The following is a 183,641-nucleotide window of genomic DNA, read 5'->3' as shown; positions in this document are numbered from 1 at the left end:
AAAATGATTCATCAATTTACGCATTTGTGGGGTGAACCGCGTTATTGGGTTGATGAACAAGAAGCTAGAAAGGTTTTACTGGGAAAAGAAACAGATACAGGGCAAAAACTGGATTATCAGGGGTTTCGGATAGGATTTCGTGATGTTGCGAGTAGTACGAATGAAAGAACAATGATTGCAACTGTTTTGCCTAAAAATATTTTTTTAGGAAATACGCTAATTAACTCTATACAACCTAAAGAAAACAAAATGTTGTTATTTATAGTTGCACTGTTTAATAGTTTTGTTATTGATTGGTTAATTCGCCAAAAAGTGACTGCACATTGCAATATGTTTTATGTCTATCAACTGGTTATTCCTCGCCTAACCGCAACCGACCCGATATTTAACGAAATCGTCCGCCGAACCGCGCAACTTATCTGCACCACACCCGACTACGACGACTTACGCGCCGAACTAAACGCGACAGGGTTTAAAGACCTGCAAGGACAAACCGACCCCACCCAACGCGCCCAACTCCGCGCCGAACTCGATGCCTTAATCGCCCATCTTTATGGTTTAACTGACGAAGAATTAACTCATATTTTAAACACTTTCCCGTTAGTCGCGGAGGAAGTGAAACGGGGCGTGCTGGAGAAATTTAGGGATTAAACGCTGTCTGAATCAGGATTAAAGACTGTCTGAATCAGAATTCACAGAATTTCCAGAATTAGCAGAATTAAAAACAATTAAAAACATAATTTTTTATTCTTTTAATTTTCTTATCTTTTTAATTCTGGAAATTCTGTTAATTCTGAAAATTCTGATTCAGACAGTGTTTTAAATCCTGATTCTGATAAACCAACGCTCAAAACTCAAGCACTAACTTATTCATTCCCAATGCTTTAACTATTTTATAAATAACATCAATACCTGCTGAAACTTGGGCGTTTTCTATACGACTAATCACGGCGGGCGTTGTGTGTGCTTTCTCTGCCAACTCTTTCATACTTAAATGATGTGCAACCCGTGCATTGTGAATGATTTCCGCTAAATGAAGACGTGCTCGATTCTCATCAACATACGCTTGATATTTAGGATGTTGTTTAACTTCGTCTAAAGTTACCAAAACGGCAGAATAATCTTTTACTTTCATAATCAAGAATCTCTCTTGTTAAGCCATAGCCCCACAACATCTCATTGTAGGGCTGAAAAAGTATTCTCTAAGAGATTGCTTTTTCTGTGATGTCAATACTATGACGGTTTTTTAAATAAAAGGCTAAATATTGCTCTGCATCATCTAAAAATAGTTGAATTTCTTTGTCAATTTTCGCTTTTAGTGCTTTTTCATAACGTTTTGGTTTCTCAACCACATTTAACAATAAAATTTCATTTTCAATAGTTTTAAATGCAATTCTGACTAATTTATCAGCAAGACTAATTTTAATAATGCTAACTTCACAGTTTTTATAAGGTTATACTAACGGAGGAAGATTCATTGCCCCGTTATGCTCCCAAAGAAATTTAATCGTATCTTGTATCTGTGCAACTTGCTTTGTACGCTGTTTTTCTTGTTCTTTCGTTTCACCATCTAATTTATTATAAAGAATCATGTACTCTAAAAACGGTGCAATCATATTATTGTCAACATCAGAAACTAAACAAGCGAGTATCTTCATGAAATAACCTTTTTTCATTTGACCATCTATTATGTATTATGAGGACAGTTTATTATCTAATTAGATAATGTCAAATTGAGCGTTTGAAGATTGTAAAGACTGTCTGAATCAGAATTCACAGAATTTCCAGAATTAGCAGAATTAAAAACAATTAAAAACATAATTTTTTATTCTTTTAATTTTCTTGTCTTTTTAATTCTGGAAATTCTGTTAATTCTGAAAATTCTGATTCAGACAATCTTTTAATCCTGAAAATTCTGATTCAGACAGTGTTTAATACAGGATTAAAAACATAATTTTTTTATTCTTTTAATTTTCTTATCTTTTTAATTCTGGAAATTCTGTTAATTCTGAAAATTCTGGTTCAGACAATCTTTTAATCCTGAAAATTCTGGTTCAGACAGTCTTTTTTAAAAAATCAATGAGATACCCCTATGACAACTCTATTCGACAATATCAATGAAAAACTTCTCCCGATTTTGCAAAAAAGCCTTGCGGTTGCTTATCGGGCTGATTTCTGTATCGGTTATTTTAATCTAGGCGGTTGGGCGCATCTTGCGGATTATGTGGATAAATTAGAGGGTGGCGAGGGGAAATGTTGCCGTGTTTTAATCGGTATGGCTCAGGCTCAGGCAAATATCCCCAGTTGGCGCGTGCGTTACGGGTTAAGAGATGAGGAAACGCCCGACCCGTCAGAAAGAAAAAAATTATTAAATGTCGTCATGACTGAATTTTATGAACAGTTAATCCGTTCTATTCCTTCCAATCGGCTCGAAAAGCAATTAAAACAGTTGGTCGAGCAGTTAAAAACAGAAAAATTAAAAATCCGCTTATTTCTGAAACATTCCCTACACGCAAAATTATATTTATTGTTCCGTGAAGATGATTTTAAGCCATTAATCAGTTATTTAGGCAGTAGCAATTTAACCCATTCAGGGTTATCAGGGCAGGGAGAATTAAACGTTGATGTTGAAGGCTCTGAAGTCGGAGAAAAATTAATTGCGTGGTTTAATGAACGTTGGGAAACAAGGTATTGTGAAGATATTTCACAACGTTTGATTGAATTAATTGAACAAAGTTGGGTTGAACAAGCGGTAACGCCTTACGAGGTTTATTTAAAAATTGCTTATCATTTATCACAAGAAGCGCGAATTAGTTTAAATGAGTTCGAAATCCCGCGCGATTTTCGTAAAAAATTATTTCCTTATCAAGTCACTGCCGTTAAGTTAGCCGCACGTCATTTGGCACAGCGGGGCGGGGTATTGTTGGCGGATGTGGTCGGCTTGGGTAAAACCATGATGGCGACGGTCTTGGCGAAAATTTTTGAGGAAGTGCATCGTTTAGAAACGTTAATCATTTGTCCTAAAAATCTCGTGAGTATGTGGAAAACAGGCTATTGTGACCGTTTTTTAAAAATGAGTCATGTTTTATCCCTTTCTGAAGTGATTAACGCCTTGCCTGATTTAAAGCGTTATCATTTGGTGATTATTGATGAAAGCCATAATTTACGGAATAAAGAAGGCAAACGTTATAAAGCAATTCGTGAGTATTTGGCGAAAAATGATAGTAAGGTTATTTTACTGTCTGCAACCCCTTATAATAAGACTTATGAAGACCTTGCCAATCAGTTGGGGTTATTTGTTCCTGTGGATAAGAATTTAGGGATTCGCCCTGAAGTTTTATTAAAAAAGGCGACTAAGGATGAAAAACGGCGTTTAAAAGAACATGGTGAATATTCTTTAGCGGCATTTACGCTGAGTCCTTATCCTGATGATTGGCGGGAGTTAATGCGTCTTTATATGGTACGTCGTACCCGTAGTTTTATCCAAGAAAATTACACGTTATTCGACACGGAGAGACAGCTTTCTTATTTATTGTTAGAAAATCAAGAACGGGCTTATTTTCCAATACGGAAGCCGAAAACGCTAACTTTTTCTGTGGGTTCGCATACGGCTTATGGGCATTTGTATGCACAGGAAACCGTTGATTTATTAAGTCAGTTGTATTTGCCACGTTATGGGTTGGGGGATGTAAAATATTTAGTGCCTACGGTAGATATGACAACGGAAGAAGAGAAAATTATCCGTGACTTAAATCGGGGTGGTAAGCGTTTAATGGGGTTTTGCCGTACTAATTTATTTAAACGTTTAGAAAGTAGTGAATCAGCATTTTTGTATTCGGTTGAACGGCATGTCTTACGTAATTTTGTGATGTTGCACGCGCTAGAAAATCAATTGCCTGTGCCGTTGGGAACTGAGCCGTTAGCGGTGACAAATTTTGATGCACAAGTGGCTGATAATGATGTTGATTTTTTGCATAAATCAGCGGGAGATATTGAAAATGATGGCGATACCGTTGTTGAAAATGAGTTAGTCGATACGTGGTCATTAAGTGCGTTAAAACAGCGGGCAGTGGCGTTATATGGGGATTATCAGCAGGTAAAAGGGCGGTTTCGTTGGTTAGCCGCAAAGCATTTTTCGGGTTTGTTAAGTGAGCATTTAAACGCGGATGCGATGCAGTTATTAAGTATTTTACAGCGTTGTGGGCAGGTGAATTATCAGCAAGATGCTAAATTAGCAACGTTAGTGCATTTAATCACTGAATTGCATCCAACAGAAAAGATTTTAGTATTTACGCAGTTTGCAGATACAGCACTTTATCTCGCCCAATTTTTTAAAAATAAAGGGGTTTTAGGTGTTGAAGCTGTGACAGGACAGAGTGATAACCCGAGTGAGTTTGCGCGTCGATTTAGTCCTGTTAGTCATGGTAAGACGGATAAAATAGAAAATGAAATCAGGGTATTAATTGCAACCGATGTGTTATCGGAGGGGCAAAATTTACAAGATGCGTCGATTGTAGTGAATTATGATTTGCCGTGGGCAATTGTGCGATTAATTCAGCGGGTTGGGCGGGTGGATAGAATTGGACAGCAGAATAGTGAAATTTTGTGTTATTCGTTTTTGCCTGCCGAAGGGGTAGAGAGTTTGATTAATTTGCGCCAGCGTTTGCGTTTACGGTTACAGGAAAATGCGGAAGTGATTGGCACAGATGAAGCCTTTTTTGAGGATGAGACGCAATCAACGCTGTTAGTGAATTTGTATCATGAAAAAGCAGGCAGTTTAGATGATGAGGTTGACCACGAGGTCGATTTAATTTCTGAGGCTTATGCGATTTGGACAAAAGCGATTAAGGATAATCCTGATTTAAAATATAAAATTCCGCGTTTACCGCCTCATATTCATACGGCTAAAGCGCATACAGAAGCGGGGGCGGTTGTGTATTTAAATACGCCGATGGGGGGCGATGCGTTGGCGTTTATTGATGCGTCGGGCAAGATTGTGACGGATTCGCCAAAAGCAATTTTAACAATTGCCAGTTGTCGCCCTGATACGCCTGCACTTGCACGTCCTGAAGCTCATTTTGAGTTAGTTAAAACCACGGTTCAGACATTAATGGGGGATGATGATGATAACGCAGGCAGTGGCGCGGGGAATTTAAGAGGAATTAAGTTTAAAGTTTACAATCAGTTAAAAGCATTAGTGAGTGAACAATTGTTGTTATTTTATCCTGAATTGCCTGAAATTTTAGAGTTATTAAATAGTTATCCTTTGTATCCTGAAATAAAAGAAGAGTTACATTATAAGTATCGTCATCAGGTGAGTGATGAGGAGTTAATCGAGTATTTAATATTGCGGTTTCATGAAAAGCGTTTATGTATTGTGCATGAGTCAGTTAGTTTGCAAGAACCGCAGGTTATTTGCTCGTTAGGCTTGGTAGGACGTTAATTTGTGATTAAACTGAGTTTGGCGAGGTAATCGCGTTTTAAGCATAATTTGCGCAATTAATTAACCCAACGACATAACCCATAGGCGGTCAATGAGCAATGAGCACAGAATCTACCCCTCAAGTGACAGAATCTAGTCAAGAAACCCGTTTAGCGATTACGGCGTTAGTTGATGGTTTGCAACAAGCCTTTACACGTCTTGAAGAGCAAAATCAACGGCGAGACATTCGGCAAGCGCAAGCCATGCGGTTGCAGGAAAAGAAACACCGTGCACAGGTTGAACGACATGAAGCCAGTGAAAAACGCCATCGGTTGATTATGTTTTTATTGATTCCAATTACTATCATAGCGGTTTTGATTGGTATCAATTTGTATCGCACGATTAATGTAATGGAAAATGCCATGCAAAGTATGTCGTTGAATATGGGAAAAATGGAAACTTATATGAATTCTATGCATAGCAATATGGCGACAATGGCAAATAATATGTCTGTCATGAGTGTTAATATGCAACAGATGTCAACGGATATGAGTACGATGTCGGTGAATATGGCGGCGATGCAAGGCGATATGCATGGCATGTCAGGAAATATGCAAACAATGTCTGGCAACATGGGACTAATGTCGGGCGATATGCACACGATGTCGGAAGATATGCGAGTTATGCGTAATGCAACTGTTTCAATGGATTATGGTGTGCGTTATATGAGTCGTGATGTCGGTGCGATGTCACACACAGTTTCACCAGTCATGCAGGGAATGCGGCAAATAATGCCGTGGGCACCTTAGTAGGCACGCGCTTTTGAATCCTGATTCACAAAAAAATGTAGGGTGGAATAGCAAAGCGTATTCCACCATACGATTTATAATCAGTTTTTGCTCAGTTTTTGCAGAATTTCAAGGTGGAATACGCTTCGCTATTCCACCCTACAACATTCAATCTGTTGTCTTTTTAAAAGAAACTCGCCGAACTCAGATTAATTTAGGATTTAAAAAGCTCTTCTAGTTGTTGAATTTCTAAAAGTTTATCTGTCCAACCTTCCAATTGTTGCGCTGAGGCTTGCGCTAATTTTTCTTGAATGTGTTGCGGTAATTGACCGAAACGCTTTTCTAGTAATTTGCGTAATAAGTTGACCTCGCCTTGCGTTATCCCTTCGACTAACCCCTCCGCCTTGCCATCTTCAAAAGCGGTGTTTATCACTGCATTGTTCGACCAGTAATTCATTAAACTACGGCGATATTGTTGCGCTTGTCGCGGTTTTAAATTCGATAGCTCCGCAATTTCAAACGCTTTCTTAAAAACAGGTTCGTTTAATATTCTCGGTATCTCTTCTAAATTCGCTAGGTTTTTTAAAAAGTAAATCCATTTTTCAAAGTGATTTTCTAACTCCTCCGCCTTTTTATTGAATAAAGGCATTTGTAAAAAGCAGAAATGAAGTTTGTCGTAGAAAATTTGTCCGTGTTGGTTTTTTAAGCTGACATCTTGGCGAAAGTCAGTTGCTTCAGGAGCTTCTTCAATAAAGCAGTCTAAGATAGCGATGAAGTAAACCGCAGAAAGTTTAAAGTTCCATACGCCTTTTTTGGCTTGTTCTTGAATGGGGAAAGTGACGTAAAACAAGGCGCGGTCTTTGAAGTAATCCATGCGGGCGCGTTGCATTTCAACGATGAATTTTTCGCCGTTAGGACTGGTGCAGTAAACATCAAAGAAGGCTTTGCGGTCTTCGGCGTAGAGGGGGAGTTTTTCGGTATTTTTAAATTGTAGGGTTTGAATTTGGTGGTGGGCGGGGAGTAGTTGGTTTAAGAAGTCGATTAATAAGTCTTTGTTTGCTTCTTCGCCAAAGAGTTTTTTAAAACCAAAATCAGTATAAGGATTGATATAACGGGACATTGTGATTTCTCGGATTGCGTCAAAGCTAAAACTGGCGGTTATTTTAATAAATATAGGCATTTTCTACATTATCACTATTCTTGTGTTCAGCTTGTTTAAATTTAGTTGTTATAAAACCCCTTGAAAATGAAGTGTTATTTTGTCATGATTCATGCCTAACTAAAAAACTTTAATAATCAAGGTAGTGAACTTATGGAAAAAGCAGAATTTAACGCCCTCGTCGAGCGGTTAACGGTTTTTGCAAAGGAATATCCGCAGAAATATAAGTTGCGGGTCGCGTTGTTGGCGGGTTTAGGTTATGCCTATGTGTTTTTGATAATTGCCTTGTTATTTCTTGGTTTAGGCGCGTTGATTTATTTAGCTATTGTTAGCCATCACGCTGCATTATTTGCCAAATTTATTATCGGGCTTTTCATTGTTATTGTGTTTGTCTTTCAAGCCTTGTGGGTACGTTTGCCTCCCCCTGATGGTATTCCTTTAAAACGTCAGCAAGTTCCTGCTTTATTTGACGTATTAGATGATATTCGTCAGCAGTTAAAAGGGCCTAAGATTCATCAAGTTTTGGTCGATAATCGGTTTAATGCGGGCATTATGCAACGTCCGCGTCTTGGGATTTTTGGCTGGCAAAAGAATTATTTATTGATTGGTTTACCATTTATGCACGCGCTGTCGCCTGAACAATTTACGGCGGTCTTAGCGCATGAATATGGGCATTTGTCAGGCGCACATAATAAATTTGGTTCGTGGATTTATCGTATTCGGCAATCGTGGTATCGCTTGATGGATGTCCTTGCACAAAATGATAGTTGGGGCATGGTTTTATTTCGGCGATTTTTTAATTGGTATATTCCATTTTTTTCTGCGTATAGTTTTGTGTTAGCACGGGCGAATGAGTATGAAGCCGACCGCGCATCGGCGGATGTGGTGGGGTCTCGCACAACAGCAGAAGCATTGATTAATAGTTCTATTCAAGGGCAATTTTTAGAAGAAAAGTTTTGGAAAAATTTGTATAAATTGGCGGATAAAAAGCCTACACCTCCCGCGTTATATCCTTTACTCCCCAAGGCATTAACACAAAGTTATAGCCAATCTGCGTTAGTTTCGCAGTGGTTGGAGGATGAGTTAGACATTGAAACAGGGATAGAAGACACGCATCCCGCGTTAAAAGACCGTTTAGCCGCACTGGGTGAAACCGCCGTGATTCCTAAGCCTGTTACGGAAACCGCTGCGGATGTATTACTTAAATCACATTTGGCAGTTTTACAAACACAATTTAATCAACAATGGCAGGAGAATATCAGCGAGCAGTGGCAAGCACGCCATTTGCATTTGCAGGAATCTGCACAATTATTAGAAATTTTACAGGCTCAGGAAAAGCAAGACCCTTTGCAATCAAGGGAGTTATGGCTATTAGCACAGACAACCGCAGAAATTGAAGGCGATAAACAAGCATTTCCTTTATATAAACGCTTGTTAAATGACGCTGAATTTTCTACAGCGGCTTATTATCAAGTTGGGCGGATTCTTTTAGAGAATCAACAAGAAAAAGGCGTTACTTGTATTGAAAAAGCGGTTGAGCAAGAGCCACGTTGGTTAATTGATGGTTATGGCTTGATTGCACAATTTTTCGAAAAACAACAGCAAAAAGACAAGGCAGTACGTTATCAGCAGTTGGCAGAAGAGCGAGCCTTATTAGAACAACGAGCGTATGCAGAACGGCAATTTGTACGACAAAATGAGGTTTTACTTGCACATCATTTAACAGAGGAACAAATCCAAGCCCTTGCGGAACAATTTGCGCAAGAGCCAACCATTAAGCGGGTTTATATTGGGCGGAAAAATGTACAGTATTTGCCTGAACATCCTTTATATGTGATTGGGATTAAAAGGACTTTTGGATTGCGTTCCGCGTCGTCTGATAAGCAATTGCGGGATAAATTAATCAATCAGTTAAATATTCCATCGAATTTCGTTTTAGAAATTTTAAATAGTGATTTCCATTTATTAGCCAAACGGTTACGTAAGATTAGAACCAATTTGGTTTATGACAAGCGGTCTTACGCTAAAGGTTTAAGCCTGCCGACTCAAACCGTGAAAACGGTAACGTCAAGCGACGCAACGCCCACCCCAACAAGGGCTTTTCGTGTCCATCCTGTTTGGTTGATATTATTGACTTTAATCGGCTTATTCGCAGGTTTGGTGACCATTGATAATCCGTATAAAAATCAAATAACGGCTTATATCGAGTCAATAGTAGTGCCTTATCTGCCCTTTGATGCCCCACAAAAAACATCTAACTTGCCAACATTAGCGGTTGCTAAAACGCCTGATGAGATAATTGCAGATTTTCAGTTGTCTTATGCCTTGCCATTTGATGCCCGCTTTGTGCAAGGGGGGATTATTGCCGTTTTGCAATACAGTAAGTTGTTTTTAAAAGAGGATTTGTTACAAATTCGCTATGACAGTAAGCAGTTAGATGAATGGCGTTATTTGATTACTTATCAAGTGAAACAAGGGAATACGTCGAATATTAAATCGTATCAAGCAACGCTTTCGACAAAAGCAGAGGAAATTGATAAAAATCTCAGTGAATTAACTAACGTTATGGTGGGAGTTACGCGCGATTTTCCTGCTGTTTTACAGCTTGGCAGTGAATCGTATGATTTTCAGTTAGATAATCTCTTTAAAGATTTTGATTATGAAAAAATTTTTACCACCATGCAGACCGTAGAACAGCAAATGCTCGCGGGTAAAGCATCGCCCGCTAATTTGTTGACGATTAGTGAGTTATGGTCATGGTTAGCATTTTTTAAATCGACGCAAAATAATTTGCAGTTGTCGGATGAATTTGCGACGCAGGCGACTGCAAGTTATTTATTAGCACAAGCTTTTAAGGCGAGTTTGCCCCGTGATAGTTATCAGCGCGGTTTGTTATTGTTTGCCTTAGATTATCCTGCAATGGCATTAAATGCGTGGCAAGCGCAAACAGTGACTGATAAACGCGAAATGAGCCGAATGACTCAGTTACAAGCGTTTATCCGTCATGAAACAGAAATCTTAAAAAAACAGCCGAATGATGCATTAAATCTTTATTTATTAATGCGTTATTATAGCAAGCATGGCGAGGGTAACGTATCGCATCAATATCTGCTTGCCTTTTTGGAAAATAGCGAGCCTTCATTTTTAATCGGCTTAGAATATGCCATTGCAATAGGTTCTGTAGGGATACAACGACACTTTACGCCAGAATATTTTCGCCGTTTGTTAGAACAGCAATCCGCTTTATTGCAGACTTTTTTTGGTGTCCCGCCGTCAACGTTGTTCGATAAGATGCTTGCCTTATTTAAGATAGCAAGCAACGAACAGCCCGCATTATCAAACATAATTGAGATTCAACAACAACAGCTTAAAAAAGCCAGCGCGTTACAAAAAGAAACCGCCTTTTTCTCTGCGGATTTATTAAGAAAAATCATTGAACTAGACATGCAAAATGCAGCGACTAAATGGCTCAATTTAGAATCTAATATGTTAGGGCGACCTGATGAAGCGATGCGCGTTTATAAGGTGATTACAACTTATTATCCTGATTCGCCACTTGCTTATTCTTTGCAATTTAGCATGACCAGCGAATTTCCCAAAATCAATGAGCTGTTTGAAAAAGCGTATCAGGCAAAATTAGATCGTTATGGTCTTTATGCCGTTGTCGCTACAACTTCATATTTACGTCAATTTTGGCAGTATTACCCAAATTTAATCGCATGGTTAAATAAATACCGTCAGCAAAGTATTACTAATGCACGAGGATTGTTATCAAATATTATTTTTTATCAGGTATTTATGTACGAGCCTGTTATACAGCGTTATTTCGATAACTTAAAGAAAATAGACCCTTATAATCCTGATGTATGGCGATTAGCCCTTGTGTTAAATAAAAAAGACAGTGTTATCGAAGAGGCACATGCTGTACTAGGGGATAGTTATGCCTTTTTTAACCTCGTGGGGGATTATTGGGCATCATCGGAGAAAAACGATACAGCCTCTGCGTTACGCTTTTATGAGCAAGCACTGGCGGCTTCACCAAGCAGCTTTTCAGCCTATAACAAAGTCACTGAGTTATATATTCAAAACAAAACTTATGAAAAAGCAATTGCGCTTTCGAAACAGTTTTTAACACAAGATATTGAACCGCTTTCAAGGTACTCTGTTATTAATCGAATGGGTAAAGTCCAATTACTACAAAAGGACTATCAAGGCGCGTATAAAAGTTATTTAATTTCTGCCAAAGATGGTGGGCAGGCAGCTGCGTTAGTTGGTATTGCCAAAGCCAGTGAACAGCTTAAAAAAGCAAATGCAGAAACTTTATATCAACAAGCGGTTGAGCGTTATCCGCAAGGTTTTGCAGTTACTGAATTAGGCTTATTTTATTTACGTCATCAGGAAGTAGATAAGGCGGTAGCAACGTTTAAAAAGTATCTTTCTTATCAAGAACCTTGTTACTTTTGTAGTGAGTTAATTGATTATTATCAAGCGGAAGGTAAACCTGAACAAGCCATTGATATAGCGATGCGGACTAAAGGAAAAGACAAAGGTAAAGACAGTGAAAATACGATTTTGTCATTCCTTGCAGACTATTATCGTCAAAAAGGGTTACATCAACTCGAAATTAGTCTGTTAAAACGTTTGTCTTCTCGGATGCAAGGGGAATTAAAAAAGGATATGCCGTTTTATTATGCGGGTCAGTATATTGATGCGTTAGTAAAAAGTGGCGCGCCAGATGTAGAGGAACGGTTAGCGGATTTGATTAAAACTTATAAATTGGTGCATTTCCGTATGTTGGAATTAGTCGGTGCAGATTTGATTAAATTTGGACATTACGATTTAGCTTTTACCGTGAATAAAGCCTTGCATCAGAGTTATAACGGCAGTCGCGCAGGGGGAACGAGTTTAGTGATGTTAGCCATTGCGTGGCGATTTGGTTCAAAACACAGTGAGGCGGATAAAGCCTTTATTCTGGAGTCTTTTAAAAATTTAGAGGATCAAGATGAATGGGTAGGGAAAAAAGTCCGTGCGTTGCTAGGCGATGAACCGATAGAGAGTCTTACCGCTTATATGACTAGCGATTTACGCCGTAATGAAATTTATTATTTCTTAGCGGGTGCGGCGGCTGCCGACGGACAACGCGAAAAAGCCATTATTCTCTTGCTATTAGCCCTTGAACTTCATGCAACAGATAATGCGGAATATTTGATGGCTTATGGCTTATTAAAGCAGTTGATAAAATGGGAAGAGGATATTTAACAGTCAGAATCAAAACTGGCAGTCCTTTTCGTATTCTCAACTTTTGCAGAGTTTCATGGTGGAAATGGTGGAATACGCTACGCTAACCTGAGTTCGGCGAGTTTTATAAAGTAAAACAGAGACCTACTAGGTTTTCAAAACTTAGTAGGTCTTTTTTTGTCTGAATCAGAATTAACAGAATTTTCAGAATTAAAAACAATTAAAAACATAATTTTTTATTCTTTTAATTTTCTTGTCTTTTTAATTCTGAAAATTCTGTTAATTCTGAAAATTCTGATTCAGACAATCTTTTAATCCTGAAAATCCTGATTCAGACAAGCTGTTGTCTTTTTAAAAGAAATTCGCCGAACTCAGGTTATTGAACTAAACCCCCACCCAGCTAAATATCACGGAAAAGATTGCTTCAGCGAGCATGACTAGAAAAATCGCTTGTACAACGCTGATAGTCACTTGTCGCCCGACGCTGTCCGCGCCGCCTTTGGTTTGAAAACCTTGATAACAGCCAACAATCGCAATAATCATCGCGTAAACAACCGTTTTTCCAATTCCAATGAGGTAGTGATGAATAGGAACAGCTTTCGGTAAACGTTCTAAAAAGTCGCTGAAACTGACATCTAGCGTTAATTGTGAAATTAACATTCCACCGAATAAGCCCATAATATCCGCATATGCTGTAAGGAGTGGCAGGGCGATGACAAGGGCAATAATTTTCGGAATTACTAATAAATCTAGGGGGGCAATGCCTAAGGTTCTTAGCGCGTCGATTTCATCGGTGACGTGCATCGTACCAATTTGAGCCGTGTAGGCAGAACCACTACGCCCTGCGACCATGATAGCGGTGAGTAGGGGGGATAAAACTCGTAATAGTGTCACGCCGACCAGATTAACAACAAGGATATTCGCACCATAGATTTTTAGCTGTTGTCCGCCTTGGTAGGCAATCACAATGCCCATGAGAAACGACATTAAGCCGACAATGGGTAGCGCGGTTACACCTGAGCTGTAGAGGGTGGCAAAAACCGCTTGCCAGCGGATGCGGTGCGGTTGTAGTAAGGCAACCCATAAGCCGATACTGACTTCTCCAACAAAGGCGAGAAAATGGTAAATCTCGTTTAAACCCCGCCAGACTTGTCGCCCGATGTCTTCTAGGAATAATCCTTGCTCAGGCGGTGGCAGGGGGGCGATGTTATCGGCATAATCTTGTGCGAGATTAATCAGTTGTTGTTGTTCTGAGTTGAAGCGGGTGAATTCTACGGCTTTTCCTTGTGCTTGTAGGCGTTGATGCAGGCTACAGAGGAGACACGCGCCCGCTGTGTCTAGGGCTTGCACGGCTTGCCCGTCGATGCGGAGATGGGTCAGCATGGGAAAGGTGAGTTTATTCAGCGCGTTTTCTAGTTTGCCGAGTCCGTTTAGCGTCCAATCTCCTTGACAAATAAGGGTTTCTCCGGTCAATAGAATATTGGCATTGCTATTGATTTCTGGGGTTGTCATCATGGTTTTAAACGTTCAAAAAAGTGAATAACCCGTTCATCAACAATAACATCACTCATGCGGATAGGTTTGCGGAGAATTAAACCGTCTAGGGTACGACAACGGCTAAGTGCTACGTAGAGTTGTCCATGTGCAAATGCGCCACGTCCGAGTTCTATAACGACGTTGTTAAAGGTTTTTCCCTGACTTTTGTGTATGGTCATTGCCCATGCAAGGCGGAGCGGGTATTGCGTAAATGAGCCTATCACGTTGGTTGTTAAACGGGCGGTTTTTGAATCAAATTCGTATTTGAGAATTTCCCATTTTGCAGGCTCTACTTGATAAATATCGCCTGCATTGGTTTCTACCTGAATGCAGTCAGAAAAGAGCGCGATGACACGCCCTAGTGTGCCGTTTACCCAACGTTGTCCACTGTCGTTTTTAACAAACATGACTTGTGCACCAACTTTTAGGGTTAATTCAAGGTCAGTTGGGGTGTTTTTCGCATCAAATTCCCCTGTGAGTTTGCCTGTATAAATATGTTCAGGGGTAGTCAGTTGTGCTAAGTGGTTGTTATTAATCTCCATTGCGAGTTTATTTGTGGTAGCAAGGGTGATGTAATAGGCTAATTCGGGGGCTTTAAATTCGGGTAAATGGCGGGTGTTGAGTAAATTTAATTCGTTCGCTGTGATTGCGTTGTGGCGAATGGCATTTAAGAGTTGGGTAAAAGTGGCTTCTTGTTGACGGTAAATTTTTTCTAGGGAAATCAGGGTTAAATCTAGGATTTCCATCACATTCGCACTGAAAAAAAACGGGCTAGGATAGACGGTTTTAAAGAGGTCTTCTTCTTGGGTGGTCACGACGGGCGGTAATTGGAATAAATCGCCAATGAAAACGATTTGTACACCGCCAAAGGGTTGCAGGGGGTCGCGTCCATTAAGGCGCATAAATCGGTCAACAACATCGAGTAAATCGGCTCTAACCATCGAAATTTCATCAATCACGAGGGTATCGATAGATTGGTATAACTCGCGTCGTTTGCCTGATATAGCTTTGATTTCGCTTGGATGAATAGGGCGAGAGGGCAGGCGAAAGAATGAATGGAGGGTCATTCCATCCACATTGAGCGCGGCGATGCCTGTCGGTGCGAGGACAATCACTTTTTTGCGGGTATGACAGCGAAAATAGTTTAATAAAGTCGATTTGCCTGTGCCTGCTTTGCCCGTAATAAAAACCGATAAACTAGTGTTTTCTAATAAATGTAAAGCCTGTTCAAACTCTGGGCTTAAGTCTAGCGGTTGTGGCGTTAATAGCGCGTCAGTCATGTTATTATCACCTTCACGTTATGGGCATAATGGGCTACGGGTTTAAAATCATGCACATCATGCATAGTTTTTAAGCTATTCGGCTTATAATAAACGGTTTTCGTGTTAATCATTGGGTATAGAGTATCTGCTTATGAACTGGATACAAAAAAACATCACACTATTTTTAGACTTGTTAAAACAAGGTCTTACGCCGACACAACTGGCATTATGTGTTGCATGGGGCGTGTTATTAGGCATTATGCCTATGCTAGGCGTTGCGACGGTTTTATGCGTGGTGATTGCCTACTTTTTTGGGCTTAATCAAGTTGCTATCCAATTAGCCAATTATTTGGCTTATCCGTTACAAATTACAGGGTTTTATGTCTTTAATTTATTAGGCGCACAGATTATTTTTACCAATAATCATTTAACCCTAGAATTACTTTACCGTTTATTAGAAAGCAATTTTTATTTTTTAATCGAACAATTTGGCGTTTTCATTTTACAAGCCTTTATTGGTTGGATTATTAGCGCGCCCTTTGTTTTTCTGATTATTTATCTTTTCTTTTTATGGCTTTTCTCCCGCCTGATTGTGCGTAAACCCCACCCCGATACACTTCAAAAAGCGGATTGATATAAAAGGATAATTCATGCGTCATTGGTTCAAACAAGCAGGCTTTGTTATTTTTAGTCTTATCAACATCCCCCCCGTTTTCGCGGTTAATGTGGTAGAACAACGGCTACAATTTCAACAAGCCTATGAAGCCATTCAAGCTAAAGATAACCAACGTTATCAAAGTCTCATCGCAGAATTACAAGATTATCCGATTGTTCAATATTTAGAATATTATTGGCTGAGTGACCATCTGAACGATAATCTTAAAATGCAAGCCTTTTTTGGGCGTTATGCCGATAGTCCTGTCGCCCCGCGTTTACGTCGCGCATGGCTGAATCAACTGATTAAAGATAAAAATTGGTCGCAATATCTCCGCGCATATACCCCTCAAAATAATAGCCTACTTGCTTGCCATTACCTCAATGCTGTTTTAACTCAACAAAATGCCTTAAATGCAGAACAATTGAGCGAGGCTAAAAATTTATGGGTGGTCGGTAAATCACAACCCAATGCCTGTGACCCTGTTTTTAAATACCTTGCTGATAAACAAGAGATTACGAAAGAGTTACGCTGGCAACGTATTCGCAATGCGATTGCTGAGAATGATTTCAAACTAGCTCAAGGCATTGCCAAAGGCTTAAGTAAAGACGAACTTGAATGGGTCAATCGCTGGGCAACCATGCAAGCGAATCCCACGGCAACGCTTGCAACATTTAACTATCCTGACACCCCGTTGACCCGTGAAATTATCCGCTACGGCATCAAACAACTCGCCCGCACGGAAGCCGACAGTGCTTATCAATTCTGGCAAACCCTAAAAGACCGCTATCAATTTTCTGCTGAAGAACAAAGCGATGTTGCTTATACACTTGCGTTACGCAGTAGTTGGCAAGAATCGCCCAACGCCATTACTCGCTTATTAGCCGTTAATAAAGCCAGCGTTGACGATACCTTACGTCAAGTCGCGCTACAAGCCAGTCTTGCCACTTTAGACTGGGATTCTTTACTGCAACTCGCGCCACTGTACTCACCAGTTGATAGCGATGATAACGCATGGGAATATTGGCAAGCCCGCGCCTTTGCTGAACAAGGCAATGTCCAACAAGCCGAAGCCATTTATCGCAAACTCGCCCAACATCGTGACTATTACGGCTTTCTCTCAGCCAACCAGCTAAAACAACCCTACGCGCTGAATGATGAACCGTTAAATGTCAGCGCGAATGAATTATTAGCACTGCAAAAAAATCTGAATATTATTAAAGCCAGAGAACTCTACTATGTCGGACAAGAAGAATTTGCCCGCTTAGAATGGCGACTTGCCACCGAAAACATGACGCAAGCGCAATTAAAAGTTGCGACCGCGTTGGCAAATCAATGGAGTTGGTATTTTGAAACCATTGTAACTGCGGCTAAAGCCAAAGCCTTTAATGCTTTAACCGCGCGTTTTCCAACGCCACATTATGATGCAGTAATCCGTTATGCATCTGAACAAGATTTAAACCCTGCTTGGGTTTATGCTGTTATCCGCCAAGAAAGCGCGTTTAACGTGAATGCGCGTTCATCAGCTAATGCTTTAGGCTTAATGCAACTTTTGCCCACAACCGCCGCAGAACAAGCCAAACGGTTAAAAGTGAGTTTTAACAACCAAGCAGAGATTTATCAACCTGAATTAAACATTCAATTAGGCACAGGCTATTTAAGACATTTATTAGGACGTTTAGATAATAATGTTGTTTTAACCACAGCTGCTTATAACGCTGGATTATCCCGTGCTCGCAAATGGGCGGATAAATACGGCTGTTTACCAACAGATGTTTGGATTGAATTAATTCCCTTTAAAGAAACAAGAAGTTATGTAGAAAGCATTATGAGTTATACGCCAATTTATGAATGGCGATTACTTGGCAATCAAACGCCTACGCCAATGCCATTACAAGCTATTGAACGGGAAGGGGGATGTTAGTTAATTTGAGTTTTGCGAGTTTTATAAAATAAAACAGAGACCTGCTAGGTTTTCAAAACCTAACAGGTCTTTTTTTGTCTGAATCAGAATTCACAGAATTTTCAGAATTAGCAGAATTAAAAACAATTAAAAACATAATTTTTTTATTCTTTTAATTTTCTTGTCTTTTTAATTCTGAAAATTCTGTTAATTCTGAAAATTCTGATTCAGACAATCTTTTAATCCTGAAAATCCTGATTCAGACAAGCTGTTGTCTTTTTAAAAATCTCGCCGAACTCAGGTTAATTTAACGCGAGTACGGCGAGTTTTATAAAACAAAACAGAGACCTGCTAGGTTTTGAAAACCTAGCAGGTCTCTGTTTTGTCTGAATCAGAATTCACAGAATTTTCAGAATTAGCAGAATTAAAAACAATTAAAAACATAATTTTTTATTCTTTTAATTTTCTTGTCTTTTTAATCCTGAAAATTCTGTTTCATGGTTTTGATTTTTACTAGGGACATTGAGTAAATTTAAAAATACACTGGTGTCAATAATACAAACTGTACTCAACTTTGTCCCCCTTGCATTTTTGCCAGCCAGTCAAGTGCTTTTTGTTTTTTCTGTTCAGGCGTTGTGGGGGATTTTACAAAGCGATCAACCACGCCATTTGTTACTAATTCTCCTAAGGGGGCTTGTACTACTAAACCGATATAATCTGGTAAATCTGCCAATCGTACTAATTGGCTTTCTCCCGTTTTGGGATTACGGTAACAAAATACGACATCAGCAAGTGCGCTCTCTGGTAAAGCATCCATTAAAGCGGGGTTATGGGTTGAGAGTAGCAGGCGCACATCGCGTCGTTTAGCTTGTTCATACATAGTGGCGAGTAGTTGTTTAGCACGGGATGGATGTACACCATTGTCAATCTCTTCAATAACAACGGTAGAACCGCTCGGCGCAGATAGCAAAGCAGCAGCAATGGCTAAAACGCGCAGTGTGCCATCAGATAGTAATTCGACCGACCATTTACGCTCAATATTGCCAAAATTCTCCACTAATTCTAAAGCAACTTGTCCGCGTCCATCTTGGAAAAACGTTAAATTTTTAATGTCTTGTTCAGGCAGGCTTTTAATAAAATCAATGATAATAGACTTTTTCTGTTTATCTTGGCATAAGGTGTACAACACGCCAGATAAGTTGGCACAATTGCCACGCATCCGTGAGGGGATAGGATCAAGGAATAGTGTATTTGCTAGTAATTCTTGAAATTTTTTGGTAATTCGTGGGATTTCTATTTGTGCTTTTTTATGACCTGATTCAAATAATGCTGAACTTGCGAGTTGATTTAAAATAGTGATTTGGTCTGTGCAATTAATTTGTGGTTTTTTACCACCTCGGGCAAAGTTGTTATATGCCACGCGCACATCATGACTTGTACCAGATGAAGCTTGCTCTATTCGGTATAAAGGAAAATTTTTATTCGGAGCGGTAATACTTTCTTGTGCAATATGTAACTCATCATCCCGTAATACGATGGTAATATCTAATCTATTCCACTCAGTGTCATCTGTTTGGCAACCTAGGGTAAAACTTAATCCGCCTATATTATCGTGATTAATCCCTTGATAGCCAAAGTCTTTATATGTCCACGTAAAATTTGTTCAGAGTCTTCTATACGATATTTTAAAGTAGATAGTTTTTGTCCTTGACTTAACCAACATAGAAAACGAAAGGCTTCAAGCGCATTACTTTTGCCTGACGCATTTGCACCAATCATTAAGGTTAATGGGGATAAATGTAGGGTTTGGTCTTGGTAACTTTTGAAGTTTTTAATATGAATCTCTGTGAGCATGTTATTGCCTAATTCCTGTCTGACGACGTTAATAAACAAAGAAAAGTAGGCAATACCTTCGCTGTGAGCCAAACACCATTATCTGATTGAAAAAATTCAATCTGTTGCGCTCGCATCGCTTGCGTATCGATGAGAAAAATTACAGGGTTGCCATGACGGATGCCAACTTTATGCGCGGTTTCAATATCAGCGGATAAATGCACATGATGGCGTTGCATCGGTAATAAACCTTGTTCCAAAATCGAAGCCACAAAGCGTGTAGCCGTCCCGTGATATAACGCGGTAGGGGGTTCAACAGGTCTGAGTTGTAAATCAACTGCAGTACTGTGTCCTTGATTTGCCCGAATCAATAAGCCTGTTTCATCAAATGCAAAGCGTTGTTTATCATTGCTTTCTACCACTTCACGTAATTCTTCAAGACTAAAAGTCACGCCTGCAATAGTCGCTTGATGTAATAAGGTATCAACAGATACCCATCCACCCACTTGTAGCACTAAATTTAAGGCTTCAGGGGTGTGACGGAGATGTTTTGAAAGGAATTTACTTAAAAAAACCTGACGTTTTTTATCCATTTTCTAAAGTCTCAAACACGATAAATGACAAGTGTTTAAGCAGGTGGCACGCAACTTTCCATTTCTACCAAAAAGCCAGAATTTACCCAGCCTTTTACTTCATTAAACTGGACTAACACCCACACCGAATTTTTAAAAATATAGAATGTATCTAAATATAAAACACATTCACTCGCAGGCGGAATAATCCCGACAATGCCTGCGCGGGGGTTAGGGAATTGGCGCACATTTAAGACATCATCGTCAGCAACTTTTGCACTGACTTTAAAATAATGAGATGTGGGCGCAGGCGCGCTACTCGCATTATTGGGTAAAGGTTCACCGCTTTCTATGTCTTTAATAAAGCCATCCATTGCGGTTTGAACGCCAAATTTGCTTAATTGCGAAATTGTATTTTCTAATTGCTTGATATTAAAATCCATTTCGCTAATAACTTTTGCTTGCTCGGCTAATTTTGTCGTGGTGCGGGTGCGTTCTGCGTCTAATTGACGATTATATTCATTTTGTTGTTTTTCTAAAATGTTATTAAGTTCTTGATTTTTATCCATCAATACGCCAACGGTTAATGCGAGTCCGACGATAATCACCCCTGCTATGCTTGCAACATAACGTTGTTTTTGATTTAAACGTAATAATTGGTCAGTTTTTGAAGGAATAACCGTTTGTGTCGATGGGGTATCGGTTAGTGGTAGGATAATTTTCTCGCGCCATGCGACGATACTACGCGGGCGGTCTTCTTCGCTCAATGCTAACGCCCAATCTACTGCTTGTAATAACGTCGGATTATAACGACCTTTGCCGATTTCGCTGGCGGGTATCATCGGGTCTTTAATCACGCGACGCGTTGCGGCGGGTGGGTCTTCGCCACTGATGGCGCGGTACATGACTGCCCCTAACGCATAAATGTCTGTCCACGCGCCTTGAATGTCTAAAACATTATCGTATTGTTCTAACGGTGCATAACCAGGGCTGACAATACTGGTGACGCTACGACTGCGTTGGCTCACGGCATACCGCGCTGAGCCAAAATCTAATAAAACTGGGGATTGGTCATGACGGATATAAATATTATTGGGTTTTATATCGCGGTGTAATAAACCCATCTCATGTACTAATTGCAGACCATCCATGAGTGGCAACGCGATATTTAATAGTTCTTGCTCGCTTAATTTACTTTTTTCTTTTAAATAATCAGCTAAACAATAACCTTCTTGGTATTCCATGACCATGTAAGCGGTGCCGTTTTCTTCAAAAAAACGCAGTACACGGACGATATTTGAGTGCTTAAACTTCGCTAAAATGCGTGCTTCGTCTAAAAAGCATTGTAAGCCCCATTTAAAAGAAGATTCATCCATCTGCGAGCGGACGCAAACGCTACTCACGCCATCACGCACGGCAAAGTCACCGGGCATATATTCTTTAATGGCAACTGATTGATGTAAGTTTGTATCTAAGGCAAGATAGGTGACACCAAATCCACCGGGTTTTCCTAATACCCTTTCTATTTGATATTCCTGAAGTTTAAAGCCTTTTGGTAAGGTGTGGCGGTGTTCTTGCGTGTCCAAGCGAAAGCCCATTCCTAAAAGTGGCGAAAAAAGAGCGGAAAAGTTTAACGATAGCGCATTATCTTCGACAAGCAATCATTTTACTAAGCATAGAACGATTCGCAACTGCGTTATATCACAAAATACGGATGATAAATGGTAAGCACATCTTTGAGCGTGAGGGAGAAAGTTTGTCGACTTAGTTATTTTCTTCAAATAAAGAAAAATAAAACGAAATAGAGATGATTTACCCACATCATAAATTAATTCACGGCGTTCAATATTTCTTTTCAGACTTTTTTATGACTTAATAAAGTTAAGCAACTTTAATCAAACAAATTAAACGATATTTTCATGTCCATAAATACTTTGCAGGATGACCCTTTATTAGCGTGTTTAGTGATTTTAACGCAATTAAATCATAAACCCTTTTCCGCAGAGGCATTGCGGGCAGGTTTACCGTTAGACAATCAGCGTTTTTCGCCCGATACCTTTGCTCGTGCTGCGGAACGGGCGGGGTTTTCTGTGCGTGTTGCAACGCAAGCATTAGATAAACTCACCGCGCTACATTTGCCCGCTGTTTTACTATTAGCCGATGGGCAAGCCTGTCTTGTGTTAAAAAAGTGGGATAAAAAACGCTTACAAGTGATATTCCCCAGTGTGGGGGAAGGGGTGACGGAAATCACCGCGCATGAATTAGCGCAACAATATACAGGCACAGCGTTATTTGTTCGCCCTGTTTATCCATTTGACCAACGCACCGAGGCACACGCACCCGCGCCAAAAAGTTGGTTTTGGGGCACATTGTGGCAATCGTGGGGCTTATATGGTGAGGTGTTATTAGCCTCTTTATTAATCAATCTGTTCGCGCTGGCTTCACCGTTATTTGTCATGAATGTGTATGACCGCGTTGTCCCAAATACCGCGCTAGAAACTTTATGGGCGTTAGCTTTAGGCATGTTGTTAGTGCTGGTTTTTGATTTTTTAATGCGCAATTTACGCGGTTATTTTATCGATACCGCAGGAAAACGTGCGGATATTGTCTTATCCAGTCGCGTTTTTGAACACGTGCTAGGCTCGCAACGTTGCACACATCCCGCTTCTGTTGGCGCATTTGCCAATCAACTGCACGAATTTGAAACATTCAGAGACTTTTTTACGTCTGCTACGTTAACCGCCGTTATCGATTTACCCTTTGCATTACTCTTTATCGCGGTGATTTGGGGTTTATTACATCCACAACTTGCCCTTTTTCCCTTGTTTGCCATGCCGTTAATTATCATTTTTAGCTTACTGATTCAATTACCACTACGGCGCATTATTCAGCAAAACACGCAAGCAGGTGCACAAAAACAAGCCTTGTTAGTTGAAAGTTTAAGCGGTTTAGAAACCTTAAAAACAATCCGTGCAGAAGGCACAATGCAACGTCGTTGGGAGTTATTAATTGGGCAATTAGCACAAGGAGGATTAAAAATCCGCTATTTATCTGCATTGTCCGTTAATTTTTCCGTTTTTATTCAACAATTAACCAGTATTGCCGTTGTCGTTTATGGTGTGTATTTAATTGCGGATAAAGAAATAACCACAGGGACATTAATCGCAACGACGATTTTAACAGGACGGGCTTTAGCCCCGATGGCACAAGTCGTGAGTTTAATCACCCGTTATCATCAGTCGCTACAAGCCTTTAAAGTCTTAAATAATTTAATGCGTTTACCCTTAGAACGTCCGATAAATCATCCCTTTGTACATCGCCCCGTGTTACAAGGTAACTTAAACTTACAACACGTTAAATTTACCTATCCACAACAAACACAAGCGGTTTTACAAGAAATTACTTGCCAAATTCAAGCAGGGGAACGGGTCGGCATTATTGGGCGAATTGGTTCAGGTAAAAGCACTATTGCTAAGTTATTACTGGGTTTATACCTGCCTGAATCGGGTAGTATTTTGCTGGATGGGGTGGACAGTCGGCAAATAGACCCTGAAGATTTACGGCGCAATATGGGCTATGTCGCGCAAGACCCAACTTTGTTTTATGGCACTGTGCGAGAAAATATTGTCTTAGGTGCACCTTATGTGGACGATGCACAACTGTTACGAGTGGCGGAATTAGCGGGCGTAACCGATTTTGTCAACCGTCATCCATTAGGTTTTGACATGCCTATCGGTGAGCGGGGGGAAGGCTTATCAGGTGGACAGCGTCAAGCAATCGTTTTAGCGAGAGCCTTTTTATTAAATCCGCCCATTTTATTACTGGATGAGCCTAGTAATGCAATGGATAACAGCACTGAGGAGGCTTTAAAAGCGCGTTTATTGCCGTTTTTAACGGATAAAACCTTGATTTTAATTACACACCGTCAGTCATTATTATCGTTAGTTGAGCGGTTAATCGTCGTTGATAATGGTCAGGTGGTTGCCATGGGCGGGCGTGAACAAGTGATTCAGGCGTTGCGGAGTGGGGAAATTCGGGTGGGGTAGAAGATAAGATTACTTAATAACTTTCCCTAAAATAACCAGCTAATACTGCTAGTTGCTCTAATCTTGCAAAATCTAATAGTTTCTTATGTCCCTCAGGTCTTAAAATATCGAGAAGCAAATAAGCGTTTTCGTTTTGAATACCTGTTGTATAAATAAGGATGTGGTCTGATGTCGGTATTTTTCCATCTAATACCGCACGATTCCAACGTTTTACATCTGCTTTAGGATAACGTGGTTTAATATGAACTTTATACAAAATATTACGCACAGTGGGCGGTTGCGTAAGACGTTCATCTTTACCAAAATAACTATTTCCCAAGCAAAAGCCCAATATAGCAAGAACACGATTTGATTTATACGACTTAAATGCTTCTATCAGTGTGTCTAATTCCGTATTGTCAACAAACTGCTTGATTGTTTGCTCAATATATACTTTACCTGTTTTACCAAGATAATCAGTCCAAATTTAACAAGTTAAGCAACTTTAATAAAGATAGGTTTATAGGTTGTTTCGCTCATTTTATCAGTGATGCTAACAGATGCTTGGTGAAAATCTTGACAAAAAGATTCTGATATCAGCAGTCTTTTTTGTGTCGACTTACGAGACTCTTGTTTATAAGAGCCGCTTTTATTAATTACAGTGTAGTGCATCATTAAAATCCTTTATTTATAACATATTATTAATATAATAGAGCATAATAGACTAATAATGAATTAGCAAGCTCTGCTTGCCGAGTACAAGCGTACTTGAACCTTAGTTCTGCGAGATTCCTTTAAAAAGATAAGCGTTTGTCTGAATCAGGATTTTCAGGATTTAAAAACATCATTTACCTTGTTTTTTTATCAAATTTTTTTGTCGAATATGCCTCACTGACACGTTCAATCAGAATAGTTGTAAAACGATTACAATATTTGCCCCGTTATCACCTTCCAAAACACCATGCCCGCCCATCTCAATTGGACACTCATCGATCAAGCGATGGTTAGCCTTGTTAATTTCCTTACAGGCGTTTTAGTAGCGCGTTTACTTGGTATTGAATCATTTGGCTTTTTTGCCTTGTTGTGGACGATTTTATTCTTTTTCAGTGGGCTACAAATTGCGTTTGTTTTATCACCGTTATTGAGCTTAGGCACACAGCAAGCCACTGAGCAGGCTGATAGTTATTACAGCGTTGTCCTCGTGCAACAATTATTATTCGCCATATTAAGCAGTTTGTGCATTTTTGCGGGTTTATGGTTTAGCAATTGGTTATTTCCTGCTTGGCATACCGCGCCTTACGCGCTTTTACTCGCGCTGACAAGTTTTACTTATCAGTTACAAGATTTTATCCGCCGTTACTTTTTTACATTAGGCAATACGCACAGCGCGTTTACTAACGATGTCATTAGTTATTTAGGACAACTTGCGGGCTTATTGGGGTTGTATTATTGGCAAATTATCAGCATTCATGCGGTGTTATGGGTGACAATGCTGAGTTCATTACTGGCGATTGTTATCGGATTAAAGCGATTTCGGTGGCAAGCGTGGGAAACCCATTTTTTCTACCAAGTTACGCAACGTCATTGGCTTTATGCCCGTTGGCTTTGTGTTTCTGTGTTATTAGAGCGTTCTCATGATGCCATGATGAAAGCAGTGATAACGGCTGTTTTAGGCGTGCAAGCGGTTGGGGTGTTTCGCGCTTGTCAAAATGTGCTGGGTGTTACGCATGTGTTATTACTGGCATTAGAAAATTTTGCCCCTCCCAGAGCAGGGCGCGTTTATATTCATACAGGCAAAGCCAGCTTGCAACAGTATTTAGTGAAATTAACTCGTTATGGTGGCGCAGTGATGGCGGTGATTGTGTTGTTGCTGGGTGGGTTTCCTGATAGCTGGCTATATTGGTTTTACGGGGATGAATTCGAAGGCTATGGGGCAATTCTCAGTAGTTACGCCCTCGTTTATTTTCTGGTTTTCTTTCTCTCACCGCTTAAAATCGGCTTACGGGTTTTAGAAAATACACGCCCGTTGTTTTACGCTTTACTTTGGGCAACGGTGGTGAGTCTGGCAATACTTTACCCACTCACGGTGTGGCTAGGCTTGCAAGGGACGCTTTTACAATTATGTTTATTCAATGCAATACAAGTTGCTTATTTGTTTGTAGCATTACGGTTACAATTAAAAAGTTAGGCAAGTATATGATGAATCGTTTTTTCAATCTCTTGATACTCAGTTATCTTTTTTTAAGCATCACTGCTTGCACTCGCTTGCCTAATACCGACACTGTACCGCCAATCAGTCCAGTTTCTACTAAACCCGCTTATCTGGGGGTTGCTTATGAACCTGTGCAAGGTATTCGCCAAACGATTCCTGATGCTCCTGCTAATAATGGGCTACAAATTACAGGCATACTCCCCAATTCGCCCGCTGAAAAAAGTGGGCTACGTCTCCGCGACATTATTTTGCAGTTTGACCAACAGATTTTAGATAACTTGCCCGCCACTGAACTTGCGCAAGCCTTCAGCACGTATATAGACCAACACAAACATGCAGGCGATATGCTTAATTTACGTATTTTACGCATGGAAACCTTGATTAATGGGCAACGGAATCAAGAGCCTATTGCGTTACCCAATCGCAATGCATTAGATGAATTGATGCGCTCGCAAAAAATCGGCGAAACGCTTCATATTGAAATTAAAGAACAATGGCAAGCCTTAGACCTCGTTGCAACTTTAGCCACCCGTCAAGAACAACCCAGCGTAACTTTACCCAGCAATGCCGAATTATTCCCAGAATATCAATCGATAAATACAGTTTATGACCTACTGATTCAGCAATTATTCAATGATGATAATAACTTGAATATGGCGTATCAAGATTTACTCAAACGTTATGCGGAAGATGAATATTGGGATGATGGATTGCGCCTGCGTTATATTCGCTATTTACACCGCGACCCGCTAAAAATGCCTGTTATTGTGGAAAAAGTAACCGATACGTTATTAACACAAGCAATGGCTTATGATACGCAAGCCCTCATTCAACAAGGAACTGATTTGCTCGATATCACGGCTAAACTAGCATCTGACCTTCCGCACGCACCGACGACTTTAGACCCACAAGTTCACTTGATTTATTTACAAAAAATCCTCTATCACGCGACTCAATATCAACGCCAAGCCTTTCAAGCACTCAACGCCGAAGAACGCCAATTTATACAAGAAACAATCCCCCAATTACTTGAGTATTACACCACATTCAACGCGCCCGAAGCCGTGCAAGCGCAATTTCCCCAACTGTTTGCTCTTGCACATAAAATTGACTTTTCTGCTCTGTTTCAAGCAGCACTTACACTAAACCAACTAGCAGACCCAACATGGCGCGATACGGCAAGACGTGCATTTCAACAATTGTCCATTAATCCCACTTTGCAACACCCCAATGTCACGGGCGGATTACTCGCTATTGCGGACAGTGTCGCGGGTAAAATTATTATCGGTAGCGATGAAATTAACCGTTATAACGCAAATATCGCCCTGATTTTTGATATTGGTGGCAATGATTTTTATATCGGTGAAACAGGGTTAAGTGATTGGCAACGTCCGACCGTTATGATTGATATGGCAGGCAATGACGAATACACCGCTACCCGCTTAGGGGGACAAGGAGCGGGCATTTTTGGGGTTGCTCTACTCCTAGACACTGCGGGCAATGACCACTACCAAGGTGTCCAGTTTGTGCAAGGGGCGGGCTTAATGGGGATAGGACTACTTTACGACCTCGCTGGTGATGACGAATATACAGCCCACACTTACGCGCAAGGGATTGGCTTATGGGGTTATGGCTTGCTCTTAGATACACAAGGTAATGACCACTATCGAGCCACACTTTACGGGCAAGGTGTTGGCAGTGCGAAAGGTTTAGGATTACTTTTAGACTCACAAGGCGACGACACTTATTTAGCCCTTGGTGCTTATGAAAGCACTTATGGCACATTGGGCATTTTTCATGGCAGTTCGCAAGGCTCAGGTTTTGGCTTTCGCAACAACACTTCTGGCGGTATCGGCATTTTGCTAGATGGACAAGGTAAAGACCAATTTAAAGCGGGCAATTTCTCCCAAGGCGGTGGCTATTTTTTCGCGCTGGGTATTTTGCGTAATGCAGGCAATGGCGACGATAATTATATTGGTTCACGCTATGGACAAGGTTTTTCCGCTCACTCGGCACTGGGTATCCTCATCGACGACGGGGGCGACGACCACTATCAAGGTTATCAAGGCGCGCTACAATCGGCTGCATGGGATTTAGGCACAGCCATGCTTATCGATAAAGGTGGCGATGATATTTACGACAGTCGAGACTTATTTTTTTCCATCGCCGCCGCTGCACATAACGGATTTTCGCTCTTCATAGACCACAGCGGACGCGACCAGTATTTTTATTCAGCAGAGCCCCGCGTTGGTAAAAATGACTATCACGGGGGTTTAAGCCTGTCTTTGTGGATAGATGCAGGGGGAGCGCAAGATTTTTATAACAACAGTGTGGAGGCGAATAACCGTACACATGCAACAGGGGGAGAATTTGGGGTGTTGAAGGATTTTTAACCTGCTAGGTTTTGAAAACCTAGCAGGGCTTTTTTTGTCTGAATCAGAATTCACATAATTTCAGGAATGATTGAATAGTCCTTTAAAATCAAGAAGAGAGTTCTACTTTTCGAGGGTCGTAAAATGGGTAGTTTTTTTGAAAAGGAGTGTTTATATTTTATTGATTTAATTATATATTTTCTTACGCAAGAAATATGCAAAAGAGTTCTACTTTTTTGGGTGATTTTTCGTGAAAATTTTGGCTTGCAAGCAAGTGAAAAATATGCGATTATTTTGACCGTCGGGGTTACAGCTGATTCGCCAAAGCAGGCGGTTGAAACTTGTCGTTGCCTCTTCTTGTGGTTCCATATTTGTTACAGCTGATTCGCCAAAGCAGGCGGTTGAAACGTTTTTTTTACAACATCCAATAATCTCGGATGTGTTACAGCTGATTCGCCAAAGCAGGCGGTTGAAACGCGACCAGATATTTTACTTGCAAGCAAACGGCAGGTTACAGCTGATTCGCCAAAGCAGGCGGTTGAAACTTTATAGAGTCAAACCCTAGTACCTCCCTGACCCGTTACAGCTGATTCGCCAAAGCAGGCGGTTGAAACCTGCCATTTTTTGTAGCTAAATTCCATGCGGCGTTACAGCTGATTCGCCAAAGTAGGCGGTTTATTGAAGACGATAGAAATAAAAAAGCCTCAGTATCAACATACTGAGGCTTTTTTATTTACGCTTTAACCTGAGTTCGGCGAGATTCTTTTAATTCTGATTCAGACAAAAAAAGACCTGCTAGGTTTTGAAAACCTAGCAGGTCTGTCGGAACATGCGAAAAGGGTTGACCTCACTTTAACCAGCAAGATTAAAACATTGTCTGAATCCTGATTCAGACAAACTGTTGTCTTTTTTAAAAGAAACTTGCCGAACTCAAGTTAAGCTAAATTGTGTTGAACCCGTTTTAATAACAAGGTTATATACATAATGATAAAAACTAAACCAAGTAAACAACTTAAATAAGCTATCCATCCCCAATTTTTATAAATAAATACGGGTAAATAAGAACCTGTGCTTCCACCTGCATAATAAGAAGCAATGTATAACCCGTTAATAATTCCCTTATTTTCCACTGCTAAATGATTTAAATAGCCTGAAAGTACGCTATGCATTAAAAACATACCCGCACAAAATAAAAAAAGCGTTAGACTGATAACGATTAAACTAGGAATTGCCAGTAAAATAAGGGAAAGCATATAAAAAGCTAATCCCAATAAAATGGCATTCATTTCCCCGCTACACCAGCGAATAATCCGTAGTGCATTCAATGCCATCATAATTCCAACTAAATATCCTGTATAAGTCAATGCAATGCGTAATGAGGAGACTTGCGAATCTAATTCAGTCATCCGAAATGGTAAAAAATTTAATACCGATGCAAAGCAGAAAAAAACAAGAAAAATAATTAAATAAACTTTATTATAAATAGGGTGTTGTAACGCTTTATATAATAATCCCCATGTTGGACGTACTAATTGTAAACGGGTATCACTTTGTAATCGGTATAACAAACCAAAGCCCAGTAATAACCCCAACATGATAATTAAAAATGCATCTGTCCAATGAAAATAAGTTGCCATTACCCCACTTAACATACGTCCGAGAAATCCCCCCAAGACAGTAGCAGCAACATATAACGCAATATTACGTTTAATTGTTTCCAATGTGCTCACTGTTGAAATATAAGTGACTAACGCGGTAAAAATGGCAGGAAACAATAAGCCCTCTAACGTTCTAAAACCAACCAATACCCAGAAATTATCGATAAGGATAAAGGGAAGTTGTCCCAATGCCAGCAAGAAAATGGTAATCTTTAATAATCGAGTTGCCGCCATAGATTCCAAAATAAATCCGTACAAAATAGGCGCAACGCCTAAAGGAATCAGCGCAACACTAATGAGCAATGAAACTTGATCCGTTGAAATTTGAAAATGTTGACTAAGTAAAGGGAGTAGTGGCTGGGGGGCGTATAAAGCGCAAAAGGATAAAACAGTAATATAAAAAATAATCAATATGTTCTGAAATTGCATGATAAAGCATCTTAAAAAACTTAAAGCCTAATCATAGCCCGAAATCTTCATACTTAGACGATGTACAATAAAATATATAAATACTTTATGTACAAAAGATAATTTTCACCTGCTTACTTCTATCAGCATCCTTGAGGAGGCTATATCATGTTAAACCGATTAAAAACACATTTATTTTTTGTTTGCCTTATTAGTAGTGTCACTTTATCCAGCAGTTCAATTGCGCTAGCGACAGAGCAAAACCCAGCCCCACCAACAACGACCGCAACCAGCGACACGGATAAACCAAAAACCCAATTTCCAGAAGGTAAAGCGTTACATGATACAAATTGTGTTAAATGTCACCAATCAATGACTTTTGAAAAAGCTGACGATATTTATACACGTCCTGAACGTTTTGTTAAAAGCTATGACAGCTTAAAAACCCAAATTCAACGTTGCGTTACAAACACGGATTTAATGTGGTTTGATGAAGAAATAGAAAAAGTTGCTAATTATTTAAATGAGCAATACTATCACTTTGAAATAAAGGAATAAGTTTGTCATGGATGTTAAAATTGCACCCTCATGGAAAGCCTTATTAGCCAATGAATTTGAACAAGCCTATTTTCAACAGCTTGCCCAATTTGTCCGTCAAGAGTATCAAACTCAAACCATTTACCCACCCGCTAAACTTATTTTTAATGCGTTTGAACAATGTGCTGTTGACGAGGTGAAAGTCGTGATTTTAGGACAAGACCCTTATCACGGCGCAGGACAAGCGCATGGACTATGTTTTTCTGTCAATGACGGCATTGCAATTCCGCCTTCACTGATTAATATTTTTAAAGAAATTCAACAAGATTTAGGTCAACCGTTTCCGCAAAATGGCAATTTAGAACGTTGGGCAAAACAAGGCGTATTACTGCTCAATGCGATTTTAACCGTGCGGGCAAATGAGGCCGCCTCACATCGCAATCAGGGCTGGGAACAATTTACCGATGCCGTTATTCGCCAACTTGCCCAAACCCGTGAAAATATTGTTTTTCTATTATGGGGTAAATACGCACAGGATAAAGGAAAAGTCATTGATAAAACTAAACATCTTGTGTTGACCTCAGCACATCCTTCCCCGCTTTCTGCACGTAGTTTTTTTGGCAACCGTCATTTTAGCCAAACTAACGATTATTTAACCCGTATGGGTAAAACGCCGATTATTTGGTAGAAATATGACTTTTACTTGTCCTGCACCTGCAAAACTCAATTTATTTCTACACATTACGAGTCGTCGTCCTGATGGCTATCATAATTTGCAAACAATTTTCCAATTCCTAGATTATGGGGATGATTTACATTTTAATTTGCGAACAGATGGAAAAATCAATTGTGAACTTGCCAATAATATTGAAATCCCTGTCGAACAAAATTTAATTTATAAAGCAGCACTCTATTTACAACACTATACCAATACCCATTATGGCGTTGATATTAAAGTTGATAAACGCATTCCATTGGGGGGAGGATTAGGGGGAGGAAGTTCTAATGCGGCAACCACTTTATTGGTGCTTAACCAATTATGGGAATGTCATTTAGATGCAACAACCTTAATGCAGCTCGGACTCCGTTTAGGGGCAGATATTCCCGTCTTTATCCAAGGGCAAGCGGCATGGGCGGAGGGGGTTGGCGAAAAATTAACGCCTGTTACATTACCTGAGCCTTGGTTTCTTGTAATACATCCGAATTGTCATGTACCAACGGCTGAAATTTTTACCGCACCAGACTTGACAAGAAATCAAGAAATCGTCACAATAGACGACTTTCTTGCAGGGCGAACCATTAATGTTTGTGAAAGCGTTGTAATACAACGTTATCCTGAAGTAAAACAAGCATTAAGTTGGTTAAATCGTTATAGTATTGCACGCTTAACAGGTACAGGTGCTTGCCTATTTGCCTGTTTTTCAGAAAAAGACCAAGCACAAGCTGTTCTCAATATAGTACCTCAATCGTGGCAAGCCTTTTTAGCACAAGGTAAAAATATATCCCCTGTGATAAAAAAGTTGGCAACATTAAAGTAAATTGTTACAATACTGTAATTCTGCAATTCAAAATTTTTGGGGTGTAGCCAAGTGGTAAGGCAGCGGGTTTTGATCCCGCCATCCCTAGGTTCGAATCCTAGCACCCCAGCCATTCCCTCATCATTCTTGCGCTAGACGCAAATCCCTTTGGAATCTGCCCTTTTGGAGTTTGGTTGTGTCAAACCGAATGGTTGTCTTTACAGGCAATGCTAACCCTGCTTTAGCTTCTGCTGTTACCAATAACTTGAATATTGCATTAGGAAAAGCCGTTGTTGGACGTTTCAGCGATGGTGAAATTATGGTTGAAATTCAAGAGCATATTCGCGGTAAAGATGTGTTCATTATTCAACCAACCTGCGCCCCAACCAATGACAACCTCATGGAATTACTCGTGATGGTTGATGCTGTGCGTCGTTCTTCAGCGGGTCGGGTGACAACTGTCGTTCCTTATTTTGGTTATTCCCGTCAAGACCGCCGTACTCGCTCTGCTCGAGTACCCATTACGGCGAAAGTCGTTGCCAATATGATTACCTCCGTCGGTGCTGACCGTGTTTTGACGGTTGATTTACATGCTGATCAAATACAAGGCTTTTTTGACTTACCTGTTGACAATGTCTATGCCTCGCCCGTTCTTTTAAATGATATTTGGGCGCATAAATATCCTAATTTAATAGTTGTATCTCCTGATGTGGGCGGTGTAGTCCGTGCGCGTGCCTTAGCCAAACAATTAGATGATGCCGACCTTGCCATTATCGACAAACGTCGCCCTCGCCCAAATGTTGCTACTGTGATGAATATCATTGGTGATGTAGAGGGACGCACTTGTATTATTGTTGACGACTTAGTTGATACCGCAGGCACGCTATGTGAAGCCGCTGCCGCCTTAAAACGTCACGGTGCAACCAAAGTGATTGCTTATTGCACACACGCAGTTTTATCAGGAAAAGCAATTACTAATCTTGAATCTTCTCAATTAGATGAGTTAGTTGTCACAAATACGATTCCTTTACGAGCTGAAGCCCAAGCCTGCTCACGAATTCGTCAACTTAGCATTGCTGAATTGCTTGCTGAGACTATTCGTCGGATTAACGAAGAAGAATCTGTCAGTTCCTTATTTATGGATTAAGTTACTGATTATCACCTCTGGTCGCGGGGGTGATAACACAATAGCCCCGTTAAGGGGATTTTTTATTTAAGTGGAGTCACTTTTCATGAGTATTGTTGAAAATTTTGAAGTTATTGCCCAAAGTCGTGCGGACATTGGCAAAGGTGCGAGCCGCCGCCTCCGTCGTGATAATAAAGTACCTGCTGTTTTATACGGTGCAACACAAGAACCTATTTCTTTAACCTTATCACAAAAAGAAATCTCTAAGCATTTAGAGCATGAATCTTTCTATTCTCATGTGTTGACCATTCAAATTGATGGCAATAAAACTGAAAAAGCCGTTTTAAAAGCCGTACAACGCCATCCTTACCGTCCTATCGTCATGCACGTTGATTTCCAACGGATTAACGAATCTGAAAAGATTCACATGCATGTGCCTTTGCACTTCATCAATGAAGAATCTTGTGCCGCCGTGAAGACCCAAGGTGGCGTGATTTCTCATCATTTATCAGAAGTAGAAATCTACTGCTTACCAAAAGACTTGCCTGAATATATTGCTATTGATTTAGAAAAAGTTGAATTAGGTCAAACCATTCATTTATCTGATTTAGTTTGCCCTGCAGGGGTTGAAATTGCGGGTTTAGCGCATGGTGATGAAGAACATAACGCCGCTGTTGTGTCTATTCATAAACCCCGTGGTGCTGCTGACGAAGAAGTGACGGCTGAATAAGTTGTAAAGGGTTTATCGTGCCAATCGCATTAATTGTGGGTTTGGGAAATGTAGGTGCTGAATACGAGGCAACGCGCCATAATGCGGGTTTTTGGTTTGTTAATAACTTAGCAAAACAAACAAATGCAACGTTTCGGCAAGAAACAAAATTTCACGGAGAGGTGGCACGCCTAGAAAAATCCGATTGGAAAGGCTGGTTACTCAAACCCACAACTTTTATGAACCGTAGCGGACAATCTGTTATCGCATTGGCAAACTTTTATAAAATTTCGCCTGAACAGATTTTAGTGGTTCATGATGAATTAGATTTACCCGTCGGCACTGCTCGCTTAAAACAAGGGGGTGGGCATGGCGGGCATAACGGTTTAAAAGATATTATTGCCAACTTAGGGGCAAATTTTTACCGTTTACGGATTGGGATAGGACATCCGGGTAATCGGGCGGAAGTCGTGAATTATGTTCTACACGCGCCTAGTCGTGACGAACAAATTTCGATTGATACGTCAATTGATGCCGCTTTAAAAATCTTACCTTTTCTTTTTAAAGATGAAATGGCTAAGGCAATGCAGGTTTTACATAGTTAGATAATATCCAATCGTTATACTTTTCTTCTAATACTTTCATATCATTATCAAAAGATACTATCTCTAAGCTGTAATGTTTAGCGGTCATAAAATGGAGATAATCTATTGCTTCACATTTTCCAAGGCTAATACCTTTACTTTTACAAAATCTAGAAAAACTAACGCTTTTATCATATATCTCTTGAGTCGTTTCAAGTTTTATAAAACTTTCTAGCGTTTCTTTTGTCGCGTCATAAAGTTTTTTATGTGTTAATGGAATAGCTCTTAATGACTCCATAAAAACTAATCCGTTTATATAAAATTCATTTTCTTCATTTGACGCTAATTCTTGAAGTTTTGCGATTGCTTCATCATCTTCTTTAACCAAACGACTAACGACATTTGTATCAAAAAAATACTTCATTACTCATTGCCCTTGAGAGATTTCGTAAGATTGAGTAATAATGCTCTTGCTTTTTTCTGCTTCTCTAAATTTGGGTTCTCAACTTTTTCTTGATTTAAATCCACCCCAAAAAACTCATTGACTATATCGTTTAAAGCGTAATGCTCCACATGAGTAATTGCTTTTGCTTTTACAAAATTATCTGCTTTATATAATTCGTAAGCCTCACCATCTTTTAGTCCAGCCAATACTAACGGCGAATGTGTTGTAATATAAAAAGTTGTGTTTGAAAAGTAATCTTTTAAAATATTGATAATTTTTGTTTGCCAACTAATATGCAAATGCGCTTCTATCTCATCAATAAATACCACTCCATCCACTAAACTTAAATCATCAAGACTACTCCATCCCCCATATCCCGCAACAATTTCTTGAAATATTTTTACAATAGAAACAAACCCCGTTGACAGTTTATTGAGTGGAATGCCATTAAATAATAACTGTCCTTCATGAAATAGCATGGATATGCTGTTTTCACCGTTTTCATTTGCTACAATAAGTTTTAATGTTGGCTCAAGTTTTTCAATCAGTTGTAAAACAGTGATTACTTCATTTGTTTTGTTTTGCCCTTTTAAAACAAAATTTGGATTTACGATGAGTCTTGAGACAAACCAATTTGCGACTTCTTCACGTTCTAATCCATCACCATTGATATAACTCATGGTTCTTTCAATAGATTCTACAAATCTATCTTGCACATTCCCTAAAATTTTAATATTTTCAGGATTTATATTCTTTGTAAAACCTCTATTTTTAGCCCCTATAAAAACAATTGGTTTATCAAAAATAAAGGTATTATTTCTATTTAGTCCAATATTTTCAAAAGTTGAGTAACCCCAAGCTTGTTTAACTTTATCTTTTACTTTAACGCTATTAATGTCTATCTCTAATGGTAATTTTAATGCTAGCTCTTTTGTCTTTTCCCTTATATTCTTTTGTTCAAAGATGTTTTTATATTGATAATCTCCAGTTACTGAAAATATAGAATGCGTATAAATTAGACTTTTAGCTATATTTTCCAAAAGTTGAGTTTTACCAATACCATTTTTTCCTATAATACAATTTATTTTCTGATTTTCTTGAAACGCTACATCAAAATCAAATCCAATATCTAGTCCTTCTGTTTTAAATTCTAGTCCTTCTGCTTTAAGTCTATTTATCATTTTTTCCTCACAAACTCAAAAATTATCAATATTATATTTGCATTAGTAACGCGGAATAAGCAAAAAACTCACCCCGCATCCTTTTCTGCTTACTTCTTCACTTCAAACGTTGTCGCCAATTTCTTCGGCACGGCAACATTTTTTAATTCTACATAATCAGGCAAGCCGTTTTTATACGGGGGATAATCTTCGCCAGCAATTAAGGGTTGTAAATATTCCCGACAGGCAGGCGTAATGCCGAATCCATCTTCACTGATAAACTCGCGGGGCATTTTCTTCTCTACGTTTGCCACATCTGCCAAATTCGCCGAACCAATTTCCCATTGATACGGTTGGCTAGATTTACGCACGATGACAGGCATCACCGCTGTTTTACCCGCAACCGCAAATTCAACCGCCGCTTTACCCACTGCATAAGCTTGTTCTACATCGGTTTTAGATGCAATATGGCGAGCTGCACGCTGTAAATAATCGGCAACAGCCCAATGGTATTTATAGCCAAATTTGTCTTTCACGATATTGGCAATCACAGGCGCAACCCCGCCTAATTGCACATGTCCAAACGCATCGCGTGTACCCGCTTCAGAAATAAATTTACCGTCTTGGTTTTTTGCACCCTCAGAAACAATAATGGAGCAATAGCCATATTTTTTAACGCAAAAATCAACTTTTGCGAGAAATTTTTCAGGGTCGAAAATGACTTCGGGGAAAATAATAATGTGAGGACCATCACTTTCTTTTTCAGCCGCTAAACCACCCGCCGCCGCAATCCAGCCCGCGTGTCGTCCCATCACTTCCATAATAAAAACTTTAGTAGAAGTCTTTGCCATAGAAAGCACATCGAAACTGGCTTCGCGAATAGAAACCGCGACATATTTAGCAACAGAACCAAAACCGGGGCAGGTATCTGTAATCGGTAAATCATTATCAACCGTTTTAGGAATACCAATACACGTAATGGGATAGCCCAAGGTATCGCCTAATTGCGACACTTTATAAGAAGTATCTTGAGAGTCTCCACCGCCATTATAAAAAAAGTAACCAATATCATGCGCTTTAAAGACTTCAATTAAGCGTTCATATTCTGCTTTATTCTGTTCTAAACCCTTAAGCTTAAAACGGCAAGAACCAAATGCCCCTGAAGGGGTATAACGCAGTGCTGCAATTGCCTCTGCTGATTCTTGGCTAGTATCAATTAAATCCTCTGTTAACGCGCCAATAATGCCATTGCGTCCCGCATAAACTTTACCAATTTTATCGGGATATTGCTTCGCAGTTTCTAAAACACCGCAAGCGGTTGCATTAATGACAGCGGTCACTCCACCCGATTGGGCATAAAATGCGTTTTTAGGCATAATTCGGACTTAACTCCTTTGAATTTTTTGAATGTGTTTTAATGAGACTTTGCTAAAGTCAATAATACGGTTTTTACCGTCATTATCTTAACAAATTCCCTATTTCCTTTACTATTTCTGAACCGCTATACTGCTTAACTTGCTATTCATCACAGTTAATTATTGTTGCGTTGTATCATACAGGTTAAAATATCACATATAAAAGTGGCTTATTGATATAATTAACCTTCGCTAATATGTTGTTTAGCCGTTTTTATGTCTAGCTGTTTTATAGCGTCTTTCGGTCGTTTTTATTAACTGCTTGATTTAGTAAAAATGACTTTACCTTCACTTGTTAGTTTGTTGTTAGCTCTAGGAAGACCAGCCTAAAGGGGAAAACATGAGCAAAGAAACCGTCACTATTACCGATAATAGAACAGGAAAATCCTTTGAGTGCGCCATTAAAAATGGAACACATGGGCAACCCGTGATTGATTGTCAAGCATTGCCAAAAGAAGTGGGCATGTTTACCTTTGATCCAGCCTTTATGACCACCGCAAGTTGTGAAAGTGCCATTACTTTCATTGATGGCGACCAAGGTATTTTGCTACATCGTGGCTACCCTATTGAACAATTGGCTGAAAATAGCAGTTATTTAGAAGTCTGCTATTTACTGTTATACGGAGAATTACCCAAAAAAGGCGAATTAGATCAGTTCAATGCTGAAATCAAAAGCCACACCATGTTGCATGAAGGCTTACGCAATGTATTCAGTGGCTTCCGTCGTGATGCACACCCAATGGCAATGTTATTGGGGGTTGTTGGTGCGATGTCAGCTTATTATCATGATTCTATGGATATTTATAATCCAACGCACCGCAATTTATGCGCTATGCGTTTGATTGCCAAATTGCCTACTATTGCAGCAAACAGCTACAAATATACAATGGGCTTCCCCTACGCTTACCCGCGTAACGATTTAGGATATACAGAGAACTTCTTACAAATGATGTTCTCCATGCCCTCTGAAGAATACAAAATCAGTCCGACGGCAGCTAAAGCCTTAGAAACCATGCTGATTCTACACGCTGACCACGAACAAAACGCCAGCACATCCACTGTGCGTTTAGCGGGTAGTTCACAAGCCAATCCGTTCGCATGTATCGCCGCAGGCATTGCGACCCTTTGGGGACCTGCTCACGGTGGTGCTAACGAAGCCGTGATTAAGATGCTGGATGAAATCAAAGATGTGAAGAACATCCCCAGCTTCTTAGCAAAAGTCAAAGACAAAGACTCCGCAACCCGCTTAATGGGCTTCGGACACCGCGTTTACAAAAACCATGACCCACGCGCTAAAATCATTCGCGGTATTTGCCACGAACTGCTGAACGAACTTGATACAGCAAAAACCCCCGCTTTTGAAATTGCATTAGAATTAGAACGTATTGCGTTAGAAGATGAATACTTCATTCAACGCAAGCTCTATCCTAATGTCGATTTCTACTCAGGTATCATCCTCAGTGCTTTAGGCATTCCAACCAACATGTTTACCGTCATGTTTGCTGTTGCTCGGACAGTTGGCTGGATTTCCCAATGGAAAGAAATGTTAGAAGAACCTAGCATGAAAATTGGTCGTCCTCGTCAGCTTTACGTCGGTGCGGCAAATCGTAACTTTATCCCCATGGATAAACGTTAAATAATCCATAAAAAAGGGGTTAGCAATAACCCCTTTTTTTTTATAATAAGAACAAGCATTTTTTCCTATCATTGCGGTAAAATCTAAGACGCAAAACACCAAACACTACAACATATAGAAATTCGGAGGACTTAAAGAATGGCAAATACCCGCGAAGTCGTTTTTTTAAGTGGAGTCAGAACCGCAATCGGTGACTACGGTGGCACACTCAAAGACATTCCCGCAACCACGCTCGCCGCTAATGTATTACGTGAAGCGGTCAAACGCGCCAGCATAGACCCCAAACAAGTTGGGCAAGTCGTATTTGGCAACGTTATCCACACCGATAAACGCGACATGTATTTATCCCGTGTTGCCACCATTGAAGGCGGTTTGCCGATTGAAACCCCTGCTTACACCCTCAACCGTCTTTGTGGGAGTGGTTTACAATCCATCGTCTGCGCAGCCCAAAGCATTGCAATGGGAGACACCGATGCCGCTGTTGCTGGCGGTGCAGAAAGCATGAGCCGTGGACAATACTGGATGCCTGGCTTACGCTGGGGACAACGCATGAATGATGCCCAAGTGGTCGATGCCATGGTCGGCGCATTAACCGACCCCTTTGACGATTGTCACATGGGCGTAACTGCTGAAAATGTTGCCGAAAAATGGCAAATTTCCCGCGCTGACCAAGACGCACTTGCCGTCATGAGTCACCAACGCGCCGCTGCGGCTACCGAAAAAGGTCATTTTAAAGAACAAATTCTACCGACCGAAATTGTCACCCGTAAAGGCACAACCCTGTTTGAAAAAGACGAACATATTCGCGGTGATGTCACGGTTGAAAGCCTTGGCAAACTCAAAACCGTCTTTAACAAAACAGGGTCAGTGACCGCAGGCAATGCTTCAGGGATTAATGATGCCGCTGCTGCTGTCGTCCTAATGGAAAAAGAAGCCGCGATTAAACAAGGCTTAAAACCTATGGCTCGCCTCGTTGCCTATGCACACTCAGGCGTAGAACCTAAATATATGGGTATTGGTCCTGTGCCTGCGATTCAAAAAGCCTTAGCCAAAGCGGGCTTAACCATTGAACAAATGGATGTCATTGAGCTTAATGAAGCCTTTGCCGCGCAAGCATTAGCCGTTTGCCGTGATTTAAACCTCAACATGGACAAAACCAATCCTAACGGTAGCGGTATTTCCTTAGGACATCCTATCGGTGCAACAGGTTGTATTGTCACAGTTAAAGCCTTATACGAGTTACAACGCACAGGCGGACGCTACGGCTTAATTTCCATGTGTATTGGTGGCGGACAAGGCATTGCAGCGATTGTAGAACGGTTGTAATTATTAAAGTCGTGTAAAGATAAACGCTTATTAAGCGACTTTAATCTATCAAAAAAATCAAAACCCCGTCAGTTTCTCAAAACCGACGGGGTTTTATTCATGTATAATGCTAAAATTTGTTCGCTAATTCATTACAAGACATCTCATCGAGACATGGAAAAAACCTACGCGCCTCAAGACATAGAAAAACATTGGTATCAACAATGGGAACAAGCAGGCTATTTTGCGCCCAATGGACAGGGTGAACCCTATTGCATCATGATTCCTCCGCCCAATGTCACGGGAACGTTACATATGGGTCATGCATTTCAAGATACCTTAATGGACATCTTAACCCGCTACCATCGGATGCAAGGGCATAATACCCTTTGGCAAGTGGGCACTGACCACGCAGGCATTGCCACGCAAATGGTCGTAGAACGGCAATTAGCCCAACAAGGCAAAAGTCGGCATGATTTAGGGCGTGAAGCGTTTGTCGAAAAAGTCTGGGAATGGAAAGAACAATCAGGCGGAACAATTACTCGTCAATTGCGTTCTATGGGGGCATCTGTTGATTGGGCAACGGAACGCTTTACCATGGATGATGGTTTATCCGACGCGGTTAAAGCAGTCTTTATTCAACTGTATGAAGAAGGCTTAATTTATCGCGGCAAACGCTTAGTTAATTGGGACCCTGTTTTTCACACCGCGTTATCCGATTTAGAAGTGAATGCTGAAGAAGAAAACGGCTTTTTATGGCATTTACGTTACCCCTTCGCGGATGGTAGCGGTAGTCTCGTGGTTGCAACTACGCGACCTGAAACCATGCTCGGCGATACGGCTGTCGCGGTACATCCCGAAGATGAACGTTACAAACATTTAATCGGTAAAATGATTGATTTACCGTTAACAGACCGTAAAATCCCTATTATTGCCGATGAATATGTTGACCCTAGTTTTGGTTCGGGTTGCGTAAAAATTACGCCTGCTCATGACTTTAACGACTATCGTATCGGGCAACGGCATCAGCTCCCCATGATTAATATTTTAACCATTGATGCCAAAATTAATGAAAATGCCCCGAAAGCTTATCAAGGCTTAGACCGTTTTGTTGCTCGTAAGCAAGTCGTTGCTGATTTTGAAAAATTAGGTTTATTAGTTGAAGTAAAACCGCATAAATTACCGATTCCACGTGGCGACCGTAGCGGTGCGGTTTTAGAGCCTTTTTTAACTGACCAATGGTATGTAAAAGCTGCGCCACTGGCAGAGCCTGCCATTAAAGCGGTTGAAGACGGACGAATTAAATTTATTCCCGAAAATTGGAATAAAACCTATTACGATTGGATGTATAAAATTGAAGATTGGTGCATCAGTCGGCAAATTTGGTGGGGGCATCGTATTCCTGCATGGTATGACGCAAACGGCAAGGAATATGTTGGCAATTCAGAGGCGGATGTACGGAAAAAATATAATATCCCTGCTGAAACAGTTTTAACCCAAGATGAAGACGTTTTAGACACATGGTTTTCCTCAGCACTCTGGCCATTTAGTACCTTAGGATTTCCAGAAAAAACCGAGCGATTAGCAACGTTTTACCCAACCAGCGTTTTAGTGACCGGCTTTGATATTATTTTCTTCTGGGTTGCACGGATGATTATGATGGGTATGAAGTTTATGGATGGTCAAGTGCCATTCCGTGAAGTTTATATTCATGGCTTAATTCGGGACTCCGAAGGACAAAAAATGTCTAAATCAAAAGGCAACGTATTAGACCCTTTAGATTTAATTAACGGCATTGATTTAGAAACTTTAGTTAAAAAACGCACAACGGGCTTAATGCAGCCTGAAATGGCACCTAAGATTGAAAAACGTACCCGCCAAGAGTACGCCAATGGTATTTCTGCCTTTGGAACGGATGCCTTACGTTTTACCTTTGCGGCGTTAGCCTCCACAGGGCGCGATATCCGCTTTGATATGGGACGCATTGAAGGCTATCGCAATTTCTGTAATAAATTATGGAATGCAACCCGTTATGTGTGGATGAATACTGATGGTAAAGATACAGGCTTAAGCGATGCTCCTGTTGAATTATCCTTCGCTGACCGTTGGGTTATTTCTCGTTTACAAGCCTTAGAAACAGAAGTTCAGCAACATTTTACAAGCTATCGGTTTGATTTAGCGGCAAATGCTGTTTATGACTTTACATGGAATGAATATTGCGACTGGTATCTGGAGTTTTCTAAAGCTGTGTTGCAAGGTGCTGATGCCAGCGAAGCCGCACAACGGGGAACACGTCGCACGTTAGTCCGTGCACTAGAAACATTATTACGATTGTTACATCCCTTTATCCCGTTTATTACTGAAGAATTGTGGCAAAAAATCGCCCCCTTAGCAGGAAAAACAGGCAACACCATCATGTTGCAACCTTATCCCCAAGCGCAAGCGGAGAAAGTGGACACGCAAGCGGAGCAGGATATTGAATGGGTTAAACAATTTATTCTCGGTGTGCGTCGGATTCGTGCAGAAATGGACATAGCACCCAGCAAGTTGTTACCTGTTTTACTACAAAACGGCACAGCCAACGACCAAACCCGTTTGAACACACATCAAGGCTTAATCAGCAGTCTTGCCCGTTTAGAAAAAACGACATGGTTAGCGAGCACTGACAACGCGCCAGAATCAGCAATGACATTAGTGGGCGATATGCGAATTTTAATTCCCTTAGCGGGCTTAATTGATAAGGATGCGGAATTAAAACGCTTGGCGAAGGAAATTGAAAAAATCGCCAAAGAATTGGATAAATTAACGACTAAGTTAAATAATCCACAATTCACTGAACGTGCTCCTGCGGATATTGTGGCGAAAGAACGCCAACGGGTTGCAGAAATGCAAAGCGCGGTGCAGGAGTTAGAAGCACAGATGGAGAAGATTCGGGCGATTTAGCCCTATAATCATCCACGAAAGGCACGAAAAACACGAAAAAACAAGGTTCGTGCTTTTCGTGCCTTTCGTGGACACAGTTTTTATATCTTAACTTAGGACTTTCCCTTGACTCGTCAAGAAAAACGCTTATTAACCTTCTTTCTTGTCATGCTGTTAGGTTATGCTGTCCCCTTTGAAATAGCACCTAGACTTTATGCAATGTATCAAGCCCGTCAAGTGCGGATGGAATCTTTGCAGACAGAAATTGACCGCTATCAACGGCTAGATGTCGGCACACAATACTGGCAAGAACAACATGTTAAAGCGATTCAAGAGCGGGATAAATTTAACGCCGCCTTGTTACAAGGCAATAACCGCGAATTAGTCGCCGCACGGATGCAAGGCGTACTCCGCGAAATTGCACAACGAACCAGTTTAACCGTTAGAGCCTTAGACTTGCCCGAATTTTCCCGCACAGGCGAATGGGTACTGGTGACGCAAGGCGTGCAGTTTGAAGCTGATTCACAAACACTCTTTAATTTCATTCAAGCCATAGAAACCGCTCATGAATATTTAGCCGTCGTATTTGTTGATGCACGGGTTGGACGAGGAAATAATTTATTAACTGGCACAGTCAAAGCCACAGGATTTAGTCGCATTCCGCTGACAGAAGCAGAACAGGCAGCAGCCCCGAAATAAGGCAAATGAATATGACAACAACCGCCCTCAGTCTCCCCATTTTTACTCAATTACTTGCTAAAAAAGGCATTGCCCCCGTCGAAAACTTTCCCGAACAACCCTGCTTATTATTCAGTACCCCACCAGATATTGAAGACCGCGCAAAAATTCGGTTTTTATTAGGGCAATACGTCCGCTTTGAACGCGGAGCAGCTGACCAAGTCGCCCGCTTAATTAAACATTGGCGGGCAAAATTATCCCCCGAATTAGACGGCGCAGGCGATGGCGGACGAGCAGACCAATTAGACAATGAGTATTTAAAAGATTTAGCCTCTGACGCGCCTGTTATTCGCATGGTCAACCATTTAATGGAACGGGCTTTAGACTTAAATGCGAGCGATATTCACTTTGAACCCGAAGAAAAATATTTAATGGTGCGTTGTCGGGTGGATGGTGTGATGGTCAACATCGAACGCCTACCCGCAAATGTTCAAGCTGCTGTATCCTCACGGGTGAAACTCATGGCACGGCTGGACATTGGGGAAAAACGCTTGCCCCAAGACGGACGGATTCAGTACCAAATGGGTGAGCGAACCCTAGATATGCGGGTTTCTACCTTACCCGGTGTACATGGTGAATCTATCGTATTACGGCTTTTAGACCGTAGTGATATATCCGTGAGTTTGGATAAATTAGGGATGCCTGCGGACATTTTAAAACCGTTTGCCCACGTCATCCAACAACCACACGGCATGATTTTAGTCACTGGCCCAACAGGAAGCGGAAAAACGACAACGTTGTACGGCACACTGGAAAAAATCAACACAGGTTCGCAAAAAATCATTACGATTGAAGACCCTGTCGAATATCAATTAGAAGGCATTACCCAGATTCATGTTAATGCGAAAATTGGCTTAACCTTCGCGGCGGGCTTGCGCTCTATTGTACGGCAAGACCCTGATATCATCATGGTCGGGGAAATTCGTGACCACGAAACCGCAGAAATTGCCATTGAATCTGCTTTAACAGGTCACTTAGTATTTTCCACACTACACACTAACGACGCGGCTGGTGCAATTACCCGTTTGCAAGATATGGGCGTGGACACGTATTTAATTAGCTCCAGCGTCATGGCAATTATGGCGCAACGCTTAGTGCGTAAAATTTGCCAAAATTGTGCTGAAGACCATGAATTAACTGAAGATGAGGCGGAATTACTAGGTATTAGCCGTGCAGACCATCCCATTATCAAACGCGGTCATGGTTGTGAACGTTGCGCCAATACAGGCTACCGTGGACGCTTAGGTTTATATGAATTACTCATTATTTCCGACAGTGTCCGCGCCGTGATTACCAGCGGTGGTGATGCGAATAAAATCCGTGAACAAGCACAACGAGAAGGCTTAAGACTGTTACGCCAAGACGCTTTAGAAAAACTTTACCAAGGGATTACAACGCCTGAGGAAATCGTGCGCGTAACGCGGGCGATTTAATTATTTGACATTGAACTTTTGCATTTAAAACTAAGTTATCACTCATAATGCACGCCTACACCTATCAAGCCTGTGACAATGAAGGAAATATTCACACAGGAAAACTCAATGCAGAAAACGAGCAAGAAATTGTCATGACTTTGCAAAGTCGGCAACTTGTCGCGTTAAAAATTGAATTGAGCAGTGAAAGCGGGAGTTTGTTTGGACAGCGAAAAATCTCCAATCGAGATTTAATCGATTTTACAAACGGCTTATGCACATTAGTAGAGGCACGTGTTCCTTTAGATAAAGCCTTAGTTTTATTAGAAGGGTTAAATGAAAAACCTGTTGTACAACAATTGATTGCTGATTTACACCGCGATGTTAAAGAAGGTAAAAGCCTAGCCGATGCCTTGCAAGCCCATCCTGATGTTTTTTCAAAGATGTATATCAATATGGTACATGCGGGGGAAGAAGGCGGGATTTTAGAACATTTATTGCCAAAAGTTGCCGATTTTCTCGCTGCAGCGGATGATGCCAAACGAACAGTTATATCTGCGATGATTTACCCTGTTATTTTATTAATCACAGGGGTATTAAGCGTTATTTTATTAATGATTTTTGTGATTCCGCAATTTGCGGATTTATTTAAAAATATGGGGACAAAAACCCCCGATTCTGCGGCTTTTTTACTCGCAACCAGTACATGGTTAAAAACTTATTGGTGGTCATTGCCTTTTGTGCCTGTGCTGGCATGGGTCGGTTGGCGACAATTAGATACGACCCCTGAAAAACGTTTACAACGTGACCAATTTATTTTACAGATTCCCATCTTAGGCAATTTATTGTTGCAAGCAGAATCTTCTCGTTTTTCTAGGACGTTAGGTGCATTACTTGGTGCAGGAATTCCTCTGTTAAAAGCCTTAAGCATCGTGCGGGGGGTGATGACGAATGAAGTCCTTGCGGATAGTTTAAAACGGGTGGAGGAAGCTGTGCGTAGTGGGGTAAGTCTCGGGAAAGCCCTTGTTAATGAGGGAAAATTTCCCGTTTTATTAGCACAATTGGTAATTGTGGGAGAAGAGTCAGGACGCACAGGACTGATTTTAGACCGTTTAGCTGAAACTTTTGATACCAATGTGAAACAACAAACTGCGCGTTTAGTGGCGGCTGTTGAACCTATTTTGATTTTAGTGTTAGGGATTATTGTCGGGACAATTGTCATTATTATGTTGTCAGCAATTTTCAGTATTACTTCACTAAGTCAGTAACTTAACTATTTAATCACTTTATTCAATCATCCTTCATGTTTGCCATTTTGATGAAAAAAACCAGTCTTATCCTCTGTTGTGCCAGCCTTGTCGTGTCATGTGGTACTCAGCCTGAACGCCCTTCTATGGGGGCGATGGAGTTAGCAACGACTCAATTACCCACTTATGGGGATAATCCGACCATTGCTGAGTTGCCTCAAACGCCTCCTGCTGTTTTAAAAGAGATTAATCATGTGGGTCAACTCCCTAATGTTTCCACGCTATCCAGTAAAAGCCCTAGCACGGGTGATAGTAGCGGTGCGGGTACGTTTGAGCTGAATTTCGAACAAGCAGAATTACGTCAAGTTATTGAAGTTATTTCGGACGAGTTGGGGGTTAGTATGGTAATAGACCCCACGATTGGTGATAAAGTCACCATTCGCACCCCAAGAGAAAAACCCTTACGTAAAGCAGATTTATGGCCACTGATGCAATTATTGCTCACGGATGCAGGCATCAGCATGGAGAAAAAAGGCGGCATTTATCATCTCAAGAAAACAGGACAAAATACAGGATTACCCTCCAGTATTGGTGATGCTTCAGGTTTAGCCCGTAGTGACGCATCCGAAGCCATGCAAATCACCCCTTTACGCTATATCACCGCCGATGCTGCACTAGCCGCACTCACGCCGTTAGTTCAACCGCAAGGGCGGATTATTAGCTTACCGAGCCTAAACGTGATGGGCATTATTGCCTCGCCTGACCGTTTAGAGCGAATTAACAGCTTATTAGAAGTCATCGACGCTGACCCTTTCCAACATCGGGGAATGCGTTTATTTAGACTCACAAATTCAAAAGCAGAAGAAGTACAAGCGGAATTACAAAAAATTTTACAAGCAATTTCTGGCAATGCACCTGCTTATCAAGTCATTGCATTAGCAAGAATTAATTCGGTTTTAGTCATTGCACCGCCACAAGGTTCATTTACGGAAGTTGCCTCATGGATTGAAGTATTAGACGAGCGAAGCGAAGACAGCGCGGAGCAAGTTTTTATCTATCGAGTTAAAAACTTAGAAGCGAAAGAGTTAGCGACGACGTTGGCGGAAGTCTTTAAGAGCGAAGATGCAAAAAATAAAGACCAAACCACAAAACGTAATGATGAAGATTTACCCCCTGTCGCAACCATTCCACCACAACAGGCGAATCAACAAAATCAACAACAGCCTACAGCAACCCCCGAACCAAAATCCACAGGTCCTGTTAGTAGCACTTTAGCGGTTTCTGCTAAGTTAAAAGTAAACTTGGTTGCGGATGAAAAAACCAATAGTTTAATTGTGCGGGCAACTCCCCGCGATTATAAACAACTCCTAACCACAATCGCCCAATTAGACCGTGTCGCTAAAGAAGTGATGGTGAATGTGGTCATTGCTGAAGTCACCTTGACTGAAGAGAGCCAATTTGGAATTGACTGGCGTGGATTATTTGGAAAACATGATAGTTCTTATGGATATAATACGGGACAAACAACAGCTGGTTTACCAGGTGCAGATTTAAGTAGTAACACTAAAATCGGCTCATTCACTGGTTTTAGCGTTAACTTGCTATCAGGCGATATTTTCGCCATGCTCAACCTTGTCGCATCAACGAATAAAGTGAGTCTCTTATCCCGTCCATCTATCCTCATTCGGGATAATGAAGATGCTACATTTAATGTCGGCAGTAATGAACCCTATTTAGGCGATGTTTCTCGTGCTACTGTTTCAGGACAAAGTGATATCCAATCCATACAATATCGTGATACAGGGATTACTTTAAAGGTAACGCCTCGTATCAGTGAAGATGGCATCGTTAATTTAAAACTGTCTCAAGAATTAACCCAACTTGGTGCAGAACGTACCTCGCAAAAACTACAATCCTTCGACCAACGTAAATTAGAAACAGTAGTTGCAGTGCGGGATAGAACCCCTATTGTATTAGGCGGTTTAATTCAAACTAAGAACACAAATAACCGCCAAGAAATTCCTGGTGTGAGTAAAATTCCTTTAGTCGGCGAAACCTTATTTTCATCTCGTGATGATAATGAAATTCGGACTGAATTAGTTCTAATTATTGTGCCCGAAGTGGTTAACCCTGATTTAGATAACAGTGTGATAGTGCAGAACTTCCGTTTAAGAATGCAACGAGTAGAAGAGTTATTAACCAGCGATTATGATGCTTTACTCGAAGATGGGCGAAAATATGTGCCTGCTAAGAAAACCACAAACGCAACCCCATAAGCGTTAATCACTGCGTAGGAAGTACAAGCAGTTGTGCTTCCTATTGCAACACGACCCCTATACAAAAATAACGTTCGCGAAAGACAATAGAAAAAGAAAAGGGAAGACAGTGAAGAAGGGAAAAGGGGAAATTATCAAGAAGTTGGTGCCGAGAAAAGGACTTGAACCTTCACGGTGTTGCCACCACTGATACCTGAAACCAGCGCGTCTACCAATTCCGCCACCTCGGCAGGTGCAAGAATGAAGCGAACATAATACAAAGAGAGAAAAGTTTTGTCAATGCAACGTCGTAAAAAGAAAAACCCGCGTAAAACGGCAGATATGCCCAAATCAGACCCCTACGCAGAACGCGAAAAACAGAAATATCAAGACCCCATCGCCAGCCGTGAATTTATCATGGCGTATCTTGCAGATGCAGGGCAGCCGCTTAATTTTCAAGCAATTGCTGAATACTTAAAAATCACCCATGATGAAATTAAATTAGAAGCCTTACGCCGTCGTTTACGTGCGATGGAACGCGACGGGCAAATTATCCGCAATCGTCGAGATGGTTACGGATTAGCGAAAAAAATGGATTTAATTTGCGGGCGAGTTTCCGCAAACGCAGACGGCGCAGGCTTTTTAATTCCTGATACAGGCGGAGAAGATTTATTTTTACCGCCTAAACAAATGCGTACCCTATTCCACGGCGATAGAGCAATGGTGAGCATTGGCGGGATTAATCAACGGGGTAAGCGTGAAGGTATTCTCGTTGAAGTCTTAGAACGCAACACGCAAGAAATTGTCGGACATTTTTTCCGTCAAAAAGGACTTGCCTTTGTCGCCTCAAAAAATCGCCGAATTACCCACGACATTTTAATCCCGCCTGCCGACGAAAATAACGCCGAAGAGGGACAAATTGTCGTTGTTAAAATCATCGAACAACCCAGCAAACACCATCCACCAATTGGGCAGATTACTGAAATTATTGGAAAAAATGAAGCCCCTGGTCTGGAGATTGATATCGCCATTCGTTCTTACAGCCTACCGTATGAATGGAATGATGACGTTTTAGCAGAAATCAAACCACTGAAAGAAAAAGTGCCCGCTGCTGCGATTAAAGAACGAGAAGATTTTCGCGCTTTACCCTTTGTAACCATAGACGGCGAAGACGCAAAAGATTTTGACGATGCCGTTTACTGCGAACCGCGTGGCAAAGGTTGGCGGTTACTAGTCGCTATTGCTGACGTAGCAGCTTATGTCAAACCCAACACCGCACTGGATGCAGAAGCCCAACAACGGGGCAACTCCGTTTATTTTCCCAATCGAGTTGTGCCCATGTTGCCCGAAATTTTATCGAATGGGCTTTGCTCGCTAAAACCGCAAGTTGACCGCTTAAGCATGGTCTGCGAACTCTACATTGATATGTACGGACGCACCCGCCGCACGCGCTTTTATGAAGGTGTTATCTGCTCACACGCCCGCTTAACCTATACTGAAGTGGGCAAAGTGTTAACGGGTGAAACTAACGAATTTCGCTACCCTGAACTGTTACCCTATCTACAAAACCTACATAAGCTCTATCAAATTTTACTCAAACGGCGACAAAAACGGGGCGCGATAGAGTTTGAAACCGTAGAAACAAAAATTCTATTCGACGACCACAAAAAAATTGAAAAAATTGTGGCAGTTACCCGCAATGATGCCCATCGCTTAATTGAAGAAATGATGCTTGCGGCAAATGTTGCAACAGCAGAATGGTTAGAACAACACGAAATGCCTGCCTTGTATCGCAACCACGAAGGACCAACGCCTGATAAGCTCAAAGATTTACACAGCTTTTTAGGGACATTGGGGCTACGTTTAGGCGGTAAAGATATGCCTAGCGCGTTAGATTACGCCAAACTCACGGAAAAAATAAAAGACCGCCCTGATGTTCGCCTGATTCAAACCGTACTCCTGCGTAGCCTACGTATGGCAGTTTATAGCCCTGAAAATAAAGGACATTTCGGGCTTGCTTATCCTAGCTATACCCATTTCACGTCACCGATTCGACGCTATCCAGACCTTTTAATTCACCGCGCGTTAAAACACCTGTTAAAAAAACAAGATCCGAAAAAGTTTTTTTACAATCAAGGGGAATTAGAAAGACTGGGCGAATTATGCTCGATGACCGAACGACGTGCTGATGAAGCTACCCGCGACGTAGTCAGCTGGTTAAAATGCGAATACATGCGCAACAAAGTGGGTGATGTTTATGAGGGCTTAGTCACGGCTGTTACCTCATTTGGGCTATTCGTTGAACTAGAAGGCATTTATGTAGAGGGATTAGTACACGTTACCGCTTTACGCAATGACTACTACCACTATGACCTAGCAGGACAACGACTGCGTGGAGAACGCACAGGCACAGTTTACCGTTTATCTGACCGCTTAAAAGTGCGGGTGATGCGTGTGGACTTAAACGACCGCAAAATTGATTTTGAATTAGTCAATTAAAACACACACCACAACTGGCAATCCCCCATTACCTTGATTGCCAGTTGCGAAAAAATTCTACCTTACTTCACAACCCCGCACGCCATCCGTGCACCACCACCGCCTAACGCCGCAGGATTATCCGAAAAATTATCTCCACCCACATGCACCATTAAAGAATGACCTTTTAAATCCGCCACTTTTAAACGCGGAGCTAAAATAGGCGTAGTTGCTGTGCCATCTTTCCCCACAATCAACGGCGGTAAATCGCCTAAATGCCCTGTTTTGTCATAAGGACCCATATGTTTTGCGGTTTTTTCAGGGTCAAAATGTCCGCCAGCTGCTAACCCTGCAACCGCTTTGCCGTCTTTTTCCCCTGCATTACAATCAGGTTTTTCATGCACATGGAAACCATGCACCCCAGTGGTTAAATTTTTTAAATTTGGTGTGAGTAATAAACCATATTCGCTGTCAGTCGCGCTAATCGTGCCGACTTCTTCACCGATACCCGTTTCAGAAATCAAATTCATTGTAATGCTTAAGCCTTCATCTGCATAAGCAACTGACCCTAAACCTAAACCCACCAATAACAATGCGTTTTTTAATGATTTTTGCATCATAGACTCCTTGTGATTGATAAAAAATTAAAGACTATCCTTTAATTGATAAACTATCCTTAAATTTCAAGAGCAAACTATCATTAAGATTTCTTGAGCGAAACAGGCAACATTCTCCTTAAGGTATTATCTTTTAAAATAAAATGATGCTTAATAACCCCTGCAATATGCAGAAAAAACAAACCATAAAACAGGTAAGAACCATAGACATGCACCATTAACGCGACAGATTCACCCCATTCGCTCCGCTTCTCCGCTTTCGGTAACAAACCAAGACCAAAAAAGTCCATTTTATAACCACCCGCATAAGAATCAATAACGCCCGAAATCGGCATAATCAGCATGATGCCATATAAACCAATATGCACCGCATGGGCTAAAAACTTTTCATACGCTTTTAACGTCTCAGGCAACAACGGCACAGGATTGGTAAACCGCCAAAAAATCCGCAAAACTACTAATAAAGCCAATGTCAGCCCAAAAGACTTATGCAAACTGTACAACTGCCACTTTTCCGCACTGTCTTCCATATTCGTCATGGTTAAGCCTAAAACCACTAAGATAAGGAATAACAACATAATCACCCAATGAAAAAACATTGCCACACTGCCATAACGCTCTTCTGTATTGTGTAAAGGTATCATGATATTTTCCCCAATAATACAAAGTAAAAGCAGTTAAAATAATCAATAAAACCCGCTTTAAAACGGCAATTTCAAATTGCTATCAATTGCCATAAATTGGCGACGGAAATCCGCTTGAATTTTCTCTAACGCCTCTTGTGTATCCGCCTCAAAACGAATGACTAAACAAGGAGTTGTATTTGAAGAACGCACTAACCCCCAACCATCTTTAAAATCGGCTCGAACACCGTCAATCGTTGACACTTCCGCGCCTTCAAAATGAAATGTCTGACTAACTTTTTCCATCAATTGAAAATGTTCGCCATAATGCGCCAACTCTAATTTTAGCTCTGGTGTACTCACGGCATTGGGTAACGCGCTTAAAACGGCTGTCGGTGTGCGGGGGTCGCTTGCCAAAATTTCCAATAAACGTGCAGCCGTATAAATCGCATCATCAAAACCATACCAACGCTCTTTAAAGAAAATATGTCCGCTCATTTCCCCCGCGAGTGGTGAACCCGTTTCTTTTAACTTAGATTTAATTAAAGAATGTCCTGTTTTCCACATCACAGGCTCGCCTCCATGCTCCCGAATCACACGGCTTAAATGACGGCTACATTTCACGTCATAAATAATTTTAGCCCCTTGATTACGTTTTAAAACATCCATCGCATACAGCATCATTTGACGGTCGGGGAACACAATTTGCCCGTTGACATCGACCACACCTAAGCGGTCTGCATCGCCATCAAATGCCAGTCCGATATCCGCTTGATGGGTTTTTACTGCCTTGATTAAATCCTGTAAATTTTCGGGTAAGCTCGGGTCAGGATGGTGATTCGGGAAATTACCATCAATTTCACAAAATAATTCAATCACTTCACAACCTAAAGCGCGTAATAATTTTGGCGCGATTTCACCCGCAACGCCGTTACCACTGTCAACGACAACTTTAAACGGTCGCTTTAACGTCACGTCATTAACAATACGTTGAATATAAATATCTTCAATTGCAAACTGAGAAATTGAGCCTTGTGCTTGCTGAATAAAATCGCCATTTTCAACCCGTTCACGTAAGCTTTGAATACTCCCGCCTGACAAAGTTTCTCCGTCCAACATGATTTTTAAACCATTGTATTCAGGTGGATTATGACTACCTGTTACCATCACGCCTGTGCCTGTTTGTAAATGATACGTGGTGAAGTATAAAACAGGTGTTGGAACACGTCCGACGTTAATCACATCGCGCCCCGTGCTGATAATCCCTTGTGCGAGTGCGTTTTGCAGTTGTTCGCCTGATAAACGCCCATCGCGGGCAATCACGACTTGTTTGATGCCTTTTTGTACGGCTTTTGTGCCGATAGCCTTGCCAATTTTTTCTACTAATTCAACGGTTAAATCATCGCCGACAATACCACGCACATCATAGGCACGGAAAACTGACATAGTTATAGTTCCTCGTTTTTTGATTGTTTATTGAAGAGTAAAGCCTATTCTGGCTTATGTTAGCGGTATTGTGACAGGAAATAAGGCGTTATCAAATAAGTGGGGTTTCTTGTATTTTATCGGTTTTTCCATTGTATTCGGTTTTTACTCATTGGATAATCAGCATAATTTTTAAGCGATGGAAAATTATCATGCCTGATTTTAGTCACGCAATGCGCCCAACCTTTACCGCAGGTTTATATCAGCGTTTGGAAAAAGGGGAAGCAATTAATTTAGTTACGCCGTCTATAGCAGATGGTTCTCGTACTTTGTCCGATATTCAAGAAATAAGTCCAAACGATAAGTTTTTAATTATCAAAGTTAGCCTTAAAGCTTATCGAAATGATTTTAATGGTTTTTTAATAGATATTTGGCAGCAGTTACCCAAAGAACAACGCGGGGAAAAACCGCAAGATTTTGCGCAATTGGTGGAGAGATTGGAGGCAATTTCTGTACAAAAATGGCTTTTTATCGAGGCTATGCAGGCAATTTTTGATAATGAACTGATAGACCCTTTATATAATCAGCGATTTCTTAGCAGTCTGAATAGTTTGAAAAATAATAGAAACTATGCTGTTGTTGGTGTGAGTGAACAACCTTTAGACCGCTACACCATTTTTATTGATAAATCACCTAAAAATGCGTCTGTATTGGAATTGAAACCCTTAGTTTTACCGCTTTTATCACAAGTGGATATTGAAGCGGAGTTACAACGTCATCCTGATATTGTTCGTCATGAACAAAGCATTATTCGTGAAGCTGTTTATAAACATCCTCATGCTTATGATTTTTTACAATTTGTCATACAACGGATAGAAAACGGAGAACGGGCAGGCGAAGAAATTGAAAATAAATTAAAGGTTTGGGGGAAAGATTTTAACAAAAAACCGTTTTTGACCTTGCGTTATATTGTCGGCTTACGTCAAAAAATTGTCTGTTGGTTACGGGAAGGGCAACGCTGGCTATTAGTGCCTATTCTTGGTTCTGCATTGGTATGGCTCTTTAAATTACTTTTCTAAAAAATTTTAAGGTTTTTTTATGACTGCTCCGCGTTCCCCATTTCAACCTGATTTAGAACCAAAAAATGGCTTAACACTTTTACGGTGGCTGATTTTTGAGCCTGTGATTTTAAAATATTTTAATAGTATGATTTTAAATAAAAAAGAAGCGGTTCTTTGGTTTTATAGAGCTTATGCTTGGTCGACTCTTTTTACCATAGGAATTGCATTAATATTACGCACTTGTACAGTTTGGATAATGATTCAAACCGATTTACCAATATTTTACCCAACTGAATTTAGACCAGAAGTAGTCGAATTTTGGCAAAAGACATATTATTTTTCTGAGAAATTTTATTTTTTATTTTTTTTTGATTTAGATTTATATTTATTGTTATACAGCCTAGTATTAGGCTTATCAGCAGGATCAATATTCTATATAGCATTAGATTTAAACTTAACAGCTAGTTTGATATTCAGCTTGGCAGGGGGCTTGAGGTTTGGTTTAACGGAAGGCTTGGCATTCAGCTTGGCATTCAGCTTGGTATTCGGCTTGACAAAAGGCTTGATAGTGGGGCTAGTATTCAGATTGTGGATAGGAGGCTTAATATTAGGCTTAATATTAGTCTTGGCAGGAGGAGGCTTGGCAGTAGGTTTGGCATTTATTCCCAGTTTTTATCTTATGTATTTTCGCATCCCTTTCTACCCCTTTCATTGGTTAAGCAGTCTTTTTCACGCGAGCTTAACCCGAAATCCTTATCTTTCTGATGGCGTTATCTGGTTGCCTATTTGGGGTTTAACCGCTCGTTTAACCCAACAAGCACAGCAACAACCCGAATTAGCAAGCCAATTCATCGAATTTTTATTACTCTATCGTCCTTTGCAACGCAATTTAGCCTTGCATTTAAGTCATGCAGTACAAGTAGGATTATGGCAACAGCATTTATTGTCTGCGGATGTTTTAACCCCGCCATTAACAATAGAAAAAACAAAAAAATCACTTCAACCGTCGGAAGATTGGGAAACCGCATTAAAAGCACTACAAACCCAATTAAAAGACTATGAACAACAAAATAATCTTGGGCAAAAAAACTCATTTTTTAACCAATTTGCGCAACAACTTCAGCAGTTTTATGAACTGACTTTGCGCGAATCTCCGCACTGGAATCATTATTATATTCCTGTAATAAAACAATGGCTCACGGCAACTGAAGATAAACAGCACGAATTAGCCGAGCAAATGCGCCAGCTTGAGCCGATTACGCCTAATGTTTATTTAGCGGGTAATCCTCTCTCTCCACATAAAAATCAAACAGTTTTCTTCGGGCGCGAAGATTTACGCGATACGATTACAACTAAATTACTCACTGCACAAGAATTGCCCTTCTTTCTGATTCGGGGACAACGGCGCGTCGGAAAAACCAGTTTATTAAACTTTTTGCCCGATTTACTGGGCAGTCGGTTTTTAGTGATTACGCAAGATTTACAAAATGCAAAATTTGCAACGGTAGAAAGTTGGCTTACTAATTTATATCAGCAATTTAACGAAAAAATGCACCTAACAATAACGGAGGCGTGGCAACCAACAGGCAACTGGTTAGATGATTGGGCAACGTTAGAAGCCTATTTATTCCGTGAAAGCGAACACCAAGCGAAAAAAATCATTTTCGCGCTGGATGAATATGAAATGTTGCACACTGATATTTTTCGCAAATCCCCAGATACTGGCGGGCGATTATTAGCCGCTATACGGAGCTTTTTACAACGACAAAACCGTATTGTTTTTTTATTGATTGGTTCAGCTTATTTAGATGAGTTAGAGAATCCGCGCTGGAGTGATTATTTTGTTCAAGCGCAAACGCTAACAGTAGATTATTTAAGCGAAACAGACAGTAAACGCTTAATTACTGAACCTGTTAAAAACTTGCAATATCCTGCTGAAGTAGTGCAACAACTTTATGATTTAACACAAGGACATCCGCATTTATTACAACTTATTTGTCAAAATTTAGTTGATTATGCAAATCGTGATAATCGTCGCCAAATGACGCAAACGGATTTAGATAAGGCGGTAGAAATTGCCTTAGATTCTGGCGTAATGCCTCAATCAGTCTTTTGGACGCAATTTTGTGAGCAAGAAACCTGTCGCGAAACCGTGCGCCAACTTATTAACCAAGAACCACCCAGTCATCGCGAGGCGTTACGCCGTTTAAAGCGTCATGCGTATATCGTGCAGGATAATGAGAAACACTGGAAAATCCGCGTTCCTTTATTTGCTGAATGGGTACGATTGCATGATATTGATTTATAATAATGGTGTTATTATTCATCATAATTTTATGGCTTATGCGTTGTCTTTTTTAAAGACTTAACGTTACCTGTATTTTCCAACAATAACTTTAATTATGGTAAAAATCATGACAATATCTGATAAATTTCAAGCTGAAACCGCACTAGATGATGGCGAATTGACGATGGAAGAATTGGAAAGAATGGCGGGGGGAGTGGATACATTGCCTGCTGTTAATGTGCCCATTAGTGATGCCTTTATGAAAGATTTGCTTATTGGTGATGTAAAAATTCAAGCGAATATTGATTCTTCCTACACCAGTCATTTAGGTGCGATAGGTGCAAATAATAACGAAGCCAGTAATCATTACCCCCTTCTTCCCATGAACATGACAGCATTTTTTCCATAACACGCTTATAAAAAAACTTGCTTCATGCCTACTATCGTCATTACTACAATAGGAACATTGGGCGACCATTTGCCTTATGTTGAATTGGGTAAATATTTACAGCGACGCGGGCATCAGGTGAGAATGGCAATTAATGAGGCTATGATGCCTTTGGCAATTCGCGCTGGTTTAGCAACCGTGCTTTGTGGCGTTAGAATGGGGGAGCAAGAGGCACAGCAAAATGCAAGAGATTGGAATCATTGGGATTCATCTTTATATCAAGCGCAAATTTTAGGCTGGCAAACTTATTTAAAGCGTGAAACTCCTTTAGCATTTAAGCAATTACTTGAAGCTTGTGTAGATGCTGATTTGTTAATTTGTGGTTATCAACGGCAAAGTTTAGGGGCGTTGATTGGACAGAAAACGGGAATTGCTTGGATTGCAACCTCATTAATGCCTGCAATACACAATTATCTGTCAGAAACTAACTTAGTTACGCAAGCTTTTGAGCGGACATTAAATGAAATTGCTGAGGAACTAGGCTTACAACCTCGTTGGGAAATCCCTAAAAATCATGCAATCCTCGCTTCAAGTCCTCATTTTTCCTCAGTCAATCCAATAAACGCTTTTTATCAGCAAACAGGTTTTTGGTTTTATGAAGAACAGGACTGGCAAACGTGGCAAGCTGATAGCGCATTACAGCACTTTTTAAACCGTTTTCATTCTCCTTTATTATTATCTTTCAGTAGTTTACCGTTACAAGATGCACGCTCAGTGCTTGCGCTTCATGTCCGTGCGGCGGCTAAGTTGGGCTGTGGTTTGTTGGTGCAACGGGGTTGGGCAGATTTTAATGTCAGTTTGTTGCCTGATGATTGTGACCCCGATGCGGTATTTTTTACTGATTTTATTCCGCATGATTGGTTATTTTCTCGCATTTCGGCAATTATTCATCATGGTGGGATTGGTACACTTGCTCGTGCTATTCGTAACAATTGCCCCATGTTGGTTGAGCCTTATGGTAATGACCAGTTTTTTAATGCTAAACAAGTTCTTGTGCATGAAATTGGTGCAGTAGCGCATCCGCAGAAGGTGACGGTTGAGGGTTTGGTGCGGTTGTTGACGCAGAAAGTGTTGACGGAATCTTGTCGACATAATGTGCGACAATTGGGCGAGAAAATACGGGCGGAGAATGGTTTGGAAAGGGCAAGTCAATTCATCGAAGCTGTCCACGAAAGGCACGAAAAACACGAAAGATAGGTAGTGTGTTCGTGCTTTTCGTGTTTTTCGTGGATTAAAATATGGCTATTATTGTTATTTCTAGTTCGGGTACGCATGGCGACCATTTGCCTTATATCGCGCTCGGCGTGGCTTTGCAACAACGCGGTCATTGTGTGCGAATGGCAGTTCGTAAGTCTATGCACGATTATGTTATAGGCGCAGGACTTGAGGCTGTCGATTGTGGTGCGGAGTTGTCTGAAGAGCTGGCGCGAGAAAAAGCAAGCGATTGGGATGAGTGGCAAATGCCCCAGATTTCTTCTGTGGCACATTTCGAGTCGACAAAAGCGCGTTTTCAAACAGAGTTTCCTATTGTTTTTCGAACGCTTGTGGAAATTTGTGTTGATGCTGATTTATTCATTTGCGGTTTGCAACGGCATTTGTTTGGGGCAATGTTGGCGCAAAAGTTTCAATTGCCTTGGCTTGCTGCTTCCGTTACGCCATTTTTTCAGTGTAGCGAGCAAAATACGCAAGAAACGCAGGCAATCAGAAAACTTTTTATTCCTACTTTAAACGAAATCAGCGCGCAATTAGGGATTAAGCAGGCACTTAATTGGTTGGAATATGAAAAAAATGAATGGGCTTTATTAGGCTCAAGTTCGCATTTTGCTCAAACAATCTCCCGTTTTGCCCATTATCGACAAACAGGATTTTGGTTTTATCAAGCACCGAGTTGGTCAACATGGCAACCTGATGAAACTTTGCGCCAATTTGTTGAAGGAAGTGATAAACCGTTATATCTCACTTTTAGTAGTATTCCTGTGGTTGACCCGCAAAAATTATTAATGGTGCATGTGCGAGCGGCGGAAAAATTGGGGCGACGTTTAATCGTGCAACGAGGTTGTGCTAATTTTAATGAAAGTTTATTGTCTGATAATTGTGATGCTCATAATGTGAAATTCGTTGATTTTATGCCACAAGATTGGTTACTTACACGAACAGCGGTGATTTTGCATCATGGTGGTATTGGAACGATTGCGCGGGCGTTACATCATGATTGTCCGATGGTGATAGAGCCATTAGGCAATGACCAATTTTTTAATGCACAACGGGTTTTAAGTTTAGGGATTGGTGCGGCGATGCATCCGCATAAAATAACGGTTGATGGATTAGCACGGGTTTTAGAAACAAAGGTTTTAACAGAAGAAACGCGCTATAAAACTCAATTATTAGGCGAAAAAATTCGTGCAGAAAAGGGCTTAGTGAACGCCTGTCAATTCATTGAATCTATCCACGAAAGGCACTAAAAACACGAAAGAAAGAATTATTTTTCGTGCCTTTCGTGTTTTTCGTGGACAATAATGATGAATAGAGAACTTTTATATAGAGAAGAATGCTATAAAATACAAGGTGCAGTATTTGAAGTTTATCGAGAAATGGGATGCGGTTTTTTAGAAGCCGTTTATCAAGAGTGTATGATGAAAGAATTATTAGCGCGTCATATTCCTTTTGTCGCTCAACCTGAACTTCAACTTTTTTATAAAGGCAATAAATTACAAAAAACCTATATACCTGATTTTATTTGTTATGATACTATCATTGTTGAACTTAAAGCCCTTTCTGCCATCACGGGCGCAAATAAAGCGCAAGTCATCAATTATCTAAAAGCCACTGGAATGCGTTTAGGCTTACTCGTCAACTTTGGCGACTACCCCAAAGCCAGTATAGAACGCATCATCCTATAACGCCCCCTTTTGCCTTTTCGTGTTTTTCGTGACTTTCGTGGACAATATCCTTTTTGCTCAAATAGAACCAACAACCTACTGCAATTTCCACTGCGGATTTTGCTGTGGTCGTCAAATGACACAAAATCATTTATCCCTCTCCCATTTCCAACAATTTCTACAACGTTTTCCCAACATTCAACATTTAGAACTACAAGGCGAAGGTGAACCTTTTCTCAATCCACATTTTTTTGAAATGGTTGCGCTAGCTGAGGCGAAAGCTATCAATATTTCATTGATTACTAACGGTTCTTGTTTTTCGCAATCGGTTATAGAAAAAATTTTAAATAGTCGTATTCGCTCGATTCGAATTTCTTTAGAAACAACAAATGCAGAAAAATTTAAAGCTATTCGTGGCGGTTCACTCCCTGCAATCGTGGACGGCATCACGCATTTATTAGAAGAACGTACTAAACGAGGACAAGCAACCCCAAGCATTGGTTTTGCGGTTACTTTACTTGCATCAACATTGGATGATTTGCCTGAAATTTACGCACTTTATGAGCATTTAGGCTTAGATGGAGGGGTAGCAGTCCAACCGTTGAATCGAATGCCTTATTATGTTGAACATGTTGATATAGCAATGCAATCAGAATTTATGACAGCGGCTGAACATGGTGAACGTTATTATCAGTATATGAGCCGTGACATTGTGCAACGGGTTTGGCAAACCCGCTCGAATCAAGTGCATTTTTATGATGAATTATTTAAATCGCGTTTAACAATCTGTCCTTGGCTAGATTCGGGAATTTATATGGATAGACGGGGGCGTTTATCGCCTTGTTGCATGATAAAACCTGAAGTTTATGCCTTGGGTGAACTTGAGACAATCACAATGGAAATGATAAACCAAGCACGCCAAGAATTAATTGATGAATTAGCAAGAGGGGAAATACCAAGCCATTGTATAGGTTGTAATATTGCACGCTCAATTGTTGTCCACGAAAATCACTAAAAACACGAAAAAAAATCTTTCGTTTTCGTGCTTTTCGTGTCTTTCGTGGTCATTTTTGATAAAACTCCAGCGTTTGCTTGGCGCAATGTTGCCAGCTAAATAGTTTTGAACGATTTAGACCTTTCTGGGCTAAGTCTGCTCGCAATTCAGCATTACAATATAATTCAAGTATGGCTTGCGCTATTGCTTCCTCATCGCGCGGATTGACTAGTAATCCCGCTTCACCTATCACTTCGGGTAAGGAAGAATTGTTTGAACAAATCACGGGCGTAGCACATTGCATTGCTTCTAAGGGAGGTAAGCCAAAACCTTCGTAAAGTGAAGGAAAAACAAAAGTTAAAGCATTACTATAGAGCATTGCAATATCCTCATCAGCAATATAGCCAGTAAAAATAATGCGACGTGCATATTGCTTATTTTTAAGGACTTCTTGAAAAATCCCTTTGTAATCCCAGCCTAAAGGTCCTGCTAAAACAAGATATAAATCATTTATCTGTTCTTGTTGTAATAAACGATAAAAACTACGAATCAACGTATCAATATTTTTGCGCGGTTCAATAGTACAAAGACTGAGAATATAATGCCCTTCAGGAATTTTATATTTTAGCCGAATAGTTGCCAATTTATCCGTATTGGTACAGGGATGAAATAAAGGCGATGCCGCCCAAGGAATTACTTGTACTTTATCCGCATCAATGCGCCCCTTAAGATACTCACAAAGGTCATTACGCGCTGAATGAGAAGGGCAAATTATCCAATTTTTCGGCGTTAATTTCGCCAAAACAGCAGGCAAATTAAATTCAGGATGAAAATATTTTTGTTCTCCCGTACCAAGCATTCCGCACCATTCAGGATGCAAAATTGGAATAATATCATGTACCGTTAAAACGGCTTTAACTCGTTTATGATGCTGTATAACATCAGGAATTGCATGATAAGTTGAGTGATAAACATCGATATTTGATAAATGATGGCGTGGTGTTCCACGAAAATGAGTTTCTAATAAATTAGTACGCCATTGATAAACACGGGTTTCATTTTTCAGAATGCCCATTTTTTTTAATTTTTCTATATAGTTATTAAACAAGGCATCTCTTAAAAACCACTGTCGCATTTTATCGCGGATAGTAGCATTAAAAGAGTCTGATAACCAAGGTAATTGTTCCTCTAACTGAGCATGTTTTAAATACAATTTACTAAATAGCCAAACATTATAAGAAACATCACTAGAAGCAAATACTTTCACATCAGACATGGCTAACAACGACATGAGCAAACTCTCAGTTGTCCGTGACAACCCAAAAGTTGACCGATTGCGGTAGGCAATACCTAACGTAGAAACATCATACAAAAGATTAAGCATATATAATTTTATGACTTTTTTCGTGTTTTTAGTGTTTTTCGTGGACACAAATGAACGACCCTATCCACATAAGCCAAACTATTCAACTGATGCGTAATCATAATCTTAGTTGCTTTTAACTGTCGCAAGCCCTGCATCACTTGCGCCTGTGTTTGATTATCCAACGCACTCATCGCTTCATCTAACAAAATAATACGCGGTTGATGCACAATTGCCCGCGCAATTAACAAACGTTGGCGTTGTCCACCCGATAAAGTTGTCGCGCGGTCGCCTAAAATCGTGTGCATTCCCATTGGCATGGCTTCAATGTCCTCCGCTAACGCACTTATCCGCACCGCTTGCCACGCATCCGCTAGCGTTAAAGAGCGTGAACCAACAATATTAGAAAAAATATCTCCTTCTAATAGCTGTCCATTTTGCAAAACCACACCCATCTGACGGCGTACCGTGGTTAAATCTAAATTCGCCAATGCTTGCCCATCGTAATAAATTTCTCCCGCCATTGCTTGTTCAAAGCCCATCAATAAACGTAATAATGTCGATTTGCCCGAACCTGAATTACCAACAATGGCAATGAATTCTCCTGCATGAATATGTAAAGAAAAATTATTTAAAATAGGTGGTTGTGTTGTGTCATAAGTAAAACTTAAGTTGTTTATTGTGATTTCCCCTGTGAATTCTTCTGTCGCGGAAGGCTGATGAGTGGCTAAAACATTTTGTAAAATGGGTTTAGCGCGTTCATACAATGGCACAATTTGTAATAAACCAAGCACGAGGGAACTTAATGACAGCATCGACGCGCTAAACATGCCAAAAGCCGTTATAAATACTAAAAATTGACTGGTTGAGAGCGTATTTTCCCAACCATAGACGCTGATGCTAGTAAAAATCGCTAAACTGCCCAGCATTGAAAATAAACTCGTCATAACATGCGTTACATTGTGCAAATAGGCAACTTGTAATCCCCGTTCTTGTTGTTGAATAAAAACGCTTGCCCATATAGAAAATGCACGGCTTTCTGCACCTGTTGTGCGTAACTTTATAATTCCATTTAAAAGTTGCAATAATAATCCTGATAGTTTTCCTGCAATCTCTGCTAAATCGCGTTCATAATGTAATGCTCGCATTCCACCGATTAGATTGATAATCATTGCAATGAATGCCAATGATATGGCTAGAACGGTCAATTTAACGCTGTAAGTCAACATGAGCCATACGGTTAAACAGCTAAATAAGCCATTGAATAGTAAATTTAAAATTGTGCCTGACAAGATGTGTCGAATTGCAGAAATGCTATTGACGCGCATCGCTAAATCGCCTGCGGTGTAATGGCGAAAAAAATCCGCAGGCAGTTTTAATACCCTATCCCAAATCGCACTTTGTGTTTTTACTTCTATATAAGTGCCGAGTCGTAGTAGTAAAAAACTTTGTTGTAAATTTAAAAGTAAAGCAATAATCGCTGAGGTTGCTAAAACAGTCATCAGTAGAGATAGTTGCCGAATGTCTGCGCTTGGAATTACGGTAGAAATTAATAGCCCCAGACTCCAAGGCATTAATAAAGCCAGTGATGTTGTGAATACGCTCAATAGTAGTACCCAGATAAACTCTCGATAATGTCCTGCTGTGCTAAAGCGCATTAAATGCAGTAAATTAAGGGGTTTGTCAGGTAGTGGCGGATAAAATAATATCGCACGGGGTTTGAGCTGTTGGGCTTGTGTCGCGGTAATTTTTTGTACGCGCTGTTGTAATACATCATGTTGCGTATAAGCATTGCCACGTCGTGTCGGAATCAGTAACAACGGGCGATTATCCGCACGGTCAAATGCTAATAAATGTCCACAATCTGCTTGCCACCATGTGTCTGTCAGTGTTACTTCACGATAACGTAGTTGTGAGGCAAGCGCGATTTCAGCGATAGGATAATACGCGCTTGTTTGTTTAGCGGGTGGCGGTTGAATAAAGCGAATGCCCGTATATTTTTCTAAATGTTGGCAACTTGCCCACACATCGGCGAATGCAACGCCATTGCCTGCTTGTTCAGTTTCTTCTGTTATTTCATTTTGTTGTGTGTTGTCGTTTAAAATCAGGTCGAGATTTCCTGCTCTTACATTTGTAACTTGTCTAGTTTCCGTTAATTGTTCAGCAATCAGCCGTTGATATGCGCCTGTAGTAGATTGTAATTGCGAATGTGTTCCGCGTTGTACGATTTCCCCAGCTTCTAACACAAGGATTTCATCGCAATTTTCTAATGTTGTTAAACGATGGGTTAAAATTAGACAACTACAACCGCGACGGCGTAAATTTGCATAGATTTTATTTTCTAATTCAATATCTAACATGCGTGTTGCTTCGTCTAAGATTAAAATTGTTGGGTTTAGCATCAACGCTCGTGCAATTTCTAAGCGTTGTAACTCACCACCGCTAAAATTTCCCCCGTTTTCTAATAGTGGTTCATCATAACCGCGACCATGACTGATGATAACTTCATGAATACACGCATCTTGTGTGGCTTGAATCATTTCTGCATCGCTAATCTCTTCATTCCATAAGATTAAATTTTCTCGAATTGTTCCTTCAAAGATGCTGACATCTTGGTCAACAAAGGCGAGAGAATGGTTAAAAACGGTGCGGGGAATTTGAGCGCGGGCTTTTCCATCGAATAAAATATTGCCCTCACTTGGGGTGTATAAACCAACAATCAATTTAGCCAGTGTCGACTTGCCGCTGCCCGACATACCGACTAATGCCACTTGTTGTCCTGCGTGTATCTCAAAATTGATTTTTTTTAATAATGGCGGGTCTAAAGGACAGAAGCGAAAACTAACTTGTGCTAAACGCAGTTCACCTGATAATGGTTTGTTCGTTTTTAAAGCGTTTGTTTTTCCTGCTTCATCGGTGATAATTGCATCAACCGTTTGATTCATTACATCTTCTAAACGCTGCATATCACCTGCAATGACTTGAACTTTAACACCGACATTAATTAAACGGTTGACTGCATTCATAAAACCCATGGCTAAACTTTGAAACGCTATCAACGCCCCTAGTGTTAATGTGCCTTGAATAATGCTTAAACTTCCTAATGCTAAAATGGCTAATGTGCTGAATGTATTTAATAGGGTTGGTAGTGCGTTTAAAAATAAGGTTTTAACAGCAAATTGTTGTTGATAATTAAGTGCTTTAGCGTGAAGCCCTGCCCATTTGATAAAAAAATCGTTTTCACTCCCCGACGCTTTCAATGATTCAATCGCGCGTAAACCATTCATTGACGCGCCCATTAATTTGCCTTGTGCCATTAATAGTTGTTGACTCATTTCTTGCCGTTGTTGTGAAATTGCTTGTAATATCAAAAAATTCAGTAAAGCAACGGCTAAAGCAACGCTGGCTAGTTGTGTGTCAAAAAACAGCATAAAAATGGCATAACTGCCTGCCATTATCAGTGCAAGCACGCTTTCGGCAGTATCTCCCGCGAGTAGTGACGCTAAACGGCTATTAATTGCTACTCGTTGGCAAATTTCTCCCGCTGAACGTTGGCTGTAAAACTGGATAGGTAAACGTAATACATGCCATAAAAACCGCCCTGACCAACTGAGGGTTAACTGTGCATAAAACCGATTTAAAACTTGAGTTTGTATCCATTCTAATGTTGTTCGCATGAGTGTCGTTATTGACATGCCAAACAATAGTAAGATTAACCAGTCTGTTTGACGTGCTAACCAGTAATTATCTATATAAATCTGTGTTAAAACAGGCATTATTAGATTTGGTACGGCGAATAAAAATCCTGTTAGTAATAAAAACAGTACATTTCGCCATTCACCGTGCAGCCGCTTATTTAATACTGTCAATATGCTTTGTTTATCACCCCTTGTGACAAAATCCGCGCTGGGGCTGAATTCCAAGACAATGCCTGTAAAGTGGGTGTCAAACGCTTGCATTGTGACTGTCCGCCGTCCTGTTGCGGGGTCGTTAAGATAAACTTTATCCTTGCCGAATCCTTCCACGACAACAAAGTGGTTAAACTGCCAGAATACGATTAAAGGCAGTTGCATATTGGCTAGCTGTGCAGGTTCGCGGGTGTAGCCTTTTGCATTCATGCCATAACGTCGTGCGACTTGTACCAAGTGACTGGCTTTACTGCCATCTCGCCCCACACCGCATTCAATCCGTAACGTTTCTAATGGAATATGCAAGCCGTAATAATCAAAGATAATTGCCAATGCCACTGCACCGCATTCGGCGGATTCCATTTGTAAATAGGTAGCCGTACGAACGGGACGGGGGGTTTTTGAAAAGAAAGCGAGTAACGATTGAAAAATGGGCATGGGATAAGAGTTGACAAACAGTATCGAACTTGGTTTATATCGCAAGATTATTAATTTGTTGTTGTAAGGTTTGTATAGCTTGTTGAATTTGTGTATCTGAATTATTTTCAGAAAGTGTCATTTGTAATAACAGTGCGTAAGCGGTGGCAAGTTCCTGAGATGGGGTTGTGTGATTGATGAGGGGTGATGAATGAGACAGGTCATCAAGTTGTCTCGCTAAACTCAGGCGTTGTTGTTGAATAAAGGTGGGGCGTTGTGATTCTGGGATGTGGCTTAAAGTTCTTAACCAAGTTAATCGAGTTTCTAGTTGTGCTTTAATATTTAATTTGTGCGTATTTTTCTTTGATGAAAGCAGAGAACTACTTGTAACTTCTGTTGTTTGTGTACCAAACCAATACCAACCTAATGCCATACTTAACCCTAACAAGATAGCGAGAATAAATAACCATTCTCGTGTTGAAGTGATTTGTATCAGTTGGTCGAGTTGTTCGGGTGAGGTGTGCTGTTTTAACGCGACCTCACGGAATAGCTTACGACGTTGTTCCGTCATGGGTAAATTTAACTCCATGAAAGATAAGAAAAGCACGAAAGAGTGATTATTTTCGTGCCTTTCGTGCTTTTCGTGGACTGTTTACGGTGCTTTCAGTCTAATACCTGCGGCGCAAAGGGCAGCGGGTCCTGTTGCTAAGGGAGCTCCGTCATACAGTAAGTTATCAGGGTCGTTGAGTTCACAATGACCATTAATCGCGTCATAGCCTTCTCCGCATTTGATTTCAACATTACTCGGAATTTGTTCTGGTGCAGGCATGTTGCATATCATATTGTCTGTTATGTTTGGGTCAACAGGTTCAGAGGTTGCGGTAAAGTTGGCGAGGATTTTTAGTGTATTAACTGAGCGGGCAACTCGTTTTTCTACGCCTGCAAGGTAGCCTAAGAGTTGTATGCCATCAATTTGTAACCATGAGAATTCGTCACCACTGGCAGAAACATACATGGCATAGCGTTCAATCAAGTTTTCTTCTGAATATGTGGTTACGCCAAGACAGTTGCTGTCCACATAGTAAGCCCCTCTTACAAATTCGGTGGTTTTGGTAACGTTGTTGGTAAACACGGCAGTCACATTACCTTTTCCATCAAAGTATTCAAATCCTGTTTCTATCCAAAGTACACCTTGTTTAACCCCTTTTGATGCATAGGAATAAACGCCGTTCAGTGTTGCGGTGGAGCAGTGCATATTTGTCATGGGTGTTAATCGATGTTCTCGTCCCCCAAAGGATTCAGCGGGGACTTCACCTGCTGAGAGGTAGTAGAATTCATCGCCATTGGGTGCAACAAACATGGTGAATGAACTGCCATCTTCGTAAGTCACTTTTGCTTGACAGTTTGCATCAACATTGTATTTAGCATTCATACTTTGATAGGTTGCACGGTTGATGTTGTCGGTGTAAACGTTGGTTACGTTACCTTTGCCGTCGAAAATATCAAAGCCTAGTTCAACATAATCTTTTAGATAGTCACCTTGTCTGGTAAGACCATGAACAAGATAGGTATATGTTCCTTCAAGTAGTGCATTGTTACAAATAGCATCTGCACTGACTTCTATACTTTGGCTACCGAGTAGGTCTGCAACGGAGTAGCTATTGTTGTTCTCAACAACGGTATTAACATAACCATCACCGTTTGCATCGCCTTCAACCAGTCCATCGCCATTGACATCCTCATCATCCATATCAGATTTTTCACTGACTTTAAGGCGAACAGTACTTAATAATCCGCCATATCCGCCGTACCAATCGCTAACTTTTGTTGCATCGCCATTTGGTTTAACCAGCACAAGTCCTAATTCGTAAACACCTGTAGAAAGAGTGCTGGTGTCGATAGTGCTTTCAAAAAATTGCCCCTGAGCAGCAACAGGAATTGCCATTACGAAGGGAGATACGATAGTGGGGGATATCGCGCTGTCACCTGTTGAGAAATAGAGGAGGAGTTGTAGTTGTGCTGTTTTGTCTAGGAAGGGTTTTAAACTGTCAGGTAGATTAATGCTGATATTAATCGGGTCGCCAACATAGTAAATCAGTTGGTTGGTTAAGATTAATCCATCTCGTGAACTGGGTTTGCCGAGAACTTCATTAAGAACTTTTAACGGGGTATCTCTGCTTGATTGTGTCGTGATGTCCGTCGCAAAGGCAACGTAGTTGGTTGCGGGTAGTATGAATGCAATAACAAGGGATAGGGTTTTTAAGGTTCTTTTCATGATAAAGGCTGTCTTTTGCATCAATGCACTGAGGGAGGTCAGGCATTTTACTTGGTTGATTAGTCAGTGTATTTGAAATATTTTAATTAAATACAGTGTGTTACGCTGGCAATCATGGCATTGTTTTAGCCTATCGTCAATCAGTATCTAGGGGGGGAGTTCGCTATGTTGGCTCGTCCTTTTTGTGATTCTCCCTGATTCTTCGCTGAAATCCATTGAATGCCTTTGGCATGTGTTAGAGAATGGCAAGGTTATATTTACGATTCCCTATTTATCGAGTTACTTGCCTAAATGCTTGAGGAATGTCATGTATCAAACTTTAATTACGCCTGCACAGTTAATTGCCCATTTGGATAACCCGAATTGGGTTATTTTTGATTGTCGTTTTGCCATGACCCAACCTGAGTTAGGACATCAACAGTATTTGTCTGCACATATTCCTCATGCGCGTTATGCCGATTTAGATAAAGACCTTGCTTCGGCAAAGTCATCCGATACAGGACGGCATCCGTTACCTGCTCCGCATACGTTGGCACATAAGTTGGGTTTGTGGGGGGTGGATAAAAATACGCAGGTGATTGTTTATGATGATAGTGCAGGCAGTATTGCTGTTCGGTTATGGTGGTTATTGCGTTGGTTAGGTCATTCTTCGGTCGCGGTGTTGAGTGGGGGGTTTCCGCGTTGGCAAAAAGAGGGTTTACCTGTGAGTCATACACCATCGCATCCAACGCCGAAAACATTTGTTGCTCAACCTGATGATAGTTTATGGGTAACAACGCATGTTTTAGAAGAGCATTTAAAGTCGGGGGAGTGGTTGCTCATCGATGCACGTTCGCCTGAGCGTTTTCGCGGGGAGCAAGAGCCATTAGACCCTGTCGCGGGTCATATTCCTAGCGCAATTAATTTGCCATTTGCGGGGAATTTAGATGCGGATGGGAATTTTTTATCAGCAGATTTGTTGCGGCAGCGTTTTGCGCATTTGAATGGTCATCCTCATATTAAGCCTGATCATGTGATTCATTCTTGTGGGTCTGGGGTGACTGCGTGTCATAATTTATTGGCAATGGAAGCGGCGGGCTTGCTGGGTTCTAAGTTGTATGCAGGTTCATGGAGTGAGTGGATTACGGATAGTCAACGCCCTGTTGCGAAGGGTGAAGCAGTTTTTTTGTGAAAATGTTTTTTAATCCCATTGGAGGCTGTTGTAAATGTCTGAAAAAATTATATTTAAAACGGGAGAAGCAACTGTATTTGCATCTAATGATCAGGGTACAGATGCAATGCCAGAAATCATTATTGGGGATGTGAATGGACCTGTCGGTTATGCCTTTGCAAATTTGATGGGGCAAACTGAGGGGCATACACGGATGTTTGTGATTCGGGCATGTAATCAGCAAATTCGTCCTGCGGCGTTGATGGTGCCGAAGGTGACGATGAAGAGTATGGATTATGTAAATTTGTACGGCGGGGTTGTACAGGCAGCAACTGCGGATGCGATTTTAGATTGCGTGATTGAGGGGGTTATTCCGCGTGATCAAGTGAATAATCTTTGCATGATTATTATGGTTTGGATTGATCCTGCTTGTGTGAAAAATCCTGATGAGAAAGATTTGTATCGCACGAATTATGAGGCGACTAAGTTGGCAATTGCGCGTGCATTAAAAGACGAGCCTGACATCGATACATTGATTGCGAATCGTCATCAGATTAAGCATGAAATGTATGATCCTGATGTGAAGTAGTTTTTTAAAGTAGCGCGTTGCTTCATTAAAAGTGAGGTAGTGCGCTATTTTTTTAGCATTGTATGCTTATTTCTTAATTTGTGTTGTCGTGCACTTCGTTTAGTGACTTTAACCTGAGTTTTGCGAATTCCTTTTAAAAAGACAATAGCGTGTTTGAATCAGGATTTTCAGGATTAGCGGGATTTAAATGAATTATTCGCGTTAGTTTTTTGTTTAAGGGGTTTAAATCCTATCAATCCTGTTAAATCCTGAAAATTCTGATTCAGACAATTTTTTAATCTTATCTAGTGAATCCTGATGAAAAACAAGCAGGAAGAAACCAATTTATTAGATTAAAATAGCTATGGCTATTTTACGTCTGAAAATACAGCAAGCCTCTGTTTTAACTTTTTAATCTCGCCGAACTTAGGTTTATTAACAATTTTATTATTTAACCCATTGGTTTTGTATGACAACATCTACCCCTAATTCAATGTCTCTCATGTCTAGTGCAATGCCTGATAGTAATCGTCAGTGGGTCAGTATTACCCTAGAACAAACGGCAACATTAACGCAGTTAGAGCAGTTATATCAGCAATTACAGCAGAATATGGGAAAGCGGGTGCAGTTATGTGGGGGGAACGTGGAGCGGGTTGATACTGCAACATTGCAGTTGTTACTTGCGTTTATGTCTCAATCAACGGTAACTGTTGGCTGGCAGTCGCCTTCACCTGCCTTGTGTGAGGCGGCAATGTTATTGGGGTTGTCTGCTCAGCTAAATCTGCCGTTATCATGAGACAAGGTCATTGGGGGGGTATGGAACGTGAGTTCCATTTTACTCATCAGGATTTTGAACTATTGCGCGATTTGGTACGAGAGCAGACAGGGATTAATTTGTCAGACCATAAGCAGGAGATGTTATATAGTCGATTATCGCGTCGTTTGCGGGTGTTAAAATTAGATAGTTTTAGCCGTTATTATCAGTTGTTACGCAGTGGCGATACTGAGGAGTTAATTCATTTTGTCAACGCGATTACGACGAATTTAACGGCATTTTTTCGTGAGCCTTATCATTTTGAATTTTTAGCCAAGCATATTTTGCCTGATTTATGTGTAAAGAATCTTGCAACCCGTCGAATTCGTATCTGGTCGGCAGGCTGTGCGAGTGGGGAAGAAGCATATTCGATTGCGATGGTGGTTAAGGAAACCATGCCTCAAGGGTGGGATGTGAAAATTTTGGCAACAGATTTAGATTCTAATGTGTTGCAAAAAGCCGTCGATGGGATTTATGAGGAAGATCGTTTAAATGGGTTGTCGCCTGAGCGGTTGCATCGTTGGTTTAAACGGGGAACAGGTGGATATAGTGGTCGGGTGCTTGTAGTTCCCGAATTAAAAGAGTTAATTCGCTTTAATCAATTAAATTTAATGGATAGTTGGCCCATGCATGGTCCTTTAGATTTAATTTTTTGTCGAAATGTCGTGATTTATTTTAATAAAGACACGCAACGGGTTTTATTTGATCGGTTTGCAGATTTGTTGGGAATGGAACGATATTTATTTGTCGGTCATTCAGAAAATTTGTTTCAGTTAAGTCAACGTTTTCGTTTATTACAGAGAACGATGTATATTAGGACTTGTTAATTTAACGCGGTTAGTGTTAGCAAGTCGTTTTATTTATTGTACGACCTTTTCAGATATTCAGAATGCCTCCAGAGCCACCACGTACTTTACCCGGTTATGAGCATATCAAACGTTACTGGGATTATCATATTCATGCACATATCGCAAAAATATTGCCTGGTGAATCATATGTAACCCGCCATGATGAGATTATCACAACGGTGGTGGGGTCTTGTGTCTCCGCTTGTATTCGGGATGTCGTGAATAATATTGGGGGAATGAATCATTTTATGTTGCCTGCACAGCAGTTAAATTCGTCAGAGTGGGAGGCAACTCATGTGAGTGCTGCCATGCGTTATGGGAATTATGCAATGGAGCATGTGGTGAACGAGATTTTAAAGTATGGGGGAAAACGTCAGTATTTGGAGGTGAAGTTATTCGGGGGGGGGCAAATTATGAAGAATATGGCAAATATCGGACAACAAAATATTGAGTTTGTTAGAAACTATGTGCGCTTAGAAGGATTAAAATTAGTTGCGGAAGATTTGGGCGATATTTATCCGCGTAAAATCATGTTTTATCCGCTTACAGGTTTAGTGAGAATTAAAAAATTACGGGCGATGGAGCAGGCTATCCTCGAACGGGAAAAAATGTATCAGTCCAACTTGCAAAAACAACCTGTGGGCGGAGACGTGGATTTATTTTAATCATGATTGAGGCAATCAAGTGGCTAAAATACGGGTTTTAGTGGTCGACGATTCTGCACTGATGCGTCAGATGTTGAGCAAAATTATCAATGCAACCCCTGATTTAGAGGTCGTTGGTACGGCTGGTGACCCTTATATTGCTAAACGGAAGATTAAAGAGTTAAATCCTGATGTTTTAACCTTGGATGTGGAAATGCCACGTATGGATGGCTTGGCATTTTTGCGTAATTTAATGCGCTTGCATCCTATGCCTGTGGTGATGGTTTCAGCGTTAACAGAGAAAGGCGCAGACACGACGTTACAAGCGTTAGAGTATGGGGCGATTGATTACGTTTCTAAGCCTAAAATTGATATTGCAGATACTTTTTACGAATATGCTAATGAAATTAACGGCAAAATTAGAATGGCGGCAGAGGCAAAAGTTCGTCCATTGATAGATAATAAAAAATTAGTGCCAGTACTTGCGACCTTAAAAGTCGCGCCTAAATTTTCTGCCGATATCATTTTAGAAAGTACCCCCCCCGCTTTTTCCCGCCATTTTAAAACCACTGAAAAAATTGTTGCGATTGGTGCATCTACTGGGGGGACTGAGGCGATTAAAACCTTATTGATGGGAATGCCTGCAAATGCGCCTGGTATTGTGATTAGTCAACATATCCCAGCGGCGTTTAGTACTTCATTCACGCATCGGATGAACCAAATTTCCGCCATGCAGGTTTTGGAGGCGAAAGAAGGAGATGTGATTTTACCAGGTCATGTCTATATTGCCCCTGGTAGTAGTCATCATTTATTAGTCGTTCGTGATGGAGCGCGTTATGTCTGTCATTTGGATGATGGACAGCCTGTAAATCGTCATCGCCCTTCCGTCGATGTTTTATTTCGTTCCATTGCGCAAAATGTAGGACCTAACGCGATAGGCGTGATTTTAACGGGTATGGGGGATGATGGGGCGCGGGGCATGAAAGAAATGCACGATGCAGGGGCTTTAACCATCGCACAGGATAAGGAAAGTAGTATCGTTTGGGGAATGCCTGGTGAAGCAGTTAACTGGGGCGGTGTTGACTTTATTCTGCCGTTACAGTCAATCACGCCCAAAATTTTATTTTTATGCGAATCACGCGACAAGTTTATGCAGTAATCTTTTTAATAATCGCCAATGCTGTTTAAAGGCACGTAATGGATAAGTAACGCGCCATGAAGTGCTGTAATAAACCCGCTCTAATGTATGTGTCTGTTCTGTCAATCGCTGTGCTTGCTCAGTTAATTGTCGCGCCATTTGTGACATGATGGTTGTTTGACGGCTTTCGCCAAACTCTCGGAATGGATTTTCTCGCCAATTTGCATGGGTTAAAACGTAATAAGCTTCTGCTGCAATCACAGTGACAGGCAGGGTATAGCTACGATAGACATTTAAGCCGTATAAATGTCGCCCATAATCCTGAATGGATAATTGTGAGCTAAAGCAATTTGTTGCTTGCTGTTTACGGTCTAAATACGGAGTAATATCCAACAGTTGATTAGGGCGCAAAGGCATACCAATTTCATACATAATGTAAGTAATTGGTAATTGCGCTAAAAGTGAAAGCGCAAGTTGTGCACAAGCATAGTGGTCGGGATGAATTTCTGCGGGAGAAGGTGCGTAAATCTGTTGAATCTGATTTGTAGTTATAAAATCGCGTAGCTTTTCGATGAGTTGTGAATCAACTTGTAAGTGACGGTCAGGAATTTCCCAAAATAGTGGTTCTCCATATCCCAAGTGTTTTGCGGCTTGGCGACTCTCTGCTTGACGTAATTGAATATAAGCCCGACGTGCATCCTCATCAGCGTGAGTTGTTGCAGCACTACCATCCGTTAAAATAATGACCCGTACCGTATTACCCTGTGCAATGTGTTGCATGATTGCACCACCACAACCAAACACTTCATCATCTGGGTGTGGCGCAAGCACTAAAATAGTGCCTTGTGGTAAAGTTTGGGTCGCTTGATAAGGAATAAAGAAGGATTCCATAAAATAATGAGGTGTTTTCTGATTAGCTTAAGGTGAATGAGTTAATAAATGTTGTGCGATTTCCCAAATTTTTTGGGGAGGCAATTGCGCATAACAAGCGGGATAAACGGGGGCACTTTCTTTATAACGGCAGCGTTTCTGTAAACAGGGAGAGCAAGCAAACTCGGTTTGCAAGGTCACTTGATTGAGACCAACTGTCCCAGTCCATGCAGGTTGGGTCGCACCATAAAGCGTTATCGCAGGAACATTTAACGCAGCGGCTAAATGCGCTAATCCTGTATCAACGCCAATCACTAATTGCGCTTGCAATAATTCCTTTGCCATATCAGTGAGCGAACCTTTAGGAATTAAATGGATATGTTCAGGATTATTACCACGAATTTTTTCTGCAATATTTTGTTCTATCGCATTTCCATAAGGTAAACGCACTTGTAACCCTGCTTGTACCGCTAAACTTGCCAGTATAAACCAATACGCCTCAGGATATTGCTTGCTTGACCATGTTGTACCATGTAGAAAAATCACGGTTGGCTGAGTATTTAAAGTTTTAAAAGGCTTAAAAAAATCTTGAATACCATAATCAGGCATCGCTTCAGGCAATGGATAGTCAAAGATGGCAGCAAATAGTTGACGTAATCGTGTAACGGCGTGTTGATTCCATGCGACAGCGTAGCGTTGATGATAAAGCAAACTAGCCAATGGCTCGCGTGCAGATGACCAATTAAGCCCAACCCGTTTGCCGTTTGCTTGATATGCTATCAACGCACTTTTTAATAAACCTTGTGCATCAATAATATAATCATAACGGCATTGTTGTAGGCTCTCTTTAAAATACCGCCATTGCCCGCTACGAATTGCCTGTTTAACATTGCTACGCCAACGGCGCACAGCGGAAGGAATCACTTGTTTAACCGCAGGATGCCACGTCGGAATTTCTTTAAACGCCTCCTCAACAACCCAATCACATTGCAAATGGGGCAGTTGTTGATAAGCATCGGTCAAAGCGGGTAAGGTATGAATCACATCGCCCAGCGAGGAGGTCTTAACCAGTAAAATACGCATAAATTGTGAGACAAGAAAACTAGAAATTAGGATGCATCCTACAATAAATAAATTAAAAACATCACCTGAAATTTATAAAAAATTAATAATTTTAATTAGATAAAAATAAAACAGTAAAATGCAGAACAATCAACTTCCAGCAAAATGCCTGTTGTCTATCAGAAAAAAATATAGTAGTATTTGGCTCTTTATTAAGGGCTGTTAGCTCAGCTGGTAGAGCAGCTGACTCTTAATCAGCGGGTCGTAGGTTCGAAACCTACACAGCCCACCAGAATTTATCTACCCAGCCTCCTTGCTGGGTTTCGTTTTTTAGTATCATTTAGGTATGGTCGCTTAAGATAACGCTTCCCAATCAACCATAGAAAAGCTGTGTACTCCTGCTTAAAGATACAACATGCGACTTGTCCCAATAACGGACAGTCTCCCTGCCTTAAAAGTTTGCCTGACAGTGGTAAGACCATCATTCAGCGCAATGTTCAGGTATACAGCGAGCGACTGTATTGCTATTGTTAATTTATTAATGTCTTTTTATGCGAAAGTGGCGAAACTGGTAGACGCGCTGGATTTAGGTTCCAGTGGGGTAACCCATAAGAGTTCGAGTCTCTTCTTTCGCATACCCCTTCTTCTCTATACGATTCCAACAAGAGGTTACAATACAACATGCAAGTGTCAGTAGAAACTACCAGTACGTTAGAACGCCGTATGACCATCGGTGTTCCTAAAGAACGGATTGAAGAAAAAATTCAAAGCCGTATCAAGGAGTTGTCACATACTGTAAAGGTGAATGGTTTTCGTCCCGGTAAGATTCCCTTGCGTGTCGTTGAGCAAAAATTCGGTGGACAAGTCCGCCAAGAAGTCATTGGTGAACTCATTGAAAGCAGCTTTAAAGAAGCTATAGAACAAGAAAAACTCCATCCTGTTGGACAGCCCAAAATTGATTTAAAAAGTAATTTAACCGATTTTTCTCAAGATTTAGCCTATACCGCTGATTTTGAAATTTTCCCTGAAATTAGTGCTGTCAATATCGATAACCTCAACATTGAAAAACCTGTTGCTGAAGTAACTCAACCAGACATCGACAAAATGTTAGAAAAGTTACGGAAACAACGCCAAGATTGGGAAAATATAGATGCCCCTGCGGAAAAAGATTCCCAAATCACCATTGATTTTGTTGGCACTGTAGATGGAAATCCCTTTAAAGGCAATGAAGCAAAAGCATTACGCTTGGTTTTAGGGGATGAACGCACCAATAATATCCTGCCTAATTTCAGTGAAGCCATGTTAGGTGTGCGTGCTGGAGATACGCGAGAAGTCGATATATCCTTCCCAGCGGAACACACAAATAGTGAAATTGCTGGAAAAACAGTTCATTTTGTTGTCCAAGTTCACGAAGTCGCAAAACCTAAATTACCCGAAATTAATGAAGACTTCATTAAATCTCTTGGGGTTGCTTCAGGTGAATTAGATGCACTCTATAAAGAAGTGCGTGACAATATGGAGCGTGAGCTGAAGTTTGCTGTTACAAACAAGGTTAAACAGCAAGTATTAGAAATCCTGTTAAAAAACAATCCGCTTGAAGTACCTAAAGCCATGGTTGCCCATGAAACACAACGCATGGTACAAAACATGCTTCAAGAGCTACGCGACGCAGGTATGAATAGCAATGTTCAACCAGAGCCCGCCATGTTTGAAGAACGGGCACAACGTCGTGTTCGCTTAGGCATGTTAATGTCTGAATTAGTTCGCGCCAATAACATTAAAGTGCGTGCAGACAAAGTACGGGAAATGATTGAAACCGTTGCATCTACCTACGAAGAACCTGAAGTCGTTATTAAGTGGTACTATGCAGACCCTCAACGATTAGAACAAGTTGAATCTGTCGTTTTAGAAGAGCAAATCGTTGAGTGGTTAGTCGAGAAAGCACAAGTGACCGAAATACCCATGTCATTTGATGCAGTGATGGAACAACACGAAAACAACAAGTAGGCGGTACGTCATGAAAGACAGGATAATATCGGATATTCAAGCAGCAGGGAATTTAGTTCCTATCGTTGTCGAACAGTCAGCCAGAGGCGAACGGTCATATGATATTTATTCTCGCCTCTTAAAAGAACGATTAATTTTCCTTGTAGGACAAGTTGAAGACTACATGGCTAATCTTATCGTTGCCCAGCTGTTATTTTTAGAATCAGAAAATCCCGACAAAGATATTCACTTATATATCAACTCCCCAGGCGGCTCTGTGACGGCGGGCATGTCTATTTACGATACTATCCAATTCATCAAGCCTAATGTAAGCACTCTTTGCATTGGACAAGCCTCCAGTATGGGCGCGCTACTCCTCGCAAGCGGTGCTGCAGGCAAACGCTATTGTTTACCTCATTCTCGTGTCATGATTCACCAACCATTAGGTGGCTTCCAAGGGCAAGCGACCGATATTGATATTCATGCCCGTGAAATCTTGAAAGTCCGCGATCGTTTGAATAATATCCTAGTTAAACATACAGGTCAGCCTTTAGAAACCATCGCCCGTGATACCGATAGAGATAACTTCATGTCGGCTGATGAAGCAATGAAATATGGCTTAATTGACGCTGTATTAACCACGCGACAAGCCCTTGCCGCTCCTAAACCGTAAGATTGTATGTATAAGTGGCATGATGTCATTAAGATGCCCGTTTTATGCAGTCCCTAATTGAGGTGACTCACAATGAGTGATGATAGAAAAGCCAGACATGGCAGTGATGACCGCTTACTCTATTGTTCTTTTTGTGGTAAGAGCCAGCATGAAGTTCGTAAACTGATTGCAGGCCCTTCCGTTTTTATTTGCGACGAATGCGTTGAACTTTGTAACGATATTATTCGTGAAGAAGTTCAGGAACACGCAGATGCAAATGCACGTCGCAAACTTCCAACGCCACATGAAATTCATCAACATTTAGATGAGTATGTGATTGGACAAGAACACGCCAAAAAGGTTTTGTCTGTTGCTGTCTATAATCACTACAAACGGGTTGAAACCCAACTGAACAAGAAAAATGAAGTAGAAATTGCCAAAAGCAATATTCTCCTCATTGGTCCTACAGGTTCAGGTAAAACCCTGCTAGCTGAGACACTTGCGCGTTTTCTCAACGTGCCCTTTACCATGGCAGATGCAACAACCTTAACCGAAGCAGGTTATGTCGGTGAGGATGTAGAAAACATCATTCAAAAACTCTTACAAAAGTGTGATTATGATGTAGAAAAGGCACAAACAGGCATTATTTACATCGACGAAATCGATAAAATTTCTCGTAAATCAGATAATCCCTCAATTACGCGAGATGTTTCTGGCGAAGGGGTACAACAAGCCCTATTAAAACTCATTGAAGGGACAATCGCCTCTGTTCCACCCCAAGGCGGCAGAAAACATCCCCAACAAGAGTTTTTACAAGTTGATACCACCAACATGCTCTTTATTTGTGGTGGTGCATTTGCAGGGTTAGAAAAAGTTATCCGTGCCCGTTCAGAAAAAAGCGGTATTGGTTTTTCTGCGGAAGTCCGTAGCAACGATGATAAACGCAATATTACCGAACTCCTACACGGCGTAGAGCCAGAAGACCTAATTAAATACGGTTTAATTCCCGAATTTATTGGTCGTTTACCCATTATCACAACCTTAGAAGAACTGACAGAAGAACAACTGGTCAAAATTCTGGTTGAACCTAAAAATGCACTGACCAAACAGTATATTAAATTGTTTGAGATGGAAGGGGCAAAATTAGAGTTTCGTGATGAAGTCCTCAAAGCTATTGCCCGTAAAGCCCTTGCTCGCAATACAGGTGCACGTGGACTACGTTCTATCTTAGAAAATATTCTATTAGAAACCATGTACGATCTGCCCTCTATGGAAAACGTGGCGAAAGTCATCGTTGATGAAACAGTCATTGAAGGCGAATCAAAACCACTTATTTTATACAAGAACACAGAAAAGCAACGTGTTGCATCTGATTAGTGCCCGTAAAAACTCAGGCAGTGATGCCTGAGAGCCTTGAATTGTCTAGGCGTAGCACTACTATCAAGAACAGTGGTTTTTACTGTTTCTTTCGGGTGCGTGTGTCGCATCTGAATATATAGAGGATTCTTTATGGCGTACGATGACAAAACCTCAGAAGTGATCGAGGATCAACGCTTAGTGTTGCCAGTGTTACCATTACGGGATGTCGTCGTTTATCCCCACATGGTTATCCCACTCTTTGTAGGGCGTGCAAAATCCATTCATGCCCTTGAACAAGCCATGAAAACAGATAAACAAATTCTGTTAGTGGCACAAAAAAATGCAGCCGAAGACGAACCCAATATTGAAGATATTTATCGTATTGGTACCGTTTCTAATATCTTGCAACTCCTGAAATTACCTGATGGAACTAGCAAAGTTTTAGTAGAGGGAGGAGAGCGCGCTAAAATTATCAATTTCTTATCTGTTGATGATATGTTCTCTGCGCAAGTAATGCCCTTAGCCTCTTCAGAAGGAAATGAACGCGAGGTTGAAGTCTTAGCCCGTTCAATTACTTCTCACTTTGATCAATACATCAAACTCAACAAAAAAGTTCCACCCGAAATCCTCAGTTCTTTATCCAGTATTGATGAACCCAGCCGTTTAGCAGATACCATTGCTGCTCATATGGCAATTAAAATCGAAGAAAAACAAAAGATTTTAGAAATCACTAATATTAGAGATCGTTTAGAACACCTCATTGCCCTGATGGAATCCGAAATCGATTTGCTCCAAATTGAAAAGCGGATACGGAAACGTGTCAAAGGGCAAATGGAAAAGAGTCAGCGCGAATACTATTTGAATGAGCAAATGAAAGCCATTCAAAAAGAATTAGGCGAATTAGAAGAAGTTCCTAGTGAAATCGACGAATTGACCCGTAAAATTGAAGAAGCGGGTATGCCTAAAGAAGCAAAAGCAAAAGCTTATAATGAGTTAAACAAGCTCAAGTTGATGTCTCCAATGTCGGCTGAGGCAACGGTCGTGCGCAACTATATTGATGTACTCGTCAATGTTCCATGGCGCAAACGTTCAAAAATTAGTCGTGACATTGCCAAAGCGGAAAAGATTTTAGAAGCTGATCATTATGGTTTAGAAAAGGTCAAAGAACGCATTTTAGAATACTTAGCTGTGCAACAACGGGTTAACAAACTTAAAGGACCAATTCTTTGCCTTGTTGGTCCCCCTGGTGTTGGTAAAACTTCACTTGGTCAATCCATTGCACGTGCAACAAACCGCAAATTTATCCGTATGGCATTAGGTGGTGTACGTGATGAAGCAGAAATTCGTGGGCATCGCCGTACTTACATCGGCTCTATGCCAGGTAAAATCGTACAAAACCTTGTTAAAGTTGGCACACGTAATCCCCTCTTTTTACTGGATGAAGTGGACAAGATGGCAATGGATTTCCGTGGGGATCCAGCATCTGCCTTACTAGAAGTGTTAGACCCCGAACAAAATCATACATTCAACGATCATTATTTAGAAATCGACTATGATTTGTCCGATATTATGTTCGTTGCGACGGCAAACACGCTGAATATTCCTGCTGCCCTGCTGGATCGTATGGAAGTTATTCGTCTTTCAGGTTATACCGAAGATGAAAAGGTCAATATCGCGCTTAACTACCTTATTAACAAGCAGCTTAAAAATAATGGGTTAAAGAAAGAAGAAATCAGCATCAATGAAGCGGCAATTCGTGATATTGTGCGTTTTTACACCCGTGAAGCAGGCGTGCGTAATTTAGAACGCGAAATTGCTAAATTATGCCGTAAAGTCGTCAAAGAGATTTTACTAAAACCGACAGTGAAAAAAATCACCATTACGCCACGTAATTTAGAAAAATATCTTGGCGTACAACGTTTCCGCTATGGTCGTGCCAAAGAAGAAGACCGTATTGGACAAGTCACTGGCTTGGCATGGACAGAAGTTGGGGGTGATTTATTAACCATTGAAACAGCAATCATGCCAGGTAAAGGCAAACTGTCATATACAGGACAGTTAGGCGATGTGATGCAAGAGTCTATTCAAGCCGCCATGAGTGTTGTGAGAAGTCGCGCTGATTCTTTAGGAATTACCAACGACTTTTATCAGAAATATGACTTACATATTCATGTCCCTGAAGGAGCTACACCTAAAGATGGTCCTAGCGCAGGGATTAGTATGTGTACGGCTATTGTCTCTATATTGACGAATATTCCTGTAAAAGCTGACGTTGCCATGACAGGAGAAATCACACTACGGGGCGAAGTTTTACCCATTGGCGGGCTGAAAGAAAAACTGCTTGCCGCGTTACGGGGCGGAATTCGAACCGTGTTGATCCCTGATGAAAATAAACGCGAACTGCAAGAAATACCTGATAATATAAAGAAAAATATTGATATTCATCCAGTAAAATGGATTGATGAAGTATTGGAAATCGCTTTACAGCACATGCCAACACCTTTGGCAACTCGTGAAGAAGAAGCGGTAGGAGAAGAACAAACTGTGGTAGAAGCCACGAATATTCAGAAAAAACAGAGTGTACAAACACATTAACGTGATACAATGAGGGCAGATTGCCTAGGCAATCTGCCTGTTTTGTCTTAAGGCATGTTTATTGCCTATGTGTTTGGTTGAATGGTAAATTTAAGCATTTCTTGATGTTAACTTCTTAATCCACGTAAAACGGGGGAAAATAATGAACAAATCGGAACTCGTTCAGGCAGTCGCTGAATCTATTGATATTCCTAAAACAACAGCCGCAAAAGCTGTTGATGCAGTACTGGATAGTATCAAAAAGGCTTTAACAGAAAATGACACTGTCACGTTAATCGGGTTTGGGACATTTACCGTACGTGAACGTGCTGCACGGACAGGACGTAATCCACGGACAGGCAAGCCATTGGATATTAAAGCGGCAAAAGTGCCTGTCTTTAAACCAGGCAAAGCACTGAAAGATTCTGTGAATTAATTTTAAAAAAACTTGCAATATCGTTTTTATGTGTCTATAATGTGTTCTTCATTGATTGGTTAAGTGGGTGTTTAGCTCAGTTGGTAGAGCATCGCCCTTACAAGGCGGGGGTCGGGGGTTCAAGCCCCTCAACACCCACCAATTAAGATAAAGAAGAATAAATTTAGTCCAGATTTTTGGAGCGGTAGTTCAGTTGGTCAGAATACCGGCCTGTCACGCCGGGGGTCGCGGGTTCGAGCCCCGTCCGCTCCGCCAATTATTCGCAAAAGGTGCATTTTATATGCACCTTTTTTTTTGGGTCGTGCTAAACAAGTCGGTTTTTACTCATTTAAAGCCCTGCTTGTTTAGCACTATCAAAAAATACACCATTCTTGTGTTATACCAATTGTTTCATCTGTTTTTTAACGTATATTCAATTAATCCTTATCGCACTAACTTCTCTTTGTGATTTCCTAAGATGACCCAATATCGCATACTCAAAATGCATTCCTGTCATCATTCAAGTAACTTATCACAGAATGCTCGTTTTACTCACTCAATCAACTTATAAATATTGTAAAATGTCATTATTTTCTCAGTGAGAAACTGGATGTTACAGTATTTTATAAAAATACAGCGACTATAAGCTTGCAATATACAGATAATTATTGATTTTTTAACCTAATGGGAGACACTCATGCTACAAGGTATGCGTGCAGGTATTCAAGGGTGGTTAGGATGGGCATTAATTGTCATCATTTCCATACCTTTTGCATTGTGGGGGATTCAAGAATATTTAAGTCCTTCACGCGATATTGCTATTGCTGAAGTCAATGGCGTAGAAATTTCTAATCAAAGTTTTGAACAAGCATTTGATCAACAAAAACGTCAATTGCGTAACATGATGCAACAGGCAGATTTATCCTTTATGGATGCGCAAATCCGCCAAGACACACTGAATCGTTTGATTGAACAAGAAATTTTGTTACAAACAGCAGCAGACCATGGCATGAGAATTGGCGATATGATGCTAGCGCAACGCATTCATCAATTCCCCATGTTTCAACAAACGGGGATGTTTTCCCAACCGCTGTATGAACAGGCTTTACGAACACAAGGCATGAATCCGACAGGATTTGAATTTGAAATGCGTCGTTCTTTATTAACGACACAGCTACAGGATGGCATCACCAATACTGCATTTGTAAGCCCAGCCGAAGTAACCAATCGGATGCAACTGGAGAAACAACAACGTTCTGTCAGCTATCTCACCATTCCGACAAGCCGTTTTGTGGATAAAGTCAGCATTGATGATGCTGAAATTAATAAGTATTATCAAGAGCATCCTGATTCTTACAAAACCCCTGAACAAGTCAGTATTGAATATATTGAATTATCTCAAGCTGATTTAGCCAATACGCAAAATATCAGCGAAGATACCTTAAAGGCGCAGTATCAAGAGCGTCTCGCCTCGTTTACAACATCTGGTCAATGGCAGGCTAAACACATTTTAATTGAAGTCCCTACTGATGCCACCGCTGACAAAGTCACTGAAGCGGAGAAAAAAGCAACTGATATTCTTGGTAAAATCAAGAGTAAAGAAAAAACTTTCGATGAAATGGCTAAGGAATTTTCCAGCGATACCAGTAATAAAGATAAAGGCGGGGATTTAGGTTGGTTTGGTGAGGGCTTTATGGTGAAACCGTTTGAAGATGCTGTAAAAGCCATGAAAGTGGGCGATTTAAGCGACAAACCTGTTAAAACGCAATTTGGTTTTCACCTTATTCAGTTGGTCGATGCAAAACCAACGGTAACAAAACCTTTTGAGGCGGTTCGCGAAGAATTGTTGAAAAAAGTACAACAAGAAGAAGCCGAACAGGCATTTTATGCACACGCCGAACAAATGGCTGATTTAGCATTTGAAAATCCCAATAGTTTGCAAGCCATTGCAGATACTTTAAAACTCCCTATCAAAACAACCGATTTATTTGCTAAAACAGTTGTTGCTGAAAAAGATAGCTTTTTATCTAATCAAAAAGTGATTGAAGCGGCTTTTAGTCCACAAGTGTTAGATAATCGTTATAACAGCGAAGTGTTAGAGTTAGATAAGCCCCAACACATTGCCGTTATTCGTTTAAAAGAGCATAAACCCGCGCAGCTCCGTCCTTTAGAAGAAGTAAAAGCCGACATTACTACACAGTTGAAACAAGACAAAGGTCGTAAAGAAGCAGAGAAATTAGGGGGAGAATTACTGGCTGCCTTACAAAAAGGTGAAAATCCTGATGCTTTGTTCAAAAAATATGAATTACAAGCGCAACCTGCGCAATGGATAGAACGGCAAAACACGACTTTAGGGCATCCTGACATTGTGCGAGAAGCCTTCAAGATGGGACATCCTGCGGATAAACAAGCTTTATATCAAGGTATTGCTTTAAATAATGGTGATTACGCGCTCATCATTTTGTTAGCAGTCAAAGCAGGTGAAATGCCTAATATTGTGACAGCAACAAATGGTACAGCAGATAATGCTCAACCTACAGAAAATCCAGAATTGGAGCGGTTAAAAACACAGGCAAAACGCGCACTTGGTGATACTGTATTTAAACAGTTATTAGCTGAAATGAAAGTGAGCGCGAATATTGTAGTTCATCAAAATCGACTTGTGGAAAGAACACAATAAGCCTGTTGTAACTGTGGTATAACACAGATTTTTGTGAGGGATATGGTTGCTTGCTGACCATATCCTTTATTTTTGCCTATGACTATCTGCATTAAATTTTAGTTAATTGCGTGTGCTGTGTGAGTCAATTACAGTATGTTCTTCAGTCCGATTTAAGCACTATCATCTATACTTCATTCTTGCAAATTGATTTATTACTCATCATTTATATACTATGTGGGCATTTTTACATAAACTCTCCTCCCCGCCTTATTTCTACAGTTTTGCAGGTCGTGTTATTCCTTACTTAGCATGGACTTGTACTGTCTTATTGCTGATTGGTTTATATCAAGCCTTAATTGTTGCGCCTGTTGACTATCAGCAAGGACATAGTTATCGGATTATGTTTGTCCATGTTCCATCTGCATGGATGGGCATGTTTATTTATGCATTTATGGCTGTTTCTGCCGCAATTGGTATTATTTGGAAGATTAAACTAGCAGACATTATGGCTGCTTGTGCCGCACCAATTGGGGCATCTTTTGCATTTTTAGCACTGGTAACAGGTTCTTTATGGGGAAAACCCATGTGGGGTACATGGTGGGCATGGGATGCACGCTTAACTTCCACATTAATCATGTTTTTCCTATATTTAGGTATTATTGCTTTAAACTCAGCGATTGAGGATAAACGCAACGCGGCGCGTGCTAGCGGGATTTTAGCCATTGTGGGCGCGGTGAATTTACCGATTATTAAATTTTCCGTTGACTGGTGGAATAGCTTACATCAAGGCTCAACAATCAGTATTTTAAAGATGAAATCAAATATTGATATTAATATGTTGATTCCTTTGTTAATTATGGTCTTTGCTTTTCAAATTTTCTTTGCTTTAGTGTTACTCATGCGTGCACGCAATGAAGTGTTAGAACGAGAAAAAAATAGCAAATGGGTTAGTGTACTATTTACAGCAACTCCTCATTTACCCGCAGAAAAATCTACAACTTAATCAGGAGGCAAAACGCATGAGTGAGTTTTTTAACATGGGGGGGTACGCCTTTTATGTGTGGACAAGTTACGGTTTAGCATTCATTGTGATAACTGCTAATGTCATTGTTCCTCTCAATCACAAACGCGAGTTATTGCAAAGCCTTACCCGACGGATGAGAAGGAAAGAAAATGGCTAGTTTTATCACCATGAATAAAAAGCATAAACAACGGTTTTTTATTGTGTTACTCGTTATTGTTGGGGTCAGCGCGACGGTAGGACTCGCTATTAGTGCATTCAGTGAAAACATGCTTTACTTTTTCACGCCTAGCGAGATTTTAGATGGTAAAGCCCCTGCGGATAAAACGATTCGAATCGGTGGCATGGTCACAACAGGCAGTTTGCAACGTTCATCAGAAAGCCTGACCGTTAAATTTACCGTGACCGATACAGTAAAAACGATGCCCGTTGAATATACAGGAATTTTACCTGATTTATTTCGTGAAGGACAAGGCGTTGTCGCTATCGGTCAATTAAATACTAATGGTGTTTTTCAAGCCTCTGAAGTATTAGCCAAACATGATGAAAAATATATGCCTCCTGAAGCGGCTGCCGCTATCAAAGCGGCTCAATTAGAAAAAGCCAAAGCCCCGCAAGAATAAGCTATCTTCCCCTTTTTTAGCTCGGTTTTATTTATGATTCCAGAACTCGGACACTTCGCGTTAATCCTTGCTTTATGTTTAGCAGTGGTACAACTCATTTTTCCTTTGATAGGGGCCGCCCGTCAAATTCCTAACTGGGTAGCCGTTGCCCGCCCAGCTGCTGCAGGACAACTTGTCTTTGTTTTACTTGCTTACGCTTGTTTAACTTATGCCTTTATTACTAACGACTTTTCCGTCAGTTATGTTGCGCAGAACTCCAACTCACAGCTACCACTGATTTATCGCATTGTCAGTGTTTGGGGTGGACATGAAGGCTCTCTCCTCCTCTGGGTGTTAACCTTAGGATTTTGGACAGTCGCCGTTGCCAGTTTTAGCCGTAACTTACCACCTGTTACCGTTGCTCGTGTTTTAAGTGTCATGGGATTTATTAGTGTAGGTTTCCTGCTCTTTCTCATTGCAACCTCAAATCCTTTTGAGCGTTTAGCGGATGCCCCTGCAAATGGACGCGACTTAAACCCCTTATTACAAGACCCTGGATTAATTATTCATCCTCCCATGTTATACATGGGTTATGTTGGTTTTTCCGTTGCCTTTAGCTTCGCCATTGCCGCTTTACTCAGTGGGCAATTAGACAGTGCGTGGGCACGGTGGTCACGTCCTTGGACATTGATTGCGTGGGTATTTTTAACTATTGGTATTGCATTAGGCAGTTGGTGGGCTTACTACGAATTAGGCTGGGGCGGTTGGTGGTTTTGGGATCCTGTCGAAAACGCCTCCTTTATGCCTTGGTTGGTCGGTACTGCTTTATTACATTCCCTCGCTGTTACCGAAAAACGTAGCGCATTCAAAAGCTGGACAGTTTTACTTGCCATTATTGCCTTTTCACTCAGTTTATTAGGGACATTCCTTGTTCGCTCTGGTGTCTTAACCTCGGTTCATGCCTTTGCAACAGACCCAACCAGAGGCACATTTATTCTGATTTTCTTAGGTATTGTTATCGGTATTTCCCTGTTCTTGTACGCATGGCGTGCACCGAGCATGGGACAAGGCGGACATTTTGAACTGTTTTCTAAAGAAACTTTATTACTGCTTAACAATATTTTCCTTGTTGTCACCACTGCCTGTATTCTCATCGGCACGCTCTACCCCTTGTTTTTAGACGCGCTTAATTTAGGCAAATTATCCGTAGGGCCTCCCTACTTTAATAAAGTCTTTTTCTTCCTGATGGCTCCCTTACTGATTTTATTAGGAATTGGCTCACTAACTCGTTGGAAGAGTGATAAACCTCAACGTTTAATCAAACAACTTTGGTTTCTCCTCTTACTCAGTATTGTTTTAGGCATTGCCGTGCCTGTGTTCTATTTAGGCGAAGCAGGATTAATCGTCTTTCCAGGTCTTGCGGTTGCTTTCTGGATTTTATTAACTATCGTAAAAGACTTATTAGAGAAAACCAAACATAAACCTAGCTTTTGGCAAGGGTTACGCGATTTACCACGCAGTTTTTACGGTATGAGCATTGCGCATTTTGGCGTTGCGGTGTTTGTTGTTGGCGTGACGCTGACGAATGCTTATAGTGTTGAAGAAGATGTACGTTTAGAACCTAATGTCGAATTAGATGTTGCTGGATTTCATTTCATTTTTGAAAAAACTGAGCATATACAAGGTTCAAACTACACCGCAGAACGAGCAACAGTACGTGTGCAGAAAGATGGAAAAGATGTGACCGTTTTACATCCAGAAAAACGCATGTACTTAGTACGTACAATGCCCATGACTGAAGCGGGTATCGATGCAGGGTTATTCCGTGATATTTATGTTTCTATGGGCGAACCTTTAGGGGGGGGCGCGTGGAGCGTGCGAATTTATTATAAGCCTTTCATTCGTTGGATTTGGCTAGGCGCGTTATTAATGGCATTTGCGGGAGTCTTATCGGCAACGGATAGACGTTATCGGCGTGTTGCAGAAAAAACGGTAAAAGTTGATAAATCAGTATCAGACCTAAATCCTGCAACGGTCAGTTCTTAAAAACTATCAAACCTGATAACCGATAGGGTAATGTTTATCTGTTATCAGGTTTTTTAGAAACGCTGTAAACAAAAAATGAATGCAAATGCAGGTAAAACAATTGTATTAGGGATATAGAGAATTTTTGTAGAGGTACTAAAAATGAGGGAAATTTTTAAGAAGGGAAAAAAAGATTGGTAGCGAGGGCAGGATTTGAACCTACGACCTTCGGGTTATGAGCCCGACGAGCTGCCAGACTGCTCCACCTCGCACCAGAGAAGACACAGTATAAACACGTTATAGATGTTATGCAAGTTATTTCATCTGCCTTTTAGCAAAAAAGAATAGGTTGTTTATCAGTAAGCTCTAATGCTTTATTTTATATTGTTTTTATAAATGCTTTGTATGATGGTTAAGCGTCGCTTGTGTTTTCAATGGGGAATCAATCCAAACAGTAAACGAACCTGTGTATAATTGTTTGTTCTTCATTTCGCTTAAATTGTGTCCCTTCATGATGTCAGAAACCCATTGTTATCATTGTGGATTACCCATCCCTGAAAAAACTTATTTACCTGTGCGGATTAATGGTGAAACTCATTGTATGTGTTGCGCTGGTTGTCAGGCTGTCGCGCAAGCTATTGTCGATAGTGGTTTAACGGATTTTTATACCTATCGCACCGACAACGCGCCAACAGGGCGGGAAGTTGTCCCCACTTTTTTACAGCAAACGACTGTTTATGATAATCCACAGATTCAAAAGCGTTTTGTTCGTACAGAAGGGGAGCATATTCGCGAAGCTGCGTTAATTTTAGAGGGGATTACTTGCGCGGCGTGTGTTTGGTTGAATGAACGTCATTTGCGCGGTTTAAAAGGGGTGTTAGCAGTTAGTGTGAATTATTCTACTAATCGCGCTCGGGTACGTTGGGATAATAGTCAGATACAGTTAAGCGAAATTTTACAAGCGGTTAGTCGTATTGGTTATCTGGCACATCCTTATGACCCTGACCGCCAACAAGCGATTTTAGAGCAAGAACGCCGTTATTATCTGCGTCGCATTGGGGTTTCTGGCGTTTTAAGTATGCAGATTATGATGTTTGCCTTGGCGATTTATGCGGCGGAATGGTCAGGCACGCAAATAGAACCTGAGTTTCGCGTCTTGTTTAATTGGGTGAGTTTGTTGCTCACTATTCCCATTATGCTTTATACCGCAACCCCATTTTTTAAAAATGCATATCGGGATTTATCTTTGCGACGGGTGGGGATGGATGTGCCTGTGGCGGTGGGTTTATTGTTGGCATTTGTGGGGAGTGTTTGGACCACGGTCGTACAAGGGACTGACCATGTTTATTATGATTCAGTCAGTATGTTTGTATTTTTCCTGCTCAGTGGGCGTTATTTTGAATTAGTCGCACGGCAAAAAAGCGCGCATGCGTCTGAAAATCTTGTCCGTATTGTGCCTAATATGGCGACCCGTTTAACCACGACTGCAAACGGTGTACAAGAAGATTTAATCCTTGTTGCGGATTTAGGGGTAGGGGATACGGTGTTAATTCGCCCAGGTGAAAATATTCCCGCTGATGGCATGGTGATAACAGGCTGTTCTAGCATTGATGAGTCGTTATTAACAGGTGAAAGTCGCCCAATGTTGAAACAGCAGGGGGATAAGGTTATCGCAGGTACGATTAATATTGAAAGCCCGTTACAGATGCGGGTGGAAAAAGTCGGCGCGGATACGGTGTTATCGCATATTTTGCGTTTATTAGAACGGGCGCAAACGGAAAAACCGCAAATTACACAGTTTGCAGACCAAATTGCAGGTTGGTTTGTGGCTGGGGTGTTGTTGCTCTCGGTATTCGTAGCGGTGTCTTGGTGGTTGATTGACCCTAGCCGTTGGTTAGAAATTACCCTGTCAGTTTTAGTTGTGACTTGTCCTTGTGCTTTGTCATTAGCAACACCGACCGCAATTACGGCAGCGACTAGCACATTAACCCGTATCGGACTGCTTACAACGCGCGGTCATGCTTTAGAAACGCTTGCCCGTGCAACGCATATTGTTTTTGATAAAACAGGTACGTTGACGATTGGACAGCTAACTTTGCGTCAAACACAGCATTTTAGTGCGTGGTCAACACAGACTTGTTTAGCATATGCGACTGCGTTGGAAGTCCATTCTGAACATCCTATTGCGAAAGCTTTACGAAAAGCGGGCGAAGCGAGTCCTTACACTGCAACACAGGTGAGTAATCATGTCGGTGCAGGTTTACAAGGGGAGATTAATGGCAAGGCGTATTTTGTTGGTACGGCGGAATTTATTCGAGTACAAACAGCCTTAACTTTATCCGCTGAACAGTTAAAGCCGTTACAGGCAAGTGGTGATAGTTTGGTGTATTTAGCGGATAAGCAAGAGATTCATTGTGTGTTTTTACTTGGCGATGAATTACGTGCAGGGGCGCGGGCGGTGATGGATATCTTGCGTCAACAAGGGAAACAGTTGTTTTTATTCAGTGGCGACCATGAAACTGCTGTGCGTCAAGTGGCGGAGTCGGTTGGTATTGATAATTATGCGGCTGCTTTAACGCCTGCGGAAAAATTGGAAAAAGTCCATGCTTTGCAAGCGCAAGGGGCGATTGTGGCAATGGTTGGCGATGGGGTAAATGATGCGCCTGTTTTGGCACAAGCACAGGTGTCGATTGCAATGGGGAGCGGCACGCAGATTGCGCGGGCAAGTGCGGATATGATTTTGTTATCTGAACAATTATCTAATTTGCATTTGGCGATTCAAACCGCACAAAAGACTTTAACAATTATTCGGCAAAACTTAGCGTGGGCAGTGGGTTATAACGTGTTGGCATTGCCTGCGGCTGCCTTGGGATTTGTTCCGCCTTGGTTGGCGGCTTTGGGGATGTCGTTAAGTTCGTTATTAGTCGTTGTTAATGCGTTGCGTTTGGTTAAAAGATAATTGCTTTTTCTCTCTCATTCACTGATTAAATATTTTTAAACGACCATGTTCACCCTGTTTCTTTCTCGCTTATTAAGTGCGCTCACTGTGATGTTGGGCGTGGTGACGTTGGTGTTTTTATTGATTCATTTAGTGCCTGGTGACCCTGTTCAAGTGATATTGGGCGAGTCAGCAACAACAACAGACCAAGAAGCCTTACGCCATGCGTTAGGTTTAGATCAGCCCTTATTAATGCAGTGGTGGCTGTATGTAACAGGTTTGTTACACGGTGATTTAGGTACGTCATTAACCGCAAAAGAGCCTGTTAGCCAATTACTGTGGCAACGTTTACCCGTCACGGCGTTATTAGCGGTTAGTGGTTTAAGCGTTGCAATTTTACTTGCGTTTCCTTTGGGGGGATTAGCAGCGTTATATCCACATCGTGCTATAGACCATGGGGCAATGATATTTGCGTTATTGGGTGTTTCTATTCCTAATTTTTTAGCGGGACCTGTTTTAATTTTGTTTTTTTCGCTGACTTTGGGCTGGTTGCCTGTTAGTGGACTGGAAGGGGCTTCGTCATTAGTGTTACCTGCGCTAACGATGGGAACGGCATTAGCGGCAATTTTGGCGCGGATGGTACGTGCAACATTATTGGAAGTGCTTCATGAGGATTACATCCGAACTGCAAAAGCTAAAGGGTTAAATCAGTATCAAATATTAGTGAAACATGCTTTACGCAATGCTTCTTTACCGTTATTAACCATTTTAGGCTTACAACTGGGCGCATTATTGGGCGGTGCGGTCATTACTGAAACCATTTTCGCCTTGCCTGGTATTGGCTTACTCACTATAGAAGCGATTCAACAGCGCGATTATCCCGTTGTGCAAGCCTGTGTTTTATTAATTAGCTTAACCTACGTCATGGTGAATATGGCAACGGATATGCTTTACACGTGGTTAGACCCGAGAGTGCGTTATCGTGCGATTTAAATCGGCAACGTTTTTGTCTTCTATTATTTTTTTAATCCTTTGGTTTAGCGTTGCTTTAATCAGTGACTGGCTACCACTGACACCGAACAATGTGCAATTGGCGCACATTTTACAGCCACCCTCCGCCGAGGCTTGGTTAGGGTATGATGATTTAGGTCGTCCCTTATTGGATAGGTTGGTAAAAGGTGCACATACTTCGTTATTAGTTGCCTTGTTAGTTGTACTGATTTCGCTCTCGGTCGGTACATTGATTGGCATGATTAGCGCGTGGTTTGGGGGCTGGGTGGATTTAATTATTGTTCGAGTTATTGATATATTCCTCGCCTTCCCCGGTATTTTGCTGGCTATTGCCTTATCTGGCTTACTTGCACCTGGTATTAATAATGTCGTATTTGCATTATCTATTGTCGGTTGGGTAGGATTTGCCCGTTTAGCACGAGCGCAAACTTTATCGTTAAAACATCGAGAGCATGTGCTAGCCGCGCAAGCTCTTGGGGCAAGTAGTCCCCGTATTTTATGCCATCATGTTTTGCCACTGCTCACCGCCCCATTGGTTATCGAGGCAACTTTTGGCATTGCTTCTGTGGTCATTGCAGAAGCGGGTTTATCTTTCTTAGGGCTAGGCGTACAACCGCCAACAGCTTCGTGGGGGAGTATGATACGTGATGGTACAAATTATATGTTAGTCGCGCCCCATACCGTTTTAGTTCCTAGCACTGCATTATTATTAGTCGTTTTATCTGTAAATTTACTGGGGGATGGTTTACGCGATTATTTAGATGTTAAGACGCGCCAATGTCGGGAATCCTAATGCAACAAGTACCACTGAGTTTTTATCTTTGGGTTGGTTTCGGCGGGTTTATCGGTTCAATAGCACGCTATACCGTTACCTTGTGGATGGCTCGTTTAACAACGGGTTTTCCATTAGGGACACTTATCATTAATATTTTAGGGTGCTTTTTAATTGCCTTAATCGCTGGACTTGCCAGTAAAACCAATTTAATCACGCCAGAAATGCGCTTATTTCTTGCAACAGGCTTTTGTGGCGGATTTACGACTTTTTCTTCTCTGATGTACGAAGTAATGACCTTATTAGAAGATGGACAATGGTTTTATGTCAGTCTTTATATCGGTGGTAGTGCAATCGGGGGATTTCTTGCCGTTTATATCGGTTTTTGGCTAATAGAACAATGGGTTTAAACGCGAGAAAATACAGATATGAGCTTAAACGGAGAAGCCACTTTATTACGCATTTTTATCGGGGAAATGGATAAACTCAAACATCGTCCCTTGTATGAAGTTATTACCGATATGGCAAAAACGCAGGGATTAGCGGGCGTGACCATTTTACGTGGTTTATTAGGCTATGGCGCGTCGAGTCAAGTTCACACATTTAAATTGCTAGAATTATCGACTGATTTACCCATTGTGATAGAAATCGTCGATAATCCTGAGAAAATACAAGCTTTTTTACCAACCTTAGAAACGCTATTCACCACAACCACCCATGTAGGCGGTTTAGTGACTTTGGAAAAAGTGAATGTGATTCACTATCGCGCAGCTATTACTCCGTCCAAAAAAAACACCGATTAATACAACGAAGGTGCAACCATATACCCTGTAAACGGGTCATAAGTTGGTACAACAGCCCTATCAGGCACAACCATCAAACGCATATTAGGCAATAAAAAAGACTGCTGACCATTATCAATAGGATAGTCACGGACTTCAGTTTGTGGACTAGGTAAGCCATTCATCCTTTGTCTTTCAAATTGATTATTGTAAAAAGGCACTGAAGGATATATTGGGGTCAACTGCTCTTGATACGGCATAGGCATATATAACGGATTATTTCCCAGCGTCGCAGGCGTTACCGTCTCCAAAGATTGCCCATAGAAAGGACTTACAGAATAAGCAGGCATCAGGGTTTGATACGCTGGCGGATAGGTCGCTGTGGGCGAATTATTCCAATACTGTCCTTCATTGCCCATTCCACCGATAGCAGGTACAGAATATGGGCGATACTCGGTAGGAGGAACTATTGTAGCCTGTTCAGGTACTTGATAACGATTATCTACGGGATAATTTCTCCCTTCCATGCTATTCATCATATCAAGAGACGAAGGTTGATAAGGACGATAATCAGGTGATGCAATCGCTGTTTGCTCAGGGGTTCTATAACGATTTTCTGTGATAGTTGGACTCGTTACTGTCGCAGACTCCTGCAAAGGACGATACTGTGGCTCACTGCTTGCTTGTGCTTTCCATGGATTATATAACGGTAGTGAAATGACAGACGCTTGCGGATTTGGGGCTACTTGCCACACATTAGCTGGCTTAGGTTCATTCACATAATGACTTGATATGGGTGTCTGCCAAACTGTTGGCGATGTCTCAGCCGCAAACACGGGCGGATGATTATCCGCGAAGAATAAACCGCCTAAAAATGCCAACATCAGCCCAAACACACAGCGAATATGCTGTTTTAACCAAGCCAGATAGTTCATCATATTTACATCACAAATCGTTTTATGTCGAAAAAACAAACCCAGTATAAACCGCCTATTGCTTCATCATCTCCATAATAACCGCTTTAGCGATAAAACCGACCATTCCCAGCCCTAATGCTAAAAATAACGTAAAATATCCCCATTTACCCGCATTAGAATCCTTCGCTAAACGATAAATGATAAACATCATATACGCCATTAACCCCCCTACACACACGGTTAAAATGACATCTTCATACTGCATCCAAAGTTGCGAATCCATACTGAATTAACCTTAAGCAAAAAGAAAATAACTTACATAAAAACAAATAATAACTAACACACTGATTAAGCTATCAGTAGATAATAATGACACACTCCATTATTCATTGTTAAAGAAAAAAAAGACAGTTTTATGAAATTTTCGCAAAATCCTACTAAAAGACATTTTTCTCATCTACTTTCTGCAAGGCATAACCAGCAAGAGACAATAAACACCGAAACATAATATATCGTTGACATTATCCTGTCATATCCCTAATGCAAAATTAACTCAAATAAGCAATAACTTACAAAGCAATAGGTCGTGTTTTTTACTGAGGGTCGTTTTTTATGTTGGAATACGCTTTAACCGATGATTTATCACACACAGATGCACAACTCACCATGGTAGAAAACACTGTGGGCAGCATCATCAAAGCACGTGTTTATCTTGAACCAAACTCGACCATCGAACAAGCAGGCAATATTTTCGCCTCCAACAAAGACCTACACGCTATCGCAGTCGTTGATGAAACAAACCCCGTCGGCATCATCCACCGCCACCAAATCATGGACATCTTTGTTCAACCTTTTGGGCGCGACCTCTACGGCAAAAAATCCGTTTCCCGCTTCATGGATCCACAACCCCCAATTATTGAACATAGCACCTCATTCAAAGAAGCAAGCCGATATATTACCAAAAATACCAATACCACCTTTATTCAAGACTTTATCATCACCAAACAAGGACAATATGCAGGTATGGGCAATGTCCTCTCCCTGCTAGAAAGCATTACTACCCTACAAATAAACCAACTCAAAGCCGAAAATACCCGCCTCTCCACAGAACTCGACGTTACCCGTCGCCTACAACAAATGCTTCTCCCCAAAGAGCACGAACTGAGCCAAATCAGCGGACTAGAAATCGCGGGATTTATGGAACCTGCTGACGAAGTCGGGGGCGACTACTACGACGTACTCAAACACGGCGGGCGCGTTAAAATTGGCATCGGTGACGTAACAGGACACGGTTTAGAAAGCGGAGTCCTCATGCTCATGGTACAAACCGCCGTCCGCACCCTACTTGCCGCCAACGAAACCGACCCCGTCAAATTCCTCAACGCCGTCAACAGCACCATCTACAGCAACACCCAACGCATGGATGCTGACAAAACCATGAGCCTCATCCTCCTAGACTACCAACCCGACGACAAAAACACAGGCACAGGCGGCACCGTACTACTCAGCGGACAACACGAAGAAGTCCTCGTCGTTCGCGTTGGTGGCAACGTTGAACGTGTCAGAACCGACATGCTAGGCTTTCCCATCGGACTTGAAGAAAACATCAGCGAATTTGTCGCCCAAGTAAAAATTCACCTCAATACAGGAGACAGCGTAGTCCTCTACACTGACGGCATCACCGAAGCCCAAAACGAAGCTAAAATACTCTACGGTGTAAAACGCATCTGCGAAGTCCTCGAAAAAAACTGGCAAAAAACTGCAACCGATATTCGAGAAATCCTCATCGAAGACGTGCGCAACCACATCGGCAAGAAAAAACTCCAAGACGACATAACCCTACTCGTACTACAACAAAAATAACCCAAAAATTATCCACAACAAACCATAAAAACAACACAAATAACGACGAATAACGGTTGTAATTGGCATCACATTTGAATACGCTTCATACAAACAATAGCAAAATGCTATTAGGTAGTACCTACATGGACACTAACGGGTGCTGTTATTCTTACAACGTATTACACATACACCAAACAACACCATGCCATTTACCACCAAATACCCAACACTGCTTATCCGTCAACTATATCGTCAAATGATGATAGATAGCGCAACACAGCGAGGAGGCAATGGTAAACTCGTGAATTCAAACGATGCACAGTTCACAGAACGACTCAATCAACAACCAGAACTTAAAAAACAAGTTATTGCACTCCTAGACCTCATAGAAAACAACCTATCGGGTGATACAATACTCAAAGATGCAATAAATTCCGCCCTAACCCTAATGCAAGACACGCTTAAGGAAGAATACTCCCTCCGAATGGTTGACAGTATGACAAAAGATAAACAACTCCCTATCTTACACGTACCCAGCAAAGCCCATCGGATATTTGGCGACTTTACCTTCGAACCCACTGCCGACCGAGAATACCTAGAACTAGGCTTCTCCCCCAGCTCAGTTCCTCTCCGCCAACGCTGGCGCAACAACGGACTATCCGCTAGCTTTCTCGGCGACTACCTCACCACCTTCTTTCCCACAAACGATGCCAACCCCAGCAGCGTCAAACGGCGAAAGAAAATAAAAGGGGCAGTCACCTACATCGCCAACGAACTCCTAGAAAACGCGATGAAATTCAGTATAGAAGGCTCTCACCTTCCCGTCAGCATCCACTTACAACTACACTCCGACCGCATCGTCTTCTACGTCACTAACAGCGTAATACCTGGCACACTAGAAAAATTCTACCAATTCATAGAAGAACTCAGAAGCAGCGACCCCCAAGAACTCTATGTTCAACAAGTAGAAAGAAATATGGAAGATGAAGAAGGCGGCTCATCAGGCTTAGGACTACTCACCATGATGAATGATTACGGCGCAAATGTCGCATGGCGATTTGATACGATACAACTAGAACCCGAAGAAGTTATGGTAACAACAATGGTTCAACTAATCGTTTAGATTTTTGTGCAGGAGCTTAAAACAGTGAACATAGAAACGGAAGATTACAAAGTCATATACGATGAAAGCGCATCAACTGTTACCTTTCAAGGGTTTTTACAACTGAATGGCATGACAGAATATGCTCCCATCACAGACTTACTAAACGGCATAGCAGATAAAACCCCGCCCCATATAAAACTAGACCTACGAAAACTAGAACTACTGAATAGCTCTGGCATCAACATGATATCCAAATTTGTGTTAAAAATTCGCAAAATGGAAACAATAAACATGAGCGTTTTAGGCTCAGAAGACGTAGAATGGCAAGATAAATCACTAAACAACCTAAAACGACTAATGCCAAATTTACAATTAGAATGGGAATAGTCTTAAACAAATAACACCCTTAAATAACACACCCCCTTTTAACCATTCCCATGTAAACCAGCATGGGAAGACTTTTTTATTGCCCCCTCAAAAAATCAATTCTCACGGCTTGACCCACATCACAAATCCCTATATGCTTTTCATTCCTTTCTTGAAGTCAGCGTGATTGCAATATTTACAATCACCCATCCAAAAAAGGGCGATTAGCTCAGCGGGAGAGCACTGCCTTCACACGGCAGGGGTCACTGGTTCAATCCCAGTATCGCCCACCACTTACAAACATCTATCTCTAAAAACGTGCTAAAAACGTGTTCAATGAGTTAATTTAATCTTGAATTTATAGTTTAATTTCATATAGATAATTCACTTTCTACCGTGCTAAAAACGTGCTCTTATCTAAAATAGATGTCGGTAGCTTTTCCTTAACTTCTTATTATTGAATTAATAAAACGTCTTAGTAACGGATAGCAAATTTTGCTTGAACCTTATGCCACAATAAAAAATTTAAAAAAATGGTAGATAAACATTGCAAATTTAAAAAATGTTTACTAAAGTCTTTTGCAATTTGTACAACCCAGTGGCTTTTTAGTCACATAAGCAACCGATAGGAGAAATAAATCATGCAACTTACTCATTTGAATCACCCACTTAAAAACTAAGCCTTTCGCATGATGAATGCTGGAAGGCAAGTTAAATGTTGTCTTCTAGCGATTTCTCCCGCTCGTATTGAGCAGAAAAACCCCAGTTGACAACTTAAAAAGTTCGCGCTGGGGTTTTTTTATGCCCAGCAATTTAATGCTTTGTTGTACAAGGATATTTAATTATGCCTGTTAAAATGGTATTAGAAAAAGGCAAAGTTCCCGTGAATATTTACACGGATGAAATTGAATCCTCTGCTTTAGACCAATTAACCCAAATTTCACAATTACCATTTGTGCATCATCACGTCGCCGCGATGCCTGATGTACATACAGGAATTGGTGCAACGGTTGGTTCTGTGATTCCGACAAAATCCGCTATTATTCCGTCTGCAGTTGGGGTTGACATCGGTTGTGGTATGAATGCATTACGCTTGTCATTAACTGCAACTCAGTTGCCTGATAATTTAAAGCCGATACGTTTGGCGATTGAAAACTCGATTCCTGTTGGTTTTAATCAACATTCACGGGCTAGTGTTGCTAATTCTACGTTAAAACAGCTAGATAAAGGGATTGATAACATACTGGCTAAACATCCTACCATCAGTAAGATGATGAAGCGTATTCATGATACGTGGACGTGTCAATTGGGTACGTTAGGTGGTGGTAATCATTTTATTGAGTTGTGTTTAGATGAAAATCAAGCTGTTTGGGTCATGTTACATTCTGGTAGCCGTGGAATTGGGAATAATATTGGCACATATTTCATTGACTTAGCGCGTAAGGATATGGAACGCCTACAGGTACAGCTTCCTCATCGAGATTTAGCGTATTTTCCTGAAGGTACTCAGTATTTTGATGATTACGTCGAAGCAGTGCATTGGGCGCAAGATTACGCGATGGAAAATCGTCGAGAAATGATGCGTTTAATTTTGGAGTCTTTGCGTAAGGTTTTCCCGTATTTTGAAATTACTAAAGAAGCCATTAATTGCCATCATAATTATGTGTCTATTGAGGAGCATTTCGGCGAAAAAGTCTATTTAACCCGTAAAGGGGCAATTAGTGCGCGTGAGGGACAATTAGGCATTATTCCCGGTAGTATGGGGGCTAAGTCTTATATTGTACGGGGAAAAGGCAATGCAGATTCGTTTTGTTCTTGTTCTCATGGGGCGGGACGGCGCATGAGTCGTACCGCAGCGAAGAAGCATTTTAGTCGTGAGGATTTAGAACGGCAAACGGCTGGGGTTGAATGTCGTAAAGACAGCGGGGTTTTGGATGAAATTCCCAGTGCTTATAAGGATATTGATGTGGTGATGGAAAACCAAAGCGATTTGGTCGAAGTTGTTCATACCTTGAAACAAGTCGTTTGTGTGAAAGGTTAGGTTTTTAGATTTAAGGGATACCACTGTTTTAAACGGTGGTATCCGTGAGGGCGCGATGGTAAAAACTAAAGTGCAACAACTTTTACCAAACAAGACAAGCCCTCTAATTCAGGGAAACACAATTCCCCCTCAGCATTTGCCATTTTCCAATAAGAAATAACGGTTACTGGATATGGTGGTGCGAGAAACTGCACTGAAAGGCGAACGCTTTCATTAGGATGGGTTAATGGAATGGGAATTTCACGCTGTTGCGGTTGTAAGCCTCTTTGTGGCAATGGGGAGGCTATTTCTGTTTGATGACTGGTTAGGGTGATGAAATCATCACAACAAACCAATTTCCGATTTTTCCAAATTTCCCCCCCCAAATTGCGAATTTCCCATATTTTCTCAAATGTCTGTCCTGCTGTTACAAGCGAATTATCAGGATAAGTCACATCGGCAATAAACCCTGTAGCATCCTTTGGATACTTTGCCAAACTCGACTGTTTAACGGGAAAGTCCCAGTTTGTAAATAAACATCGTAATAAGTCTAAAGGGTGTATTTGTAAGGTATTTGCTAATTGCACGATGGTTGATATTCGCACTTCCTGCACATCACTGTCTAAAAGTTTATAAAGTGCAGAACGACTAATACTTGATTTGCTGGCTAATTCACTCTTGTTTAATCCTAATTCTTTACTACGAGTCAATATATATTGAGCAAGGTCAACTGCTGCCATATTTAAAAATACCTATTGTAAATATTTAAGGGATGTGAATGCACCGTTTTTAACGGTAATAGTCGAATAATTAAAATATTTTTGTGGTGTCAACCAAAGTGGACACTTTTTTGTGTAATGTACCATTTCTTGTAGGTGAATTGTTCCACTTTCTTTCTTAAGGATAAAAATTATGGTACGACGTAATATAAGGCAGTTAATTTTGCTCTTGCTGATGAGTCTAATCTCATCAACATCATTTGCTCGTGTAGAAATTGAATATGGATGGAGCAATCTACCTGGAATCCCTAGTACAGACCCTGTGCAGTATGAGTCGGAATTAATCTCATGGATAAAGACTTTTGCTACTCGTTCTACAGAGGAGAAGCCATACTACCCAGCACTTGGGGCAGAAATGATAACCCTGCCCTACCATGGCGGACATATTAATGCACAAGGTGAACCTCAATCAGTAACCTATGAGTACACTGATAAAAATGGCAATCTCCAGACAGGCGTTTATTACGATGTAAATACTCCCATCTGGCAAATGATGCGGGATATTATTTTCTTAGAAACGTTACAACATAGCGTTAAGTGGTGGGAGTCTCAGTATATCGATAAGCTCAGTACAGCAACTGACGTTAGAGCAGAAGACGCATATGATGACGCTCTGAAGATATTAAATGAGTTTCAAGCCTATCAAGATAACACTAATGGGGGGAGTCATAACCCGTTTATAACTGCTTTTTTGGGAGCGGGAAATACAACTTATGGTGTGACACCTCACGCAGTGTTTACCACAGATGGTACTTTGGATAATTATATAGATGGACGAGTAGTGTACTTAATGTCTGGTGGTATTTTGGGTAAGGACATTATAACGCCAGATTATAAAGCTGTCTTCGGTTTTAACAAGTTAGGTTTAACCCAGCTTGGACTAGATTATATTATTAATTTTTTCAAAAATGTGGGATGGGCAGATGCGTCAACCGCAAAGATGGCTTCTTTGCTCATTGGTGGCACGATGGATGTGCTTTCTGGCGGACTCGTTATGGTTCTTGCACCAGCGAAAGTCTACTATGACAGTATGGATTATCTTATCTCCACGCTAGAAAACGCCGCTAAAGGAACTTTTTTACTCAACTATTATTATTTGAGTAGTGCTTATCCAGAAGAGCTTAAAAACCGTGTTTCTCCTGAGTTTATCAGTGATACAGGAGAGTTTGATTATCGTTATTATCCTCAATTTACGAGCTATTTGGCTAACGATATTTTAGCTACAGACCCTAAACTGAATGCGCTTTACTCTTACAGTTTAAGAAACCTTTTTAATCTTTGCATGGATCATACAACCACTTGTAATAACGAAAAAGCCGCTACTGCCATCAATGGCATTGCTCAAATGTTCCTCATGGCTAAAACATTAGACATTTCGTATTTAAAGCGTGAGGTTGCCATGTTTGCTTTTGCGACTTACGCCAAAAAGCACGAGTTATTTGGTCCTATTAATACTTATAGTGTTAATAGTTTCTACAATAAAGATGTTGATATTAAAGTTGAGTTTGCCAATGTAACATGGGAAAGCGACACTTATTGGTTGAACTTAAAACTGCGTTTACCAAAACAGGTTTTTGCATCCGACGAAACAGCATTAGGTGCAGATACCACTCATCCTGTCACGCTAGATATTTCATCTCAGGATGAAGAAATAGTTAACGAGCCTGAAGGTGCTGCGTACTTCAAGTTACCACTTGATACTAATAATACAAAGCTTTTACAAGCTTTAGCAAATAAGACAGGGTTGATTGAGGAATATACGCTAGATATTAGAATGGACAGATTTAGTTTTGCCTCTGCTAGCGGTATTCATACCACAGATGGCGCGCTAACGCATCGTCAAAAACTACAAATAACCTATGAAAACCTGTCGACAACGCAAAACACAGAATATCCTTATGTAGAGTACATTACTGAGAATGGTAAGTTAGATTGGGGTGTTGCAGGTCAAACATTAAAGATTTGTCCACATTCGATAGAAGGCTTTGAGGATATGAATCAGTGGGCAGTTTCTGCGTTACTCAATCGTGATGACCTAACGTATTTAACGGGTACTGTGGAAAATGGATGCTTATCGTTTATTACTGACGGGAAGACTTATTATCTAATGTTACCTGCTAATCATAGTGCCCTAACGCCCCCTGTTGATTATGCAGCTTTATGGTTAGGCAAGTTTTTATGGTTAGGACAATATTTGGCTGTTTGGAAGGATAAACAAGGCAATATAGTTGGGTATTCGAATGATGAAGTGATTACCAATAGTGGGACAACGCAACTAGGTGATTATGTGCAGATAGAGGTAGGAGCCACTCATACTTGTGGCGTGAAAAAAGATGGAAGTGTCTATTGCTGGGGAGGTAATTCTGATGATCAAGCCATACCACCTATAGGCAATTTTACTCAAGTCAGTGCAGGTGGAAATCATACTTGTGGCGTAAAAATCGACGGCAGCGTTGCTTGCTGGGGGGATAATCCTCTCTGGGAGTCTTATACTTATACTTCTTATGGTCAAGCCACACCACCCACAGGCAGTTTTACCCAAGTCAGTGCAGGTGGATCTCATACTTGTGGCGTAAAAACAGATGGTAGCGTGGCTTGCTGGGGGAATAATGAGTATGGTAAAGCCACCCCACCCACAGGCAGTTTTACCCAAGTCAGTGCAGGTGGATATCATACTTGTGGCGTAAAAACTGATGGTAGCGTTGCTTGCTGGGGGTCTAACACGGATGGTAAAGCCACACCACCTACAGACAGTTTTACCCAAGTCAGTGCAGGTGGATATCATACTTGTGGCGTAAAAACTGATGGCAGCGTGGCTTGCTGGGGAAATAACACCGCTGGTCAAGCCACACCACCTACAGACAGTTTTACCCAAGTCAGTGCAGGTAGCACTCATACTTGTGGCGTAGAAACGGATGGTAGTGTTGTTTGCTGGGGGACTAACACGAGTGGTCAAGCCATATCACCTACAGGCAGTTTTACCCAAGTCAGTGCTGATTACAATCATACTTGTGGCGTAAGAACTGATGGTCGTATTGATTGCTGGGGTTATAATGAGTATGGTCAAGCCACACCACCTACAGATACAGACAATTTTACCCAAATTACTAGCGGAGAAGGTAATAAAGGCATAGCTAATTGTGGAATAAAAAACGATGGTAGCGTTGCTTGCTGGCGTTCTTCTTCTGGAAAAAGCACACCAACCATAGGTAATTTTACCCAACTCACTGGAGAGGGAAAAGGTATGTACTGTGGTATAAAAACCGATAGTAGCGTTGATTGCTTCTGGGATAATAACAATACTGGCAAGTTCGCACTACCTACAGGCAGTTTTACCCAAATCAGTGTTAATTATTATGCTTGTGGAGTAAAAACCGATGGCAGTGTTGCTTGTTGGAAGGACAAGGCCTTACCCACACCCACAGGCAGCTTTACCCAAGTCAGTGTAGGTTACCCTCATGCTTGTGGCGTAAAAACTGATGGTAGCGTTGCTTGTTGGAATTCTCTCAGCACCTCTACTGTGGCTGGAGATTCCAGCGCCTCTACTGCAGTTCCTCCCACGCCACCCATAGGCAGTTTTACCCAAATCAGCAGTTTAAATAGTTATTTTTGTGGCATAAAAACTGATGGTAGCGTGGCTTGCTGGGGGAATAGTTACGCCACATCACCCACAGGCAGTTTTACCCAAATTAGTATAGGTAATTATGCATATACATTCGGATATGGTGACGCTGCTCCAAATTATGCTTGTGGCGTAAAAACCGATGGTAGCGTGGCTTGCTGGGGGGCTTACCCATCTTACTCATCAGCAGGAGCCGGTTTTACCGAATCACCTACAGGCAGTTTTACCCAAGTCGGGACAAGTCAGTATTATGCTTGTGGAGTAAAAACCGATGGTAGTATTGCTTGTTGGGGACGCTATGAGAATTCTAGTATCTGGGGAAATAGTAGTAGATCAATGGATGCGCTCCTTCCCCCTACAGGTAGTTTTACCCAAATAGAAGGAAATTTCGATTATCGCTGCGGATTAAAAACTGATGGTAAAATGGTTTGTTGGGATTCAATAGCGCGCAATGTCTGGCGTGATGCTAACAATAATCTTGTCAGTTCCCCCACAACAGAGGGAACATCCACAACAACGCCAACCATTACGGCTTTAAGCCCAACAACTGCCGAACTTAATCAGTCAAAAATATTTACCCTGACAGGTACTAACCTCAATAATAGTTTAAAATTCAACCTATTAGGTTGCACCAATATCAACGAACAAGCCAACGGCAATACAACGCAACGCCAATTCCAATGCACGCCCCAAGAAGTAGGGGTTAAAACAGGCGTGATTCGTAACCAAACAGGGACAATACTACACACCTTTAGTGTCAACGTTACCAACCCAACCAATGATATAAGCAACCTACCGCGAGTTACAGCTATCAGCCCGCTCAAGGCAACACTAGGACAAACAACCATTTTTACACTAACGGGAACAAACCTAGTTGATAACATGGGATTTTCTATCAATGACTGCACCCCCTCAAGCTATGAACTAGCCGGTGGAAACAGTACACAACGTCAATTCCAATGCACCCCTGTAGAAGCTGGTAGTAAAAGTGGTATCGTCAAAGACCATCCCGGTGGCATGACACTGTACAGTTTTGCAGTACAAATCACTGACCCCACTAAACCCACTATTACCATCAGCAGTATCTCTCCGCTGATAGACCAAGTGAATGAAACCGCGATATTTACTGTTACAGGCACAAATCTCCCCGATGGCATGGGCTTTACGGTTGCTGATTGTGAACATTCCAACTATGAACTAGCAGGCGGAACGAGTACCCAACGTCAATTCCAATGCACGCAATATGGTCTTGCAGGCGAAAAATATGGCATAGTTAAAGATATGCCTAACGGAACAGTGCTTTATGAATTTAAAGTACAAGCAACGGACGGGACAGGTGTTATTACGCCTAATGCTGAAGTCACTCTCCTACTTGGTACAACCGTCATCGACGGCACGACAACCATAGACTTAGGAACAGCCACTATTAACACGTATGCAACCAAGACATTCAGCATACAGAATAATAGTGGTAGTGCTTTAACCATCAGCAATATCAGCTTACCTGTTGGATTCCAATTAGTAGGGACATTACCGATAGTCATTGGAGCGGGACAATTTGATGTGTTGACGATTAAAGTTGATACAACTCAATTAACCAACTTTAGCGGGCTTGTCAGCTTAACGACAAATAACCTTAGTCAATCACTCATCAGTTTCCCTGTAACCGTTGATGTTAAAACAGCGACTGTAAGTAGTGGTGGAACAGAAACCCCTGTTACTTATCCAACGGCAAACCTTGTCGATACGGAAACAGGTTTATCTGTTACAACCGTTAATTTAGGTATAACGGAGACAGGGAGTGAACTGCTTAAGAGCTTCACGCTGAAAAATACAGGCTCAGTGCCTTTAGTGTTGAGTAATTTAGTATTGCCTGAGGGCTTTAGCTTAGTGGGAACATTCCCCAGTGAAATTGCGATAGGTCAAGTAGCCACTATTCAAGTTCAAGTGACTACCAACACTGTCGGCACTTATTCAGGAACACTGAGCTTTAATACTAATGACCCTAATCATTCTGTTTATAAAGTCACGTTGACGGCGCAAGTCGTAGCCCCAGCGATTACTTTTGCAATGGGTGAAACTGGTTTGCTGAATGGTGAAACAGTGGATGTTGTCTTAAACAGCGAAAACAAAAAGACTTTTGTGATTCGTAATACAACCACAAGCACACTTTATTTTAGCGATTTAACCTTACCAACGGGCTTTAGTTTAAGTGGTCGTTTCTTAGCAGCTACGGCAAGTTTACCTGTCGGTGGTGCGGATATTTTCACCATTGAAAAAGTTGGGGAGACAACGGGCGGGATGTTAAGTTTCAAATATGGTCAGAATAGCAATACATTGAAAGACTTTACTGTAACATTGACTGTAAGCGAAACGACAACACCACCTGAATTTGCAACAATCATGTTAAATGGGACACGTTTCAACTTGCCCAGTTTATCAGCGGTCAGCTCTTTGACATTGTCGAATACGCTCCCGAATATTAAATTCGCAGGCGGTATTTCTGTGAAAGGTGGAGCATTTGCGAAGAGCAAGAGACTGCAAGGTTTTGTAGGTAATCCTGTGGTAATTGCAGGTAGCTTGCAAGTTGATAGTAGTCAAATTGGGCAGGATGTTGACATTATTGCTATTGGTGTCTATCAGCCTTTACCCATGATGGCAGGCACTTGGTATATGATGGATGGTGTTATGCCATTAGTCTGGACGGGTGATTTTGCCAAGCTAACGGCACGTCAAACCAAATTGACTTTACAAGCAACACAATCCATTGTTTTATATGAAGGTGAGTTTGTTGCAACTGGTCAGTTGTCTATCTACTTTGGCTATCGTTTAAACGATGGACAAATTATTTATTCAGCGGAAAGTATTGATATTACGATTGAGTAAGTCAGTTTGTTAGTTTGAAAAAGGAAGGGATACCACTGTTTTAGGCGGTGGTATCCTTTTTTTTAATTGCTCGTTACCAAGTTTTACTTGGTAATGCCTACGCGCCAAGCTCTGCTTGGCTTGTCCTTGAACGCTTCAATCTTAAATTTGCTTGTACTCGGCAAGCGGAGCTTGCAAGGCAGGCATTACCAAGCAGAGCTTGGTAACGAGTAAACGAGTAAAAACATAGACCTGCTAGGTTTTGAAAACCTAGCAGGTCTGTCGGAACACGCGAAAAGGATTCATCAGACAAGATTAAATCCTTGTCTGAATCGGGATTTTCAGAATTAACAGAATTTAAACCCCTTAAACCAAGAAATTAATGCGAATCACGTTTTTTAATTCTGCTAATTCTGAAAATTCTGTGAATTCTGATTCAGACAAGTTGTTGTCTTTTTAAAAGAAACTCGCCGAACTCAGGTTAATAGTGTCTGTTAAAAATTGGGTGGCTGCTTGGGCGGTGAGGGGTTGGGAAAATAGGAAGCCTTGTGCATATTCACAATGCAGTTGGTGCAGTATTTCCAATTGTTCTTGGGTTTCTACACCTTCAGCGGTGACATCCATCTGTAGGTGGTGGGCAAGCGTGACGATAGTTTGCACGATGGCACGGTGTTCTTTTGAGCTGGTTAAGGTGTTGACGAAAGAACGGTCGATTTTTAGGGTATCAAGTGGGAAGCGGTGTAGATAGCTTAAGGAGGAGTAGCCTGTACCAAAATCATCAATGCTGAGTTTTACGCCGAGTTGGCGAATTTTATTCAGGGCATGGCTAATTGCAATGGCGTTGTTCATTAAAACGCTTTCCGTCAGTTCAAGTTTAAGGCTATTACGTTCGCAGTTGGTGGCAAGAATGGTTTGTTCAATTTGTCCTAATAAGTTGGGTTGGAGAAATTGTTTAGCGGAGAGGTTGACGCTCATTGTCAGGTGTTGTACTTGCGGGAATTCTGTTTGCCATGTCTTGAGTTGGGTGCAGGCTTGGTAGAGTACCCAGCAGCCAATTGTTGTAATGAGTCCCGTTTCTTCTGCTAAGGGGATGAATTCTAAGGGGGATATAATGCCACGTGTGGGGTGTCGCCAGCGGAGTAGGGCTTCAAAACCACAGACTTGTTGGTCAGCAAGGCGCATGATGGGTTGGTAATATACTTCAAATTCTTCGCGTTCTAAACTGCGTCTTAAATCTGTTTCTAGTTGTAAACGGGCTAAGGATTTGGTGTGCATGTGGGTGTTAAAGATTTCATAACGTCCCATGCCTTGTGATTTGGCTTGAAAGAGGGCTAGGTCTGCATTGCGTAAAAAGTCGCTGGGTTCTGCGCCGCCTAGTGTGCTGAGGGTAATGCCAATGCTGGTGCTGGTAAAGACTTCTTGATTGTCTATCATGAATGGTTGGGTGAGTAGTTGGTATATGCGTTGGGCAATACGGGCTACTTCTTGTTGATTTTTAACGTCGTTTAGTAGAATTAGGAATTCATCTCCGCCAAAGCGGGCGACCATGTCTTGTGGCGGGATGCAGTCTTTTAGGCGGTTGCTGACTTCTATGAGTAGTTTATCGCCGATGAGATGTCCTAGGCTGTCGTTAACGAGTTTAAAGCGGTCTAGGTCTAGGAAAAGTACCGCAAAGGTGTGGTTAGGATTTTGTTGATGTTGTTGTATGGCTTGTTGTAAGGCATCAATGAATTTAACGCGGTTAGGTAGTCCTGTTAGGATGTCGTGATAGGCGTAATGTTTCAGTTGTTCTTCTGTGCGTTTGCGTTCGGTAATGTCTGTAACGATGCCTTCATAGTAGAGCAATCGCCCTTGTGGGTCACGACAAGCGCGAACATATTCAGAAATCCAGATGATTGTTCCATCTGCTTTGTAAATTTCTGATTCGAAATCAGTCACTTTATCATGTTGTTGTAGGACTTTGATAAATTCAATGCGTCGATTGGGGTTGACGTAGAGTTGACTTGCAATATCGGTGAGTTGGTTCATGAGTGCTTGTGAGGACTCATAGCCATAAATACGCGCAAGTGCAGGATTCACTGCGAGATAATGCCCATCGGGTGTGGATTGGAAAATACCTTCTAATGCGTTTTCGAAAATACTGCGATAGCGTTCTTCTGTTGTCCGTAAAGCAATTTCTGTTTGTTTGTGTTGGGTGATGTCTTGGGTTGAGCCGATGAAATAGATGGGATTTGATTGTTCGTTGTAAACAACGCGCCCAAGTGTGTGTACATAGCGAACTTCTCCTGATGGGCGAACAAGTCGATATTCTATGTCATAGGGTTGATGTTGTTGAATACTGCAATAAGTGGCTTGTTCAACATGCCAGCGGTCTTCGGGATGAACACGTTGGATGAAATCTTTCGTTGTAATGGTATGGGCTGGGGAGAGTCCAAAAATGCGATAGAGTTCGTCTGACCAGAGTGCGGTTTCTGTTACAAGATTGCGTTCCCAATAGCCAATATGGGCGAGGCGTTGGGCTTCTTGGAGGCGAGCTTCACGTTGGGCAAGGGTAAGAAAGGTAGATTGTAGTTGGCTTGCCATGCTGTTGAAGGCTTCACCAAGGATTGCTAACTCTTTCATCCCTGTAATAGAAACGCGATTTTCTAAATGTCCTTGGGCAATTTCGCTGGCGGCTTGATTAAGGTAACGAATGGGGCGGGTAATCCATTGATTAATGAGGAAGGCAAGCAGGGTAGAGAAAATCACCCCTAATAAGAGTAGCGTAATGAGGATGGTTTCTAATTTATCTTGGTGTTGAATGATAATCCATGTTTTTAAGGAAACAAGAATGCTTAATAAGACAATCAGGGGGGTGACCAATATTATATAGATAGGAATGTTTCGAATAGCTTTAGTTAAAAAATGGGTGTGTTGCAACATGTATAATCCTGTTAAAACAATTAAATATCACTAATCGCCTCCTCTATTTCTTTTTCAATATTTTCGTCATTCGGCGGGTACTTCTAGGGTAAGCTCTTGTAAGTGGTTGTCATGTTGGTGAAAGCCACGAAGCTCTAAAACCCCTTTAATGTTTAATGAAATTATTAAAAATAATGCTTTAGGATAGCACGCTAAGGGTGTCTTATATATGGCATCGGGGGTGAGGGTGTCTTGGGGTGAGGCGTGATAAAACGCAAATAATTGGTGGTTCGGTTGCATTTGTTGTACCAGCATTTGCGCAGATTCCATTGTATTTCTGGGGGTAAAACAGGGCAATGGCGGGTAACAGTGTAGTGAGTTATCGGGGGCTTGGCTAATAATACCCTCAACGATTTGGTTTGGCTGATATTGTACGTATTCAAATAATTTTAAGACTAACAAACGGGGTAATTGGACAGTTAGTGGCATTTGTTTTCTCAGCACAGTGAGTTAAGTCAATTTTGTGAAAATTCTGACAAATAAACTATAGTAAACGTATCATAAAGTGATTTAAATTCAGGACTGGCAGTTCTCACAGGACTGTCAGTCCTTAGCATTGTTTTATAGTACGTTTACTATAACCTGAGTTCGGCGAGATTTTTTAAAAAGACAAGCATTTGTCTGAATCAGGATTTTCAGAATTAACAGAATTTAAAACCCTTAAATTAATGCGAATCACGCTTTTTAATTCTGCTAATTCTGAAAATTCTGTGAATTCTGATTCAGACAAAAAAAGACTTGTTAAGTTTTCAAAACCTAGCAGACCTCTGTTTTATTTTGTAAAACTCGTAGAACTCAGGTTGAACTAGGTAAATTATTTTAGATTGTAGTCAAATTCGACAATAAATTGCAGGTTAAATATTGAGGGGGATATTTTGGAGAATGCATAAAATAAAAAAAACGGATTAATATGAACATTAATCCGTTGTGACAAGATACTTTATAAAGGGCTATAAAGTGATGGAATAAAAAGGATATGGTTCAATTCAGGGTAACGGGTGGAGTACAAGGGGAAACTGACTCCAATGTGATGGTATTAACAAAGGCAACTGCTTTTTTTAGAACCATACCATAAACCTTTAATTCCCCTCCTTATGAGAGAGGTGGACAAGAAAAGTAAGGTTGATATTTATGTTACTTTACTGTCCATTCTTACTCGTTGGATTCAACGAGTAAGAATAAAATCGATAACTCCAAATTAACTACTTACTGTGTGTTGTGTAACGTATCTTGTTTGGTTGAGCTAAAATCGTTTCGAGCTAAACTTCGTGTTTCTATCACGTAAGAAGTTGCTTCACGTGCCATCTGTACCAGATTATCCCGATCAACAGCTTGGAATTTGCTATTACGCGGAGTTTCTTTTTTGGCCTTGCTCATACTTTACACCTCAAGATATGGTGGAAGAACTAATGAGATTTTTGAGTTACTCCCTTTACTCATAAATTACTTCAACACAGTCCTTGTCAATAAGTAGTTTTAGGTGCTGTGAGTGAAAATTAAAGGGTTTGGGTATAATTTGGAATAGGTAAAGATACGCATATCAGAATAACTTAATGAATGCGTTCTATAAAAAAGGCTTACAATCAACATCGTTATTTTTTATGGATATGACGGGCATACTTATTGATAGGAGAATTTAAATATTATAATGCGGTAATTATATAATAAAATTGAGTTTTTATCTATGATTTTTGCAGTCTTATTCGCGCTTCAACCCCATTTTCTCGACTCGTTGCCGATTGTAGTTCAACCGCAAAGCCTGCTTGACTGAATGCCTGCTTTAACTGTTCTAGGGCTTGTAAATTCGCTAACTCTAATTCTAGGTCAAAACGCCCTTGACGATAATCCAAGCGTTTTAAATTTAAACCTGCTGCTTGTTTTAAGGCAGGGCTTAATTGGGTTAATCCTGTTAAAAACGCTTCACTGCTTTGCGGGCTTGTTTGTTGATTCTTCAACTGGTTTAACTGCTGTTCCATTTGCACCCGCGCGTTGACAATTCGCTTGGCATCAGGAAAAGTTTGACGGTATAGCGTTTCTATTTGCGTATTTAATGCCGTTTGTTGTTGCTTTAATGATTGATAGGCAACGACTTGTTGCACAACATAAACCGCGCCTAATACACATAATAAACCTGCGGTTAATCGCCACGGCTTCCACAAAACTTGTAGATTATCTTGAGGGCGGTATTCCCCTTGTAAGAGATTAATCGCGGGGGTTTGGATAAGCCCTTGCAAAAGCCATGTTAAGCAACTGTCTGGGCTGGTTTGCTCTTCGATGGGGATGCCTAAACCACTTAAAACGGTTAAAGTAGGCGTTTCATCTTTTTGATAATAAACGTTTAAACTGCTCGGTAGAGTTGGCTGTTGCTGTAAAGCCAGTTGTAAAGCCAGTTGTAAGTTTGCAGGTTCAATACTAAAACCACTGTAAGCCCCTGTCCGCACTAACACCATTTTTTGATAAAAAACGATATGCCATGCCTGTGAATTCGCAAAAGGGACAGCAAACACATCAGGGATAATCCGCTGTGGTTGATAACCACGATTCTTAAAAAGCGTTAGCCACTGTTGCATATTTGTCTGCGTCGTCACTGCGACTGCAATTTGTTCCCCTGCGATACGCTCACCTAGCGCAAAATGTAAATTCTCTACATCTGTCGCAAACTGCTCTTCTAATGTGTATGGTACTGCTTGAATTAAACGTTGTCGCTGAGTTGTTGGCACTTGTGCACTGGTCAACACACATGCCGTGCTAGGGACTAATAACGTTAAGGCATGAGTTGCAGGCGGTAAAGTGGATAAAGAAACATGTTCCGCGTTATCAATCACTTTTCCCGCACGGTCATGTAACACCCAACTAATCCGCTCATCGGCATCAGATTCTAAATAACAGAGTAAGGAATATCGCATTTAAATCGCAAATGAATCAAAAAAATGAAAGCAATCATCATAAACTAATTAGCTAACAGGTGCGACAATACCCCCACATAAGATTAATAACCATTTTATTTATAAGCTATTAACAACAAAAATTCCCGTGTAAAGATGTACAATCCCCTTGTGCTTACTCTCATGACAACATAGATTTCGACAATATCCATTCATGCATTCATACAGGAGAATCAAACACGATGATCAGTCTAACCCCCAAAGCAGCAAGCCATGTGCAAAAATCCATCGACAAACGCGGTAAAGGTATTGGGCTTCGTTTAGGTGTACGCACAAGTGGATGCTCTGGCATGGCTTATGTCATGGAATTTGTTGACCAATTAGAAGAACACGACCAAGTTTTCGAATCTAATGGCGTTAAAATCATTGTCGACCCCAAAAGCCTGAGTTACATCGACGGCACTGAATTAGACTATGTCCGCGAAGGCTTAAATGAAGGCTTTAAATTTAGCAATCCCAATGTTAAAGATGAATGTGGTTGTGGCGAAAGTTTTAACGTATAAGTCATGACAAACCCAAACTACTTTGAACTTTTTGGCTTACCGACCAGTTTCACGATAGATAATGACGCACTCGCAACACGCTATCGTGATTTACAAAAAATGGTGCATCCTGACAAATTTGCGGACGCGCCTGAACGTGAGCGACGTTTAGCTATGGAAAAAGCGACGCTCATCAATAGCGCGTTCCAAACCCTCAAACAGCCCATTCATCGCGCACAATATCTTTTAGAATTACAAGGTATTGCCCTCAATAATGAAAATGATACCTTTATGGATGGGCAATTTCTCATGGCACAAATGGAACTACGCGAAACCCTTGCAGAGATTAAAACCCAAGCAGACCCGCTCACCGCCCTCAGCAAATTTCTGGCAACCCTACAACAACAAACGCAACAACTATTAGATAAACTCAACCAACACTGTACAAAAGCTGACTGGCACGCCGCACGGAATAGTGTGCGCCAACTCCAGTTTTTTAACCGCTTGCAAGAAGAAGCCATACAACTAGAAGAAACCTTGCTCTAAATCGCTCATGACCAGTCATTAAAGGACGTTTACATGCCACTCTTGCAAATTAGCGAACCAGGACAATCCACTGCCCCCCATCAACACCGACTTGCGGCAGGCATAGACTTAGGGACAACTAACTCCCTCATTGCAACCGTGCGCAGTGGTATTGCCGAAACATTACCCGATACCCAAGAACGCCACCTCTTACCCTCAGTCGTTCACTACAAAACAGACGCGCCCGCCCTTGTTGGCTACGAAGCCCTAGCCTTTGCCAGCACTGACCCCTTAAATACCATCGCCTCTGTCAAGCGACTCATGGGGCGTGGACTAAATGAAGTCAAAACCCTAGGCACACAACTCCCTTATGATTTTATCGAACAGCAAGGTATGCCCTTACTGCACACCACACATGGCGACTTAAGCCCCGTCCAAATTTCTGCCGACATCCTCCGCAGCTTAAAACAACGTGCCGAAGACAGCCTAGGCGGTGAACTCAGTGGCGTTGTGATTACCGTCCCAGCCTACTTTGACGACGCACAACGCCAAGCTACCAAAGACGCGGCAACCCTTGCAGGCTTACATTTACTCCGTTTACTCAACGAACCCACCGCCGCCGCTGTTGCCTATGGTTTAGACAAAAAAGCCGAAGGCATTCACGCCATTTACGACTTAGGCGGTGGTACTTTCGATATCTCTATCCTGCGCCTACACAAAGGCGTGTTTGAAGTTATGGCAACCGCAGGCGATTCCGCACTTGGGGGCGACGATTTAGACCGCGAGATTGCCCGCTGGATAATGACACAAGCCCAAATTGCCGATGACAGTTCACAAGGACACATCCGCTACCTACTCGATAGCGCGAAAATGGCAAAAGAAGCCCTTACCGAACAAAACAGCGTCGACCTCACGATTAACTTAAGCAATGGGCAAACATGGACAGGCACATTAACCCGCGACACCCTCCACAACCTCGTTGATGTCTATATTCAAAAAACATTGATACCTTGCCGTCGAGCCTTACGCGATGCAGGCATTACCCAAGCGGATATTCATGAAGTCGTCATGGTTGGCGGTTCTACCCGTATGCCCCGCATTCGTGAAAAAGTCGCCGAATTTTTCCAACGCCAACCCCATGTTGATATCGACCCCGATAAAGTTGTCGCAATCGGTGCTGCTATTCAAGCCGATATTCTTGTCGGCAATAAACCTGATGATGACATGCTCCTGCTGGATGTCATTCCCCTATCACTAGGTTTGGAAACCATGGGCGGACTGGTTGAAAAAGTCATTCCACGCAATACCACGCTACCCGTTGCCCGTGCGCAAGAATTCACCACCTTTAAAGACGGTCAAACAGCAATGGCGTTACATGTTGTACAAGGTGAACGCGACTTAGTCAGCGATTGCCGTTCACTCGCACGCTTTGAACTGCGTGGCATTCCGCCAATGGTTGCTGGTGCAGCGCGGATACGTGTTACTTTCCAAGTTGATGCCGATGGTTTGCTCAGTGTTTCCGCTCAAGAACAAACCACCATGATAAAAAGCGAAATCACCGTAAAACCCTCTTACGGTTTACAAGATAGCGATATTGAACGCATGTTAAAAGATGCAATTTCCTACGCCGATTTGGATGCAAAAAAACGAACGCTCCGAGAACAACAAGTCGAAGCCGACCGCGTTATTAACGCACTCCGCGCCGCTTTACAAGCCGATGGACAAACCCTGTTAAAACAACAAGAGTTTTTAAGCATTAATCAGGCACTAGATGCTTTACTCAAAGTTAAAGAAGGCACAGAACCCAGCGTCATCAAACAAGCGATTGAAAAACTAGATAGCCTGACACAAGAGTTTGCCGCAAGACGGATGGATCAAGCGATTAAACGCGCGATGCAGGGACACAAACTGAATGAATTTATGGAGGAAGATAAATAAATGCCGACAATCACCTTTTTACCCCATCCTGAACTCTGCCCTGACGGTGTCACAATTGAAGCGGATACTGGAGAAAGTGTTTTAGATATTGCGTTAAATCACGGTGTTGCTTTAGAACATGCCTGCGATAAATCCTGCGCCTGTACCACCTGCCACATTATTATCCGTGAAGGTTTTGATTCTCTAACCCCAGCGACTGAGCAAGAAGAAGATTTATTAGATAAAGCATGGGGATTAGAAGCAGAATCCAGACTCGGCTGTCAAGCCAAGCTCGCCGATGAAAATTTAGTCGTAGAAATTCCCAAATATACGATTAATTACGCGCGAGAAAATCATTAAGTAGGAGCAATACTCATGGGGCAATCTATTTGTTTATCATTAGTTACAAAGGTATATGTTGCTAAACCTAAGCGAAAACCGTTAGATTTAGAAAAACTAACATTGACATTTAAACAGGAGTTACCCCTAGATTTATCACTTTTTGATTTTTCAGAAACGGAAGAAGAATATTGTTGGAATATTAAACCAACAGAATTAGAACAGGGATTATTGCCCTTCTTAGAAGCCTTCTATAGTCAATACTATACACACCCTAATTATATTGAAGGCTATCAGCGAATTTTAGATAGACTGCGTCAGGAAAGAAATGCGTTGTATTACCTTGATGTCGCAAAATGCAAGTATCAAGAGTGTTTCCAAGATGACAGTAAAATACTTGATTATTTGCCATATCGCCATGAGTACGGCTCAAGCGTAAGATTTCATTTTGATGCAATTATATTGGCATTAGCGGGCAAAATTTATTTGGAAATGTCTGGAGGGTTATTAAAATTTCTCAATGAAAGCGTGCAATTGCGTTTTAAGGCGTTTCCTTTAGCGAAATGTTTAAATTTGTATATTTCAGAGTAGCTTACTGTTTAATTTAAGGTAACCTGAGTTCGGCGTGTTTCTAAAAGTAAAACAGAGACCTGCTAGGTTTTAAAAACCTAGCAGGTCTTTTTTTATCTGAAGGGTTAAATAATTTTTAATCTACGTTAAATAGAGTAATATAGAAGAATTCCGATATATAAATATGCTAAAAAACAATAAATTATCCGTGATTTTTCAGTGAAAATGCCTTGATTTTTAATTACTTTTTATAAATAAAAATTAATCCTGATAGTAAAAAAGCTGTGTTATATTACACTTAATGCTTCAGTATATCTCTACATTGATTGAGAGCCAGCACGTTTATCATCAAACGCTTTGCAGCCTGTGCGAAGTTGATATAAAGGGGACATAGTCTATTTTTTGTTCCCTTCTCTTTATTCTATTCACTAACCCTTAAACTTCTGTCTTACCCATTTATCTTGTTTTTACTATCAATCGTTGCGTTGACAACGACTAAGGTTTTAACCTTATACAAGACTTAGACAGAGTGTTTAATAATCCTATTCAGCCGTATAGTTGACGCAAAATCAAAACTATACAAAATCTAAACTAGCAGTTTACTTTTGCTTGACATAATAATACCTGAGTATTATACTAAGTTTAAATCTGTATCGCGCGTTAGAAATCTACTTAACTTTTCGCGCAAATTGGACAGAATGCCAAGCATACCTTAAACACTATGAGGGGAGATTTACGATGACATCTCAGCCATTAACGCTCAATTTGCAACTTGCTGTCCCAGGTCAAAGTATCGAGGGGTATGCTCAAGCTATCCGAGCGATTCCCATGTTAAGTAGTGATGAAGAACGCGCATTAGCAGAACGTTTGCGGACGGGTGAAGACCTTGAAGCCGCCCGTGTTTTAGTGATGTCTCATTTACGTTTTGTCATGCACATCGCCCACAGTTATCGTGGGTATGGTTTACCTCAAGCTGACCTGATTCAAGAAGGGAATATTGGGTTAATGAAGGCGGTGAAACGTTTTGATCCGAATGTTGGGGTACGCTTGGTTTCATTTGCTGTGCATTGGATTCGTGCGGAAATTCATGAGTATATTTTACGTAACTGGCGAATTGTGAAGGTCGCAACGACGAAATCACAACGGAAATTGTTTTTTAACTTACGTAGCGCGAAAAAGCATTTAGGGTGGTTAACCAATGCTGAAGTGGAGTCTGTCGCTAAGGATTTAGGCGTGAGCACTAAGGATGTGCTGGAAATGGAAACACGCTTAACCATGCACGATATGGCTTTTGACGCGCCGAATGATGCGGATGAAGAAAACGAAATGTTAGCTCCCGCGTCTTATTTGGAAGATGTGCGTTATGATCCTGCAACGATGATCGAGCAAGCCGAGTGGGATGCGCATGGTAATGGGCAGTTAAAGCAGGCGTTAAATCAATTAGATTCTCGTAGCCAAGATATTTTGCAAAAACGTTGGTTAGGGGATGAGAAAGCGACCTTGCAAGAGTTAGCAGAGCAGTATAATGTGTCTGCTGAGCGGATTCGTCAAATTGAGAATAATGCGATGAAGAAGCTGAAAAAGAATTTATTAAGTGCGATGATGTAATTTTTAACCCGCTGATTCTTATTTATCTTAATGGGATAGTTAGGATTCAATCAGCAAGTTTACACTTTTTTATAAAAGTGCATCAGTTTTGACAGGATGTCGATTTGAGAAATTAATGCGGTAGTGTAGGTGTGACCAGTACCCACACTACCTAACTACACGAAGACTGGGTAGGAGCAATCCGCCGTGTAGCTGTTTTCTATAGAGCAATTTGAGTGCCATTTTTTTTATAATGATATTTATCGTGAGTTGTTAAATGTGTAGTATGTTGTTTATGTAGTATTTATCTTGAAATCAGGTTATCTTGAGCATAAAAAAACCCCTTGTGTAAAAAACGGCACAAGGGGTTTTCTGTTTATAAGTACTGTTTTTGAGTCATTTGAGTGTGATTAATAGACTTCTATCAATTTTGCCTGCTTAAATCCTCGACAACAGTTGTCATTTAAACAACGCTTCACCTGAAAAACCTTCTTTTTCTAAGATTTCGCGTAAGCGTTTTAAGGCTTCTAGCTGTATTTGTCGGACTCTTTCACGGGTTATGCCGATTTCTAGACCGACTTGTTCCAGTGTCGCAACTTCGTCACCATCTAAACCAAATCGACGCTCAACAACCCGTCTTTGTTTTTCATTGAGTTGAGAAAGCCACAATTCAATGTGTTTTAACATGTCCGCATCTTGTAATAAGACGGATGGGTCGGGGTTTTGCTCGTCGGGAATCGTGTCTAATAGGGACTTTTCTGAGTCATTCGCGCGGGGCGTATCAACAGACGTTATCCGTTCATTAAGCCCTAACATGCGTTTAACATCTTCTAATGGGCGGTCTAGCTCGTGCGCAACATCTTCGGGCGTTGGTTCTCGATCTAGCTTTTGCGACAGTTGTCGGGCGGCACGTAGATAGATATTTAATTCTTTTACCACGTGAATGGGTAAGCGAATTGTCCGTGTTTGATTCATTAAGGCACGGTCTATGGTTTGTTTAATCCACCATGTCGCATAGGTTGAAAAACGAAAGCCCCGTTCAGGGTCAAATTTTTCAACGGCACGAATCAGCCCTAAATTGCCTTCTTCGATTAAGTCTAGTAATGCTAAACCCCGATTCATATAACGACGGGCAATTTTTACGACGAGCCGTAAATTTGCCACTATCATCATTCTTCGTGCATCCATATCGCCTTTTTGAGCGCGACGGGCATAGTCAACTTCTTGCTGCGGGGTTAGTAGTGCAGAGAAGCCAATCTCGTTTAAATAAATCCGTGTTGCATCCCGATCACCATCAATAATGTCGTGCATCGGTACTGCAACTTCTTGCTCGTTCTCTTCCGTGATGGGGTTATCAACATCGAGTATGTCGTCACCCTCAAGGATGTCCGTATCGTCCTCTAGTACAATTGGGTCGTCATCCATATCTGCCTCACCAGCAACTGATGTGTTTGTTTGACACTATAATGGGGGCAGGTATAGCAAAGGATCAACTGCTTTTGTACGACATCTGATTTCAAAATGTAGTGCTGCAACGCCATTGCTATCTGTGCCCATTTCTGCAATCGATTGTCCTGACGCAACTTGTGTGCCTTCTCGTACTAATAGGCGTTGGTTATCAGCATAGACGCTGTAGTAAGCGGTGTTGTGTTGTAGGATGATAAGGTTACGATAACCATTTGTTCCTGTTCCACTATAAACCACCGTGCCTGCTGCTGCTGCTCGCACAGCTTGCCCTCGTTGACTCGCAATTTTAATTCCGCGTCGTCCTTCTGGTGACACACTGGCAGAAATACGTCCCGCTGTTGGCCATTGCCATTTAACGGGAGGATAACAACTACCTGTATTCGAGGGGCTGACGGTTGCCTGTGCTTCTTGTTGATAGCCTTGATAAAGTTGGCGCATGGGTTGGCGCGTGCTTGTTGAGGGGCTGGGGGCTGAATAACTAGGCGTTGCGGTTGAGGGAGCGGGGGAGGCAACAACAGGAGCGGTGGTGGTTTTACTGGGAGGGCTGGGTTGTGGAGTTGTTGATGTTGTTGTGCTGGTTTTAACAGGAATTCGTAGAATTTGACCAATACTTAAGGCTTTAGAGATAGCAAAACCATTGTAACTGGCAATGGCATTAGCGGTGGTGTTGTATTGGCGGGCAATGCCTGAGAGGGTATCGCCTTTTTTAACCGTATAGGTAATAGACGCTGTTGCCTGACTGCTCAAGTCATTACTCGTGCCTGTCAGGGTGGGTTTATCGACATGACGGGATAAAAATAAACTGTTACCACAAGCAGGGGTTAGTAAAACACAGATGGAGATAACGAGGTGACGAGCGGAAAACATGGCGTACAGCTTCTTAGGTTGGATGGCGGAAAACAGACTTGTTTAAGTGTTAAACAAGTCTGTTCAGGATAGATGCGTTATTAATTAGGGGGAATAACAAGCAAGCGTTGCCCAGGGTAAACCGTGTAAGGGCTACCGATACCATTCCATAAGGCGAGTTCTTGCGTCGTTAAGCCATAGCGTTCTGCAATACTGCCTAAGGTTTCACCTTGTCCAACCATGTGATAATTATAAGGTTGGGTATAACTGCGGCTCGTATTCGCGTCTGTACTGGTTGCTGTGTTGCTTTTTACTGTGTTCGTTGTCGTTGTGCTTGGACGGGTAACGCTTTGGGTTTTTAAGGTGCTCGCACTGCTATTGCTATTAGAAACATTTGCCCCGTAACTGCTTGCACTTGGTGGCGATACTAACAGGCGTTGTCCCAATATAATCGAATAGGGTGGCGCGATATTATTCCAGCTGGCAATATCTGCGGGTGTGAAGCCATAACGGCGGGCGATATTGTATAAAGTATCGCCTTGTGCAACCGTATGATATTGGTCGCTACTGCTGGCTGTTGTACGACTGGTTGTTGCGCGGTAACTGGCTTGTGCAACGGCACTGCTATTACCTGCACTCCCCACAACAAGAACTTGCCCAACAGATAAGGTGTAGGGCGGGGCGATATTATTTAAACTCGCCATTTGTTGCACGGAATAACCATAACGTTTGGAAATACTATATAAAGTTTCCCCAGCTTGTACGGTATGTGTGCCTTGAGAAGATGCATAGCCTTGACTACTACTCACAGGAACTGCCGCAGTTGTACTGCCTGTTGTGCCTGAGGGATATAAAATCAGTTGTTGACCAACAGAAATGGTGTAAGGTTCAGGGATGTTATTCCAAGCCGCAAGATTACGAAAATCTACGTTATACATGCGGGCGATGCCATAAAGGCTTTCACCCCGTTGCACAATATGAACATTTCCGCCACTGGTTGTCGTTGAAGTACTTGGATAATTTGTGCTAGTGCTGGGATAGCTATAACTAGGGGTTGGGGTTGGTTGTGGTATAGGTGAACTTGTGACGGGCGCAGTCACTGCGCCTGTGTAACCGCCACTGCTACCACTGACGATTAATTGTTGTCCCACTGATAGCGCGTAAGGAGGAACGATGCCGTTGTCAGTGGCAATCGCCCGCCAATCCGTACCGTAACGACGCGCAATACTATAGAGCGTATCGCCCGCGACGACAGTGTAATATTGTCCGCCCGCAGTGGGTGTGCCACTGCTATCAGGTAAAGAAATATCAGTTGGATAATCAGTCGGATATCCGCTTTGATACCCATCATCTGTCGGCGTTGGTTCAGTCGTTTCAACCGTTGAACAGCCACTGATAAGCGCGGTAATTGCTAAGCCTAAAACTGTCCATCGCTTTGCAAAAGTTAGAGTTCTATACATTGTGAGCTAAACTCCAAGCTGTTTGTGAGAAAGTATTACAGCCAGTAAACGCACGTTGAAGAAGATAAAGGATTTAAACAGTTTTTCGCCCCTAACAACTAATTAACATTGCCTTGCAAGACAAGATGGACAATAAAACTATTCAACCCATTGTAAGAAAAAATGTTAATTTTTATTGTGACATAAAGAACTTGTTTAAATCAACTTATAAACAATAAGCACTTAACGCACTAAAAATGATGATTAATTCGTTTCTGTTGGCAAAGTAGTGACTAATTTTGGCATTTCGTTTTCAATCCATTCCTCAGCCTGCGTATTAATCACTTTAGCGGTTTTACCTTCGGTTTTAATCAGTGTACCGATATGCACTTGAATCTTACCAGGGTATTTTAAAAAGCCCTGCCGTTGCCAATAAACCCCTGCATTATGCGCAATGGGTAATACTGGAAAACCGCTTTTTTCCGCTAATAACGCCCCACTGACGGTATAACGTCCGCGTTCCGTTGGTGCAACCCGTGTGCCTTCGGGGAAAATAATCACTGAAATGCCACTGACTAAGCGTTTCCGCCCTTGCTCTATAATTTGCTCTAAAGAACGGCGGACATTGCTCCGCTCAATCGCAATCGGACGCATGGTTGCTAAACCCCAGCCAAACAAAGGAATCCATAACAACTCTTTCTTTAATACCCACACTTGCATAAACGGCAAAATCTTCGCATAAGCAATGGTTTCCCAAGCAGATTGATGCTTGCTTAACACAATCACAGGTTTATCTTTCGGAATATTTTCCAAGCCCTGCACTTCATAAGTCAGTTGGCAAGTTTTTTCTAGCCACCATAAAAAGAAATGGGCGAAGCGCGTCATAATGTGATAACGCAAAGGATAACGCACCAATGCCAACGGTAACGATAAAGGCATAAAAACCAACAATGCCATGACAATACCTAAATAAAAAGCCAATGCCCGCGCATATAAAACGGGAATTGAAGGGGTTGAATTATTATTCTGCATGTTTTTCACTCAAGAGGTCATCCACAACACTGGCGAGATTGTCATATACAGCGACATCGCCAAATCCATCTAATTCTTGTAAGGTTTTTTCGCCTTTGCCTGTCAACACTAAAATCGGCTTTGCACCGCACGCAATCGCAGCTTGTAAATCGCGCAATGAATCCCCGATTGCAGGCACACCCGTTAAAGAAATCCCTAAACGCTCCGCTAAGTTATGGAATAATCCCGCACGTGGTTTACGACATTGACAATTATCTTGTGTACTATGCGGACAGAAAAAAACCGCCTCTACATTGCCACCCACTTCACTCAATTGCTGATACATTTTGTTATGGATCGCGTTTAAGTCTTCCAAAGTAAATAAACCACGCGCAACGCCTGATTGATTGGTAATCACAACCACGCGATAACCTGCTTGATTTAAGCGTGCAATGGCTTCCAAACTATTGGGTATTGCGTGCCATTCATCGGGCGATTTAATGTACTCATTGGAATCGAAGTTAATGACCCCGTCGCGGTCTAAAATGACTAATTTCATGGGGTTAAAGACTTATTTGCTAAAAGAAAAAGGGTCATATAGGTGATAAAAAAGGGACAATAAACCTTGCCCCCTTTTATACAAGCTTATCCCTGTAAACGAGAAATGTCGGCGATTTTTAAGAATAATCCCCGTAAAGTTTGTAATAAGGCTAAACGATTACGACGAGCTTTCTCATCGTCAACCATCACCATCACTTTATCAAAAAAGCTGTCGACGGCATCGCGTAGCTGTGCGAGTTGTTGCAAACTGGCTTGATAATCCCCTTGTGCTAATAAAGGGTTAATCGCTTCAGCAGTATGATTTAGTTGATTATATAACACCCGCTCCGCCTCTTCGGTAAAGTGGGTAAAGACAGGATGATCAGGGAAAGACTCCTCTGTCTTTTTCAAAATATTATGAATTCGCTTGTTCGCAGCGGCTAAACTTTCCGCAGCAGGCAATTGTTGAAAACTGGCAACGGCACGAATGCGTCTATCCGCATCTAAAGGCGATTCAGGTTGACAACTTAAAACCGCCTCAATGCTATCGCTGTTAATTCCTTGTTCCTGATAGTAACCGCGTAAACGCTCTAACATAAACTCGAATACTTGTTCACTGGTATTCTGTGTTAATAGCGTTGTCGGATAAGCTTTCTCAGCTTCCCGCAATAAGGTGCGAATATTCAGCGGTAACGCACATTCAATCACAATGCGCAAAATCCCCAAAGTCGCACGACGTAATCCAAACGGGTCTTTATCCCCTGTCGGACTTTGTCCGATACCAAAAATACCGACTAAGGTATCTAATTTATCCGCAATCGCCACCGCTTGCCCGATAGGCGTTTGCGGTAAGGTATCGCCCCAAAAACGGGGCATATATTGCTCACGCAAGGCAACCGCAACGGCTTCCGCCTCGCCATCGTGACGGGCGTAATAATCGCCCATAATGCCCTGTAACTCTGGGAATTCATTGACCATATTCGTCATTAAATCACATTTACTGAGCAACGCAGCCCGCTGTGCTTGTTGCGGATTTGCGCCCAACTTTTGCGCAATCATTCCCGCTGTCACGGCAACCCGTTGCGACTTATCCAATAAACTGCCTAATTTATCTTGGAAAATAACCGTTTTTAACTGTTCCTGACGCTCGGCTAATGGCTTGGCTTTATCCTGTTTCCAGAAAAACATCGCATCGCTTAAACGCGGACGAATCACCTTTTCATTACCCGCTTTAATCAATTCAGGTTGCGTGCTGTGAACATTACTTAAGGTAATGAAAAAAGGCATTAATTTCTCTTGTGCATCGACAACATGGAAATATTTTTGATTACCCTTAATCGTTGCGATTAATGCCTCAGGTGGAACGGCAAGAAATTCTTTTTCAAACTCGCCCGTAATCGGAAACGGGTTTTCAACAATACTGGTCACTTCGTCTAATAAAGCAGGGTCTATCACCGCTGTCCCGCCTAAGATTTCCGCCGCTTCCTCAACTAAAATCTTAACTCGTTGTTGACGAATGGAAAAAATAGGAATCACAAAACCTTCAGACTCTAACAATTTCGCATAATCATCCGCGTTAGGAATAACAATCGGTTGCGGATGGTGGAAACGATGACCGCGTGTCGTGTTGCCACTCTTAACCCCTAAAATTTCAGTTTCAATCACTTGCTGACCAAAAAGGATTAACACCCAATGAATAGGGCGCACAAAGGCAAAATCAGAACTGCCCCAACGCATCCGTTTTGCAATCGGTAATGCATCTAAGGCATTGTTAATAATATTGTTTAATAATTCGACTGTCGCCTGTCCTTTTTGCAAGGTACGAAACACTAACCACGCGCCTTTATCCGTTTCTAACTTTTCTAAATCAGCAACCGCCACCCCACAGGAACGCGCAAAACCTTCAGCAGCTTTACTGGGTTTGCCTTCTTTATCATACGCAGCGGCTAATGCGGGCCCGCGTTTTTCAACGGGAATATCAGGCTGTTGTACGGCAACGCCTTTAACTAAAACGGCTAAACGGCGCGGGGTGGCGTAAGGATTGGCAATATTATATTGAATATGCTGATTTTCTAAGCCTTCACAAATGCCCGATAAAAAGGCTTCTGATAAGGTTTTAAGATGCTTCGGGGGTAACTCTTCCGTCCCGATTTCGATTAATAAATCCTGAGTGGCAGACATTGCACTAATTCCATGAATGACGTAGCTGAATAGTGAAACGGTACATAACGCAATTGCGAACGCACCCGACGAAATACGCGATAATTGACCAATAGATTAACTATGCTGTCGCCTTGTTTTGACACATCGGGAAGCCTAATTTTTCACGACTGTCATAATAGGCTTGCGCAACGGCACGGGCGAGGGTGCGCACCCGTAAAATAAAGCGTTGTCGTTCCGTTACAGAAATCGCTTTACGGGCATCTAATAAATTAAAGGTATGTGAGGCTTTTAATGCCATTTCATACGCGGGCAAAGGTAAACCTAACTCGATTAATTTCGTGCTTTCGCGCTCGTACAAATCAAAATTTCTAAATAAATCGGCAATAGGCGCGTGTTCAAAATTATACGTGGACATTTCCACCTCATTTTGATGGAACACATCGCCATAAGTCACCCGCCCTAAAGGTCCATCTGCCCAGACTAAATCATAAACGCTATCAACCCCTTGCAAATACATGGCAATGCGTTCTAAACCATAAGTAATTTCGCCCGTCACAGGTTTACACTCTAACCCGCCAACTTGTTGGAAATACGTGAATTGTGTCACTTCCATCCCGTTCAACCACACTTCCCACCCCAAGCCCCACGCGCCTAAGGTCGGTGATTCCCAGTTATCTTCGACGAACCGAATATCATGCACTAAGGGGTCTATGCCTAACATGCGCAAAGAGTCTAAATATAATTCTTGAATATTCAGCGGTGATGGCTTAATAACTACTTGATACTGATAATAATGTTGTAAGCGGTTAGGGTTTTCGCCATAACGCCCATCAGCGGGACGGCGAGACGGTTGCACATACGCCGCACTCCAAGGCTCAGGTCCGATAGCCCGTAAGAAGGTCGCAGGGTGAAATGTACCCGCGCCGACTTCCATATCATAAGGTTGTTGAATCACACAACCTTGTTTTGCCCAATATTCTTGTAGTTTCAGAATTAAATCTTGAAAAGTGCTTGGTGATGCCACGACTTTTTCCCTTTTCCGACGGTTTTGCTAGCTGTTTTAACGGGTGATTTATGCAAAATAAGCGCATTATAACGGCTAAGAAACAGCTTGGATATGCAGCGACTCAGAATACAAAGTAATTCGCGTATAAAATCCACTATTTCGCTGTATCATCATCAACCGCGTTTTTTTCCTGATAATTCTTCAATACTTTCTAATAATTCGATAATCACACTGCTTAATGATTTCACCGCACTATTTAAACTTTCGTCTAACTTTTGCGTAAAACTTTCTACTTGTTGGCGGTAATTATCCAATCCTTTACTCAATTCTTGGAACACTTTTGCGACATCTTCGTCAACTTTTTCAAAATGACTTTGATATTTTTTCCAAACCTGCTCAACTGCTTTACTCGTATTATTCAAAGTGTCGCTAGCACTCAGGCTCACGCCTTGCAATGTGGTCGCGCTGGTTTCTACGGCACTGTTTAAACCATTCACCTGTTCTAAGGTCAATTTTAGCGTGTCGACCGTATCGTGTAGCGGTTTACCGACAAGGCTTAATTGCTCGCCTGTTTCCGCTAAATTGGTCTGAATCGTATTTAACTGCTTTAACGCACTACGTAAATTTTCTAATGTTTGCGCACTAATCTCGGCAATATCCGTTTTCACCAGACCAAATTTATCCGCTGCCTCGGTCAATTGCATCGCTACTTGTTGGGAGGCACTGGATAAACGCATCTCGACCTTTTCCCCTGCAATGCCTAACGCACTACTGGCATCTTGCGCTTTTGAGCGTAACAGTTGACTAGATTCGTCTATTCCTGTTTTTAAGCCTGCTAAGGCACTAATCAGCATTGTTAATGGCTCGCTGACTCGTTGTAACTCCTGCGTGGCGGTTTGTTGAATTTCTGCATTCGTCGTTGTCATCCGTTCTAAAAGCGTCTCTGTCGCGTGACTAAAACCTTGTTGCAAAGTCACTGCGGCATCATTCATGCGCGAACCGAAATCTGTACCCGATGAATCAAATTGCTGGCGAAAGCCGTCTAAAGTTGGAATTAATTTTTCTAAAGACTGCGCGACTTGCTTCATTTCCTCGCCTGCCGCGTTTTGCAAATGCTGGCTAAAGGTTTCAACCATTCGTTCTAAAGCATTTTGATTCATCCCGCCAACTCTATCCGCTAATCCATCAATGGCGACGGATAACGGTTTCATGGCTTTTGCCAATTTTTCTGAAAATTTATCTTCTAATGCATTCGCAATAGAGGCGGCTAAATCGGTATTAAAGCGTTCTAATTGCTCTGTTTGTCGTCTATTTTCCTCAATTTGTGTGGTATCAATTTGTTCTAAGGTGATAAACGTTAAGTGATTTTCTAAGCTGGCACAAAAATAATGGATTTTTTCTTGTAAACGGTGCAGTTGCGCTTTTTCCCGCCATGAAAAGACAATTGAAGCAATTAAACCCGCGATAGAGGTAATAAATTTAAACGTTGCTGCGTGCAATAAATCCCGCAATGCCTGCTGTGCTTTCTCAATATCTGGCGCGGCAACCCCTTGACTAGCAAACCATAACGCCGCGACAAGACCAATAAAGGTAAAAAATAAACCAATACCGACAAAGATATTCGGCGCGGATTGGTATAAACGCAGGTTTAAACGTGGCGCGATTAAGCTTGATTCATTGAAATAGACATCAGGACGATGGGTGTAAAAAATTGGGTCGCGGGGTTTTTTAGGCAGAATTAAGGTTTTACGAAAAGCTTCCCATTGTTGGGCAAGTAAAGGATTTTGCTGTAGTTGCTCATGAACTTGTTCATAATGGGCGATAAATTCAGCGGGCGGAATTGCGTCGATAAGCTGTTGCGCTTGACGCAATTGAAACTCAAAACGCGCCAGTTTAAAACGGAATAAACTCCAAATACCGACCGCTAATAAGATAATACTAAAGGCTAACCCCCAAGGTATCATGGGGTTATTAATCAAGCTAAAAAATAAATCCATCATAAATGTGAAGACCTTTTATGGTGTTTTTAATAGGCAGATGCTGAGACATTACCACGAACAAGAACACGCATCACAATGCGCGACATCCATCCCCCCACAATGCAAGTCTGGCATATCACATGATTTACAAGATGGAATTTCGGGTTTATGACAGGATTTACAAGCAAATTGTGAAACATCAGGCAAATCACTACAGTTACAGTCTATTCCGTCACAACGATTATTGTCTTTTTCCTGCGCGTGTTTACGCTGGGATTTTTTGGCTTTTCTTTCTTTTTCCAATGCTTCGGCGGCTAATTTACAGTCATGAAAGCGTTGTTGAATCAGGCTAAAACTCTGTCTTGTCCCACTTTGTAACAGGGTCACACGGGCATATTCAGAACAGGATAAATCCTGATGTTTTACCGCATAAGCACAGCGGAAACCTTTATAAGGGGAAATATATTGTTGATAAACACGGATAAGCCGTGCAAGCAGACGATTGAGCATGGAGGTTATAACCTAGTCAGCCTGTAATGTCAGTAAAAATATATCGGATGCTGTGGTAAAAAGGAGCATATCCAGTTGCGCACTTTCATGACGATATGGTAAAAGAAACCGTTGTGTAAACAACTTAATTGAGTGTTTGTACGTTCGTCCCTTGTGATACCTGTTTTACACAATATTCTTGTGTGGTAAAAATGAGGTAGGCTACCTAAATAATCATAAATAAGGGTACAAGGTAGTAGTCATAAATACGTTGTTTTAAAAACTGACTTCATAAAAAAGAGCTAAAACAACACAGTCAATCATTGGGGATAAAACAATGAACCGTTTTGATTGGTTAGCAGAATTACTTGCCCGTTTTGAAGAGAATGCAATACATGTGAGTCGCGGTTCAAAAACGACTTTGCAACCTGCGCATTTATTGCACGTTCCCGCAAATGAGTGGGGGATGACTTTTGCGATTGTTTCAACATTTGCTTGCCGTTTTAGCGCGTTATGGGCAACAGAAACTGTTCCTACCGCAAAAGATGAGATTGGTAGCGTTTTTATTGTTGATTGTTGCGTAGAAAAATCGGGCGATTATTTAGTATTACGAACGGAAATTGAGTGTCATCAAGCACAATTAACGTCTATCACGCCATATTATCCCGCTGCAAATCGAATAGAACGCCATTTACAAGATTTATTAGGAATTGAATTTGTTGAACATCCTGATAAAAGACGTTGGCTACGCCATCAGGCTTGGCAAGCACAAACCTATCCCTTACGCAAAGCAGTTTCCCGATTTGGCACACCGCCAGAAGTAACTCCCGCAGATACAGAATACCCATTCCTTCAAGCCCAAGGCACAGGCGTATATGAAATTCCTGTTGGACCTGTTCATGCGGGAATTATTGAACCAGGTCATTTTCGTTTCCAAGCGGTTGGAGAAAAAATTTTAAATTTAGAAGCTCGTTTAGGCTACGTACATAAAGGCATTGAAAAAATTGCCGAAGGTCGCCCGCCTGAATCATTGGCGAAATTAGCGGGTAGAGTTTCAGGAGATAGCACGGTCGCGCATACGTGGGCAGCTTGTATGGCGATGGAGCGAGCGGCGCATATTGAAGTACCACCACGCGCTCAATTTTTACGGGCAATTTTTTGTGAACGTGAACGGGTCGCCAATCATTTGGGCGATGTTGGCGCGATTTGTAACGATGTTGCCTTTAGTTTTGCGTTTTATCAATTTTCTCGGCTACGTGAATTATGGCAACGTTTAAATTTTGAGTCTTTAGGGCATCGCTTTCTGATGGATTGCATCGTGCCTGCGGGGGTTAAAAAAGATTTAGCGGCGCATTGGATACCTGATTACAAACAGCAGTTACAAGTGGTTGCAAAAGAAATTGAGGTATTAGCGGGTATTCTTGAGCGTCATACAGGTGTTGAAGACCGTTTAGAAACAACGGGCGTATTATTACCTGCTATTGCAACGCGCTTAGGTTGTTTGGGATACGTTGGGCGGGCAAGTGGACAAACGTTTGATGTCCGTCGAAATTGTCCTTACGCGCCTTATGATGAATTAACGCTTGATGTGCCAGTTTTTCAAACAGGCGATGTAAAAGCCCGTTTACAAATTCGTTTAGCAGAAATACAAGTGAGTTTACATTTATTACATCAGTTATTGAATTTGCTACCAAATGGGAAAATTGTTGGTCATTGGCAAACCCCGCTAGAAAATGCGGAAGGTTTGGGCATTGTAGAAGGTTGGCGCGGGGAAATTGTCAGTTATGTTCGATTTGGCAAAGCAGGCTTAGTTGAGCGTTTTTATCCACGCGACCCCAGTTTTTTAAACTGGTTAGCCTTAGAATTTATGATTCGTCAAGATATTGTGCCTGATTTTCCCGTATGTAATAAATCGGTGAATGGTTCTTATGCGGGCGTGGATTTATAAGGATTGGCGAGATTCTGAAAATAAAATCTTTTTATCTGAATCAGGGTTTAAAACCCTTAAACCAAGAAGTTAAGGTGAATCACGCTTTTTAATTCTGCTAATTCTGAAAATTCTGTGAATTCTGATTCAGACAAAAAAAGACCTGCTAGGTTTTCAAAACCTAGCAGGTCTTTTTTAATCAATTGTATCTTCTACTAAACAGACTTGTACAAAATTCTCTACGATTCGCACAGGATAAGATTTTAAGGGGGGGCTAGAGGCATTTAAACAACGTCCTGTTTCTAATTCGAATTCGTAACCGTGAAAAGGACAAGTCACGACACCGTTACAAACATTTCCCATATCTAAAGGTCTGTCTAAATGCGTGCATGAATTTGCAAAACAGCTTACTTGTTGCCCTTGACGGCTAAACAGTAGGGATAATCCTGAAATCTCAAAAGAAATCATACCTTGTTGTGGAATGTCATAGATTTCTGCAACAGGTTGCCAGTGTTGAATAGAGGTCATACTTATTTATCCTGAAAAATCGTAGTTGAGTGTCTCTATGGGGGCTTGAATAAAATTACCTTCAATATAATCAACAGCACATTCCCATAACAAACTTAATGTTGTCGCATCTTCAATAAAAGGCACAATCACTTGTGTGTTTTGTGTGTGAAGTTTATCTGTTATCTGTTTAATGTTTTCTAAAGCATCGGGTTTATTTACAAGCGGTTTAACCAGTTCGGGATGTAGTTTAATAAAGTCCACTTCTAACAGTTTAGCCAGTTGAAAGCCACTGGTTTTTCCATTGAAATCTTGCAAGATAACTTGACATCCCAAAGCTTTTACATCTTTAACAAAGTTTTGGCTTTCTTTCAGTTGGTTAATGACAGTTGGTTGAGAAAGAGTAAACACAACGGATTGATGAGGAATATCGCTAACGGCAAGACATTTGCGAATATAGCCTTGTAATGCACTATTTTTAATCGAGTTGGGGGATAAGCGGACAAATAAGCGGATGGATTCCCGTTCAAAATAACGCTGCATTAAATTCATAATCGCTTGTTTAATGACCCAGCGGTCAATCTCCTCGATAAGTCCGTACTTTTCAGCAATGGGTAAAAATTCATGGGCTTTAATGCCTTCTGGATGGTCATCGCTGTGTAAGCGTAAAAGGACATCGTATAATTTTTGATTTTCTCCATGAAGTCCAACAATCGGTTGAAAAACAAGATAGAAGTTATCGTTGACTAATGCGGATTTAATGGTTTCTTGCCAATAGGTTTGTCGATATTGGTCGCGTTTTAAATTTTCTGCTTTCGCGTGTAACTGGATGCGATTTCCGCCGAGTTCTTGTGCTTGTTGGCAAGCCGATTCTGCTTGTGTCAGTGCGATAGGCGCGCCACCAGATATTTCTTCGTCATAAACCCCCAATCCAATGCTACACGTGGTAAATAGTTGTTGTTGATTGAGTTCTAATACATAGTTTTCTATGGTAGCTCGAATGGAATTCGCTAAGGCTTTTGCTTCGTAAATACTGCGGTCTGTGCTAAGAATCACGAAAACGCTTTCGCTAAAACGGGCAAGCAAATCATGTTGATTCACTTGTTGTTTTAAAAATTGCGCAATTTCAGACATAGCACTGTCCACCGCTTGATATCCTAAAATTTTGCTAATACCGCTATAGCTATCAATACTGATATATAGTGCAATCAATGGATTATCAGCCGCTGTAACTTTCATCCATTCTAGTTGGGAAAGTAGGTATTGACGGTTATATAAACCTGTTGTGACATCTTGATGTAAATAATCGGTTTTGGGTTGGTGTTCGGTATGTTTTAAACGGTTTACAACCGTTGCAACGAGGGCATCGGCTTCGATGGTGTCGCTTAAAAAGTCATCGGCAATCCCTTTAACCGCTGCACGGCGTAAGGTTTGGTCAAATTGTTGGGCAAAGAAAATGAGCGGTAGGCGTTTATATTTTTCTTGATGGCGTAATACGACCGCTAATTCAATTGCATTAATACTTTGCAGTTGGGTATTAATCAGGATAAGAGAGGGAGGATATTTATCTAAGGCATCGATAAGGCGTAATGGTTCTTTTAAAACAGCCGTTTGTAATCCTGCTTGCGATAAAATTTTGGAGTAGCGTTCCCCATAGCGTTGTGTGTCGTCGATAATCAGTATCCGATGGGGGATTTTTTGCCTTTTTTTATCAATTAGTTGTTTTATTTTATTTAAAATAGCAACTATATCCAACGGTTTATTAAAATAAGCATCACCATTAGCACGAACCGCAGCAAGTCGGGCAGCCATATCAGTTCGGGCAGAGATAAAAATCACGGGTAACGGTTCAGTACGATTTTTCTGAATTGCCGCCATGATTTGTGGCCCAGCTAATTCGCCTTCAGATAACATGACATCCATGATAATCAAGGTTGGTGGATAGGTTTGTACTAAATCAATTAGCCCGCGTGTATTGTGAAAAACTTGTACGTTGTAACCATAGGATTTTAAATATTCGGCAAGATATGCGGTGAGTTGTAAATCATCATCAACGAGATAAATCGTTGATTCTTGTTTTTCAGGGATAGGATGGCTTTTAGTCTTTGAGGCAGGTGTAGCGGTAACAGGTTCGTCAGGACTTAAAGCGGCTTGTTGGATATGTCCTAAACGCTGATTAATTTCTATCAATTCGTAAGGTTCAGCAGGGGTGTTACGTTCTAAAATTTCTACTAAAAAAGTATCTAACACGCGAGCCGTTTGGCTTAAGCTCAAAAAACCAAAACTGCCTGCATTACCTGCGACTCGATGAACTTTTTGTTGAAATTGGCGTAAATCTTCCTTGTTCCACTGTTTTTTAATAATTTCCTCTGATTTGACTAAATCAGCGATAGTTTGCGGGAGTTGTCTTGCATACTCTTCACGCAAGGCAAGTAAGGTTTCTTGTAAGGTTTTGCGTGTTGACACGGTCATTATCTCTTTAAAAATAGCAATGTGGTAACCTACTCAATACAAAATAGTATTTAATTATTATTGTAGAACTAGCGATCAACGTGCTTTATAACAAGGTTCTATCATGCTAGACGCAATCCTTGTGCCGTTTTTGAGTTATTGCGTTATTTTAAAAAGTGGTTACTTATAAAATCTTTATTTCATCTACTTATAAATATTATTAATTTTTAATATTTCGTTATTCTTGATAGAAGAAAATAAGTATCCTGCAATTTTCCGCTTAATTACCCTTACAAAAAAGAATATATACAAAACAATTCATTATAGTCCAAGATTCATTTAACTTTTAAACTTGATCTCCTGTTAGTTTGCCGTCATATTCATCAGTATATTAATAATTACTGATATTGCTTGTCACGATAAGGCGTTAGGGTGTGTTTTTATTGATTAAACGCGGGCGGACGAGTGATATACAGGAGGTGTTATCATGATTTTTCGTCAACTGTTCGAGCCTATTTCTGCGACTTATACCTATTTGTTAGGATGTTCACGGACTAAAACAGCGATATTAATTGACCCAGTCTTAGAAACGGTTGAACGTGACATCAGCGTTTTACAGCAATTGGGTTTAACGCTACGTTATACGTTAGAAACACATATTCATGCAGACCATTTAAGCGGTGGGTATCAATTGCGTCAGCTAACAGGTTCGTTGATTGCCGTCGCCGCGTTAGACCAATTAAGTTGTGCCGATATTGCCATCACAGAGGGAACACCATTAGAAATGGGGGATATTCGTATTCAGCCGTTACACACCCCCGGTCATACGCCTACGCATTATGCTTATCTTGTTGCGGGAGACATTCAGACATTATTGTTTACAGGCGATGCTTTATTGATTGATGGCTGTGGGCGTACTGATTTCCAAGGTGGAGACCCCGCGCAATTATATGACAGTATTCATCAGAAGTTTTTTAGCTTGCCTGATGAAACGCTTGTGTATCCTGCACATGATTATGATGGGCGTTTTGTCAGCAGTATCGGACAGGAAAAGCGACGTAATCCGCGTTTAGGACAACAGCGGAGCAAACAAGATTTTATTGCTTTAATGAATAAGTTGGAGTTGCCAAACCCGCGCAAAATGGCATTTGCAGTGCCCAGTAATAAACAATGCGGGGCGTGTTCTCCACAAGTTTTAGATGAATATCAGAAGTTTTGTGCAACGTTGTAAGTAGTCTGAGTTCGGCGAGCTTCTTTTAAAAAAGACAACAGCTTGTCTGAATCAGAATTCACAGAATTTTCAGAATTAAAAAGCATGATTCACCTTAAATTTTTGGGTTAAGAGTTTTAAATTCTGTTAATCCTGATTCAGACAAAAAAAGACCTGCTAGGTTTTCAAAACCTAGCAGGTCTCTGTTTTATTTTATAAAACTCGCCGAACTCAAGTTCAGGTTAAGTAGTCTGAGTTCTGCGAATTTCTTTTAAAAAAGACAACAGCTTGTCTGAATCAGAATTCACAGAATTTTCAGAATTAGCAGAATTAAAAAGCGTGATTCACCTTAAATTTTTGGGTTAAGGGTTTTAAATTCTGTTAATCCTGAAAATCCTGATTCAGACAAAAAAAGACCTGCTAGATTTTCAAAACCTAGCAGGTCTATGGCGATGTGTGCCAAAGAAATGGCTATTTTCCACCGCCAACGGTGATAATCACTTGTTTATCCGCTTGTAAATGGCTTTGAAATGCTTTACGAATTCCTTCAACCGTCACAGCTTCTACTCGTGCATTAAACTTTTGTAAATGGTCTAAAGGCAATTGATAAAAGCCAATTGTTGCTAAGTAATTGACAATTTTTGCATTACTTCCAATCCGCAATGGGAAACCACCTGTAATATTTTTCTTCGCCGCTTCTAACTCTTCAGGGCTTACCCCTTCTTGAATAAAGGTTTTTAACGTGGTGCGTAAGACAGTTAAAGCCTCATCGGCTTTATCGTTACGTGTTTGTAAACCCGCTATAAACGCGCCCCGTTCTTCTAAGGGCAAGAAATAGCTATAGGCACTATAGGCTAAACCGCGTTTTTCCCGCACTTCTTGCGATACCCGCGACACTAAACCATTACCACCTAAAATGTGATTGCCTACATATAACGCAAAATAATCAGGGTCATGGCGTGAATGGCTGGGTTGACCCACTAAAACATGCGTTTGTGAGGATGGATAGGGAATATGCAATGTTTTCGCCTCAGTTAAATCCGTGACTGGGGGCAACGCGGGGGCGGCTTCTCCTTTTGGCAGTTGTTTTACAACAGATTCAGCAAGTTGTTCCGCTTGTGCACGGTCTATTGCACCCACTAAGGCAATCACTGCATTACTAGCGACATAATAACGTTGATAAAAAGCTTTAATATCTTCAATCGTTAACGCCTTAACGCTTTCCATTGTGCCTTTTAAAGGATTTGCATACGGATGATTGGCAAAAGTCGCTTTTTGAAAAGCGCGGGCTGCGATTTCACTGGGGGATTGCTCCTCGCTTTCTATCCCTAATAAAATTTGTTGTCTTACCCGTTCAACCGCTTGGGCTGGGAAATCAGGGTTTGCCAACACGTTAGCGAATAAGGCTAATGCAGGTTCTAATTGGCTAGATTCCGTTAAACTGCGTAATGACAATTGCGACATTTCTGCATCTAAATCATTGCCAAAATTTGCCCCAACATTATCAAATCGCTCTGCAATCTCATTGGCAGATAAACCGCCCGCCCCTTCATTTAACAAGCCATTGGTTAATAAGGCTAATCCGTCTTTTTCCCCATCGTGCACACTGCCCGCATTAAAAACGACAACCATATCAATAATGGGTAATTCAGGCGCAGGCACAAAATAAACCCGTGCGCCGTTGCTGGTTGTCCAGTGTTGAATGTCATTCATTGCCCAAACAGGCACACAGAACAACATGAAGCTAAATATCAAGCCCTGTAATTTTCTCATTGCATCACTCCTTGTGTGGCGGTAGCGGGTAATGCGCCTGCGGGTGACGCATCGCTTTCAATTGGCAAAGGCTCTAATAGTCCAACGGTTAAATGCTCATCCACCAGATATTTTTTTGCCACTGCTTGAATTTGCTCTGCCGTAACGGCTTTGAGGTTCTTGGTATAATCCGCCGATAACCGCCAATCTAAGCCCACCGTTGCCCACGTACCCAACTTCATGGCTTGATAAAAAACTGAATCTTGTTCATAGACTGTACTCGCTACTAACAAATTCTTAACTCGCGTCAACTCTTCAGGACTGACTAATGTTGTTTGTACTTGCTTCACTTGTTGACGGAAAGCGGTTTCTAACTCACTTAAATTATGTTGCTGTGTTGGTACACCGCTAAAAGTAAATAAACCTTCTAAACGGTTCAACAATTCATAACCAGCCCCCGCACTGCTCGCAATTTCCTGACCACGAACTAATTCCCGTGTTAAGCGCGAACTATCGCCCCCACTTAAGATATATGCTAATACTTCTAAGGCATAAACATCCGTAACCTGTTCAGGTGCAATCGTTTTTAACGAAGGGACTTTATACCCCATGACAATTACAGGCAATTTTGCAGGACGTTTAACGACAATCCGTCGCTCGCCTAACTGTTCCACTTCTGGACGCACAGGCGGTGGCACAATCTCACTCGGCTTTAAATCGGCAAAATATTGTTTTACTAAAGTAAATACTGCTTGTGGTTCTACATCACCCGCAACAACCAACGTTGCATTATTTGGTGCGTACCACCGCTGATACCATGCTTTTACATCCGCTACTTGATAATTCTCAATATCACTCATCCAACCCACAACAGGATTTTGATAAGGACTATTGGTATAGGCAACAGTACGGAAATGCTCCAACAATAAACTATTTGGCTCATCATCTGTACGATTACGCCGTTCTTCCATCACAACCTGTTTTTCTTTCTCTAACTCTGTCGCATCAAATAACAAATTGCGCATTCTATCGGCTTCTAACTCAAAGCTAATCGCTAAACGGCTTTTTTCTAAGGTTTGAAAAAATGCGGTAAAGTCTGTACTGGTAAACGCATTTTGTGATGCGCCATTTTCCGACATGATGCGGGAAAACTCACCCGTAGGATGCTTTGCAGTGCCTTTAAACAATAAATGCTCTAAAAAATGCGAAACGCCCGTTAATCCAGCAGGTTCATAACTTGCCCCGACTTTATACCAAATTTGACTGGTGACGATGGGCGAACGATGGTCGGGCTTAACAATAATGGTTAACCCATTGTCTAATTTAAATTCTTGGGGGTCTAAATCTGCCGCGAGCAATGGCGTATTCAAACACAATAAGCCCACGGGTAAAAAAGATAGTAAATGGCGAAACTGCATTTTCCGCTCCTTATGGCTGTCATGAATGCGGTGGATTAATTGGGCTATTTCACAGAAAACCAAGTTAAACAATTATTCATGTACTGCGGGATATAACGCTTGTGCAAGCTGTTCAACCCCTGTGACGATATGATGAGAAACAGAGAGTAAATAACGATTATCTAATACAATAATCTGCCCTGACTGTCCCGCTTTTGTTTGTGCAATCAATATATTGTCCTGCAACTGCTGGCGCGTCTGCTCAATCTTATCGGCACTTGTCCCACTGATAATAACGTCAGGTTGCCACAGGGCTAAATTTTCAATACTAATTTTCGTATGTCCTTGAATACCCTGTTCTGTTAATACATTAATCGCATTCACATACTGAAGCATATTATCAAAGGTAGTGCCTTTTCCTGCTGAGTAACCTTCCAAGTCATAAGATAAAACCCGTAATGGTTTCCCTGCTGGAATCCGCGATTTAACGGCATTTAACCGTTGATTCATCTCTGCAATTAACGTTGTTGCTTGTACGTCTGCCCCAATTGCCATGCCAATGACACGAATATGTTGCTGAATATCCTCAATACTATCAAAACGGCTAAAGCGAATTAACGGAATATGACTTGTTTCTAACAACGCCACCATTTCCGCACGGTTATAACTGGCAATAAAAACTAAATCAGGCTGTAAACTCAAAATCTGTTCCGCATTTCCCGCTAATGGGACAAGCATTTGTTGTGCGGTTTCACTGATAAGGCTATAACGCGGGTCTTGTGCTAACCCACTTAATGCGATTAAACGACTCGGTATTGTCAAGGCTAACAAAATTTCATCCGTTGCCAATGTTTGGGACACAATCCGTTGCGGATAACGCGGAATCTGAACGATTTTTCCCTGTTCATCCTCGATTTGTCGCGGAAATTGGGCTTGTTCGACCATTGTTTCAACAACAGGAATATTGAGCGGTTCCGCGTGGATTGTGACAGAGAGAAAATAGAGGCAAAGTATTAAATAACAGCGGAAAAATGGAAGATATTGCATAATAAAAAAATAGGTTTGTTTATAAAAGAAGTTCAGATATACGCTATTTTTGCGTACTAAACCACATCATAAACAGAGGTTTTTAAAATGGATGAAATTACTACCTTATTACAAGAAAAATTACATGATTTGGAAAAAGCATGGGTGTTAGAAACCAGCCCCGCGCATAAATTCGCGTTAGGTAAACAAATTGAAGAAGTCAAAGCTGAATTAGTTGCATGCGGTGGGCAAACAGCGGGCAGTGAGAGAAAAACACAATTTGGCAATATCTCGGTAGGTTCAGTGACAGGCAATGTGATTATTCAACAAGCGGGCAATGATATTGTAATTAATCGCAAATAACCTGAATTCAGCAAGTTTCTTTTAAAAAAGACAACAGCTTGTCTGAATCAGAATTCACAGAATTTTCAGAATTAGCAGAATTAAAAAGCGTGATTCGCATTAATTTCTTGGTTTAAGGGGTTTAAATCCTGTTAATTTTGAAAATTCTGATTCAGACAAAAAAGACCTGCTAGGTTTTGAAAACCTAGCAGGTCTCTGTTTTTGCTCGTTACCAAGCGTCGCTTGCCGAATACAAGCAGACTTAAGATTGAAACATTCAAGTACAAGCCAAGCAGAGCTTGGCGAGTCGGCATTACCCAGTGAAGCTTGGTAACGAGCAAAAATTGGGTAGTGATAAAGAAGGAAGGGGGAGAAATGATGTATTACGCTATTGCAACGGATAGTAGCAATATCGAAAATCAAGATCGGGCTTGTGTTATTCAACGCAATGCAGAAACATTGATAATAGGACTTGCTGATGGCGCAGGTGGATGTAGTGGTGGCGCACAAGCCGCGCAGTTTGTTATTGATGCGGTACAACAAATAACAAATGAGCATCCCAGTATTTTTTTACAACGGTTAGACCAACAAATTGCACAAGATAAAACCGCAGGAGAAACGACTGCGATTGTATTGCAGATACATAAAAATCAATTAATTGGTGCTAGTGTTGGAGATTCCGCAACGTGGTTAATCAATGGTAACGAGGTTTATGATCTCACTCAGCAACAACAACGTAAACCATTATTAGGTTCTGGAAATGCAACACTAACAGCTTTTAATCATCAATTAACAACAGGTTTTTTATTAATTGCATCAGATGGTTTAGTTAAATACCTTTCCGTCGATACCATTGTAAAGCAACCGATACCATTGTAAAGCAACTGAATAAAACCAGTGAATTAATGCAATGTGCTCAACAATTAATCGCGTTAGTCCGTTATCCTTCTGGACAATTACCTGATGATGTAACGGTTGTTTTATGTGCGGTAAGTAATTAACCTGAGTTATGCAATTTATTAAAAAACTTAACCCTTTTGTCTGAATCAGAATTCACAGAATTTTCAGAATTAGCAGAATTAAAAAGCGTCATTCACCTTAAATTTTTGGTTTAAGGGTTTTAAATCCTGAAAATCCTGATTCAGACAATGTTTTAATCTTAATCTGGTGAATTCTGATGAAAAACAAGAAGCAAGAAAATAAGTTATCCGATTGAAATAGTTTCAGCTATTTTACGCCTGAAAATATAACAAGCTTCTGTTTTAACGTTTAGAATCTCTCCAAATTTGGGTTAATTATCATGATTATCCGCTTGTGATAACACAGAATTTTCTTCCCTTTCATCATCCACAGGCATTGCTTGAGTTGGTTCTGCATCGGGATTCTTTTCGGCATATTCTGCTTTTGCCGCTTCTAAATATTGCATGATTTGATAACAGAGTTCTTGACAGCCTTGTCCTGTTACCGCAGAGACTTGAAAGACAGGGGCTTGCCAATTCAGTTGTTTAATAATGGCTTGACAATGTTCGGCTTGCGTTTCTGGGGCTAATAGGTCGAGTTTATTCAAGACGAGCCAGCGCGGTTTTTCGGCGAGGGTTTCACTGTATTTTTCTAATTCTTTTTCAATCGCACGCACCGCATAAACGGGGTCGTCATCCAAGGGAGCTACGTCAACGACATGAAGGAGTAAGCCTGTACGGGAAAGGTGTTTTAAAAACTTAACGCCTAAGCCGATACCTTCCGCCGCGCCTTCAATTAAGCCAGGAATGTCTGCCATGACAAAGCTACGATGTTCTTCAATTTTTACCACGCCTAAATGGGGGTAAAGTGTGGTAAACGGGTAATCAGCGACTTTAGGGCGTGCAGCGGAAACAGCTCGAATCAGGGTAGATTTGCCTGCATTGGGCATTCCCAGTAATCCAACATCGGCAAGGACTTGTAGTTCTAAACGGAGTGTTCGTTCTTCGCCTAGTGTGCCGTGTGTGGTTTTGCGGGGGGCGCGGTTGACGCTGCTTTTAAAGTGAATATTGCCTAAGCCTCTTTCTCCGCCTTTGGCAACTAATAATGTTTGTCCTGCGCGGACTAAATCGCCTAGCAGTTCTTCTGTATTGCAGTCGTAAACGGTTGTACCGATGGGAACAGAGATATATAAATCTTCGCCACCTTTGCCAAAGCATTGGCTGCCCATTCCTGGTTGTCCATTTTTGGCACGAAAGTGTCGTTTATAACGAAAATCAACAAGGGTATTAAACTCAATGGATGCAATGAGATAAACACTCCCTCCATCGCCTCCGTCGCCTCCATCGGGCCCGCCTTTCGGAATAAATTTTTCACGGCGAAAACTTAAACAGCCGTCGCCGCCTTTGCCAGCAAGGACTTCAATTGTAGCTTCATCAACGAATTTCATAATGCTTTAAACCAAATAAGGTGCGATGGATATCGCAATGGGGAATAACGATAGGTGATTGAATAATCTGCGGGGTATGTGTTTGTGTAATAGCGTAACGTAAGTTTAAATGAGTTTTTGCGGTGTTTTATGAGCAGTAAATACGCAGTTTTTTAGGCTTTCTCTTACGTTAGCTATTTTAACAGATGGGCGTACAGATGACTATTTGATTGAGAATATCAGGCTGTCGCTTTTTATTGGGTTTCTTTCTCTTGTTTTTCGGCTTGTTGTTTGAGGGTGTTTTCTACCCCTTGGGCTTTGTCTAGGGGGCGTTTTACTTCTTCTGTGATGGTGATGTTGTTGTTTTGTTGGCTTTGGTTATTCGATGCGTCTGAGCAAGCGGTTAAGCTGGCGAGCAGGGTCAGCAGAATAGCAAGACTAAGACTAAGGTAGCGATAGAGCGGTAACATTGTAGCTCCTAGTAACGGGTGTGCATTTATTTGGTCGGGCTACCTGAGGTAGCGACTAATTTTGTTTCTAAGCGTTCAATCGCTTTTTTCTCGCGTTCGAGCGCACCTTCTGCTTTGATAATGCGGTTGCGTAGGGTGGTTGCTTCGCTTTTTACGAAGTTATTATCTTGTTCTAACTTGGCAATGGTTTCTTTATAGGTTTTTTCTTGTGCTTCGGCGCGGGTTGTGATGGCAACAAGTTTCTTTTCTAACTCAATACGGAGTTTTTCTTCTGCGTCGCGGGCTTCGCGGAATTCCTGTTTATCTTCTTTGAGCAGTTTAATATCGGATTCTAGTTTGCGGATGGTTTCGCGTAATTCTTGGGTTAAGGCTTCAGCAACAGCAACTTTGGTTTGTTCTGTTTTGAGTTGTTTCCACGTTTGTTCGGCTTCTGCGGTGGTGGTGTTGATGGTTTTTTCTAAGCGTTCACGATTGCGTTGTTGTACGGTGATTTCTTCGCGTAGGGTTCGTAAGTCAACTTGGTCTTGTTGGCTTTGATAAACAACTTCGTGTAGGCGTTTTTGTGCGATTTCGCCACTTTCGCGGGCGCGTCCGAGTTCTTCGTGTAGATTTTTAATGTCGTGTTCTTGTTTTTCGATCTTTTCTTGTAGAACAGCGATGTGGCTATGTGCGGTTTTGACTTCGCCTATTTCACGGTCTAAGTCTATGTGTAAGGACTTATTTTCTTTGGTTAAGTTGTCTATTTTGGCATAGGCTTGTTGTCGTTCAACATTAAGACGTTCAACTTCTTGTAAAGCTTGTTGCTGTTGTGAAATCGCATTCTTTTCAACAGTTGCAGAGGCTTCACGAATTTTTGCAATTTCAGCATTTGCCAGTGATTGAGAAAAAATCCAGATTGCTTGAGTTGCTTCAGTGCCAATCCGTTGAATTTCTTCAGGTAATTTAACGGGGGATTCTTCAGTTAATGAGATACTAATTTTTTTATCAGACATGACGGATTACTTTACGCCGTAAGGAAGGAATTTAAATAGTTTTGTGCGGTATTTAACCGTATTTAATACATTTTTTGTGTCTTAAAATCTATCATCATGCATAGTATGCCTATGATCATAACTGATTGCTGTTAAGTTATATAGAGCGTTTGCCTACTGACTGATGCGGTATTGAATGTGTAATATCAGGTCGATATTTGCGGTCTTATTTTAGATTAACAAGCCTTTTTCATCCTTAAACAAAATAGGATTTATAACGAAAATGGATAAATACTTTTACCGCTTTTTGCTTTGTTGTTATTTGAGCTTTTTTAGCTTTTTGCCTGCTCATGCAACTCAACCATTAGCACCTTCTGCTGTACCACCTGCGTTGCAACCGTGGATTGATTGGGTGTTGCATGAGCAAACAGAGAAGGATTGCCCTTATTTTTATCAACGTGAAGAAAAGTTATGTCGTTGGGCTTCACAGTTGGTTATCAGCGTAGAGGGTCAACAAGCGCGATTTAAGCAGTCGTGGCATACATTTGCAGCTGGGACAGTTGCTTTACTGGGTGATGCAAATTTATGGGCGCAAGATGTGCAATTAAATGGTCAGCCTGTTGCTGTGATGGATATTGAGGGGATTCCGCATATTCAATTACCTGCGGGTGAGTCGGTGGTTACTGGGGTTTTATCATGGCAACGAATGCCTGAGTCAATTCCTGTTCCCCCAGAAACTGGTTTAGTCAGTTTGTTTATTGATGGGAAGCCGATGGCAATTCCTGAGTTGGATGCTGAGGGGCGTTTGTGGTTACGCCAAACAGCACAATCGGCGGAGACGGTGGAGGAAAATCGTTTAGATATTCGTATTTATCGGCAAGTTATTGATGAAATTCCTTTACAAATGGTTACGCGGGTAGAAATTGATGTTGCGGGGCAAAATCGGGAGGCGATGTTAGGGAATTTGTTATTAGCGGGACAGATTCCGATGAATTTAACCAGTCCTTTGCCTGCACGTTTAGAAACTGATGGGCGGTTGCGCTTACAAGTGCGTCCAGGTTCTTATTCCATTTTATTGCACACTCGCCAAATGGGGGCCGTCACTGCCTTAACGTTACCTGTGGTTGAGGGATTACCAGAGGAAGAAATCTGGGTTTTTGATGCGCGTAATGCGTTGCGTTTAGTGGATGTAACCAATGTAACGGCTATCGACCCGCAACAAACAACTTTGCCAAGCGAATGGCGACAATATCCTGCCTATCAGGTAAAAGCTGGCGATACTTTGCAGTTAGTGGAAAAACGCCGTGGCGACCCTGCGCCAAGTCCTGCGCAATTATCATTGCATCGTCAATTTTGGCTGGATTTTGACGGCGTTGGTTACAGTGTACAAGACCGAATTAGTGGCACGATGACGCAAGGCTGGCGGTTAGAAATGTTAAATACCAGCCCTGAAGCATCGGGTGAGTTACAAACGCATTTAGGGCGCGTCAGTGTGAATGGTCAAGACCAATTTATCACTCGTTTAACAACTAATGCGAATACAGGCGTAGAAGTGCGTCAGGGACAAGTGAATGCTGTCGCGGATAGCCGTTTAGAAAATGCGTTAAATGATGTGCCTGCCGTCGCTTGGGTCGCGGGTAGTCAAGTAGAACCAACTGCTAATTTTCAACAGGTTTATGCCAGTTTACACCTGCCACCGGGTTGGCGGTTGTTTCATGTGGATGGTGTGGATAGCGTACAGACAACATGGCTACAACAATGGACATTGCTCGATTTATTCACCGTGCTTGTGCTGACGTTGGCTGTTGGTAAATTGTGGCGGTGGTATTGGGGCGTACTCATGTTGTGTACTTTAGTACTTAGTTGGCAACATGCGGATATTCCTGCGGTTGTTTGGTTTAGCTTATTAGTGAGTTTAGCCCTTTTAAAAGTGCTTCCGACATTAAACTGGTTTACCAGAGGAATTTATTTGTGGCGTAACCTCAGTTTATTAGCTTTATTAATTATTGTTATTCCCTTCATGGTTGCTGATGTTAGACAAGCGATTTATCCACAGTTAGAAAATCAATGGCGTTCTCTTATCGATTCGAATCGTAGCGCGTCAACTTATTACCCCAGCACAGTACCCGCTCCCGAACCGCAAGTAGCAAAACCCGCAGATGTAGAGGGTGCAGTTATGAATCAAGAGGAACAAGATGTATCTACTATCCTTAATATGCCTTCACAAGGGATGAATAAATACGATTTGGGCAGAGAAGACAAACGCAAGAAAGCGAAAAAACAACAATTGGCACAAATTGACCCTAATGCACAAGTACAAACGGGGCAAGGTTTACCTGAATGGGACTGGCGCACGATTCAATTGAGTTGGTCAGGGCCTGTTGCTGCCAATCATAGCGTGCATTTTTACTTACTCTCACCGTTGCAAAATCGGTTTATTGGATTTACCCGTGTGATTTTACTCGGCATTATGCTTGCGTTTTTCCTCTGGATTTCATGGGGTAGTAAAGCACGGCATTTGCTGATGACACCTTTTAAACCAGCAATAGTTAGTACATTGTTAGCACTTTGCTTAAGCACGGGCTTATTCTACGGGCTTACACATTCAACAACCGTACAAGCCAGTGAAACGACTCCCCCCCTAGTCAATGCTACAAATGTCGTTTACCCGCCTGAAAGCTTACTGAATGAGTTACAAATACGCCTACTTGCACCGCCTTTATGCTTACCACATTGCGCCAGCAGTCCCCGTATGGCGATTGAAATTGCAGACGACCATTTGTTAATTCGGGCAGAAATCCATACCCAAATAGCAACCGCTGTACCGCTTGCAGGCAGTGCACAAGAATGGTTACCGCAACAAGTTTGGGTTGATGACAGCCCCGCAACCGTATTGCAACGCGATGATAACGGGCAACTGTGGGTATATCTCTCCGCAGGCATTCACCATGTACAACTACATGGCATTTTACCCAACCGCCAAAGCGTACAATTAGCCCTTCCCTTAAAACCCCATCATGTCAGCCTGAATATAAACGGTTGGCGTGTCGATGGCATACATGACAATGGGTTAGCGGATGACCAGTTACAATTTAGTCGAGAAATACAAAACGGTGAAAATAATACAAATCGCCCGTTAGAAATGGGCAATTTACCGCCTTTTGTACAAATTGAGCGCACGCTGTTACTGGGTTTAGATTGGCAAGTTGAGACCAAAGTCACCCGCTTAACGCAAACAGGGAATGCAATTGTCTTAGAAGTTCCTCTTCTTGCAGGCGAATCCGTGACGAGTGAATCGATACGAGTTAATGCAGGAAAAGCCCTTGTAAATCTTGCCCCTGACCAAACTGAAACCAGTTGGATTTCCATCTTTGATAAAAGTGACCAACTGCAATTAGTAGCACAAACAAGCCTTGCACAGACAGAAGTCTGGCGACTCAATGCCAGCGCAATTTGGCATGTGGAAACAGCAGGAATTCCGATGATTTATCATCAAAGTGGCGGGCAATGGCTACCAGAATGGCGACCCTATCCCAATGAATCAGTTACGCTCAACATCACCCGCCCCAGTGGCGTGAGTGGGCAAGTCATGACGATAGACCGTAGCTTACTACTCATTCGCCCTGGACAACGAGCGACAGACACCACATTAAGCTTTACCCTACGCAGTAGTCGCGGTGGACAACACAACATTACCCTGCCTGAAGGTGCGCAATTACAATCGGTAAGCATAAACAATGTAATGCAACCCATTCGGCAAGAAGGGCAACAAGTGTTGCTACCCATCACACCAGGTGTGCAAAACATAGAAATGCGTCTCCTCGAAAATACAGGCGTTAACACATACTACGAAACCAATCCCCCCAACTTAGGCATTGATAGTGTTAATCATCAAACACAACTGGCTATGCCAAATGGACGTTGGATTTTACTCGTTGGTGGGGATGCCATTGGTCCTGCGGTATTAATTTGGGGATTATTAATAGTATTTATCGCACTCTCGATAGGCTTGGGACAAACACAATTGACCCCCGTTAAAACGTATCAATGGATACTCTTAAGCTTTGTATTAAGCCAAATTCCGATAGAAATGGCGTTATGTATCGTCGGCTGGCTTTTTGCCTTAGGTTGGCGGGCAACAATCAATCCTGAATTATATCGCCCTTGGCAATTTGCCTTGATACAAATTGGTTTAGTCCTCCTCAGTTTCATGGCATTAGGCTCACTCTTATTTGCCATTCAACAAGGATTATTAGGTGATCCTGAGATGCACATCATGGGCAATGGGTCTTACCATACCCAATTAAATTGGTATCAAGACCGTGTACAAGCAACTTTACCGCATGTTTGGGTTTGGTCACTTCCGCTCTGGATTTATCAAATTTTGATGCTAATGTGGGCATTATGGTTAGCCTTCGCGCTATTAGGCTGGCTACGTTGGGGCTGGCAATGCTTTAGCCACGAAGGCTTATGGCGCAAAGTTTGGCGACGGAAAAAATCTGTACAAACCGCAGAAACAATCACATCAGAAACGTTAAAAATTGATGTGCCGTAGTTAAGACTTGAAGAACTTAATCGCAACAGACCTGTTAGGATTTAAAAACCTAACAGGTCTCTGTTTTAATTTTTCAAAATAAAACAACATGATAAAAACAATGATTTTAGCGGCGGGACGGGGTGAGCGGATGCGTCCATTAACGGACACCTGTCCGAAACCCTTGTTAAAAGTCGGGGAAAAAGCATTAATTGAACATCATATAACCCGTTTAGTAAACGCAGGCTTAACGGATATTGTGATTAATCACGCATGGTTAGGTGAACAAATTGAACAAGCCTTAGGCGACGGCTCACGTTATGGGGCAACAATTGCCTATTCACGAGAAGCACAAGCATTAGAAACAGGGGGCGGGATTTATCAAGCCTTACCACTCTTAGGGAATGCACCTTTTTGGATAATCAATGGCGATGTCTGGAGTGATTATCCAATTGAAAAATTTAAAAACTTCTCCCTGCAAGGTTTAGCACATCTCATTTTAGTAGATAATCCTGAGCATCATCCACAAGGAGATTTTTATTTAAATCAATCCACTGTTTCTACCAGTGGTGAACCCCGTTTAACCTTTAGCGGAATTGCCTGTTATCACCCTGATTTATTTAAAAACTGCCAACAAGGACGTTTCTCAATCGTTCCCTTACTGTTAAACGCAATGACACAGCACCAAGTCACAGGCGAACACTATCACGGGCAATGGCTAGATATCGGCACACCTGAACGTTTAGCTCAACTAAATCAAGCCTTAAGCACGAAGTAAATGCAATCTTCGCAAGCCTTCTCGTAAACCCGCGATTAAAAATCCGCACCCATAGCTCAGATGCAAAGTAAGAAAAACAAGGGCTACTAATCCCGTTAATGATAAGGCTTTAGGAAAGGTACAGCGCATTGTAAATAAACCTAATACACTGAAATAACTGCTTAAAATAGGTATTAATAAATAGAAACCTAAGCCTTGATAAAAACTTGTGAGTATGCCAAGCACTAAGCTTAGAACAAACAACGCGGGCACTAAATGACGAATAGATGTCGGTAACGTGTGTTTACGAATCACCCCATATTTACCCTGTCCATATTGAAAATATTGCAACCAGAGTTTTTTTAACGAATCACGCGGATAATAAAAAGATTGAATTGTTGCACTTAAATAAATTTTTCCGCCCTGTTTGATTAAACGATAATTTAACTCATCATCCTCTGCACCGATGAGAGCTTCATCATAATTACCAATTTTTTCAAAAACTTGACGACGATACGCGCCTAAATAAACCGTATCGACATAACCTTCATATTGCGTGTAGTGAAAATGCGAATTGCCAACACCGAAAACTGAAGTTGTTGCTAGTTCAATGGCTTGTGTTACCCGATTTGTCGTTTTAATCCGAATATGCCCGCCAACATTATCCGCCCCCGTTTTCTCTAAACAAGCTACACACTGACGCACATAATCTGTTGCATACTCTGTATGTGCATCCAAACGAATTAAATAATCTCCTTGTGCTTGCGCAATCGCTAAATTTAAGCTGCTTGGCGTGTTACGGCGTGGATTTCTCAACACCATTAACGCGGGCATTGTCCGTTGATAACTCTTTAATAATGCTAACGAACTGTCAGTTGAATCCCCATCAACCGCAATTACTTCTATCGCGGTTGTAGGATAATCTTGAGCTTGAATCTGTTGAAATAGTGTCGGTAAAAAAAGAGCTTCATTATAAATAGGAATCAAAAGGCTCACTTTTTTAATGGGATTCATGTTGCCGCCCTAATAAAAAATACGTTTGCATCTCGCCTTTACCTTTTACCGTTAACAGCTCTCGTTTTTCAAAAATGAACTTTTTATGCAATTTTTGATAAATTTCTTCAGAAACCTGAATCTTGTTAGGCATACTATGTGATTCCATTCGACTGGCGGTATTCACTGTATCTCCCCATAAATCATAAATAAATTTCTTTTGACCTATCACGCCCGCCACAACAGCCCCCGAATGAAAGCCAATGCGTAATTGTAAATGGTGTCCTGATTCACGGTTAAATAACTCAATTTCATGCAACATATCTAATGCCATTTCTGCTATATTTTCCGCATGTTTGGGCAATGCTTGTGGGATACCACCGACAACCATATAAGCATCTCCAATGGTTTTTATTTTTTCCACATCATATTTTTCGACTAAACGGTCAAAACGGCAAAAAATATTATCTAACATCCCGACTAAGCCCTCAGGCGAAATACTGGCAGATAATTTAGTAAAGCCAACTAAATCAGCAAATAATACAGTTGCATCAGGATAACTATCCGCAATAATGTGTGAGCCTTCTTTTAAACGTTGCGCGACTAAATGCGGCAAAATATTTAAAAGTAAGCGTTCTGATTTTGCTTTTTCTGCGGCTAACTCTCGATAAGCATTGAGCAATTCTGCATTTTTTTCAGAAAGTTTAATATTTTGTAAATGTTCTATTTCTCGCTGTTGCACGATTGCCAACAAGCGAAATAAGCGTAAGATGCGGACAAAACGCAGAAAAATCGCAAAATGAGTGCTCGGCAGTAGATAAACAGCAACCAGTAAAAAATCAAAAACATTCCACTTGTCTAAAAAGAATTGTCCGAATTTGCGTCCATATGAACCAATACGAATGATAATTTCAATGAAAAAAATCACAAAGATAATATGGTCTAACCAGTAAAATATCTCGCCGTAACGATGTAATAATTCTGGATAACCTTCTAAACAGACTAGAAAAACAGAAAAAAAGATAGTTCCAATAATAAAATTTTGAAATTCTTTGGTACGTTCAATTTTTCTACAAAGCTCAACAAGCATTGCTCATCCCTTACCTAATAAATTCATTGGGGATGTGTATGCATGTTTGTTTCATGCGCTTATCATTCCCCCAATATTTTTAATTTTTAGCCCATACACGATAGTTGGCTAACCATTACATTCTTCTTCTGCGAAAATATTACCAACCTTGCATAGTCACTCGCAATTTTTTACAGCACTACGAGCACTTATTATTTAATTGTTTAATCTTAAAGAAAAGATAAATTATGAATTAAATGATTAATTTGAGTTCCGTGAGATTTTCTAAAAAAATAGACCTGCTAGGTTTTTAAAATCTAGCAGGTCTGTTGGAACGCATTCAAAGGTCTGCCAATCCTCGAAGGATTGGCTGCGCTAACGCAAGTATTAGAAATGGTCTAAATTCATTACTTTAGTCCAAGCTGCGACGAAATCATTCACAAATTTCTCTTTGCTATCATCTGCTGCATAAACTTCAGCAATCGCGCGTAGTTCAGAATTAGAGCCAAAAATCAGGTCGACAGAGGTTGCCGTCCATTTTGGTTGACCTGTTGTACGGTCTAAGCCTTCATAAATACCAGATGTATCAGCAGATTTTTGCCATTTTGTGGACATATCAAGCAGGTTGACAAAAAAGTCATTGTTTAATGTGCCCGCTTTAGTGGTGAGTACGCCGTGTTTACTTTGTCCTGCATTGGCATTGAGTACACGCATACCGCCGATTAATACGGTCATTTCTGGCACAGTCAGTGTTAATAAATCCGCTTTTTCTACCAACATCTCTGTCGGTGAACCATAGCTTTTATCACTGTAGTAGTTACGGAAAGCGTCAGCCATTGGCTCAAGCACGGCAAATGAAGCTGTATCGGTCATTTCCGCTGTTGCATCGGTACGTCCTAATTTAGTAGGAACTTCAACTGTATAGCCTGCTTGTTTTGCCGCTTCTTCAATCGCAGCCGCCCCGCCTAAAACAATGACATCCGCTAATGATACTTTTTTGCCATCGCTTAATGTGCTGTTAAAATCGGCTTGAACTTTTTCAAGCGTTGTTAAGACTTTGCTCAACTCAGTGGGATTATTAGCCGCCCAATCTTTTTGGGGTGCTAAACGGACACGTGCACCATTTGCACCGCCACGCATGTCAGAACCGCGAAAAGTAGAAGCTGATGCCCATGCTGTTCTCACTAATTCAGGAATGGTTAAACCTGTTTTGAGAATAGCTGTTTTTAAATTGGCAACGTCTGTCGCTTCAATCAATTTATAATCTACTGAGGGAACTGGGTCTTGCCAAATAAAGACTTCTTGCGGAATTTCACTGCCTAAATAACGGGCGCGAGGGCCTAAATCGCGGTGAGTCAGTTTAAACCACGCTTTAGCAAAGGCTTTGTCGAACTCTTTTGGATTTTTCAAAAAATGTTCGGCAATTTTGCGAAATTCGGGGTCTTCTTTTAAGGCAAGGTCTGTTGTAAACATCATGGGTGGGTGACGTTTATCTTTAGTATGGGCATCGGGGATTAATTCTTGTGCAGCTTTATCTTTGGGTTTCCATTGGGTTGCACCAGCAGGACTCTTTACTTTTTCCCATTCAAAGCGGAATAAGTTATCTAAGAAGAGAATTGACCATGCGGTTGGTGTTGCTGTCCACGCGCCTTCTAATCCGCTGGTTGTGGTATCTTCTGCATTCCCTTTACCGCATTTGTTTTTCCAACCAAATCCTTGTTCTTCAACGGCAGCGGCGGCAGGCTCTGCGCCTATACAATCAGCAGGTCTTGCACCGTGAGCTTTTCCTAAGGTGTGTCCCCCCGCGACTAAGGCAACAATTTCCTCATCATTCATTGCCATACGTCCAAAAGATTCCCGCATATCTTTTGCAGCAGCCAGTGGGTCGCCACTGCCATTTGGCCCTTCCGGATTGACATAAATTAAGCCCATTTGCACAGCGGCTAAGGGTTTTTCTAACTGCCCCTCTTTTTTATAACGTTCTTTGTTATCTAGCATCTTGGTTTCAGCCCCCCAATAAACATTGTCGGCTTCCCAGTCATCCACGCGACCACCTGCAAAGCCTAAGGTTTTGAATCCCATTGATTCCAGCGATACATTACCCGCTAAAATCATTAGGTCTGCCCAAGAAACGCTACGCCCATATTTTTGTTTAACTGGCCATAAGAGACGGCGGGCCTTATCTAAACTGACATTATCAGGCCAACTGTTGAGCGGTTCGAAACGTTGTTGACCGCCATCAGCACCACCGCGTCCATCATGTACCCGATACGTTCCCGCACTGTGCCAAGCCATACGAATCATTAAACCGCCGTAATGACCCCAATCCGCTGGCCACCAATCTTGCGAGGTCTTTAACACTTTTTCAATATCTGCCTTTAAGGCTTTCAGGTCGACACGGTTGAATGCTTCCGCGTAATTAAAATCCTGACCATAAGGATTAGAATGCATATCATGAGCGCGTAACGGTGATAAGTTCAGCGTTTGTGGCCACCAAAACTGATTTGATTGTGCCATTGTGCTGGTGGCAAAAGAACTTGTAGAAGTGAGTGTATTGAGTGCTATCGCGCAAGCGGTAAACATAAGCGTTTTTTTAAACATAAGACCCCCTCCTCTTGATGGAATAGGATATTTAGATTTAACGGGTTAAATCTAAATATGACTTAGATTAAGACTAAGTCTAAAGTAAGGATTGTTCCTATTCTCGTTATTGTCAATGTTTAATAGATTATTATTTTTCTTGTGTCTTTATTTTCAGGGTGAAATCGCGGGCGTGTTGTTAATCAGGATTCAGATAAAAAATAGACCTGCTAGGTTTTAAAAACCTAGCAGGTCTGTCGGAACAGGCGAAAGGGTTTGACCAGACAAGATTAAAACCTTGTCTGAATCAGGATTTTCAGGATTAACAGGATTAACAGGATTAGCAGGATTTAAAATCCTCAAACCAAAAATTTAAAGTGAATCATGCTTTTCAATTTAATCCTGTGAATTCTGATTCAGATAAAAAATAGACCTGCTAACGCGAGTTCGGCGAGTGGCGAAAACCTTTTAGAATTTTTCAACTAAAAAATGTAGGGTGGAATAGCGAAGCGTATTCCACCCTACGATTTATAATCTGTTTTTGCTCAGTTTTTGCAGAATTTCAAGGTGGAATACGCTTCGCTATTCCACCCTACAACATTCAAGCTGTTGTCTTTTTAAAAGAATCTCGCCGTACTCAGGTTAATTTAACTCGATTCAGCTTAACAACATTCTTGTTCTAATCGCCACAGCAATTCTAAGGCTTCAACATCCTGACATTGTTCTAAATAACTGCGTAAGTTATTCATTTGACTTCCAACAAAATATAGGTTGTCGTGTTGCATCTTCGCTTGTTGGACGCGCTTTTGTTGAAAATAGACATGCCAACGGGCATCGCCATGTCCTGCTTCAATGTGAGCTTCTACACAGGCAAGTAATTGATCTGCATTTGCGTCGCAGCTAATGCCTAAAAAACTGATATAACGGTCGGTTTGTACAGTCGTTGAGTTGCTGTTTGTCTCCACGATATTTTCCTTTTTATAAAAACGATACGTGAAGCAGTCTAACGGGATTTTTTTCTCGATTCTGTCAGCTAGCTGACATTCCTGTTGCGAGTTGCTCAAGATAATCAAGTTTAAGCAGGGTGAGGCGTTGGCGGTCTGTGCGTTGTATTACGTTATCTTTGATAAGACGATTCAGAATCGTAGAAAGGGTTTGGCGGGAAGTGCCTAGTAGGCTTGCCAGAATTTCGGTATTACCTGTGATTGTTATCGTCGTTTGTTTTTGCTGGTGATATTCCAGTAGAAGGTAATAAGCAAGACGTGATTCTACTGAGCGAAACGCGAGATTTTCAATAATATCTAGGGTATTGCGTAGCATCGTGCCAATTTCTTGCATTGCAGATAAGGCAATATTGGCGTTCAGGGTAATGATGGTTTTTAATTGACTAATCGACCAGATTTTAATAGTGGTTTCTGTCATCGCTTCTATCCATGCGCGGGTATGTGTGACATAAATGCTATTCGGTTTTAAATAGCCAATGGTAAGCTCTTTATTGTCGGTACAAAGATAAATACGCGCTTCGCCTTGTTGCACGATAAAGAATTGATCTGCACTTTTTTCAGGACGGCAGATAATCTCACCAGTTTGATAAGTTTTAGTTATCCCTTCTGTTAAAGCGGGTAACCAGTCACTTTTGCTATGGCGCATGGGTTTAAGGAATGTCCATTGGTTAAGTGGTAATCGTGTCAGATTGAGTCTAGGCACAAAAGAGTCACAGCGACAGATATAGTAAACACACTATAAAACGATGCGAAGGACTGCTAGTCCTAAATTTAAATCACTTTGTGGTACGTTTACTATACTACCGCGTAACATGGTATCTGTATTTTAATGTATGTTAACCTGAGTTCGGCGAGTTTCTTTTAAAAAGACAACAGCTTGTCTGAATCAGGATTTTCAGAATTAACAGAATTAAAAAGACAAGAAAATTAAAAGAATAAAAATTATGTTTTTAATTGTTTTTAATTCTGAAAATTCTGTGAATTCTGATTCAGACAAAAAAAGACCTGCTAGGTTTTCAAAACCTAGCAGGTATCTGTTTTATTTTATAAATCTCGCCGAACTCAAGTTATGTTACGTAAAAAATTTTAAAAATGCCTTTGCTTTATCAAAGGTTTCTTGATATTCGCTCTCTAGCATTGAATCGTAAACAATGCCCCCACCTGCCCAAAAGCGTAGCGTGTCATTTTGATGAATTGCTGTTCGAATGGCTATATTGCTGTCCATCCCCCCATCAAAGCTGATATAGGCAATACTGCCACAATATACCCCGCGTCGATGTGGTTCTAAGGCATCAATAATTTCCATTGCCCGAATTTTTGGCGCGCCTGTAATTGAGCCGCCTGGGAAACAGGTTTTTAAAACATCTGTTGCATGATATTGCGGTCTTAATTGCCCTGTCACCGTGCTGACCAGATGATGCACGGTTGCAAAACTTTCTAGCGCGAATAATTCAGGCACGCGGACTTGTTGGCAAGTTTTGCTTAAGTCATTGCGTAATAAGTCCACAATCATCAGATTTTCAGCACGGTCTTTAAGGCTGTGTTGTAAATCTTGGGCAAGGGCAAGGTCTTGCTCTGGGTTGGAATGACGTGGGCGTGTGCCTTTGATGGGTTTGGTTTGTACCTGTCCTTGTGGGGTTACGGCAAGAAATTGTTCAGGCGAGCAACTCAGTACGGTTGCAAACGGGTAGTTTAAAAACGCGCCATAAGGAACGGGGTTTTGCGCCCGTAATTGTTGATAGCCTGCCCATGCGTCGCCCATCACGGGTAAGCTAAAACATTGAGCGAGATTAATTTGATAGCAATCTCCCGCTTGAATATAGGCTTTAACTTGTTGAAAGGCTTGTGCATAGTTTGCTTTGCTCATATTAGAGCTAATCGGCGCGAGGGGATGCAGTGGTGATGTTGTTGTAACGTTTGCCCCTGTGGGGGATAAGTTTGTGGCGAGTGTGTGTAGTTGTTGCCGTAAACTGTCCCAACCTTGCACGGTAACAGGGTCGCGCCCTTGCCCGACCAGCCATGTTTGTTGCTGTTGGTGGTCTGTCACAATTGCCCAATCGTAGAGACCTACCGCCATATCTGGCAAATTTGCCAACGGTTGGGCGATGTTGGGGAGTTTTTCTAAATAACGTCCTAAATCATAGGCAAAGTATCCCATTGCACCACCACAAAAGGGGATATTGGGCAGGCTTGGGGTTAGTTCGCCGAGTTGTTCGCGTAGGAGGGTGAATGGGTCGCGTTGGCTGTGTTGTTGGTGGTCGCGGTGTTGAATCGTGGTGATGCCTTGTTGCGTGGTGAGCGTGCAATAAGGGTTTGCGCTGATGATGTCGTAGCGTCCACGTCCACCACTATCGAGTAGAACACTCCATGCTTGGTCGGCAAAGTGGGTGAAGTAGGGGCTGATGTCGGCAAGATAGGGCAGGGATTCAACGCGAGCAGTAGTCATTCCATATTCTCGCAAGGTAGGCAACGGCAACCGCAGGGGCGCAGAGTGTGACTAGTCGATGTAGTGCGGGGTCGTTAATTTGAATAAGTTCGGCAAAGTCGATAAAGGGGCGTTTGTACCATGTGGCTAGTTGACGCACAACAAAGTTACCTGCTCCTGCTCCAATAAAAGGGGCTTGGGGGGGGAGAAGTTGGCGGGAGAGCTGGACATCTATCGCATCCATGATGCGTCGGGCTTGGCAGTTAATCAGGTAGGTGGCGACCGTTTGCCATTTACCTAAATCGGCAATGCTGACATCTACGCCGAGCATACGCGCCAAACGGCGGGCACTGTCTAGTGATGTTTTACCTTGTCCGTCAGCGGTTGGCATTTGGTCTAATGTTTCGTCTAATTCGCCAACTAATCGGTAAATATCGGCAGTTGTTGCAAAATATTCTGCCATGAGGGGTTGCCACGCGCCGAAAAAGGGGACTTTATCCGTAATCGCCATTAAGGGGGTGCGAACAACGCCTGTATAAACTAATTCACCTGCTTGCATCCGTTCGAAATCGCTATAACCCCGATGATTGATTGTTGCTTGTTTAATCAGGAGTAAATCCGTTGTTGTGCTACCAATGTCGATGAGTAAACCTTGCTCAAGATTTTGCCCGACTAATAAACCTGTTGCTAACCAATTAGCAGAAGCAACGGCTTCTGTGTGTTGCATGGCTTGTTCAGCGGTGAGGAGTCCACCTGTTCCGCCGAAAAAAAATAAATTTGGTTCTTCAAGGTGTTGAGCTAAGGCGCGGATGAGTTCTCGCACGCCTGTTGCACGGTCTGGAAATAAATCGACGAGTTCTCCCGTCATGGTCACACTGTGCAGGGTAGATTGAGGCGTATAGGGTAAGGTTGTAAGGGCTTCAGTAATCGCATTGTGTAAATAGTCTAAACCTTGCCAAAGTGGACAAGGATATTGTTTTACTGATTGTAACTGACCTGCTTTATCTATATAGGCAACCTTTAAATGCGCCCCTCCAACATCCCAGCCTATGATGGCGTTATTTGACATTCTTCTAAATTCCTAACAAAACAGGGTTATGTGCTAATGGCGTATTTAAAACATCTTTTGTCTGTGATAACTGTAATAGTAAGAAAAGTGGATTTGCTTGTAAGGATTTGCCTAGACCCGCGTAACTTGTTGTTAAACGCGGATTTATTTCTATAATGGCATAACCTGTTTCAGTAATAATGACATCAATCCCAATCCATCCCCATAGTCCTGTTATCGCGCTACAAAGACAGTCTAACAAGGGCTGAAAACGGCTTGCAAATGGATAAAGCGCGTTAACAGTAACATGGGATAAGTATAATTTTTGCTTATCATCCCATTGAATCCCTTGTTTATTCACCGCTGCTAACCGACAAGATATGCCATCTGTTAATAAAGTTAAACTCGCTGCATCTCCTTGAATATACGGTTGTATAATGGGATTTGGAACACGTGGCAAATATTGGCGAATATTGGCGCGTTCTTGACAGAAAAAAGTATGTTCACAACCTGCGCCTGTATCAGGTTTAATAATCCAGCCTGTTGAATTATCTGGAAAAGCTTGGCGTGGTTGATAGGTTGGAATAGTTGGTAATTGATGTTTTGCTAATAATAAAGCCGTTTGCCGTTTACTCGTTGTTAAACGAATAGCGTTCGGTGAACAACCTAATAACCCTTTTTTTGCCTCTAATACAGACTGACTAAAAGTTGCCAAAACATCTTCAGTTTCTGGCGCGACAACCAGCACATTATCCGCCCATAATAAAGCCGTTTGCCAATGGGCGCGGGCTTCATTGGTTGAATGTGCCGTATAAACCTTGATGGGATACGTTAATGCAGGCAAACGATGGTCACGCAAAGTACATATTTCAATTTTATCATGCCATTGCATCTCTAATGCGTCATTTAATAAACAACGCAACATCAATTCTCCCTCTGCCGTTAAACTCGTCGGCAAGGGCTGATTCAATAAATATCCACTACTCACAAATTCGAAAATAAATAAGCGCATTTTTTTAAATTTCAGTTAGCCAAGCGATTTATTTATCTAAAAAACATCAAGTAAACTGCCACTGTCATCAATTCGTCACAAACCTGTGTACTTGACATTTCAGCCCATTTTTAACATAAATAGCGTTATATATTTTAATATATATCCCTCTGTCTTAATCAGGAATATTTCCTCTCATGTTTTCAGCTTGGTCAGAAATTGATTGGTTACCCCTTTGGTTAACCTTAAAAGTAGCGAGTATCGCCACCTTAATTGCTTTCATGATTGGCATTGCACTCGGTTATTTACTCGCCCGCACTCAATTCTGGGGAAAAGAAGTGCTAGATGCATTTCTTACCCTCCCAATGGTCTTACCGCCCACAGTCCTTGGTTTTTACCTACTCACCATCTTTGGAAAAAAAGGCTGGCTTGGTGGATTTCTGCTCGAACACTTTAACTATACCCTGATTTTTAACTGGCATGGCGCAGTCATTGCCTCCGCTGTCGTCTCTTATCCCCTTGTCTTTAAATCAGCACGTGCCGCTTTTGAAGGAGTCGATGCCAACTTTGAAAACGTCGCCAAAACCCTCGGACAAAATCGCATTGCCGTTTTTCTCCGCGTCACTTTCCCACTAGCGTGGCGTGGCATTCTCGCAGGCACAATGCTCGCTTTTGCCCGTGCGATGGGCGAATTCGGCGCAACCCTCATGGTTGCGGGCAATATTCCAGAACGTACCCAAACCCTTTCCCTTGCCGTCTATGACGCAGTACAAGCGGGTAACGACTCACTTGCAAACGTGCTTGTTCTGATTACCTCTATCGTCTGCATCACCGTTTTAGTCATTGCGAGCCGTTTACTCAAAAGCAACCACTGGTAATTTTTCCTCACACATAACAAGGAGTTTATGCATGTTACATTTACCTAAAGCAAAACAATGGATTAAGTTTACCGCCCTAGCCCTTACCTTAAGCTGGTCTGCACTAGGTTATACGGTTGAAAATGAATTAGTCGTATCAGCTGCTGCTAGTTTAACCAACGCCTTTAAAGAATTAGGCAAAAAATTCGAAAGTGAAAAAGGCGTAAAAGTTGTGTTCAATTTCGCCGCCTCCAACAACCTCCTCCAACAAATTGAAAAAGGTGCGCCTGCCGACGTATTCGCCTCTGCGGATGAAGCCACCGTCAAAAAAGGCGTTGACAGCAAAGCCCTACTTGGTGAATCCGTTAAGATTTTCGTCAGCAATAGCCTCGTGATGGTTGTACCGACTGACAGCCAACTCGGACTAACCAGCACTCAACAACTCACGGGCGACACTGTAAAAAAAATCGGTATTGGTAGCGACAACGTCCCCGCTGGACGCTATGCCACCGAATCCTTAACCACGGACAAACTCATCGACATATTAAAACCCAAATTCATCTATGCCGATTCTGTCCGCCAAGTTTTAGATTACGTGCAAAAAGCCGAAGTCGATGCAGGCTTTGTTTACGCCTCTGACGCACTTGTTGCTAAAGACAAAGTGAAAGTTGTTGCTACCTTAGGCAATCACACCCCCATTCTTTACCCCATTGCTATTGTCACAGATAGCCAACAAAAAGACCTTGCCGAAGCCTTCATTAACCTCGTCCGCTCCGAAGAAGGTCTGAAAATTTTAACGACTTTTGGTTTTAGCAAACCAGATACAAAGTAAATTAATTTAGACAGTTAGATTAAAAACAGTGGGGGCAATTGCCTTCACTGCAAGAGGACGGCAATATCATGGCTATTAATGTCAACATCAGAAAACACCTTATCGAGAAACATCGCCGCTTTGAACTTAACGTTCAATTCCAAGCAAGCACCAATTTTCTCGTCCTTTTTGGCCCCTCAGGCGCGGGTAAAAGCCTGACCTTACAATCTATCGCAGGACTGATTACCCCCGAACAAGGCACAATAACCATTAACAATACCATCCTATTTGATAGCCAAACCCACATTAATATCCCTGTACACTGCCGCAACATTGGCTACCTTCCCCAAAACTACGCCCTTTTTCCGCACCTCACAGTCATGGACAATATCGGTTTTGGACTTAAAAAATTCTGGCAATGGTCACTTAACAAAGCCGAACAACAACGTGTGCAAGACATCATGCACCTCTTCGAAATATCCAACCTTGCCAACAGCTTCCCCCGCTCCCTCTCAGGCGGACAACAACAACGGGTTGCCCTTGCCCGCGCCCTTGTCTGCAAACCCAACCTACTTCTCCTAGACGAACCCTTCGCCGCCTTAAATCCCCTATTACGTACCAAAATGCGTAATGAACTCCTACAAATTCAAAAACTCTTTAACACCCCTGTCGTTATCATCACCCACGACCAAGCCGATGTTGACGCATTTGGCGAGACCGTCGTTATTATCGACGATGGCAAAGCCCAACAAATTTATAACCATAAAAACCGTATCCGCGAAACCCCCGATTTATCTATCACAAATTTAATGTTAAGCAACCACGAAGCCCTTAACGAAGCCTAAACCCAGCTAATCAATTGTTAAATAAGTTCTAAGTTATACACGAATTCAATACATTACCTATTCTCATTCAAGGGTGGAAACTGTCAGAAACCTGCGTTATATGCTACGCTTACCCGCTGATAACCACCCCAACATGATTGCTAAAAAAGCCTTATTATTATCAGGTATTTGTATGCTACGCTACTTTGTTCCATTAGGTATTTTTATCGTTTTATCCGTTTTTCTCTACATCGGTTTAGGACTCAACCCCCGTGATTTAGGCTCAACCCTGCTAAACAAACCCACCCCCGCTTTTTCCCTGCCCCAACTAGAAAAACCTGACCAACAATTTACCCAAGACGAATTTAAAGGCAAAGTCTCCCTGTTTAATGCATGGGCTTCATGGTGCGTCACCTGCAAATACGAACACCCTTTATTAATGCAATTGGCAAAAAACACCAACATCCCCATTTACGGCTTAAACTACAAAGACACCGAAGCCGAAGCCAAACAACTCCTACAACGCGAAGGCAACCCCTACCTAGCCAATGCCGTCGACGCTAATGGACGAGTCGGCATGGATTTAGGCTTATCAGGCACACCAGAAACATTTATCATTGATAAACAAGGGATTATCCGCTACAAACACATCGGCGCGATAACTGTTGAAGATTTAGAAAAGAAAATTCTACCGCTGATTAAACAACTACAAGACAGCTAACTTTATGAAACATATTTATTTACTCCTATTTCTCTGTTGTTTACCCCTATTCGGCTACGCTGTCGATAAACCCAATATTTATTTTAATGATTCTGAAAAAGAACAACGCTTTAAAGCCCTGATTGCCGAATTACGCTGTGTGGTTTGTCAAAACCAATCCTTAGCTGATTCAGACGCAGAATTAGCACAAGACATGCGCGATTTAATCCGCGAAAAAATGCAAGCGGGAGAAAGTGACGAACAAATTACCGCTTTTTTAACCGAACGTTACGGCGATTTCGTCCTTTACAACCCCCCCTTAAAGTCTAAAACTCTGATTTTGTGGGCAGCTCCGATTGCTTTAATTATCATTGCTATCATTGTCTTATTCCTATTCATCCGCCACCACGCCAAAATAACCACCACGCCCCCGACCTTATCAGAAGAGGAGCAAAAACGGGTTAAAGAGGCGTTAGGGGAGTAATTCGGCTTTTTATTAACACTTTAATTGTAAAACATAATGCTAACTTCGCTACACATTCAAAATTTTAAGGCTTGGAAAGATACTGGTGTTATTAAATTAGCACCATTAACTATTATTTTTGGTGCAAATAGTGCGGGTAAAAGTAGTATTGGGCATTTGTTATTAGCACTTAAGCAAACTGCTTTATCAGCAGATAGAAAAAGAGCTTTACATTTAGGCGATGATACAACACTCATTGATTTAGGAACTTTTAAGGAGTGCCTTTATAAACATGATTTAGCTCAACCTTTATCGTTTGAGCTTTCATGGTTACTTCCTAAAGAATTAGTGGTAAGGGACTCAACGCAAGAAAAAGAATATCGAGGAAATAAACTGAGTCTAAATACAACTTTATTAGCCAATAAAGCGGAACAACCTCAAGTCAGTAAATTAGAGTTTTCTTTTAGAGATACAAAAATAAATGATGAAGAAAAATTACATGTTACTTATTCAAATCAAAATGGAAAAATTTCTCTGAATGTTACGCCATTTAACTTAGTCCGAAAAATGGGACGAGTATGGTCATTAGATGAGTTAGATAAGTTTTATCGAATTTCAGATCAAAGCCGAGCATATTTTCAAAATTCTGATTTTATTATAGATTTTTCATTAGAAACAGAAGCAGTTTTAAACCGTTTATATTACTTAGGACCATTGCGAGAATATCCACGCCGTATTTACCAGTGGTCAGGGGACATTCCAGAGAGTGTTGGCTCAAAAGGTGAGTTTTCTATTGCCGCTATTCTTGCCGCAACAAGAATGGGAGAAAGAAAACTGAATCGTCGCGGAAAACAGCGATTACAAGCTTTTAATGAATTTATTGCAAGTTGGTTAAAAGATTTAGGAATTATTGATAGTTTTACTGTAAAACCTATTGCTGATGGACGAAAAGAATATGAGGTTTTAGTTAAAACACATGGTTCTGATTCAGAAGTAAAGATTACAGACGTTGGCTTTGGTGTATCGCAAGTTTTGCCTGCTTTAGTGCAATCGTTCTATTGTCCACCAAACTCAACGGTATTAATGGAACAACCAGAGATTCACCTACATCCACAAGTACAGGCAGAACTTGCAGACGTATTTATTTCTGCTATTTACGCTAGGGAAAATGGAAAACCACGCAATACACAATTGATTATTGAAAGTCACTCTGAACACTTATTAACACGTATTCAACGGCGTATTGCAGAAGATAAATTAAAGCAAGATGATATTGCTATGTATTTTGTAAAAAGAGAGGCAGGAACAGCACAATTAGAACCACTGGAGTTAGATTTGTTTGGCAACATAAAAAACTGGCCCGATAACTTCTTTGGCAATGAAATGGGAGAAATCTTTGCAAGAAAAAAAGCCGCTATTGATAAAAAAAGAAAAGAAGGCAATAAAAAGAATGCCTAATTATTATGTCATTGATACAAATGTGCTGCTGGTTGCAAACGAGGTACATGATGATGTTTCTGACGATTGTTTTTTAGCATGCATTAAAAAACTAACAGATATACAACAAAAAGGCTGCGTTGTTATTGATGATAGCTATTTAATTTTAAAAGAATATGGAAAGAAACTTAATTCTAAAAAAAGTAAAGATGCAGGAGATGTCTTCTTAAAATGGTTACTCCAAAACGAACAAAATGAAAAATATTGTCAACAAGTATCCATTGAAGGTAATAACTTTGTTTTTAACGGTGAATTATCTAATTTTGACGAACCAGATAAAAAATTTGTTACTGTAGCTAATGCACATCCTAATAAACCGAAGATATTACAAGCAACAGATTGTAAATGGTTAAACTGGGAAAATGAGCTTTTAGAAAGAGGAATCACCGTTGAATTTTTATGCCCAGAAGACATTCGTAAGTTTTACAATAAAAAATTTCCTAAAGAAAAAAAGTTGAGCAAAAAATAAAGATGCAACAGCCCTTCTTTCGTTTTCCACACACACCACATCTTATCTGGCTAGGAACTAGCATACCAAGAAACGATAAACTACTAGAAAAGATAGAAGTAACTACTTTATTAAACAGTGAAGTTATTATAGAAGAAAAAATAGATGGGGCTAATTTAGGTATTTCTGTAGATGCACAAGGAAATCTACAAATACAAAACCGTGGGCAATACCTAAAAGAGCCATTTAGTGGGCAGTTTAGAAAACTAAAACAATGGTTAGCACAACATCACTATGATTTAGTAAATACATTAACGCATAACTTAATTTTATTCGGGGAGTGGTGCGCAGCTTGTCATAGCGTATATTATGAACAATTGCCAGATTGGTTCTTAGTGTTTGATGTTTATGATTATTATACGCATCAGTTTTGGAGTACAACGCGACGTAATGAGTTAGTAAAAACTTTAAATTTAAACCATGTTTCCTGTTTATTTAAAGGAAAAATAACAGAACAAGAGTTAAAAAAATTATTGGATAAACAAAGCTGTTATTCATATCACAAACGCGAAGGCTTAATTATTCGTCAAGAATCTGAACATTGGTTAAATATGCGTGCAAAATTAGTTGCCCCAAACTTTATTCAACAAATAGATGAACACTGGACGAAGAAAAATATTATTTGGAATCATCTAGCTGTTAACGATAATTAAATGCACGCTTTAACCATAACCATCGACTAAGCGTTTCCCCTTTCTATGACTACCTTCATCAGCGATTAAGCCAACATGCTTACGCTATCTACTTTTTTACTTAGGATTTATTCATGCTGACCTTTTGGATTTCTGCGAGTCTTTTAACGTTGCTTGCTTTAGCTTTTGTTATTCCGCCTTTTTTTCGACGGACGAGTTTACCCAGTGAAACGCAAAGCATTAACGCCATGAATGTGGCGATTTATAAAGAAAAATGTCGAGATATTGATGCAGATGAAACGTTAAGCGTTGCGCAAAAAGAGATTGCGAAACAAGAATTGCAGAAAACGTTAAGTACAGAATTAAAAAGTGGTTCACAAGCGATGATGCAAGCACGCGCTCGTTGGGCAAGTGTCATTGTCTTGCTGTTCGTGCCACTGCTGGCGACTGGGCTTTATTATGAATTTGGTACACCTGATTTAATTGAACCGCCTGCAAAAGCAGAAAATCCAATGATGAGCGAGAAAATGGCGGAGTTTCCGCAAATGGTGGAAAAACTCGCAAAGAAAATGCAGGACAATCCCGATGACCCTGTCGGCTGGCAGATGTTGGGACGGTCTTATATGGTATTACAGCGTTATCAAGATGCTATCCCCGCATTTAATCAGGTGATTCGTTTAAAAGGCGAACAGGATGCGGGCGCGTTAGTGGATTTAGCGGAAGCTATGGCAATGGCGAATAATGAGCAGTTAACAGGGCAACCCAGTGAATTATTGGATAAAGCCTTAGCCTTTGAACCGACTCATATTAAAGCCTTATGGTTATCGGGTTTAGCCATGGCGCAATTGGGCGATTATCGCAAAGCGATTGAACGCTGGGAAAGTTTGTTAGCACAGTTAAAGCCTGAAGAAGCGGAAGACCGTCAGATTATTGAAAAACATATTGCGCAAGCACGGGAGTTGTTGCAAAGCGAGGGCATGAGCAGTGTACCCGCTGAGTCTGCGAGTAGTCGTAATAGTAATAATACCGCTGCGGTGCAATTATCGGTCAATGTGCAGTTAGCTGACTCTTTAAAAACGCAATTGCCCGCAAATGCAACTTTATTTATTTATGCCCGTCCTGCACAAGGGGGGCGAATGCCTTTAGCCATCGTGCGTAAGCAGGCGAGTGAGTTACCGATTAATAATGTGATTTTAGACGATACAACCAGCGCAATGCCGACGATGAAGTTATCATCTGCGCAATCGGTTGTTGTCTTCGCTCGTATTTCTGCCAGTGGTAACGCTATGCCACAAATGGGCGATTTAATGGGCGAGAGTTCTACGTTGAGTTTACCGCACGTTGAGCCGATTCAGATTATGATTGATAAGGTGGTGAAGTAGTTAAGTTGAGGAGGGGTAGCAGGGTTGCCCCTCTAACTTAGAGTTTACCAGATTGTTTTTACAGGATATTGCCTGATAAATGAATCTGTTGTTAATAGTGTTAAATCATGCGTTAAGGCTTGGCAGATTAACATACGGTCAAAAGGGTCTTTGTGATAATTTGGCAAGGTCAGTAAATAGCGAATGCTTGATTCGTTTAAGTCTAACGTTGTTATATTATAAATATTTCGTTGTTCCTCAATAAAATCCATTGGGAGTTTAGGTAGTGGTAACTTACCCAGTTGGTATTTAACGCTTATTTCCCATGCAGAAACAACACTGAAATAAATATTATTATTAACATCACGAAACAGTATTTTTGCTTGTTCGGATAATTCAGGTGCATCGTAAGTTAGCCATAAAAATGCATGTGTATCGAGTAAGATATCCACATTTATTTTCCTTCAAATGCATCAAGTATTTCTGAAGGTAACGGTTCAAAAAATGTCGCAGGCACTTGAAATTGACCTTTTAACAAGCCTAAAGGACGGGCTTTAGGTGCATGTTCTATGGGTTTAGCGTGTACCGTAATGACGACCTCAACATCTTGTTCTGCCATATATTCAGGTAATTGATGTTGTAGCTTTAAAATGCCATTTTTATCAACATGTAGTGTTAATTGAATATCAGGAATAGCAAATTTTCCCATTTTATCGCCCCTCATGTACAAGCAAATTAATGTGATATTGCAGAACTGAATCTTTATTAAAGTATAGTTTTTATAAAAAATACGGATTCATTGAAAGAACAGTCTATTATTTCCTGTCCTTTCAATGCGTCGATTATCAGTTACACATTAAAACGGAAGTGCATCACGTCGCCGTCTTGTACAATGTACTCTTTACCTTCTAACCGCCATTTGCCCGCTTCTTTCGCGCCTTGTTCACCTTTGTAGGCGACGAAATCGTTGTAAGCGATAACTTCAGCACGGATAAAGCCTTTTTCGAAATCGGTATGAATGACCGCAGCGGCTTGGGGAGCGGTTGCACCGATGGCAACTGTCCATGCTCTCACTTCTTTTTCACCTGCAGTAAAGTAGGTTTGTAAGCCTAGTAAGCGGTAGCCTGCATGAATCACGCGATTTAAACCAGGTTCATCCATCCCCATTTCTTGTAAAAATTCTTGTCGTTCTTCGGCATCAAGGGCGACTAATTCAGATTCAGTTTTTGCGCAGACGGGAACAACAACCGCATTTTCTTGTTCGGCAAGTTGGCGAACTTGGTCTAAATAGGGATTGTTTTCGAAGCCGTCTTCGTTGACATTGGCAATGTACACAGTCGGTTTTGCCGTGAGTAGGTGTAGCTCTTTAATCCATTGTTGTTCTTCTTCATTGAGACTTAGCCCGCGCACGGCTTTGCCTGCGTCGAGTTGGGCAAAGAGTCGTTCGAATAGGCTTTTTTGGGCAAGGGCTTCTTTGTTCCCACTTTTGCAGTTTTTCGCAACTCGTTGTAGTGCGCGGTCAACGGTGTCCATGTCGGCAAGGGCTAATTCGGTGTGAATGACTTCAATATCGGCAAGTGGGTTGACTTTGCCCGCAACGTGAATAATGTCGTCGTTTTCAAAACAGCGGACAACGTGGGCAATGGCTTGAGTTTCACGAATATTGGCTAAAAATTTGTTGCCTAAACCTTCGCCTTTAGACGCACCTGCGACTAAGCCTGCAATGTCGACAAATTCCATGCTGGTGGGAAGCACGCGCTGTGGTTTGACGATTGTCGCGAGTGCGTCTAAACGGACATCAGGCATAGCAACTACGCCGACGTTAGGGTCTATTGTACAAAAGGGGTAATTTTCTGCTTGGATGTTGGCATTAGTTAAGGCGTTGAATAAGGTTGATTTGCCGACATTGGGTAAGCCGACGATACCGCATTTGAATCCCATAGTTGTGTGCTTCGCTGTGAGGTAGTAAAAAAATGAAAAAGGGTAGGTATTGTAAAAAAGTCTATTCTGCTCTTACAAGTTAATGAGGGTAAATTAGATCGGTGATTTTCGTGTGTAAAAGACGTATATTGACGTTCTTTTTTGGGGCGTTCTCAGCAATACGTAAATTGTATCAATGAGAATAGTTAATAACTTTTTATTGATGAAATATTTTTATTAAAACTAAAGATTTTAATTAGGACATTGGCATGACTCATCCCGCGTTTACGTTAGTACGCCGTATTCCCATTGTAAGTTTGCAAGTTACTTTTGAAGAGTATCGTCACCTAAAAACAGGGGCTAGACATATCCATTTAGCCGCTGAAGATAGTAATAATGTGTTTATGGTGACATTTTTAACCGTGCCTGAGGATTCAACGGGGGTTGCGCATATTTTAGAACATACGGCATTGTGTGGTAGTCAGCGTTATCCTGTGCGTGACCCGTTTTTTATGATGACTCGACGGTCTTTAAATACGTTTATGAATGCATTCACGGGCAGTGATTGGACAGCGTATCCGTTTGCGAGTCAAAGCCGTAAAGATTTCGATAATTTATTGCAAGTGTATTTAGATGCGGTGTTTTTTCCTTTGTTAGAACCCTTAGATTTTGCACAGGAGGGGCATCGTTTAGAATTTTCAACGCCTGACGATGCGCAGTCGCCTTTGTTGTTTAAAGGGGTGGTGTATAACGAGATGAAGGGGGCAATGAGTTCTCCCATTCAACGCTTACTTATCGCTTTAAATAAATATTTATATCCGACAACAACCTATCATCATAATGCGGGCGGTGAGCCGTCTGATATTCCCAGTTTAACCCATGAACAGCTAAAAGCGTTTCATGCGAGTCATTATCATCCGAGCAATGCAGCCTTTTTTACCTATGGCGATTTATCCGCCGAGCATCATCAGGACTTTTTTGAAACTCGTGCCTTGTCGCGTTTTGAGCCTTTAGATACGCAGTTATCCGTAGGCAATGAGCAACGTTTTACTGCCCCTCAATCAGTGGTTTTAGAGTATCCGATTGGGGAACATGAGGAAACGGAAGATAGAACCCATGTTTTATTAGCGTGGTTATTGAATGAGAGTACCAATGTTCGAGAAAATTTAAACGCGGATTTATTGGGCGGGGTGTTGTTAGAAAATAGTGCCGCTCCCTTGCGTCATGCGTTGGAAACAACGGATTTAGGTTTGTCACCTTCCTCTTTATGCGGTTTTGATGAGAATGCGAAAGAAAGTTGTTTCGTCTGTGGTTTAGAAGGGGCTAACCCTGAGAATGTGGAGGCAATAGAAGCCTTAATTTTCGACGTTTTACAGGATGTTGCTGAAAATGGGGTTGAACCGTCGTTAGTGGATGCAGTTTTACATCAAATTGAATTAGCACAGCGGGAAGTCTCAGGCGATGGTGTGCCCTATGGCTTGCAATTATTATTGCAGTGCGTCGCCCCAACTTTGCACGGTGGCGACCCGATTGATTTTTTAGATATTGATGATGCTTTAAATGCGTTGCGAGAAGATTGCAAAAATCCGCAGTTTATTCCGCAATTAGCCCGTCAATTGTTGCTAGATAATCCGCATCGTTTGCGTTTAGTCATGCAGCCTAGCAAAACCTTAACTAAGCAAGAAGAAACTGAAGAAATAGCACGGTTAGCGGAGATTCAAGCCCATTTAAGCGAGGCTGAAAAAGCGCGGTTAATCGAGCAGGCAAAAATCTTAAAGGTAAAACAGGAAACACCTTCCGACCCTGATATTTTGCCAAAAGTAACTTTAGCCGATGTACCAGCAGACTTTTTTATTCCTGAAGGTTCAGCACGGGCAATTGCGAATTTACCAACAACATGGTATGAACGGAGTACGAATGGCATGGTCTATATGACAGTTGCCATTGATTTACCTGCGTTACCGCCTGAGTTGTTAGATTATGTCCCTTTATTTTGTGATTGTTTAAGTGAAGTGGGTTGTGGCGAGCGGAATTATCGAGAAAATGCGACATGGCAAGCTTTAATTTGTGGTGGATTAGGTACGCGCATCGGGATACGTAGCAGTGTCGATGACCCGCAAGTGGTGCGCAGTGTCTTTACTTTATCAACAAAATCGTTAGTCCGTAATCAACAAGCAACGGCGCAACTTTTATGCGATACCTTAAGCAAAGCACGTTTTGATGAATTAGACCGCTTGCGCGAGCTTATCGAGCAGATTCGTTCTGACCAAGATAATGGCGTGACTGAGCGTGGACATAATTATGTGTCGGTCGCTTCTAGTGCGGGCATTAGTCCAACAGGGGCAATGACTCATCGGTGGTATGGCTTAGAAGGGTTGCTAACGATACGGCAGTTAGATGATAGTTTAACCAGTCCCAATGCCTTGAAAACCTTTGCGGATAAATTAACGCAAATTCGTGATGCATTTTTAACGGCTCCGCGTCAATTATTGGTTGTTTGTGAACCTGAACAACGTGCGACATTGGCGACTATATTGGAGCAGTGTTGGCAGTCTATACCGGCTGTAAAAGCGAATAGTCCTTTATACATGCCAACCCCTGTTAAACGGGTTATCCGCCAAGCATGGGCAACGGCTACCTCTGTGAATTTTTGTGCTAAAGCCTATCCTGTTACTTCAGCAAATCATCGGGATACACCTGCGTTGATTGTTTTAGGCGATTTTTTACGTAATGGCTATTTGCACCGTGTTATCCGTGAGCAAGGGGGCGCGTATGGGGGAACAGCGGTTTATGATGGGGAAAAAGGGGCATTTCGCTTCTTATCCTACCGAGACCCACGATTAAGCGAGAGTTTGCGCGATTTTGACAATGCCTTGATATGGTTACAGCAAACGACACATGATGAACGGGTGTTAGAAGAGGCTATTTTAGGGGTGATTGGACGAATAGACCGCCCTGGGTCGCCTGCGGGTGAAGCAGTGAATGCGTTTATGGCGGGTTTATTTGGGCGTACCCCTGAACAACGTCGCGCTTTGCGTCAACGAGTTTTAGCGGTCACGCTTGAAGATTTACAACGGGTTGCAATGACTTATTTACAATCTGAGCGTGCAAGTATTGCTGTATTGGGTGATGCAAAAGCCTTGGATAAATTAGACGGTCAGTGGGAACGGCGCACCGTTTAGTATTTTGTAAACCATCTGTTTTAATAGATATTTTTCATGCAAAACTATTTAGATTTACTGCAAGATATTCTTGAGCATGGCGTAACAAAGACGGATAGAACAGGCACGGGAACACGTTCTGTATTTGGTCGACAATTGCGCTTTGATTTAACAAAGAGTTTTCCTTTAGTTACAACGAAAAAATTGCATTTACGCAGCATTATTTATGAGTTGCTGTGGTTTTTGCGCGGTGAAACAAATGTGCGCTATTTGCAGGAAAATGAGGTGCATATTTGGGATGCGTGGGCAAAGCCCGATGGTGACTTAGGGTTTATCTATGGTAAACAATGGGTCAATTTCGGCGGGGTGAATCAGATTGAGCAATTGGTTGCAGGTATTAAGCAAAATCCTGATTCTCGACGACATATTGTCAGTGCATGGAATCCGCCTGAATTGGCGTTGATGGCGTTACCACCTTGCCATCTTTTATTTCAATGTTATGTTGCAGAAGGAAAATTATCGTTATTGTTGTATATGCGCAGTAGTGATACGTTTATCGGTTTGCCGTTTAACATTGCCTCTTATGCGTTGTTAGCAGAAATGATTGCGCAACAATGTGATTTAGTCGCGTCAGAATTGGTTGTGACGTTAGGCGATGCACATATTTATCTGAATCATATTGAACAGGTAAAAATGCAGTTAGAAAGAACCCCTTATGCATTACCAACATTAGAAATTGTGCGTAAACCCGCCAGTATTTTCAATTATGCGTTTGAAGATTTTTCTATCTTAAATTATCAGGCGCATCCACATATTAAAGCCCCTGTTGCAGTTTAGGGGATTTTAATTTTATAACTGATTGATTTTTAAAATCAATCAGTTATTTCTTACACTGCAATCATCAATTCTCTGGAAATTAGCGTTTTCTTAATCCTGAACTTCTTTCTGTCGTTTTGCTTAAATCGTCTATTGGTAAAGGTCTTAAAAACAAGTAGATACTAAGCATTAAAAATAAAATATTAAACGTTAACAACGTGTAATCGTGCATGTTGATGTATAAACCAAATGTACCAACCACAATCATCACAGCACTTGCAAACATTTGGGATAGGCTAACAAGTGTTGATACAAACGGTTTCATAACGGGGATACTCCGTAGTTGTCAAAGAAAAGGGTTTAATTTAGAAATTATCTAAAAAGCTAACGTTAGCTTGTTTTGTCATTCTGTCATCATAAACTTTAATTCTAAAAGTATCTGTTGATGTGTCAAGCAATAGACGTTGATGTTTTTCTTGGCACTGTTGTGGCAAATAGGTAGAAATTTTTAATGTTAAATCGTTATATAGATGAACAAAGTCGTTGGGTTAGTCATATTAAACGTTTAAGTTATGTCTATTTTTTCATTTTTATTTTTATTTTAGGCGTGTTAGTCGTAAAACAGAGCATTATCCAGTTTTTTTTATCGTTGCAAACAAAAGATGCTGTTGTAATTAATACAGCAGGTAAGCAACGTATGTATAGCCAGCGGATTATAAAAACAATTTTTGTCTTGTCTATTCATGAGGATGATGATGTTTGGCAGGAAGAATGGGCAATATTAAAAACGGATTTTTCTCATTGGCAAATGTCACATTATTCATTAAAAACGGCTTATACGATTTTAGGCTTGACAATCAATAGTTCAGCCGCGATTAAAACGTTATTTGTTGCGTTAGAGCCTGATTATATTGTGCTTGCGACACAAATTAATGTGATTGTAAATGCACTTGCGTCCGATGGAAAAAGTGCGTTTAGTACACCTATGGTTAAAGTAGCTTTAGACAAGCTCTTGCGAGGAGAATCATTGTATTTAGCAGGGATGAATGCAATTGTTGCACAGTATGAAAAAGAAGCTATTGAGCATGTTAGTTTTTTTCGTAATGTCAGTTTTTTCTTAGATGTGTTTGTGATTTTGTTAGTTGCTATTTTAGGGTGGTTATTGTTTTTTCCATTTAGTCGGCAGTTGATTCGTAATCTTGTTGCTTTTCAAACAGCAAAGAATTTATTGCAACAAAGCCAAGCCCGTTTATTAGAGTCTCAAGCTGTTGCACAAATTGGTAATTGGGAAATTGATTTGAAAAATAATAAGTTGGCGTGGTCTGAGCAGGTTTTTAATTTGTTTGAGCGTGATCCGTTATTGGGAGAACCTGATTATGCAAGCAATATGCGTTATTATTTACCTGAAAGTTATCAACGATTTGAAAATGAAATAAATCTCGCGGTTCAACGACAAGAGGCGCGTCGTTTAACCTTACAGGTCAAATTACCGAGTGGCAGAATGGCTTATCATGATGTATTTATTAAGCCAATTAAATCTGTAGAGACGAATCAGGTTATTAAGTTATTTGGAACGGTGCAAGATGTAACGGTGCGCTGTCATATTGAAAATGCATTACGACAAAGTGAAACACGTTTATTAAGTGCGCAGAAAATCGCGCAGTTGGGATATTGGGAAAAAGAGGTTGCAACAGGGTTGGAATATTGGTCTGATGAAATGTTTCAGATTTTGGGGCTACCGATTGAATCTTATAATTTTCAACAGGCTTTATTAGCGCGTTTAGTTGCACCAGAAGATTATGCAATGTTGTTGGAGTCTTTTTTAAAGCCTAGCCATGATTTATTAGAACGTGCGGTTCATCCTGATGACCGAGCGGCTTTTATGGCGATGTTTGCTGAATTGGCATTAAAAAAAGTACCACAGTCTATGGAGTTTAGAATTATACGGACAGATGGGAGTTTGCGTTATTTACAAGCATTTAATCAGTGTATTGTCGGTGAGCGTGGAAATACGTTATGGCTGATGGGGACGGTGCAGGATATTACACAGCAGAAACTGGTAGAGCAGGCGTTAGTACAGGCAAAAGAGCAGGCAGAGTTAGCCAATCGAGCGCGAAATTTGTTTTTAGCCAGTATGAGCCATGAATTACGCACGCCATTAAATGCTATCTTGGGATTTTCTCAATTATTATTGTTAGACAATCAGTTAAATCGAGAAACAGCGAGTAATTTATCCTTGATTAAGGAAAGTGGCGAGCATTTATTGCAGTTAATCAACGATATATTGGAGATGGCAAAAATTGAGGCTGGTAAAGTTGTGATGGAAAAGCATCAGGTTGATTTGCATCACTTGTGCAATGTTGTAAAACATTTATTTTTACCGCTCGCAAAAAAGAAAGGAATTGTATTGCAGATTGGTTTGCAGAATGTCCCTGTTTTTATTAAGACTGATGGGGATAAGTTACGGCAGGTTTTGATGAAATTAGTAGATAATGCGATTAAAGTTACGCAACAGGGTTGTGTAACTTTATCTATTGATGGTACAGAAGAAACGACAGTACACTTTCAAGTTATGGATACAGGAATGGGGATTGCCGAGCAGGTGTTACCAACCTTATTTACGGCGTTTCAGTCTAGTGCGAAGAAGCAGGCGCAGGAGGGGATGCGTTTAGGTTTGTTTATTAGCCAGCAATTTGTGCAACTGTTGGGGGGAAAATTAAGTGTTGAAAGTCGGATTGGTTATGGTTCAACCTTTTCTTTCACTTTACCCATCGAGTTGAATGATAGTCATGTCATAGAGATGCAGGGTAGAGACAATATTGTTGATAAAACTAAAAAAGTTGTGACGGAAAGTAGTACGATAGAAGTCGATACACAAAATACAGAAGAGGGAGTTTTTACAACATTATTAGCGGAGAATTCTTCTGAATGGTTAATTGCCTGTAAACAGGCTGTCCTTGCTGCAAATTTGGATGAGTTATTGTTATTAATTGAGCAGATTAAAGAGAGTCAGCCAGTCTTAGCGAATAGATTAAAGCAGTGTGCTCAAAATTATGATTATGATTATATAGAATTTTTATTAAATAGGATTTAAGGATATAGGCATCTATTATTAATTAGCTAACGGCAACTAAAACTTATAATTATGCAAGAATATTTAAACCAAAATAGTATTTTAATTGTTGACGATACCTTAGCTAATTTGCAGGTTTTAACGCAAATGTTAAATGTTGAGGGTTATCGTGTACGCCCTGTTTCTACAGGTAAGAAAGCCTTAGCGGCTATTGATGCGATGTTACCTGATTTGATTTTATTAGATATTAATATGCCTGAAATGAATGGTTATGAGGTCTGTAAACAGTTAAAAGCGAATGTTAAGACACAACATATTCCTGTCATTTTTATCAGTGCATTAGGGGAATTACATGATAAGGTTGAGGCTTTTCATGTGGGGGGGGTTGATTACATTACAAAGCCTTTTCAGGTTGAAGAAGTTTTAGTCCGTGTTAAAAACCATTTAGCCTTACAGTCGTTACAAAGTCAGTTGCGTTATAAAGTAAATGAGTTAGAAGATACCAATCAGGCGTTAAAACAGGCAAAGGAATTAGCTGAGTTAAATGCAAAGGCGAAAGCTGATTTTTTAGCTACGATGAGCCATGAAATTCGTACACCAATGAATGGCGTTATTGGTATGACGAGTTTATTGTTGGAAACACATTTAACCCGTGAACAGTTTGCTTTTGTCAATACGATTCGTGTTAGTGGTGAAACGTTACTTGCGATTATTAATGATATTTTGGATTTTTCTAAAATTGAGTCGGGCAATATGACTTTAGAGTCACACCTATTCTCTCTTTATACGTGTTTGGAGGAAACCTTAGAATTATTTGCAGAACAGGTTAATCATAAAAAAATAGAATTAATTTCTTATCTTGATAAGACTGTTCCTGAATGGATAGAAAGCGATGCAACACGAGTTCGACAAATTTTAACGAATTTAATTGGTAATGCGGTGAAGTTTACCAGTCAGGGCGGTGTCGTTATTGAAGTCAGTGCAAAGGAATTAAGTCAGGAAACAATAGAAATACAATTTATTATTCGTGATACAGGAATTGGAATACCTACGGATAAAATGAATTATCTATTTAAATCTTTTACACAATTAGATAGTTCTACAACACGAAATTACGGCGGTACAGGATTAGGATTAGCAATTACAAAACGCTTGTGTGAGTTATTAGCAGGCAAAATTTGGGTTGAGAGCGTAGCAGGACAAGGTTCTAGTTTCTTTTTTACAATTCAAACTAAGAAAGTACAGACGTTATGTGATGAGCATCGAACAACAATTATTGCTCAAGAATTACAAGGTAAAAATATTTTACTAATGGATAATAAAGCAGTTTATACAAAAACATTAAGTCGACAGTTACAACAATGGGGATGTAAAGTTACTATTGAGACACGAGGGGAGCAGGTATTAGAAAATATAAAAAATCATCAACATTATGATTTGATTATATTAGATTTCTTTATCATGGATATTAATGGTATTCATGTTGCGCGTACAGTTCGGTCATTACAACCTGATATTCCCCTAATCATGATAACCACTATGAGTCCAACCGATGTCAACGTTGAAATACAAGCATTATTTACCGCTTGGCTAGTAAAACCACTTAAGACGCAAGCATTGCTCAACATTTTTAATTATCTGTTTGCCAATATCGAACTCCCGCCAGAAGTCGCTCAACGTAACTCTTCAATTACGGATAAAAATTTAGCTAAACGTTACCCATTAAGAATTTTATTAGCAGAGGATAATCCAATTAATCAACAACTTGCTTTGATTATGTTAAATAATATGGGTTATCAAGCAGATGTCGCAGGTAATGGTTTAGAAGTATTAAATACATTGCAACGTAATCACTATGATCTTATTTTAATGGACGTGCAGATGCCCGAAATGGATGGTTTCATGACAACGCAAATGATTCGTCAAACGCGAAGTCATACAACAAATCCGTTACGTATTGTTGCGATGACCGCTAATGCATTACAAGGAGATCGGGAAAAGTGTTTAGCTGTGGGTATGGATGATTATTTAAGTAAACCCATGAGATGGGAAGATTTATATGCCATTTTGGAAAAATGGGGTAGGCAGATGATCCAAACACACCAAAAAGTAGATTTGACTATTACATCTACACCACCATTAAATCTATCACTGATTGCACCTATACCAGATATTAAAGTTGTTGATATGGCAACCTTACGTATGGTGAAAACCTCAATGGGTAACGGTTGGGAGCGATTACGCGATGTTTTTTTGCAACAAACTGAAGAACTCAGCAAAGAAATGTTAGTTCAATACACGCAACAGAATAATGAAGCAGTCAGCCAGATTGCACATAAATTACGTGGTTCGGCAAGTACTGTCGGAGCTAAATCGCTGGCACATTTATGTGAACTTATCGAATTTAATGAAAAGCGTGGAAACCCTCAAGACCTCAATGAATTATTAAAACAATTACAACTTTGTGCAGAACAAACCATAGAACAAATTGCACAATTTCAAGAATAAATTAACAATAAGGATGGAGAATCTTACGATGTTAGCAACACAACACGAAAACGTCACATGTCCCTTTTGCGCCTTGTTATGCGATGATTTACAAGTACATCAGGAAAATAACCAAATTCAAAAAGTCACTCATGCCTGTCAACAAGGCTTAGAAGGCTTTCAATATCAAACAGAAGTAAAGCCTCGCATCCAAGGGCAAATTGTCAGCGAAGCAGAAGCTACAATAGCGGCTGTTGAATTATTAGCAAAAGCAAAATTGCCTTTATATGCAGGCTTAGGTACTGATGTTGCAGGTATTCGAGCAGTGCTACAACTGGCTGAACAAACAGGCGGAATTCTTGACCACCAAGATAGTAGTAAACAATCCGCCCGTACTTTAGCAATTCAACACAGCGGATATTTAACGACTACATTAACAGAAGTTCGTAATCGTGCTGACTTCATGTTATGGATTGGCGATGGTATTCCAACCTACTATCCACGTTTATGGGAACGATGTGCACAACGTAAAGAAACCTTATTTACAAATGCACCTAAACAACCCTCACTTATACAATTAGGTGGAACGCCTGTTGAGTACGCACAAAAATCATTCAACATCCCATTATCACAACTCCCTGAAGTTATTAATGGATTAAGAGCATTACTTGCAGGACACACATTACAACAAACACATATTGCAGGAATTCCTGTTGCAGACTATCAATCTTTAATGACTCAAATGACGGCTACACAATATGGCGTTATTGTTTGGCAAACATCAGGGCTACCTGCAACACAAACTGATTTACTGATTAATGCGCTTTATCAACTGGTTAAAGAACTTAACCAAAACACCCGTTTTGCAGCCCTCCCATTAGGGGGAAGTCATGGTGGTGTTTCTGCCCTACAAGTAACAACATGGCATACAGGGTTTCCACTTCGTATCGGCTTTAAACAAGAACAAGTAACCTATGACGTATGGCAATTTGATACTTTGCGACTCCTCGAACAAGGCGAGATTGATACACTTATATGGTTATCGAGTTTTAGCGATGTAAAACTACCAAAGGAAGCTGCACAGACTCCTACAATTTTAATTGCGAACACATATCCACAAACCCTTGCATTTGAGCCAACTATTTTCCTACCAATTAGTACACCTGGCATTCATCATACTGGACAACTTTTCCGAACAGATGGGGTTGTCTCCTTACCATTGAAACGCATTTTAAAGAGTGAGTTACCAACAGCAGAAGCTATACTACACACATTGAGTGCTAAATTAATGGCAAAAAATGTTGACAATGTCTGATATGCGAGTAGAATGCGCGTCTTTCCGAAGCACAGAAGTTAGAATTAGGAAGTGAAGAGGTTAAGCGGAGTAAGAAGACGAAGCGAGACCGAGAAAGTTAAAGCGGATGGAAAAAAAGGATTGACAAGTTGTTTGTGTGATATATAATGAGCGACTTGCTAACGGCAGTAGCCGAAGGCGAATAAGTAAAGTCAACGAGATTAAAAAAGTAGTTGACAAGGGCGAATAAAGATGTAGAATATGCGCTCTCTTAAGTTAAGCAGGATTGTTTAACCCGTATCAAACGAAAGTTTGAAGCTGATAAAAAAGTTAAACAAAAAGCTTGACAGAATAAAAAAGCAGTATATAATGTTGTCTCTCTTGAAACGCTGCAGTAAACGACGTTAAGTTGTAAACATGATAGCGAATCAATATGACAAATCAGTTAAGGCGCGATAGTCTTAATGATAAAGCTCTTTAAAAGTAGAATCAAGTAATTTGTGTGGGTACTTGCCAAAAAACTCGTCAAACGAAGTATTTTAGGCAAGAACTCTGTCAAAAGAGCAAGCTTGCGAATGAACATGAGTTTAAACTGAAGAGTTTGATCATGGCTCAGATTGAACGCTGGCGGCATGCTTAACACATGCAAGTCGAACGGTAACGGGTTAAGCCGACGAGTGGCGGACGGGTGAGTAATACATGGGAATCTGCCTGATAGTGGGGGACAACCTAGGGAAACTTAGGCTAATACCGCATAATCCCTAAGGGGGAAAGTAGGGGACCTTCGGGCCTTACGCTAACAGATGAGCCCATGTCGGATTAGCTAGTTGGTAGGGTAAAAGCCTACCAAGGCTACGATCCGTAGCTGGTCTGAGAGGACGACCAGCCACACT

At 41.2% G+C, this 183,641-nt stretch carries 142 protein-coding genes, 8 tRNA genes, 1 pseudogene, 1 CRISPR repeat array and 1 other annotated feature; of the genes and pseudogenes, 88 read left to right on the top strand and 63 right to left on the bottom strand.

Translation table 11 applies throughout. The features are described 5' to 3' along the window. Nucleotides 1–651: pseudogene (locus tag BEGALDRAFT_RS12510) on the top strand (Eco57I restriction-modification methylase domain-containing protein); the annotation flags it as partial. A 196-nt stretch (nucleotides 652–847) separates the two neighbouring features. Here the strand turns inward: BEGALDRAFT_RS12510 and BEGALDRAFT_RS12505 are convergent. The 3 genes from BEGALDRAFT_RS12505 to BEGALDRAFT_RS12500 all read right to left on the bottom strand — a co-directional run bounded on the left by BEGALDRAFT_RS12505 (nucleotide 848) and on the right by BEGALDRAFT_RS12500 (nucleotide 1,658). Continuing rightward, complete coding sequence (locus BEGALDRAFT_RS12505) at nucleotides 848–1,135, bottom strand: helix-turn-helix domain-containing protein (RefSeq protein WP_002690505.1); 288 nt, start codon at nucleotides 1,133–1,135, stop codon at nucleotides 848–850. Between the two features lie 67 nt (nucleotides 1,136–1,202). Then, the gene (locus tag BEGALDRAFT_RS19220) at nucleotides 1,203–1,361 is read right to left on the bottom strand and encodes a hypothetical protein (protein ID WP_157237588.1); all 159 of its coding nucleotides are present in this window, start codon (nucleotides 1,359–1,361) and stop codon (nucleotides 1,203–1,205) included. A 93-nt stretch (nucleotides 1,362–1,454) separates the two neighbouring features. Continuing rightward, nucleotides 1,455–1,658, bottom strand: coding sequence for a hypothetical protein (locus BEGALDRAFT_RS12500; protein ID WP_002690503.1), 204 nt, complete (start codon nucleotides 1,656–1,658; stop codon nucleotides 1,455–1,457). 434 nt (nucleotides 1,659–2,092) lie between these two features. Between BEGALDRAFT_RS12500 and BEGALDRAFT_RS12495 the strand changes: the two genes are divergently transcribed. Beyond that, nucleotides 2,093–5,443 (top strand): helicase-related protein, encoded by a 3,351-nt coding sequence (locus BEGALDRAFT_RS12495; RefSeq protein ID WP_002690501.1) that lies wholly within the window; start codon nucleotides 2,093–2,095, stop codon nucleotides 5,441–5,443. Between the two features lie 98 nt (nucleotides 5,444–5,541). Next, the gene (locus BEGALDRAFT_RS12490) at nucleotides 5,542–6,231 is read left to right on the top strand and encodes a hypothetical protein (protein WP_002690500.1); all 690 of its coding nucleotides are present in this window, start codon (nucleotides 5,542–5,544) and stop codon (nucleotides 6,229–6,231) included. Nucleotides 6,232–6,424: 193 nt separating this feature from the next. Here BEGALDRAFT_RS12490 and BEGALDRAFT_RS12485 read toward each other — a convergent pair whose 3' ends face one another. Then, nucleotides 6,425–7,330 carry an Rpn family recombination-promoting nuclease/putative transposase gene (locus tag BEGALDRAFT_RS12485; protein WP_002690496.1) on the bottom strand — a complete coding sequence of 302 codons (906 nt, stop codon included), beginning with the start codon at nucleotides 7,328–7,330 and terminating at the stop codon, nucleotides 6,425–6,427. 192 nt (nucleotides 7,331–7,522) lie between these two features. Between BEGALDRAFT_RS12485 and BEGALDRAFT_RS12480 the strand changes: the two genes are divergently transcribed. Next, nucleotides 7,523–12,628 (top strand): M48 family metalloprotease, encoded by a 5,106-nt coding sequence (locus tag BEGALDRAFT_RS12480; RefSeq protein ID WP_002690494.1) that lies wholly within the window; start codon nucleotides 7,523–7,525, stop codon nucleotides 12,626–12,628. Between the two features lie 363 nt (nucleotides 12,629–12,991). Here the strand turns inward: BEGALDRAFT_RS12480 and BEGALDRAFT_RS12475 are convergent, their stop codons facing one another. Together BEGALDRAFT_RS12475 and BEGALDRAFT_RS12470 are read right to left on the bottom strand one after the other, a co-directional pair. Then, the gene (locus tag BEGALDRAFT_RS12475) at nucleotides 12,992–14,122 is read right to left on the bottom strand and encodes an ABC transporter permease (RefSeq protein WP_002690492.1); all 1,131 of its coding nucleotides are present in this window, start codon (nucleotides 14,120–14,122) and stop codon (nucleotides 12,992–12,994) included. Continuing rightward, a complete protein-coding gene (locus BEGALDRAFT_RS12470; RefSeq protein ID WP_002690490.1) occupies nucleotides 14,119–15,423 on the bottom strand; it encodes an ATP-dependent DNA helicase in 1,305 nt (434 codons plus the stop codon). Before BEGALDRAFT_RS12470 ends, BEGALDRAFT_RS12475 begins: the two co-directional genes overlap by 4 nt. Before the next feature lie 133 nt (nucleotides 15,424–15,556). On the opposite strand from BEGALDRAFT_RS12470, the gene BEGALDRAFT_RS18370 reads away from it, so the two are divergent. Continuing rightward, the gene (locus BEGALDRAFT_RS18370) at nucleotides 15,557–16,039 is read left to right on the top strand and encodes a DUF2062 domain-containing protein (RefSeq protein WP_002690488.1); all 483 of its coding nucleotides are present in this window, start codon (nucleotides 15,557–15,559) and stop codon (nucleotides 16,037–16,039) included. Between the two features lie 16 nt (nucleotides 16,040–16,055). Then, complete coding sequence (locus BEGALDRAFT_RS12460; RefSeq protein ID WP_002690486.1) at nucleotides 16,056–17,984, top strand: transglycosylase SLT domain-containing protein; 1,929 nt, start codon at nucleotides 16,056–16,058, stop codon at nucleotides 17,982–17,984. A 547-nt stretch (nucleotides 17,985–18,531) separates the two neighbouring features. On the opposite strand, the gene BEGALDRAFT_RS12455 is transcribed toward BEGALDRAFT_RS12460, so the two are convergent. From BEGALDRAFT_RS12455 to BEGALDRAFT_RS18365, 4 genes are all read right to left on the bottom strand, one after another. Then, nucleotides 18,532–19,383: an AAA family ATPase gene (locus tag BEGALDRAFT_RS12455; protein WP_198284644.1), complete on the bottom strand. Its 852-nt coding sequence runs from the start codon at nucleotides 19,381–19,383 to the stop codon at nucleotides 18,532–18,534. Between the two features lie 182 nt (nucleotides 19,384–19,565). Further along, nucleotides 19,566–19,817, bottom strand: coding sequence for an AAA family ATPase (locus BEGALDRAFT_RS19415; protein ID WP_198284643.1), 252 nt, complete (start codon nucleotides 19,815–19,817; stop codon nucleotides 19,566–19,568). 8 nt (nucleotides 19,818–19,825) lie between these two features. Beyond that, entirely contained in the window at nucleotides 19,826–20,389 is a 564-nt protein-coding gene (locus BEGALDRAFT_RS12450) for an RNA 2'-phosphotransferase (RefSeq protein ID WP_002690482.1), read from the bottom strand. A 35-nt stretch (nucleotides 20,390–20,424) separates the two neighbouring features. Next, nucleotides 20,425–21,954, bottom strand: coding sequence for a serine/threonine protein kinase (locus tag BEGALDRAFT_RS18365; RefSeq protein ID WP_198284642.1), 1,530 nt, complete (start codon nucleotides 21,952–21,954; stop codon nucleotides 20,425–20,427). Between the two features lie 333 nt (nucleotides 21,955–22,287). Between BEGALDRAFT_RS18365 and BEGALDRAFT_RS12440 the strand changes: the two genes are divergently transcribed. After that, nucleotides 22,288–24,414 (top strand): type I secretion system permease/ATPase, encoded by a 2,127-nt coding sequence (locus BEGALDRAFT_RS12440; protein WP_002690478.1) that lies wholly within the window; start codon nucleotides 22,288–22,290, stop codon nucleotides 24,412–24,414. A gap of 13 nt (nucleotides 24,415–24,427) precedes the next feature. Here BEGALDRAFT_RS12440 and BEGALDRAFT_RS12435 read toward each other — a convergent pair whose 3' ends face one another. Further along, nucleotides 24,428–24,733: a type II toxin-antitoxin system YafO family toxin gene (locus tag BEGALDRAFT_RS12435; RefSeq protein WP_002690476.1), complete on the bottom strand. Its 306-nt coding sequence runs from the start codon at nucleotides 24,731–24,733 to the stop codon at nucleotides 24,428–24,430. Between the two features lie 621 nt (nucleotides 24,734–25,354). On the opposite strand from BEGALDRAFT_RS12435, the gene BEGALDRAFT_RS12430 reads away from it, so the two are divergent. Both BEGALDRAFT_RS12430 and BEGALDRAFT_RS12425 read left to right on the top strand, forming a co-directional pair. Beyond that, nucleotides 25,355–26,581 carry a lipopolysaccharide biosynthesis protein gene (locus tag BEGALDRAFT_RS12430; RefSeq protein ID WP_002690472.1) on the top strand — a complete coding sequence of 409 codons (1,227 nt, stop codon included), beginning with the start codon at nucleotides 25,355–25,357 and terminating at the stop codon, nucleotides 26,579–26,581. Between the two features lie 8 nt (nucleotides 26,582–26,589). After that, a complete protein-coding gene (locus tag BEGALDRAFT_RS12425; protein ID WP_002690470.1) occupies nucleotides 26,590–28,998 on the top strand; it encodes a PDZ domain-containing protein in 2,409 nt (802 codons plus the stop codon). A gap of 285 nt (nucleotides 28,999–29,283) precedes the next feature. Then, a CRISPR array of direct repeats spans nucleotides 29,284–29,658; the repeat unit is 35 nt; unit sequence GTTACAGCTGATTCGCCAAAGCAGGCGGTTGAAAC. A gap of 254 nt (nucleotides 29,659–29,912) precedes the next feature. Here BEGALDRAFT_RS12425 and BEGALDRAFT_RS12420 read toward each other — a convergent pair. After that, entirely contained in the window at nucleotides 29,913–31,064 is a 1,152-nt protein-coding gene (locus BEGALDRAFT_RS12420; protein ID WP_002690468.1) for an MFS transporter, read from the bottom strand. A gap of 147 nt (nucleotides 31,065–31,211) precedes the next feature. Between BEGALDRAFT_RS12420 and BEGALDRAFT_RS18360 the strand changes: the two genes are divergently transcribed. The 7 genes from BEGALDRAFT_RS18360 to pth all read left to right on the top strand — a co-directional run bounded on the left by BEGALDRAFT_RS18360 (nucleotide 31,212) and on the right by pth (nucleotide 35,537). Further along, nucleotides 31,212–31,601 carry a hypothetical protein gene (locus BEGALDRAFT_RS18360; protein ID WP_002690466.1) on the top strand — a complete coding sequence of 130 codons (390 nt, stop codon included), beginning with the start codon at nucleotides 31,212–31,214 and terminating at the stop codon, nucleotides 31,599–31,601. A gap of 7 nt (nucleotides 31,602–31,608) precedes the next feature. Continuing rightward, complete coding sequence (gene ung, locus BEGALDRAFT_RS12410) at nucleotides 31,609–32,268, top strand: uracil-DNA glycosylase (RefSeq protein WP_002690465.1); 660 nt, start codon at nucleotides 31,609–31,611, stop codon at nucleotides 32,266–32,268. Nucleotides 32,269–32,272: 4 nt separating this feature from the next. Beyond that, a complete protein-coding gene (gene ispE, locus BEGALDRAFT_RS12405; protein WP_002690463.1) occupies nucleotides 32,273–33,118 on the top strand; it encodes a 4-(cytidine 5'-diphospho)-2-C-methyl-D-erythritol kinase in 846 nt (281 codons plus the stop codon). 37 nt (nucleotides 33,119–33,155) lie between these two features. Beyond that, a tRNA-Gln gene (locus tag BEGALDRAFT_RS12400) sits at nucleotides 33,156–33,230 on the top strand. Between the two features lie 75 nt (nucleotides 33,231–33,305). Continuing rightward, a complete protein-coding gene (locus tag BEGALDRAFT_RS12395) occupies nucleotides 33,306–34,244 on the top strand; it encodes a ribose-phosphate diphosphokinase (protein WP_040294960.1) in 939 nt (312 codons plus the stop codon). An 85-nt stretch (nucleotides 34,245–34,329) separates the two neighbouring features. Further along, on the top strand, nucleotides 34,330–34,953 hold the full coding sequence (locus BEGALDRAFT_RS12390; RefSeq protein ID WP_002690459.1) for a 50S ribosomal protein L25/general stress protein Ctc: 624 nt from the start codon (nucleotides 34,330–34,332) through the stop codon (nucleotides 34,951–34,953). Nucleotides 34,954–34,967: 14 nt separating this feature from the next. After that, nucleotides 34,968–35,537 carry an aminoacyl-tRNA hydrolase gene (gene pth, locus BEGALDRAFT_RS12385; protein WP_085938421.1) on the top strand — a complete coding sequence of 190 codons (570 nt, stop codon included), beginning with the start codon at nucleotides 34,968–34,970 and terminating at the stop codon, nucleotides 35,535–35,537. Here the strand turns inward: pth and BEGALDRAFT_RS12380 are convergent. From BEGALDRAFT_RS12380 to BEGALDRAFT_RS12370, 3 genes are all read right to left on the bottom strand, one after another. Further along, nucleotides 35,509–35,940 (bottom strand): type II toxin-antitoxin system VapC family toxin, encoded by a 432-nt coding sequence (locus tag BEGALDRAFT_RS12380; protein ID WP_002690455.1) that lies wholly within the window; start codon nucleotides 35,938–35,940, stop codon nucleotides 35,509–35,511. The two genes, pth and BEGALDRAFT_RS12380, sit on opposite strands and share 29 nt — an antisense overlap. Beyond that, complete coding sequence (locus tag BEGALDRAFT_RS12375; protein WP_002690453.1) at nucleotides 35,940–37,142, bottom strand: AAA family ATPase; 1,203 nt, start codon at nucleotides 37,140–37,142, stop codon at nucleotides 35,940–35,942. The genes BEGALDRAFT_RS12380 and BEGALDRAFT_RS12375 overlap by 1 nt, the downstream gene beginning before the upstream one ends. A gap of 89 nt (nucleotides 37,143–37,231) precedes the next feature. Continuing rightward, a complete protein-coding gene (locus BEGALDRAFT_RS12370; protein WP_002690452.1) occupies nucleotides 37,232–38,497 on the bottom strand; it encodes a 6-phosphofructokinase in 1,266 nt (421 codons plus the stop codon). Between the two features lie 379 nt (nucleotides 38,498–38,876). Between BEGALDRAFT_RS12370 and BEGALDRAFT_RS12365 the strand changes: the two genes are divergently transcribed. From BEGALDRAFT_RS12365 to gspD, 7 genes are all read left to right on the top strand, one after another. Beyond that, nucleotides 38,877–40,172, top strand: a complete 1,296-nt coding sequence (locus BEGALDRAFT_RS12365; protein WP_002690450.1) for a citrate synthase — start codon at nucleotides 38,877–38,879, stop codon at nucleotides 40,170–40,172. Nucleotides 40,173–40,310: 138 nt separating this feature from the next. Further along, nucleotides 40,311–41,498 carry an acetyl-CoA C-acyltransferase family protein gene (locus BEGALDRAFT_RS12360; protein WP_002690448.1) on the top strand — a complete coding sequence of 396 codons (1,188 nt, stop codon included), beginning with the start codon at nucleotides 40,311–40,313 and terminating at the stop codon, nucleotides 41,496–41,498. A gap of 153 nt (nucleotides 41,499–41,651) precedes the next feature. Continuing rightward, the gene (locus BEGALDRAFT_RS12355; protein WP_002690445.1) at nucleotides 41,652–44,420 is read left to right on the top strand and encodes a valine--tRNA ligase; all 2,769 of its coding nucleotides are present in this window, start codon (nucleotides 41,652–41,654) and stop codon (nucleotides 44,418–44,420) included. A 105-nt stretch (nucleotides 44,421–44,525) separates the two neighbouring features. Then, entirely contained in the window at nucleotides 44,526–45,098 is a 573-nt protein-coding gene (locus tag BEGALDRAFT_RS12350) for a hypothetical protein (protein ID WP_002690443.1), read from the top strand. 11 nt (nucleotides 45,099–45,109) lie between these two features. Beyond that, nucleotides 45,110–46,570 (top strand): GspE/PulE family protein, encoded by a 1,461-nt coding sequence (locus tag BEGALDRAFT_RS12345; protein ID WP_002690441.1) that lies wholly within the window; start codon nucleotides 45,110–45,112, stop codon nucleotides 46,568–46,570. A 47-nt stretch (nucleotides 46,571–46,617) separates the two neighbouring features. After that, the gene (locus BEGALDRAFT_RS12340) at nucleotides 46,618–47,817 is read left to right on the top strand and encodes a type II secretion system F family protein (protein WP_002690439.1); all 1,200 of its coding nucleotides are present in this window, start codon (nucleotides 46,618–46,620) and stop codon (nucleotides 47,815–47,817) included. 35 nt (nucleotides 47,818–47,852) lie between these two features. Next, the gene (gspD, locus tag BEGALDRAFT_RS12335) at nucleotides 47,853–50,072 is read left to right on the top strand and encodes a type II secretion system secretin GspD (protein ID WP_002690437.1); all 2,220 of its coding nucleotides are present in this window, start codon (nucleotides 47,853–47,855) and stop codon (nucleotides 50,070–50,072) included. Nucleotides 50,073–50,215: 143 nt separating this feature from the next. Here gspD and BEGALDRAFT_RS12330 read toward each other — a convergent pair. Continuing rightward, nucleotides 50,216–50,302: transfer RNA gene (locus tag BEGALDRAFT_RS12330), tRNA-Leu, on the bottom strand. A 49-nt stretch (nucleotides 50,303–50,351) separates the two neighbouring features. Between BEGALDRAFT_RS12330 and rnr the strand changes: the two genes are divergently transcribed. Then, complete coding sequence (gene rnr / locus BEGALDRAFT_RS12325; protein WP_002690436.1) at nucleotides 50,352–52,550, top strand: ribonuclease R; 2,199 nt, start codon at nucleotides 50,352–50,354, stop codon at nucleotides 52,548–52,550. A gap of 62 nt (nucleotides 52,551–52,612) precedes the next feature. Here rnr and sodC read toward each other — a convergent pair whose 3' ends face one another. The 3 genes from sodC to BEGALDRAFT_RS12310 all read right to left on the bottom strand — a co-directional run bounded on the left by sodC (nucleotide 52,613) and on the right by BEGALDRAFT_RS12310 (nucleotide 55,215). Beyond that, nucleotides 52,613–53,149, bottom strand: a complete 537-nt coding sequence (gene sodC / locus BEGALDRAFT_RS12320; RefSeq protein WP_198284641.1) for a superoxide dismutase family protein — start codon at nucleotides 53,147–53,149, stop codon at nucleotides 52,613–52,615. Between the two features lie 80 nt (nucleotides 53,150–53,229). After that, a complete protein-coding gene (locus tag BEGALDRAFT_RS12315; protein ID WP_002690434.1) occupies nucleotides 53,230–53,790 on the bottom strand; it encodes a cytochrome b in 561 nt (186 codons plus the stop codon). A 57-nt stretch (nucleotides 53,791–53,847) separates the two neighbouring features. Beyond that, entirely contained in the window at nucleotides 53,848–55,215 is a 1,368-nt protein-coding gene (locus BEGALDRAFT_RS12310) for a phosphomannomutase/phosphoglucomutase (RefSeq protein ID WP_002690433.1), read from the bottom strand. 191 nt (nucleotides 55,216–55,406) lie between these two features. On the opposite strand from BEGALDRAFT_RS12310, the gene BEGALDRAFT_RS12305 reads away from it, so the two are divergent. From BEGALDRAFT_RS12305 to BEGALDRAFT_RS12275, 7 genes are all read left to right on the top strand, one after another. Beyond that, a complete protein-coding gene (locus BEGALDRAFT_RS12305; protein WP_002690432.1) occupies nucleotides 55,407–56,273 on the top strand; it encodes a polysaccharide deacetylase family protein in 867 nt (288 codons plus the stop codon). A 19-nt stretch (nucleotides 56,274–56,292) separates the two neighbouring features. Continuing rightward, nucleotides 56,293–58,563, top strand: a complete 2,271-nt coding sequence (locus BEGALDRAFT_RS12300; protein ID WP_002690431.1) for an nSTAND1 domain-containing NTPase — start codon at nucleotides 56,293–56,295, stop codon at nucleotides 58,561–58,563. A 106-nt stretch (nucleotides 58,564–58,669) separates the two neighbouring features. Further along, nucleotides 58,670–58,951, top strand: a complete 282-nt coding sequence (locus BEGALDRAFT_RS12295; RefSeq protein ID WP_040294959.1) for a hypothetical protein — start codon at nucleotides 58,670–58,672, stop codon at nucleotides 58,949–58,951. Nucleotides 58,952–58,975: 24 nt separating this feature from the next. After that, the gene (locus BEGALDRAFT_RS12290) at nucleotides 58,976–60,187 is read left to right on the top strand and encodes a glycosyltransferase (protein ID WP_002690429.1); all 1,212 of its coding nucleotides are present in this window, start codon (nucleotides 58,976–58,978) and stop codon (nucleotides 60,185–60,187) included. A gap of 41 nt (nucleotides 60,188–60,228) precedes the next feature. Beyond that, a complete protein-coding gene (locus BEGALDRAFT_RS12285; RefSeq protein WP_002690428.1) occupies nucleotides 60,229–61,452 on the top strand; it encodes a glycosyltransferase in 1,224 nt (407 codons plus the stop codon). Nucleotides 61,453–61,506: 54 nt separating this feature from the next. After that, nucleotides 61,507–61,890 (top strand): GxxExxY protein, encoded by a 384-nt coding sequence (locus tag BEGALDRAFT_RS12280; RefSeq protein WP_002690427.1) that lies wholly within the window; start codon nucleotides 61,507–61,509, stop codon nucleotides 61,888–61,890. 19 nt (nucleotides 61,891–61,909) lie between these two features. Next, nucleotides 61,910–62,884, top strand: a complete 975-nt coding sequence (locus BEGALDRAFT_RS12275) for a radical SAM protein (RefSeq protein WP_002690426.1) — start codon at nucleotides 61,910–61,912, stop codon at nucleotides 62,882–62,884. 49 nt (nucleotides 62,885–62,933) lie between these two features. On the opposite strand, the gene BEGALDRAFT_RS12270 is transcribed toward BEGALDRAFT_RS12275, so the two are convergent. From BEGALDRAFT_RS12270 to BEGALDRAFT_RS12255, 4 genes are all read right to left on the bottom strand, one after another. Further along, nucleotides 62,934–64,247, bottom strand: coding sequence for a glycosyltransferase family 4 protein (locus BEGALDRAFT_RS12270; protein ID WP_002690424.1), 1,314 nt, complete (start codon nucleotides 64,245–64,247; stop codon nucleotides 62,934–62,936). 8 nt (nucleotides 64,248–64,255) lie between these two features. Beyond that, complete coding sequence (locus BEGALDRAFT_RS18355; protein WP_002690423.1) at nucleotides 64,256–68,572, bottom strand: NHLP family bacteriocin export ABC transporter peptidase/permease/ATPase subunit; 4,317 nt, start codon at nucleotides 68,570–68,572, stop codon at nucleotides 64,256–64,258. A 34-nt stretch (nucleotides 68,573–68,606) separates the two neighbouring features. Next, a complete protein-coding gene (locus BEGALDRAFT_RS12260; protein WP_002690422.1) occupies nucleotides 68,607–69,122 on the bottom strand; it encodes a hypothetical protein in 516 nt (171 codons plus the stop codon). A gap of 81 nt (nucleotides 69,123–69,203) precedes the next feature. Beyond that, on the bottom strand, nucleotides 69,204–70,826 hold the full coding sequence (locus tag BEGALDRAFT_RS12255; protein ID WP_040294955.1) for a hypothetical protein: 1,623 nt from the start codon (nucleotides 70,824–70,826) through the stop codon (nucleotides 69,204–69,206). 307 nt (nucleotides 70,827–71,133) lie between these two features. On the opposite strand from BEGALDRAFT_RS12255, the gene BEGALDRAFT_RS12250 reads away from it, so the two are divergent. The 6 genes from BEGALDRAFT_RS12250 (at nucleotide 71,134) to BEGALDRAFT_RS12225 (ending at nucleotide 76,009) form a co-directional block, all read left to right on the top strand. Then, nucleotides 71,134–71,997, top strand: a complete 864-nt coding sequence (locus BEGALDRAFT_RS12250; protein WP_002690420.1) for a sulfurtransferase — start codon at nucleotides 71,134–71,136, stop codon at nucleotides 71,995–71,997. A gap of 34 nt (nucleotides 71,998–72,031) precedes the next feature. Beyond that, entirely contained in the window at nucleotides 72,032–72,565 is a 534-nt protein-coding gene (gene fae, locus BEGALDRAFT_RS12245; protein ID WP_002690414.1) for a formaldehyde-activating enzyme, read from the top strand. A gap of 448 nt (nucleotides 72,566–73,013) precedes the next feature. Continuing rightward, nucleotides 73,014–73,340: an STAS domain-containing protein gene (locus tag BEGALDRAFT_RS12240; RefSeq protein WP_002690413.1), complete on the top strand. Its 327-nt coding sequence runs from the start codon at nucleotides 73,014–73,016 to the stop codon at nucleotides 73,338–73,340. A gap of 20 nt (nucleotides 73,341–73,360) precedes the next feature. Continuing rightward, complete coding sequence (locus BEGALDRAFT_RS12235; RefSeq protein ID WP_198284640.1) at nucleotides 73,361–74,185, top strand: CheR family methyltransferase; 825 nt, start codon at nucleotides 73,361–73,363, stop codon at nucleotides 74,183–74,185. 62 nt (nucleotides 74,186–74,247) lie between these two features. Next, a complete protein-coding gene (gene cheD / locus BEGALDRAFT_RS12230) occupies nucleotides 74,248–74,871 on the top strand; it encodes a chemoreceptor glutamine deamidase CheD (protein WP_002690411.1) in 624 nt (207 codons plus the stop codon). A gap of 19 nt (nucleotides 74,872–74,890) precedes the next feature. Next, nucleotides 74,891–76,009 (top strand): protein-glutamate methylesterase/protein-glutamine glutaminase, encoded by a 1,119-nt coding sequence (locus tag BEGALDRAFT_RS12225; RefSeq protein ID WP_002690410.1) that lies wholly within the window; start codon nucleotides 74,891–74,893, stop codon nucleotides 76,007–76,009. Here the strand turns inward: BEGALDRAFT_RS12225 and BEGALDRAFT_RS12220 are convergent. Continuing rightward, nucleotides 75,986–76,879, bottom strand: coding sequence for a PIG-L deacetylase family protein (locus BEGALDRAFT_RS12220; RefSeq protein WP_002690409.1), 894 nt, complete (start codon nucleotides 76,877–76,879; stop codon nucleotides 75,986–75,988). The genes BEGALDRAFT_RS12225 and BEGALDRAFT_RS12220 overlap by 24 nt on opposite strands. 27 nt (nucleotides 76,880–76,906) lie before the next feature. Then, entirely contained in the window at nucleotides 76,907–77,941 is a 1,035-nt protein-coding gene (waaC, locus tag BEGALDRAFT_RS12215; protein WP_002690408.1) for a lipopolysaccharide heptosyltransferase I, read from the bottom strand. A 195-nt stretch (nucleotides 77,942–78,136) separates the two neighbouring features. Here waaC and BEGALDRAFT_RS12210 point away from each other — a divergent pair. The 14 genes from BEGALDRAFT_RS12210 to BEGALDRAFT_RS12145 all read left to right on the top strand — a co-directional run bounded on the left by BEGALDRAFT_RS12210 (nucleotide 78,137) and on the right by BEGALDRAFT_RS12145 (nucleotide 91,237). Further along, a tRNA-Lys gene (locus BEGALDRAFT_RS12210) sits at nucleotides 78,137–78,212 on the top strand. A 261-nt stretch (nucleotides 78,213–78,473) separates the two neighbouring features. Further along, nucleotides 78,474–78,555, top strand: a tRNA-Leu gene (locus BEGALDRAFT_RS12205). A 46-nt stretch (nucleotides 78,556–78,601) separates the two neighbouring features. Further along, on the top strand, nucleotides 78,602–79,927 hold the full coding sequence (gene tig, locus BEGALDRAFT_RS12200; RefSeq protein WP_002690407.1) for a trigger factor: 1,326 nt from the start codon (nucleotides 78,602–78,604) through the stop codon (nucleotides 79,925–79,927). Between the two features lie 10 nt (nucleotides 79,928–79,937). Further along, nucleotides 79,938–80,579 carry an ATP-dependent Clp endopeptidase proteolytic subunit ClpP gene (clpP, locus tag BEGALDRAFT_RS12195; protein ID WP_002690405.1) on the top strand — a complete coding sequence of 214 codons (642 nt, stop codon included), beginning with the start codon at nucleotides 79,938–79,940 and terminating at the stop codon, nucleotides 80,577–80,579. Between the two features lie 72 nt (nucleotides 80,580–80,651). Further along, entirely contained in the window at nucleotides 80,652–81,935 is a 1,284-nt protein-coding gene (clpX, locus tag BEGALDRAFT_RS12190; protein ID WP_002690404.1) for an ATP-dependent Clp protease ATP-binding subunit ClpX, read from the top strand. A 132-nt stretch (nucleotides 81,936–82,067) separates the two neighbouring features. Then, complete coding sequence (gene lon, locus BEGALDRAFT_RS12185) at nucleotides 82,068–84,512, top strand: endopeptidase La (RefSeq protein WP_002690403.1); 2,445 nt, start codon at nucleotides 82,068–82,070, stop codon at nucleotides 84,510–84,512. A gap of 142 nt (nucleotides 84,513–84,654) precedes the next feature. After that, nucleotides 84,655–84,927 carry an HU family DNA-binding protein gene (locus BEGALDRAFT_RS12180; protein ID WP_002690402.1) on the top strand — a complete coding sequence of 91 codons (273 nt, stop codon included), beginning with the start codon at nucleotides 84,655–84,657 and terminating at the stop codon, nucleotides 84,925–84,927. A 65-nt stretch (nucleotides 84,928–84,992) separates the two neighbouring features. Beyond that, nucleotides 84,993–85,068: transfer RNA gene (locus tag BEGALDRAFT_RS12175), tRNA-Val, on the top strand. Between the two features lie 37 nt (nucleotides 85,069–85,105). Next, a tRNA-Asp gene (locus BEGALDRAFT_RS12170) sits at nucleotides 85,106–85,182 on the top strand. Nucleotides 85,183–85,603: 421 nt separating this feature from the next. Beyond that, nucleotides 85,604–87,586 carry a SurA N-terminal domain-containing protein gene (locus BEGALDRAFT_RS12165; RefSeq protein ID WP_002690401.1) on the top strand — a complete coding sequence of 661 codons (1,983 nt, stop codon included), beginning with the start codon at nucleotides 85,604–85,606 and terminating at the stop codon, nucleotides 87,584–87,586. 214 nt (nucleotides 87,587–87,800) lie between these two features. Beyond that, nucleotides 87,801–88,571, top strand: coding sequence for a heme ABC transporter permease (locus BEGALDRAFT_RS12160; protein WP_002690400.1), 771 nt, complete (start codon nucleotides 87,801–87,803; stop codon nucleotides 88,569–88,571). Nucleotides 88,572–88,587: 16 nt separating this feature from the next. Beyond that, a complete protein-coding gene (ccmD, locus tag BEGALDRAFT_RS12155) occupies nucleotides 88,588–88,749 on the top strand; it encodes a heme exporter protein CcmD (protein ID WP_002690399.1) in 162 nt (53 codons plus the stop codon). Continuing rightward, nucleotides 88,742–89,212 (top strand): cytochrome c maturation protein CcmE, encoded by a 471-nt coding sequence (ccmE, locus tag BEGALDRAFT_RS12150; RefSeq protein ID WP_002690397.1) that lies wholly within the window; start codon nucleotides 88,742–88,744, stop codon nucleotides 89,210–89,212. The genes ccmD and ccmE overlap by 8 nt, the downstream gene beginning before the upstream one ends. A 33-nt stretch (nucleotides 89,213–89,245) precedes the next feature. Beyond that, nucleotides 89,246–91,237, top strand: coding sequence for a heme lyase CcmF/NrfE family subunit (locus BEGALDRAFT_RS12145; RefSeq protein WP_002690396.1), 1,992 nt, complete (start codon nucleotides 89,246–89,248; stop codon nucleotides 91,235–91,237). A gap of 174 nt (nucleotides 91,238–91,411) precedes the next feature. On the opposite strand, the gene BEGALDRAFT_RS12140 is transcribed toward BEGALDRAFT_RS12145, so the two are convergent. Beyond that, nucleotides 91,412–91,488: transfer RNA gene (locus BEGALDRAFT_RS12140), tRNA-Met, on the bottom strand. Nucleotides 91,489–91,727: 239 nt separating this feature from the next. Here BEGALDRAFT_RS12140 and BEGALDRAFT_RS12135 point away from each other — a divergent pair. The 5 genes from BEGALDRAFT_RS12135 to BEGALDRAFT_RS12115 are packed head-to-tail and all read left to right on the top strand — an operon-like array spanning nucleotide 91,728 to nucleotide 96,740. Continuing rightward, the gene (locus tag BEGALDRAFT_RS12135) at nucleotides 91,728–94,175 is read left to right on the top strand and encodes a heavy metal translocating P-type ATPase (RefSeq protein ID WP_002690394.1); all 2,448 of its coding nucleotides are present in this window, start codon (nucleotides 91,728–91,730) and stop codon (nucleotides 94,173–94,175) included. Nucleotides 94,176–94,220: 45 nt separating this feature from the next. Next, nucleotides 94,221–95,147: a nickel ABC transporter permease gene (nikB, locus tag BEGALDRAFT_RS12130; protein ID WP_002690392.1), complete on the top strand. Its 927-nt coding sequence runs from the start codon at nucleotides 94,221–94,223 to the stop codon at nucleotides 95,145–95,147. A gap of 13 nt (nucleotides 95,148–95,160) precedes the next feature. Next, the gene (locus BEGALDRAFT_RS12125; RefSeq protein ID WP_040295593.1) at nucleotides 95,161–95,958 is read left to right on the top strand and encodes an ABC transporter permease; all 798 of its coding nucleotides are present in this window, start codon (nucleotides 95,161–95,163) and stop codon (nucleotides 95,956–95,958) included. Beyond that, a complete protein-coding gene (gene crcB, locus BEGALDRAFT_RS12120; protein WP_198284639.1) occupies nucleotides 95,943–96,347 on the top strand; it encodes a fluoride efflux transporter CrcB in 405 nt (134 codons plus the stop codon). Before BEGALDRAFT_RS12125 ends, crcB begins: the two co-directional genes overlap by 16 nt. An 18-nt stretch (nucleotides 96,348–96,365) precedes the next feature. Next, a complete protein-coding gene (locus BEGALDRAFT_RS12115) occupies nucleotides 96,366–96,740 on the top strand; it encodes a DUF190 domain-containing protein (RefSeq protein WP_002690389.1) in 375 nt (124 codons plus the stop codon). Here BEGALDRAFT_RS12115 and BEGALDRAFT_RS12110 read toward each other — a convergent pair. Then, nucleotides 96,737–97,657: a hypothetical protein gene (locus tag BEGALDRAFT_RS12110; RefSeq protein ID WP_002690387.1), complete on the bottom strand. Its 921-nt coding sequence runs from the start codon at nucleotides 97,655–97,657 to the stop codon at nucleotides 96,737–96,739. The two genes, BEGALDRAFT_RS12115 and BEGALDRAFT_RS12110, sit on opposite strands and share 4 nt — an antisense overlap. Nucleotides 97,658–97,709: 52 nt before the next feature. Beyond that, nucleotides 97,710–97,919, bottom strand: a complete 210-nt coding sequence (locus BEGALDRAFT_RS12105; RefSeq protein WP_002690385.1) for a DUF2788 domain-containing protein — start codon at nucleotides 97,917–97,919, stop codon at nucleotides 97,710–97,712. Nucleotides 97,920–98,248: 329 nt separating this feature from the next. On the opposite strand from BEGALDRAFT_RS12105, the gene BEGALDRAFT_RS18350 reads away from it, so the two are divergent. From BEGALDRAFT_RS18350 to BEGALDRAFT_RS12080, 5 genes are all read left to right on the top strand, one after another. Next, nucleotides 98,249–99,499 (top strand): SpoIIE family protein phosphatase, encoded by a 1,251-nt coding sequence (locus BEGALDRAFT_RS18350; protein WP_002690383.1) that lies wholly within the window; start codon nucleotides 98,249–98,251, stop codon nucleotides 99,497–99,499. Between the two features lie 139 nt (nucleotides 99,500–99,638). After that, a complete protein-coding gene (locus BEGALDRAFT_RS19555) occupies nucleotides 99,639–100,604 on the top strand; it encodes a slr1658 superfamily regulator (protein ID WP_002690381.1) in 966 nt (321 codons plus the stop codon). A 24-nt stretch (nucleotides 100,605–100,628) separates the two neighbouring features. Next, nucleotides 100,629–100,973, top strand: coding sequence for a slr1659 superfamily regulator (locus BEGALDRAFT_RS12090; protein ID WP_002690379.1), 345 nt, complete (start codon nucleotides 100,629–100,631; stop codon nucleotides 100,971–100,973). A 197-nt stretch (nucleotides 100,974–101,170) separates the two neighbouring features. Continuing rightward, nucleotides 101,171–101,245, top strand: a tRNA-Val gene (locus tag BEGALDRAFT_RS12085). A gap of 551 nt (nucleotides 101,246–101,796) precedes the next feature. Then, nucleotides 101,797–102,993, top strand: a complete 1,197-nt coding sequence (locus tag BEGALDRAFT_RS12080; protein ID WP_002690378.1) for an RtcB family protein — start codon at nucleotides 101,797–101,799, stop codon at nucleotides 102,991–102,993. Nucleotides 102,994–103,058: 65 nt separating this feature from the next. On the opposite strand, the gene BEGALDRAFT_RS12075 is transcribed toward BEGALDRAFT_RS12080, so the two are convergent. Then, nucleotides 103,059–103,712 (bottom strand): NBR1-Ig-like domain-containing protein, encoded by a 654-nt coding sequence (locus tag BEGALDRAFT_RS12075; RefSeq protein WP_002690375.1) that lies wholly within the window; start codon nucleotides 103,710–103,712, stop codon nucleotides 103,059–103,061. Between the two features lie 172 nt (nucleotides 103,713–103,884). Here BEGALDRAFT_RS12075 and BEGALDRAFT_RS18345 point away from each other — a divergent pair, with 172 nt between their 5' ends. After that, a complete protein-coding gene (locus BEGALDRAFT_RS18345; protein WP_002690374.1) occupies nucleotides 103,885–110,259 on the top strand; it encodes a choice-of-anchor D domain-containing protein in 6,375 nt (2,124 codons plus the stop codon). A 97-nt stretch (nucleotides 110,260–110,356) separates the two neighbouring features. On the opposite strand, the gene BEGALDRAFT_RS19215 is transcribed toward BEGALDRAFT_RS18345, so the two are convergent. The 5 genes from BEGALDRAFT_RS19215 to gspL form a co-directional block, all read right to left on the bottom strand. Then, nucleotides 110,357–110,551, bottom strand: coding sequence for a hypothetical protein (locus BEGALDRAFT_RS19215; RefSeq protein ID WP_157237586.1), 195 nt, complete (start codon nucleotides 110,549–110,551; stop codon nucleotides 110,357–110,359). A 143-nt stretch (nucleotides 110,552–110,694) separates the two neighbouring features. Next, nucleotides 110,695–113,160, bottom strand: a complete 2,466-nt coding sequence (locus tag BEGALDRAFT_RS12065; RefSeq protein ID WP_002690372.1) for a putative bifunctional diguanylate cyclase/phosphodiesterase — start codon at nucleotides 113,158–113,160, stop codon at nucleotides 110,695–110,697. A gap of 66 nt (nucleotides 113,161–113,226) precedes the next feature. Further along, nucleotides 113,227–113,628, bottom strand: a complete 402-nt coding sequence (locus BEGALDRAFT_RS18340; protein WP_002690367.1) for a hypothetical protein — start codon at nucleotides 113,626–113,628, stop codon at nucleotides 113,227–113,229. A 777-nt stretch (nucleotides 113,629–114,405) separates the two neighbouring features. Beyond that, entirely contained in the window at nucleotides 114,406–114,576 is a 171-nt protein-coding gene (locus BEGALDRAFT_RS19210) for a hypothetical protein (protein WP_002690365.1), read from the bottom strand. 305 nt (nucleotides 114,577–114,881) lie between these two features. Next, nucleotides 114,882–116,105, bottom strand: coding sequence for a type II secretion system protein GspL (gspL, locus tag BEGALDRAFT_RS12055; RefSeq protein WP_002690363.1), 1,224 nt, complete (start codon nucleotides 116,103–116,105; stop codon nucleotides 114,882–114,884). A 221-nt stretch (nucleotides 116,106–116,326) separates the two neighbouring features. On the opposite strand from gspL, the gene iscA reads away from it, so the two are divergent. The 6 genes from iscA (at nucleotide 116,327) to rpoH (ending at nucleotide 121,585) form a co-directional block, all read left to right on the top strand. Then, entirely contained in the window at nucleotides 116,327–116,647 is a 321-nt protein-coding gene (gene iscA, locus BEGALDRAFT_RS12050; RefSeq protein WP_002690361.1) for an iron-sulfur cluster assembly protein IscA, read from the top strand. Nucleotides 116,648–116,650: 3 nt separating this feature from the next. Then, nucleotides 116,651–117,172: a co-chaperone HscB gene (gene hscB / locus BEGALDRAFT_RS12045; RefSeq protein WP_002690359.1), complete on the top strand. Its 522-nt coding sequence runs from the start codon at nucleotides 116,651–116,653 to the stop codon at nucleotides 117,170–117,172. Nucleotides 117,173–117,205: 33 nt separating this feature from the next. Continuing rightward, nucleotides 117,206–119,089 carry a Fe-S protein assembly chaperone HscA gene (gene hscA / locus BEGALDRAFT_RS12040; protein ID WP_002690357.1) on the top strand — a complete coding sequence of 628 codons (1,884 nt, stop codon included), beginning with the start codon at nucleotides 117,206–117,208 and terminating at the stop codon, nucleotides 119,087–119,089. Then, nucleotides 119,090–119,428, top strand: a complete 339-nt coding sequence (gene fdx / locus BEGALDRAFT_RS12035; protein ID WP_002690355.1) for an ISC system 2Fe-2S type ferredoxin — start codon at nucleotides 119,090–119,092, stop codon at nucleotides 119,426–119,428. A 15-nt stretch (nucleotides 119,429–119,443) separates the two neighbouring features. Further along, a complete protein-coding gene (locus tag BEGALDRAFT_RS12030) occupies nucleotides 119,444–119,998 on the top strand; it encodes a hypothetical protein (protein ID WP_002690354.1) in 555 nt (184 codons plus the stop codon). A 717-nt stretch (nucleotides 119,999–120,715) separates the two neighbouring features. Next, complete coding sequence (rpoH, locus tag BEGALDRAFT_RS12025; RefSeq protein ID WP_002690351.1) at nucleotides 120,716–121,585, top strand: RNA polymerase sigma factor RpoH; 870 nt, start codon at nucleotides 120,716–120,718, stop codon at nucleotides 121,583–121,585. 438 nt (nucleotides 121,586–122,023) lie between these two features. Here the strand turns inward: rpoH and rpoS are convergent, their stop codons facing one another. The 9 genes from rpoS to yidD all read right to left on the bottom strand — a co-directional run bounded on the left by rpoS (nucleotide 122,024) and on the right by yidD (nucleotide 132,525). After that, nucleotides 122,024–122,989, bottom strand: a complete 966-nt coding sequence (gene rpoS, locus BEGALDRAFT_RS12020) for an RNA polymerase sigma factor RpoS (RefSeq protein ID WP_002690349.1) — start codon at nucleotides 122,987–122,989, stop codon at nucleotides 122,024–122,026. Nucleotides 122,990–123,025: 36 nt separating this feature from the next. Next, a complete protein-coding gene (locus tag BEGALDRAFT_RS12015; protein WP_002690347.1) occupies nucleotides 123,026–123,898 on the bottom strand; it encodes a peptidoglycan DD-metalloendopeptidase family protein in 873 nt (290 codons plus the stop codon). 80 nt (nucleotides 123,899–123,978) lie between these two features. After that, the gene (locus tag BEGALDRAFT_RS12010; protein WP_002690345.1) at nucleotides 123,979–125,337 is read right to left on the bottom strand and encodes a LysM peptidoglycan-binding domain-containing protein; all 1,359 of its coding nucleotides are present in this window, start codon (nucleotides 125,335–125,337) and stop codon (nucleotides 123,979–123,981) included. Between the two features lie 243 nt (nucleotides 125,338–125,580). Beyond that, nucleotides 125,581–126,348, bottom strand: a complete 768-nt coding sequence (locus tag BEGALDRAFT_RS12005) for a lysophospholipid acyltransferase family protein (protein WP_002690343.1) — start codon at nucleotides 126,346–126,348, stop codon at nucleotides 125,581–125,583. Next, on the bottom strand, nucleotides 126,338–126,886 hold the full coding sequence (gene gmhB / locus BEGALDRAFT_RS12000) for a D-glycero-beta-D-manno-heptose 1,7-bisphosphate 7-phosphatase (RefSeq protein ID WP_002690341.1): 549 nt from the start codon (nucleotides 126,884–126,886) through the stop codon (nucleotides 126,338–126,340). The genes BEGALDRAFT_RS12005 and gmhB overlap by 11 nt, the downstream gene beginning before the upstream one ends. An 86-nt stretch (nucleotides 126,887–126,972) precedes the next feature. Continuing rightward, a complete protein-coding gene (gene glyS / locus BEGALDRAFT_RS11995) occupies nucleotides 126,973–129,048 on the bottom strand; it encodes a glycine--tRNA ligase subunit beta (RefSeq protein WP_002690339.1) in 2,076 nt (691 codons plus the stop codon). 100 nt (nucleotides 129,049–129,148) lie between these two features. Continuing rightward, entirely contained in the window at nucleotides 129,149–130,054 is a 906-nt protein-coding gene (gene glyQ / locus BEGALDRAFT_RS11990) for a glycine--tRNA ligase subunit alpha (RefSeq protein WP_002690332.1), read from the bottom strand. A gap of 155 nt (nucleotides 130,055–130,209) precedes the next feature. Next, entirely contained in the window at nucleotides 130,210–132,036 is a 1,827-nt protein-coding gene (zorA, locus tag BEGALDRAFT_RS11985; RefSeq protein WP_002690330.1) for an anti-phage ZorAB system protein ZorA, read from the bottom strand. A gap of 48 nt (nucleotides 132,037–132,084) precedes the next feature. After that, the gene (gene yidD / locus BEGALDRAFT_RS18335) at nucleotides 132,085–132,525 is read right to left on the bottom strand and encodes a membrane protein insertion efficiency factor YidD (protein ID WP_002690328.1); all 441 of its coding nucleotides are present in this window, start codon (nucleotides 132,523–132,525) and stop codon (nucleotides 132,085–132,087) included. Between the two features lie 316 nt (nucleotides 132,526–132,841). Here yidD and BEGALDRAFT_RS11975 point away from each other — a divergent pair, with 316 nt between their 5' ends. Continuing rightward, complete coding sequence (locus BEGALDRAFT_RS11975) at nucleotides 132,842–134,452, top strand: hydrogenase large subunit (RefSeq protein WP_002690326.1); 1,611 nt, start codon at nucleotides 132,842–132,844, stop codon at nucleotides 134,450–134,452. A 174-nt stretch (nucleotides 134,453–134,626) separates the two neighbouring features. Here BEGALDRAFT_RS11975 and BEGALDRAFT_RS11970 read toward each other — a convergent pair whose 3' ends face one another. Then, nucleotides 134,627–134,959, bottom strand: a complete 333-nt coding sequence (locus tag BEGALDRAFT_RS11970; protein ID WP_002690324.1) for a Rieske (2Fe-2S) protein — start codon at nucleotides 134,957–134,959, stop codon at nucleotides 134,627–134,629. 6 nt (nucleotides 134,960–134,965) lie between these two features. Continuing rightward, nucleotides 134,966–137,404 carry an EAL domain-containing response regulator gene (locus BEGALDRAFT_RS11965; protein ID WP_198284638.1) on the bottom strand — a complete coding sequence of 813 codons (2,439 nt, stop codon included), beginning with the start codon at nucleotides 137,402–137,404 and terminating at the stop codon, nucleotides 134,966–134,968. Nucleotides 137,405–137,876: 472 nt separating this feature from the next. Here BEGALDRAFT_RS11965 and BEGALDRAFT_RS11960 point away from each other — a divergent pair, with 472 nt between their 5' ends. Further along, nucleotides 137,877–138,620, top strand: coding sequence for an MBL fold metallo-hydrolase (locus tag BEGALDRAFT_RS11960; RefSeq protein WP_002690320.1), 744 nt, complete (start codon nucleotides 137,877–137,879; stop codon nucleotides 138,618–138,620). Between the two features lie 450 nt (nucleotides 138,621–139,070). Here BEGALDRAFT_RS11960 and BEGALDRAFT_RS11955 read toward each other — a convergent pair whose 3' ends face one another. The 3 genes from BEGALDRAFT_RS11955 to BEGALDRAFT_RS11945 form a co-directional block, all read right to left on the bottom strand. Further along, nucleotides 139,071–140,372 carry a M16 family metallopeptidase gene (locus BEGALDRAFT_RS11955; RefSeq protein WP_002690319.1) on the bottom strand — a complete coding sequence of 434 codons (1,302 nt, stop codon included), beginning with the start codon at nucleotides 140,370–140,372 and terminating at the stop codon, nucleotides 139,071–139,073. After that, the gene (locus tag BEGALDRAFT_RS11950; RefSeq protein WP_002690317.1) at nucleotides 140,369–141,769 is read right to left on the bottom strand and encodes a M16 family metallopeptidase; all 1,401 of its coding nucleotides are present in this window, start codon (nucleotides 141,767–141,769) and stop codon (nucleotides 140,369–140,371) included. The genes BEGALDRAFT_RS11955 and BEGALDRAFT_RS11950 overlap by 4 nt, the downstream gene beginning before the upstream one ends. A gap of 72 nt (nucleotides 141,770–141,841) precedes the next feature. Continuing rightward, nucleotides 141,842–142,795, bottom strand: coding sequence for an ABC transporter substrate-binding protein (locus BEGALDRAFT_RS11945; RefSeq protein WP_002690315.1), 954 nt, complete (start codon nucleotides 142,793–142,795; stop codon nucleotides 141,842–141,844). Between the two features lie 87 nt (nucleotides 142,796–142,882). On the opposite strand from BEGALDRAFT_RS11945, the gene BEGALDRAFT_RS11940 reads away from it, so the two are divergent. After that, nucleotides 142,883–143,137 (top strand): hypothetical protein, encoded by a 255-nt coding sequence (locus BEGALDRAFT_RS11940; RefSeq protein ID WP_002690314.1) that lies wholly within the window; start codon nucleotides 142,883–142,885, stop codon nucleotides 143,135–143,137. A gap of 354 nt (nucleotides 143,138–143,491) precedes the next feature. Continuing rightward, a complete protein-coding gene (locus BEGALDRAFT_RS11935) occupies nucleotides 143,492–143,995 on the top strand; it encodes a PP2C family serine/threonine-protein phosphatase (RefSeq protein WP_157237585.1) in 504 nt (167 codons plus the stop codon). A 412-nt stretch (nucleotides 143,996–144,407) separates the two neighbouring features. On the opposite strand, the gene cgtA is transcribed toward BEGALDRAFT_RS11935, so the two are convergent. The 3 genes from cgtA to BEGALDRAFT_RS11920 all read right to left on the bottom strand — a co-directional run bounded on the left by cgtA (nucleotide 144,408) and on the right by BEGALDRAFT_RS11920 (nucleotide 146,964). Beyond that, a complete protein-coding gene (cgtA, locus tag BEGALDRAFT_RS11930) occupies nucleotides 144,408–145,523 on the bottom strand; it encodes an Obg family GTPase CgtA (RefSeq protein WP_002690312.1) in 1,116 nt (371 codons plus the stop codon). A gap of 233 nt (nucleotides 145,524–145,756) precedes the next feature. Beyond that, nucleotides 145,757–145,972 (bottom strand): hypothetical protein, encoded by a 216-nt coding sequence (locus BEGALDRAFT_RS11925; RefSeq protein ID WP_002690311.1) that lies wholly within the window; start codon nucleotides 145,970–145,972, stop codon nucleotides 145,757–145,759. 26 nt (nucleotides 145,973–145,998) lie between these two features. Beyond that, the gene (locus tag BEGALDRAFT_RS11920) at nucleotides 145,999–146,964 is read right to left on the bottom strand and encodes a coiled-coil domain-containing protein (protein WP_002690310.1); all 966 of its coding nucleotides are present in this window, start codon (nucleotides 146,962–146,964) and stop codon (nucleotides 145,999–146,001) included. A 262-nt stretch (nucleotides 146,965–147,226) separates the two neighbouring features. On the opposite strand from BEGALDRAFT_RS11920, the gene BEGALDRAFT_RS11915 reads away from it, so the two are divergent. Together BEGALDRAFT_RS11915 and murU are read left to right on the top strand one after the other, a co-directional pair. Further along, on the top strand, nucleotides 147,227–151,498 hold the full coding sequence (locus BEGALDRAFT_RS11915) for a hypothetical protein (RefSeq protein ID WP_002690309.1): 4,272 nt from the start codon (nucleotides 147,227–147,229) through the stop codon (nucleotides 151,496–151,498). 88 nt (nucleotides 151,499–151,586) lie between these two features. After that, nucleotides 151,587–152,255: an N-acetylmuramate alpha-1-phosphate uridylyltransferase MurU gene (gene murU, locus BEGALDRAFT_RS11910; RefSeq protein WP_408610378.1), complete on the top strand. Its 669-nt coding sequence runs from the start codon at nucleotides 151,587–151,589 to the stop codon at nucleotides 152,253–152,255. Here the strand turns inward: murU and BEGALDRAFT_RS11905 are convergent. From BEGALDRAFT_RS11905 to BEGALDRAFT_RS11870, 8 genes are all read right to left on the bottom strand, one after another. Beyond that, nucleotides 152,241–153,248, bottom strand: a complete 1,008-nt coding sequence (locus BEGALDRAFT_RS11905) for a glycosyltransferase family 2 protein (protein ID WP_002690307.1) — start codon at nucleotides 153,246–153,248, stop codon at nucleotides 152,241–152,243. The two genes, murU and BEGALDRAFT_RS11905, sit on opposite strands and share 15 nt — an antisense overlap. Further along, nucleotides 153,235–154,317, bottom strand: coding sequence for an adenylate/guanylate cyclase domain-containing protein (locus BEGALDRAFT_RS18330; RefSeq protein WP_002690305.1), 1,083 nt, complete (start codon nucleotides 154,315–154,317; stop codon nucleotides 153,235–153,237). Before BEGALDRAFT_RS18330 ends, BEGALDRAFT_RS11905 begins: the two co-directional genes overlap by 14 nt. Nucleotides 154,318–154,683: 366 nt before the next feature. Next, entirely contained in the window at nucleotides 154,684–156,897 is a 2,214-nt protein-coding gene (katG, locus tag BEGALDRAFT_RS11895) for a catalase/peroxidase HPI (protein WP_002690303.1), read from the bottom strand. A 641-nt stretch (nucleotides 156,898–157,538) separates the two neighbouring features. Beyond that, nucleotides 157,539–157,841: a N(2)-fixation sustaining protein CowN gene (gene cowN / locus BEGALDRAFT_RS11890; RefSeq protein WP_002690301.1), complete on the bottom strand. Its 303-nt coding sequence runs from the start codon at nucleotides 157,839–157,841 to the stop codon at nucleotides 157,539–157,541. Nucleotides 157,842–157,905: 64 nt separating this feature from the next. Continuing rightward, on the bottom strand, nucleotides 157,906–158,583 hold the full coding sequence (locus tag BEGALDRAFT_RS11885) for a Crp/Fnr family transcriptional regulator (RefSeq protein ID WP_157237584.1): 678 nt from the start codon (nucleotides 158,581–158,583) through the stop codon (nucleotides 157,906–157,908). Between the two features lie 369 nt (nucleotides 158,584–158,952). Next, nucleotides 158,953–160,326 (bottom strand): aminodeoxychorismate synthase component I, encoded by a 1,374-nt coding sequence (gene pabB, locus BEGALDRAFT_RS11880; protein WP_002690291.1) that lies wholly within the window; start codon nucleotides 160,324–160,326, stop codon nucleotides 158,953–158,955. Beyond that, nucleotides 160,307–161,374 (bottom strand): hydantoinase/oxoprolinase family protein, encoded by a 1,068-nt coding sequence (locus BEGALDRAFT_RS11875; RefSeq protein ID WP_002690289.1) that lies wholly within the window; start codon nucleotides 161,372–161,374, stop codon nucleotides 160,307–160,309. Before BEGALDRAFT_RS11875 ends, pabB begins: the two co-directional genes overlap by 20 nt. Nucleotides 161,375–161,378: 4 nt before the next feature. Then, complete coding sequence (locus tag BEGALDRAFT_RS11870) at nucleotides 161,379–162,365, bottom strand: ATP-grasp domain-containing protein (RefSeq protein ID WP_002690287.1); 987 nt, start codon at nucleotides 162,363–162,365, stop codon at nucleotides 161,379–161,381. 176 nt (nucleotides 162,366–162,541) lie between these two features. On the opposite strand from BEGALDRAFT_RS11870, the gene modB reads away from it, so the two are divergent. The 9 genes from modB to ccmI all read left to right on the top strand — a co-directional run bounded on the left by modB (nucleotide 162,542) and on the right by ccmI (nucleotide 170,018). Further along, a complete protein-coding gene (modB, locus tag BEGALDRAFT_RS11865; RefSeq protein WP_002690285.1) occupies nucleotides 162,542–163,222 on the top strand; it encodes a molybdate ABC transporter permease subunit in 681 nt (226 codons plus the stop codon). Nucleotides 163,223–163,253: 31 nt separating this feature from the next. Then, nucleotides 163,254–164,033: a molybdate ABC transporter substrate-binding protein gene (gene modA, locus BEGALDRAFT_RS11860; RefSeq protein WP_002690282.1), complete on the top strand. Its 780-nt coding sequence runs from the start codon at nucleotides 163,254–163,256 to the stop codon at nucleotides 164,031–164,033. A gap of 68 nt (nucleotides 164,034–164,101) precedes the next feature. Next, a complete protein-coding gene (locus BEGALDRAFT_RS11855) occupies nucleotides 164,102–164,857 on the top strand; it encodes an ABC transporter ATP-binding protein (RefSeq protein ID WP_002690280.1) in 756 nt (251 codons plus the stop codon). Between the two features lie 100 nt (nucleotides 164,858–164,957). Continuing rightward, nucleotides 164,958–165,557, top strand: a complete 600-nt coding sequence (locus BEGALDRAFT_RS11850) for a DsbE family thiol:disulfide interchange protein (protein ID WP_002690278.1) — start codon at nucleotides 164,958–164,960, stop codon at nucleotides 165,555–165,557. A gap of 4 nt (nucleotides 165,558–165,561) precedes the next feature. Beyond that, nucleotides 165,562–166,020: a cytochrome c-type biogenesis protein gene (locus BEGALDRAFT_RS11845; RefSeq protein ID WP_002690276.1), complete on the top strand. Its 459-nt coding sequence runs from the start codon at nucleotides 165,562–165,564 to the stop codon at nucleotides 166,018–166,020. Between the two features lie 36 nt (nucleotides 166,021–166,056). Beyond that, entirely contained in the window at nucleotides 166,057–167,457 is a 1,401-nt protein-coding gene (locus tag BEGALDRAFT_RS11840; RefSeq protein ID WP_002690274.1) for a DUF3696 domain-containing protein, read from the top strand. Next, nucleotides 167,450–167,965 carry a hypothetical protein gene (locus tag BEGALDRAFT_RS11835; RefSeq protein ID WP_002690272.1) on the top strand — a complete coding sequence of 172 codons (516 nt, stop codon included), beginning with the start codon at nucleotides 167,450–167,452 and terminating at the stop codon, nucleotides 167,963–167,965. Before BEGALDRAFT_RS11840 ends, BEGALDRAFT_RS11835 begins: the two co-directional genes overlap by 8 nt. Nucleotides 167,966–167,967: 2 nt before the next feature. Beyond that, nucleotides 167,968–168,657, top strand: coding sequence for an RNA ligase family protein (locus BEGALDRAFT_RS11830; RefSeq protein ID WP_002690270.1), 690 nt, complete (start codon nucleotides 167,968–167,970; stop codon nucleotides 168,655–168,657). A 113-nt stretch (nucleotides 168,658–168,770) separates the two neighbouring features. Further along, nucleotides 168,771–170,018 carry a c-type cytochrome biogenesis protein CcmI gene (ccmI, locus tag BEGALDRAFT_RS11825; RefSeq protein WP_002690268.1) on the top strand — a complete coding sequence of 416 codons (1,248 nt, stop codon included), beginning with the start codon at nucleotides 168,771–168,773 and terminating at the stop codon, nucleotides 170,016–170,018. A gap of 44 nt (nucleotides 170,019–170,062) precedes the next feature. On the opposite strand, the gene BEGALDRAFT_RS11820 is transcribed toward ccmI, so the two are convergent. The 3 genes from BEGALDRAFT_RS11820 to ychF all read right to left on the bottom strand — a co-directional run bounded on the left by BEGALDRAFT_RS11820 (nucleotide 170,063) and on the right by ychF (nucleotide 171,938). After that, the gene (locus tag BEGALDRAFT_RS11820; protein ID WP_002690263.1) at nucleotides 170,063–170,449 is read right to left on the bottom strand and encodes a type II toxin-antitoxin system VapC family toxin; all 387 of its coding nucleotides are present in this window, start codon (nucleotides 170,447–170,449) and stop codon (nucleotides 170,063–170,065) included. 2 nt (nucleotides 170,450–170,451) lie between these two features. After that, nucleotides 170,452–170,706 carry a type II toxin-antitoxin system Phd/YefM family antitoxin gene (locus tag BEGALDRAFT_RS11815; RefSeq protein ID WP_002690261.1) on the bottom strand — a complete coding sequence of 85 codons (255 nt, stop codon included), beginning with the start codon at nucleotides 170,704–170,706 and terminating at the stop codon, nucleotides 170,452–170,454. A 140-nt stretch (nucleotides 170,707–170,846) separates the two neighbouring features. Next, nucleotides 170,847–171,938 carry a redox-regulated ATPase YchF gene (gene ychF, locus BEGALDRAFT_RS11810; RefSeq protein WP_002690259.1) on the bottom strand — a complete coding sequence of 364 codons (1,092 nt, stop codon included), beginning with the start codon at nucleotides 171,936–171,938 and terminating at the stop codon, nucleotides 170,847–170,849. Between the two features lie 248 nt (nucleotides 171,939–172,186). Between ychF and BEGALDRAFT_RS11805 the strand changes: the two genes are divergently transcribed. Next, nucleotides 172,187–175,099 carry an insulinase family protein gene (locus BEGALDRAFT_RS11805; protein WP_002690257.1) on the top strand — a complete coding sequence of 971 codons (2,913 nt, stop codon included), beginning with the start codon at nucleotides 172,187–172,189 and terminating at the stop codon, nucleotides 175,097–175,099. A gap of 36 nt (nucleotides 175,100–175,135) precedes the next feature. After that, nucleotides 175,136–175,915 (top strand): thymidylate synthase, encoded by a 780-nt coding sequence (locus BEGALDRAFT_RS11800; protein ID WP_002690256.1) that lies wholly within the window; start codon nucleotides 175,136–175,138, stop codon nucleotides 175,913–175,915. 79 nt (nucleotides 175,916–175,994) lie between these two features. Here the strand turns inward: BEGALDRAFT_RS11800 and BEGALDRAFT_RS11795 are convergent, their stop codons facing one another. Beyond that, nucleotides 175,995–176,219 (bottom strand): hypothetical protein, encoded by a 225-nt coding sequence (locus BEGALDRAFT_RS11795; protein ID WP_002690254.1) that lies wholly within the window; start codon nucleotides 176,217–176,219, stop codon nucleotides 175,995–175,997. 186 nt (nucleotides 176,220–176,405) lie between these two features. On the opposite strand from BEGALDRAFT_RS11795, the gene BEGALDRAFT_RS11790 reads away from it, so the two are divergent. From BEGALDRAFT_RS11790 to BEGALDRAFT_RS11780, 3 genes are read left to right on the top strand one after another with little or no spacing between them, the layout of a single operon-like run. Next, complete coding sequence (locus BEGALDRAFT_RS11790; protein WP_002690252.1) at nucleotides 176,406–178,988, top strand: ATP-binding protein; 2,583 nt, start codon at nucleotides 176,406–176,408, stop codon at nucleotides 178,986–178,988. A gap of 51 nt (nucleotides 178,989–179,039) precedes the next feature. Further along, complete coding sequence (locus BEGALDRAFT_RS11785) at nucleotides 179,040–181,475, top strand: response regulator (RefSeq protein WP_002690250.1); 2,436 nt, start codon at nucleotides 179,040–179,042, stop codon at nucleotides 181,473–181,475. 28 nt (nucleotides 181,476–181,503) lie between these two features. Next, complete coding sequence (locus tag BEGALDRAFT_RS11780; RefSeq protein WP_002690248.1) at nucleotides 181,504–182,769, top strand: hypothetical protein; 1,266 nt, start codon at nucleotides 181,504–181,506, stop codon at nucleotides 182,767–182,769. A gap of 626 nt (nucleotides 182,770–183,395) precedes the next feature. Further along, nucleotides 183,396–183,641: a sequence feature (16S ribosomal RNA rRNA prediction is too short), on the top strand.

This window comes from Beggiatoa alba B18LD (genome assembly GCF_000245015.1).
GTDB classification, from domain to species: Bacteria; Pseudomonadota; Gammaproteobacteria; order Beggiatoales; family Beggiatoaceae; genus Beggiatoa; species Beggiatoa alba.
The sequence above is the reverse complement of the archived record's forward strand: the minus strand, read 5'-3'. Positions and strand labels throughout refer to the sequence as shown.

Coding starts and splice junctions, on each gene's coding strand:
- BEGALDRAFT_RS12505 (WP_002690505.1), bottom strand. CDS start 1,135: ATGAAAGTAAAAGATTATTCTGCCGTTTTGGTAACTTTAGACGAAGTT.
- BEGALDRAFT_RS12500 (WP_002690503.1), bottom strand. CDS start 1,658: ATGAAGATACTCGCTTGTTTAGTTTCTGATGTTGACAATAATATGATT.
- BEGALDRAFT_RS12495 (WP_002690501.1), top strand. CDS start 2,093: ATGACAACTCTATTCGACAATATCAATGAAAAACTTCTCCCGATTTTG.
- BEGALDRAFT_RS12490 (WP_002690500.1), top strand. CDS start 5,542: ATGAGCACAGAATCTACCCCTCAAGTGACAGAATCTAGTCAAGAAACC.
- BEGALDRAFT_RS12485 (WP_002690496.1), bottom strand. CDS start 7,330: ATGTCCCGTTATATCAATCCTTATACTGATTTTGGTTTTAAAAAACTC.
- BEGALDRAFT_RS12480 (WP_002690494.1), top strand. CDS start 7,523: ATGGAAAAAGCAGAATTTAACGCCCTCGTCGAGCGGTTAACGGTTTTT.
- BEGALDRAFT_RS12475 (WP_002690492.1), bottom strand. CDS start 14,122: ATGATGACAACCCCAGAAATCAATAGCAATGCCAATATTCTATTGACC.
- BEGALDRAFT_RS12470 (WP_002690490.1), bottom strand. CDS start 15,423: ATGACTGACGCGCTATTAACGCCACAACCGCTAGACTTAAGCCCAGAG.
- BEGALDRAFT_RS18370 (WP_002690488.1), top strand. CDS start 15,557: ATGAACTGGATACAAAAAAACATCACACTATTTTTAGACTTGTTAAAA.
- BEGALDRAFT_RS12460 (WP_002690486.1), top strand. CDS start 16,056: ATGCGTCATTGGTTCAAACAAGCAGGCTTTGTTATTTTTAGTCTTATC.
- BEGALDRAFT_RS19415 (WP_198284643.1), bottom strand. CDS start 19,817: ATGCTCACAGAGATTCATATTAAAAACTTCAAAAGTTACCAAGACCAA.
- BEGALDRAFT_RS12450 (WP_002690482.1), bottom strand. CDS start 20,389: ATGGATAAAAAACGTCAGGTTTTTTTAAGTAAATTCCTTTCAAAACAT.
- BEGALDRAFT_RS12440 (WP_002690478.1), top strand. CDS start 22,288: ATGTCCATAAATACTTTGCAGGATGACCCTTTATTAGCGTGTTTAGTG.
- BEGALDRAFT_RS12430 (WP_002690472.1), top strand. CDS start 25,355: ATGCCCGCCCATCTCAATTGGACACTCATCGATCAAGCGATGGTTAGC.
- BEGALDRAFT_RS12425 (WP_002690470.1), top strand. CDS start 26,590: ATGATGAATCGTTTTTTCAATCTCTTGATACTCAGTTATCTTTTTTTA.
- BEGALDRAFT_RS12420 (WP_002690468.1), bottom strand. CDS start 31,064: ATGCAATTTCAGAACATATTGATTATTTTTTATATTACTGTTTTATCC.
- BEGALDRAFT_RS18360 (WP_002690466.1), top strand. CDS start 31,212: ATGTTAAACCGATTAAAAACACATTTATTTTTTGTTTGCCTTATTAGT.
- ung (WP_002690465.1), top strand. CDS start 31,609: ATGGATGTTAAAATTGCACCCTCATGGAAAGCCTTATTAGCCAATGAA.
- ispE (WP_002690463.1), top strand. CDS start 32,273: ATGACTTTTACTTGTCCTGCACCTGCAAAACTCAATTTATTTCTACAC.
- BEGALDRAFT_RS12395 (WP_040294960.1), top strand. CDS start 33,306: ATGGTTGTCTTTACAGGCAATGCTAACCCTGCTTTAGCTTCTGCTGTT.
- BEGALDRAFT_RS12390 (WP_002690459.1), top strand. CDS start 34,330: ATGAGTATTGTTGAAAATTTTGAAGTTATTGCCCAAAGTCGTGCGGAC.
- BEGALDRAFT_RS12380 (WP_002690455.1), bottom strand. CDS start 35,940: ATGAAGTATTTTTTTGATACAAATGTCGTTAGTCGTTTGGTTAAAGAA.
- BEGALDRAFT_RS12375 (WP_002690453.1), bottom strand. CDS start 37,142: ATGATAAATAGACTTAAAGCAGAAGGACTAGAATTTAAAACAGAAGGA.
- BEGALDRAFT_RS12370 (WP_002690452.1), bottom strand. CDS start 38,497: ATGCCTAAAAACGCATTTTATGCCCAATCGGGTGGAGTGACCGCTGTC.
- BEGALDRAFT_RS12365 (WP_002690450.1), top strand. CDS start 38,877: ATGAGCAAAGAAACCGTCACTATTACCGATAATAGAACAGGAAAATCC.
- BEGALDRAFT_RS12360 (WP_002690448.1), top strand. CDS start 40,311: ATGGCAAATACCCGCGAAGTCGTTTTTTTAAGTGGAGTCAGAACCGCA.
- BEGALDRAFT_RS12355 (WP_002690445.1), top strand. CDS start 41,652: ATGGAAAAAACCTACGCGCCTCAAGACATAGAAAAACATTGGTATCAA.
- BEGALDRAFT_RS12345 (WP_002690441.1), top strand. CDS start 45,110: ATGACAACAACCGCCCTCAGTCTCCCCATTTTTACTCAATTACTTGCT.
- BEGALDRAFT_RS12340 (WP_002690439.1), top strand. CDS start 46,618: ATGCACGCCTACACCTATCAAGCCTGTGACAATGAAGGAAATATTCAC.
- gspD (WP_002690437.1), top strand. CDS start 47,853: ATGTTTGCCATTTTGATGAAAAAAACCAGTCTTATCCTCTGTTGTGCC.
- rnr (WP_002690436.1), top strand. CDS start 50,352: ATGCAACGTCGTAAAAAGAAAAACCCGCGTAAAACGGCAGATATGCCC.
- sodC (WP_198284641.1), bottom strand. CDS start 53,149: ATGATGCAAAAATCATTAAAAAACGCATTGTTATTGGTGGGTTTAGGT.
- BEGALDRAFT_RS12315 (WP_002690434.1), bottom strand. CDS start 53,790: ATGATACCTTTACACAATACAGAAGAGCGTTATGGCAGTGTGGCAATG.
- BEGALDRAFT_RS12310 (WP_002690433.1), bottom strand. CDS start 55,215: ATGTCAGTTTTCCGTGCCTATGATGTGCGTGGTATTGTCGGCGATGAT.
- BEGALDRAFT_RS12305 (WP_002690432.1), top strand. CDS start 55,407: ATGCCTGATTTTAGTCACGCAATGCGCCCAACCTTTACCGCAGGTTTA.
- BEGALDRAFT_RS12300 (WP_002690431.1), top strand. CDS start 56,293: ATGACTGCTCCGCGTTCCCCATTTCAACCTGATTTAGAACCAAAAAAT.
- BEGALDRAFT_RS12295 (WP_040294959.1), top strand. CDS start 58,670: ATGACAATATCTGATAAATTTCAAGCTGAAACCGCACTAGATGATGGC.
- BEGALDRAFT_RS12290 (WP_002690429.1), top strand. CDS start 58,976: ATGCCTACTATCGTCATTACTACAATAGGAACATTGGGCGACCATTTG.
- BEGALDRAFT_RS12285 (WP_002690428.1), top strand. CDS start 60,229: ATGGCTATTATTGTTATTTCTAGTTCGGGTACGCATGGCGACCATTTG.
- BEGALDRAFT_RS12280 (WP_002690427.1), top strand. CDS start 61,507: ATGATGAATAGAGAACTTTTATATAGAGAAGAATGCTATAAAATACAA.
- BEGALDRAFT_RS12270 (WP_002690424.1), bottom strand. CDS start 64,247: ATGCTTAATCTTTTGTATGATGTTTCTACGTTAGGTATTGCCTACCGC.
- BEGALDRAFT_RS18355 (WP_002690423.1), bottom strand. CDS start 68,572: ATGCCCATTTTTCAATCGTTACTCGCTTTCTTTTCAAAAACCCCCCGT.
- BEGALDRAFT_RS12260 (WP_002690422.1), bottom strand. CDS start 69,122: ATGACGGAACAACGTCGTAAGCTATTCCGTGAGGTCGCGTTAAAACAG.
- BEGALDRAFT_RS12255 (WP_040294955.1), bottom strand. CDS start 70,826: ATGAAAAGAACCTTAAAAACCCTATCCCTTGTTATTGCATTCATACTA.
- BEGALDRAFT_RS12250 (WP_002690420.1), top strand. CDS start 71,134: ATGTATCAAACTTTAATTACGCCTGCACAGTTAATTGCCCATTTGGAT.
- fae (WP_002690414.1), top strand. CDS start 72,032: ATGTCTGAAAAAATTATATTTAAAACGGGAGAAGCAACTGTATTTGCA.
- BEGALDRAFT_RS12240 (WP_002690413.1), top strand. CDS start 73,014: ATGACAACATCTACCCCTAATTCAATGTCTCTCATGTCTAGTGCAATG.
- BEGALDRAFT_RS12235 (WP_198284640.1), top strand. CDS start 73,361: ATGGAACGTGAGTTCCATTTTACTCATCAGGATTTTGAACTATTGCGC.
- cheD (WP_002690411.1), top strand. CDS start 74,248: ATGCCTCCAGAGCCACCACGTACTTTACCCGGTTATGAGCATATCAAA.
- BEGALDRAFT_RS12220 (WP_002690409.1), bottom strand. CDS start 76,879: ATGGAATCCTTCTTTATTCCTTATCAAGCGACCCAAACTTTACCACAA.
- waaC (WP_002690408.1), bottom strand. CDS start 77,941: ATGCGTATTTTACTGGTTAAGACCTCCTCGCTGGGCGATGTGATTCAT.
- tig (WP_002690407.1), top strand. CDS start 78,602: ATGCAAGTGTCAGTAGAAACTACCAGTACGTTAGAACGCCGTATGACC.
- clpP (WP_002690405.1), top strand. CDS start 79,938: ATGAAAGACAGGATAATATCGGATATTCAAGCAGCAGGGAATTTAGTT.
- clpX (WP_002690404.1), top strand. CDS start 80,652: ATGAGTGATGATAGAAAAGCCAGACATGGCAGTGATGACCGCTTACTC.
- lon (WP_002690403.1), top strand. CDS start 82,068: ATGGCGTACGATGACAAAACCTCAGAAGTGATCGAGGATCAACGCTTA.
- BEGALDRAFT_RS12180 (WP_002690402.1), top strand. CDS start 84,655: ATGAACAAATCGGAACTCGTTCAGGCAGTCGCTGAATCTATTGATATT.
- BEGALDRAFT_RS12165 (WP_002690401.1), top strand. CDS start 85,604: ATGCTACAAGGTATGCGTGCAGGTATTCAAGGGTGGTTAGGATGGGCA.
- BEGALDRAFT_RS12160 (WP_002690400.1), top strand. CDS start 87,801: ATGTGGGCATTTTTACATAAACTCTCCTCCCCGCCTTATTTCTACAGT.
- ccmD (WP_002690399.1), top strand. CDS start 88,588: ATGAGTGAGTTTTTTAACATGGGGGGGTACGCCTTTTATGTGTGGACA.
- ccmE (WP_002690397.1), top strand. CDS start 88,742: ATGGCTAGTTTTATCACCATGAATAAAAAGCATAAACAACGGTTTTTT.
- BEGALDRAFT_RS12145 (WP_002690396.1), top strand. CDS start 89,246: ATGATTCCAGAACTCGGACACTTCGCGTTAATCCTTGCTTTATGTTTA.
- BEGALDRAFT_RS12135 (WP_002690394.1), top strand. CDS start 91,728: ATGATGTCAGAAACCCATTGTTATCATTGTGGATTACCCATCCCTGAA.
- nikB (WP_002690392.1), top strand. CDS start 94,221: ATGTTCACCCTGTTTCTTTCTCGCTTATTAAGTGCGCTCACTGTGATG.
- crcB (WP_198284639.1), top strand. CDS start 95,943: ATGTCGGGAATCCTAATGCAACAAGTACCACTGAGTTTTTATCTTTGG.
- BEGALDRAFT_RS12115 (WP_002690389.1), top strand. CDS start 96,366: ATGAGCTTAAACGGAGAAGCCACTTTATTACGCATTTTTATCGGGGAA.
- BEGALDRAFT_RS12110 (WP_002690387.1), bottom strand. CDS start 97,657: ATGATGAACTATCTGGCTTGGTTAAAACAGCATATTCGCTGTGTGTTT.
- BEGALDRAFT_RS12105 (WP_002690385.1), bottom strand. CDS start 97,919: ATGGATTCGCAACTTTGGATGCAGTATGAAGATGTCATTTTAACCGTG.
- BEGALDRAFT_RS18350 (WP_002690383.1), top strand. CDS start 98,249: ATGTTGGAATACGCTTTAACCGATGATTTATCACACACAGATGCACAA.
- BEGALDRAFT_RS12080 (WP_002690378.1), top strand. CDS start 101,797: ATGCCTGTTAAAATGGTATTAGAAAAAGGCAAAGTTCCCGTGAATATT.
- BEGALDRAFT_RS12075 (WP_002690375.1), bottom strand. CDS start 103,712: ATGGCAGCAGTTGACCTTGCTCAATATATATTGACTCGTAGTAAAGAA.
- BEGALDRAFT_RS18345 (WP_002690374.1), top strand. CDS start 103,885: ATGGTACGACGTAATATAAGGCAGTTAATTTTGCTCTTGCTGATGAGT.
- BEGALDRAFT_RS12065 (WP_002690372.1), bottom strand. CDS start 113,160: ATGTTGCAACACACCCATTTTTTAACTAAAGCTATTCGAAACATTCCT.
- BEGALDRAFT_RS18340 (WP_002690367.1), bottom strand. CDS start 113,628: ATGCCACTAACTGTCCAATTACCCCGTTTGTTAGTCTTAAAATTATTT.
- BEGALDRAFT_RS19210 (WP_002690365.1), bottom strand. CDS start 114,576: ATGAGCAAGGCCAAAAAAGAAACTCCGCGTAATAGCAAATTCCAAGCT.
- gspL (WP_002690363.1), bottom strand. CDS start 116,105: ATGCGATATTCCTTACTCTGTTATTTAGAATCTGATGCCGATGAGCGG.
- iscA (WP_002690361.1), top strand. CDS start 116,327: ATGATCAGTCTAACCCCCAAAGCAGCAAGCCATGTGCAAAAATCCATC.
- hscB (WP_002690359.1), top strand. CDS start 116,651: ATGACAAACCCAAACTACTTTGAACTTTTTGGCTTACCGACCAGTTTC.
- hscA (WP_002690357.1), top strand. CDS start 117,206: ATGCCACTCTTGCAAATTAGCGAACCAGGACAATCCACTGCCCCCCAT.
- fdx (WP_002690355.1), top strand. CDS start 119,090: ATGCCGACAATCACCTTTTTACCCCATCCTGAACTCTGCCCTGACGGT.
- BEGALDRAFT_RS12030 (WP_002690354.1), top strand. CDS start 119,444: ATGGGGCAATCTATTTGTTTATCATTAGTTACAAAGGTATATGTTGCT.
- rpoH (WP_002690351.1), top strand. CDS start 120,716: ATGACATCTCAGCCATTAACGCTCAATTTGCAACTTGCTGTCCCAGGT.
- rpoS (WP_002690349.1), bottom strand. CDS start 122,989: ATGGATGACGACCCAATTGTACTAGAGGACGATACGGACATCCTTGAG.
- BEGALDRAFT_RS12015 (WP_002690347.1), bottom strand. CDS start 123,898: ATGTTTTCCGCTCGTCACCTCGTTATCTCCATCTGTGTTTTACTAACC.
- BEGALDRAFT_RS12010 (WP_002690345.1), bottom strand. CDS start 125,337: ATGTATAGAACTCTAACTTTTGCAAAGCGATGGACAGTTTTAGGCTTA.
- BEGALDRAFT_RS12005 (WP_002690343.1), bottom strand. CDS start 126,348: ATGCAGAATAATAATTCAACCCCTTCAATTCCCGTTTTATATGCGCGG.
- gmhB (WP_002690341.1), bottom strand. CDS start 126,886: ATGAAATTAGTCATTTTAGACCGCGACGGGGTCATTAACTTCGATTCC.
- glyS (WP_002690339.1), bottom strand. CDS start 129,048: ATGTCTGCCACTCAGGATTTATTAATCGAAATCGGGACGGAAGAGTTA.
- zorA (WP_002690330.1), bottom strand. CDS start 132,036: ATGATGGATTTATTTTTTAGCTTGATTAATAACCCCATGATACCTTGG.
- yidD (WP_002690328.1), bottom strand. CDS start 132,525: ATGCTCAATCGTCTGCTTGCACGGCTTATCCGTGTTTATCAACAATAT.
- BEGALDRAFT_RS11975 (WP_002690326.1), top strand. CDS start 132,842: ATGAACCGTTTTGATTGGTTAGCAGAATTACTTGCCCGTTTTGAAGAG.
- BEGALDRAFT_RS11970 (WP_002690324.1), bottom strand. CDS start 134,959: ATGACCTCTATTCAACACTGGCAACCTGTTGCAGAAATCTATGACATT.
- BEGALDRAFT_RS11960 (WP_002690320.1), top strand. CDS start 137,877: ATGATTTTTCGTCAACTGTTCGAGCCTATTTCTGCGACTTATACCTAT.
- BEGALDRAFT_RS11955 (WP_002690319.1), bottom strand. CDS start 140,372: ATGAGAAAATTACAGGGCTTGATATTTAGCTTCATGTTGTTCTGTGTG.
- BEGALDRAFT_RS11950 (WP_002690317.1), bottom strand. CDS start 141,769: ATGCAGTTTCGCCATTTACTATCTTTTTTACCCGTGGGCTTATTGTGT.
- BEGALDRAFT_RS11945 (WP_002690315.1), bottom strand. CDS start 142,795: ATGCAATATCTTCCATTTTTCCGCTGTTATTTAATACTTTGCCTCTAT.
- BEGALDRAFT_RS11940 (WP_002690314.1), top strand. CDS start 142,883: ATGGATGAAATTACTACCTTATTACAAGAAAAATTACATGATTTGGAA.
- BEGALDRAFT_RS11935 (WP_157237585.1), top strand. CDS start 143,492: ATGATGTATTACGCTATTGCAACGGATAGTAGCAATATCGAAAATCAA.
- cgtA (WP_002690312.1), bottom strand. CDS start 145,523: ATGAAATTCGTTGATGAAGCTACAATTGAAGTCCTTGCTGGCAAAGGC.
- BEGALDRAFT_RS11925 (WP_002690311.1), bottom strand. CDS start 145,972: ATGTTACCGCTCTATCGCTACCTTAGTCTTAGTCTTGCTATTCTGCTG.
- BEGALDRAFT_RS11920 (WP_002690310.1), bottom strand. CDS start 146,964: ATGTCTGATAAAAAAATTAGTATCTCATTAACTGAAGAATCCCCCGTT.
- BEGALDRAFT_RS11915 (WP_002690309.1), top strand. CDS start 147,227: ATGGATAAATACTTTTACCGCTTTTTGCTTTGTTGTTATTTGAGCTTT.
- murU (WP_408610378.1), top strand. CDS start 151,587: ATGATAAAAACAATGATTTTAGCGGCGGGACGGGGTGAGCGGATGCGT.
- BEGALDRAFT_RS11905 (WP_002690307.1), bottom strand. CDS start 153,248: ATGAATCCCATTAAAAAAGTGAGCCTTTTGATTCCTATTTATAATGAA.
- BEGALDRAFT_RS18330 (WP_002690305.1), bottom strand. CDS start 154,317: ATGCTTGTTGAGCTTTGTAGAAAAATTGAACGTACCAAAGAATTTCAA.
- katG (WP_002690303.1), bottom strand. CDS start 156,897: ATGTTTAAAAAAACGCTTATGTTTACCGCTTGCGCGATAGCACTCAAT.
- pabB (WP_002690291.1), bottom strand. CDS start 160,326: ATGACTACTGCTCGCGTTGAATCCCTGCCCTATCTTGCCGACATCAGC.
- BEGALDRAFT_RS11875 (WP_002690289.1), bottom strand. CDS start 161,374: ATGTCAAATAACGCCATCATAGGCTGGGATGTTGGAGGGGCGCATTTA.
- BEGALDRAFT_RS11870 (WP_002690287.1), bottom strand. CDS start 162,365: ATGCGCTTATTTATTTTCGAATTTGTGAGTAGTGGATATTTATTGAAT.
- modB (WP_002690285.1), top strand. CDS start 162,542: ATGTTTTCAGCTTGGTCAGAAATTGATTGGTTACCCCTTTGGTTAACC.
- modA (WP_002690282.1), top strand. CDS start 163,254: ATGTTACATTTACCTAAAGCAAAACAATGGATTAAGTTTACCGCCCTA.
- BEGALDRAFT_RS11855 (WP_002690280.1), top strand. CDS start 164,102: ATGGCTATTAATGTCAACATCAGAAAACACCTTATCGAGAAACATCGC.
- BEGALDRAFT_RS11850 (WP_002690278.1), top strand. CDS start 164,958: ATGCTACGCTTACCCGCTGATAACCACCCCAACATGATTGCTAAAAAA.
- BEGALDRAFT_RS11845 (WP_002690276.1), top strand. CDS start 165,562: ATGAAACATATTTATTTACTCCTATTTCTCTGTTGTTTACCCCTATTC.
- BEGALDRAFT_RS11840 (WP_002690274.1), top strand. CDS start 166,057: ATGCTAACTTCGCTACACATTCAAAATTTTAAGGCTTGGAAAGATACT.
- BEGALDRAFT_RS11835 (WP_002690272.1), top strand. CDS start 167,450: ATGCCTAATTATTATGTCATTGATACAAATGTGCTGCTGGTTGCAAAC.
- BEGALDRAFT_RS11830 (WP_002690270.1), top strand. CDS start 167,968: ATGCAACAGCCCTTCTTTCGTTTTCCACACACACCACATCTTATCTGG.
- ccmI (WP_002690268.1), top strand. CDS start 168,771: ATGCTGACCTTTTGGATTTCTGCGAGTCTTTTAACGTTGCTTGCTTTA.
- BEGALDRAFT_RS11815 (WP_002690261.1), bottom strand. CDS start 170,706: ATGGGAAAATTTGCTATTCCTGATATTCAATTAACACTACATGTTGAT.
- ychF (WP_002690259.1), bottom strand. CDS start 171,938: ATGGGATTCAAATGCGGTATCGTCGGCTTACCCAATGTCGGCAAATCA.
- BEGALDRAFT_RS11805 (WP_002690257.1), top strand. CDS start 172,187: ATGACTCATCCCGCGTTTACGTTAGTACGCCGTATTCCCATTGTAAGT.
- BEGALDRAFT_RS11800 (WP_002690256.1), top strand. CDS start 175,136: ATGCAAAACTATTTAGATTTACTGCAAGATATTCTTGAGCATGGCGTA.
- BEGALDRAFT_RS11795 (WP_002690254.1), bottom strand. CDS start 176,219: ATGAAACCGTTTGTATCAACACTTGTTAGCCTATCCCAAATGTTTGCA.
- BEGALDRAFT_RS11790 (WP_002690252.1), top strand. CDS start 176,406: ATGTTAAATCGTTATATAGATGAACAAAGTCGTTGGGTTAGTCATATT.
- BEGALDRAFT_RS11785 (WP_002690250.1), top strand. CDS start 179,040: ATGCAAGAATATTTAAACCAAAATAGTATTTTAATTGTTGACGATACC.
- BEGALDRAFT_RS11780 (WP_002690248.1), top strand. CDS start 181,504: ATGTTAGCAACACAACACGAAAACGTCACATGTCCCTTTTGCGCCTTG.